The following is a 224,287-nucleotide window of genomic DNA, read 5'->3' as shown; positions in this document are numbered from 1 at the left end:
CAGCGCCGAGCCCGAATAACCGCCCGTCACCTTCTTGGCCGGACACCCCATGTTGATGTCGATGATATCGGCGCCGTTGTCGGCAGCGATTTTCGCGGCTTGCGCCATCGGCTGCGCCTCGCGGCCGGCGAGCTGCACCATGTGCGGCGAAATCCCGGCGCCCTTCAGCCGCGCCCATGATTCGCCGCGGTTGAGAATGAGTTCACCGCTGGCGACCATTTCCGTCACGACGAGCCCGGCGCCATAGCGCCAGGCAAGCCGCCGGAACGGCAGATCGGTGACGCCGGACATCGGCGCCAGGACGACGCGATTGCGAATGGCGACAGGCCCGATCTGAAAAGGCTTGGCAAGATCTTGAAAACTCAAATGATGATCTTTCGGGCAGGTGAGATTGTTGCACTATTTTTATTCAGGTCTCGGGCGTTTGCCAAGAGCAATTCCGGAACTGCGTTATTTTTGAGCGGCATGCTGGAATTCAGGCTTTTGGTCCTATAGTTCTGCGCCTGTCAATCCAAAACGAATTACGGGTCGGGGACGACAAAGCCATGACAATCGATCCCAAGACAATCGGTATCGTTATCGTCGCCGCGGGCCGCGGGGAACGGGCCGGTTCCCCTGAGGACGGCCCCAAACAGTACCGGCGGATCGGAAGCAAGCCGGTCATCGCCCATACGCTGGAGCGGTTTCTGACCTGGCCCCGCAGCGGCCCGATCGTCGTCGTCATCCATCCGGACGACGAGGCGTTGTTCGCGGCGGCAACCGTTGGCGTCAAGGGAGCGGCCGGGCTGATCACCACGTTCGGCGGGGAAACACGGCAGCGCTCGGTCTATGAAGGCCTGCGCGCCCTGTCCGGCACCGAGGCGACCCACGTAATGATCCACGATGCGGCGCGGCCCTTTATCGACCACGGCCTGCTCGAGCGGGTGGCGCAGGCGCTCGACGAGGGGCAGGACGGCGTGCTGCCGGCCGTTCCGGTCAGTGACACGCTGAAACGCGGCGGTCCAGACGGCCTGGTGCACGAAACCGTACCGCGCGCCGGGCTTTATGCCGCGCAGACGCCGCAGAGCTTTGTTCTCTCCGAAATCCGCACCGCCCATGAAAAGGCGGCGGCACTGCGCCGCGAGGATTTCACCGACGACGCCTCGATCGCCGAATGGGCCGGCCTGCCGGTGACGCTGGTGGAAGGATCGATCGACAATATCAAACTCACCGTGAAGCGGGATATCGCCATGGCCGACGAAAAGCTCTCGCAGACCGGGTCTTCGACCACCCTCCCCGATGTTCGCACCGGCAACGGTTACGACGTGCACCAGCTGGAACCCGGCGACGGGGTGACCCTCTGCGGCGTGTTCATTCCGCACGACCAGAAGCTCTGCGGCCACTCGGATGCCGACGTCGCGCTGCATGCCCTGACCGATGCGCTGCTCGCGACCTGCGGCGCCGGCGATATCGGCGACCATTTTCCGCCGTCCGACATACAGTGGCGCGGTGCGCCGTCAAAGATCTTCCTCGACCATGCGGCAAAGATCGTCCGCGAACGTGGCGGCACGATCATGAACGCCGATATTTCGCTGATCGCCGAAGCGCCGAAGATCGCCCCGCACCGCCAGGAGATGCGCGAAACCCTCTCCGAGATTCTCGGCATTTCGATCGACCGCTGCTCGGTCAAGGCGACCACCAACGAGAAGATCGGTTTCATCGGCCGCCGCGAGGGCATCGCCGCGATCGCCACGGCGACCGTCGTTTACCGCGGAGACGCCGCGTGATCCTGTTTCCCGCCGATATCGAGGACCAGGCCCGACAGATCGTTGCCGATTTCGCGGCGCGCGGAAAAATGGTCGCGACCGCCGAATCCTGCACAGGCGGGCTGATCGCCGGGGCGCTGACGGAGATTTCCGGATCGTCCGCCGTCGTCGATCGCGGTTTCGTCACCTACACGAACGAGGCGAAGGTGGACATGCTCGGGGTGGCGGAGACCGCGCTCGCGACGCATGGCGCGGTGTCGAAGGAAACGGCGCTGCAGATGGTGCATGGTGCGCTCTATCGCTCGCAGGCGAGCGTCGCGGTTGCGGTGACCGGCATTGCCGGTCCCGGCGGCGGATCGGCGGAAAAGCCGGTCGGCCTGGTGCATCTGGCTGCGAAAAGCCGCTTGGGCAAAATCCTGCACCGGGAAATGCGGTACGGCGATATCGGCCGCACGGAGATCAGGCTTGCGACGGTGCGCACCGCGCTCGCGATGCTGATCGAAGTGACCGCTCAGGCGTAGATCTTGTCGGCCCGGGTCTCGAAGGCTTCGGCGAACATGCGGAAGGCGCGGTCGAACATCGAGCCCATCAGGGCGCCCAGGATCATGCTCTTGAACTCATAATCGATGTAGAAATGGACGATGCACCCGTCTGGGCCGGCATTCGGAGAACCGCCCGCTACCGGCTCGAAGCTCCAGCGGTTGTCGAGGTATTTAAACGGCCCCTCGATATATTTCACGTCGATGATCCGCTCGGCCGGGTTGAGCAGCACCTGGGTGGTGAAGGTTTCCCGGATCGCCTTGTAGCCGACCGTCATGTCGGCCACGAGAAGCGTCTTGCCGTCACGCTCCTTGGAGGAACGTACGGTCAGCGCTTCGCAGAGCGGCAGGAATTGCGGATATTTTTCGATATCGGCAACGAGCGCGTACATCTTTTCAGCGCTGTGCTTGACGGGACGGCGGATTTCGAACTTTGGCATGATCCCGAGTTAAGCGTCCGCTCCGATAAGATCAAGAAGCTCGCGCATCCCGGACCTCGATTTCAACATCAGAACCGGCTTTCCGGCCGCATGCGCTGCCAAACCCGCAAGCACGCGCGGACCATAAAGCGATCGGCCTCGGGGATCTTGTCTGCCGCTTCGGCAATTCCCACGTAACGGATCGCATTCACGCCGGATTCCATATCCATCATGCTCTCCCGTGAATCAGGCTTTCAGTATCGTGACTGGCGGTAACTTCCGATGACGACAGGAGGATTTCAATGTCAAACAGACGGCGCTATAGAGATCGCCGAATGCGATTGTGACAGAGCTTTGACACGGACGTCTGAGGGACCGATTCAACCACCGGTCATTTGTTGATGTCAGATGGCATTCAGATTAATAAGATTTAATGTAGCATCCATCCGGTTGTAGTGATCCAGAGTCGCAAGCGTGCGTACATTTGGTATAATCAACCGACAGCAGACCGGGCGCAGCCGAAAGAGGCATCCATGGACGATTTCTCGCAGATGATAAAGCTGCTCGAATCCGCAAAGCAGCTTGCAGACATGAACCAGCTCCCCATGCTCGTCTATCTCATTGAAATGGCTAAGGCCGAAGCGCGCGGCCACAGGTTCACGCTGCGCGAACGAAGACGCGGCCAGGACAAGAGCGAAAAGATCCAGGCAGCCGAATAAGAGCCTGGAACCGGCTGCCGCCCTACTCGGCGGCGGCCAGGACCTTCCTCTCGCGCGCAGCCTTGAGGCGAGCGAAATCGTCGCCGGCGTGATGCGAAGACCGGGTCAGCGGGCTGGACGACACCATCAGGAAACCCTTGGAATAGGCCACAGTCTCGTAGGACTTGAACTCCTCCGGCGTGACGAAGCTTTCTACCTTGTGGTGCTTTCGGGTCGGCTGCAGATACTGGCCGATCGTCAGGAAATCGACGTCGGCAGTGCGCAGATCGTCCATCAGCTGCAGCACTTCGTTGCGCTCCTCGCCGAGCCCCACCATGATGCCCGACTTGGTGAACATGGTCGGATCCAGCTCCTTCACCCGCTGCAGCAGCCGGACGGAGTGGAAATAGCGGGCGCCGGGGCGCACCGTCAGATAGTTGCCCGGTACGGTTTCCATATTGTGGTTGAACACATCCGGCTTGGCGGCGACGACGCGCTCCAGCGCGCCGGGTTTCTTGAGGAAGTCGGGCGTCAGGATCTCGATCGTCGTTGCCGGCGACGCGGCACGGATCGCCCAGATCACCTTCTCGAAATGCTCGGCGCCGCCGTCTGCGAGGTCATCGCGGTCGACGGAGGTGATGACCACATGGGAGAGACCCATCTGCTTGACGGCCTTGGCGACGTTTTCGGGCTCTTCCATATCGAGCGCGTTCGGCTTGCCGGTCGCCACGTTGCAGAAGGCGCAGGCGCGGGTGCAGATCTCGCCCATGATCATGAAGGTGGCGTGCTTCTTGTCCCAGCACTCGCCGATATTGGGGCAGCCCGCTTCCTCGCAGACCGTCACCAGCTTGTTTTCCTTCACGATCGCGCGGGTTTCCTGGTAACCCTTGGAAACCGGGGCACGAACGCGGATCCATTCCGGCTTGCGCATGATCTCGGTATCGGGACGATGCGCCTTTTCCGGATGACGGACGCGCTTTTCATCGCCGGATGCGATCGTGTCGAGAATGGTGACCATAGATACCTGCTTTCAACCGCTTGGAGCGCGGCTACCGTCAGCGCCTGACGAGTTTGGCGATAAATAGCAAAATGCAGGAGCCGATGAAACCCGCAACCAGGTAACCCAGCCATCCGTCTGCAACATGGATGTTGAACCTGTTGAAGATGCCGTTGGCGAGCACCGCACCGACAATGCCGATGACGATGTTCATGAAAATGCCGAAGCGGACATCCATCAGCTTGCCGGCGAGCCAACCCGCCAGGCCGCCGATGATGATCGCCGCAATCCAACCTACCTGCATGTTACGCTCCCGTTCCAGACACACTCATATGGGCGATGCCCTGCCGTGGAACAATCCCCGGCGGAGCGATCTCGTCAGGCATTCAGCGCCCGGCCATACGCATCCAGCACGCTTTCCTTCATCGTTTCGGAAATGGTCGGATGCGGGAAGATCGTGTGCATCAGCTCCTCTTCCGTCGTCTCCAGGTTCATGGCGACGACGAAGCCCTGGATCAGTTCGGTGACTTCGGCACCGACCATGTGGGCGCCGATCAGCTCGCCGGTTTGTCTGTCGAAGATGGTCTTGACGAGGCCCTGGTCCTCGCCGAGAGCGATCGCCTTGCCGTTGGCGACGAACGGGAAGCGGCCGACGCGGATGTCGCGGCCCTGCTCCTTCGCCTTGGCTTCAGTGAGGCCGACAGAAGCGACCTGCGGATGGCAATAGGTGCAGCCCGGGATTTTCAGCTTGTCCATCGGGTGAACGTTGGGCAGGCCGGCGATCTTCTCGACGCAGATGACCGCTTCGTGTTCGGCCTTGTGGGCGAGCAGCGGCGGGCCGGCGACGTCGCCGATCGCATAGAGGCCGGGCACGTTGGTCTTGCCATAACCGTCGATGACGATGAAACCGCGGTCGGTCTTCACGCCGACCGCCTCAAGGCCGATGCCTTCGATATTGGCCTGGACACCGACGGCCGAGATCATCCGGTCGGCGGTAATTTCCTGCGTCTTGCCGTCCTTGAGCTCGATCGTCGCGGTCACCGAGCTGGCACCCTTCACGACCTTGGCGACCTTGGCTTCGAGCAGGATCTTCATGCCCTGGCGCTCGAACTGCTTCTTGGCAAGCGCCGAGATGTCCGCGTCCTCGACCGGCATGACCTGGCTCATGATCTCGACGACGGTGACCTCGACGCCCATGGTGCGGTAGAAGCTGGCGAACTCGATGCCGATGGCGCCCGAGCCCATGACCAGCAGCGACTTCGGCATCTCTTCCGGCTTCATCGCCTCGAAATAGGTCCAGATCAGCTTGCCATCCGGCTCGATGCCCGGCAGCGCGCGCGGGCGGGCGCCTGTCGCAATGATGATGTGCTTGGCGGTATAGGCGCCCTCGCCCAGCGTATTCTTCGGGATGGGGCCCTGCGGCTGGACAACCGGTTTGGTCGACTTACCGACAACGATTTCACCGGGCTTGGTGATCCTCGCCTCGCCCCAGATGATATCGACCTTGTTCTTCTTGAACAGGAAACCGACGCCGTTGTTCATGCGGTGCGCGATGCCGCGCGAACGGTCGACGATCGCCTTGACGTCCGGCTTGATCGTGCCTTCCAGCGTCAGGCCGTAGTCCTTCGCATGGCTCGCGGTGTGCATGACGTCGGCCGAGCGCAGCAGCGCCTTGGTCGGAATGCAGCCCCAGTTGGAGCAGATGCCGGCGAGGTGCTCGCGCTCGACGACGGCGACCTTCAACCCGAGCTGGGATGCCCGGATGGCGGCGATGTAGCCGCCCGGACCGGAACCGATAACGATGACGTCGTAAGCATTGGCCATAGGCGCTTCACTCCTTGGTTTGAGCGGGCACGGGATAGACCGCAGGCCCTGCTTTTGTTTCTTCGGGAGCGAAGCGCCGGCCTTTCCGGTGTCAGGCGCCGGTCTCTTCGACGACCGGTTCCACCCGCGTCAGCATCCCGTGTATCTCGTCCTTCAGGGCCAGCCGCCGCTTGCGCAGCTCGACCATGCGGATATCGTCGCATGGTTCCATTCCTGTCTCGGCCTTGTGGACCTCGTGGTTCACATCCTCGTATTCACTGCAAATCCGGTGAAAATGCCCGTCCGTTTCGCGCAGGTGGCGCATCTGGACGAGATATTCCGGAAACTCTTCCGCAAGATGGTGTGGTGTGCTCGACATTTCTATCACTCCATGCTGATGACATGGAGAGGTAGAACCCACCCCTTCCCGCTACTCCTTGACCCTCGTCAACCGCCTCACACTCATCATAGCCCCAGCATCATTCGCGCGATGGGTTCGAGGCCGCGTCCGATGGCACGGGTATTGTCGGCATCGAGGTGCACGCCATCGACCGGCGTTGCCTTGGCGACGGATCCTGCATCAAAGAAGCCGCAACCCATCTCATCGGCGAGATCGCGATAAAGCGAAGCGAGCATTTCCGACTGCTCGATGCCGCCCCTGAACAGCGCGCCGGTCAGCGGATTTGCGGTTTCGCAGAGCGGCGGCGGCGCGACGATGAGAATTTCCGGCGTCTCGCATTCGCGTCCCCAATCATGGAAGCGAACGAGGCTGACCAGCTTTTTCACGCCTGCCCGGGCGCCGATCGCCGTGCCATGGATAATCGGCTTCAGGTCGTTGGTGCCGAGCATGATAATCACCAGCTCGAGCGGACCATGGCTATGAAGCGCGGTCGGCAGCAGCCGCGCGCCGTTGCGGTCGCAATCGGCAAGCCCGTCGTCATAGGCCGTGGTGCGGCCGCCGAGACCTTCGGCAACCACGTTGACCGACGACCCGAGCGCCGCCTGAAGCACGCTCGGCCAGCGGTCTTCGAAGGCATGGCGGCCACCGGTCGCGGCATCGGTGCCCCAGGTCAGTGAATCGCCATAGCAGAGAACGGTTTTCATGGACAAATTACCTCGACTAGAATTTATCCAAGTTCAAGTGACTAAGAGCCTTCTTCAGCCCATCTAAATCATCCCTGATGCGTGCCGAAAGAGCATTCCTTCGATCTAGGAATGGTTGCATTCTCTCAAGGCTAGAGCGCACTTCAGCAATGTGCTTGTTTGACACTTTAGAGGACTTATTGTCCAATATGTCACCGACCTCCTTCAAGGCAGAACTGACATTGTCAAGGCGATTACCATCAGATACCACAACATCAGAGACGCGCTCCAATATCTCACCAATGAGCTGTTCATCTCGAAACACCACATCGTCGGGATCTAATTCAGCCTTGCGCCGGAGTTCCGATAGCTCATCACTTGCTTTCTCTAAGGCCTCAATTTTCCCCAGTTCCGAATTAGCTATAGCGTAACGACGAAAAACACGGCTTGCGCGCAAGAATGTGACCGAGCTAATCAGGCCAACAACTATACTTATTAATTCCGGAATTATACCTACTGGGAAACTCATATGTATTTCTCCAGCATTCTTTTAGTTTTCAGGTGAAGCGAGGCCGCCAATACGATCATCACTACGTTTAGCGCTATCTCCCAAAAATCCGTCCGATAAGCAGCATTCGACGTCTTATTTATGTTGAGCACGAACGTCGTAAAATACATCAACAACATAAGCGTCATAAAAATGATATGAAGGACTATTGCAGATCTATCTCGCTCAGTAAAATTTGAGTTCTTAAGCTCAAGAGAAATATCGAAACACTCAATCAATGAGGTCAAACAAAGAGACGCCGCAATAAAAGTGATTGAGGGCAAAACAGGCGTATACTGAGCGAAATCTAATAGATCTCGCCCAGCAACGACCAAGCCTATTGGCAAGCCCAAAAAACTTGCCAATACGCCAAAAGCCCATATTTGCTCTTTAGCAGTCAGCTTCACCGTCTACACCAGCATCGCCATCGGGTTTTCGATGTAGCGCTTGAAGGCGGACGCGAGTTCCGCACCGAGCGCGCCGTCGATGACGCGGTGGTCGAAGGCGAAGGTTGCCGTCATCACCGTGCCTACCTTGATCTCGCCGTTCTTCACGATCGGCTTCTCGACGCCTGCTCCGATCGAGACGATCGAAGCCTGCGGCAGGTTGACGATAGAGGTGAAGTTGGAGACGCCGAACATGCCGAGGTTGGACACGGATGTCGTGCCGCCCTGGTATTCTTCCGGCTTCAGCTTCTTGTCGCGGGCACGCCTGGCGAGATCCTTCACCTCGTTGGAGATGGCGGACAGCGTCTTCGTTTCAGCCTTGCGGACGATCGGGGTGATCAGCCCATCGGGGATGGATACGGCCACGCCGACGTCTGCATGCTTGTGCAGCACGCGGGCCGTCGAGGTCCAGGAAGCATTCGCCATCGGGACATCGCGCAGCGCGAGCGCCATTGCCTTGATGATGAAGTCGTTGACCGACAGCTTGAAGGCCGGAACCTCGCCCTTGTCGGTCTTCTTCATCGGCGAAGACTTGTTGATCTCGGCGCGCAGCTTCATCAGCGCGTCGAGTTCGCAATCCATCGAGACGAAATAAGACGGAACCGTCTGGCTCGACTCGGTGAGGCGCGAGGCGATCGTCTTGCGCATGCCGTCATGCGGCAGAAGTTCGTACGAACCCTCGGGGAAAAGCTTCAGGACGGTATCGTCGGCCGGACCCTTGGCGATCGCCGGTGCGGCAGCAGCCTGTGGAGCGGCGGCCGGCGCAGGCTTGGCACCACCGGAAGCGACAGCCTTTTCGATATCGGCCTTGACGACACGGCCGTGCGGGCCGGAACCCGACACGGCGGAAAGGTCGAGGCCGGCTTCCTTGGCGAGGCGACGGGCGAGCGGCGAAGAAAAGGGCCTTGCACCACCCGAAGACGCCGGAGCCGAAGCTGCGGCTGCAGGCGCCGGTTCGGACGCCTTTTGAGCCGGAGCGGCTTCCGCCTTCGGTGCGGGTGCAGCCTCGGCCTTCGGAGCCGGAGAAGCGCCACCGCCCGAAGAGGCGGCAGCCGAGACATCCTCGCCGTCGGCGGCAAGAATGGCGATCAGAGCGTTGACCTTGACGCCTTCGGTACCGGCCGCAACGACGAGCTTGGCAACGGTGCCCTCATCGACGGATTCGACTTCCATGGTCGCCTTGTCGGTCTCGATCTCGGCGAGCACGTCGCCCGACTTGACCTTGTCGCCTTCCTTGACCAGCCACTTGGAAAGATTGCCCTCTTCCATGGTCGGCGAAAGGGCAGGCATGGTGATGTTGATCGGCATCGAAACATCCTCCCCTTATCTGTAGCAGACGGTTTTCACCGCCTGGACGACTTCGCCGACATTCGGCAGCGCCAGCTTTTCGAGATTGGCCGCATAAGGCATCGGAACGTCCTTGCCGGCGATCGTCAGGATCGGCGCATCGAGATAATCGAAGGCCTGCTGCATGACGCGGGTGGCGATTTCCGTACCGATCGAGTTCTGCGGATAACCTTCCTCGACGGTGACGAGGCGGCCGGTCTTCTTGACCGACTCGATAACGGTCGGCAGGTCCATCGGGCGCAGCGTGCGCAGATCGATCAACTCGACGTCGATGCCTTCCTTTTCCAGTTCGGCGACCGCCTTCATGGCATAGGTCATGCCGATGCCGAAGGAAACGATGGTGACGTCGTTACCCTTGCGGTGGATGCGCGCCTTGCCGATCGGCAGGACGAAATCATCGAGCTTCGGCACTTCGAACTGGTGACCGTAGAGGATTTCGTTTTCCAGGAAGACGACCGGGTTCGGATCGCGGATGGCGGCCTTCAGCAGGCCCTTGGCGTCGGCAGCCGTGTAGGGCATGACGACCTTGAGGCCCGGGATCTGGCTGTACCACGTGGCATAGTCCTGGCTGTGCTGCGCGCCGACGCGGGCGGCGGCACCGTTCGGGCCACGAAACACGATCGGCGCACCCATCTGGCCGCCGGACATGTAAAGCGTCTTGGCCGCCGAATTGATGATCTGGTCGATCGCCTGCATGGCGAAGTTGAAGGTCATGAATTCGACGATCGGCTTCAGGCCCGCCATGGCGGCACCGACGCCGACGCCGGCAAAGCCGTGTTCGGTGATCGGGGTATCGACCACGCGGCGGGGTCCGAATTCCTGCAGCAGGCCTTGGGTGATCTTGTAGGCACCTTGGTATTCGGCGACTTCCTCACCCATGACGAAAACGTTCTCGTCGCGGCGCATTTCTTCGGCCATCGCGTCGCGAAGCGCTTCGCGAACGGTGGTCATGACCATTTCGGTGCCAGCCGGGATATCCGGATCGGCGGCAGCCTCGGCCCTGGGCTGGGCCGGGACCTTGGCCGCGGCAGGCGTCTCTTCACTTGCTTCGCGAGCCTTGCCGCCTGCGGCGTCGGACGTTGCAGCCGGCGTATCCGCGTCAGCCTTGGCAGGTGCCGCCGGCTTTTCCGCGCTCATCGCATCGGCGCTTTCGCCATCTTGCAGGAGCACGGCAATCTTGGTGTTGACCTTGACGTTTTCGGTGCCGGCGGCGATCAGCAGCTTGCCGATCACGCCTTCATCGACGGCTTCCACTTCCATGGTCGCCTTGTCGGTCTCGATTTCAGCGATGACATCGCCGGACGTGACCTTGTCGCCTTCTTGCTTCAGCCATTTGGAAAGCGTGCCTTCCTCCATGGTCGGAGAAAGCGCGGGCATCAGGATATCGATTGGCATTGGGTTCCCTCCCCGCGATCAGAGCAGAATGTCGGTGTAGAGCTCGGACGGATCCGGCTCCGGATCGGCCTGGGCGAAATCGGCGCTATCCGAAACGACGTCGCGGATATCCTTGTCGATCGCCTTCAGCTCGTCCTCGGTGGCCCAGCCCTTTTCGATGAGGCGCAGGCGCACCTGCTCGATCGGGTCGTGCTCGGAGCGCATCTTCTGGACTTCGTCCTTGGAGCGATATTTCGCCGGGTCGGACATGGAGTGGCCGCGATAACGGTAGGTGAGCATTTCGAGAATGATCGGGCCCTTGCCGGAGCGGCAGTGCTCGAGCGCCTCGTCGCCGGCGGCCTTCACGGCGCGAACGTCCATGCCGTCGACCTGGATGCCGGGGATGCCGAAGCCGGAACCACGCAGCGAGTAGTTCGACTGCGCCGTCGCACGGGCCGTCGAGGTGCCCATCGCATAACGGTTGTTCTCGACGATATAGACGATCGGCAGCTTCCAGAGGGCCGCCATGTTGAAGCTCTCGTAGACCTGGCCCTGGTTGGCCGCGCCATCGCCGAAATAGGCGACCGAGACGCTGTCATTACCACGATACCTGTTGGCGAAGGCGAGACCGGTTCCGAGCGAAACCTGGGCGCCGACAATGCCGTGGCCGCCGTAGAAATGCTTCTCCTTGGAGAACATGTGCATCGAGCCGCCCTTCCCTCGGGAATAGCCGCCCTTGCGCCCGGTGAGCTCGGCCATGACGCCACGCGCGCTCATGCCGGTTGCCAGCATATGCCCATGGTCGCGATAGGCGGTGATAACCTGGTCACCCTCCTGCTGCGCCATCTGCATGCCGACGACGACAGCTTCCTGGCCGATATAGAGGTGACAGAAACCACCGATGAAGCCCATGCCGTAGAGCTGGCCGGCCTTTTCCTCGAAACGGCGGATCATCAGCATTTCACGATAGGCGTGAAGATCCTGATCCTTGCCGAAATCCGGGGTGTTCTTGCCCGTAAACTCCTTGGCGGAGGCATTCGAGGCTGATTTGATTGCAGACTTTGCCGCTGGTTTGCGGCCGGATACAGACGCGGTCTTGGTCGGCGCCATTCATCCCTCCCTTTGAGTTCTGCGTTGAGAGCGAGATTACGCCCTGACGTGTATCGCCAGATTCCCACTCTGGTGTCGGGGCGTACCATAGGCAAGAAAAGCTGCCCCAGCAATGCCATAAATGCATGGCTCACATTCCGCACAACCTCTTGAAAAGGTTATAGAAATGTAAAATTAACCGAAATCTGGTTAATTTAGAAGTAGTTGTTGAAGATGACGATTTCGTCGCCGCGGGAAATATTCAGCTGATAGCGGGCGATCTCGTCCAGCATGTCCTTGTCGAGCGAACCGTCGCTCATCAGCTGAACCTGCCGCTCCAGCGTTTCGCGCCGGGCGGTCAGCTTGGCGAGTTCGCCTGCACGCGCCTCCCGCTGACGTTCGAATTCCTCCGTGGCGATCAGACCGAGATCGCCATGGATGGAATGATAACCGAAGTAGGACAGAAACGCGACTGTGATGGCGGGAAGGACAAAACGGCCGAATTTTCTTTTCTTATGATGCTTTGTCCACATGCCGCTCTAACGCCTTGCCACGCCTACGGGATCTCAAATCAGATCCGAAACAGAGCTTCAAATTCGCAGAACTTGCTTAAGCAATCGTTGACCAGAATCATGACGCGAAAAAGCCCGCGCTTTTGGCGCGGGCTTTCACGGCAAATTTCGGATCGAAAAGCCTTAGGCTTTCAGGATGCCGCGGCCGGCATAAACGGCCTGCGGGCCCAGCATTTCCTCGATGCGGATGAGCTGGTTGTATTTGGCCAGCCGGTCGGAACGCGACAGCGAGCCGGTCTTGATCTGTCCGCAATTGGTGGCGACGGCCAGATCGGCGATGGTCGAATCTTCCGTTTCGCCCGAGCGGTGCGACATGACGGCGGTATAGCTCGCCTTGTGTGCCGTCTCGACGGCATCGAGCGTTTCCGACAGCGAGCCGATCTGGTTGACCTTGACGAGGATGGAGTTGGCGACGCCCATCTTGATGCCGTCGCGCAGGCGCGCCGAGTTGGTGACGAACAGGTCGTCGCCGACGAGCTGGCACTTGGCGCCGATCTTGTCGGTCAGGTACTTCCAGCCGGCCCAATCGTCTTCAGCCATGCCGTCTTCGATCGAAATGATCGGGTACTTGGCTGCAAGCTCGGCCAGGTAATCGGCCATGGCTTCCGGCTCGAGCGTGCGGCCCTCGCCTTCCATTTCGTACTTGCCGTTCTTGAAGAATTCGGTCGAGGCGCAATCGAGCGCCAGGCAGACATCGTCGCAGGGTGTGTAACCGGCCTTCTCGACCGATTTCATGATGAAGTCGAGGGCTTCCGACGCGCTCTTCAGGCCCGGCGCGAAACCGCCTTCGTCGCCGACATTGGTATTGTGACCCTGGGCCGCAAGTTCCTTCTTGAGGACATGGAAGATCTCCGAGCCCATGCGCACGGCGTCCTTCAGCGTATCGGCGCCGACCGGCATGACCATGAATTCCTGGAAGTCGATCGGGTTGTCGGCATGGGCGCCGCCGTTGATGATGTTCATCATCGGCACCGGCAGGACATGGGCGTTGGGGCCGCCGACATAACGGTAGAGCGGCAGGCCGGACGTTTCGGCGGCAGCCTTGGCAACGGCGAGCGAGACGCCAAGAATGGCATTGGCGCCGAGGCGCGACTTGTTCGGCGTGCCGTCGAGCGCGATCATCGTCTTGTCGATATGGATCTGGCTTTCGGCATCGAAACCGCCGATCGCATCGAAGATCTCGGTGTTGACGGCTTCGACCGCCTTTTCGACGCCCTTGCCGTGATAGCGCTTGCCGCCGTCACGCAGTTCAACGGCTTCATGGGCGCCGGTGGAGGCGCCCGACGGAACGGCCGCGCGGCCCATCGAACCGTCTTCCAGATAGACATCGACCTCGACGGTCGGATTGCCGCGGCTGTCGAGAATTTCGCGGGCGATGATATCGGTGATGGCGGTCAAGGGTCTCTCCCTGGGTTTGGACTTGACGTCACGAGGTCACTGAAAATGTCTCATAATCAATGACACGAAAATTACAATCGAAGCAGTTTGCGCGCTTTTTGTGGGCGGGCTCAAGCCGCCTTGGCGACGGCATCGAGCGCGAGCAGCTTTTCGAGCAGCCGCGGCATGTCCTTCAGATGCACCATGTTGGGGCCGTCCGAGGGCGCGTTGTCCGGATCCTCGTGGGTTTCCAGAAAGACGCCGGCAACACCGACCGCGACGGCTGCGCGCGCCAGCACCGGCACCATGGTGCGGTCGCCGCCGGTCGAAGCGCCCTGCCCGCCCGGCTGCTGCACCGAATGCGTCGCATCAAAGATGACCGGAGCGCCGAGCGACGCCATGATCGGCAGCGAGCGCATGTCGGAGACGAGCGTGTTGTAGCCGAAGGAAGCGCCGCGCTCACAGAGCAGCACGTTCGGATTGCCGCTCTGGGTGAACTTGGCAAGCACGTTCTTCATGTCCCAGGGCGCCAGGAACTGGCCCTTCTTGACGTTGATGACGCGGCCGGTCTTGGCGGCTGCGACAAGCAGGTCCGTCTGGCGGGAGAGGAAAGCCGGTATCTGCAGGATGTCGACCGTCTCGGCAACGACGGCGCATTGCTCTTCCGTGTGAATGTCGGTCAGGACCGGAAAGCCGAACTCCTTTTTGAGGTCGGCAAAGATTTCCATGGCGGTTTCGAGCCCGATGCCGCGCTTGCCGGAAATCGACGTGCGGTTGGCCTTGTCGTAGGAAGACTTGTAGACGAGGCCGATACCGAGCTTGGCACAGAGTTCCTTGAGCGCGCCTGCCATCATGAAGGCGTGGTCGCGGCTTTCCATCTGGCATGGGCCGGCGATCAGCGACAGTTTTGCGTCCTGCGCGAAAACCACCTTGCCGTCTCCCTCGCCGACGGAGACGCTGGAATTTGCGGTAACTTCCATGAACCTATTCCTCGAAGCCGAACAAAACACCCTGGCCGGGCGCCGCCGAGACGAGAACACGGCCCTCCCGGCGGACGAATGCGACGTCATTAGCAGCAAGGGTGATCTCTGTCACGGCAAGATCGGCCGTCTTGAAGATGATCACCCGGCCGCGCAGCCCCTCGGCACCCGGCGTCGACGGCAGGGCGAATTCCGCCTCGAGTTCGTGATCCTGCAGGATGCGAATGCGGGCATTGGCCGCGGCAAGCTCGAGCGAAACAGCCTCCGGCTTGGCCTTCGTCATCAGCACCTGCTCGGCCAGGGGTGCGAAATCGGAGGGCGCCGATGCCGACAGAATGATCTTGCTCAGCCCCATGACCGCATTGGAATGGTGCTCCAGTTCGCCGCGATCGGCCGGCAGGGGATTGATCCGCTGGCAGGAAAACATCAGGAAGTCGGGCGCCCGGTCATCACCCGCAAAAGCCAGCCGGAAGCTCGCCTGGGTTTCGGAACCGTCGGCCAAGGTCATCCCGCGGGAGAATTCCAGCACGTCGCCTGCCGAAACGCCACGCATCTTGAAACGCGCGTGATCGGCCATCGCGTCACGGGTCGCCACAACGAGAGCGGAAAAACCCTGCCTGTCGCGTGCCTTGCGGAAGGCCAGATCGCGTGCGGTAAAAACGTTGCCGCGTTTGGCGGCCGCGCTTGCATGACGGCGATTGGCAAGAGCCAGCGGCTCCAGGTAGCTGCCATCCGAGAAGAACACACAAGCATTGGCTGTGCCGAAAGGATGAAAAGCATCGGGCGCAACTGTAAAACCAAGCTTCGTGAGCCGGGAACGCGCAGCGGTAAGTCCCGCCACCGGCAGCACGAGATGATCGATTGGTCTTGCGTTCACGCGAGGGCCCCCGGAATTGGAATCGCAAAGCTACTTTGGCAGCGGGCTCGCGCCGCGCAAGTGGTGTGGCTCGAGATATCTGGCACGCATCTATGAAGAAAAAATCATCATACTTCACAGAAATTTAGGGACTTGCAGAACACATATGGAACATATAGTGTCCGTTCTGGATTTGTTTCCGACTCTGAGGGTGCCAAAAGATGCTCACGCGCAAACAACAGGAATTGCTTCTGTTCATTCACGAACGCATGAAGGAATCCGGCATCCCGCCGTCATTCGATGAAATGAAGGATGCTCTCGACCTCGCGTCCAAGTCAGGCATCCACCGCCTGATCACCGCGCTCGAGGAGCGCGGCTTCATCCGCCGCCTGCCGAACCGGGCCCGGGCGCTCGAAGTCATCAAGCTGCCGGAAGCCTACTCACCGAGCATGCAGCCACGGCGCGGTTTTTCGCCGAGCGTCATCGAGGGCAGCCTCGGCAAACCGCAGCCGGTCGCGGCGCCTCAGAAACCCGCCGCCAACGACGATTCGCCGAACGCCACGACAGTTCCGGTCATGGGCCGCATCGCTGCCGGCGTGCCGATCTCGGCGATCCAGAACAACACGCATGACATCGCCGTGCCGGCCGAGATGCTCGGTTCCGGCGAACATTATGCGCTCGAGGTCAAGGGCGATTCGATGATCGAGGCCGGCATTCTCGACGGCGATACCGTGATCATCCGCAACAGCAATACGGCCAATCCGGGCGATATCGTCGTGGCGCTGGTGGACGACGAGGAAGCGACGCTGAAACGCTTCCGCCGCCGCGGTGCCTCCATCGCCCTCGAAGCCGCCAACCCAGCCTACGAGACCCGCATCTTTGGGCCGGACCGGGTGAAGATCCAGGGCAAGCTCGTCGGCCTCATCCGCCGGTATCACTGATCATCTGCCGGAGCGGTTCCGGCAATGACCCATCGAAACCCTGGCTTCGCCAATCATAGTGGCGGTGCCTGCTCCAGGGACGGTCTGCGCCCGCCATGGCGGCACGGATCTGCCAGCGCCGAATGTCGGTCGCGCCGTTGAGGGAAATCTCCAGCGCACCCGCCTTGCGAAGCATGGCACCATTGATCATCAGGGCGCCGGACCGGCATTGGTCGAAGCGGGCGCGCGGCGCAATGACAAGACTGGCGGCGTCGCAGGCGGCACCCGCATAACGGCCGTCCTCGACAGCGATAACGATGCCCTTGCCGGTGCTTGCCGCACACCAGGCCGTCGGCTCGCAGGTGAAGCGGCCGGCAGGCGCCTGTTTTATCCTCGACTTTGCCGTTTCCAGTTGCTGCGGGGTCAATTCGCGGCGCTCGTTGGTTTTCGCGCCGGGTGGCCTGTCGTCGGGCGGCTTGTCCCTGGATGGCGACATTTCAGGCTTGGTGGGATCACCGAGCAGAAGCGCCCTCTTCCATTGGCCGTAGACGAAGTCGGGCGGGCGGGCGCGATTGGTGGCGACCCCTTTCCCGTCTACAAATGCGACCATCGTCCCGTCTTCCGAGATCAGGATATCCGGCAGGGGCATCGACCGCTCATGCCAGGAAAGCAGCAGAGCGGTCACCATCAGCGGCAGGCCTATCAGTCTCAGTCTCGTCCTCATGAGCGTCAACAGCAGGAAACCTGCCGTCGAGACGGCGAGGAACCAGGGATGTTGTCGCCCTATGCCGACATCGCCGCCCCAGGCGGCGACGTGTTTGGCAATTGCAATCACCCACCCCAGGCCGAGGCCCATGAGCTTCATGAAGGGCGCATCGAGGCCGAACGGCATCAGCAGCATGCCGGCCAGCCCTGCCGGCATGACCACGAAGGAGATGATCGGCATGGCGGCGAGGTTGGCGACAAGGCCGTAGGTGGCGATACGGTGGAAATGCTCGACCGAGAACATGGCGGTCGAGATGCCGCCGATCAGCGAGGTCACGAAGATGCCGGCCGCGAAATTCCAGGATGCCAGCACCGGAGTCACCATAGGGCGACGGAATGGCAGAGGTTCGGGATCGCGGCGCTTCGCCCTGTGTTTCCAGAGTGCGTAGCCGGCGACCAGGGCGGCGGTGGCGGCAAACGACATCTGGAAGCTCGGCCCCAGTATTTCCGAGGGCGACATGGCGATGATGACCAGGGCGGACAGCGCGACATTGCGCAGGCTGATCGATGGCCGATCGAAAAGCACCGCGACCAGCATGATCGCCATCATGATATAGGCCCGCTCGGCGGAAACGCCGAAACCGGAGATCAGGTAATAGGCCGTCGCCATCATCAGCGCGCCGAGTGCGGCGATCTTCTTGACCGGATAGGCCTGGGCGAAGCCCGTGAAGACGGAAAGCACGGTGCGCGCGCCGACAAAGAAGATGCCGGCTGCGAGCGCCATGTTGAGCCCGGAAATGGCGACGATATGGGCGAGGCCCGACAGGCGCAGCGCCTCGGTGGTGTCTTCGGAAATCGCCCGGCGCTCGTCGGTGACGATCGCCGCGGCAAAGGCGCCGGGATCTCCGGGCACGGTCTCCCGGATACGGGTTGCGATCGCGCTGCGCAGATCGAAAAGCTGGGTTTCGACGTTCGCAATCCAGCTCCGGGTTGAAGGGGGAGCAGCCTGCTTTTTCGGCGCTCCATAGAAAAATCCAACCGCGCCGATGCCGTCGAAATAGGAAGAAAAGGCAAAGTCGTTGAGGCCCGGCAGGGCGGGTCCCGACGGGGGTGAAATGCGGGCTCGACCGCTGATCGTCTCGCCAGTTTGGGCGGGCTCATGGCGAGACCTTGCCAGCAGGGATACACGCTGCGGTGGGCGCCTGACTTGCGGATTGGAGGTCCGCTCGATGCGGACGATATAACGCCATCGCCCTTGAGCGTCGCTCTCCCTGCGCTCGACCACACCGATGAGCTCGGTCGTCACCGGCGTATCGAGAATGACGGTGGCTTGCCTCCAGGCCTCCAACTGCGCCAGCATCATGCCTGCGAGAAAGAGTGCGAGAGCGAGCGGCAACAGGTGCGTGGCACCGGACCGGTAGCGCGAGACGATCACAAATATCGCGCAGACGCAAAAGAGGAAGAAATACGGCCAGAAAGCCGGGGTCTGCGGCAGCGCAAACCAGTAGGCGGCCCCTGCCCCGACGACAACAGGCAGAAAAAGGAAGCCATGGCCATAGACCGCCTCCTCCTCCAGCATGACCGGGAGACGGCGGCGCAGCCGGTCAAGGCGTCGGATCGTCGAGCGGCGAAAGGACCCGCCTGACGTGTGAACCGGCGGGCTGCGTTCGATCGCGGGAAAAAGCTCGGCCAGATCCCGGACCTTGACCGAGTCGGATGCGCCTCCGTTTATGCGGAGATCCGGCGGCCGGGATATCAGCTTCCCTGCCTCGGCACGCGTCGGAAATGCATTTTCCTCCGGCATGAAACGCTCTGTTCGCCCCACCGCCAGACATGCGGCAATGCAACCTGCGCGTTTCCTCCCCGGCCGTCAACCGACGGTTAAATATCGGGAATTCCGAAGCGTGAAATAGGCCTGCAACAAGAAGTTGGACATCCAAGCAAACGCCGCTGCCCAATAATTTTTCGCGCTGCACAAAATGCCGTCACGACAGCTTGGCATCAGCTTTCGGATCATATAGCTAAACTGTGGACGCTTAATTCTTGTGGCGCTTTTTGGGCGCCATGCCGCCAAAAGGTTGGAGGATCAGCATGACGGATACAAGCGCAAATCTGGTAATCGGTGACAGAAAAGTCGATCTGCCGGTCAAGTCGGGCACCATCGGTCCGGACGTGGTCGATATCGGCGCTCTTTACAAACACACCGGCACCTTCACCTACGACCCGGGCTTCACCTCGACGGCGTCTTGCGAATCCAAGATCACCTATATCGACGGCGACGCGGGCATCCTGCTGCATCGCGGTTATCCGATCGAACAGCTGGCCGAGCATGGCGACTTCCTGGAAACCTGCTATCTGCTGCTTTACGGGGAACTGCCGACCGCTGCGCAGAAGAAGGACTTCGACTATCGCGTGACCCATCACACGATGGTGCATGAGCAGATGAGCCGCTTCTTCACCGGCTTCCGCCGCGACGCCCATCCGATGGCGGTCATGTGCGGCTGCGTCGGGGCACTGTCCGCCTTCTATCACGACTCGACCGACATCACCGATCCGCACCAGCGCATGGTCGCTTCGCTGCGCATGATCGCCAAGATGCCGACGCTTGCCGCGATGGCCTATAAGTACCACATCGGCCAGCCCTTCGTTTATCCGCAGAACAACCTGGACTATGCGTCGAACTTCCTGCGCATGTGCTTTGCCGTTCCGTGCGAAGAGTATGTGGTCAACCCGGTGCTGTCGCGCGCCATGGACCGCATCTTCATCCTGCATGCCGACCACGAACAGAACGCTTCGACCTCGACGGTCCGCCTCGCCGGTTCCTCGGGCGCCAACCCGTTCGCCTGCATCGCGGCCGGCATTGCCTGCCTCTGGGGCCCGGCCCACGGCGGCGCCAACGAAGCAGCGCTCAACATGCTGACGGAAATCGGCTCGGTCGACAAAATCCCGGAATACATCGCCCGCGCCAAGGACAAGAACGATCCGTTCCGCCTGATGGGCTTCGGTCATCGCGTCTACAAGAACTACGATCCGCGCGCCAAGATCATGCAGAAGACCACGCATGAAGTGCTCGGCGAACTCGGCCACAAGGACGATCCGCTCCTGCAGGTGGCGATGGAACTCGAGCGCATCGCGCTCACCGACGAGTATTTCATCGAGAAGAAGCTCTACCCGAATATCGACTTCTATTCGGGCATCACGCTGAAGGCGATGGGCTTCCCCACCACCATGTTCACCGTGCTCTTCGCTCTTGCCCGTACCGTCGGCTGGATCGCCCAGTGGGCCGAAATGATCGAAGATCCGCAGCAGCGCATCGGCCGCCCGCGTCAGCTCTATACCGGCGAAGCGCAGCGGGACTACATCCCGGTTTCCAAGCGTTAATCCGCAAGCGACACCCAACAAAAAACCCGGTCAGAGACGACCGGTTTTTTTTGTGTCCAGAACCTGGAGAACGATGCCGGCGGCCGCTTCGCCCGGCGGCACGGGCACCTGCAGGCGCTCCCAGGTGAGATCGAAGCCCTCCAGCATGGCGCGCCTTTGCATCGTATCGGACGAAAGCCGCTCGGCCCAGCGGCAGAGGCTTGCCGGCCGCACCACCTCGTTGACGTATTCCGGCACAACGACATAGTCGGCGATCAGGTTCGGCAGCGCGCCGGACCAGGTCTTGATGCGTTTTGCGAGCATGGTGATCAGCCAGTCGGCCTTGTAGGCCGAGACCACCGGGATTCCGGCCAGGCCGAGTTCGAGGATCACCGTTCCGGAGGCTGCAAGTGACGCATCGGCTTCAGCAAAGGCCGCCCATTTGCCGTCCGCATCGGCGGTGATCTCCGGCTTGATCTCGAAACCGGCGGCAATCTCGCGCACCAGCTTTTCCTGGCGGGGAACCGTCGGCAGCACGAATCGGGTCGGCCCGTTGCGCGCAACGAACTCGCGGGCCGCCTCGCCGAAGATCGGCAGCAGCGCCTTGATCTCCGCCGAACGGGAGCCCGGCAGAAGCATGATCGTCTTTTCTTCCCCAGGCTCCTTCACCGGGCGCCCAGCCCGGATGCCGCGGACCTTGAGGAGGGACGGATCGGCTGTCAGGCGATGGCCGACGAAGGTGGTTTCCGGCCCGCCGAGACGCTTCATGGCATCGGGCTCGAACGGCAGCACAGCCAGGACATGATCGACATAGCCGAGCATCGCCTTGGCGCGATATTCCTTCCAGGCCCAGACGCTCGGGCAGACATAATCGATGATCGGCAGGTCCGGCAAAACGGCGCGCACTTTCCTGGCGACGCGATGGGTGAAGTCGGGGCTGTCGATGATGACCAGCACATCCGGCTTGGCCCCAACGATGGCGGCCGCCGTCTGGTTGATCCGCTTGATCAGGTTCGGCAGGCGGGCGATCACCTGGGTCAGCCCCATGATCGACAGTTCGGAAAAGTCGAAGAGCGAGGTAAGGCCTTGTGCCTCCAACGCTTCGCCACCGACGCCGACGAGTTCGACCGGACCGTCATGGGCTGCCTTCAGGGCCACGATCAGATCGCCACCGAGAAGATCGCCGGATACTTCGCCGGCTATGACGCCTACCTTCAAGGTCTTGACCATCACAATCCTCCTTGCGGCAGGCCGGGATCGATGCCGCAGACGAAAATACCGGCAGCATCCGCCGCGGCAATCATCTTCGCTTCTTCCAGCACCAAAGCGCGTCCCGCCTCCACGGCGATGCCGGCGAGACCGGCCTTGATGGCGTTTTCAATGGTCGACGGGCCGATCGTCGGCAGATCGGCGCGCATATCCTGCTGCGGTTTGCAGAGCTTGACGAGCACGCCCTTGCGGCGGGCGGAGATGCGGCCCTCGGCGCGCAATGCCGTCACCCGCTCCAGCATCCGGTCCGTGCCCTCGACGCCTTCCAAAGCTACGACACGTCCGCCGACGCTGACGGCGCCCTGGCCGATATCGAGTTCACCGAGACGCTTGGCGGCTTCGGACGCCCGATCGATATCGCGGCGATCGTCCTCGGACGGCGCGTGGGCGCCGAGTGGTCCGATCCTCGCAAGCAGGCCGGGCACGATGTCGTGGGCGCCCAGCACCTCGCAGCCCATCGCCTCGATGAGCTTGATGACCATCTGGAGCACCGAATCGTCGCCGCCGGAAAGAAGCGTGCGGACAACCGAGGGGACTTTCAGGATCGTGCGGAAGGTCGGATGGATGTCGCGCCAGTCGGGCCTGCGCGCCACGCCGCCCGACAGGATGACACGGGTGATGCCCTTGTCGCGAAACAGGCGTTCGATCGCCGAAAGATCGCCGACGCCGACGGAGACCGCTTCGAAACCATCAAAGCCCTGATCGGATTCATTTGCGAGCGCTACGATCAGAGGCGCTTCACCGGCCGCCTGTGCGGCTTTTGCCACATAGAGAGGCAAGAAGCCCTTCCCGGCGATGATTGCCAGCCGGCCCTTCGGCGCAAGGCTCGGGAGGCCGGCCATATGGGATCAGCCCTTGCCGCGGAAGGTCGAGGAAATGGCGCGATCGCTCTCGACCGCGATGAAATCGAGGATTTCCATCGCTTCCTTGCAATCGGCGTAGTCGTTGCGGATCGCCGCTGCGTTGGCGCGGATGTTGCTCTCGCCCTCGAAGATCTGCTTGAAGGCGCGGCGGACGGTATGGATCGTTGCGCGCTCGACGCCGGCCCGGGTCATGCCGACCACGTTCAGGCCGCCGAGGACGCCCGGATTGCCGTTCAGCATGCCATAGGGGATGACGTCGTAATTGACGGCCGAAAGACCACCGATAAAAGCCTGGCGGCCGATGCGGGTAAACTGATGCACAGCGCAGCCGCCGCCCAAGATCGCCCGGTCCGCCACGTGGACGTGGCCGGCCAGCATGACGTTGTTCGACATGATGATATCGTTGCCGAGCTGACAGTCATGCGCAACGTGCGAATTGGCGAGGAACAGGCAGTTGTTGCCGACCACCGTCTTGCCGCCGCCGCCGACCGTGCCGCAGTTCATCGTCACGCCTTCGCGCATGACGCAATTGTCGCCGACCGTCAGCGTCGAATCCTCGCCTGCCTCATGAAGGCTCTGGGAAACGCCGCCGATGATTGCCATCGGAAAGATACGGCAGTTGCGGCCGATCTCGGTGCGACCGCTCACCACGGCATGAGACAGCAGCTCGACGCCATCCTTCAGCACCACGCGCGGGCCGACATGCGAAAACGGGCCGACGACAACGTTCTCGCCGATGACGGCGCCGTCCTCGACCAATGCTAACGGATGGATACGCGCGCTGGCTGCAATGCTGCTCATTCTTCTTCCTTGCGCCGGATCATTGCGCCGATATCGGCTTCGGCAACAAGTACGCCGTCCACCTTCGCGTCACAATGGAATTTCCAGATATTTCCGCGCTGTTTCTGCTTGGTAACGTGGAATTCGACCCGGTCGCCCGGCACGACCGGCTTGCGGAAGCGGGCATTGTCGATGGTCATGAAGTAGACGAGATTGCCGCCCTCGCCTTCTTTCCTGGCGCAGATGGCGCCGGCAGTCTGCGCCATGCCCTCGACCAGAAGCACGCCCGGCATGATCGGCTTCTCCGGGAAATGCCCGGTGAAATGCGGTTCATTGGCGGTGACGTTCTTGATGCCGATCGCGGAATTGTCGCCGTCGATCTCGACGATCTTATCGACCAGGAGAAAAGGATAGCGGTGCGGCAGCAGCTTCATGATTTCCTGAATATCGGCCGCGCCGAGCACCGGCTTGGTCTCATCAGTCATTCTTCTTCTCTCCTCTGCGTTTCGCCCGCTCATCCGAACGCATCAAGACTTCCGCGGTATCGCGGAGGAAATCCGGCATCGGGCGGGCGGGAATACCGCCATAACGCGCCCCGGCGGGAATATCTCCCACCACGCCGCTCATCGCGGCAATCTGCACGCCGTCTCCAATCGAGATGTGTCCATTAATACCGGATGCGCCGCCGATCAATACACCGTCGCCGATCCGCGTCGAACCGGCTATGCCGGCGCCGCTGGCGATGCCGCAATGGCGGCCGATGCGCACGTTGTGTGCAACCTGAACCTGATTGTCGATCTTGGTGCCTTCGCCGATGACCGTATCGTCCATGGCGCCGCGGTCGACCGTCGTGTTGGCGCCGATCTCGACATTGTCCTGGATGATGACGCGGCCGATCTGGACGATCTTCAGCATGCCGCGCGGACCCGGCGCAAACCCGAAGCCGTCCTGGCCGATGCGGACGCCATTGTGAATGATCACTCCGTTGCCGATGAGAGCCGCGACCACGCTCGCGCCGGCGGCGATCGTGCAATCGCGGCCGATCTTGACGTCGGCACCGATGATGGTTCCGGCGCCGATGCGGGTGCCGGTGCCGATTTCCGCCCGCGCGCCGATCACGGCCATGGGCTCGATCTCGACGCCGGGTTCTAGCCTGGCGGTCGGATCCACGAACGCGGCCGGCGAGATACCCGGGGGGAACGAAGTGACCGGAGACGGCCGCATCGCCACCGGATGCAGGATAGCACCGGCCTGGGCAAACGCAGTGTGCGGCGTCTTGGTCAGCAGAACCGGGATATGGGCCGGAATGATCGAACGGATCGCGGTATCACAGATAATCGCGGAAGCCTTGCAGCTTTCCAGTTCGTGACGGCTTTTCCGGGACAGGATATAACAGATCTCGCCCTCGCCGGCCCGCGCAACGGGTGCAACGGAACGGATCAACCGATCGCCGGCGCTGCCATCAAGCAGTTCAGCCCCAAGAAGGGCGGCCAACTCGCGCAGGCTCACGCCATCATGGGGCGGAAAGAATTCATTGTGGTCCATAAAGCTAAAGCTCCAGAACAGATTTCCGCCCGCAACCGCGAGCGGAAATGATCAGAACTGGTTCGCCATGCTGAACCGGAATTCCTGGGTTTCGTCGAAGTCTTCCTTCATGACCGGATGCGCGTAGTCAAAGCGGATGTTGCCGAACGGCGACGCCCACATGATACCCGCACCGACGGAAGCGCGCCAGTTCATGCTGGTGCCCTGCGCGGTGCTGGTGCCGAGCGGGACATCATTGCCGTAAAGGGTACCGGCATCGGCGAAGACGGCAGCACGCAGGCCGAAGTCTTCCGGAATAGCCGGCATCGGCATCGACATTTCGGCAGAGGCCGTAAAGTAGGTCGTGCCGCCGAGCGCATCGCCGTGATCGGCGGTACGCGGACCGATACCGTCGTTCTCGAAGCCACGGATCTGGCGACCGCCGATCGTGAACTGGTCGAAGACATGCAGATTGTCGCCGGTGGAAACCACATGGCCGGCACCCACTGCGATGGAGCCGATCAGGTCAGCTTCGGTCGACAGAAGCTGGAAATAACGGGCACGACCGGAAATCTTGTAGAAGTCGGAGTCGCCGCCGAGACCGGCATATTCATGCGTGATCGTCGCGTAGAGACCTTCGCGCGGCAGCGTCTGGCTGTCGAGCGTGTTGTAGGTCAGCGTCTGCGAAATCGACGACTGAACGAACTTGCCCTGGTCGATCATCGAGATGTAGGGCGACGAAAGGTTATCGTCTGCGGTGCCAGGGACGCCATCGGTACCAAAGGCACCGTCGTTGTCGTACTGGATTTCCTTGTAGGTGTAACGGAACGTGGTCGCCAGATCTTCGGTGATCGGCGCCGTTACGCGCAGGGTGACGCCCTGCTCATCGTAGTCGTAATACTCGTTCGAAGAGGTCTTGCTCTTGAACAGGTCGAAACCGGCCGCCAGACGATAACCGAGGAAGTAGGGCTCGGTGAACGAAAGGTTGTAGCTGCGGGCCTCATCGAGACCACCGCCGACTGCGACGCGGATGAACTGGCCGCGGCCGAGGAAGTTCTTTTCTTCGATCGAAGCTTCGAGCAGGAAGCCGTCGCCGCCCGCCGAGTAACCGGCGCCGATACCGAAGGAACCGGTGGGCTGGTCTTCGACATCGACAACGATGACGACGCGGTCAGGCGAAGTGCCCTGCGAGGTCGAGATATTGACGGTCGTGAAATAACCGAGCGCCTCAAGGCGACGCTTGGCGCGCGAGATCATTTCCTGGTTGAAGGCATCGCCTTCGCTGAAATCGAATTCGCGGCGGATGACATAGTCACGCGTGCGGGTGTTGCCGCGGATCTCGATGCGCTCGACATAGGCGCGCTCGCCCTGGTCGACGAGATAGGAAACACCGATCGTGTGGTTTTCCATGTTGCGGTCGCCGCGCGGCGTGACGCGGGCGAACGGATAACCGGCCGCAGCGACGCGCTTGGAGATCGCTTCCATCGACTTCTGGATTTCGCGGGCGTTATAGACGCTACCGGCGCGGGTCTGAACCAGACCTTCGAGGTCCTGGCCGCTGATGCCCTCGACCGTGGATTCTACCGAGACGTTGCCATACTCGTAACGCTGGCCTTCCTCGACCGTGAAGCTGATATTGTACTTGTTGCTCGATTCATCGAGCACTGCTTCCGACGAGATGACGCGGAAGTCAGGATAACCGTGGTTATAATAGAACTGGCGCAGCGCTTCCTCGTCAGCGCGCAGCTTGTCCTCGCTGTAAACGTCCTTGCGGGTCAGGAAGGACAGCGGACCGGATTCCTTGGTGATCAGCACCGACTTCAAGCGGCCATCGCCATAAGCCTGATTGCCGGCGAAACTGATGTCGGCAATCTTGGTGCGGTCACCTTCGTTGATGACGAAAGCAAGGTTGACGCGTCCCTGGCCAACATCAGCGGTCTGGGTGGTGATCTGAACGTCGCTGCGGCCGATGGCGCGATAGGCTTCGCGCAGACGCTGGATATCTGCGTCGATCAGGGCCTGATTGTACGGGCCGAGCGGCTGGGTCTGAACGACTGCCTGAAGCTTGTCGTCCGTGATCTTGCGGTTGCCGTTGAACACGACCTGGTTGATGAGCTGGTTCTCGCTCACCGACACGACGAGCGTGCTGCCGGAAACACTGATTTTGACATCCGAGAAATAGCCGGTCGAATAGAGCTTGCGGACCGATTCATCGATGTCGTTGTTGGAGAAGTTGACACCCGGGCGGATGGTCAGGTTGGAACGGACAGCCTCCTCGCCGGCGCGCTGTGCGCCGCGGACCTGAACGCTCCGGATAACCGCCGCTTCGGCAGAAAGTGCGGAAGCAAGTACCAGTACACCTGCGCCCGATGCAACAACACTAGCAGACAGCGCAAACGCCGACACTGCGTTCAAAAACTTTGAACCAGCCTTCATTTCAATTCTTACCTTTTCCCGTTGTCCCTCGGCGGGTGGTGCCCGACTCCGGCCACGTGTGTCGTTTTACCTTCTTTTGACCTACAAGCAAGGTATCGCGTTAATTTCTGTTTACTTACTTCCCTTGCGTGACCCAATGGCCACGCAACTGTTGGAAACATGGTGAATAAACAGTTTCTTTTACGATTTGAAGGACATCAACCGATCAGATTGCTGATGTCGTTGAAGGTCGCGAAGACCATGAGGCTCAAAACCATCGCAAGCCCGATGCGGAAGGCGATCTCCTGCGCACCTGAGCCGAGCGGTCGGCCACGGATGGCCTCGATCGCGTAGAAGACGAGATGACCGCCGTCCAAAATTGGCACAGGCATGAGGTTCAAGAGCCCGATGGAGACCGAAAGAACCGCCGCCAGCTGGACCACCGCCGCAAAGCCGAGCGTCGCCATCTGGCCCGACGCCTGGGCGACCCTGACAGGCCCGCCGAGCTGGTCAGCCTTCATCCGCCCGGTCACGAGGTTTCCGATATAGCGGAAGGTGCCGGTGACGATATGGCCGGTCTCGGTGACGCCTTCGGCAACCGCCTGCAGCGGCGTGAACGTCTCGATGCGGAAATTGCCGCGCTGTTCGTTGGTGACGATGCCGATCAGGCCGAGCTCGACCTTGTTGCCGAACTGGTCGGTGACCTCGGAGCGCTTCGGCACCATCGGCAGATCGAGGTCCTTGCCGTCCCGCTCGACCGTCACGACGATCGGGGTGTCCGGCCTGATGCTGACATAACGCCGTACATCGTCGAAAGTCCGGATGCGCGAGCCGTCGAGCGCCACCAGCCGATCGCCGGGCTCAACGCCGGCCGCGAGCGCGGCGCTTCCCGGCTGGACTTCGGCGACCACCGGATCGGCGACGACCTTGCCGTAGACGCTGAAGAGGACGGCGAAGATGGCAATCGCTAGGATGAAATTGGCGATCGGGCCGGCCGCGACGGTGGCGGCCCTCTTCCACAGCTTGGCGCCGGCCAGCGTCTGAGCCTTTTCTTCCTCGCTCATGCCCGCAAGGCCGCTCGCATCCGGCAGGCTCGCGGCGTCCTCGTCGCCGAAGAACTTGACGTAGCCGCCAAGCGGGATCGCCGAGAGCTTCCAACGGGTGCCATGACTGTCGGTGAAGCCGACAAGCTCCGGTCCGAAGCCGACAGAGAAGGCAGTGACCCGGATGCCGCACCAGCGTCCAATAAGATAGTGGCCCATCTCATGCACGAAGACGAGCAGGGACAGGACCAGCACGAAGGGGATGATATAGCCGGTAAGGAAGCTGAGGATGGCCATCAAAATTTCCGTTTCAACATTGTACCGGCCGCCCAGGCCTCAAAACCCGAAGAGGAAGCCTGCGACCGATACATCAAGATGGCCCGTCATGGCCGTATAAACAAGCGTCAGCAGAAACGCCGCGAAACAGGCGAAAACGAGGCCATCGACGCGATCCATGACGCCGCCGTGCCCCGGAATGAGGTGGCTGGAATCCTTCACGCCGAACCGGCGCTTGATGAAGGATTCGAACAGGTCGCCGATCTGGCTCGCGACGGAAAGCAGAAATGCGATCGCCACCGTCCAGATCGACAGCCGGGAAAAGACGCCGAGCGTAAGGACGGAGCTTGCGACCACGCCCGACACCGTGCCGCCGATCGCACCGGACCAGGTCTTGCCGGGCGAAATGCGCGGCGCAAGTTTTGGCCCCTTGAGCGCCCGGCCGACGAAATAGGCGAGGATATCGGTCGCCCAGACGACCGCGAAGATAAAGAGTGTCGCAACGAACCCCGCCTGGTCTTCGGCCCGGATCGCCGCCAGCGAGATCCCGCTCAAGCCTGCGTAGAAGATGCCGCCCGGCAGCCACCAGCTGCCCTTGCGCAGCAGCACGAGAAGAAGGGCGGTGACTACAGCGCCGCCGAGAATCGGCACCGAGAGCGCACCTTCGTCGACCACCAGGTCGATGGCGATCAGAAAAATCGCGGCCCAGCCGAAGGCGTTCGCACGAAAATCGCGCTCGGCGGCCCGCGTGATCGTTGACCATTCGTAATAGATCAGGACCGCCATGGCTGCAGCCAAGATGCGGAAGGCCAGGCCGCCATACCAGGTGGCGGCCAGGACCACGGCCGCCAGAACCACCGCGGATGCGATGCGGCGCTTCAGTTCAGTGCTCATCAACCACCCACTGCTATCGTCTTGTTCGACAGGCCGCCGAAGCGCCGGTCGCGGGAGGCATAGATCTTCAGGGCGTCGAGGAAGAGTTTCCGATCGAAGTCGGGCCAGTAGTCCGGCAGGAAGACAAGTTCGGAATAGGCCGCCTGCCAGAGCAGAAAATTCGAAAGCCGCTCCTCGCCGCTGGTGCGGATGATGAGGTCCGGATCGGGAATACCGGCGGTATCCAGCTTTGCGCTGATCTTGTCCGCGTCGATCTCGGAAGCCTTGAGGACACCGGCCTCGACGTCCCGGGCGAGCATGGCGACCGCACGGGCGATCTCGTCGCGCGCACCGTAGTTGAAGGCGATGACCAGCGTCAGTGCCGTGTTGAACCTTGTCGTTTCCTCGGCTTCGAGAAGAAGCGGAAGGATGTCGCTGCGCAGCTTCTCGCGTTCGCCGATCACCCGTATGCGGACATTCTCGCGGTGCAATTCGGCCAGATCCTGGCGGATGAAGCGCCGGAGGAGACCGAGGAGATCCCTCACCTCGGTTTCGGGCCTGCTCCAGTTCTCCGAAGAAAACGCAAAGAGCGTCAGATATTTGACGCCGGCATCGCCGGCAGCCCGCACCGTTTCGCGAACCGCTTCGACGCCCTTGCTGTGTCCGACCGTACGAGGAAGCCCGCGCTTGTTGGCCCAGCGTCCATTGCCATCCATGATAATGGCAACGTGTTGAGGGATGATTGCAAGCTCGGGGTTCACCATATTCTATGCGGCTCCTTTGGCCGCCGGAATATGGCGGCAAACCAGGCCTAAGTTAGACCTGCATGATTTCCTTTTCCTTATCCGCAAGCAAGCGGTCGACTTCGGAAATCGTATCATCCGTCATCTTCTGCACTTTTTCCGACTGCGAGCGGCTCTCGTCCTGGCCGATGTCGCCGTCCTTTTCGGCCTTTTTCAGGCCGTCCATGCCATCGCGGCGGACGTGACGGACAGCAACCTTCGCCTTTTCCGCATAATCATGCGCAACCTTGACCAACGACTTGCGGCGCTCCTCGTTGAGCTCGGGAAGCGGAATGCGCAGGTTCTGGCCATCGACGATCGGATTGAGGCCGAGATGTGATTCGCGGATCGCCCTGTCGACGGCGTTGACCATCGACTTGTCCCAGATGGATACGCCCAGCATGCGCGCTTCCGGCACGGTGATGTTGGCCACCTGGTTGAGCGGCACGCGCGAACCATAGGCTTCGACCATCACCGGATCGAGGATATTGGCCGAGGCGCGGCCGGTGCGCAGCGACGCGATATCGCTTTTGAACGCGTTGATCGCGCCTTCCATGCGGCGCTTGATGTCGTTGAGGTCGATTCCACTCATCCGTCTACTCCCGTATGTTGTCTGGGCGGCCCGCGATGCCGCGCCTCAATTGTCCGCTACGATGGTCTTGCGGCCGCCGCCGGTCAAGATTTGGGCGAAGCCGCCCTTTTCATGGATCGAAAAAACAATGATCGGGATGGAGTTTTCGCGGGCGAGCGCCACGGCCGCCACGTCCATCACCGCCAGACCCTTTTCGAGCACTTCGCCATGCGTCAGCGTCTCGAACCGGGTCGCCGTCGGGTCCTTCTTGGGGTCGGCCGAATAGATGCCGTCCACCTGGGTGCCCTTGAAGATCGCTTCCGCACCGATTTCAGCCGCGCGTAGCGCTGCCGCCGAATCGGTCGTGAAGAACGGATTGCCGGTGCCGCCGGCGAAGATCACCACCCTGCCCTGCGCCATGTGATGCAGCGCCTGGCGCTGCGAGAAGCTCTCGCAGATCTCCGGCATCGAGATCGCCGACAGAACCACCGTGTCGACGTTCAGCTTGCGCAGCGAAGTGGCAAGCGCCAGGGCGTTGATCACGGTGCCGAGCATCCCCATGTGGTCGCCGGTCACCCGGTCGCCGCCCTTGGAAGCCACGGCGACGCCGCGAAAGATGTTGCCGCCGCCGACAACCACGCCGACATCGACGCCCATGGCGCGCGCTTCGGCAATATCGGAGGCGACCCGATCGGCAACCGCAACATCGATGCCGAAACCCTGGCTGCCCATCAGAGCTTCACCGGAGGCCTTGAGCAAGACACGCTTGTAGAGGGGCTGAGGCGACATGGAGGCTCCTTGAAATCGAATTGCATGCGGAGGGTCAAACGGGTTGCGGATACACGAAGGGCACCGGCTTGTCACCGGTGCCCTTGCGCTTTCGACAGCTTTAGCTAACGAATATCAGCCTTTGGCGACCGCTGCCACTTCAGCGGCGAAATCCGATTCTTCCTTTTCGACGCCTTCGCCGAGCAGAAGACGGGCCATGCCGGTGACTTCGATCGAAGCGCCAGCGAGCTTTTCAGCATCCTTGACGGCCTGGCCGACGGTCACGTCCGGGTTGATGACGAAGGCCTGGGACAGAAGGGCAACTTCCTCGAAGAACTTGCGCATGCGGCCGTCGACCATCTTTTCGATGATCGCTTCCGGCTTGCCGGAAGCGCGCGACTGCTCGATGAAGACGTTGCGCTCGCGCTCGGCGACAGTCGCGTCGACTTCTTCGGCGCGGATGGCAAGCGGGTTGGTGGCAGCGATGTGCATGGCAACCTGACGGCCGAGCGAGGTCAGGACTTCCTTGTCGCCGACCGACTTCAGGGCGACCAGGACGCCGAGCTTGCCGATGCCGTCGCCGGCAGCGTTATGGACGTAGGTCGCGACGACGCCGTGCTCGACCTGCAGCAGGGCGGAGCGACGCAGCGTCATGTTCTCGCCGATCGTGGCGATCGCGTCCTTGATCGTGTCGGCAACCGGCTTGCCGGAAGCGGGATAGGTGGCAGCCGAGATCGCCTCGACGGAGCCGTCGGTCGTCAGCGCGACGCTTGCAATGCCGCGGACGAGGTCCTGGAAGGCATCGTTGCGGGCAACGAAGTCGGTTTCCGAGTTGAGTTCGATGACGACGGCCCTGTGGCCGGCGCTGGCGATGCCGATCAGGCCTTCGGCTGCGGTGCGGCCGGACTTCTTGTCGGCCTTGGAGATACCCTTGGCGCGCAGCCAGTCGATCGCCGCTTCGATGTCGCCGTTCGTTTCGGTCAGCGCCTTCTTGCAGTCCATCATGCCTGCGCCGGACTTTTCGCGCAGTTCCTTTACCAGTGCAGCGGTGATTTCAGCCATTGTTTTGCCTCTTGTCGGTTCAAGTGCTTCTCGCCGGAAAAACGTCGGCGGACTCAAAAGTTTTGGGACGAATGTACCCGGAAGTGTGACAGCGTGATGAAGACATCACGAAAGCGATCGCCTCGACGACCAAGCGGTGGCGGCTCGCCTTGAAACGACCAAGGCCAGGGATCGGTATCTCTGGCCTCGATCGAATTTCAGAAAGGAGGAGCGGGCCAAGCCGCTCCATCCGGCCTTAAGCTTCTGCTTCTGCTTCGCCTTCGAGAGCCGGCTCGATCGGAGCTTCGGCAGAGGCGCCGACATCACGACCCGAAGCGCCCTGCTGGCGCGCGATGCCGTCGATGGCAGCGCGGGCGATCAGGTCGGTGTAGAGAGCGATGGCGCGCGAGGCGTCGTCATTGCCCGGGATCGGGTAGTCGATGAGGTCAGGATCGCAGTTCGAATCGATGATGGCGACGACCGGGATGCCCAGGCGCTTGGCTTCGTCGATAGCGATCTTTTCCTTGTTGGTGTCGATGATGAACATCAGGTCCGGAGTGCCGCCCATGTCGCGGATACCGCCGAGAGCCTTGTCCAGCTTTTCGCGTTCGCGCTCGAGGTTCAGGCGTTCCTTCTTGGAGTAGCCGGAAGCTTCCGAGTTCAGGATTTCGTCGAGCTTGCGCAGGCGCTGGATCGAGTTCGAAATGGTCTTCCAGTTGGTCATCATGCCGCCGAGCCAGCGGGAGTTGACGTAGTACTGGGCCGAACGCTTGGCCGAGTCGGCGATCAGTTCGGACGCCTGGCGCTTGGTGCCGACGAACAGAACGCGGCCGCCACGGGCGACGGTGTCGGACACGACCTGAAGGGCGCGCGACAGCATCGGAACGGTCTGGGCCAGATCGATGATGTGGATGTTGTTACGGTCGCCGAAGATATACGGCTTCATCTTCGGGTTCCAGCGGTGAGTCTGGTGGCCGAAGTGGACGCCTGCTTCGAGAAGCTGGCGCATAGAGAAATCGGGCAATGCCATGCCTTGTTATCCTTTTCCGGTTGAACCTCCGCAAGGCGAACAGCACCCTCTTCGAGAATGCCACCGGGCGGAACGGTCCGGATTTCTCCCGGACAATCCCATGCCTTACGTGTGGAATGCGGCTGGCCATACATTCGATTTGCCGCAAAAGCAAGAGCTTTTCCGAAATTCCCCCAGCGTGCCGGCGAGTGACCGGCAGTCAGCGAGGGACGGCTATTTCGCCGGCGCCGGGCACGGGTCCTGCTGCGGCTTCAGGAGCTCCAGCTTGGCAAGGCTGCCGGACAGCACGAAGTCGCCGTAATCCATGGTGAGATCGCGGGTGATGCCGTTTTCGTAGAGCTTGAACGACATGTTGTAGACCGGGGTCGGGTCGCCGACCGCATTCTCGTTGAAATAGGCGATCGTCACCGGCCAGAAGGAAGACTTTGCAAATTCGCCGGCCTTGTCGGCATCGATATCGTCCGTCTGCGCCGTCTGCGACTTGCCGATCACCGTCGTGGTCAGCAGCGCCTGGTCGCCGTTTTCAGAGCCGTCGAAGACCCGCGCCTCGAAGAAACTCTTGCCCTGCTTGGCATTCGCGATGACGTCGAGCATATGGCTGGTCGGAAAATCGCTCGACGGCAATTGGATCTCACGGCCGTCGGGCTGGGTGATTTCCACCTTGATGCCCTTGTCGACGATCGACGCATCGCCGCTCAGCTGCTTGTCGAGCTGCTCGTCGGTGAAGGACTTGGTCTCGAAATGGAACTGGTTTGCGGCCATGTCCTCGAAGGTGGTGGTCTGCTGATCGCTGAGGCGGGTCTCCTCGCCCGTATTGATCTTGGTGACCAGCCGGAAATTGGTGGAAAAACCGGTGCATGCCGAGCCGGTGAACTCATAGACCATGCGGCCGAACATGCCTTCGATGCCGGAACGTTCGGAGGCATTCTTGAGCTTCAGGTCGTAAATGGCGCGATGCGGAACGAGCAGCCGGGCAGCAGCGTCGGTATTCGCGTCCGCGGAGGTGGCAGCCACAAGGCTCAGACCGCCGGCAAGGATCACCCCGAGGCTCATTCGCAACATTCACATTCTCCTGTTGGACTCAGTTGGTGATGTTATAAGAACGCCATCTGACCAAGCTAAGGCCTTGATGCAGGATTTTTGAGGAATTTACAACAAAACGGGAGTCGAAAATGACCGGAGCCATCGAAGGCCGCCTGCAGGAACTGGGGATCGTGCTCCCCGTCGCGGCAGCACCCGCCGCCAATTACGTGCCATATACGATCAGCGGCAATACCCTTTATCTTTCCGGCCAATTGCCGATCGAAGGGGGCAAGGTCGCGGTAACCGGCCTCGTCGGCCGCGATGTGGATTTGCCGGCCGCGCAACGGGCAGCGGAACTCTGCGCCATCAACATCCTCGCCCAGGCGAAGGCGGCACTCGGGGGCGATCTCGGCAGGATCCGCCGCGTTTTGAAGCTCAACGGCTTCGTCGCGTCGACACCTGACTTCGTCGAGCAGCACCTCGTCATCAACGGCGCCTCTAACCTGATCGCCAACGTGCTGGGCGATGCCGGCAAACATGCCCGCGCCGCCGTCGGCATGGCCTGCCTGCCCCTCAACGCCTCCGTCGAAATCGACGCCATCATCGAGATCGAAGCATGACCTCCGCATCCTGGATCAAGGACCTCCCGGTCGCCCATCGCGGCTATCACGACATGAACCATCAGGTCTGGGAAAACACCCTGTCTGCGTTTTCCCGCGCGGTGGAAGCCGGCTTTGCGATCGAATGCGACGTGCAGCTTGCCGCCGACAGCGTTCCGGTGATCTTTCACGATCACGACCTCGAGCGGCTCTGCGGCATCAAGGGCGACATCCGCGAAAAGACCTCCGCCGAACTCGGCATGCTCGCGGTCGGCGGCACTAAGGATAAGGTCCCGACCCTGAAGCAGATGCTCGCGCTCGTCGCCGGCAAGGTGCCCCTGGTCATCGAGATCAAGGGGCGCGAAGGCGACGGCGAGGACGACGGGTTCGCCGAGGCGGTAGTCGAAGTTCTCGAAGGTTATCAGGGCAAGGTGGCGCTGATGAGCTTCGACTATCACATCCTGCGCGACCTGAAGACCGCGGGCTCACTCTACCCGCTCGGCCTGACGGCGATGGGCGACAAGCCGGAGGAGTTCTTCGAGCATGACGAGGCCATGCAATTGGGCCTCGACTTCATTTCCTACCACTACCCCCACCTGCCGAACACGTTCGTCACAGCCCAGAGAGCGACTGGAATTCCGGTCATTACCTGGACCGTGAGGGATGCAAACGGCCGCGAACATACCTATAAATATGCGGACCAGATGACCTTCGAAGGTTTTGATCCGCGGGAGGCAACCTCCCCCTCCCTGTAAAGCAGAGTATGACCGGCAATCTTACCATCCGCATCGAAAACTCCTTCTGCGCGATCAGCCCGGCAAGCTGGTCGCGTCTTTCGGGCACTTCCAAGTCGTCCTCTTCGGACGTGCCCTACAATCCGTTCCTGTCGCACGCCTTTCTCTCGGCGCTGGAGGAATCGGGCTCGGCCACCGCCAAGACCGGCTGGCTCGGCCACCATCTGCTTCTCGAAGACGACAAGGGCACGCTGATCGGCGCGGTCCCCGGTTATCTGAAAAGCCACAGCCAGGGCGAATATGTCTTCGACCACGGCTGGGCCGACGCTTTCGAACGCGCCGGCGGGCGTTATTACCCGAAACTGCAATGCACCGTGCCGTTCACGCCGGCGAGCGGACCGCGCCTGCTCGTCCGCGACGGTTACGACAGGGGATCGGCGGAGCTGACGCTCGCCGCAGGTCTCCAAGAGGTGACCCGCCAGCTTGGCATCTCGTCCGCGCATGTCACCTTCGTCGCGGAAGACCAGGTCGCAGCCTTCGAGGAGGCCGACTACCTGCACCGCACCGACAAGCAGTTCCATTTCATCAACGAGGGTTATGCGAACCACGACGCGTTCCTCGAGACGCTCGCGTCCCGCAAGCGCAAGGCGCTGAAGAAGGAACGACGCTCAGCCCTGGAAAACGGCATTACGATCGACTGGCTGACCGGCAAGGACCTCACAGAGGACATCTGGGACCAGTTCTTTACCTTCTACATGGATACCGGCGGGCGCAAATGGGGCCGTCCCTATCTCACCCGGGCGTTCTATTCGCTGATCGGCGAGCGCATGCCCGAGGACATCCTGCTGGTGATGGCCAAGCGCGAGGGCAAATACGTCGCCGGCGCGATCAATTTCATCGGCGGGGACGCGCTTTACGGCCGGCACTGGGGTTGTATCGAGGACCACCCCTTCCTGCATTTCGAGGTCTGCTACCACCAGGCGATCGACTTCGCGCTTGCGAAGGGCCTGAAGCGGGTCGAAGCAGGCGCGCAAGGGGAACACAAGCTGGCGCGCGGTTACCTGCCTGTCACCACCCACTCGATGCACTATATCGCCCATGCGGGACTGAGGCGCGCGATCGCCGACTATCTGGAGCACGAGCGCGAAGACGTGGAGCAGATGACGGAATATCTCGCCGAGCACAGCCCTTTCCGCAAGGGCGAGCGCCAGCAGGAACAGGACTAGAGCTCGGAAAGACCGGGCCGACAAAACTAAGGAGAGGACATCACGATGAGCGGACAGGCTTACGACAGCAACAACATCTTCGGAAAAATCCTGCGCGGCGAGATCCCGTGCCACCGGGTTTACGAGGATGACGACACCCTTGCCTTCATGGATGTCATGCCGCAATCGCCCGGTCACCTTCTGGTGGTCCCGAAAGCCCCGTCGCGCAACATCCTCGATGCCGATCCTGCCGTGCTTTCGAAGATGATCCCGGTGGTGCAGAAGCTCGCCAGGGCCGCTAAAGAGGCTTTCGAAGCGGACGGCATCACGGTCATCCAGTTCAACGAACCCGCCGCCGGACAGACGGTCTACCATCTGCATTTCCACGTCGTCCCGCGTTACGAGGGACAGCCGTTGAAACCCCATTCGGGCCAGATGGAGAATAATGACGTGCTGGCGGCAAATGCCGAGAAGATCATCGGCGAATTGGGCAACTGACCCCTAGAACCCGATCCACCAGAGACCGGCGACCAAAAGCGCCATGGGCACCGCTACACCGATGCCGACCTTGCGGCCGGTCGCCAGGAACACGGCAAACCCGATGCCGGCGGCCCCGACCCTCAGCCAGAGCGGTGTGCCGGCGAGCGTGCCGTTCGGGAAGACGATCAGCTTCGCGGTGACGGCCATGACGAGCGAGGTCGCCACCGCCCTCACCCAATACAGCGCCTCGGAATCCTCGTTCAACCGGTTGCCGGTGAAAACCCCGAGCCAGCGCCAGATATCGGTCGCCAGGAAACCGGCGACCGCGATGACGATGAAGGTCCAGTATTCGGCAATCATCGCCTGCCCTCCTGCCCGACGCGCTTTCTCTTCCGACGCGCCCTGTCGATCAGATAGGCCGCCGTTCCGCCACCGACGCCGGCGCAAAGCACGTCGAATTGCGGGGTCACCAGCGCCAGCGTCGGGCCGAGGATCATCCCCATCACGAAGGCGATCTTGACCACCGGCTGGTGCGCGCTCACCCAGATGGAAGCGTTGAAATAGACCGGCGTCAGGAAGAAGAGTATGCCCGCGACAACCGGCGGAAAGCCCGAAACGATGTCGTAGAAGACCCCGACGACAAGGGTGCCCGTCAAGGTCAAAGTCACGCCGAAGCCGGCGAAATAGATCGCCCGGTATTCGCGCGGCACGTTGCGCAGCGTGGTGATCGCGAACACCCAGGACGTGATGGCGATGAAATGCGAGAGGATCAGCAACAGCCAGATCGGCGTGCGCCGCGTGCGCATTTCCGGGACGACCGACGCGACCATCGGCATCATGCGGATCGAGGAGAGCGTGACTGCGAGGAAACAGGCTGCGATGTTGGCGCCGCCCGCCATGCTGCCGACCAGAATGACCTGCGCCGGAAGCGCCCAGATCGCCAGCGACATGAAGACCGCCTCGGCGCGCGTCAGCCCCGATTCCAGCGCAAAGGCGCTGAAACCGACGATCGAGGTCAGGAGAATGAGGGCCGGAAGCGAAAGCAGGCCCCGCATGCCGGTAAAAAACCAGGATAGGGCGTTGCGGTCGTCACTGTCTGGAGACATCGGCATTCCGGCGGATATGGGAAAAGGCTCGTCATCAAAACGACGATGCCGGGACAAGCCCGGCATCGCAGGAGTTCCGTGCGAAACTGTTATTTGCTCTTCGGCACGCGCGGCACCGTAGTGCTCTTGCGCGGCGGCGTCTTCGGCGCATCTTCCGAAGCGATCACGTCCGCGTCGACCATGGCGCGAGCCCGGGCCGAGCCGCCGTCCTTGTCCTTCGACGCCGACTTCTTCGGCGCCTTGGGCTTGGTGACCTTGGCCTCGGCTTCCTCGGCGGCCTCCTTCACCTCGGCCTCCGGCTTCGGCTTCACGGGCGTCGCTTCGGAAATCGAGTCGAGGATGAGCTTGTCCTTGCCATCCTCGCCCTTGCCGACGGTAACGCGAACCACGCCACCCTTACGCAGCTTGCCGAACAGGATCTCGTTGGCGAGCGGCTTCTTGATGTATTCCTGGATGACGCGCGAGAGCGGGCGGGCACCCATCTTCTCGTCGTAACCCTTTTCCGCCAGCCAGGCGATCGCATCCTGATGCAGGTCGAAGGTGACGTTGCGTTCCGAAAGCTGAGTCTCGAGCTGCATGACGAACTTCTGCACGACCTGATGGATGACCTCGGTCGGCAGCGGTGCGAACGGGATGATCGCATCGAGACGGTTGCGGAATTCCGGCGTGAACAGGCGGTTGATCGCCTCTTCGTCCTCGCCGGTGCGCTTGGACGAACCGAAACCGATGGCGGCCTTGGCCATTTCCGACGCGCCCGCATTGGTCGTCATGATCAGGATCACGTTGCGGAAGTCGATCTTCTTGCCGTTGTGGTCGGTCAGCGAACCGTGGTCCATGACCTGCAGCAGGATATTGTAGATATCCGGATGCGCCTTCTCGATTTCGTCGAGCAGGACCACCGAGTGCGGATGCTGATCGACGCCATCTGTCAGGAGACCGCCCTGGTCGAAGCCGACATAACCGGGAGGTGCGCCGAGCAGCCGCGAGACCGTGTGGCGTTCCATATATTCCGACATGTCGAAGCGCAGTATCTCGACGCCGAGCGAGGCGGCCAGCTGCTTGGCGACTTCCGTCTTGCCGACGCCTGTCGGGCCGGAGAAGACGTAGGAACCGATCGGCTTGTTCGGCTCGCGCAGGCCGGCACGGGCGAGCTTGATCGCCGTCGACAGGGCTTCGATCGCCGCATCCTGGCCGTAGACGACCGAACGCAGTTCCTTTTCCAGGTTGGCGAGAACCATCTCGTCATCCTTGGAGACGGTCTTTGCCGGAATCCGCGCCATGGTGGCGATCGTCGCTTCGATCTCCTTCTCGGTGATCAGCTTGCGGCGCTTGGATGCCGGCAGCAGCATCTGGGCCGCACCGGTCTCGTCGATCACGTCGATCGCCTTGTCCGGAAGCTTGCGGTCGGAGATGTAGCGGGCCGACAGTTCGACGGCCGACTTGATCGCCTCGTTGGTGTAACGCAGCTTGTGATAGTCCTCGAAATAAGGCTTCAGGCCCTTCATGATCTCGATCGCATCCTCGATCGACGGCTCATTGACGTCGATCTTCTGGAAGCGGCGAACCAGAGCCCGGTCCTTTTCGAAGAACTGGCGGTATTCCTTGTAGGTGGTCGAACCGATGCAGCGGATCGAGCCCGAGGACAGAGCCGGCTTCAACAGGTTCGAGGCATCCATCGCGCCGCCGGAGGTGGCCCCGGCGCCGATGACGGTGTGGATCTCGTCGATGAACAGAACCGCACCCGGATACTCTTCGAGTTCCTTGACGACCTGCTTCAGGCGTTCCTCGAAATCGCCGCGATAACGGGTGCCAGCCAAGAGCGTGCCCATGTCGAGCGAGAAGATGGTGGCGTCGGCGAGCGCCTCCGGCACCTTGCCTTCGATGATCCGCTTGGCGAGGCCTTCGGCGATCGCCGTCTTGCCGACGCCCGGATCACCCACGTAGAGCGGGTTGTTCTTGGAACGGCGGCACAGGATCTGGATCGTGCGGTTGACTTCGGCATGGCGGCCGATCAGCGGGTCGATCCGGCCATCGCGGGCCTTTTCGTTCAGGTTGACGCAATAGGCCTTGAGGGCATCCTGCGGCTTCTTGGCGGAACCTTCCTCCTGGTCGCGGGCGGAGGGTTTGGCTTCCGGCTCGCTGTCTTCGGCGCCGCGCGGCGTGCGGGTCTGGGAGGTGCCCGCGCGCTTGCCGATGCCGTGAGAAATGTAGTTGACCGCGTCGTAGCGGGTCATTTCCTGCTCCTGCAGGAAAAAGGCCGCATGGCTTTCCCGTTCCGCGAAGATCGCGACGAGAACGTTGGCGCCGGTCACTTCCTCGCGGCCCGAGGACTGGACGTGGATGACGGCGCGCTGGATAACGCGCTGGAAGCCGGAGGTCGGCTTCGAATCCTCATCATAACCGGTGATCAGGTTGGCAAGTTCATTATCGACATAGTCGGTGACGGTCTTGCGCAGCGTTTCCAAATTGACGTTACAAGCGCCCATGACCGCGGCTGCGTCGGCATCGTCGATCAACGCCAAAAGCAGGTGCTCGAGCGTGGCATATTCGTGATGCCGCTCGTTGGCAAAGGTCAGTGCCTGATGCAGCGCCTTTTCTAGACTAGGCGAAAATGTTGGCACGTCGGGTTCCTCACTTCTTTTCCATGACACATTGCAGCGGATGCTGGTGTTGCCGGGCGAAGTCCATGACCTGGGACACTTTGGTTTCCGCTACTTCATATGTAAATATTCCGCATTCCCCCACGCCGTGATTGTGGACGTGGAGCATGATACGCGTCGCTGCCTCCCTGTCCTTCTGAAAGAAACGTTCCAGAATGTGGATGACGAACTCCATCGGCGTATAATCGTCATTCAACAGCAGTACGCGGTAGAGGTTGGGCTTCTTTGTTTTCGGCTTCGTGCGCGTGATGACCGAGGTACCGCGATTTGCGTTGTCTCCGTCGCCACCCTTTTCAGCTTGCATCAAGATCGGCAGTGCGATCATCTTCATTCATTCCCCAGTCATCCGGCGGGTTCGTCCGAATGGCCGAACGGCCGGACTTTTGTCTTCCTAACTTAGTTCATTGAACGCGGATTTTAAGCCCCCTTTGCGGCCACGCAATCACTATTACGCTAAAGAGATGATGGAACATGCCGAAAGTCGGGTATTTCCGCATTGGCATGAATCAAAAAGGCCGGCAGCGCTGAACGCCGCCGGCCTTCTATCGTGAAGGCGTCGCTTGGAGGGGTCGCTATGCGCGCTAAGCGGCGTTTGCGGTCACCACGGCGGTCGACTTGGCGACCGGCGCTTCGTAGGGCTTGTAGGCCGTCTTGGCGAGATCGGCATACATGTCGGTAATCTTGGTCGACTCGGCAATGAAGCTTTCATAAGCCGATTTCGCGTATTTGGTCTGGAGTTCGAACGCCGCTTCGACGCTGCGGGTGGAAGCGAGCGCTTCCATGAAACCCGTCATGTCCTGGAAAGACTTCTTGGAATAGTCGGTCGCTTCGGTGGCGATCGCCTGATAACCCTTGGCGATCTCGGAATAGCTCTTCAGCATTCCGTCCATCGCTTCCTTGCTCTTCTTGCTGGCCTCATCGAAATTGAACATCGCCGGTCCCTTTGTTCTATTCGGATGCGCTGATAGAAAGCGGCGTGCCGATAAAAGTCAAGGCTGATTTGTGCGCCGCAAAATTACTTTTGGTTGCAACAGGATTCATGCAAATGCATAGATGGATTCAGGCTTCTGATTTTGCGAAGATATATCAGCGGATCGCAGCCAACCGTGCAAAAACGTCGCAGCCATTTTCTTTCCCGGCAGTCGCTCCGCACGAATCAAAAAGCGGGCCTGTCAGCCCGCCTTGAAGTCGCGTGACTGGAACGATCAGAGATCGACCTCCAGGATCGCCATGGAAAAATTGTAGGAGCGGTCGCCATCCTCGTCATCGATATAGACGACGCCAAGAAACTCGTCGCCGAGGTAGACTTCGGCCGAGTCGTCCTTGCGCGGACGCGCCTTGACGATCGCCTGCGGATTGATCACGCGCTTGAAATAGGCGTCGAGCTTTTTGATTTCGTCCGGTTTCACGTTTCTCTCCGTCAGCGGTTCTCGGTTGCGGCGCTTTTGGCATGGGACAAAGGCGAAAGTAAAGCCGCCAGAAGTAGCCTTTGCCGCTCTTTTGCGATGTTCCGTGGGGCTGATGTTCAGCGAACCCCAAACATCGGCAAGCGGCGGGCAAACGCAGACGAATCAGTCGTCGGCACCGAGAAGCTGGTCCATCAGGCGCGACGGTTCCGAACACCCAGCACTCCCGACCACCTTTGCCGGCACGCCGGCGACGGTCGACTTCGGCGGTACGGCCTTCAGGACCACCGAGCCCGCGGCGACGCGCGAGCATGACCCTACCTCGATATTGCCGAGGATCTTGGCGCCGGCACCGATGAGGACGCCGTTGGCGATCTTCGGATGGCGGTCGGCGCCTTCCTTGCCGGTGCCGCCGAGCGTCACCCCATGCAGGATCGAAACATTGTCGCCGATGACAGCCGTCTCGCCGACCACGAGGCCGGTGGCGTGGTCGAGGAAGATGCCCTTGCCGATCCGGGCTGCCGGGTTGATGTCCGTCTGGAAGACGGACGAGGAGCGGCTCTGCAGATAGAGCGCAAAATCGCGGCGGCCGCGGTTGAACAACCAATGCGCCAGGCGGTGCGCCTGGATCGCGTGGAACCCCTTGAAATAAAGGACCGGCTCCATGAAACGCAGGCAGGCCGGATCGCGGTCGTAGACGGCCTGGATGTCGACGCGCATGATCGCGCCCCATTCCGGCCAGTCGGCCAGCATTTCCATGAAGGTCTGGCGCAGAAGGACGTCCGGTATATCCGCATGAGCGAGGCGCTCGCAGATGCGGTGCACGACGCATTCCTCGAGCGAGCGATGGTTGAGCACGGCAGAATACAGAAATGCGGCGAGCAGCGGGTCCTGCTCGGTTGCCGCGCGCGCCTCCTGGCGCAACGTATCCCAGATGGGATCCATCGTTGCGACCTGCTCCTGGCGGATTTCAGTTCTTGCGGCCATCGCCGTCTCCTCGTTTGCCGTATGGCAGAGCTTTCCAAGGCCAGTATATAGAATAAGTTTACGCCGAGACCAATGGGCGCAAAATCGCATTCCGTTGATCGTTAGAATGAAGAAACCTACGGCCTTGCCGAGAGTTCCGCGTAGAAGTCGAGAACCGCCTTCTTGAACACCCGGTCGCCAACCGCGAGCATGTGGTCGCGGCCCGGAATATCGAGGGCAATCGCGTGTGGCATCAAGGCGGCCAACTCCTGCGCGGAACCGGCGATGTCGTCCGTGGTTCCGACCCCGATCAGGGTCGGCGCGTCGATCCGCCCCATGTCCGCGCGGGTCACCAGATCCCGCGAGCCACGGATACAGGCGGCCAGGGCCTGCCTGTCGCTCTTCGTCTGGTCGGCAAAGGCGCGGAACATCCGGCCGCGGGCATGGCTGACGCCCTCGAGCGACGGGGCAAGCAAGGCGTCTGCGATCGGGTCCCAATCCCCTACCCCGTCGGTCATGCCGATGCCGAGACCTCCCAAAACCAGGGAACGTACCCGATGCGGATGGGCGAGTGCGGAAAAGACCGAGATGCGTGCGCCCATCGAATAACCGAAGACATGCGCTTCCGGGATTCTCAGGTGATCGAGGAGCGCCATCGAATCCTCGGCCATCACCCATGGCCGATAGGCTTCCGGGTCGAGCGGCTTGTCGCTTGCCCCATGCCCGCGATTGTCCATAGCGATTACCCTGTAACCCGCGTCGCCGAGCGTCTTCAGCCAACCCGGATGCACCCAGTTGACTAGCGCGCTCGAGGCAAACCCGTGGATGAGCAGCACCGGATCGCCCGACGGATCGCCTTCGTCGAAATAGGCAAGATCGAAACCCTCGCGGGAAAACTTGGAGAAGGCAGGCGCGTTGAGATTCATCGGGGCAGTCCTCATTGACGCCGGGAACATAAGGGATGAACCGCGGCGTTTGAACCCGTGCCCGACACGAAATCGACGCGCCTGCGGCGGTTTTCCCACTACACAATCGCCAAGCGGGCGGCTAATGTCCGGCGCAAATCAGACACGCCGCATTCAAGTATCGGAGACCATCATGGCCGGGCACAGCATTCCCCACTTCCAGAACGACGGCGGGCATCGCTTGATCCAGATCGGCGTCAAGGAATTCATGTGCACCGGCGCTTCGGTTCCCTTCGATCATCCGCACATTTTCATCGACATGGGCGACGACAACGAAAAGGTCTGCTCCTACTGCTCGACCCTCTACCGCTACAATCCGTCGCTGAAGGCCGAACAGACCGACCCGCCGGGCTGCGTCTTCCACGTCAAGGCCGCCTGATCGGCATCTGATATGTCCATCGAAAGAGTAGCGATCATCGGTGCCGGCATGGCCGGGCTGACGGCTGCGCTCGCCTTCGCCCGCCACGGCATAGCCTGCGACGTTTTCGAGGAAGCGGCCGCCCTGATCGAGGTCGGCGCCGGCCTGCAGATATCGCCGAACGCTTCGCACGTGCTCTCCGAACTCGGCGTCCTGCCCGCGCTCGAAGCCGTCTGGACCGAGCCGGAGCGGATTGCGCTCGTTTCGGGGACATCGCTCAGACCGCTTGCGCATGTGCCGACCGGGCATTTTGCCCGCGAGCGCTGGGGTGCGCCCTATGGGGTCCTGCATCGTGCGACGCTTCAAAACGCGCTGCTTGAGGCTGTCGAACAAAGCCCGCTCTGCAGCATCCATCTGGATACGCCTGTCCGCGAGGATCCGCGCGGGACGCTGGCCGGAATCACTGGCAGAACCTATCCCCTGATCGTTGGCGCCGACGGCGTCTGGTCCAATCTGCGCGCCGACATACCGGACAGCCCGGAGCCGGATTTTTCGCGCAATGTCGCCTGGCGCTTCACAATTCCCGGCAGCGCCAGACCCGACTGGCTGGACGCGGGCCAAGTCACCGCCTTTCTCGGGCCCTCGACCCATGCGGTTGCCTACCCGCTCAAGGAGATCGACGGGTTCAACATCGTCGCAATCGCCTCCGGCATCAGCCCCGGCAAGACCTGGGATGCGCAAGCCGGCGATGCGCAGCGGCGCATGCTGCTCGGCCAGTTCCATCGCTGGGACCGGCGCATCGTTCAACTGATCGAAAGAGCCGAACAGCCGACCTTCTGGCCGCTTTACGAGGTGAGTGCCGGGCGCTGGCACAACGGTCACGACATGGTGCTGATCGGCGATGCGGCGCATGCGATGATGCCGTTTGCGGCCCAGGGCGCATCGATGGCGATCGAGGACGCGTTCGTGCTCGCAAACCGGATCGCCGGCCCCCTGCCCCTTGCGCAGGCGCTCGCCGATTTCGAAAGCGAACGTACGGGGCGGATCGCCAAGGTTCGCGCCCGCGGCCTGTTCAACCGCTTCGCCTATCACGCCCGCGGCCCGATCCGGCTCGGCCGAGACATCGTCCTGTCGCTGCGTCCGCCGCATTCGCTTGCGGCGGATTTCGACTGGCTTTACGGCTTCAAGGCGCGGTGATCAGATCTCGGCCGCTGCCGCGAAGCCGATTTCCAGGTCCTTCTTGAGGTCCGCCACGTCTTCGAGGCCGATCTGCAGGCGAATGACCGGGCCTTCCGGCGGCGCCTTGCGGATGGTGCGGTCCGACAGGTTGACCGGCACCGCGAGGCTCTCGTAACCGCCCCAGGAGTAACCGAGGCCGAAGAAGGACAGCGCATCCAGGAAAGCATGCGCCTTGGCTTTCGCCCTGTCGCCCTGCGCCTTCAGCACGAAGGAGAAGACGCCGCTAGCGCCCTTGAAATCGCGCTTCCAGATCGCGTGGCCGGGGAAGCTCGGCAGTGCCGGGTGCAGGACGCGTGCGACATCGTCGCGGCCCTCCAGCCATGTGGCGATATCGAGCGCGCTCTTCTGATGATGTTCGAGACGCACGCCCATGGTGCGCAGGCCGCGCAGGATTTGGTAGGAATCATCCGGTGAGCCGCAGATGCCGAGCGCAAGGCGGGCTTCCTCGAGCTTGGGCCAATGCTTGGCGTTGGCCGATACCGAACCCATGATGATGTCCGAGTGGCCGGACGGATATTTCGTCGTCGCATGGATCGACACGTCGACCCCGAAATCGAGCGGCCGGAAATAAAGCGGCGTCGCCCAGGTATTGTCCATCGTGACGACGCAATCGTGCCGGTGGGCCACCTCTGCGATCGCCCTGATATCCTGCATCTCCATGGTGTTGGAGCCCGGCGCTTCCGTATGGATAAGCTTGGTGTTCGGCTTGATCAGAGCTTCGATACCGGCGCCGATTTCCGGATCGTAATACTCGACCGCGACGCCGAGGCGCGTCAGCATCGTGTTGCAGAAATGACGGCATGGCGTGTAGACGGAATCGACGATCAGAGCATGGTCGCCAGCCGAGAGATAGGCAAGAAACGGCACCGAAATCGCTGCCAGTCCCGAGGGAACGAGGATGGTCCCGGCCGAGCCCTCCAATTCGTCGAGTGCCGCGCAAAGCGCATCGGTGGTCGGCGTGCTGCGGGTCCCGTAGGTGTATTTCTGGGCCCGCTTCTCCATCGTCGCCGCGTCGGGAAACAACACGGTCGAAGCGTGAACGACGGGCGGATTGACGAAGCCGTGGTAATCGGACGGGTCGTTGCCCATATGGGCGAGACGCGTGTTGGGGCCAGCGCCGGTGAACAGGGACTCGTTCGTCTTTTTCATGTCGGGGAGAGCTTTCGTTGGCAATTGAGGCGCAAAGTTTTGCCGCCGGAGCAAGGCCCGGTCAACCCCGCGAAAGGAGCCTGAAGCAGAGACATCAGGTCGCCTGCCACATCACGGAAAACGCACCTCTTTTGATCACGCGCTGCCCAAACTTTAAGTAAATGAGCGTTTTCTGAGCCGGGTTAACGAATTTACCTCATTTCAGACGCAATTCGAAAAGGCGACACTTGACCCTGCGTTGTTTTGCGAATGAGATAGCGGCGCCTGCACCGGGAGGGTTCGCGGGCGGCCGGCCGTATTCGATAAGACAGGGGAGCGGCCCGGTTCCATCAAGTCACAGAAAACCACAGATAAAGGTTGGGAAAATGAAAAAGACGCTTCTGTCAGCCGCGATTGGCGCAGCGGTCCTTGGCTTCGCATCGGCGGCATCGGCCGCCACGCTTGATACCGTCAAGTCCAAGGGTTTCGTTCAGTGCGTCGTCAACACCGGTCTCGCCGGCTTTGCCGCACCGGACGCATCGGGCAATTGGTCCGGCTTCGACGTTGACTACTGCAAAGCCCTTGCTGCTGCCCTTTTTAATGACGCAACGAAGACCAAATACACCCCGACCACCTCGCAGACCCGCTTCACGGCACTGCAGTCGGGCGAAGGCGATGTCCTCTTCCGCAACACGACCTGGACGATCAACCGCGATACCGCGCTCGGCTTCAACTTCCGTACCGTCAACTATTACGACGGTCAGGGCTTCATGGTACCGAAGAGCCTCAACGTGAAGTCGGCTCTGGAGCTTTCCGGCGCTGCCGTCTGCGTTCAGTCCGGCACCACCACCGAGCTCAACCTCGCCGACTACTTCAAGGCCAACAAGCTTGAGTACAAGCCGGTCGTCTACGAAAAGCTGCCGGAAGTGAACCAGGCCTACCAGGAAGGCCGTTGCGACGTTTACACGACCGACCAGTCCGGCCTCTATTCGCTGCGCCTGTCGCTTTCGAACCCGGATGAGCACATCATTCTGCCGGAAATCATCTCCAAGGAGCCGCTCGGCCCGGCCGTTCGCCAGGGCGACGACCAGTGGTTCGACATCGTTTCGTGGACGCATTACGCGCTGGTGCAGGCTGAAGAATTCGGCATCACCAAGGCAAATGTCGACGACATCCGCAAGTCCTCCACCAACCCGGACGTCCGCCGCTTCCTCGGCATCGAGAAGGATACCAAGATCGGTACCGACCTCGGCCTGACCAACGACTGGGCCTACAACATCATCAAGGCCGTCGGTAACTACGGCGAAGTGTTCGAGCGCAACATCGGCCAGAACACCCCCCTCAAGATCCAGCGTGGCCTGAACGCGCTCTGGACCAAGGGCGGCCTGCAATACGCTCCGCCGGTTCGGTAATCGGCCAGACCACGACGGGATAAGGCGGCCGCTGCCGCCTTATCCCCCGGCATAAAAGAAAAACGCATAAAAAGAAAAAGACCTCAAAAATGAGGTCACAGGGGAAAAGGCCAGCATGACAGATCACGCTGCAATTGCGCCTTCCGAAGCGCGAACTCTCAGATCCTACGTTTACGACCCCAAGATCCGGGGTATTTTTTTCCAGGTCCTAACGCTCGTCATCGTCGTCGGCATCGGCTGGTCGATTTTCGACAACACCGTCGCCAACCTTGCGCGTTCAGGCACCGCTTCCGGATATCAGTTCCTGAAAGGCCGCGCCGGTTTCGACATCGGCGCCTCCCTGATCGACTATTCAAGCGATTCGACCTACGGGCGCGCCATCCTCGTCGGCTTCCTCAATACGATCCTGGTGGCGTTTTTCGGCATCATCACCGCCACGACCATCGGCTTCATCATAGGCATCGGCCGTCTCTCGAAGAACTGGCTGATCGCGAAACTCTGCACCGTCTATGTGGAAGTCTTCCGCAACATTCCGGTGCTGCTGATCATCTTCTTCTGGTACAAGGGCGTGCTTTCGTCGCTGCCGCAGGTTCGAGACTCGCTCAAACTGCCGCTTGGCATGGTGCTCAACAACCGCGGCCTCGCCTTCCCGAGACCCGTCTGGGGTGATACCGCATGGGTCATCCCCCTTGCGTTGCTGATCGCCATCGTTGCGACGTTCATCGTGGCGCGCTGGGCAAAGCAACGGCAGATGCGCACCGGCCAGCAGTTCCACACGATCTGGACGGCCATCGGATTGATCGTCGGCCTGCCGGTCCTCACCTTCCTTGCCGTTGGCGCTCCGCTGACGTTCGATTTCCCGATCGCCGGCCGCTTCAACCTGTCGGGCGGATCAGTGATCGCGCCGGAATTCGTGGCTCTCTACCTGGCCCTGTCCTTCTATACGGCCTCGTTCATCGCCGAGACGATCCGCGCCGGCATCCGGGCCGTCGCCAAGGGGCAAAGCGAAGCGGCGGCAGCACTCGGATTGCAGCCCGCCACCACGACCCGCCTCGTCGTCGTGCCGCAGGCGATGCGCGTCATCATCCCGCCGCTCACCAGCCAATATCTCAACCTCACGAAAAACTCGTCGCTTGGCATTGCGGTAGGCTTTCCGGAACTGGTCGCCACCGGCGGCACGACGATGAACCAGACCGGACAGGCGATCGAAGTGGTGTCGATCTGGCTCGTCGTTTATCTCAGCATCAGTATCACGACCTCGCTGTTCATGAACTGGTTCAACTCCAAAATGGCCCTGGTGGAGAGGTAAGATCATGAACACGAAAAACCTTGCCTATGTCCGCCCGGAAATGCTCGCCCCCGCACCCGCTCCGCTCAGCACCAGGAGCGCCTCGGGCTGGATCCGCATCAACCTTCTGGCCACACCGAAAGACGCCGCGCTGACGATCCTCGCGGTTGCCCTCCTGGTCTGGATCCTGCCGGGCATGATCAACTGGCTGTTCGTCCAGGCGGCGTGGTTCGGGACCGACCGTTCGTTCTGCACCACCGCGGTGCAGGGTGGCATCAAGCCGAACGGCTGGAGCGGCGCCTGCTGGGCGTTTGTCGGCGACCGTTTCCAGCAATTCATGTTCGGGCGTTATCCGATCGACGAGCGCTGGCGGCCGATGCTGGTGGCGATCCTGTTCATCGCCCTTCTCGTGCCGGTCCTGATGCCGAAGCTGCCTCGCAAGGGCCTGAACGCGCTGCTGCTCTTCGTCGGCCTGCCGATCGTCTCATTCTTCCTGCTGCATGGCGGCGTGTTCGGGCTCCAGAAGGTCGAGACACCGCTCTGGGGCGGCCTGATGGTGACGCTGATCCTGTCCTTCGTCGGCATCGCCGTCTCGCTTCCCGTCGGCATCCTGCTGGCGCTCGGGCGACGCTCGACGATGCCGGTGATCCGGGTCATCTGCGTCACCTTCATCGAGGTCATCCGCGGCGTGCCGCTGATCACCGTGCTGTTCATGGCGAACGTGATGCTGCCGCTCTTCCTGCCGACCGGCTGGACGATCGACAACTTCCTACGCGCGCTGGTGGGCGTGGCGATATTCGCCTCCGCTTATATGGCCGAGGTGGTTCGCGGCGGCCTGCAGGCCATCCCGAAGGGGCAGTTCGAAGGCGCCGATTCGCTCGGTCTCAGCTATTGGCAGAAGATCCGGCTGATCATCATGCCGCAGGCGCTGAAACTGGTCATCCCGGGCATCGTCAACACCTTCATCGGTCTTTTCAAGGACACGTCGCTGGTGTCGATCATCGGCATGTTCGACCTTCTCGGGATCGTACAGCTGAACTTCACTGACACGACCTGGATCAGCCCCGTCACGCCGATCACGGGCCTCATCTTCGCAGGCTTCATCTTCTGGTTGTTCTGCTTCGGCATGTCGCGCTACTCCGCCTTCATGGAGCGGCACCTCGACACCAACCTGAAGCGATAGCCGACCTGAAGCTGTGCCTAGCCACAAACGATAACTAAGGGGATATAAATGGCAGACGCCCAACCCAAAAAAATGACCGTCTCGGCTACCGACGTTGCCGTCGAAATCATCGGCATGAACAAGTGGTACGGCGATTTCCACGTGCTGCGCGACATCAATCTGAAGGTGATGAAGGGCGAACGCATCGTCATCGCCGGCCCGTCCGGCTCCGGCAAGTCGACGATGATCCGCTGCATCAATCGTCTTGAGGAACACCAGGCCGGCAACATTATCGTCGACGGCATCGAGCTTACCAACGACCTGAAGAAGATCGACGAAGTGCGCCGAGAAGTCGGCATGGTATTCCAGCACTTCAACCTCTTCCCGCACCTGACGATCCTGGAAAACTGCACGCTCGCGCCGATCTGGGTCCGCAAGATGCCGAAGAAGCAGGCGGAAGAGATCGCCATGCATTATCTCGCCCGCGTCAAGATCCCGGAACAGGCCCACAAATATCCGGGCCAGCTCTCCGGCGGCCAGCAGCAGCGCGTGGCGATCGCCCGCTCGCTCTGCATGAAACCGAAGATCATGCTGTTCGACGAGCCGACCTCGGCGCTCGACCCGGAAATGGTCAAGGAAGTGCTGGATACGATGGTGAGCCTTGCGGAAGAAGGCATGACCATGCTGTGCGTCACCCACGAAATGGGCTTTGCCCGCCAGGTCGCACATCGGGTGATCTTCATGGACCAGGGCCAGATCGTCGAACAGAACTCGCCGGCGGAATTCTTCGACAACCCGCAGCACGAGCGCACGAGGCTCTTCCTGAGCCAGATCCTGCACTGACAGCTTTACGGGCACGCAATCATGGGGCGCTTCGGCGCCCCATTTTTCGTTTCACCGGCGGTTCGTTTCACCAGCGGAAGGAATAACGAGCATTGACGCTGGTGACCGGTTCGGGCGCATCCGAGGTGCGGTCGAGCGCGCCGCTGACCGTCATGTACCGGCCGAGCATCTTCTCGACGGCGACGCCTGCTCCGAGCGTACGAAACCCGTCGCTGCCGCTTGCCCGCCCGACCAGCGCCGTGCTGCTCGGGCTATGCGACAGTCGAATCGACTGGCTCGCATCAAGGCCGAGCCATTCTCCCGAGGCGCCGTCATACCGCAAGCCGTAGCTGCTGCGCCTCTCGATATCGATCGTCGGCGTGGCGATTTCCTTTTCGTAATAATTCATGGTGATCCCGGCGCTGCCGGTATTGCCGTCGAGATCGACACCGACGTCGCGGTTCAGCTGATAGGCGGGCGTCTGGATTTTTTCCGCCGTGAAATTGCTCCAGAACTTGATGGGCGTATCCAGCGGAGTTCCGCTCATCGACGTATCGACGCCCATCGACACGCCGGCCTCGGTTTCCAGCCGGGTCGGCAGCTTGAGGCCGAGCTTGACGGAGTAGCTGGTGTCGGAACTGCGGATCGGGTTCCAGATCAGTGGGGTGTCTTCCGCAAACCCCGGACCGGCCGTCAAAAAACACGCAAGCGCCAAAACCGCGCCAGCGGACGATATCCTTTTCATATGAATCCCACTCGAAGCTCAAAACAAGCAAAGGGTCCGGGCAGTTCGAGCTGCCCGAATGAAAACCATTTCAATGTGTTGGAGGCGTTTTCCGAGGGCCATGGCCGCTCAATCGCCGATCTGTCTTCCGCTCGCGTGACGCTACGGAACCGACAACGCCCATCATACGAAACAATGCGGCAATTCCGAATCCTCAATGCGGCAAGAATGGGGTTTCGTGGCCCCAGCCACTTCGGGCGGTAGCGGTGGGCTGCCTTCAGGTGTTATCCAAACGCTCGTCTATGCGCGCATTCCATCTTCCCCTTCCCACGGTACCCTCGACCGGCCACGGATCGGAGATACGACGGCTCGGAGTATAGGCACACACACACAGCTCAGGAACAAATCGCCTGGCATCGCGTTCAAGGCGGCATCCTATCAAGCGGAGAGCGAACAGATGAACCTCAAGCTCGCATTGGGCGTGGCACTTGGCCTGGCCTGCATACCGATGGCGGCCGAAGCCCGGTCGGATTTGCGGCTGTACGGAGCAGTGCCTGTGGAAAGCAGCCCTCAGCTCATGCAGGCCTACAACAGGGCGCTGGAGCGATGCCTCCCCGAAGCTGGTCTGGCAGAGGCCGGAGCGATCGCTGAGGCCAGCCTGCCTGCGGTGCGGCTGCGGGGTTGTTTGTATCGCAAAGGGTTCTTCTACCGGGGCGTCTATGCATACCCGGTGGCCATGTCCGTCTACCGCATCCGGTAGTCGCGGGGCTCAGTTTCCGGCTGCGGAACATGGCAGCCAGCTTGGGTTGAGCTCAGAGTGCCGAATGAAATTTTGGGTCATGTTTGTAAGAGGTGATCACGTAGGAGCGGCGGCGAACTTTCCCCGGTACCCCTTGGGATCGAAACCCATTGCCGGCGAGAAGGTCTGGTACCTATGGTTTGGCCCAGTGTTTCCAAAATGCTTTCGCGGCGGCTTCAGACCCTTCCATGCTGGCTCCCAAATTCGTCGGTATCGCGTTTAAACCTGAAGCCAAATCCTTCCAGATCTCGATGGTCACTTCCGCAAATTCGAATAGTTCCTGGTAGGTTGGGCTGTCAGGGCCATATTCATATACTGCGATATGAGCAACCTTCTTGTCCCGCATCTTTTTAAGTCTAGGGAGCCGGCTGTCCTTACGAGCAAAGCCGAAGCGTCGTATAGCCCCCTCCACAAGACTTCGGTTGGAATTACTCGCCACGTTATCAAGTCTGGAGTCCGCCTGCAAAAACATGATGACGGCATGGAGGTTTCGGTCGTCTTCACGGCGAACGTCTCCGTACGCTCGAACGACAAGTAGCTGAAGGCGATAACTGAGGGCCAGGCATAAACAATTGAAAGCCGGTGCTGCTGGTGACGAATTTAACGCCAAAAACACATCCTGCCCTGACTGATAGATATCGATGAGCGAGCGGCACTCGACGGCATCTCGATAGCCGTCAGCGGCCGCCTCGCGAAGAGTAGTCCAGTCCTTTATCGGCGCTATCAGCTTACTATTCTTGGCCGTCGTGACGTTCACTAGATATCTCGCCTTAGGTTATTTAAGTATCTAGCATCTGCATCTATCGCAAGAAGATCAACATCTCGACCGTGTTGGCCGGACAGAGGCTCGGAATCAAGGAAGTCGACGACGGCATTTGGCTCGTCAGCTTCATGCATTATGATCTGGGATATATCGACCTGGAGCAGAGGACTTTGCAAACCATCGACAACCCGTTCGGCACGAGGTTGTCACCCATGTCTTAGGGACAAGCTGTTACCTATGTCTCCGGGTCGGACAAGAAAAAGCTTGGCGACCCCTGCAGGACTCGAACCTGCGACCTGCTGCTTAGAAGGCAGCTGCTCTATCCAGTTGAGCTAAGGGGCCGATCTCGGCAGCGGCGCCCGGGAAAGCCCGAGCGGCTCAAAAATCAATGCGTCCAGGGCTGGGTGCGGCTGAAGCGGAAATTGTCGGTGTAGGAAACGATCTGGCGATTCGGATCCTTCGGCTGGATTACCCGGTATTCGATGCCTTCGCGCTTGGCATAGGCTTCCGCCTGTTCCTGGCTTTCGAAGGTCAGCCGAACCTGCTGCTTCATGTCGCCGGAGGATGTGTAGCCAAGGATCGGATCGATGCGGCGTGGCTGCTCCTGGTCGAATTCCAGCACCCAGAGATGGGTCTTGGCCTTGCCGGACTGCATGGCGGTCTTTGCGGGACGATAGATCTTGGCGGCCATTCCTGTAACGCTCCATGGAACGGAACGGAAGGAGCCTCACCTAAAAGCGTGGTCGGAGTGGAGAGATTCGAACTCCCGACCCTCTGGTCCCAAACCAGATGCGCTACCAGGCTGCGCTACACTCCGTTCCTACGGTGGTTGCGAGATACACGGTTCCCCACCGTGCCGCAACAGCAAAATGGAACCGCGGTTACGCTAAAGCAAACAAGCCGAGGATAACCCCTCAGGATCGCCACTGGGGATCACCACTGATTGCCGATGCGTTTGCTGATCACCTTGTCGCCCACCTTGAGCCCAAGCGACTTCGAGCGGCCGGCATTGAGCTCCAGCACAAATTTCACAGGTCCGCGCGAATCGATGACGTCGCGTGAATAGGGCACGGCGTTCTCGCGGATGTGTGAGATCGTGCCGTCGCCCTGGATGAACAGCATGTCGAGGGAAAGGATAGTGTTCTCCATCCACATCGAGACCGGCCTCGGCGTGCCGAAATCGAAGAGCATGCCGGCATCCGGCGCCATCACCTTGCGGTACATCAGCCCCCGCTCGCGCTGGGCATCGGTAAAAGCGAGCTCGACGGAAAACTTGTAGGTCTGGCCGGTCGCAGTCCTGATCGAAAGCTCCTCGCGCGGAAAGGTCACGTCCTGCGCAACCGCGCTGCCCGCCAAGATGAGAAAAAGCGCCGCAAGGGCGCTTTTCAGAAACGATGGAAACGAGAAACGCATCAGTGCGACCGGCTCACGGGATTGGGATTGTCGGGGTGGATTTCCGCCGCCATCAGGCCCTTGTCGCCCGGTCCAAAGCGCACCAGCACGACCTGGCCCGGACGCAGCTCGGTGAGACCGAAGCGGCGCAGCGTTTCCATGTGCACGAAGATATCTTCCGTCCCCTCGCCGCGCGTCAGGAAGCCGAAACCCTTGGTGCGGTTGAACCATTTCACCAGAGCCCGTTCCAGGCCGCTGGTCGCGGTCACCTGTACGTGGGTGCGTACCGGCGGAAGATCCGAGGGGTGGACGGCGGTGGACTGATCCATGGACAGGATGCGGAACGCCTGGTAGCCGCGATCCCGCTTCTGGATCATCGCGACGATGCGCGTGCCTTCCAGAATGGTCTGGTATCCGTCTCGACGAAGGCAGGTCACGTGCAGAAGCACATCCTGCATGCCGTTGTCGGGAACGATGAAGCCGAACCCCTTGGCCACATCGAACCATTTGACGACGCCGGTGATTTCGATCAGCTCGACCGGCTCGCCCGGAAGCTCTTCGAAACTGCCAACGTCTTTCGATGACATTCTGTCTGCCATATCCTGTCGGCCCCTCGATTACGCGTTACGACGTGACGATCAACTGATTCTTAGAGGATAGATTAACATCCTGCTAACCATCTAGCGCAAGTCCCTGCCTTGGCTTTATCCACCTTCATCTCTATCTAGAGTGGCTTGCTCCAGGCTGGCGTCTGCGCCATATCCAGCACGGACCCGCACGGGGTTTGTTGGCGACTGGATTTATCGGAGGGAGACACCATAATGCGTTATCTTCATACCATGGTCCGGGTGAAAGACCTGGACGCCTCACTTCATTTCTACACCACCGTTTTCGGCCTGAAAGAGATCCGCCGCATCGACAACGAGAAGGGCCGCTTCACGCTGGTCTTCCTCGCGGCCCCCGACGATCTGAGCGACGCCAAGGACGTTCTCGCCCCCTGCGTCGAGCTGACCTACAATTGGGACACGGAAGATTATACCGGCGGACGCAATTTTGGTCACCTCGCCTATGAGGTCGATAACATCTACGATTTCTGCCAGCACCTTTCGGACAACGGCATCACTATCAACCGTCCGCCGCGCGAAGGCCGGATGGCCTTTGTCCGTTCGCCGGACGGCATTTCGATCGAACTCCTCCAGAAAGGCGACAACCTGCCCGTCGCCGAACCCTGGGCTTCAGCTCCGAATATCGGCAGCTGGTAAGATTTTTCAACGCGGCGGCTTCCTTTTTACTCAACCGCCGCGTTCTTTCCCCCACCTTGGCCCAACCTTGCCCCAGGCTGACCTCGCCTGCCCCGACCGGCTTGTCCATGGCGGTCTTCCGCGAGATGCTCGGGCACGATGATTCGCGGCATGACGCCCGCGATACGAGCCGACGGGGCATGCCTTGCCAAAAACGCCTTTCCTTTGTTCGAACGTCCGCATGACGCTGGCAATCGTCTGCCTTTCCACGCTGACGCTCAGTGGTTGCACCACCACAAAAAAGACGGCTGACGCCACGACGCCGGCGCCGCGCACCACGGTGGCGGCAAGCGCCAAGGGCATCCTTGCCAAGGGCGGCATCACAGCTTCGAACCGCCGTGCCGATCCGGCCATCCCCAAGGCAGAGGCGCAGTCAGCCCAAGCACCGGCGGCAACCGCGCCGGCCGCCGTTCCTACCGCGGAAAACACGTTCCCGCCGGCACCGGCACAGCCGCAGCAGGCTTCGATCGCGGGCCTTGCGACGCAATCGACCGGCGTGCGTGCCGACAGCGGCACGATCTTTTCGGCGAACCCGCCGATGGCTGCGGCTGCCCCATCCGGCAACGGCCCGGTTCCGGCCAATCTGCCGCGGCGGAATTTCAACGCCACCACCGCCAGTGTCTACAGCACGCCGCAGGCGGTGCCCGCTGCAGCCTGCGGGACCGATGCTCAGGGCACTCCTTTAAGCTGCTGATTTGACGCCATTTTCATTCAAACCGCCGGCGCTGGAAAAGCCGTCATTTTTTTGTAAAAAAGATGGCTTTGGCGCTTGCAGGAAAGAAATCCCCTCTCTATAAGAGCGCCACGAAGCGCAGGCGCCCTTCGTCTATCGGTTAGGACACCAGATTTTCATTCTGGGAAGAGGGGTTCGACTCCCCTAGGGCGTGCCACTTCTCTCTTCCCCCAGGTAATACAATCACTTGCGGAGCATTTTGGCTCGCTGGTTACCGGCGTCAGCCAATTTCCGTCTTACATCCCTTCCCAAGCGACAACACAGACTTTGGTAGTTGCCGGATCGGCAAGCTACACCTTATTTGCCCTACGCTCTATAACACCCTGCACCAGACTAATTATTTCGGCTGATTACCAAGGGGCTTCGTCACACTTGGCTCTACTGAAGTGCGTACAGGCGTATACTTTTCCCGATTACGCAGAAATGTATAAATAGCGGGACTTGAGCGTAAACTTCTTCTGCAAACTCAAAGAGTTCAGCGCATCACCGCGTGCGCCTGCAAAACCGAACCAAGCTTGAAGCCTTGATCTACCGCGCCTTCATCGATTCACGATAAACCCCACCGGCCCTGGGACAAATCGGGCGCGGGAGTTTTGCAATGCCGCAGGGACAGATCATTTCGCACACCTCGATCCGAGGCATCGCCGCCTTGCTGGTGGTGGTCTATCATCTCCAGTTTGGCGCACCGTTCCGCTTCTCCTGGGAGACTGCGACACCCTTCTTCATCAAGGGCTATTTGTGGGTCGATCTGTTCTTCATCCTGTCCGGCTTCATCATCAGTTACTCGACCAGGGCCAGCGAACCGGCCCGGAATGAATATTTTAAGATCAACTATTTCTACATCAACCGCATCGCCCGCATCGTGCCCCTTCATGTGGTGACGCTGTTCCTGCTGCTGGTCGTTCTCGGCGCGGAAAATACTCTGGGGCGTTTCACCGGCATCGGCGGATACAATCCCGATTTCGCCTCGACGCTGAATATCGCCGCCTTTTTCGAGCAATTATTTCTCCTCAATGCCTGGGGTCTCACCGGCGCCATTGCGTGGAACATTCCGAGCTGGTCGATCAGTGCCGAGATGTTCGCCTATCTGGTCTTCCCAATCCTCGCGGTCGCAATCGCACGCTGGCGCCGGCCAAGTCTCGCGCTGATCACGCTCGGCGTACTGCTCTTTTATTTCTGGGTCGCCTCCACTACCGGCATCCTCGATATCGTCAGTCGCATGGCGCTGCTGCGCTGCCTCTCGGGCTTCGGCCTCGGCATGATACTCTACGCCGTGCGGGAACGGATCGCGGCGCAGGATACCCTCACTCTCGGCCTGATGCAGGCGGTTGGTGCCACCATTGCGCTCGGCGCGATGATCGGCGGTTTCAACGACGTCTTCGCCATTCCCGGCTTCTTCCTGCTGGTTGCCGGCACCTGGCCGGACCGGGGCTGGCTCGCGGCAATCCTGAAGATGAAGCCCCTGCCCTGGCTTGGCGACATTTCCTATTCGATCTATCTCAATCATTTCTGGGTGCTGGCGGGCTGGCACTTCGTCATACCCCGCGTGCTCAAGGTGCTTGGTGCCGACCCAATGGTAACCCGCGCCGTCGTAATGGTCGGTGGGATCGCCCTCATCCTCGTCATTTCGCACTTCACCTTCCACCTGATCGAAAAACCTGCCCGCAGGGCGCTTCTCTCCCTTTACGCCGCCCGTCAGGCCCGGCCGCTGTCAACGGCCGGCTAAAATCAGGCCGGTGCGCAGGGTAAAAGATGGAGCGGTTTGAAGTCATTGAAGATCATCCGAGGGCGCAACCCCGGGCGCGCCATTTCGCTTTTCCTTCAAGACATTGTTTTCGCTTTGATATCGACCTTCGGCCAGGCGGTTTGCCGCGCCCGACTTTTTTCCGTTCGCATCTGCAGAAAAACTGAATTTTGCGCTTGCGGGATAGAAACACCCTGACTATAAGGGCGCCACCACGAAGCGCACGCGCCCTTCGTCTATCGGTTAGGACACCAGATTTTCATTCTGGGAAGAGGGGTTCGACTCCCCTAGGGCGTGCCACTTCCTCTCTCCGCAAAAGCGGATTCCATCCCGAAAATTGACCCGCTTCCTTACGGCGCCCTCACCGCGTCGAGCAGGCGGAGCTGCATCCGGCGGGTGCCCTGCCATTGGTCGGCGCTGAGGCAGCCGGCGGCGTGGATCTGGGCGCCCCGGGAATTGAGCAGCATGTTGCCGAGCGGCGTTTCGGCAGCGCGGAAGGCGATCCCCTCGAGCCGCGAGCCGTCGGCCGCCTCCAGCGTCACCTTGATATGTGCCGTACCAACGAGGCGGGCATCCTTCAGCCGGTGGGCAGGGATCGCAAACACCGGCTGCGAATGACCGGACCCATAGGGGCCGGCCTGTTCGAGCTGGTCGAAAAGTTCGAGCGTCGCCCCGGAAGCGGAAAGCGCGCCGTCGATCTTCAGCACGTGATTGGCGACCAGCGCCGGCACGCCCTCGCCCGCCATCTCCTCGAAGAAGGCGCGCAGGCGGCCGAGATTGCTGCGCTCGACCGTCAACCCCGCCGCCATGGCGTGGCCGCCGCCCTTGACGAGCAGGCCGGTATCCACCGCCGCTCGCACCATGCGGCCCATGTCGAAACCGTTGATCGAGCGGCCGGAGCCGGTACCTTTGCCGGACGGATCGAAGGCGATCGCGAAAGCCGGCCGTTTGAATTTCTCCTTCAGCCGCGCCGCGATCAGCCCGACAATGCCGGGATGCCACTTGTCGCGCGCCGTGACGATGACGTTGGCCCCCTCGCCGTTGCCGTATTCGGCCAGCACTTCGGCTTCCGCCTCGGCAAGCATGGCGGCTTCCATGGCCTGCCGCTCGCGGTTGAGTTCGTCCAGCCGAGCGGCGATCACCTCGGCTTCGATCGGATCCTCGAGCGTGAGCAGACGGCTGCCGAGTGCCGCATCGCCGATCCGCCCGCCGGCATTGATGCGCGGACCGACCAGGAAGCCGAAATGATAGGGCGTCACCGGGCCGCCAAGGCCTGCCTTGCGGAACAGCGCCGAAAGCCCGGCATTGCCCATATGACGGGCAGCAAGCAGGCCCTTGACCACATAGGCGCGGTTGAGCCCCTTCAGCGGCACCACGTCGCAGACCGTCGCCAGCGCGACGATATCGAGCCAGGCGAGCAGGTCGAGCGATCCGGCGCGCGGATCGCCGATCTGCCGCATGTGGCGCGCGGCGGCGACCAGAACCAGGAAGACGACGCCGGCGGCGCAGAGATGGCCCTGGCCCGAAAGATCGTCCTCGCGATTCGGATTGACGAGCGCCAGACACGGCGGCAGTTCGTGGCCGAGCTGGTGGTGGTCGATGACCACGACGTCGCAGCCCTCGTCGCGCGCAGCAGCAAGCGCATCATGGCTGGTGGAGCCGCAGTCGACGGTGACGATGAGGCTGGCGCCGTTGGCGATCAATTGGCGGATCGCCGTCGGATTGGGGCCGTAACCCTCGAAGATGCGGTCGGGAATATAGATTTCCGCCTCGACGCCGAAGTGGCGGAGGAACCGGTAGAGCAACGCCGAGGAGGATGCGCCGTCGACGTCGTAATCGCCGAAGATCGCCACCTTCTCCTGCCTGGCGATCGCGTCGGCGAGCCGCAGCACCGCCTTTTCGCAATCGGTGAGCGTATAGGGATCCGGCATCAGCGACCGGATGGTCGGATCGAGGAAGGCGGGGGCATCATCGAGCGTAACGCCGCGACCGGCAAGAACGCGGGCGACGAGATCGGGAATCCCGTGGATCTGGGCAATCGCCAGCGCCCGGTTCTGGGCTGCCTGATCGAGACGCGACACCCACCGCTGATCGCCTGCGGAGCGTTCGACGCCGAGGAATGCGCGCGGGACGGGATCAACCGTTTCCACTGTCGACGAAAGCGCGGAGAAAATTCTGGTCATGCAGCGCTTTTAGCGTATCGCGAGAGCAAGAGGAATCGCTTTGACGGGATTGCCGGTCGGATCTCGCAATCTTTCGATAGCCGGCCGGTCACAGCATCGACCAGACGAATGCCGAGCCGCTGATGCCGGCCGCGACTGCGAAGAACACAAGCAGGAAAACAAAACCCCGCCGCCCTTCAAGACCATCACCACGCGGCTGATCATTGGCATGGGCGAAACGCATGGTCGGAGAGCCATGTGGCTCGGGGCGGACGCCGCTGAGTTGCAGCCGGTATCCCTTGTTCCGCGTGCTCATTTTCCGCGTATTCACGGCCCGCATCTTCATGGCGATCGCGCAAGCCTCCTCGACAGTGATTGCCAGCGACAATCTACGTCCGGAGGCCCCGGAGCGGCCAGCCAGTGAGCCTTTGCGGCCTTGCTTTTCACAGACGTTCTGGAAAGGTTCCGGCGTTACCCACAGGAAACGGCAGCGCCGGCTTCTCGAAGCGACGTGTTTTTTTAAAAAGCCTTGGGCCGTTCGATGCGAATCACCTGGGGCTCGCCGACGAGATAGCTTTCCGCCTTGATCGCGTCGACCGCCTTGCGGATCGAATCCTCCATCGTCGCATGGGTGACGAGAATGATCGTCTTCGGCGTGTCCGTCGCGGCGTCCGGCTTGGCCCGCTGCATGATCGATTCCAGCGAGATGCCGTTCTCGGCCATACGGGCAGCGATACTGGCAAAGACGCCGGTGCGGTCGGCGACCGTCAGGCGGATAAAATAACCACCCTCATGGCTCTGCATGCGGGCGCGCTTGTAGGGCGCCAGCGACGCCGCCGGTGTGCCGAGGACCGGAACACGCTGAGCGCCCGGGCTGCTCTTGGCAATGTCGGCGATATCGCCGAGAACGGCGGAAGCGGTCGCGTTGCCGCCGGCGCCGGGACCGACCATCAGCAGTTCACCGAGGATATCGGATTCGATCGCCACCGCATTGGTGACGCCGTCGACCTGGGCGATCACCGAGTCGTGCGGCACCATGGTCGGATGGACCCGCTGCTCGATGCCGCTGTCAGTCAACTGGGCGACGCCCAGAAGCTTGATGCGGTAGCCGAGATCGGCGGCCGCGTGGATGTCCTCGATCGAGATGTTGCTGATGCCCTCGAGATAGATCTCGTCGGCGGCGATCTGCGTGCCGAAGGCGAGCGTCGTCAGGATGGCAAGCTTGTGGGCCGTGTCGTTACCCTCGATATCGAAGGCCGGATCGGCCTCCGCATAACCAAGCCGCTGGGCTTCCTTGAGGCAATCGGCAAACGACAGGCCTTCCTTCTCCATCCGGGTCAGGATGTAGTTGCAGGTGCCGTTCATGATGCCGTAGACGCGCGAGACCGTGTTGCCGGTCAGGGATTCACGAAGCGCCTTGATGACAGGGATGCCGCCGGCGACGGCCGCTTCGAAATTGAGAAGGACGCTCTTTTCTTCGGCGATCTTTGCAAGCTCGACACCGGAGGCGGCAAGCAGCGCCTTGTTGGCCGTCACCACATGGAGACCACGGGTCAGTGCCGCCCGCACGGAATCGGCGGCAGCCCCCGAGGCGCCGCCCATCAGTTCCACGAAGACGTCGATATCGGCCTCGTTGGCCATTTTTTCCGGCGTGTCGAACCAGGTGATGCCTGAAATATCGATGCCGCGGTCGCGCGACCTGTCGCGTGCCGTGACCGCCGTGATCTCGATCGCACGGCCGCACGTCGTTGCCAATTCATTCGCGCGGGTCTGGATGATCCGGACGAGCGAGGCACCCACAGTGCCGAGACCCGCAATGCCGACTTTGAGGGCGTCTGCCATGCTATTCTTCCTGATTGCCTGGAGGTGGCGGCCCGTCGGGGCCGCCGGAAATGCTGTTTCGATCAGCGGCGCGTGTTGAGCGAGATGACGTTGTGCATCGTCTCGTCGGCCGTCGACAGGAACTTCTTGATATTGCGGGCCGCCTGACGGATGCGGTGTTCGTTCTCGACCAGTGCCAGACGAACATAGTCGTCGCCCATCTCGCCGAAACCGATGCCCGGCGCAACCGCGACGTCCGCCTTCTCGACGAGGAGCTTCGAGAATTCGAGGCTGCCGAGGTGGCGGAACTTTTCCGGGATCTTCGCCCAGGCGAACATGGTGGCTGCCGGCGGCGGCACTTCGAAACCGGCCTTGCCGAAGCTGTCGACCATCACGTCGCGGCGGCGCTTGTAGACGTTGCGGACTTCCGCGATGTCGGAACCGTCGCCGTTGAGGGCATGGGTAGCGGCGACCTGGATCGGCGTGAAGGCGCCGTAGTCGAGATACGACTTGACGCGGGTCAGCGCCGAAATCAGCCGCTCGTTGCCGACCGCAAAGCCGATGCGCCAGCCGGGCATGGAGAAGGTCTTCGACATCGAGGTGAACTCGACGGCGATATCCATCGCGCCGGGTACCTGCAGCACGGACGGTGGCGGCTCGCCGTCGAAGTAGATTTCCGAATAGGCAAGGTCCGACAGCACGATGATGTCGTGCTTCTTGGCGAAGCTCACGACTTCCTTATAGAAGTCCAGCGAGGCGACATGCGCCGTCGGGTTGGACGGATAGTTGAGGATCAGCGCCAAGGGTTTTGGGATCGAATGCTTCACCGCGCGTTCAAGCGGCGGAAAGAAGCTGTCGTCCGGTTCGACCGACATGGAGCGGATCACGCCGCCGGCCATCAGGAAGCCGAAGGCATGGATCGGATAGGTCGGGTTCGGGCAGAGGATAACGTCGCCGGGCGCGGTGATCGCCTGCGCCATGTTGGCGAAGCCTTCCTTGGAGCCGAGCGTCGCGACGACCTGGGTATCCGGGTTGAGCTTCACGCCGAAACGGCGGGCATAATAGGCAGCCTGGGCGCGGCGCAGGCCCGGAATGCCCTTGGACGACGAATAACGATGGGTGCGCGGGTCCTGGACCACTTCGCACAGCTTGTCGACGATCGCCTTCGGGGTCGGAAGGTCGGGATTGCCCATGCCGAGATCGATAATGTCCGCGCCACCCGCTCGCGCGCTGGCCTTCAAACGGTTGACCTGTTCGAAGACGTATGGTGGCAGGCGTCGGACTTTATGAAACTCTTCCATCTTTCTCCCCGTGGAAGGCGCGCAGCGTCAGACGCGACGCGCCGGTGTCGCATGATTGGCGATTTTTTGCTTTGCGACCAAAAGCGCCGAAAGGCAAGTGCTATTTGCCGATATCGAGTTGCCCGGATGACTTGGTTTGCCGGGACTACCTGGAGATATTGGCCAATGCGTCCTTGCCATGCTCGGCGGCGAGCTTGCGGTATTCGGCGACCCGGCGCTGATATTCGGCTTCCGAGATCGAGCCCGACCTGCGCAGGCGGGCGAGCGACGCAAGGCGCGGCTCGGTCTTGTTGTAATCCTCGTCCTCGATCTGCTCGGCCGCAGCGCGCAGCGTCGGATCGAAGCTCGGATAGACACCGGTGTTCTGCCTGGTGACAGGGCCTGGCGGCGGCGCGGTCTTGGTCTGGACGACCACGGCCGGCGGTGCGGTGTTCGGAATACCGTCATCCAGAGCAAAGGTGTTGCCGTTGCAGCCGGCCAGCAGAGAGAGCGCGCCAAGACCGATGAAAAGCGGTAAGCTGCCGATCCGATGCCTCAGTTTTTCCATTTCCGTAACCCAGTTTCCGTCATCGGCCAATGCACCTGAAGGCGCCGATCGCTGGCACTTGTATTCGCTTTCAGGCACAATGTACAAACGAAAACAACTAACAAACTGTGGGGAGGCCGCACGTGGCGGAAAAGACCGACGATAAAGGGCAGACCGGACAGGAATTTCCGGGATTCGACCCGAAATCGGTCGAGGCCTATGTGGTCAAGGACCCGCAGGCGCTCGCCATGAACTTCGCGCGGGCGCTCGAAAATCTCGGCAAAGCGGCATCGGAATGGCTCGGCCCGCGCGAACGCGGCGAGATCGGCGATTCGGCCGCCGACCCGATGACCGACCTCGTGAAGACCCTCTCCAAGGTCACCGAATACTGGATTTCGGATCCGAAGCGGACGCTCGAAGCCCAGACCCTGCTGTTTTCCAGCTATATTGGCATCTGGACGCGCACGCTCGGGCAATTCACGGGCCAGCCGGCCGAGCTCGCGGCGGACATCTTGCCAAAGGACAAGCGGTTCGCCGACGACGACTGGGCAAAGAACCCGTTCTTCGCCCTCCTCCGGCAGCTCTACCTCGTCACCGCCTCCTGGGCCGACAAACTGGTCAACGAAGCCGAAGGGCTCGACGAGCACACCCGGCACAAGGCCGCCTTCTACGTGAAGCAGGTGACGGCCGCCCTTTCGCCGGCCAATTTCGCTCTCACCAATCCGGAAGTGTATCGCGAGACGGTCGCCAGCAATGGCGCCAACCTGGTGGCGGGCATGAAGATGTTCGCCGAGGACATCGCCGCCGGAGGTGGTGACCTCAGGCTGCGCCATACCGACGCGACCAAGTTTGCAATCGGCCGCAACATGGCGCTGACGCCGGGCAAGGTGATCGCCCAGAGCGAGGTGTGCGAAGTCATCCAGTACGAGCCGTCGACCGAAACGGTGCTCAAGCGCCCTCTCCTCATCTGCCCGCCGTGGATCAACAAGTTCTACATTCTCGACCTCAATCCGCAGAAGAGCTTCATCAAGTGGTGCGTCGACCAGGGCCATACGGTCTTCGTGATCTCCTGGGTCAATCCGGATGAACGCCACGCGAAGAAGGACTGGGAATCCTACATGCGCGAGGGGATCGACTTCGCGCTGACTACGGTCGAGAAGGCTACCGGCGAAAAGCAGGTCAACGCGATCGGTTATTGCGTCGGCGGAACGCTGCTTGCCGCGACGCTTGCCTATCACGCGCAGAAAAAGAACAGCCGCATCGCATCGGTGACCTTCCTCACCACCCAGGTGGATTTCACCCATGCGGGCGATCTCAAGGTCTTCGTCGACGAAGAACAGATCGCCGCGATCGAAAAGCATATGCACACGATCGGCTATCTCGACGGCTCGAAGATGGCGACCGCCTTCAACATGCTGCGCGCCTCCGAGCTTATCTGGCCCTATGTCGTCAGTAATTACCTGAAGGGCCAGGAGCCGATGCCATTCGACCTGCTCTACTGGAATTCCGACAGTACGCGCATGGCGGCCGCCAACCACGCCTATTACCTGCGCAACTGCTATCTCGACAACAATCTGAGCAAGGGCGAAATGAAGCTCGCGGGAAAGACGATCTCGCTGAAGGACATCAAGATCCCGGTCTACAATCTCGCCACCCGGGAGGACCATATCGCGCCGCCGAAATCGGTCTTTCTCGGCTCCTCGCTGTTCGGCGGCCCTGTGGATTTCGTGCTGACCGGTTCGGGCCACATCGCCGGCGTCGTCAACCCGCCCGACAAGCAGAAGTACCAGTACTGGACAGGCGGCAAGGCCGAAGGCCAGTATGAAGACTGGCTGACGGATGCCGAGGAAAACAAGGGATCCTGGTGGCCGCACTGGCATGCCTGGGCCGAGGCAAAGGACGACGAGCGCGTGCCGGCCCGCAAGCCCGGCGGCAAGGCGCTCAATGCGATTGCCGATGCGCCCGGCACCTACGTGCTCGAGCGCGTCTGATCCTTATCCCGATGCGTTTTGATCCGCCGCTGGTGCCCGCGACCCTCCTGCAACGCTACAAACGTTTCCTGTTCGACGCCGTGCTGGAGGACGGCACGCCGTTTACCGGCTCCTGCCCCAATACCGGCTCGATGCGAGGGCTGACGACGCCGGGCTCGAAGATCTGGGTATCGCTGCACGACAGCCCCACCCGCAAATACCGGCACATGTTCGAGATGGTCGAGGTGGACGGCGAGCGCGTCGGCATCAATACCGGCCTGCCGAACCGGCTGACGGAAGAGGCGATCCGTGCCGGGCTGATTCCGAGCCTTGCCGGCTATCGGACGATCCTGCGCGAACAGCGCTACGGTCGCAATTCGCGCATCGACTTCCTGCTTCTGGATGGCGACCTGCCGAATGCTTACGTGGAGGTCAAGAACGTCCATTTCTGCCGTGAGCCGGGGCTGGCGGAATTTCCCGATACCGTCACCAAACGCGGCGCCAAACATCTGGAAGAGCTGGGCGACATGGCGGAGGCCGGTCACCGGGCGGTGATGATCTACCTCATCCAGCGGCACGACTGCTCGCGTTTCCGTATCTGCGGAGATCTCGACCCATTCTATGCGCTCGCCTTCGAGCGCGCCAAGTCCCGCGGCGTCGAGGCCTATGCATTGCATTGCCGCGTTTCGCCGGAGGAAATAACGCCTGCGGGGCTGATCCCGGTCGAAGATCTCGGCTAGCGCTTTTCGGCTGCCTTATAAACCGCGTCTCGATCCCGCCGACCGACGGCGACTACCAGTACGACCAGTTGCGCATCTCGAACCTCATAGACGAGGCGATAGCCGATGGACCGCAGCTTAATCTTGTAACGGTTCTTGGATTCATGAAGCTGGGCGGCAGCGACGCGCGGATTTTCGACACGCTCGGTCAACTTCTTCTTGAACTGCTCACGGATGTTCGAGTCGAGCTTGCGCCATTCCTTCAGCGCAACATCGAGAAACGCGAGCTCATAGCTCATCCAGCGTTACCTTGATGACAGTCTCGCCTGCGCGGCTGTCGGCCAGTGCGTTGAGCTCAAAGTCTTCCAACCGGTCCATCATCGCTTCGTAAGCCTTTGCAGGCACGCAATAGAAGGCGGGCTCGTTGCGATTGAGGATGGCGACAGGGGCTCCGTCTCCTGCTGCGACGGTACCCATGGGGTTGCGCTTCAGCTCGGAAACGCTGGCGGTGACTTCGGCGAGGACGACGCTGACCATGGTGACTCCAGGTGCTCCAATTCGCACCTTATATAGACCTATAAGAAGTACTTTAAAAGGCTCTCTTCAAATCATCCCGTTCGGATTGTCGGGAAGAAAAGCGCTGAAATCTCCGATCGCCATGGACGAACCGGGCCTGGCTGCTTTATGAACGGAGAGATTGCGAGAGAAGAACCATGGTCAACTATATCGAGGCGGTTTCCGCCCCCCTGAAGAATACGGGTGCGATCCGCCTCTATGGTGCGGAGGACTTTGCCGGCATGCGCAAGGCCTGCCTGCTGACCGCGCGCTGCCTCGACGAGCTTGCCTCGATCGTGCAGCCCGGGGTCACCACCAACGCGATAGACCGCTTCGTCTTCGAGTTCGGCATGGACCACGGGGCGCTGCCGGCGACGCTGAACTATCGCGGCTACACGAAATCCTCCTGCACCTCGATCAATCACGTCGTCTGCCACGGCATTCCGGACGACAAGCCTTTGCGGGAAGGCGATATCGTCAATATCGACGTCACCTATATCCTCGACGGCTGGCACGGGGATTCGAGCCGCATGTATCCGGTGGGCGGGATCAAGCGCGCCTCCGAGCGCCTGCTCGAAGTCACCTACGAATGCCTGATGCGCGGCATCGAGGCGGTGCGTCCGGGCGCCCGCACCGGCGCGATCGGCGAGGCGATCCAGACCTATGCGGAAGCGGAACGCTGCTCGGTGGTGCGGGATTTCTGCGGCCATGGGGTCGGCCGGCTTTTCCACGACTCGCCGAACATCCTCCATTACGGCCGCGCCGACGAGGGTCCGGAGATGAAGGAAGGCATGATCTTCACCATCGAGCCGATGATCAATCTCGGCAAGCCGCATGTGAAGGTGCTTTCCGACGGCTGGACGGCTGTCACCCGCGACCGGTCGCTGTCGGCGCAATACGAACATGCGATCGGCGTCACCGCCACCGGCTGCGAGATCTTCACCTTGTCGCCTGGAGGTTTCGACCGACCCGGCCTGCCACCGCTTTCGAGGTAGGGGATGGCCAGCCGCTCCGCTCCTCCACCGGACGAACAGACGTCCTTCATCGAGGACGAGCGCGGCTTTTTCGCCGAACAGCTGACCAAGCCGAAAGCCATCAAGAAACCGGCCTCGATGGACGACGAAGAGCCGGGTGCGCATTACCACGGGCACCGCGAGCGCCTCAAAACCAAGTATCGCGAACATGGCGATACCGGACTTGCCGACTATGAAATCCTTGAACTCCTGCTGTTCCGGTCGATCCCGCGCCGCGATACGAAACCGCTTGCCAAGGCGCTGATCGCCCGGTTCGGAACCCTTGCCGGAGTCATGGGGGCGCCGCTCGGACTGCTGCAGGAGGTCAAGGGCGTCGGCGAGGCGGTGGCGCTCGACCTGAAGCTCGTCGCGACCGTCGGTCACCGGATGCTGAAAAGCGAGCTGCGCGGCAAGCAGGTCCTGTCCTCCTGGTCTTCCGTCATCGATTATTGCCATGCGATCATGGCCTACGAGCCACGCGAACAGTTCCGCATCCTGTTCCTCGACAAGCGGAATGCGCTGATCGCCGACGAGGTGCAAGGCCACGGTACCGTCGACCATACGCCTGTCTATCCGCGCGAAGTCGTGCGCCGGGCGCTCGAACTGTCGGCGACCGCGATCATCCTCGTGCACAACCATCCGAGCGGCGATCCAACCCCGTCGCGCGCCGATATCGACATGACCAAGACGATCGTCGACACCGCAAAACCTCTCGGCATCACGGTGCACGACCACATCATCATCGGCAAGGATGGGCATGTCAGCCTGAAGGGGTTGAGGCTGATCTGAGTTTTCGCTGCCTCAGGCAGCGAAATAGGCTTCCCGGTCCAGATCCGCGATCAATCCCGGTCGAGTAGGTTGCCAGTCCAGCTGTTCCCGGGTCCAGGCGCTCGAAGCCCGGTTGTCGATTCCCACGAAATGCGCGAACCACCCGAAATGTTCGGCCGCCTCGTCGTGCGATTTTGCGACCACCGGCAGGTTCAGCCGCTTTCCGATCACGCCGGCAATATCGCGGAACGGAATACCCTCATCGGCGACCGCATGATACCGCGCGCCCGCAACGCCCTTCTCCAGCACGAGCCTGTACAGCCTGGCAGCGTCGAACCGGTGCACTGCGGGCCATTGGTTGGCGCCATCGCCGACGTAGGCCGAGACGCCTTTCCGGCGGGCCGTGTCGATGAGGATCGGGACGAAGCCGTGGTCGCCGTCGCCATGCACCGAAGGCGGAAGTCGGACGACCGACACGCGCGGGCCCGAGGTCACCGAGAATGCAGTCTGTTCCGAGACGCGCGGAACCGGTGAGCCGTAGGCGGGCGGCGTTTCTTCGGTCGCCAGTTGGCCCGGCGAAAGCAGGCCGGTGCCGGAGGTGACGATCAGGGGCCGGTCGGTGCCGGCGAGTGCATCGCCAAGCGCTTCGATGGCGCGCCGATCGATCTCGCAACTCTCCCTGAATTTCGAGAAGTCGTGGATGAAGCCGGTGTGGATGACGGCGTTCGAAACGGCAGCTCCGCGCTTCAGGCTCTCCAGATCCTCCAGGGCGCCGCGATGCACCTCGGCGCCGGCGATCGCAAGCGCCTCGGCGGAAGCATCCGAGCGTGCAAGGCCCAGGACCTGATGGCCTGCCTCGATCAGCTCCTTGACGACGGCGGAGCCGACGAACCCGGTCGCGCCGGTTACAAAAACACGCATGATAGTCCTCTTCAGTTGTCTGACGAGGCTGTGATAGGGTTTTACGGATGGCGAAAAAGCCGTGACGACTTACCGGTATAGGTACTAACAGGCTGAGCATGTCGACGATTGAGGACGAAAACCTTCTCGGAAACTATCTGAAGGACCGCCGGGCCAAATTGAACCCGGCCGCCTTCGGAATACCCTCGACACGCCGGCGCACGCCCGGCCTTCGGCGCGAAGAAGTGGCACAGCGCGCCAATGTCAGCGCCACCTGGTACACCTGGCTCGAACAGGGCCGCGGCGGCGCGCCTTCTGCGGATGTGCTCGACCGGCTCGCCATGGCCCTGTCGCTGAACGATGCCGAGCGCGAGCATCTTTTCCTGCTGGCGCAGCACCGGCCGCCCGAAATGCATTTCCGATCTTTCGAGCCTGTCACTCCGCAGCTTCAGCGCGTGCTCGATTCGCTGGTCTACAGCCCAGCCGTCGTGCGCACGCCGCTCTGGGACGTCGTCGCCTGGAACGACGCGGCAGCGGTGGTGATGACCGACTATGCCACCCTGCCGCCGGAAGAACGCAACATTCTGAAGCTGATCTTCCTCAACGACCGCGTCCGGGGGCATATGGTCAACTGGGAGCGTGACGCGCGTTCTGCCGTCGCCGCCTTCCGTGCCGAAGCGGCCCGCATCGGCGCGTCGGAGGCGGTTCAGGCACTGGTCGGCGAACTCGGCAACGCAAGCGCCGAGTTCCAAGCCATCTGGCGGGACTACGATATCCAGAGCTACGGCGCAGGCCTCAAGCACTTCCGTCACGAGACGGCTGGCGATCTCATGCTCGAATATTCATCCTTCACAGTCGACGGCCGGCCGGACCTCGGCCTCGTCATCTTCAATCCGGTCACGGCGGACGATGCCAAAAGGATCAGGGCGCTCGTCGAGAGCCGCAGGGCAGCCGCCTGAGCGCCTGCCCTTAGGCCACCTGCACCAGATGGCCTTCGGAAACCTCGCGATACTGGCGTGCCGGCGGCTGGAAACCCATCGGACGAACCGGGCTCTTCAGCTCGTCGTTGGAAATGCCCCGGCGGATGCCGCGGCGGACCGGATCCGGCACCGGAACGGCTGCCATCAGCTTCCTCGTATAAGGATGCTGCGGATTGTCGAAGACCGCGGCGCGCGGGCCGATCTCGACGATCTCGCCGAGATACATGACCGCCACCCGATGGCTGACCCGTTCGACGACCGCCATATCGTGGCTGATGAACAGGAATGCGAGGTTGAGGCTCTGCTGCAGGTCGAGGAGCAGGTTGCAGACCTGTGCCTTGATCGACACGTCGAGCGCCGAGACGCTTTCGTCGGCGACGATCACCTTCGGATCGAGCGACAGAGCGCGGGCAATGGCGATGCGCTGGCGCTGGCCGCCGGAAAATTCATGCGGATAACGGCCTGCCATGTCGGGCGACAGGCCGACCTTGCGGAGCAGGTCGGCGGTCTTTTCCTTGGCGTCCTTCGCATTGCCGAGCTTGTGCTTGACGAAGGGCTCGGAGATTGCGGCGCCGACCGTCATGCGCGGGTTGAGCGACGAGAACGGATCCTGGAAGATCATCTGGATGGTCTTGCGCATGTCGCGCAGGCCCGTCTGGTCGAGGCGCAGGACGTCGTAGCCATCGAGCGCCACGTCGCCGCTGGTGGGCTCGATCAGCCGCATGATCGAGCGGCCGGTCGTCGACTTGCCACAGCCGGATTCGCCGACCAGTGACAAGGTCTCTCCCTGGAAGAGATCGAAGGAAATGTTCTCGACAGCGTGGACGGAGCCCGTCTGCGTCGCGAACAGGCCGGAGCGGACGGCGAAGCGGGTGACGAGGTTCTTGACGGCCAGTACCGGGGTTTTTCGGGTATCGACCGTACCGGCGACTTCTTTGGGCTCGGCGGTCTCGCCGGTAGCGATGTCGACGACCGGGAAACGGGTCGGCCATTTGCGGTCCTGCATCGAGCCGAGCCGCGGCACGGCGGAGAGAAGCGCCCGCGTATACGGGTGCTTGCCGCGATGAAAGATCTCCTCGGTCGGGCCGCTTTCGACCGCCTCGCCGCGATACATGACGATGGTGCGGTCGGCGATCTCGGCGACGACGCCCATGTCATGGGTGATGAAGAGCACCGACATGCCCTCCTCTTCCTGCAATACCTTGATCAGGTCGAGGATCTGTCCCTGGATGGTGACATCGAGCGCGGTCGTCGGTTCGTCGGCGATCAGCAGCCTCGGCTTCGAGGCCAAGGCCATGGCGATCATCACGCGCTGGCGCATGCCTCCGGAGAACTGGTGCGGATAGTCATCGAACCGGGCGCCTGCGTTCGGGATGCGGACCTTTTCGAGCAGCCGCACGGTTTCGGCGCGCGCCTGGGCCTTCGACAGTCCCTTGTGGCGCGTCAGCACTTCCGAGATTTGCCGCCCGATCGTGAAGATCGGGTTGAGCGAAGTCATCGGCTCCTGGAAGATCATCGAGGCGTCGTTGCCGCGCACACCCCGCATCTCCTTTTCGGAGATCGACAGGAGATCCCGGCCGGAGAGCAGGATGCTGCCCTCGATCTTGCTCGTGTTGGCCGCAAGCAGCCGCATGATCGACAGCGAGGTGACGCTCTTGCCGGAGCCGCTTTCGCCGACGATCGCGACCGTCTCGCCCGGATGCACATCGAAGGAGACGTCGCGGACGACGCTTTTCCATTCGCCGTCGACGAGGAAGGATGTCGTCAGGTTCCTGACGGAAAGAACAGGTGTCTCGGTCATTGGGGCTTCCGTCTTGGGGGCTTCCGTCATTGGGGCTTCCAGGGAGTGGCAAAGGAGGCCGAGGCGCGGCCTTCCGCTTCGCGGGCGGCTTCCAGCTCGGCGATCTTCTGGTCGATGACCCGGCGGTCGATCATGCCGTGCGGGTTTTCGCGGGTCGGCATAGTTTCGGCGACATGCAGGAACCGTTCCTGCGCTACCGCATAGAGCCGGCGCAGTTCGCTGAGCGGATCGGCGTGGTCGTCGGCATTGATGCGCAGCCAGGGGTAATCCTGGTCGCGATAGAGAACCATGGCGGCAGACTGCTTGCCGCGCTTGTCGCCGCCGGCGGCCTCGCCTGCATCCATAGCCGCAAGCAGGCGCTCGGCGAGCGGCGCGCCTTCGTCCGCCTTTTGCTTATAGACCCGCAGCGTCTCGGCGATCACCTGCGGCCCGGCCAGCATGTTGCCGGCAACGGAGACGTTGTCGTCGACAAGATGGCCGGCCCAGTCGACGCAGATTTCGCCGGTATAGGCGGCGTTGCGGCCGTTGGCGTCAATCAGGTGGAACTGGCGCTGGCGGCGACCGTCATCGCGCGCCGTCAGCGTCTCAATGATCTCCTGCGGGCTCTTGCCCTCTTCCAGCAGCTTCAGTCCATCCGTGCCGTAGAGCGGGCTGACGAAGGCCTGGGTGGCGACAGCGCCTACCCTGCCCTTGATATGCGGGACTGCGGCGCCGACCGCGAAGAAGCGGCTGGCGACCGAGATTCCGAAGTGACCCGTCTCCGGATCGCGTGCGACGATCGACCAGGTCATGGCTATCTCCCAACCGCGTAGGCCTGCATCAGGCGCGGCGTTGCCGCGGCCCGCAGCAATCCATCCGCATCGCGGCGTGCCGCGGTCAGGCGGCCGACGCTCCAGGGATCGGCAACCGTGATCTGGTGGCCGCGGCTGCGCAGTTCGGCGAGCACGTCGGCACCGATATTGCTTTCCACCATGATGTTTCCCGGCTGGCTGGTGCGCGGATAGAAGGAGCCGGGGAAATGCGTGGTGTGGAACAGCGGCATGTCGATCGCCGCCTGCAGGTTCGGCTTGTGGTGGACGTATCGCAGGAAGAACGGCAGCTGCCATTGATCCTGCTGGTCCCCGCCGGGTGTGCCGAACACCAGCGTCGGGCGACCCTGATGCAGAGCCAGCGACGGGGTGAGCGTCGTGCGCGGACGTTTGCCCGGTTCCAGCGAAGTCGGCAGGCCGGGCTTCAGCCAGAACATCTGGGCGCGGGAGTTCAGGGCGAAACCGAGGCCGGGTACGATCGGCGAGGATTGCAGCCAGCCGCCCGACGGCGTGGTCGAGACCATATTGCCCCAGCGGTCGATAACGTCGATATGGACCGTATCGCCGCGCTTTTCGGTCAGGTGCGACATGGTCGGCTCATAGACCGCGCCCTTGCCGCTGACTTCGGCGAGCATTCCCATGGTGAGATCGAACTGGTGGTCGTAGCCGGGCACGCGGCCTGGCCGCAGTTCCAGCGAGGCTTGGCTGCCGATCAGCTTGCGGCGCTCGGCATTGTAACCTTCCGACAGCAGGTATTCGGTCGGGATCTGCGCGAAATCGGGATCGCCGTAATAAACTTCGCGGTCGGCGAAGGCGAGCTTCATGGCCTCGACGACGACGTGCACGAAATCCGGACCGGCCGGATCCATTGCCGAGAGGTCAAAGCCCTTCAACAGCGCCAGGGATTGCAGGAGCACCGGCCCCTGCCCCCAGGCAGGCGTCTTGGCAACGGTCCAGTCGTGATAGTCGTAGGTCTGCGGCGCCTCGACGGTCGCCTGCCAATTGGCCATGTCGTGCGCGGTCAGCACACCCTTGTGGCGGGCGCCGCTCGCATCCATGACTTCGGCCGTCGAGACGTAGCGGTCGATCGCCTCGGCCACGAAGCCGCGGTAGAAGGCGTCCCGGGCCGCCTCGATCTGGTTTTCGCGGCCGGTCTTGGCTTCAGCCTCGGCGATGAGGCGCTTCCAGGTTTCGGCGAGAACTGGGTTCTTGAAATTGCTCTGCGCTTCGGGAGCCACGCCGCCCGGAAGCCAGGTCGCGTAGGACGTCGGCCACTCGGTCTCGAAGAAGTTCGCCAGTCCCTTGATGGTGGCGGAAACGCGGGCAAGCATCGGGTGGCCGTGCTCGGCGTAATAGATCGCCGGCTCGAGCACGTCGCGCACGCTCATCGTGCCGTAGTCGCGCAGCATCAGCATCCAGCCGTCGAAGGCGCCGGGGATGACGGTCGCCAGCAGCCCGTCGCCGGGGATCAGCTTCAGGCCTTCCGACGTGTAATGCTCGATCGTCGCGCCGGCCGGTGCGGGCCCCTGGGCGCAGATGACTTCGACCTTGTCCTTCTTCTTCGAATAGAAGATGGCCGGCATGTCGCCGCCCGGGCCGCAGAGATGCGGCTCGACGATCTGCAGCACGAAGCCGGTCGCGACCGCCGCATCGAAGGCATTGCCGCCCTTTTCGAGGATCGCCATGCCGACGGCCGAAGCGATCCAGTGGGTCGAGGTGACGACCCCGAACGTGCCGAGGATTTCCGGCCGTGTGGTGAACTCAGTCATTGTGTTGGTCCTTTCAAATCTTGCTTGGCGCGGCCGTCATGCCTCGCGGGGATCCAGCGCATCGCGCAAGCCATCGCCGAGGAGATTAAAGCCGATGACGACGAGGAAGATCGCCGCGCCAGGCCACATCGCCATCCAGGGCGCCTGGCTCAGGAAATTTTTGGCGACGTTCAGCATCGAGCCCCAGGAAGGGGCTGGCGGCTGCTGGCCGAGGCCGAGGAAGGAAAGGCTCGCCTCGGCGATGATCGCGGTTGCGATCGTCAGCGTCGCCTGGACGATGATGGGGGCGAAAACGTTGGGCAGGATGTAGCGGGTCATGATTTCGAAGTGGTTCAGGCCAACAGCGCGGGCGCCTTCGACATAGTCCTCCGTCTTGACCGCCAGGACCTGACCGCGAGTCAGGCGCACGAAGATCGGCATGGCGGACAGGCCGATGGCAATCATCGCATTCATCAGGCTCGGGCCCAAAAATGCCGCCAGCGCGATCGCCATGATCAGGAAAGGCATGGCGAGCAAAGCCTCGGTGATACGCGAGATCACCATATCCACCCAGCCGCCGAAATAACCCGAGATCAGGCCGAAGGGCACGCCGATGCCGACCGCAATGGCGACCGAGAACACCCCGGCCATCAGCGATGCCTGGGCGCCCCAGATCATCCGCGAAAGGATGTCGCGGCCGAGATCGTCGGTGCCGAGCCAGTACATGGTCGAAGGTGCCTTTCGGATCGCCGTCCAGCTCGTCGCGACGGGATCGATGATCGGCAGGATCGGGGCGCTGGCCGCAAGGATTGCGAAGAACAGGACGATAACGGCGCCGACCAGCGCGCTCCTGTTCTTCTTCATCTTGCGCCAGGCGCGGCTCCTGTCGCGCTTGGCTGCCGCAACCGGCGGCGCTTGGTCGATCGTGGTCATAGGGTGGCCCTCAGACGCGGATTGAGGAGGACGTAAAGCACGTCGGCGATGAGGTTCATGAGGATGAAGCCAACTGCCGTGCACAGCACGACGCCCTGCACCACCGCATAGTCGCGGTTGAAGACAGCATCGACGATGAGCTTGCCGAAGCCCGGGATGGTGAAGATCTGCTCGGTCAGCACCGCACCGGCGAGCAGCTCCCCGAACAGCAGCGCCGACAGCGTCACGACCGGCAGGAGCGCATTGCGGAAACTGTGGCTGAGCACCACTTCGCGCGGCGACAGACCCTTGGCGCGGGCGGTGCGGATATAGTCGGCGCTGAGCACGCCGATCATCGCCGAGCGGGTATGGCGCATCAGCGTCGCCGCCAGCGCATTGCCGAGCACGAAGGCCGGCATGACCATGGTCTGCAGGGACCGGACGGGATCGACGAAGATCGACTCAAAGCCCGAGGCCGGAAGCCAGCCGAGCTGCACGGAGATCAACAGGATGAGCATGATGCCGAGCCAGAAATTCGGGATCGACAGGCCGGTCAGCGCCAGCACATTGGCGATGTAATCGATGAACGTGTTCTTCTTGACCGCGGCCAGGATGCCGATCGGTATGCCAATCAGCATGGCGAAGAACATCGCCATCACCGCGAGCTGGATCGTCACCGGCAGCTTCTGGAGGATCAGTTCCAGGACAGGCTGGTTGGTGCGCAGCGAGATGCCGAAGTCGCCGGTCAGCACGCCGCCCAGCCAATAGAAATATTGCACCACGACCGGATCGTTCAGCCGGTATTTGTCGCGCAGGAATTCGATGACCGCCGGGTCACGCTCCTCGCCGGCCATCGCCAGAATGGGATCGCCGGGCAGCAGTTTCTGCAGTGAAAACACAAAGATGGAGATGATCAGCAAGGTCGGGATGGCGACCAGCAGACGCTTTCCGATGTAGACAGGCATGACGCCGTCCCCCGTTGAGCAACATTGTTACGAAGCGATGCGGAAAAGTGCCGCATGGGTTCACTCCCATGCGGCATGGGAGGTTTAGCCCTTCTTGACGCCCTGCAGGCGGATCATGCCGTCGGGACTGGCCACGAAACCGGTAATGTTCTTCTTGTAGGCCCAGATCCAAGACTGATGGCCGAGATAGATGACCGGCATGTCTTCGTTGAGGATCACGGAAGCTGCGTCGTACTTCTGCTTGCGGACCGCATCGTCGGTCGAGGCGCGTGCTTCGTTGAGCAGCTTGTCGACGTCCGGGTTGCAGTATTTCACGTCGTTGATGCCGCCCTTGCAGCTGATGAACTGATGGATATTGCCATCAGGATCGACACGGCCGGACCAGTCGGAGCGGCTGAGCTGGAAGTTGCCGCGGGTCTGCTCTTCGAGCAGGGTGGCGAACTCGGTCGACTTCAGGCTGACGTCGAAACCGGCTTCGGCAACCATCGACTGCAGGATCTGCATCATCTGCTGGGCGACCGGATTGTTCGGGATCTGCAGCTCGACCGGGACACGATCGAAACCGGCGGCCTTGATCAGGGCCTTGGCCTTGGCGACGTCGCGGGCCGGAACCGGGATCGCCTTGTTGAACCACGGGCTGTTCGGCGGGAACGGCTGATTGCCGCCCACAGCGGTGCCTTCGTAGACGATCTGGTTCATGGCGTCGCGGTCGATCGCCAGCGAGAAGGCCTGGCGCAGGCGCTTGTCCTTGCCGAACGGATTGTCGGCGCGCGCACCGTTGGCGATATTGGCGTAAAGAGCCATGTAACCGATGTTGACGGTCGCGTCGAACTTCAGGCCCGAATTGCCCTTGACGGCAGCAACGTCGGTCGGAGCCAGGCGTTCGATGAAGTCTAGGTCGCCCGACTGCAAGTTGGCGAGGCGGACGGTCGTATCCGGGATCGGCAGGTAGGTGACCTTGTCGACGAAGATCTTGTCCTTGGCCCAGTAATCCTTGAACTTTTCGAGCACGATGCGGTCCTGCTGGACGCGCTCGACAAACTTGAACGGACCGGCGCAGACCGGCTTCGAGCCGAAATTGGCGCCGAGCGCCTTGGCGGCGGTCGGCGAGACGATCATGCCGGCGCGGTCGGAGAGCTGGGCGAGCAGCGTCACGTCCGGGGACTTCAGGGTGAACTTGACTTCCAGCGGCCCGGTCGCTTCGACCTTGGCGACGGAGGTCAGCTCGCTCTTGCGGCGCGATTCCGGCAGGGTCATGTTGCGTTCGATCGTGGCAACCACGGCGGCGGCATCGAGCGGGGTGTCGTCATGGAACTTGACGCCATCCCGGATCTTCATCGTCAGTTCCTTGCCATCGGCGGACCATTTCCACTCGGTGGCGAGCTGCGGGACGATCTTCAGGTCGGGCGAAACGTCGACCAGCTTGTCGCACATGGCGGTATAGACGATACGTCCGACGAAGGTGCGGGACTGGGCGGGATCGAGAACGTCGGCATCGTCCTGCAGGCCGATGCGCAAATCGACCGCAAGCGCCGGAAAGGCGAAAAGCGCGCCGGCCAGCAGCGCGGTCGTAAGCTTGGTAAGTCGCATCATGATGAACATTCCTCTCTTGTTTTTAGGTTCCTGTTTTTAGTCTTGGCCGGTTTCCGGCTTCTGGTGGTGGGCCGCGTGGCGGCCATTCAGCTTGCTTCGCTGAGCGATCCCTGTTCCACGGAGCCAAGGGACGTCGCGCGGATGAGCCGCTCCTGAAGCATCAGCAGGTGTTCGCGCATCGCCTCCCCCGCCTGCACCGGATCACGGGCGGCGATCGCCTCTATGATGGTCTTGTGCTGGGCAAACGAGATGTTGACCGCATTGCCGCTGGAGCGGGCGCGCTCGCGGATCGCCCGCCATGCCTCATCCTGGCGGACGCGATTGATGACGTCGAAGATCGACAAGAAAAGCTGGTTGCCGGCGCTCTGGGCGATCAGCCGGTGCAGCGTTCCATCCCACAGTTCGCGGGCGTCGGCATCGCTGCTCTCGATGATCTTCGAGGCGATCTCGTACATCTTGGCGATATCCGCCGGCTTGGCACGCATGGCCGCCAGCTGGGCGAGCTGCGGTTCGATCCTCAGACGGACTTCCATGATCTCCATGAAGTCCGTGCCGGCGACGATCGCGCCCACATGGTTGCTCCACTCGCTCGGCCTTTCGCCGATAAAGGTGCCTGAGCCCTGGCGGCGCCAGATGAGACCTTCGGATTCGAGCACCTCGAGTGCACGTCGCACCGCGCGCCGGCTGATACCGAGCATGTCGGTCAAAGCCCGTTCGGTCGGCAAGCGGCCCTCGGAACCGAATTCTCCCGCCCTTAAAAGCTCCCTCAGGCGATCCAGCGCATAGCTCGAATTGTCATGAGCCTCGCCGGCTTTATCCTGTACCATTCATCGTACCAATTTCTGATTGGTCCGAATGGACGGCATTTCCGGACCTCCGTCAAGTTAATTTTTCGGCAATTCTTGCAGTGCACAAAATTGATGCATGCAGATTGAAATCAAGGCTTGGACGAGCCGCAATCAAAACTTTAGAATAGGTGACTACAAAGGGATTCGTAAGCGCTGCCGCATTGCGGCAGCCGTCAGATTCGGAGCGGAGCATCCCATGAACCAATACGACCTCATCGTCGTCGGCAGCGGACCGGCCGGTCGCCGCGCGGCCATCCAGGCAGCCAAGCTCGACAAGAAGGTTCTGGTCGTCGAACAGGGCAAGCGGGTCGGTGGCGTCTCGGTCCATACCGGCACGATCCCGTCGAAGACGTTGCGCGAAACGGCGCTCAACCTGTCCGGCTGGCGCGAGCGCGGCTTCTACGGCAAAGCCTACCGGGTCAAGCAGGAAATCAGTGCGGAGGATCTGCGTCGCCGCCTGCTGATCACGCTCGACCATGAGGTCGAAGTGCTGGAACACCAGTTCGCCCGCAATCGCGTCCAGAGCATCCGTGGCAAGGCGACTTTCGTCACGCCCGACACGATGGCAATCGCCAAGGACGACGGCGACGTCATGCACGTCATGGGCAAGTCGATCCTGCTCGCGGTCGGCACCAAGCCTTTCCGCCCCGACTACATGCCATTCGACAGCAAGACGGTTCTCGACAGCGACGAGCTGCTCGAAATCGACCAGCTCCCCCGTTCGATGGTGGTCATCGGCGCCGGCGTTATCGGCATCGAATATGCGACGATCTTCAGTGCACTGGATGCTGCCGTGACCGTCATCGATCCGAAGCCGACCATGCTCGACTTCATCGACAAGGAAATCGTCGAAGACTTCACCTACCAGCTGCGCGACCGCAACATGAAACTGCTGCTCGGCCAGAAGGCGGACAAGGTGGAGCGCCTGCCGGACGGCAAGGTTCTGGTGCATGTCGACAGCGGCCGCCAGATCATTACCGACATGGTGCTGTTCGCCGCCGGCCGCATGGGCGCCACCGATACGCTGAACCTCGCCGCAGCCGGCCTCGAAGCCGACAGCCGCGGCCGCCTCAAGGTCAATCCGGAAACCTTCGAGACCTCCGTTCCCAACATCTACGCTGCCGGCGACGTTGTCGGCTTTCCGAGCCTTGCTTCGACCTCGATGGAACAGGGCCGCGTCGCGGCGCGAGTCGCCGTCGGCGCGATCGCCAAGGAACCGCAGAAATATTTCCCCTACGGCATCTATGCCGTGCCGGAAATCTCCACCTGCGGCCTCACCGAAGAGGAAATGAAGGAGCGCGGCATTCCCTACGAATGCGGCATCGCCCGCTTCCGCGAGACCTCGCGCGGCCACATCATGGGCCTCGATACCGGCCTCCTGAAGCTGATCTTCTCGCTGAAGACCCGCCGCCTGCTCGGCGTCCATATTGTCGGCGAAGGTGCGACCGAACTTGTCCACATCGGCCAGGCGGTCCTGAACCTGAAAGGCACGGTCGAATATTTCGTCGAGAACACGTTCAACTACCCGACGCTCGCCGAAGCCTACAAGATCGCCGGCCTCGACGCCTGGAATCGCATGGGCGAAGGCCCGAAGGAAGCGCCTGTCGCGACCTCCCAGTCCACGGACACGACCGCGACCACCACGGAACTTGCCAGCGAGAAGAAAAAAGCCGCCTCGAAGTGAAGGCGGCAACTCTGGCCAACCTGTCCGATCAAACGAAAAAAGCCGCCCCGAAAGGCGGCTTTTCTTTTGTGTCGCAGAACCGCCCCGAAGGGCAATTCATCAACGCGAGTAGAATTCGACGACCAGCTGCGGTTCCATGATGACGGCGTAAGGAACGTCGCTCAGGCCAGGAATGCGGGCGAAGGTGGCAACCATCTTGTTGTGGTCGGCTTCAATATAGTCCGGAACGTCGCGTTCAGCGAGCGAAACGGCTTCGAGAACCGTGACGAGCTGCTTCGACTTCTGGCGGACTTCGATGACGTCGCCGGCCTTGCAACGGTAGGAACCGATGTTGACGCGAACGCCGTTGACGGTGACGTGGCCATGGTTGACGAACTGGCGGGCAGCAAAGACCGTCGGAACGAACTTGGCGCGGTAGACGATCGCGTCGAGGCGCGATTCGAGCAGACCGATCAGGTTTTCCGAAGTGTCGCCCTTGCGGCGGTTGGCTTCGTCATAGATGGAGCGGAACTGCTTTTCGCGCAGATCACCGTAGTAGCCCTTGAGCTTCTGCTTAGCGCGCAGCTGCACGCCGAAGTCGGAAAGCTTGCCCTTGCGGCGCTGGCCGTGCTGGCCCGGGCCGTATTCGCGGCGGTTCACCGGGGACTTCGGACGACCCCAGATGTTTTCGCCCATACGGCGGTCGATCTTGTATTTGGACGATTCGCGCTTGCTCATCGTATTTCCTTATCAAACGGTTACACCGACTTGTTGCCAAGCCGGATCAAGGAAACACGCCCTCCTCTGAGCCCTGATTTAAGAGCTCTGACAGGTCTCTCACGAAAGCGTCCGGAGAAAACCACGGGACATGTCAGTGAAACACCGGGTCTTTCGGCCCGGCGTTGGCGCGGTGTTTAGGCGGATGTCACAGGAATGTCAACTGCACCCTCTCTTAACCTTTCGGCAAGGCTGTCTGCAGGCTTTTTTGACGGAGCAAGGGCTTCGTACCATCTTAAGGGAAGGAGGTGTCGTGTCATGAAATCGAAACTCTGGAGCAGCCCGATCAGGATCGAAAATCCCGAAACCGGCATGGTCCGCACCGTCAAGACGGTACGCGAGGCGAAAACAGTCCTCGACCGCTTCTGGCCGGCCTATCACGGCAGTCAGCATCATCTGGCGGAACAGGTTTGCGACGAAGCGTTGAAGGGGAAGTCGAGGCCTTCGGAAGCCCGGCGCGCCTTTATCGCCGCGGCGGTGGAAGCGCATTTTCACATCCACTGACCGCCTATTCGGCAGCGGCCCTCGCCTCGCCCTCATCCGGCGCGTCGGCGCTGCCGGGCGCTGTTTCGGCTTGGAGATCCGGGAAGGCAACGATGCGTTTGCCCGAAAAGTCTGAATGTACGATGATCAGACCCTGTTCCTCGAAATAGCCGAGCAGACGACGGGCGCGACGTGCCGAATGGGTGCCGTAGGCGCGGGCGATCCGGGCATCCGACGGGCATGGCTCGCCTAATATTGCCGCCTTCGCCATCAGCAGGAAAACGCCCTGCAGGTCATCCGAAACGCCGGATGACAGCGACAGCGCCGTCCCCCAGGCCTCGCCGGAAGCGGTTTCCTCGTCGACACCCGAGCGGGCGATCGCCGTGCGCCGGCGGAATTCACCGAGCGAGAGCGGCGGACCCGGCAGGCGCCGCATCCGGGCGCGCACCAGAAAATCCTGATATAGGACGGAATCCGTCCGGTAGGCGGATTGCGGATCGTCGAGAATTTCAGACAGGACGGCCGACAGCCGTTCTTCGCGCTCTTCGGCGGACAATTCCGGCTGGGCGACGCGCGGCTCCTGCGGCACAGCCACGGCGGCGGGTGTCGAGCGGGACAGTTCGGCCAGGATATCCGTCGTCGGCCGCGGCGCCGGCGGGGCACGGCGGACCATCGGCCGGGTGAATTCTTCCGGATCCGGCGTGAAGATCAGGTCTTCGACATCCTGCGGTGCATCCGGCAGCGGCATCAGCTTCGGGCTCGAAGAGCGCGCCGACGTCTCGACCGTACCGATGACGATCGGCAACGGGCGGCGCGACAGTGCCGGGCCGAGGGCGACGAAGTTGCCGCGCTTCAAGTCACGGAACATTTCCGCCTGGCGGCGGTCCATGCCGAGCAGATCGGCGGCACGCGCCATGTCGATATCGAGGAAGGTGCGGCCCATCAGGAAATTCGAGGCTTCCGCGGCGACGTTCTTGGCGAGCTTTGCGAGGCGCTGGGTGGCGATGACGCCGGCAAGGCCGCGCTTTCGACCACGGCACATCAGGTTGGTCATCGCACCCAGCGAAAGCTTTCTGGCGTCTTCCGACACATCGCCGCCGACCGATGGCGCAAACATCTGCGCCTCGTCGACCACGACCAGGACCGGATACCAGTATTCGCGGTCGGCATCGAACATGCCGTTCAGGAAAGCGGCGGCAGCGCGCATCTGCTCTTCGAGATCGAGGCCCTCGAGCGTCAGGACGCAGGAGACGCGATTCTTGCGGATACGGTTGGCGATGCCGGCAAGCTCGGCCTCGCTGCGCTCGCCATCGACCACCACATGGCCGAATTTTTCAGACAAAGTGACGAAATCGCCTTCCGGATCGATCACCACCTGCTGCACCCAGGGCGCGGACTGTTCCAGCAGGCGGCGCAGGAGATGCGACTTGCCGGAGCCGGAATTTCCCTGCACGAGCAGACGGGTCGCCAGAAGCTCCTCGATATCGAGCTTGGCCGGATCGCCCCCGGACACAATTCCCATATCGATGCCGACCTGCAATGCACTTACCTCGTATGCTGTCTCTTCGCGGTGACCGTTAGAAGCCGCGACTCCAGAACTCTAACAGAGATCGGGATTCGTTTCGCCGGGCAAGATCGAAAATGCACAGGCCTTTGCGAAACCGCTCAGGATGCCGCGCGACGATAGAATGCCAGCGAGCCGGCAAGCGCCAGAAGCGCCCCGCCGCAGAGCCTGTCGAGCCAGAGCGCGCCCTTCTTCTTCAGAAGATGCACAGCCCGCGAGCCGAGCAGCGCATAACCGAACATGACGGCCATGTCGATCAGCGCGAAGACGAGCGCCAGGATCGCATATTGCTGAAACTGTGGCGCATCCGGGACGATAAATTGCGGCAGGAAAGCCGAGAAAAACAGGTATCCCTTGGGATTGGTCACAGCGACGAGGAAGCTCTTCAGAAAGATTGACGTCGCGGAACCCGAACCGGCGGCAGCAGCGCCTGCCGTTACGTCAAGCGAGCCTTTCGAGCGCAGAAGCATCAGGCCTAGAAACGCGAGATAGCCGGCACCCATCCACTTGACGACCGAGAACCAGAATTCGGAGGCCGCCAGCAAAGCGCCGAGGCCGAGCGCAACTGCACCGATCAATACGAAATCGGAGATCATCGCGCCTGCCATGCCCGGCAGAGCACGGCGAAGGCCGTAACGCGAGCCATTGGTGAGCGCCAGCAGCACGGTCGGTCCGGGTGTGGCGATACCGATGAACGCGACGATCGCGAAAGCAAGCAGGGTAACGTCACTCATCGCTCTTCTCCTACCAGAGATGCCGGCCGTCGATGACCGTGTGAGGCCATTCCTCGGCGTCGAAATCGTCGAACAGCCGTGCATTCACGGCGATACGCCGGGTCTTGCCGTCCCAGGTGCCGTCCATCTGGAAATCCGGGCTGTCGCTATAGGTGGTGCAGCCGCATGTGCCGCAGAAATGATGCGCCACCATTTTGGAATTCCAGCGATAGACCTTGTCGCTCGCAGCATTGGCCGTGACCTTCACCTGCGCCGGCTCGTAATAGGCATGGAGCGCGCCGCGCCTTGAGCAGTAAGTGCAGGTGCAGCGGGTGAGTGCCTGCGGCAGTTCACCCTTGATCTCGAAAACGGTCTCGCCGCAATGGCAACGCCCGGTGATCATCAGCTGTTCCTCCTTGACGAAGCTCAGGCGGCTGCGCGCTTGAAGCCGACCGACAGCAGGCCGGCACCGATCATCAACGAACCGCCGGTGCGGTTGACGATCCGCTGGACTTTCGGCTTGCGGATCGTGTTGCGCGCCATCGAGGCCAGCAGGCCGTAGAGCGTGGCGTTCAGGGTCGCGAGCACCAGGAAGGTCACTTCGAAGACGACCATCTGGAAAAACAGCGGCTGGCTGAGGTCCAGGAACTGCGGCAGGAAGGCCACGAAGAAGACGATGCTCTTCGGGTTCAGTGCGGTGACCACATAGGTATGCAGGAAAATCTTGAACGGCTTTACGGATGTCACCTCAGCTTCGCCGAGATCGGCGGCCCGTTCGGAAACCGGCGCGCGCCAGAGCTTGATACCGAGATAGATGAGGTAAGCGGCGCCCACCCATTTCAGCACCGTGAAGAGTGCCGCAGAGGTCGCAAGCAGAGCGCCCAACCCGAGCATGGACGCGGTCATCGCCGTGAAATCGCCCAAGGCCGTGCCGGCGACGGTGGCGGACGCCACCTTGCGGCCATGGCTCAGCGCATAGGAAATGACGAGCAGAATCGTCGGCCCGGGAATGGCCAGGAGAACCGACGAAGCGGCGACGAAAGCGAGCCAGTGTTCAAGCGACATGCGGATTCTCCTCCATGGAATAGAGGGAGCAAGCCACCGAATTTTTCAGTTTGCAAGCGGTGTTTATTCAGTCGTCATGCGCCAGCGATAGAGGACATCCGGCTCTTTCTCCTCATTGCCTGAGCCATCAGTCTCCTCGGTTGCGACGAAACCATGCGTCTCATAGAAACGGCGGGCTGCGGTATTGCGCTGGAAGGTCCAGAGAAAAAGCTGCGGATGGGCTCCTTTGGCGATGTCCAGGAGCCGGGAACCGATCCCCTGCCCCTGCACGCTCGGCAGGATATAGAGCTGGTCGACCCAATCCTTGCGAAAGGCGATGACGCCGAGCAAGGTGCCGTCCCTTTCGGCGCCCCAGATGTCGCAGGTCGCGAAGAGATGCCCTCTCCAGTATCCACGATCCTCCTCCGGCGTGTGAAGCTGAGCGAGCCACGGCAGCCGTTCTTTGGAGGACGTACAGTGAACGCTCGCAGCCTCCGCCATATCGTCACGGCAAAGTTTGCGGAAAACGGCCGTCATTGTTTCAACTCCAGACATAGGACCTTCATGTGAGGCCCCGGCGGCAAGCCCGCCGGGGACCCATCCCAGTCTTTTCACAGCCGGAGGTCCCAAAGGATGAACCGGACATTTCCGCGGTCGTCCTCGAGTTCGGGGAAACCGACATCACGGCGCATCCGATTGGAAAGATCAGAGATTTGGTTCTCTTCTTGACGACGTCTCCAGGCTGCCAGGAGCAGTGCACCGGCCGTCTTCCAGACGCCATGTTCGCGGCAGAGTTCATGAACCGCAGCCGAAAGGGTGTCAGCAACCATAAATTGTGATTCACGCATGATTTTTCGTCCCGGCGCATGTCGCGACCAGGTCCTCTAAGATGAAGAAAGACGTGCGGATGCGGACGAGGAAACGCAGTAAATCGCGTCGTCAGCCGGTCACGTCAGATCAATGGGAAAAGTGCCAAAATGGCGGAAATCCAGCCTTATGCAGCCTGGAAGCACATGCCGGCCGGCATCGATGTGCGAGACACCGAGGCCACAATAGCCGTTCCGCCAGAAAGGCGCATATACATGGTAATGGACTTCATTTCACGCCTCCTATGTTCGATTTGCGGAATGGATAAATAATACACGAGATCGCCCGATGAGCAAGCGCACAATCGCGAATTGCAGTCATCGCGAAAAAAGCGTGGCAAATAAGCCACATTGCTCGGTCGCGCTCAGGCCCTGAGACCGAAACCCTGCATCAGGCGGCGGGTGGCGAAGTCGGGATTGCCGGAGGTGAATACGGCGAAATCGTAATTGTCGGGGTGTTCGGCGCCCTCGACCAGCGGCACCTTTCGACGTGCCTGCCTGGCGATCGCCTCGGCGGGGTCGAGCCAATCCACCGGCCAGGGGGCGAGCCTGCGGAACACATTGGCCATGAAGGGGTAATGGGTGCAGGCGAGCACGACGATATCGGTTTTCCGGTCGTCCTTCTCGACGAAACAGGGCGCGATCTCGGCCAGCACCGCCTCGTCGGAAATCGTCTCGCCCCGAATATACGCTTCCGCCATGCGGGCGAGGTTCTGCGAGCCGACGAGACGCACATGACACTGGGTGGCAAAGGACTGGATGAGGTCGCGGGTATAGGCGCGCTTGACCGTGCCGGGGGTCGCGAGAACGGAGACCAGACCGGAGCGGGTGCGTTCGGCAGCCGGCTTGATCGCCGGGACAGTGCCGACAAAGGTCATTTTTGGAAAAGTCTCGCGCAGATCCGCGCCGACCAGGGTGAAAGCGGTATTGCAGGAAATGACGCAGACTTCGGGATCGTATTCATCGAGGAGTTTTGCAAAGAGCGCGATCACCCTCTCGCGCAGGGCCGGCTCCTCCCAGTCGCCGTAGGGAAAGCCGGCGTCATCGGCGACATAGATGAAGCCGCGTTCCGGGATCAGCACGCGCGCCTCGCGCAGCACCGTCAGCCCGCCGATGCCCGAATCGAACATCAGCACGGGTTTCGATTCATTCGTCTGCGTCATTCCCCGTCTTCTCCCCAGATACCCCTTTGGGCAGATCGGCCTTTTCAGGCTTCGGCCCGTCCTTTTTCGACCATCCGCGGGGGAAACGGTCGAGCGAGTTGATGACGCCTCGGAACACGCTGATCTCCTGCTCCGTAAAACCCCGCCGCGAGATGACTGCGCGGAGGTTGTCGATCATTCTTGGCTTTTTCGCGGGCGGATGGAAATAATTGCGGGCGTCCAACGCCTCTTCCAGGTGCTCGAACAGGCCAATGACCTGTTCCTTGGTGGAAGGACGCTGCTCGATCGGCAGAAAGACCGTCTCGGTTAGATCGTCCATGCCCGACTTCATCCATTCATAGGACATCAGAAGCACGGCCTGGGCGATGTTCAGCGAAGCAAAGGCGGGGTTGACGGGAAATGTAACGATCTCGTCGGCGAGCGCCACTTCCTCGTTGGTGAGGCCCCAGCGTTCACGGCCGAAGAGAATGCCGGTCTTCTCGCCCGCCTTGAACCTGGTGCGCAGGGTCTCAGCAGCGGTCACCGGCGAGCGCACCGGCTTGAAGCCGTAACGTTCGCGCGCGGTCGTCGCATAAACGAAATTGAGGTCGGCGATCGCCTCCTCGAGCGTTTCGAACACCTTGGTGCCGTCGATCACGTGGTCGGCCTTGGAGGCGGCGGAGCGGGCCTTTTCGCTAGGCCAGCCATCGCGCGGTTTGACCAGGCGCAGTTCCGCGAGGCCGAAATTGGCCATGGCGCGCGCCACCATGCCGATATTCTCGCCGAGCTGCGGCTCGACCAGGATGACCGCCGGTCCTTCGGCTATGAGTTCGCGCTCGCTGTTCGTGCCAGACATTTCTGTTTCCGTATCCAAATCCGACGGCCGGAATACCGGTGCCCGAGGAAATCGGCAAGCCTCATGCCGTTGCGGGATAAAGCCTGCCCAGCATCGTGCCGATCATTTCGACGCCAACGCGACTGCCGTGCTTGAAGATCGGCAGATGACGGCTGGCACCTCGGCTCAGTTTGCGCTTTACCACGAAACATTCCGAACCGCGGGCCGAAAGCGCTCCGATGGTGTTCAATACGTCCTCCAGCGCCGCTAGCACGTCACCTTCCGGCTTACCCCCCGCCCGGACCGCATTGCGGGCGAAGATCCGCGCCCAATAGGTAGCGCCGAGGAAGATGCCGAGCGTCTGGCGAACCTGGCCCGGACGGCTGACGACCGACCAGGTGGTGCCAAGCGGGCGCGCGGCGAGCGTGACCTCGCGATAGGCGGCATCGAGCTTATGAGAGAGTGCGATGATCTCAAAACCGCTCCGGCCCTCCCTGACCGCGGAAAGAAGCTCGCGCAGGCCATCGAACCAGCGCCCCAGCGCGAGATCGAGGGTCGAGCGTGTCGATGCCGGGAAAACGAGGAAGGCGACGATGGTTCCCGCAAGCGCGCCGATCAGCGTTTCCTCGATCCTGAGCTGGAGGAGGTCGAGGGTCAGCACCCCGGTCAGGCCGTAGACCAAGCAGAGCACGATCGAGATGAAGAAGGTCATCGCCGCATAGGAGATCTGCAGGCAGTAGAAGCCGAGGAAGATGCAGAGCGCCGCGATCGGCACGGAAATCAGCGGATAACCGCCGATCAGCGTTGCCAGCACCAGCCCGGATGCAATGCCGAGCAGCGTGCCGATCGAGCGCTGAAGGGCCCTGATCGCCGCATCGCCGCGCGACTTGGTGTTCGTGAAGATCAGGAAGGCAGTCAGCACAGCCCAGAACCAGCGGTCGCGCGACAACATCAGGCCGAAAACCATCGCCAGGCTCGATGCGATCGTGATCTGCACCGCGGATCGCATCACCGGGTTCCTGAGCGAGAAATCGATTTTTGCCGACCCCGGCGCGGCAGCTGCATCCTCGATGGCCCGGAAACGGTCGCGCCGCCCGACCTCGATGGCTTCCGTCAAGGCCATCCTGACCTTCTGCAGCCAGATCAGGGCGGCTGCGCTTTCCGCCACCCGGTCGTCGCCCGCGACCGCCGGGCTGGCGACGATCTTTTCGGCCATGTCCTGGTCGCCCTCGATCAGCGCATGGACGAGCATGAAGGGCGGCAGCGCCTCGAAGGAGAGGACGATCACGCTTTCCGCAGCGAGGTGCACGTCGAAGATCTTCATCATGAGAGACGTGAGCGGTTCGTCTTCCGGATCGATCGTGCCGTCTGCCGTGCGGGGAAGGAAGCCCTCGGCCATCAGCACGACGTCCTTCAACCGCTCCTCGAGCTGTCGCAATTCGCGCCGATCGCTATCCGAGACGATCCCGCCGCTCGACAGAACCGCGAGCTTCATCAGGATATCGCCCACCCTGCCCTGGATCGCCACCAGCGACTGCAGAAAATCCCGCCGCCAGTCGTCCGGCAGGAGATAGGTGCGGACCAGATGGCCGGTAACGACCGCAATCACCGGACCGATGGCCCCCAGCGGAAGGTCGGAAAGGCTCGGCTTGAGGTAGGCGCCCATGAAATAGGACGTGAATGCGAACATGCCGACTGCAAATCCGCGCGGTCCGTAGACGCGCCCGACGGTAGCGCCAGCAATGACGACCAGGAACATCGGATCGGAAATGTAGCGATAATCTTCGAGCACCGCAGCCAGCCCGACGCAGACGAGGCTGACCACGCCGCCGATCAGCCGCGTCTTCAGCTGGTCGGACGGCAGCCGGTCGCGCACCGCAACGCCGCTTTCGATCGACAGGATGATCGCAAGTCCGTAGGCGATCGTCGGCAACGCCAGGCCGGCGATGTGGATGAGCGCAAGGCAGGCCACCGCGGCGATGACGGTCAGGGTCACGCGTCCGGCCATGCGCAGGCGCGACAGCGCCGGGTCGTTGGCGAGCAGCCAGTCTCGGATCTTCGCGGCAAACCTCATCCACTACCTCAGGCGGGTGCCGATACCCGCTCCTGGCCGCCGACTATATCGCCTGGGCAAGGTTTGGCGAGACCGTGCATGGGTCTCAAGGCCACGATCGAGAAGGCGACATGCCGCCCGGTCATCGCCGGGTTACTCGCCCTTGGCGATCGACTGCATCTCTTCGATCACCGAATCCCGCTCGCCGTCGGCGACGCGGTGGATGTCGTCGATGACCGGCTTGCCGGCTTCCTGGATGATGTCGAAATGCAGTTCGTTGACGCTGTCCTTCACCGCCGCCTCATCGACGCAGGTCCACATCTTGAAGGTCACGGTAACATCGGTCATGCCGTTGGCGCCGGGTGCCGAGGTCGTCTTGATGTCCTTCAGCGGACAGCCGTCCTGCGACGAGGTGATCACGTCGTAACCGAAGGGATCGCCCGGCTGGTTGTTTTCCGTGTCGTAGGCCGGGTGCTTGGCGGCTTCCGCATAGGCGCCCTGGAATTTCTTGCTGAACAGGCGAGACAACGGATCGGCATCGAAGATGTATTTCCACTCGCTGTCGACGGTATTCCAGTTGTCCTCGGTGATCTTCATCACCTCTTTCACGGGATCGGTCACATCAGCCGCCGCAGTGAGGGTCGAGATCAATGAAAAGGCAAGGGCAAGCGGCAAGGTCCGCATAAGATCAAATCCGGCTGTTGGAGAGCGATTTGGCCGGACATTAATCAGGCATTATGGTTTGGCAAGGGCAATCGTCCGCAGGTCCGGACGCGCCGCGATTTCTCGCACGAAAAGCCGCATATGATGGCCTCAATGCCTTTGCGTTCCAGCCCGGCGATGTTATAGCGCACCCACTGGTGTCCACCCGTCGGGACCTTGAGGTCCCTTCTATGTCCAAGAGGAATTCCATGCAAAAGATCAAGGTAGCCAACCCGGTCGTCGATCTCGACGGCGACGAGATGACCCGCATCATCTGGCAGCTCATCAAGGACAAGCTGGTCCTTCCCTATCTCGATCTCGACATCGAATATTACGACCTCTCGGTCGAGAACCGCGACGCCACCAACGACCAGGTGACCATCGACGCCGCCAACGCCATCAAGAAGCACGGCGTCGGCATCAAGTGCGCGACGATCACGCCGGATGAAGCCCGCGTCAAGGAATTCAACCTCAAGGAAATGTGGAAGAGCCCGAACGGCACGATCCGCAACATTCTCGGCGGCGTCATCTTCCGCGAGCCGATCATCTGCAAGAACGTGCCGCGCCTGGTTCCGGGCTGGACCAAGCCGATCGTCGTCGGCCGTCACGCCTTCGGCGACCAGTACAAGGCAACCGACTTCAAGTTCCCGGGCAAGGGCACGCTGTCGATCAAGTTCGTCGGCGAAGACGGCCAGGTGATCGAGAAGGAAGTGTTCAAGGCTCCGGACGCCGGCGTGGCCATGGCCATGTACAACCTCGACGAATCGATCCGCGATTTCGCCCGCGCTTCGCTGAACTACGGCCTGATGCGCAAGTGGCCGGTCTACCTGTCGACCAAGAACACCATCCTCAAGGCCTATGACGGCCGCTTCAAGGATATCTTCGAGGAAATCTTCAACGCCGAATTCAAGGAACAGTTCGACGCGCTGAAGATCACCTACGAACACCGCCTGATCGACGACATGGTCGCAGCAGCCTTGAAATGGTCCGGCGGTTACGTCTGGGCCTGCAAGAACTATGACGGCGACGTCCAGTCCGACATCGTTGCCCAGGGCTTCGGCTCGCTCGGTCTGATGACCTCGGTTCTGCTTTCGCCCGATGGCCGCACTGTTGAAGCGGAAGCCGCCCACGGCACCGTTACCCGTCATTACCGCCAGCATCAGAAGGGCCAGGAGACCTCGACGAACTCGATCGCCTCGATCTTCGCCTGGACCCGTGGCCTCGCACATCGCGCCAAGCTCGACGACAATGCCGACCTCGCCAAGTTCGCTTCGACGCTCGAAAAGGTCTGCGTCGACACCGTCGAAGCCGGCTACATGACCAAGGACCTGGCGCTGCTCATCGGTCCGGATCAGCCGTGGCTCTCGACCACCGCCTTCCTCGACAAGGTGGACGAAAATCTCAAGGTGGCCATGGCTGCCTAAGTCCGAAAAATCGGCTAATCATTCGACGGCGGGGAGCAATCTCCGCCGTTTTCTTTTGTGAGGAAGTTTGCCATGACCGCCACGACGACACCTGCGATCATCCGTCCGCTCGAGCCAGCCGACCGCACCGCCTGGGAACCGCTCTGGGAAGCCTATCTGCGCTTCTACGAGACCGTGTTGCCGAAGGAGATGTACGATCTCACCTGGAGCCGGCTTCACGATCCCGCCGAGCCGATGCATGCCCTCGGCGCATTCGACGAGACCGGCAAGATGATCGCCATCGCGCATGTCATCTTCCATCGATCCTGCTGGCTGCCCGAATCGACCTGCTATCTGCAGGACCTCTATGTCAAGAATACCCTGCGCGGCCGCGGAACCGGCGCAGCCCTGATCGAAGCGGTGGCAGATCTCGCGCGCGCAAACGGCGCCGGACGGCTCTATTGGCTGACGCAGGAGAGCAATGCCGCCGCACGGCGGCTCTACGACCGCATCGCCCAGAACTCCGGCTTCATCCAGTACCGGAAGGCGCTCTAATTCGCCCTGGCGCCTTGATTGAAAAGCAAGCTGCTCCAAAACATAGACATCACTGCCGGGAGGACCACATGTCAGATGAACTTGTGCTTTACACGAACCCGATGTCACGCGGCCGGATTGCCCGCTGGATGCTGGAGGAGGTCGGCGTCCCCTATCGTACCGAAATCCTGCATTTCGGCACAACGATGAAGGGCGACACCTACAAAAGCGTCAACCCGATGGGCAAGGTGCCGAGCATCATGCACGGCAAGACCATCGTCACCGAATGCGCGGCGATCTGCGCCTATCTGGCGGATGTCTTTCCGCAAGCGGGTCTTGCCCCCGCCCCCGCCAAGCGCGCCGATTATTACCGCTGGATGTTCTTTGCGGCCGGTCCGCTGGAAGCAGCCGTCAGCAACCGCGTGCTCGGCTTCGAAGTGCCGAAGGAACGCGAGCGGATGGTCGGTTACGGCACCTATCAGGACGTCATGGATACGCTGGAAGCGGCTGTCCGGGCGAACGCCTATATCGCCAGCGACACGTTCAGCGCTGCGGATGTCTATGTCGGCTCGCAGCTCGGTTACGGCCTGCAATTCGGCACCATCGAAAAACGCGCCGCATTTGAACAGTATTTCGGACGGCTCGCGCTACGCGAGGCCTACCAGCGGGCCAACGACAAAGACAATGCCGCGGCTGCCGAGCTGCAGAAGGCAGGATAGGCTTCAGGGATCAGCGGTCGACACCGGCCGGCGATCGTTTTGGCGACGGTGTCGGTATCGGCTTCGCGTTGCCGGTGTCGAAACGCAGCATCCACTCATTGCTCATGGAGCTGGCAAGGATCACCGGCGCGACAGAAGGCTTTACAGGCTGAGTTCCAGCCGGCTGGATGCTGGCGGAACGGATCGCCAGGGGATCCGGCCGCTCGATCGGAACCGGGACGTTCGTCGCCACCATCGGATCCGTGCCGGTCGCCGGGATCGACGCAACGTCGAATTCCTTGGCCTGGATCAGGCTGAACGGGTCGGGATTGCTCTGCACAAGGGCGAGCACGTATTCATCGACGGGCTTCGGCGGTGGCGTCTGCAGATCCCCGTCCCTGCCGCGCTTCTCGTAGAACGCATTGCCGCCGGCAACCGTGACATAATGCATGTTCTGGTAGGGGAACCGTAGGCCGGCCGTGTGAAAGAACATGGCATCCTTGACTTCCGGGTTCCGCTCGCCGCGAATGATCGCATCGACGGCGGCATCGAGTTCCGGAACCGTCGCCTCATTCATCGCCCGGGTCATCACGCCCGGTGCGAATTGCCGCTCCTGGGCGACGATGCCGCAAATGGTGGACGGATAGGCGTCGGAGGTCAGCCGGTTCATGATCACGGTGCCGACTGCCATCAGCCCTTCGCGGCTCGATCGCTGGGACTCGAAATACATTGCCCGCTTCATGCAATCGCGATCGGCCGGCGTGTAGTGGTAGACCTGTTTCTTGGAGACCGGCGCCGGCTTCACCGTCGTGGTGGTGGGAGAGATCGACGCCGTCGTCTGCGCCGACGTGCATGCCGACAGGAACATCATTCCAACCAGACCGATTGCCGGTCGGAGAAAGGCCTTATCGCTCGCCGTCATGAATATCCCCCCTGCGGTATAATTCCAGAAATCGCTACGGCGTGAAAAGGGATACCTCAAAAATTGATTCAGATCAAACGGCATATGAGACAATCAAAACTGTGCAGAAAATCGTTCCGGCTGCAGGTCGGCCCGACGGTAAGCCCCTTCGAACCGAGGTCTTTCCGCGCGTGCCGGAACGACGTCTTACGACGGTCTTCCTAATGGAAAGTTGACTTCCCGCCCTGCAGTTCACGGATATCCGGCGGACAGCTTACGAAGAAGCCACAGCGTCCGCCGGCCGGAAACGATGGAGGCCGACGCCGCTTCGCCCCTGCCTCCTGTCTTGATCCTTAGCTTCGCAGCCCCGGCGCCTCATAGCCGGTGCGTTCCACATATTCCGTATAACCGCCGTCATAACGGTGGATGCCATCGGGTGTCAGTTCGAGCACGCGATTCGACAGTTCGGCGAGGAAATGCCGGTCGTGGCTGACGAACAGCATGGTGCCTTCGTATTCCGACAGCGCCTTGATCAGCATTTCCTTGGTGTCGAGGTCCAGGTGGTTGGTCGGCTCGTCGAGGACGAGGAAATTCGGCGGGTCGAACAGCATGGCCGCCATCACCAGGCGCGCCTTCTCGCCGCCGGACAGCACCCGGCATTTCTTCTCGACATCGTCTCCTGAAAAGCCGAAGCAGCCGGAAAGTGCCCGCAGCGACCCCTGCCCTGCGCGTGGAAACTGTTCTTCCAGCCATTCGAAGACGGTCAGGTCGCCGTCGAGGAGATCCATGGCGTGCTGGGCGAAATAACCCATCTTGACGCTGGCGCCGACCGAGACGCTGCCTTCATCCGGCTCGGTCGAGCCCGTTACCAGCTTCAGCAGCGTCGACTTGCCGGCGCCGTTGATGCCCATGATGCACCAGCGCTCGCGCCGCTTCACCATGAAGTCGAGACCTTCGTAGATCGAGCGGCTGCCGTATCGCTTGGCGACATTCCTGATGTTGACCACGTCTTCGCCGGAACGCGGCGCGGGCTGGAATTCAAAGGCGACCGCCTGGCGGCGCTTCGGCGGCTCGACGCGCTCGATCTTGTCGAGCTTCTTCACCCGGCTCTGCACCTGGGCGGCGTGGCTGGCGCGCGCCTTGAAGCGCTCGATGAACTTGATCTCCTTGGCAAGCATCGCCTGCTGCCGCTCGAATTGCGCCTGCTGCTGCTTTTCGTTCTGGGCCCGCTGCTGCTCGTAGAAACCGTAGTCGCCGGAATAGGTGGTGAGCGACCCGCCGTCGATCTCGATGATCTTGGTGACGATCCGGTTCATGAACTCGCGGTCGTGCGAGGTCATCAGCAGTGCGCCGTCATACCCTTTGAGAAACTGTTCCAGCCAGATCAGGCTTTCGAGGTCCAGATGGTTGCTCGGTTCGTCGAGCAGCATGACGTCCGGACGCATCAGCAGGATGCGGGCGAGCGCCACGCGCATCTTCCAGCCGCCGGACAGCTTGCCGACATCGCCGTCCATCATCTCCTGGGTGAAGCTCAAGCCCGCGAGAACCTCGCGGGCGCGACCTTCGAGGCCGTAGCCGTCGAGCTCCTCGTAACGCGCCTGTACCTCGCCGTAGCGTTCAATAATCTGGTCCATCTCGTCGAGGCGATCGGGATCGACCATCGCCGATTCGAGTTCGTGCAGTTCGGCGGCGACGGTGCTCACCGGACCGGCGCCATCCATCACCTCAGTGACGGCGCTGCGGCCGGCCATCTCGCCGACATCCTGGTTGAAATAACCGATCGTAACGTTCTTTTCGACGGAAACCTGCCCCTCGTCCGGCGTTTCCGAGCCCGTGATCATCCGGAAGAGCGTCGTCTTGCCGGCGCCGTTCGGGCCGACGAGGCCGATCTTCTCGCCACGGTTCAGCGCCGCGGATGCCTCGATGAAGAGGATGCGATGGCTGTTCGATTTGCTGATGTTTTCAATACGGATCATGGGCGGCGGACTCGGGAGGTTTCATCACAACAAAAAGCCGGGTCGTCGCCGACCCGGCTTTTCTATCCAATCAATGCGAAGGTTATTCGGCGCTGTCTTCAGCGGCCTTCTTCTTCGGAGCAGCCTTCTTCTTCGGAGCGGCGTCTTCGCCTTCGGCGGCTTCATCAGCAGCCTCAGCCTTCGCAGCTTTCTTCGGAGCGGCCTTCTTCTTGGCCGGCTTTTCAGTGCCTTCCGAGCCTTCCTCGTCTTCAGCCATCAGCTCTTCCTTGGTCACGACCTTGTCGGTGACCTTGATCTCGGAGAGCAGCTTGTCGACGACCTTCTCTTCGAAGATCGGCGCGCGCAGCGAGGCGGAAGCGCCGGGGGTGTTGCGGAAGAAATCGAGGATTTCCTTCTGCTGGCCCGGGAACTGCTGGAGCTGCGCATAAAGGGCGCGCTGCATTTCTTCCTCGGTTACTTCGACACCGGCCTGTTCGCCGATTTCGGAGAGAACCAGGCCGAGACGAACGCGGCGCTCAGCCAGCTTGCGGTATTCGACGCGTGCGTCTTCCTCGGTCGTCTCTTCGTCTTCGAAGGTCTTGCCGGACTGCTGCAGGTCGGTGTTGATCTGGCGCCAGATGTTGTCGAACTCGGCGTCGACGAGGCCCTGCGGGGTGTCGAACTGGTACATGCCGTCGAGCTGGTCGAGGATCTGACGCTTGACCTTCTGGCGGGTGACGTTGCCGTACTGGCTTTCGATCTGGCCGCGGACGATCTCCTTCAGGCGATCGACGGATTCGATGCCGAGCTTGGAGGCGAGTTCGTCGTTGATCTCGAGTGCGGCCGGAGCTGCGACTTCCTTGACGGTGACGTCGAAGGTGGCTTCCTTGCCGGCAAGGTTCGCGGCCGGATATTCGGCCGGGAAGGTCACGGTGATGGTCTTGTCTTCACCGGCCTTGACGCCGACGAGCTGGTCTTCGAAGCCCGGGATGAAGCGGCCGGAGCCGAGAACCAGTTCGGCATCTTCGGCCGTGCCGCCGTCGAAGGCAACGCCGTCGACCTTGCCGAGATAGTTCATGGTGACGCGGTCGCCATCGGCAGCCTTGCCCTTCTTGGTCTCGAAGGTGCGGGCGCTCTCGGCGATCTTCTCGATCTGCTCGTTGACTTCGTCTTCGGTGACTTCGACGACTTCACGAATGACGGAAAGGCCGTCGGTCGGCTGCAGTTCGATCTCCGGGATGACTTCGTAGGAGAGCGTGAATTCGAAATCGACCTCGGCGTTGAGGATCTTTTCGGCTTCGTTCTCGTCCTCGGTCATGGCGACCGACGGCTGGGTCGCCGACTTCTCGCCGCGGTCGGTGAGGATTTCGGTCGGACGTTCGCGGACGATCTCGTTGACGAGATCCGCCATGATCGACTTGCCGTACATCTTCTTCAGATGGGCGATCGGCACCTTGCCCGGACGGAAACCGTTGATGCGGACCTTGTCCTTGGCGTCGGCGAGGCGCACGTTCAGCTGCGCTTCCATATCCCGCTTGGGGATAACGACCTTGATTTCGCGCTTCAGCCCTTCAGCGAGCGTTTCGGTAACCTGCATTTTCATACCTTCATATCGTGGCGGCGGTGCTCAGACAGCCGTTGGTTTCAATGAGCACATCGCCGGAACTTTGAGAGACCGGCCGCGGCTTCAAGGAGCGCCGATCCTTTAGCCAGAACCGGCTCGGACCGCACTCCTGGCGGTTTTGATGCGGGGCGGTTCTGGTGCGGGTAGAGAGACTTGAACTCCCACGCCTTGCGGCACCAGAACCTAAATCTGGCGTGTCTACCAATTTCACCATACCCGCGCCCCAGCCGCGTCGAAAATCCTCGTCGCACAAGGCCTTCCGGAGCGCGCGTCTCTATATCACCCGTTTCGGCGCACGCAAAGGGAAAATGACGCTTTTTTGGCAGCTCCGAGAAACCGCGGTGGATAGGCGAATTTGCGCCTGCCGCACCCGGCCGAACCGGAGATTATCCGGGTATTTAACTTTTTATTAAATTCTAATGTGTACATTGGAATCAACGGCGACGTGAGCCATGCAATAACCGCATGCCATCCATACAGATATTGCACTGCACAATTTCGCTGCAATCTCATAATATGCAAATACGGAGATTGATTGAAGGTTTCGGTCTCTCTGGTTTGGACGGCTTGGCGCCCGCCCTGAACGATGCAGATGCCCTCGGGAAGTCTCCCGTGACAGGAATTCGAGCCGCGCACTCCTCCTCCCAGCGCGGGCTTGATGGGACTGGCGATCCTCCTCCTCCCAAATCGCCAGTCGTTACAAATGACGCCCACCGGACCTCCTCCCCCGGTGGGCGTTATTTTTTGTCCTGCAGCACGCGATCTGCCCAAAACCAGCGCAAAATTTCAGCACTCCTGCATGGTAAAAGAACTCGTAATGCGCCAGATGCATAGGTGGCATTCCGAATAGGCGCTGTTACTTTTTTGCAGCGCAGCATATATTACCGGTCATGAGATTGAAGTCAGCGCCGAACGGGCCGCTGGCAAGGGCCTAGAAAGGGACAAGATCATGAACATCGCACAGAAGCTCACCACCTGGCGCAAGTACCGCGAAACCGTCAACGAGCTCGGCCGCATGAGCGACCGCGAACTCAACGACCTCGGCATCGGCCGCGCGGATATCCGCCGCGTTGCCCGGTCTGCCGTCGGCTTCTAAGCCTCGCACAGACATTGCTGCACCATCCAAAAGCGCTTCCTTCGGGAGGCGCTTTTTCTTTTTGTTCATGGAATTCAAGGCCTAAAATTCCTGCCTGATTTTCGACCTGCGCCACAAATTTCAGCGATCTCTTGCACATTTGCATGGCAGTCGCACATTTTTTGCACTGCACATTCTTATTATGCGGATGTATAAGACCCTCATCGCTGATGACGACAGAGCATCAGGAAAAGATCTTGAGGAAACAACCATGAACCCGATCCGTATCGCCAAGAACTGGATCAGCTACCGCCGCACGATGAACGAGCTTGGAAATCTTTCGAGCCAGGCCCTCAGCGACATCGGTCTGACCCGCTACGACATCCGCCACATCGCGGCTCGCTCTTTCCGCTAATCCGCTGCTCGCAGGCGGACCCGCACGGCACGAGGCCGTTGCGGCGAGGATAAAGCGGTCCGAGAGGACATCCAAGGACGTATCAAAGGCACCTTCTCGGGTGCCTTTTTGATTCCGGTCCGGCAAATGGCGTGATAATGAGCCGGCCATGAGCAATATTTCCACTTCCCCCACCTCTCCTGCTGCCATCCATGTCGTCGGCGGCGGCCTCGCAGGTTCCGAAGCCGCCTGGCAGATCGCTTCGGCCGGCGTGCCGGTGATTCTCCATGAAATGCGCGGCGTGCGCGGCACCGATGCCCACAAGACAGACGGACTTGCCGAACTCGTCTGCTCGAACTCCTTCCGCTCCGACGATGCGACGGCGAATGCCGTCGGCGTCATCCATGCGGAGATGCGGCTTGCCGGTTCGCTGATCATGACATGTGCCGACAGGCACCAGGTACCGGCCGGCGGAGCGCTTGCCGTCGACCGCGACGGATTTTCGGACGCGGTCACCGAAGCGATCGGAAGCCACCCGCTCATCACCGTCGTGCGCGAGGAGGTCCAGGGCCTGCCGCCGAAGGAATGGGATCTGGCGATCATCGCCACCGGTCCCCTCACCTCGCCGGCGCTTGCAGCCGCGATCCAGGCGGAAACGGGAGAGGATCAACTCGCCTTCTTCGACGCCATCGCGCCGATCGTGCACCGTGATTCGATCGACATGAATATCTGCTGGTACCAGTCGCGCTACGACAAGGTCGGCCCCGGCGGCACGGGCAAGGACTATATCAACTGCCCGATGGACGAGGCGCAATACAACGCCTTCGTCGATGCGCTGATCGCCGGCGACTCGGTCGGTTTCAAGGAATGGGAAGGCACGCCCTATTTCGACGGCTGCCTGCCGATCGAAGTGATGGCCGAACGCGGCCGCGAAACGCTGCGTCATGGGCCGATGAAGCCGATGGGTCTCACCAATTCCCATAACCCGACCGTCAAGGCCTATGCGGTCGCGCAGCTCCGGCAGGACAACGCGCTCGGCACGCTCTACAACATGGTCGGCTTCCAGACGAAGCTGAAATACGGTGCCCAGGCGGACATTTTCCGGATGATTCCCGGCTTGCAGAATGCCGAGTTCGCAAGGCTCGGCGGCCTGCACCGTAACACCTACATCCACTCGCCCGTGCTGCTCGACAAGAGCCTGACGCTGAAAAGCCGGCCAGGCCTGCGATTCGCCGGCCAGATCACCGGTTGCGAAGGTTATGTGGAAAGTGCGGCCATCGGGCTTCTCGCCGGCCGTTTCGCGGCTGCCGAACGCAAGGGCGAAACGCTCCCGGCACCGCCGGCGACGACCGCTCTAGGCTCGCTGCTCGGCCATATCACGGGCGGACATCTGGTTTCGGAGGACGAGCCGGGCAAGCGTTCGTTCCAGCCGATGAACGTCAACTTCGGGCTGTTTCCTGAGCTGGAGCCGGGATCGATCGTCAAGCCGGAGGGCGTCAAGCGTTTCCGCGGCAAGGACAAGACGGTGATGAAGCGGCAGCTGCTCTCCGCCCGCGCGCTTCAGGATTGCGCTAGTTGGCTCGGTCGGGGCTGACATCCCCGGAAGGCGTCCCCGGCTTTTCCTCCAGATCGCGATCGGCAACGCTGACATAGTTGTCGAGCAGCCAGAGGGCCACTTCGGCTGCCTCCTTTTCCGTCGAGAAGAGATAGGTGCCGTTCTGCGTCGATGCGTCCAGAAATTCGACGGTGAACCCCTTGGCGTTCGGCAATGGGGTCACGCGTACCCGGCCAGGCTCGATCAGAAAGCAGGCGTAGTGATTGCGGTGGCTGCGCATGAAGCCGGCCTTGTTGTCGTGCAGGCGCACGAAGATGGCGTCGCCCTTGGCCGTCACATGCAGGCTGCGGATGGCCTCATTGGGAAAGGCACGGCCGAACTCGAGGATAGCCATCCCCGTGTCATGCAGGTTGCCGTCCTTGTCCCTGTCCTTGCCGGACATTCGCGTGACGTAATAGGCAAGCGCCATGAGGAGTACGAAGATGATCGACCAGACGACAACGGGGCTCACACCGCTTCTCCTTATGATGGCGCCGGATTTGTGCTTCGTTCCTTAGCCGGCGAGCCTTGCGCGAATTTGGCGTCCCTCAAAAGCGTCTGGTGACGGAAGCCTTCATGAGCCGCAATTGGCGCCGCCACTGCGGCAGTTGCAGAGCCGAGTCGAGCACCGAGGCACCCGCGCGCACTGCCCGGCGCAGCACTGGTTCGGCGAGCGCCACGGGCAGATAGGCCGGAAAGACCGTTGCGGGGATAGTTCCCGATTTTCTCGCCTTGGCCAGATGCTCCAATCCAAGCCCGGCAAAGGCCTCGATCGCGGCGGAAATGCGCGGTCTGTCCTCGCCGCGCAGAAATGTATCACGGTCGAGCCCGGTCGCCGAGAGAATATCGAGCGGCAGGTAGAGCTGATGACGACGGCGATGGATCGGCATCAGCAGCAGGAAACCGGCGATCGCCTGCGCGACGCCCGCGTGGCCTGCCGCCTCCGCAGATCTTGCCGCATCGGCGGGAGAGAGAATCAGGCTCGCGAGCTGGATCAGTGCGGAAGCGGTCTCGCCGGCATAACCTTCGAGCGCGTTGCGATCGGTCAGCGGATCGTCGTAGAGGTCGAAAATACGCGCCTCGATCATGTCGACGAGCGTCTGGCGCGGCAGGCGATAGGTCTCGACTGCGTCAAGCAGCCCGGCGACGATCGGGTTGCCGGTGCTGTCGCCCGCAGCATTGCCTTCGAGGAGGTCGCGCCACCATTGCAGGCGGATTTCGCCCGGAAGCGGCTCACGCACCACGTCGCGGACACGGGCGATCTCGGCATTGAAGGCATAAAGGGCAGCAAGTGCGCCGCGCTTGTCCTCCGGCGACAGAAGACAGGCGAGATAGCGGTCGCGGTCCGTATCCCTAAGCGTTGCGAGGCAGATGTCGCCGTTCTGTCTGGCTGGATCGGCCATCTGTCAGACGGCAATCAAAGCCGCCGCGACGGCGCGCGATTCGGCCAGCATGATGTTGAAGGTGCGCACGGCGGCACCGGTACTCATCGGGTCGGAGGCGATGCCCTTGGCCTTCAGCGCCGCCTTCACCTCAGCCGGAATGGGCTTGAGATTGGCGCCCGTGCCGACGAGCAACACTTCGATCTCACTGGATTCGCCGAGTACCTTCATCAGGGAAGCGACCGTCAGCGGTTCACCTTCCTGCAGTTCCCAGCCGTGGATACCGGAGGGAAGGCAGAGCAGCGAGCCGCGATGCGACATGTCTGCAAAACGGAAACCGCCATTGCCATAAGCGTCGATCGGAGCACGACCGGGAAAATGGGCGTCGCGGATTTCGATGCCTTTCGCCATGGGTCACATGCCTTCTCGAAGAGGTTGCGAGCCGGAGACCATCCGGCTCTTTGAGTTCAAGGCCCTGCAGCAGACAGGGCCCAGTATCGGCGAAGCTTTAGGAAACGGTTCCGGTCTTTGCAGGTTCGGTCTTGACCGGCTCGCCCTTGACGCGGACTTCGGCGATATAGGCGCGCATGGCGCGGATCTTTACGCCTTCGGCGATTTCAACTTCCACTTCGGTGTCGTCGACAACCTTGGTCACCTTGCCGGTTATGCCGCCACCAAGAACGACCTGATCGCCGCGACGAATGTTGGACAGCGTCTCCTGGCGCTTCTTGGCGTTGGCGCGCTGCGGACGGATCAGGAAGAAATACCAGACCACCATCAGCGGCGCGAACAGGAAGAGCATCTCAAGGCCGGAGCCGAACGCGGAGGCTCCCGGTGCTGCGGCTGGGGCCTGGGCGAATGCTTCGGTAATGAACATCGAAAACTCCTAAGATTACCGGAGACGCCGGGCCCCCGTTTCAAGCCGCCGGAATATAGTTGCGATAGGCCGGAATGCAACAGAAACACGCCAGCCGGCGTACCGAATCCACGGCTCTCAGGCTTTTGATGCACTAACGAGCATGTTACCGCAGCCAAAAGGCTCAAAAACTCGCCGACGCGACCGGAGAAATACCATGAGCAACGACATCAATACCCTGATCCTGACCGAGATCCGCAGGCTTGCGGATGCGCTGGAGCGGCTCGCCGGTCCTCCACCCGCCATCAACGACTGGAACGCTGCCGACTGCTTCGTCTGGGTACCGGCCAACCAGCGCCTTCAACCGGTGCCGCGTCCGAACCGCGTCGCCCTGACGCTGATCCGGGGCGTCGACCATGTCCGCGATATCCTGCACGAAAACACTCTGCGGTTTGCTGAAGGCTTTGCAGCCAACAACGTGCTGCTCTGGGGCGCCCGCGGCATGGGCAAGTCCTCGCTGGTCAAGGCCGTGCACGAGGACGTGCGCGCCGCGACTGCGATCTTGCTGAAACTCGTCGAAGTGCACCGCGAGGATATCGCCTCGCTCCCTGCCCTGCTCGATATCCTCAAGGCTTCCGGCCAGCGCGTCATCGTCTTCTGCGACGATCTCTCGTTCGATCATGACGATACCGCCTACAAATCACTAAAGGCGGCACTCGACGGCGGCATCGAAGGCCGGCCCGACAACGTTCTGTTCTACGCGACATCCAACCGCCGCCATCTCCTGCCGCGCCATATGATGGAGAACGAGCAGTCGACGGCGATCAACCCGTCCGAGGCTGTCGAGGAAAAGGTGTCGCTGTCGGATCGGTTCGGCCTGTGGCTCGGCTTCCACAAATGCAGCCAGGACGACTACCTGACGATGATCGACGGATATGCCGAGTATTTCGAGCTTGGCCTCGACCAGCAGACGCTGCACCACGAGGCGCTCGAATGGGCGACCACCCGCGGCGGGCGTTCAGGCCGCGTCGCCTGGCAATATATCCAGGATCTTGGCGGGCGGCTGAGGAAGCCACTCTCCCGAGATTGAAACCTGGAAAAGCACTGAGAACGCAAAAAGCCCGGCACTGCCGGGCTTTTCTCCGTCCCCTGAAACGCACTACTTATTCAAGGAAGGTAATCGGGTTGACCGGGGTCGCGTCCTTGCGGACTTCGAAATGGACCTGCGGGCGTTTCGCGTCGCCGCTCATGCCGGAGGCGGCGACCGTCTGGCCGCGGGTGATCTTCTGCCCGCGCGTGACGTTGATGCTGCCGGCATGGCCGTAGACGGTGACCTTGCCGTCGTCGTGACGGACGAGAACCGTGTTGCCGAGCTGCTTCAGGCCGTTGCCCGCATAGATGACAACGCCGTTTTCAGCCGCCTTGATCGGCGTGCCTTCCGGAACCGAGATGTCGATGCCGTCATTGCGGTTGCCGTCGACGTTCTGGCCGTAGCCGGCGATGACCGCGCCGTTGACCGGCCAGCGATACTTGCCGATGCCGGTAGACTGGGGCGCCACGGAAGCGGTGTCCGACTTCTTTTCGACGTCGGCGACCGATGCGTTATCGACGGCAGCCTTGGCTGCGGCCGGTGCCACAGACACCTGGGCAACCTGGGCAGGTGCAGCTGCGGCAGCCGGCTTCGGGGCCGCGGCTGCGGCCTTTTCGACCGGCTTCTGCGGAATGGATGCCGTCTTGACCGGATCGGCTGCCGGAGCGGCCGCGCCGTTTGCCACCTTCAGCGTCTGGCCGATGCGGACGCCGCCCGATGTCAGGTTGTTGGCGGCCTTCAGCTGATCGACCGGCGTGCCGGTTTCACGGGCGATCTTGGTGATCGTGTCGCCCGGCTTGACCACGTAGGTGCCGCCGACCGGCTTGCCGCCCGGAGGCGTCAGCTTGGCTGGTTCGGCCATCGCCTTGTCACGCGCCGGGGTCGGCAGGACGGCGAGTTTCTGATCGGGCTCCCGGGCAGGCGCCGGACCCTTGTTCTGGAGGTCGATCGTGCCGGCGGCGTTTTTCGCCGAATTCTGCGCCGTACCGAAGGTCGGGATAAGGACGGACTGGCCGGCAGCAACGGCGCCGCCGTTTGCCTTCAGGATTTCCTTTTCCGGAACGCCGTAACGCTTGGAAAGCGTCGAAACCGTTTCACCGGGCTTCAGCGTCACCTTGGGAGCGTTGACCGTGGACCAGCCGGACATCGGCTTCGGGGTCGTGCCGGTGACGACATTGTCGGCCTTCAGCGTCGAAGCGGACGGAGCGACAAGCGTGTTGGCAGCCGGCTGGCGGCCCGGGAATGGCTGGGCGAGCGCCTCCTGGCGAGCCGTATCGCGGCCGATCGGGGCGGCGCTACGCTGCGCCGTGGCGCCAGTCGGAGCTGCGAGTTCGGTTCGCTGCACAGCAACGGGAGCGGATGCGGTGCGCGCCGGAGAGGTGTAGCCGCCGGAATTGCCCGGATAGGGCTGAGCCATGGCTGCGTTGCGCGAGCCGTAGTCGTTCTGCGGGATCGGCGGCAGCGCCTGAGCCTGGCCGGAGCCGAGATCTGCCTGCGGGGTCGGTGCACGGCCATAAGCCCCGCCACCCTGTCGCTGCGGAATGGACGCCGTCGTTATGTTGTCGGATTTCGAAAAGAGCCCCGAGAAACGGGTCGCGTCCGAACTGCACCCTGTCGCAGCGCTGGCAAGCAGTGCCGCGACAGCAAATTTGATTACGGATTTTCCGAATTTCGGAGAACTCTTCATACGCATGACTCGCTTACAGATACGCCACCATCGTGAGAGTCATTAAAGCGCGTTAGTCTTACTGCACCGTTAAAGGGCAGGCATTGTCCTAAAATTTTAGGGAAATTGATAACCATGACGGCCGAAACGCCGTCGCGGCATGGAACAAACGGCCTAGAGCGCCGCCGCGATATGCGGAACGATCGGCAAAAAAGGCACCGGGAACAGATCCTCCCGCTCGAATCGGCTGCCGGTCTTGGTGAGGCGCACCATCATGCAGGACTCGCCGTCGGTGAGCGGCGCGACCATCGAACCGCCATGCGTGAGTTGCTCGGCATAGAATCGCGGCAGCGAAGAAAAGGCGGCCGTGACGAAAATGCGGTCGAAAGTGCCCTCGCCCGGCATGCCGTTGCCGCCGTCCGCCTGGCGCACGACGACATTGCGCAGCCCCAGCACATCCATGCGGCCGTGGGCAGCGGTGACCAGGGTGCGATACCGCTCGACGGTCAGCACCCGCTCGGCAATGCGGGCTATGACGGCAGCAGTGAAACCGCTGCCCGTGCCGATTTCGAGCACCCTATGGCCGGGCTTGACCTGAAGGCGATGCAGCAAGCGCACGGCGAGATCCGCGCCTTCCATGAAGGAGCCGCAGTCGATCGGCACGGTACGGCTGGAATAGGCGTCCTCGGCAAGCGATAGCGGCACGAACTGCGAGCGCGGCGTCTGTTCAACAGCGGTCAGCAGATCGAGGTCGGAAATGCCTTCCGACCTGAGGCGCAGCACCAGCGCCGCAAAACCCTCTTTTTCGACCATGCCCGATTTCAATCGGCAGCTCCAAATCCCAGTGCCTTCGCCACACGATCCTGAACCGAATGATCGGTCAGGTCCAGTTTCAGCGGCGTTACGGAGATCTTGTTTTCCTTGAGCGCCTGAATATCGGTGCCCTCGCGGAAATGCCCTTTCCGTTCGCCGAATCGCAGCCAGTAATAAGGCAGACCTCGGCCGTCATTGCGGGCGTCGATCGTCAGGCCGAAATCGAGCTTTCCCTGCGACGTCACTTCGACGCCCTGCACGTCGGCAGGTTCGCAGTTCGGGAAGTTCAGATTGAGGAAAGTGCCGTCCGGCAGGTCCACGTCGATCAGCTTGCGGATGAGGTCCGGGGCATAGGATTCGGCAACTTCCCACGGCGCATAACGACCGTTCTCGCGGCGTACGGCCTGGCTCAATGAAAACGAGCGCACGCCCTGCAGCGTGCCTTCGATGGCGCCGGCGATGGTGCCGGAATAGGTGACGTCATCGGCCATGTTGGCGCCGTCGTTGACGCCGGAAAGTACCAGGTCCGGCCTTTCAGGCAGGATTTCGCGGATACCCATGATAACGCAATCGGTCGGCGTTCCGCGCAACGCAAAGTGCTTGTCGCCAACCTTGCGCAGACGGAGCGGCTCGGAGAGCGTCAGCGAGTGGGCAAGGCCGCTCTGGTCGGTTTCCGGCGCGACGATCCAGACGTCGTCCGAAAGTTTCCGGGCTATGCGCTCGAGAACGGCGAGGCCCTCGGCGTGAATGCCGTCGTCATTGGTCAGGAGTATCCGCATCAGGCCGCCCGCTCGATCTTGGTCAGGCCACCCATATACGGCAGAAGCGCGTCCGGAATTGTGACCGAACCGTCCTCGTTCAGGTAATTTTCCATGACTGCGATCAGGCAGCGGCCGACCGCGACGCCCGAGCCGTTCAGCGTGTGAACGAACTTCAGCGCCTTGTCGTCCTTGGCTCGATAGCGCGCATTCATGCGACGCCCCTGGAAATCGCCGCAGACGGAGCAGGACGAGATTTCACGATAGGTATCCTGACCCGGCAGCCAGACTTCGATGTCATAAGTCTTGCGTGCGCCAAAACCCATATCGCCGGTGCAGAGCGTCATGGTGCGGAAATGCAGGCCGAGGCGCTTCAGCATGTTCTCGGCGCATTCGGTCATCCGTTCGTGCTCGGCGACCGAGCTTTCCTGATCGGTGATCGACACGAGTTCGCACTTCCAGAACTGGTGCTGGCGCAGCATGCCGCGGGTATCGCGACCGGCGGAACCGGCTTCCGAACGGAAGGACGGCGTCAGCGCCGTGAAGCGCAGCGGCAGCTTTTCCTGTTCCAGCATTTCCCCGGCAACGAGGTTGGTGAGCGTCACTTCCGCCGTCGGGATCAGGTAACGGCCATCCGTCGTCTTGAAGAGGTCTTCCTCGAACTTCGGCAACTGGCCGGTGCCGTACATGGCGTCCCCCTTCACCATCAGCGGCGAAGAGACTTCCGTATATCCGTGCTCCGTCGTGTGCATGTCGATCATGAACTGGCCGAGGGCCCGCTCAAGCCTGGCGAGCTGGCCGGTCAGGACCGTGAAACGCGAGCCGGAGAGTTTCGTGGCGCGTTCGAAATCCATCATTCCGAGCGCTTCGCCGATCTCGTAGTGCTCCTTGGCAGCATGGTTCCAGCGCGGCTTTTCGCCGACGACGTGCTTGACCACGTTGTCGTGTTCGTCCTTGCCGACCGGTACGTCGTCGAAGGGCACGTTCGGGATGCGCGACAGGGCGTCTTCGAGGGCCGCAACGGCCTCGCGCTCTTCCTGCTCGGCAAGCGGCATCGTGTCCTTGATCGACCCGACTTCGGCCTTCAGCCTTTCGGCGAGCTCGGAATTCTTCTGTCCGAGTGCAATGCCGATCTCCTTGGAGGCGGCGTTACGGCGGGACTGCATGTCCTGAAGCTTCTGGATGACGGAACGGCGCTTGTCGTCCAGCGCCAGGAGGGTTGCCGCCATGGGCTCTGCGCCGCGCTTGCTGAGCGCCGCATCCAAAGCCCCTTCGTTTTCACGGATCCACTTGATATCGAGCATCTTGCCTTGCCTTTAGAGCGGAACGTCGCGGACTCGCAAGGCAGGCCGGAAGGCTTCAGGCCTTGTCCGTCTCCGCAACATCCGAAGGTTCCTGCTCAGAAAGCTTGTCCTCGGCACGTTTGCGCTCGACGAGTCGCGCGGCGTAGATGGAAATCTCGTAGAGAAGGATGGTCGGCAGTGCAAGACCGATCTGGGACATCGGATCGGGCGGGGTCAGCACGGCTGCGACCACGAAGGCCAGCACGATCGCGTATTTGCGCTTCTCCCGCAGCCAGTCGCTGGAGAGGATGCCGACGCGGGCGAGCAGCGTGGTGACGACCGGAAGCTGGAATACCAGCCCGAAAGACAGGACCAGCGTCATGATCAGGCTCAGATATTCCGAGACCCGCGGCAGAAGCGAGATGCCGACTTCACCTTCGGTCGGCGCCTGCTGCATGGCGAGGAAGAACCACATGACCATGGGAGTGAAGAAGAAATAGACCAGCGCGCCGCCCATCAGGAAGAGGACCGGCGAAGCGACCAGGAACGGCAGGAAGGCAGCCCGCTCGTTCTTGTAAAGCCCAGGCGCCACGAACTTGTAGATCTGCGACGCGATCACCGGGAAGGCGATCACCAGCGCCCCGAACATCGCCACCTTCACCTGGGTGAAGAAGAATTCCTGCGGCGCGGTGTAAATCAGCTCGGACTTGGCAAGATCGAGGCCGGCCCAGAGGACAGCCCATTTGTAAGGAACGACAAGCAGGTTGAAGAGCTGCTTGGCGAAGAAGAAGCAGACGACAAACGCGACGAAAAAGGCGCCGATCGACCACATCAGCCGGGTGCGCAGTTCCATCAGATGCTCGATGAGCGGCTGCGGCTTGTCTTCGATATCACCGCTCATGCGTCGTCCTTCGGGGTATCGGCCTTTTTCGGCGTGCGCTTGCGGGCCGGAGCCTTGGCGATCGCCTCATCCACAGCCTGGGCAACAGGCGCCGGTTTTGCCGCCGCGCGAGGGCGTTTCGGTTTTTCGACAATAGCGGCCGGGGCAACCGGAGCCGCGGCGGTCTCGACGACGGGTTTTGCCCTGGCGGCGGTCTTGCGGACCGGCTTCGGCTTTTCCACGACGGTTGCCGCAGCCGCTGCCTCAGGTGAGGCAGGCGCGGACTGGGCCGGAGCCGGGACTGGCGCAGGTGTCGAAGATGGAGGCGCTGCCGACGGGAAGTTTGCGGGAACCTCCGGAGCGGCGTCGATGCTCGACGTGCCCTCGACAGCCTGCTGGGCCTCGATATCGGTCTCGGCTACGGCCGGCGTCGGCATCTGCGTCGCCTTCTGCAGGTCGGCGCGGATTTCCTGACCCATCTGCCGGAGCGGGTTGATCGCATCCCTCAGCGCGTTCGTCGGGTTCAGCCGCTGCGCATCCGAAATCGTCTTGCGCACGTCGTCGAGTTCCGACTCCTTCAGCGCCTCGTCGAATTGCGAGCGGAAATCCCCGGCCATCTTGCGCAGATTGGTCGTCATCTTGCCAAAGGCCCTGAGCATGGGCGGCAAATCCTTCGGACCAACCACGACGATCAACACGATCGCAATGACGAGAAGCTCGGTCCAGCCGATATCTAACATTCAACGAGGCTCCTGGAACCCGCCACTCGGCCATTACGACCGGGTGGTTTCCTTGGCCTCTTCAGCCTTGAGATCAACGGTCTTCGTCGTGGTCGTCGCGCCGTTCGCCTCCGGGGCGTCCTCGTCGCTCATGCCCTTCTTGAAGCTCTTGATGCCCTTGGCGAAATCGCCCATCAGTTCCGGAATCTTGCCGCGTCCAAAGAGAACGAGCACGATGACCAGAACGATCAGCCAATGCCACACACTGAAAGAACCCATAAGTCCAACTCCATTAGTACCGTTTCATCGATGTAAGCTCTTTATGATGCTTTTTCAAACACCAAAATGTCGTCAGTGGACACCTTATCGAGACGTCCTTAACCCTGCACGACAACTCGTCGGCGCGGATCCGTCACTGCCCGGCTGACTGGCCCCGCGAACCGCGAACTTCTGGGATTCCAGGCCGCCGAGGGGAACCTCCCCACAGGATTCCCGCCGCAAGCTGCGCGCCTTCGGGCACGCTACCACACTGTCCAGCCGGACCGCGGCCGAAGCCACCGGCGGTCACGATTGTGGGCGGCATAACAAGCGCGGCGTCTTTCACCACATCGCCGAACCAGCTGATTTCCATGAGGAAACGAGCGACGACAAATGAGAAGGTGAACGATAGCACCCGTCCGATCTATCGACCTGCACCTGAAGGACATCCTTCAAAAAGTGCGATTGGTCTGCCACCCGCATCGCTTCTTCGGCATCGTGGCTGACTGTGATCGCCGTCGCGACACTCTCACCAGGGTCGCCGGCGGTTCGGCTCGGATAATCTCCTCTAGCCGAGAAACGAGGCCGGAAAAGGGCTCTTCCGTCAAAAAATGACCTGCATCAGGAGCCCGCGTGAGCCACGTGACGCCATGTCTGCCGCAGGGAGCGTGAGGTGCGACAGACCGACGCGTCCCGAGGGCGCGACCGCTCCGGCGAAATCACTCTTCCGCTTCGCCGCCCGGCGTCAGGAGGCCAAGTTCCTCGAGGTCGAGTTGCGTGATCGGGTCCTCGTCCTCGGAAAGATCGTCGACATTGAGCGGGACGGGTATCGCAAAGCCCGGCGGGATGCGGCCGGAAAGCAGACCGGCGCCCTTCAATTCTTCGAGACCGGGAAGATCGCGCAGTTCCTCCAGGCCGAAATGGTCGAGGAAATCAGGCGTCGTGGCGAGCGTCACCGGCCGTCCCGGCGTGCGGCGGCGGCCGCGGAAGCGGACCCAGCCCGCTTCCATCAGCACGTCCAGCGTGCCCCTGGACGTCTGCACACCGCGAATCTCCTCGATCTCGGCGCGGGTGACGGGCTGGTGATAGGCAATGATGGCCAGCACTTCGAGTGCGGCACGCGACAGCTTCTTCGTCTCGTTGTCTTCGTTACGGATGACGAAGGAGAGATCGGCGGCGGTGCGGAAGGCCCAGCGGTCGCCGGTCCGGATCAGATTGACGCCGCGCGGCGCATAGACCTCCGCCAGTCCCTGCATGACCGCATTTACGTTGGTGCCGCGCGGCAGGCGCTCGGCCAGAAACGCCTCAGAGACCGGCTCGGCCGAGGCGAAGACCAGCGCTTCCGCGATCCGCTCGACTTCCGCCGACGAGAAGGATGGGAGCTCCGCCTCTTCTTCCGCAGCGATCGGCAGATCGTCGTCCTCTTGCGGCGTCAATCAACGCCTCCCTTGGCGGGCTGTGGTGGGGCGGGCTGTGACGGAGCGGGCAGCTGCGGTCCGGTTCCCTTGCGCATAAAGATCGGCTGGAAGGCGCCGTCCTGACGGATTTCGAGCTTGCCTTCGCGCACCAGTTCGAGCGACGCCGCAAAGGCACTGGCGGTTGCCGTGACGCGATCCTCCGGCGGCAGATAGGGCAAGAGATAGTGCTGTAGCGCCGTCCAGTCGACGATCTCGCCGAGCATGCGGGTCAGCAGTTCGCGGGCATCGACCAGCGACCAGACCTTGCGCCTCTCGATCGTCACCTGGGTGACGGCGGTGCGCTGGCGCAGGTTCGCATAGGCGGAGAGAAGATCGTAAAGCGTCGCGTCATAGGCGGATTCGACGCGATGCGGGATATGTTCCGGCGCGCCGCGGGCAAAGACGTCGCGGCCGAGGCGATTGCGGTTGACCAGCCGGGTCGCCGACTCGCGCATCGCCTCGAGGCGCTTCAGGCGGAAAGCGAGCGTCGCTGCCAGTTCTTCGCCGCTCGGGCCGTCGTCGCCCTTGGCCTGCTGCGGAATAAGCAACTTCGACTTGAGATAGGCGAGCCAGGCGGCCATGACGAGATAATCGGCGGCAAGCTCGATACGGACCCGCCGGGCGCTATCAATGAACAACAGATATTGCTCGACCAGTGCCAGAACGGAGATGCGGGCGAGATCGACCTTCTGGGTGCGGGCCAGATGAAGCAGCAGGTCGAGCGGACCTTCGAAACCGCTGACATCGATGACAAGTGCCGGATCGTCCGTCGCACGTTCGGCGCCGGCATCCTGCCACAACTTGTCCATCGGAATGGCGTTCTGCGATGTCGTCGTTGCCATTCCCCAACCTCTTGCTGTCGACAGCCGTCAGGAGACGGCGAGAAGACCCTGGAACTCCGCGCGGACCGCCTCCTCGCTCAAGCCATCGCCCCGGCCGAAGGCCGCTTCCACCGCCTTCGCACGCCGCAGCGCTTTCCCGCCAAGCGGCATCGCTTCCTTCACGACGGACTTCATTTCGTCCATCACGCCGTTGCAATGCAAGACAATATCGCAACCGCCCCCAACGATTCTTGCCGCACGCTCGCCGATCGTGCCCTTCAGGGCATTCATCGACGTGTCGTCCGACATCAGCAGCCCGTCGAAGCCGATATGGCCACGGATGATTTCGTCGATCACCTTGCGCGAAATGGTCGCCGGCTCATCCGGGTCGATGGCGGTGAAGACGATATGGGCGCTCATCGCCATCAGCTCATTCTTCATGGCGACGAAGGGCAGGAGGTCGTGCGCTTCCAGATCTGCGCGTGAGACGGTGACCACCGGCAGTTCGTGATGGCTGTCGGCCATGCCGCGGCCGTGACCCGGAATATGCTTCATGACCGGCAGCATGCCGCCCGCCTTGAGGCCGTCGGCAGCCGCCTGGCCCATTTCGGCAACCGTCTTCGGATCGAACCCATAGGCGCGATCGCCGATGACGTTGCTCGCCCCTTCGATCGGCACGTCGAGCACCGGCAAGCAATCGACATTGATGCCGAATTTCATCAGGTCGAAGGCATGCAGGCGCGACATCAGCCACGCCGCCCGCAGGCCCTTTTCGCGATCGCGGCGGTAAAGCTCGCCGAGCACGGCGGCCGAAGGATAACGCTCGATCATCGGCGGGCGGATGCGCTGGACGCGGCCGCCCTCCTGGTCGATCAGCACCGGCGCATCCGACCGGCCGATGGCATCGCGCATGGACGCGACGAGATCGGTGATCTGCGCCGGCTCGACGCAATTGCGGGCAAACAGGATGAAGCCCCAGGGCCGTTCATCCCGGTAAAGCGCCACTTCGTCGGCGGTGAGGGTCGGGCCGCTGGAGCCCAGGATCATTGCTTTTGATTCGCTCATGGTCCGATCTTAGATCATTGGAGGGCCAACGAAAAACGGGGCGCCCAGGCGCCCCGTCCGATTTCTTCGTTTTTTCGGCGCTTACCGGCCGACCAGGCAGGTGCCTCCGGCGGCGCGATAGCGTTCGCAGAGCGCCACGGCATCGTTCTTGCTGCCGGCCGGAATGCGGACGCGGTAGAACGTGCCTTTGCCGGCGATCTCGGCAGACTTGATATCGACGCCGCGGCCGCCGATGACGTTGCCGAACTTGGCCGACAGGCTCTGGTAGGATTTTTGTGCTTCCGCCTGGGACGGCAGCGAGGCGATCTGGATCACATAGTCACCGGACCCCAGCGAAGCGACCTGGTTCGAGGCGGAACCCGGAGCGGCTACCGCCGCCGGCTGTGCCGGTGCACGGACGTTGCCCTGATCGGTAACCGCAGCGACCACGTTGACCGGCTGCTCGGCCGGACGTGCGATCGGAACCGGAGCCCTCGCCGCCGGTGCAGAGGCCTGAACCGGAGCGACGGGCGCCGGAGCCTGTGCGGCAGCAGGAGCAGGACCAGGCGCCGCGGCAGCCGGGGTCGGCTGGGCGGGAGCGGCTGCGACGGCCGGCGTGACCGGGTTCGTTCTCACCACGTTGACGTGTTCGGCCGGCGCGGCCGGATTGGCAGGTGTCGAGACCGGAAGGATACCGCCAGCGCCGGCATTCGAGTTAGCCGGTTGGGGTTGCGTACGGACCGGTGTCGCCGGCACGGAAGCCGGAACCTTCTCGGGGAAAGCAGCGGCCGTTTCAACCGGCTTTGCGCCGGCGGCGGGCAGCTTGGCAGTTTCCGGCGCGGCAAGCGCCGGGGCTGCGATTTCCTGCTCGACCAGCTTGCCGTCGGGGCGGACGATCATCGTCTTGACCTTGCGCGGCATGACGGTCACCGGCTGCTGCTCAGCAGCGGTATTGTTTTGCGCGGTCCGATCCTGCGGCAGGAGGCGTGGATCCTCCGTCTCGCCGACATCGGTCGGCTCGATATCGTTCTCGCCTTCGAGCGGCAGCGTATCAGGCATCAGGGTCTTCTGCACGACGTCGATGGGCTCCTCGTTGGAGGAGATCAGGGTGCGCTGCTTCGGATCTTTCGGCGAAACGCCGGCGACACGGTCGTAGACCGCCTTGTCCTGGTTGGGGACAGTCTTGCCGCCCGGATTTTCCGGCGCAATCTTGATCGGTTCGTTATCGGCGGCAATGATGACCGGTTCGCCGCCCGATACGACACCCGAAACGCTGCTGCCGAAGAACGCGTAGGCGCCGGCACCTCCGAGGATCACAACCCCGGCAAGGACCAGCGGCACAGCCCAGCTGCGGACGGAACGGCGGGCGTTCTCGACGGTCGCGACGTAGTCAGCGTCGGAATAATGCAGTTCCTCGTGCTCGGCAGCCGGCAGCGGGGTCGTCAGGCTGCGGCGGAAATCCTCTTCCAGAGCCCGCTCGAAGTCGTCGAGATCCGTATAGTTCGGCGAACGGGCGGCTTCGGCGGCAGCCTGCCGGCCCCTCGGCGCGATATCGATTTCCGGCTTGCGTGCCTGAGCCGAGGCCGGCTTGGCGGGCGCGGCCAAAAGCGTCGCAAGCTCGGCATCGATGTCGAGTTCGTAATCGGGACGATAGGCCGGCGGCTGTTCCGGCTCTTCTGCCGGTAACGACGGTACGTCGAGTTCGGCGATCGCCTCCACCTGATCTTCCGAATCGGCAATCTGGGCCGGATCGAACGGCAGGTCGGCAATCGATTCCGGCTCTTCTGCAACCTGCGTCTCCACGACCGGTGTCGCCGCAGCGGTGACGGGTGCAACGCGCGCGACCGGCGCCGTGGAAGGAGCAGCAGCAGGTGCAGGCTCGGCTTTCACAGGGGCTGGCGCCGGAAACGGTGCCTGAACCGGATGTGCCTGCGCCTCTTCGACGACGATCTCGGCAAGGTCGAGTTCGAGACCATCGAGCGCCAACTCGAACTCCTCGTCGGAGAACGGATCCGTCTCATCCAGAGGACTCGGTTCGGCAACCGGGGATTTGGCAACCGGCGCATCGACAACAGAGGGCGCCGACGGCGCGACAGATGCGACGGTCTGCGTCACGGCCGGCTCGGGCTTCGCGAGCGGCTGCCCGTGGGATGTCGGCAGCGTATAGCGCTGGACGTCGTAGATCAGTTCGTCGAGCGCGGAGAACCTATCCTTTTGCGGCGCAGCGGCGACGGGCGCCGGCTGCGGTTCCTGGGCCGGCGGCTCGGCGGCCGGTGCCGGCTCGATCTTCGGGCTCGGGATATCGTTCAGGACCGGAGGCTCGAACGCATATTCGTTCGATGCAGATGCGGTCGCTTGAGAAGCGGCTACAGCCGCCTGTGCGGAGGCCGCTGCGACGTCTCGTGCCACGCTGAAATTGCTGAGCGGCATCCGGAAGCCGGGAATGTAGGCGCCTTTGCCCCTCTCCGTCTTCGGCTCAAACTTCGCTTCGGGTTCCAAATTTGCTTCAGGCTCAAACGCCGCCTCAGGCTCGGGGGCTGCCTCAGGTTCGAATGTCGCCTGATGTACGAACCGGACTTCCGGCTCGAATCTCGCTTCGGGCTCCAACGTACCTTCCGGGTCGAACGCCGCCTCGGACTCGGCCGCGATCGAGTTTTCCAGCTCCGCAGCGAGATCGAATTCCTCCGCGGGGTCTTCTGCCGACGCGGCGGGCGACATCGAGCCTGCAGCGGGGAAATCGGGCAGATCGAAAATGGGCTCCATGCGCGCGGATTCGACAGCCGGCTCGAATACCGGTTCCGCAGCAACACTCGCGTCAACGGCATCAACCGCCAACGGAGGCTCCTCGTCGCCGAAAATGTCAGCGCGCTCACTGATGGCGCTATCGGCCTGCGGCACTTCTACCGCGGCAGCTTCGGCGGGAACGAACTCCAACTCCTCAGGCTCTACCGGCGGGGCGGCGAAATGCTGAGGGACATCGTCAAGCGCGATATCGTGAATGGGGTCGAGATGCGGCGTGTCATACCGTTCGAATTCCTGAAGAAGCTCGTCTTCAAGATTGAACGCCGGCTCCTGCCGCGCAGTCGATGAAGTATCGGCGGAAGATGATCCAGGCCTGGCAGCGACGGGGAGATCGTCGTAGCCTACGATGCGGGCGAGTTCAGCCAGCGGGTCATCATCGGCAAAGAAGTCCGGCAAATCATTCCGGCTACGCGCAAGGTTGTTATCGGCCATTACCTCGTCCACTCACCTACATTACAACGCATATGCCAGTGCAATGTGGGGAAATGGTGGCGATATCTACCGCATTTCTTCCGGTGCCGCAGTGCCCGTGATCCCAAGTCCTGACTTCAAAACAGAGGCGACAGCATGCACCAGCCCAAGCCTGGCAATACTCAATTCTCGGTTTTTATCGTTAACAAAGCGTAATTCCGGTTGTTCTTTACCCTTATTCCAATGCGCATGGAAGAAACTTGCCAGATCATAGAGGTAAAAAGCAAGCCGATGAGGCTCCTGCGCCTGCGCCGCAGCCTCAACAATCCTGGGGTATTCCGCAAGTTTGGCAACCAGCTGCATCTCGTTCGGATCGTTGATCAGGCTGGTCGAACCTTTGAGGTCGAGCGAGTCGAAATCGAGACCCGGAAACGCTTCCTTTGCCTGCCGGAACACCGACGAGCAGCGCGCATGGGCGTACTGCACGTAGAAGACCGGATTGTCCTTCGACTGTTCGGTCACCTTGGCGAAGTCGAAATCGAGCGGCTCGGAACTCTTCCTGTAGAGCATCATGAAACGCACCGCGTCGCGGCCGACCTCGTCGACCACTTCGCGAAGCGTCACGAAGTTGCCGGAACGCTTCGACATCTTCACCGGCTCGCCGTTACGGTACAGCTTGACGAGCTGGCAAAGGAGCACGGTGAGCTTCGCCTTGCCGCCGGAGACGGCGCGCGCAACCGCTTCCAGGCGTTTGACGTAGCCGCCATGGTCGGCGCCGAGCACATAGATCATCTCGTCGTAACCACGATCGAACTTGTCCTTGAAGTAGGCAACGTCCGCCGCAAAGTAAGTATAGCTGCCGTCCGACTTGATCAGCGGCCGATCCATATCGTCGCCCACCTCGGTGGAGCGGAACAGCGTCTGCTCGCGATCCTCCCAGTCTTCCGGCAACTGGCCCTTCGGCGGCGGCAGCGTGCCCTTGTAGACGTGCCCCTTGAAGGTGAGGTCGTTGATCGCCTGGCGGATGCTTTGCGCGCCATTGGCGTGCAATGCCCGCTCCGAATAGAAGACGTCGTGATGGACGTTGAGTGCTTCGAGATCGTCGCGGATCAGCGCCATCATCGCATCGATCGCCGTGTCCTTGACGATCGGCATCCAGGCGTCTTCCGGCATGTTGTGCAGGCGGGGACCGTATTCCGCCGCCAGGGCCTGCCCGACTGGCACGAGATAGTCGCCCGGATAAAGACCCGAGGGGATTTCGCCGATCGTCTCTCCGAGAGCCTCGCGGTAACGCAGGAAGACCGAGCGGGCCAGAACGTCGATCTGGCTGCCGGCATCGTTGATGTAGTATTCCTTGGTCACATCGTAGCCGGCAAACTCCATCAGGTTCGCCAGCGCATCCCCCACCACCGCACCGCGGCAATGGCCGACATGCATCGGGCCGGTGGGGTTGGCCGAGACGTATTCGACATTCGCCTTCTTCTCCGCACCGACCTTGGAGCGGCCGTAATCCGTGCCCTCGGCAATGATCGATGCGAGCAGGCGCTGCCAGTAAGGCGCACCAAGCCGGATGTTGATGAACCCGGGGCCGGCCACCGAAACCTCGCTGACATCGGCATCGGAACGCAGCGCTTCGGCGATGATATCGGCAAGCGCACGCGGATTGGTGCCAAGCGGCTTTGCCAGAACCATGGCGGCATTGGTCGCCACATCGCCGTGGCTCTGGTCCCGCGGCGGTTCGACTGCGATACGGCCAAAATCAATCTCGCTTCGCTTTTCCTTGATGATATCAAGGCCTTCCAAAGCGTTCTTAATTCTTGTTTCGAAGTCGGCAAAAAGATTCATGTTCAATCATCCCCGAGACTTGCCCGAGGACCCTTGCTGGCCAGTGTCATTGGTGGCGGTGCCTAGCGTAAATCCGGAGTGTGGTCAAACAGCTCGCCATGCGCCTTGATTGCGAACGTATCGGTCATCCCGGCGAGATAATCGCCCACGTGACGCGCCCTCGCCGTCTCGCCGAGCCCGGCAATGTGATTGACCCAATAGTGGCTGCGCATCAGCGACGGGTCATTCATATAGGCGCCGAACAGGTCGGAGACGATCTGGGAGGCGCCGGCGCGGATGCGCATGATGTCCGGATGCCGGTAGATGCGCGAGAACAGGAGCTTCTTGATGCAGCGGTCGGTCTCGGCCATCTCCTGCGAGAACGTGGCGATGACATGTCCGGCGGCACGGACGTCTTCGGCGCTCTGAGGGTCCAGCTTACCGAGATTGCGCTGCGCGACGTCGATCACGTCCTCGACCATGTGGGTGATCTGCCGGCGCATGATCTCGTGGGCGAAACGGCTCGGTTCGAGGTGCGGATAGCGTGCCCTCACCTCCGTCATCAGCTTGGCGAGGAACGGGACCTCATCCAGCATCTCGAAGGTCAGCAGACCGGAACGCAGCCCATCGTCGATATCGTGGGTGTTATAGGCGATGTCGTCGGCGATCGCGGCGACCTGGGCTTCCAGGCTGGCATAGCTGGCAAGTTCCAGGTCGTGCAGTTCGCTATAGTCGCGGATCGGCTGCGGCACCGGACCGCGCGTCCCCTCGCCGGCGGCGCTCAGGAGCGGACCATTGTGCTTGACGAGGCCTTCAAGGCTTTCCCAGGTCAGATTGAGCCCGTCGAAATCCGCATATCGGCGTTCGAGCTTGGTGACGATGCGCAGCGACTGGGCGTTGTGATCGAAACCGCCATAGGGCTTCAGCATCTCGTCAAGCGCGTCTTCTCCCGTATGGCCGAACGGCGTGTGGCCGAAGTCGTGGACCAGCGCCACGCCCTCGGCGAGGTCCTCGTCGAGCTTCAGGGCGCGGGCAAGCGCGCGGGCGATCTGCGCCACCTCGATCGTGTGGGTCAGCCGGGTGCGGTAGTGGTCGCCGTCGGGGCTGATGAACACCTGCGTCTTGTGCTTCAGCCGCCGGAATGCCGTGGTGTGGACGATGCGATCGCGGTCGCGCTGGAATTCCGAGCGCGTCAGGCTGCCATCCTCGGGAAACAGACGTCCGCGCGACGCCCAGGGGTTGGCGGCGTAGACCGCCCGTTCGCCACTGCCGAAACCCAGCGCCCTGGTATCGATCGTCATGCCGTCACCTGTTTGTTCATCCGCCGCCTGCCGCCCATTGACGTGCCGTTCACGTCTTCATACCTATAGTGAAGCTGTGCGCAATGCCGGTGACAGGAATCTCTCCGGGCCTTGAACCCGGCAGGAGGCGGATAATATGGAAACCAATGTAACTCTTTCGAATGCGGCGGCCAAGCGCATCGCCGAAATCGTCGGCAACGAGACAGGCAAGCAGGCGCTGCGCGTCTCGGTCGAAGGTGGCGGCTGTTCGGGCTTCTCCTACAAGTTCGATCTTGCCGAAGCGCCCGCGGACGACGACGTGGTGATCGCCAATGGCAATGCCAAGGTGCTGATCGACAGCCTCTCGCTCGTCTACATGGCGGGTTCGGAGATCGACTTCGTCGACAACCTGCTCGGCCAGTCCTTCCAGATCAAGAACCCCAACGCGGTCGCCAGCTGCGGCTGCGGCACCAGCTTCTCGATCTGATAACCCTTCCTTCCGCGCAGTTCGCCCTTCCCAACGCTTCCTCTTTCGCTAAAAGAGGAAGCGAACATGGAGGCAAGGGCCGATGAAGATCGCCACCTGGAACATCAACGGCGTCAAGGCGCGTATCGACAGCCTGCGCCAGTGGCTGACTGATTCCTCTCCGGACATCGTCTGCCTACAGGAAATCAAATCCGTCGACGAGACCTTCCCGCGGCTGGAGATCGAGGCGCTCGGCTATCATGTCGAGACCCACGGCCAAAAAGGGTTCAACGGCGTTGCGCTGCTGTCGAAGACCAGGCCCGACGAAGTGATGCGCGGCCTGCCCGGCGGCGAAGGCCCGGACGGACAGACGGACGAGCAGTCGCGTTATATCGAGGGTGTCTTTTCGGTGCCGGGAGGCGCTATCCGCGTTGCTTCGATCTACCTGCCGAACGGCAATCCAGCCGACGATCCGGTCAAGTACCCCTACAAGCTGGCCTGGATGGAGCGGCTGCGCCAGCATGCGCAGAACTGCCTTCTCCTTGAAGAGCCGCTGATCCTTGCCGGCGACTACAACGTCATTCCCGAGCCGCATGATTGTTTCGATCCGGCGGTTTGGGCGACGGACGCACTGTTCCTGCCGCAGACCCGCGCCGCCTTCCGGCGCCTGGAAAACCTAGGCCTTATCGACGCTGTACGCGCCACGACCGACGCGATCAAGCTCTATTCCTTCTGGGATTATCAGGCCGGCGCCTGGCAGAAGAACAACGGCATCCGCATCGACCATCTCCTGCTCTCGGCGGAAGCCGCCGACAGGCTGAAATCCACGGCGATCGAGAAACATGTCCGGGCCTGGGAAAAGCCGTCGGACCATGTGCCCGTCATCGGCATGTTCGATTTCGGCTGATCGCCCGAAAGATTGGCGAGGCGTCGGTTATTCGACGCCTCTGGCAAACTCCTGAGACAGGGCGACCGCACCGCGGCGATCCTCTTCGCCGACGACGGAAAATGCCTGTTCCTGCAATTGCTGCATCCAGATACATTCCTTGGCGGTGCACTTGTCGAGCGCTGCTGTCATGAAGGCGAGCCCCCGCACCGTCTGGCCTTCCTGGAAAAGGACGTTGCCGAAAACCGACATGGCGCCCGGATGGCCGCTCTTGCGGGCCTGGTTCAGCCATTTCTTCGCCTGCTGGATGTTGGCGGTACCGCCCTCGCCGGCCAGGATCATCCGGGCCAGCTGAAACTGGGCTTCTGCCACGCCGAACGTGGATGCTGCCTGGAAATAGAGCTGGCGGGCCTGCGAAAGATCGGGTCTGACCGGGCTGCCGGGAATGCCGCGGCGATAATAGTTGGCCAGCGACAGAAGCGCGTTGATGAAGAAGCCGGTGTCCTCCGAGCCGGGTTCGACGCCCTGTGCCGCGATCTCGTTATAGATCTTGAAGGCCTCGAAATCGTCCTTCGCGACGCCGTCGCCATAGGCGTACATATTGGCAAGCGCCCAGCGCGAACCGGTATGGCCTTTTTCGGCGGCATAACGATAGGCTTCGACCGCATCTTCCTTCTGGCCGTTCTTATAGGCCTTGAAGCCGAACTTGAAGAGATCGAACGGCCCAGACTCCTTCGTCACGCCCGACTTGATATCGAAGGCCGCAGCCGATCCCGCCAAAATCGAGGCGAGCGACGCTCCAAGAAGCAATACTCTCATGGATCCAAAATCAGACTTCGACATAGTTCAGTTTCTTTCACTCCGCGCGCGACTACCCGCCGCAGCCCGAGCGTCGCTCGCTGCCGGAACAAGATTTGTCCGGGAATATCCCGTGCCTGCTCCTCCCGAGAGACGAATGAAACTGTAGCCGCCGTTTTCGGCAAGACTAGGACCCATAACCGCAGCGATTGCGGCAGGACAGGACGGCATCAGAATCCGCCTGCCTGAGCGCAAAAAGCCCGGCTTTTCATAAAGAAACCCGCCCATGATACTCCAATTACGCGCCGCGCCCCCGCGTTCCGCGCCTGTTCTTCCTCTATCGCTGCTCCCCGTTTGTGGCGGGAAGTGGACAGAAACGCCCCTCTCAAGGCCCCCGACAATAGTCTCGAAAAAGTGTTGCTAAATCGTCACAAGAGAAACGACGAAACTGTTCTCATCTGAATTAAAATTCGCCACAAAAAAGCCCGGTCGCAACCGGGCTTTCAAGCTTCAATCAAGTGAAGTCAGAATTTGACCTTCAGAGACGTCGAGAGGGCAGCGACCAGATCGTCACCAAACCGGTATGTTGCTTCGTCACCAGCGGCAATGCCGTTGATGGTCACGGCACTTGAGCTGCCGCCGGTCAGGACGCCAAGCACGCCGGCCAGACGAATCTCGACGTTCTTGTTCGGCGAGTAGGCGACACCTGCGCCGACGGTCCAGGTATCCGTGAGGGTGCCAAAGCCCTGCGAAGTCCCGCGATCCCAGGTGAGGCTGACCGCGCCGCTCCATTGTTCGTTGAACTTGTGGCCTACGCCGCCGGTAACCGTCCAACCGTCCCGGTATCCGAGTTCAAGCGCGGTAACTTCCACGCCGCCGGCATTGTAGAACGGGATCCGCTGCAAAACGCTCCAATTGGTCCATTTGACCGATCCGAACGCGAGCCAATCGGGAGCGATGCCAGACTGCAGCTTGAGCTCGATAGCCTCCGGCATAGCGGTAGAGCCTTCGACCGGAATGACCGTGCCCGCGCCGGGGATCGCGACCCCAAGGGCTGGCGAAAGCGCAGTCAGATCGACCTCGCCGGTGACATCCTTCAGCTTGACTTGGCTATAGTACATCAGGCTTGCGCGGAAAGCGTATTCCGGGATTTCATAGGCAAGCCCCGCACGCCAGCCCCAGCCGTCGCCTTCAAGATCAAGCCGTCCAACACCAGTTCCGGCCAGTCCTCCAGGAGCCAGCACTAGCCGCTCCTTGAAGCCGTCCATTTGCAAATAGCTGCCGCCGCCGATAACGCGCAAGTCGCCCTTGCCGGCATCAAATTTGTAGGAGCAGGTCAGCGCGTAGTTGTCGCTGTTGATCTTTGTCTCGATGTTCTGGTTTGCCCCGGCCCAACGGGCGCCTGGATTGGTATGTGCGCCATAGGGCTGCGAGTAATCGACCAAGCAATCGAACCCCTCGAAGCCCGCCTTGGCACCGATACGCGGAGACCAGTAGTCCTCCGTCTCCTCCACGGAGCTGGAATAACCCAACGTGTTGAGCGCGCCATCCCCCGCGATTGTGTCCGTGACGTTCTTGAGTTTCCTCTGGGGCATCACGTAGGTAGCCGTGGACTCGATCGCGACCGAAGACGGATCAAAAAGCAGATCGATATTGTATCCGCCCCGCTCGATGCCACCCGCGAGCGCAGGCGACTGAAGGGTGCATCCAGCTACGAGAGCAAAGACGCCCCTTGAGATTAGTTTGCTTACCATAAATTCTCCCACTCCCTGGTAAGTGACCGAAATCACTCTAGATGGTTCGCTCCAATTGACAACTTTCGGCTGTCCGGCGCTTCGCGGCGCAAACGCTCTATAGATTTACGTAAGCAAACCAGGAACCGGGGCTTTGATGCCGATTTCGGCACAAAATTGCTCTTTCTCCCTTAACTGGATCGTTAAAATTAGAATTTTATTATTTTAAGCCGGCTATCTGTGTCAATGTGGCAACAATGCGGCTTTCTGCAAGTGAGCAGTTGCACACATGCGACCCAGGGCCAACAAATGGTTGCGAAAAGGAAATGCCGCGCCCGTTTCCGGCGCGGCACCCCTTATTTCCACTGATTCACGATGAAGACGGTCAGCCGGCTTCGCTGATGCGCAGAAGAGCAGTCTTCAGGTTCGCCATCTGGACTTCCAGTTCGGCAAAGCGTTCGCGCTCTGCAGCAACCACTTCGGGATCGGCATTGGCGACGAACTTTTCGTTGGCCAGCTTCTTGCCGATGCGGTCCATCTCGGCCTCGGTCTTGCCGATCGCCTTCTCGATGCGTGCCTTTTCGGCCACGAGATCGATCAGGTTGCCGAGCGGCAGGCAGGCGGTCGCCTCGCCGACGACGATCTGGGCGGAACCCTTCGGGGCTGCGTCGGCAAGTTCGATGGTTTCCACGCGCGCAAGCCGGCGGACGGCCGCCTCGTGACGGCGCAGACGCGCCTGGGTCAGCTCGTTGGCGCCGACGACGATCAGCGGCGCAACGGCCGATGGCGGCACGTTCATCTCGGCGCGGGCCGAGCGCAGACCCGTGACGAGGTCGACCAGCCAGTTGATCTCTTCCGCAGCCGCCTGGTCGGCGAATTCCGGCGCCGGCCAATCGGCGTGGCAAAGCAGCCCGTCGCGCGTTTCGGTGTGGGCCCAGAGTTCTTCCGTCATGAACGGCATGAACGGATGCAGGAGCTTGTAGGTCTCTTCCAGCACGTAGGCCGCACAGGCCTGGGCCTCCGCCTTGGCACCCTCGTCCTCGCTTGCGAAGATCGGCTTCAGGAGTTCCAGATACCAGTCGCAGACCTGGTTCCAGACGAAGCGGTAGAGAGAAGCCGAAGCCTCGTTGAAGCGCTGGGTCTCGATCGCCTCGGTTACGTCGCGGATGGTTTCGGAAAGTTCGGTCAATATCCAGCGGTTGACGGTCAGCGCCGTTGCCTCCGGCAGGAAGGCCGGGTCGCGCTTGACGCCGTTCATTTCGGCAAAGCGGGTGGCGTTCCAGAGCTTGGTGCCGAAATTGCGGTAACCGGCGATGCGGGCCGGATCGAGCTTCACATCACGCCCCTGCGCCGCCATGATCGCCAGCGTGAAGCGCAAGGCGTCGGCGCCGTATTCGTCGATCAGGTCGAGCGGATCGATGACGTTGCCCTTCGACTTCGACATCTTCTGACCGTTCTTGTCGCGAACGAGCGCATGGACATAGACGGTGTGGAAGGGCTCGACCGGATTGCCATCCTCGTCCTTCATGAAATGAAGGCCCATCATCATCATGCGGGCAACCCAGAAGAAGATGATGTCGAAACCGGTGACCAATGCGCTGGTCGGATAATACTTCTCAAGCTCCCTGGTCTGGTCCGGCCAGCCAAGCGTCGAGAACGGCCAGAGCGCCGAAGAGAACCAGGTGTCGAGCACGTCCTCGTCGCGGGTCAGGATCTCGCCCGGTTTGAAATTCTCCAAGAGATCCTCGACAAGAGCCTTCATCGGCCCTTCGTGCGAAAGATAGTGCTGAATGGCGGCCTGCAGCGCCTCTTCCTCGGTTTTTTCGACAAAGACCTGGCCGTCCGGGCCATACCAGGCCGGGATCTGATGTCCCCACCAGAGCTGACGCGATATGCACCAGGGCTGGATGTTCTCCATCCATTCGAAATAGGTCTTGTCCCAGTTCTTGGGCACGAACTTGGTGCGGCCTTCCTTGACGGAAGCGATCGCCGGCTGCGCCAGGGTGTGGGCGTCGACATACCATTGTTCGGTCAGCCTCGGCTCGATCGGCACGCCGCCACGATCGCCATGCGGCACCATGTGCTTGTGCGGCTCGACCTTGTCGAGCAGGCCTGCTTCCTCGAAAATCTCGACGACGATCTTGCGGGCGGTGAAGCGATCCTGGCCTTCGAGACGATCCCAGGCGCCGTGAAGTGCTGCCGGATGATCGAGGCCTTCGAGGAAATCCTCGTTGTCCTTGATGGTGATCGTACCGTCGACGTTCATCACGTTGATGGCACGCAGCCGTGCTCGCTTGCCGACCTCGAAGTCGTTGAAGTCGTGCGCGGGGGTGATCTTGACCGCACCGGTGCCAGCCGTCGGATCGGCATAGTCGTCCGCGACGATCGGGATCCTGCGACCGACGATCGGCAGGATGACGTGCTTGCCGACGATGGCCTTGTAGCGCTCGTCCTCGGGGTTCACCGCAATGCCGGTATCGCCGAGCATGGTTTCCGGACGCGTCGTCGCGACGACGATATAATCACGCGTCTCGAATTCGGTCGCATTGCCGTCTTCGTCGAATGTGACCGGATACTGGTAGGTGACGCCTTCCTCAAGCGGATAGCGGAAGTGCCAGAGATTGCCGTTGACCTCGTGTTGCTCGACTTCGAGGTCGGAGATCGCGGTCAGCAGCTTCGGGTCCCAGTTGACGAGGCGTTTGTCCTTGTAGATCAGGCCCTGCTTGTAGAGCGTGACGAAGACTTCGAGGACCGCGGCCGACAGGCCCTCGTCCATGGTGAAACGTTCGCGCGACCAGTCACAGGAAGCACCGAGGCGCTTCAGCTGGTTGAAGATCAGCCCGCCCGATTCTTCCTTCCACTCCCAGATCTTGTCGACGAAGGCCTCGCGGCCCATTTCGCGGCGTCCCGGAAGCTGGCGCTCCATCAACTGGCGCTCGACGACCATCTGGGTGGCGATGCCCGCATGGTCCATGCCCGGCTGCCACAGCACGTCCTTGCCGCGCATCCGCTCGAAGCGGATCATGATGTCCTGCAGCGTGTTGTTGAGCGCATGGCCCATATGCAGCGAACCGGTCACGTTCGGCGGCGGGATCACGATCGTGAAGGTTTCCGCGCCCGGCTTGGCGTTGACGCCGGCGCGGAAAGCGTCGGCCTCGTCCCAGGCCTTGGCGATCCTCGGTTCTACTTCTGCGGAATCGTAGGTCTTTTCGAGCATTTCCTGACCCGTTTTTGTTCTTTGAGAGCTATCGGGGTGTAAATAGGATGGGGTGTTCCAAGTCAATAAAAAAGCCGCCCCGTCACCGGAGCGGCCGTATCGATCAGCCTTGCGGGCGGATGGGTTAAGCCAACCGCTGGCTTAGCGGCGCGTGCCGCGGGACACGCGTTCGATTTCCTCGCGCACCAGGCGCTCGACCAGCGTCGGCAGGTTGTCGTCCAGCCATTCCTGCAGCATCGGCCGCAGCATGTCGCCGGCCATGTCCTCGAGCGAGCGGCGTTCCATGCCGTTGAATACCGAGGCGAGCTCGCTGAAGGATTTCGCGACCTGAGCGCCGGCTTCGGCGGACAGAAGGTTCGCGGTCTCCTCGATCTTCGCCGGCAGGCTGCGCGGCGCGGGTTCTGCGACGAGTTTCGGTTCTGTTTTCGGCTCGATTCTCGGTTCGGGCCGCACCGGTGCCTCGGCTCTGTGCGTAGCCGACAGCGGCGGGTCGAAGACCGGCATCATGACACGCTGGACCGGCTCCGGCTGCGGCGCCACCGGGGCAGCCTGCGTGACGGGGGCTGGTTGGGTGGCCGGTTCGCGGAATTCGGGCATGCGCGGCATCGGGCGAAGCTGAGCCGGCTCCTCCTGGCGCGCCGCCGATGCGGGCGAGGACGGCGTTTGCGCGGAAGAGGCACCCGCCGACGGGGCCGGCGCAGTCGAAGCGGCCGAGAGGCGTACGGGGCCGGTCTCCTGCTGGCGGGTGGAAGCGGCCCGGACCCTTGCGGCGACATCTGCGAGCGACAGGGTACGATCCTGCTGTGCCGTCTGGCCCGACGATCCCGACGGGTAGTTCATCGGCTCGTTGCGCGACGGCGCGCCGCGATCATTGGCGGCCATGTCGGGAACAAAGCCCGTCTCTTCGCCGTCTTCGATCTCATCATCGCCATAAACCGGGGGAAGCTGGCCGCTGAGCGCGTTCTCGGCGTTCGGTTCATTGCTTTCAATGATCCGGCGAATGGACGCCAAGATTTCTTCCATGGAGGGTTCACGCGCTACATTTGGCTGAGCCATTTTCATCCCCGCTGTTACCGGCACTCGAGTCGGCCCCGTGGAGGGTGAACCGAATCGACGTTACTCTAAGGTGTTGGGGGGGCTGGAAACAATGACAAGTGCCCCAGGCCTCCTACCGATACACAGTTTTGTTGGGGTTGTGAATCCCGTAAGTCACACTTGCAGGAAACAAGTGACACTGGCGTGAAACAGACAGGTGGCGCCGCCGGAAACGACAAAGGGGCCGCAAGGCCCCTTCCCGTTCATGGCGTTCGAACCGCGCCGATCGATCAGAACACGAATTCCTTGGCCTTTCGGAAGCCCGGCAGTGGCTTCACCGACGCGTTGAAAGAGGCGCTTTCGGAGATGGAACCCTGCTCCTTCACCAGCACCTTCGCCTGGGCGGCGTTGCCATAGCCGACGACGGCGACCAGCCGTCCGCCATCGCGCAGCTGTTCCAGAAGCGCGGCAGGCACTTCCTCGACGGCACCGTTGACGAAGACCAGGTCATAGGGCGCCTCGGCGGCATAACCATTCTCGAGCTCGCCGGTCACGACCGCGACGTTGTCGTAGCCGAGCGAGGAGAGCGTCGCGGTTGCCTGCGAGGCCAGCGTCTCATCCGCCTCCAGCGAGACGACGGAGCCGGCGATCAGCGACAGGACGGCGGTCGCATAACCGCTGCCGGTGCCGATTTCGAGCACCACGTCGTCCTTGGTGATGGCGGCAAGCTGCAGAAGCTTGGCAAGCGGCGAAGCCTCCATCAGGTAGCGGCCGGGGGCAACCTCGATGTCCGCATCGATATAGGCGAGCGATTTTGCCTTGGCCGGCACGAAAGCCTCGCGCGGAACATTGTAGAAGGCCCGCAGAACCGAATGCGACGTGACATCGGTGGTGCGGATCTGATTTTCGACCATCTTCGTCCGTGCTGCTTCGAAATCCATCATCTCAGTCGTCCCAAATCACCCGGCGATGCGCCGGTCTACGCATGACCGTCTTACTGACGGCAGGACATGCTTTCAAGACACTGGCCGCTTTCGAAGCAAAAAAGCGGAGGAGACCGCCTCGCTCTCCTCCGGTTCAACCGTGGGGCCGAGGCTCAAGCGTAGGCCGGCGGCGCTTCTTCCAGCTTGCGGATGGTCACGTAGTCCCGGCTATAGGAAGAGCGCAGGCTGTGATCCTTGTCGAAGGCGGACTGCTCGGCGGAGGTCAGCGGGAACATGCCGTCGGCGAATGTGCCGGTGCCTTCGACCTCGTTGGCTGCCTGACGGTGTACGTTGATTATCCTGGTGATCATGGCGCCTTCCCTCCGTTCCACCCCGTAAATGCTGAGCGGGCCTTTCTGTTCCGAGCCTAGGAGGAGAAGGTTAAAAAATTAACCATGTTGCAGCGCACACAAATATGTGTGGTAAATGCTTGGTATCAAAGCACGTTTGGATTTGAGGAACAGGTCCGGGCAGAAGGGGAAATTGGAGGCCTCGCCGAGAATCGAACTCGGGTGCAAGGATTTGCAGTCCTCTGCGTCACCACTCCGCCACGAGGCCGTCCGAACGCATAAAGAGCGAGTGGTGTCGGGCGTTTAGAACGAATCGAATAACGGCGCAAGCGGGTTTGGGCCGTTTGTCCCTTTTTTCCTGCACGAGGCCACGGCCGGCAGGTCGATAACTGCATTCCAACCCCCGCGCTTGCATTCGCAGCCCCTCGGGATGAGCGCCGGGATGGCATCCAAGCCGGTTTCATAAAAAATTCACCAAACCTCGGGAACCAAATCCATTCGGATGAGTTTTCTACGCCGCAATGCAAGGTGTAGACATGACGAGTAGCCTAACTGAAGCAGACGATGCCGTGTGGAGTTCCCCGGTCAGAGTACGCGTTGGATACGGTTTCCCAGAAATGGTCCACGGGCCGAAAGAAGCCCTGGAGTACCTCAACTGGCGCTGGCCGGTGCGCGAAGGTACCTATTACATCAAGGCCCTGAAGGAATGCGCAGCCTGCCTGCAGCGGAAGCTCCCCCTGGAAAAGGTGCGGGAAACCTTCATCCTCGCCAGTATCGAAGCGAAGATGCTGAACTGACCTCGATCTAACCCCTGCCGATCACACGGCGTGAGCTTACGCTGGCCAGTAGAAGTCGGAACGATAATCAGCCGGAATGTCGGCCAATCTGGCGATGGCTTCGGCCACGAATCCGATCTGCATGGCCAGATAACGGATTTCGCGCGGCACCGGTATGCCGGTCATTGTTTCGCGATTACGCCAGGTCTCGTATCCGGTCGACCTGATCCTCCGTTCGGCCTCGCGAAGCACGTCGTCGCGGCTCGGCATCTCGCCCTCGGCCAGATCGACAGGCTTCGCCACGCAGGCCGCAAGCCCGCCCTCGATCACTCTCAGACCCATGTTCACCCTCGTCTTCAATCCCGGCAGCAATCCTAGTGATTCGGGGAGAGATGCGCCAGAGTCTCTGCGGTAACACTAGAGTCTCTGCGGTAACACTAAAGTAGCGACGGCCCGGCGACTGTGCTAAAATGATGTCGTTGCCGGGTGGGGGAGCACCGGGCGGCGAAGATGCGGTAGGAGGAGACCGTAATGCAGTATCTGGAATTCATCACCACGCTCAATCCGGTGGTCCTGGCAATCCTCGCGGTCGTGCTGGCCTGCGGGGCGTACGATTATTGGGCACAGTCCCGATAACGGCCTGATAGCGCCTGCCGGACTGCGCGGCCTTTGATTTTCCATGAGACGCCAGGCGTTCACGTTTCCGGCAGGTTGTAGCTCGCGCCTTTGCGAGGACACGGTTTGTTGATATCCATGCCGCTCAATTGAAGCGGAATGGAGAAACGAAGAGTGAGCGCAAGCATCGAGTTCGACGATACCTCAACCTCGCTGAGCGGCACGCTGCGGCAGCTTATCGACGGCATCACGGGTCAGTCGGTGACGTTGCGCCAACTGATGGACGCGGTCGGCGAACAGGGCCTGCTGCTCATCTGCGCCGTCGCCTCCCTGCCCTTCCTCCTCCCCGTGTCGATCCCCGGCGTCAGCACCGTGTTCGGGGCGGCGATCATCCTGATCAGCCTGGCGATCACCGCCAACCGGCTGCCGTGGCTGCCGAAGAAAATCCTCGACCGCGAGCTCGATACGAAGAAACTGCTGCCGGCGCTGGAAAAAGGCGTCAGCATCGTCTCGCGCCTCGACCGGTTCCTGAAGCCGCGCATCTCCGGATTGACCACCGGGCGGCTCGTCAACCGGGTGAACGGCCTGGCGATCGCGGCCGGCGGCGTGCTCCTGATGTTTCCGCTGGGCCTGGTGCCGTTCTCCAATACGCTGCCGGCGATCGCGATCCTGCTTCTGTCGACCGGCATGATCCAGCGCGACGGGCTGATCGTGCTCGGCGGTTACCTCTTCAACGTCGTGACGGTGATCTATTTCGCCGTGCTTGCCTACCTGGCGTTCAGCGCCGGCCAGGGTATCGCGTCAATGTTCGCCTGATCGGGCAGCCCCTTATCGCTGCTCGGCCTTGCGGCCCCGCCGCCTTGCCCACCAGAGCGCGATACGGCGCCGTTGACGCCGCACGAAGGGCAGATCGTGCGAAAGCACCAGGAAGCCCAGCGGCAGCATCCAGAAGCCAAGGATCGGCAGGAAGCCGAGCATGCCGCAGAAAATCAGGACGAGACCGACGATGACCCGGCCGATCCGCGAGCGCGGCATGGGAATCTGTACGCTTCCGAGCGCCAGCTTGCCGCTTTGCGGGTCCATTCCAAATCGCGTCGGCTTCCGTTCGCCTGCCACTCTCGATTATCCTCACCGGTTAGAGGCCAAACTTTGCCCGGGAAATGGGGCTTTACCGGGGATAAAACAACCAAGTTCGTTTTTTTTGCAAAAACCGCTTGGCAAAACGACAAAGCATTTGTATTACCCGCCGCACACGCCGCGACCCTTCGCGGATGATCCCTGGTAGCTCAGCGGTAGAGCATTCGACTGTTAATCGACAGGTCGCCGGTTCGAATCCGGCCCGGGGAGCCATTTTCAGAATTAAGTGCCCATTATCGCTATATTTCTCGATAATGGGCACTTTCTTCCCCACTTCCCCTCCCCACTTTTGAAGTCCGCAAACCTGGTTCGACTCCTGTGGATAAGCGGAAGTTGCTACCGAGGTCTTATACGCGGGTATACCTGGCTTGCGAAACTCGACGCGTTGAAGCCCGAAAGCAGATGAAAGCGACCGACTAGGCACAGGCGCTAGGCCGGATCACGCAGCCTTACGCTAGGACCATTGCCGTTCGAATCGATGAAGATAATTCCGGCAGCCTCTAGGGGGACCGGCGCGACGCCCTCTCCCTTGCCCGGGAGAGGGCTTTTTAATGAGATAGGCGAACCGGCCCGAAGTGAGTTTTGACAAAGAGGAACGATCAAGCTCCGATTTGGTTTAACTCACATTCTTTGCGGTATGGAGGCCACCATGTGGGCAATCCTGATCGGTGCCGCCCTAATAATCGGCGGACTTCTTCTTCTCTTTTCGTCTGCACTTGGTCGAAGACCGAGTGATCCGCATCGAATGCCGCAAGGCGGCGGCACGCTTGAGCCACGGCGCCAGGGCCTCAGGTACCTGGGAATATCGAAAAACTGGCCAGGCCTAGCCATAATCGCGGCAGGCGCACTTCTGTTGGCTCTGGGTGGTTATTCGTGACGCTCGACACGCTTGGCCGCGCCAAAACGCTGAATAGCTTTCCAATAACGCCTCACCAGCGCCACCACCACCACAGAGGAGACATCGGCAACCTTGCCGACGGCATATCTGTGTTTTCGTTGGAAAAAGGTGTTGCACGGCAGAAGACCAAACTCCCGGCCTACTCGACGGGCTGATGTCGCCCCAGCAGATTTCCGAACGTATCAAGGCATCGGCCGGCGTCACGCTTGCCCCGCGCACAATATGGAGAAGGCTCGCCGCATAGGCGTTGCGAAGAAGATCGGCAGATCCATGTCAACGATATCCCGAAGCTGCTGGAGCCGGAGACCAAACCCGATTAGTGGCCGCGGCCCGGGGAGGCCATTTTCAACAAAAGCGCGCTTTTTGGCGCGCTTTTGTCGTTTCAGGCGCCATTGAACCAGATTTTCACCCTGTTGACGCCGCGAGCCTTGTTGACCCCACGCACGACGCGGCAAGTTGCCGGGCGCTGTTCGGAATCGGGTTCTCTGCCGAGCTTATTTCAGGCCGAACAATCCCACCGCGTTGTCGCGGAAGATCGCGGAGCGCTCGGCCGGCGTCAGCGGCACCTTGAAGGCAAAACGCGGATCGTCGAAATCCCAGTGCGGATAGTCGGTCGAGAACATCAGCCGGTCCGTGCCGATCCAGCGGAGAATATCGAGGAGATGCCGGTTGTTCTCCGGCTCCTCGATCGGCTGGGTGGTGTACCAGAAATTCTCGCGCACATATTCGGACGGCTTGCGCTTCACATGCGGAACCTCGTCGCGCATGCGCTTCCATTCCCGGTCGAGCCGCCAGACGAGCGACGGCAGCCAGGAGAACCCGCCTTCGACGAGCACGATCTTCAGCTTCGGGAATTGTTCGAACACGCCTTCGAGGATCATGCTGGAGAGCACGGTCTGGAGGCTGTTGGAGGCGGCGTAGTGCTCCTCCAGGTAAAACGAGCTCCAGCCGGACGGCGTATTCGGCCGGTAGCCGAAGGCGCTGGTATGCAGCCCGATCGGCAGGCCGTAATGCTCGGCCGCCTCGTAGATCGGCCAGTAGCGGCGGCGGCCGCAGGGCTCTAGCGTGCGCGGCGGCATGGCGATCTGCACGAAACGACGGTCGGTGACACGCCGGTCGATCTCGGCAACCGATTCCCTCGCGTCCTCCTGGGGCACGCAGATGGATGCCTTCAGGCGCGGTTCCGGCCCGGCGAACTTGTCGATCTGCCAGTCGTTGAGGGCGGCGCAGAGTGCGGCGCCAAGCTCCTGGTTGAAGGCGACGCTGCCGGCTGCGAGCGGCTGCAGGATGCCGTAGTCGATGTTGCATTCATCGAGCAGCTGTTGCCGCAGGAATGCCAGATCGGAGGCCGGCGGGCCGCCGTTCGGAGGCCAGGAATCGCGGCGCATGCCGTTGCCCGGCGTCATGCGCGGATAGGGCAGCGTGCCGAGCAAGGGGTTTGCCGTGCGCACTGCGAAATCCCGCACATGCGTTTTCCAGCGTTCGGGCAGGTAGTCGAGCAACTGGTCCGGCCGGGAGAAAGCCGGATGCACGTCGCAATCCACCACGCCCTGCATCTGGGATTTTTCGGAGCTACGTTCGAGTACCGGGGTTTCCATGGGGATCAGCCTCCAAATCTCGGATAGGTGACGAGAACGTTGTCGCGAAGGATCTTGTTCACCTTGGCTTCCGGCAGGCCCTCGGGCAGCACGTCCAGCCCCTCGAAATGCCAATGGGGATAGTCCGAGGAGAACAACAGCATATCATCGCTGAGCACATGGTCGAGCGTCCTGGCGACGTCCTCGACATCGTCCGGTCCGTCGAAGGGCTGCGACGTCATGCGGATATGCCTGCGGATGATGTCGGCCGGTGCGTCCTTGACCCACGGCACCTCGATGCGGGTGCCGCGCCAGTCCTTGCTCATGCGCCACATCAGTGCCGGCATCCAGGTCACGCCGGACTCGATCATCACGGCCTTCAGCTTCGGATATTTGACGAAGACGCCCTCGGAAATCAGGCTCGCGACCTGGGTTGCGAAGCCTTGCGGCTGCACCACATGGTCCTCGATCAGGAACGAATGGAAGCCGCTATGGCTCGGCGCGTGGCGGAAATTCGATCCCGCATGAATGCCGATCGGCAGGCCGTGTTTCTCGGCCGCCTCGTAGATCGGCCAGTAAGTGCGGCGGCCGAGCGGCAGCTCGGTCATGGCGAGCGTCAGGACCTGCACGAAACGCTTGTCGTCGGCCCGACGCTCGATCTCCTCGACCGCAGCCTCGACATTCTGGAACGGCACCAGCATCGATGCCCTGAGACGGCTGTCGCGGCTTAGCCACTTGTCGGCCAGCCAGTCGTTGGTGGCGCGGCATATCGCGGCTGCGAGGTAGGGATCGAACAGGGCGTGGGCGCCTGAAACCACATTGAGGATGGCGCCTCCGAGACCCAGCGGGTCGAGCAGGTTCTTCTGCATCTGCGCGAGCGGATCACCGCTCCACGTCCAGTCCGGCCGCATATAAGGACGCGTGCGCTCGGGATACCCCATCAGTTCCAGCACGTCGACTTCGCGTGACGTCACCATCTCCTGCCAGTAGTCGTCGAGATAGGGAAGCAGGTCGGCGCGACGCGGTGTCGGCGGGTGGACGTCGCAATCGATCGCCCCGGCAGTGTCGAATCTAGCCATCTTCTTATGCGTCTCGCTCATCGTTGACATCTGTGCTGCTCTCGTATGTGCGGCCTCACGCCGCCTGCGTCCCCATCTTTTCCTCGAGCCCGAGCCTTTCCTCGCGGATGAAATCCGCAGCCTTTTCCGCGATCATCACGGTCGGGGCCTGGGTATTGCCGGAGACGATGGTCGGCATGATCGAGGCGTCGACCACGCGCAACCCGGCGAGGCCGTGGACCCGTAGCCGATCGTCGACCACCGCCATGCGGTCGCGGCCCATCTTGCAGGTGCCTACCGGGTGAAAGGTGGTGTTGAGGGTTTGGCGCGCGTAGTCGAGCATTTCGTCTTGCGACTGCACGGCTGCGGTCGGCGCGATTTCCTCCGGCTCGAAAGGCGCCATGGCGGGGCTCGTAGCGATCCTCCGGACCGCTTCGATCGACCGGATCAGGATTTCGCGGTCGGCCTCCTCCTTCAGGAAATTGTGCAGGATGCGCGGCTGAGCCGAAGGGTCCCTGCCCCCAACATGGCAATAGCCGCGGCTTGCCGGCCGCAGGATGCAGGCAGACGAGGTGATGCCGGGGAACGGATGCATGGCGCCGCCGAAACTCGGCGAGGTGGCGCCGGAGACGTGGATCTGGATTTCCGGCGCCGGCGCATCCGGCGTGGTCTTGAGGAAGGCGCCCAACAGCGTCGGCGAGCCGCCAAGCGGCCCGCGTTTGGTCGCAAGATACTGCATGCCGAGCAGCATCCGGCCGAACCGCGTTCCGGCGCGGGTATTCAGCGTGTGGGTATTGCGAAGACGGTGCTGTACCCTGATGTGCCAGTGATCCTGCAGGTTCTCGCCGACGCCCGGCAACGCGTGCAGCACCTCTATTCGGGCAGATGCAAGCACGTCCGGAGCGCCAATGCCGGAGCGTTCGAGGATGGCCGGCGAGCTATAGGCACCGGCCGACAGAATGACTTCCCGCCCCGCTTTCGCCTCGTGGTTCCGGCCATCCAGGCTGAACACGACTCCGCTCGCTTGGCTGCCCTCCAGGGTGATCCTGTCGACGAGAGCGCCGGTCACGACGGTCAGGTTGCGGCGGTTGCGGACAGGTTCCAGAAATGCGCGGGCGGTGGAATGGCGCACGCCGTTCTTGATGGTGGCGACGAAGAAGGCCACGCCTTCGTTGTCGCCGGAATTGTAGTCGTCGGCAGCGGGAAGACCCTGCTCGATCGCCGCCTGGCGATAGGCTTCCAGGGCCTCCCAGCGCACATTGGGATCGGAAACCGCCCATTCACCCTCGGTGCCATGCGCCTCGGAACCGGCCCGATGGAACGTTTCGGAGCGCTTGAAATAGGGCAGCACGCTTTCCCAGGACCAGCCACGATTGCCGAGCTGCGCCCATTGATCGTAGTCATAGGCATGGCCGCGCACATAGATGAGGCCATTGATCGCGGAACTGCCCCCGAGCATTTTTCCGCGCGGCAGGGCGAGCTGACGGCCGTTGAGGTAGGGTTCGGGCTCGCCCTTGTAGAGCCAGTCATATTGGGGCCTGCCGATGAGATGGGCGAGACCGAGCGGCATGTCGACGTAGAAGCCGCGCCCCTCGCCGCCGCCCTCGATCGTCAGCACCTCGACCGTCGGGTCCGCAGACAGCCGGTTGGCCAGAACGCAGCCTGCCGTGCCACCGCCCACGATGACGTAATCGTAGGTACGGGAATGCTCGAACGCACCCATGGTGTCTCCTCCACTTTCCGCAACAGGCAGCCGCGCGCCTCGCGATCACGGCGCCAAAACGGGCACCGGAAGAGCAAAGGACACAACGGCCGCACAATCACAGCCTCCCGTACAATCATGGCATACGAGCCGGTTGGAAGGAAGTCGTGTTGCGGCAAAACCGAATACAAAAGTATACATCGACATCCTCCTGTTGTAGGTTTCCCCTACGGCAGGTTGCTGCAGTTCGGGAGGAGGAAGCCGAATCGCGGGTGTGATGTATGCATCACCAGTCTTGTCGGCATGAGTTTGTTTCATCAGTTTGTTTCATTGGGGAGGAGCCCAGAGATGAGCAAGACGAAGGACGGCGTGCCGTCAATCATCCATGACAGCAGGATCAACCGGAGAACGCTTCTGGCGTCCGGCGCAGCGCTCGGAGGCGCGATGCTGCTGCCCGGGCAGATGTTCGCCCAGACGCCGCAGGCCAAACCGGGCGGCACCTTGCGCATTGCCATGCCGTTCAACCCGGCCGCACTCGACCCGATGACCGGGCGCAACGTGCCGGACTTCAACGCGCTTTATGCGCTGTTCGACGCGCTGATCGCCTTCGATCCGGCAACGCTCGAGCTCAAGCCGATGCTGGCCAAGGACTGGACCTTCTCCGATCCGACGACGCTGGTGCTCAACCTCGTCGATGGCGTGAAATTCCATGACGGCACCCCGTTCAACGCCGAGGCCGTGAAATTCAACCTCGACCGCTTCATCAACGATCCGCGCTCCAACGTAAAATCGGACCTGGTTTCGGTTGCGTCGGTGGCGGTCACCGGCCCGAGCCAAGTGACGCTCAAGCTGAAGCAGCCGAACTATTCGCTGCCGACCATCCTGACCGGCCGCGTCGGCTGCATCGTCTCGCCCGCCTCCATCAAGGCGGCCGCCGACGGCAATGTCGATCGCAATCCCGTCGGCACCGGACCGTTCAAGTTCGCCGAGTGGCGCGACAACGACCTGATCCGTGTCGAGAAGAACCCGAACTACTGGCAGCCGGGCCTGCCCTATCTCGACGGCATCAACTTCCGCATCATCAACGAGCTGAACACCGCCGCGCGCACGGTGACGGCCGGTGAAACCGATCTCGCGCTCAACATGGCCGCGCAGCAGATCGCCACCGCCCGCCGGGTGCAGGACCTGACGGCCGAAGCCAACCCTTCGATGATCTTCTTCACCCTGATGATGAATTTCGCCAAGCCGCCGCTCAACGACCTCCGGGTCCGGCAGGCGATGAACTACGCCATCAATCGCGACGAACTGAACCAAGTCCTGATGCTCGGCCTCGGCGAGCCGACCTCGACCATGTTTCCCAAGGATTTCTGGGCGGTGGATGGCGACACGGCGCATTTCTACAAGCACGATCCGAACAAGGCGCGCAGCCTGCTGGCGGAGGCCGGGTATCCGAAGGGTCTGGAAGTCGAAACCTGGAGCTGGCCGGACCAGACGTCGATGCAGCGCATGGAACTGGTCGGCAACCAGCTCGAACAGGTCGGCATCCGCCTCAAGGTCACCCCCTCGCCCCCCCAGGTGGTCAACCAGCGCTTCTACATCGAGGGCCAGGGCGCGATGATCCTCAACCCGCAGGGCGGCTGGCTCGACCCGAGCCAGACCTACGAGCGGCTGTTCGGAGCGACCGGCCAGTTCAACGCAGGCAAGGTGGAAGATCCCCAGTTCCGCAAGCTGCTCACCGCGACAGGCACCTCGGCCGATGCCGGCGAACGCAAGAAGGCATTTGCCGCGCTCCAGCGCTTCGTCGTGGAGCAGGCCCTGCACCTGCCGCTGGTGACCTCGGCCGCCATGTCGATCCGCAACAAGAAGGTCAAGGACTTCCGGTACGACCGGCTGCACTCGCCGCGCTTCCACCGCGTGTGGCTCGACCAGACCGCGTGATCCGCAGCCAAGATGCGATAGACGCGACGAAACAGCCCGACCGCGAGGCCAGGCTGTTTCGCATCTAGATTGCTCCGTTGTCACTCACCTTTCCCAAGCTTTACAGATTTGTAAGCTACTTGAGCTGTGGGAGTTCGGCACAGGCGAGACGGCGATACATCGACGCCATTTGCTCTGGCGCTATTCGTGCTCCGGAATCTAGCCACCAGATAAGCAGGGCCATAAAGCTTCCGGTGTAGAACGCGACGATCATCGGCTGAGGAATAAAGCTCTCCTCTGCAGAGACATCCGAGGTATGAACCTGCTCTCGAATGAGGTCTCCAAATATTTGATCTATTCGGGCCAGAGCAATTGTTCTTCCTCGTCCGCGCCGGAGGGCTTTGTAGGAGCCGTAGTGATTGCGGGCATGCTGGAAAATCGGTTCGACAAAGTCGAAGGGGATGTTTGAGCCACTTGGACGTTGCCTTTCGATTTCGTTGAGCAGGTGCTCGAACACGCTTCGTTTGAGATCATCTTTGCCGGTGAAATGCAGGTAGAAGGTCGAGCGCGCGACGTTCGCCTCCGTGCAGATGTCATTGACTGTCACATTCTCGTAGCCCCTGGAGTGAATGAGGCTTTTCAGCGCATGTTGAAGGGTGGTGCGGGTACGGTTGATCCGCCGGTCCCGAATTGGAGCCTGCATGCGTCCTCCACTGGTCATTCGCAGCCAAGTGTCCAAAAAACTTCATTCTGCGCATTCTGTTCGTTGATCCCATCCTGGACAACGTGTCACCGAATATTACGCCCGCTCCCGATAGCCAGCAAGCAGGAGAGGTCTCGCTCACGCTCACTCAAAGGCTTCAGATGCTCTTCAGTCCGAATGTTCGAAAGGCAGCCCTGGTTCTTCACGTCGTTACCTCGGTAGGTTCAATAGGCTCCGTCGCCGCCTTTTTGGCTTTGGCGGGAACAGGGCTGGTGACGTCAGAAACGGAATTGTTCTTGGGTGTTTATCCATCGATGGACTTGATCACCTTGGTCGTTATCGTCCCCCTTCTTGGCTCGGCGCTGCTGCTTGGCATCATTCAAGCACTCTTCACCCCGTGGCGACTACTCGATCATTGGTGGGTGCTCACCAAGCTGGTAATTTCCATAGCTATTCTAGCGGTTCTCCTTGCACAGCTGCCAGGGATTGCCAGCCTGGCCGATGCCAGTGTTGCGAGACTCCCTTTTCCCCCAGAACTGAGGCGAATTCAGCTTTCGGTCGTAGTCCATTCTGCGGCAGGGTTGATCGTGCTTCTCATTCCTCTCCTGCTTTCCATTTACAAGCCGTGGGGACTGACGGCTTTTGGAAGGCGCAAAGCCGAACGAAGACTTCGTCGATGACGTCGACAAGACAAGATCGCAAGGACCTGCCGGATATGACCCGGATTGAACAGGATCTGCTCTAAAATCGGGAACTACCGGCGCTTGATGGTCGGATCGAGGAGCACGCGGATCGATTCGCCGAGCGTGTTGAAGGCGAGCGCCGTGAACAGGATGGCGAAACCCGGCGCATACATCTGCTCGGGCGCCACCTCGACATAGTGATAGGCGCGCGCCAGCATGCCACCCCAGCTCGACTCAGGGGGCTGGACACCGAGCGACAGGAAGCTCAATCCGGCCTCCGCCAGAAGCGCCACGGCCAGCATCAGGGTCACCTCGACGATGACAGGTTGTATCGCATTGGGCAGGATATGGCGCAGGATCAGGTGCAGGCGCGACGCGCCGAAACCGGTCGCCGCCTCGACATAAAGCGCGTTCTTCACCACCAGCGTCTGCGCCCGCATCGTCCGGGCAAGCACCGGCGCAAACGCGAAGCCGACGGCGATCATCGCATTGGTGAGACCGATGCCGAGCGCGCCTGTCACGGCGACGGCCAGCACGAGCGGCGGAAAGGCCAGGACGCCGTCGATGATGCGGCTGCCGACCTGATCGACCCAGCCGCCGACAAAACCGATGAACACGCCAAGCGGCACGCCGATCGCCACGCCGATGCCGACGGCGAGGCTCGCGGCATAAAGCGCGTTGTAGGAACCGTATATCAGCCGGCTCAGCGTATCGCGGCCAAGGTCGTCGGTGCCGAGCCAGTGCGCGCCGCTCGGCGGCGCCAGAAGGTCCATCAGGTTCTGCTTGTTCGGCGCATAGGGCGCGATCACCGGCGCGAAGATCGCCGCCAGAACCAGGACGGAGAGATAGGCAAGGCTGATCAGCGCACGCTTGTCGCCCCACAGCCAGGCCCAGAAGCGGAAGCGGACGGGGGGCGGAAGGGTCGCCCTGGCTGCCGGCGCAGCAGCGTTTGGGGTGATCGCGGTCATGTTCGTATCGGTCATGTGGAGGCTGCCACTCTGGGATCGAAAGTCGCGTTGAGCACGTCGACCAGGAGATTGGTGAGGATCACCACCAGCACCAGCACGAGCGCCACGCCCTGCACCACCGGGAAATCCTTGTTGAGCGCCGAATAGCTGATGAGGTTGCCGACGCCGGGGATGGCGAAGACCGCCTCGATGATGACGGCGCTGGAAAACAGCCGGTTCACCTGCAGGCCGGCAATTGTCAGCATCGTCGCCGCCACGTTACGCAGCCCGTGCTTCCACAGGATGGCGCCGGAACCGAGCCCCTTGGCCCGCAGCGTGCGGATATATTGCGAGCCCAGCACTTCGAGCAGCGCGCTGCGCACCTGCCTCGCCAGAACCGCGACCACGCCGGTGGAGAGTGCTACCGCCGGAAGGGTTGCGTAATAGAGCGACTCCAGCGGTTTTTCGAAGACGGACACCGCGCCGGTCGCCGGGAACCAGCGATAACCGAGCGAAAAGAGCGTCACCAGAATGATGCCGAGCCAGAAATTGGGCACCGCGACACCGAGCGAGGCGACGCTGGTGATAATCTTGTCGAGCGTGGTGCCCTGGCGCGTCGCGGCAAGAATGCCGAGGGGAATGCCCAGCGCGGCGCCGAGAACCAGCGCATAGAGCACCAGCAGGACCGTGTGCGGCAGGCGCGAAAGGATCAGCCGCAGAACCGATTCGTTCGAGAACAGCGAATGACCGAGATCGCCCTGCAGGGCATTTCCCAGCCAGAAGAAATATTGCACCAGCATCGGACGGTCGAATCCGTAGATCTGGCGGATTTCCGCGATCCGTTCCGCCGTCGCATAGTCGCCCGCGATCATCATGGCCGGGTCGCCAGGCATCATGTAGACGAGGGAAAACACCACGAAGGTGGCCACAATCATCACGGGCACCAGCTGCATGAGCCTTTGCGCAACCATCCCGGGGACGCCGTACATCATCGATACTCCGTCAATCCGCAATTGACGCCGGCCAATTCAGGGGGCCGGCGCGGGAACACCGGACGCGCAGAAACACTGCCTTCCGATGCGGGGGGCGGCACGGGCAAAACCGCAGCGCTCCGGTTCCGGGCGATCCCCGGTGCGACGGTCGCATCGGGGATCGCATCGCTTGAGGCTCAGGCCTCCATCCACACCTTGTGGAAGCGCGGGCGCTGCAGCAGGCTGAAATTGAAGCCGTGCACCTTGGGCGTACGAATGATGATGCCGGCAGACGAGAACTGCGGCAGGTGCAGCGCGTTTTCCAGCACGAAACGCTGCATCTTGTGGAGCACGCCCTTGCGCTTGGCATTGTCGAACGTGTTCATCGACGCATCCATCAGCTCACGATAGCCCGGCAGCTCGATCTTCGCCGCGTTGCGGTAGGCAGTCGCGGAGAATTGGCGATCGTAGGCCGTTGCCGGATCCGGAAGACCGCCGGTCGGGGTCATCAGCATCTGCCCCTTCTTCTCGGTGAGGAAGTATTGCATCGTCTGCGCCGGCTGCGCCGGAGTGACCTTCAGCCGGATGCCCGCCTCGGCAAGCTGGGCACCCAGGACTTCCTGACGCTGCACCGCCGCCTGGTCGGCCCAGGTGAAGGTGGCGATCTCGATGCCGTTTGCGAAACCTGCCGCCTTCAGCAGCGACTTGGCGCGGTCGAGATCCAGCTTGTAGTAGTTTTCGGTCGCGGGATCGTTGGCCCAGAAGCCTGCCGGGAACATGCTGCAATGCCCTCCGCCGAGACCGCCCCACAGGACCTGATTGAGCACCGGCCGGTCGAGCGCCCAGTTCATCGCCTGCCGAACGCGAACGTCCTTCAGCGGCCCCTCACCGTAGTTCAGGAAAGCCGTGTAGTAGATCATCGACGGCGTCGCTTCGGCGACCAGCTTCGGGTCGCGCTTTGCCACAGCCATCTGCTGCGCGCTCATGTTGAGGACGATATCGGATTCGCCGGCAGTCACCGTGCGGACAGCCGTGTTGAACTCGTTGACGATGCGCATGTCGACGCCGTCGAGATAGGGCTTGTCACCCCAGTAGTTGGCGTTTTTCACCACCTTGATCAGGGTGTTGTCTTGCCATTCGACGAACTTGAACGGCCCGGTACCGACGGGCGCGCGGTCGACATTGCCGCCCGCGGCAGCCTTAACCGAAGCGGGCGACACGATGAGGCCGGCACGGTCGGTCAGGATCGCAGGCAGGGTGGCGTCCGGATATTTCAGCTTCAGCGAAACCTGATAGGGGCCGGTCGCCTCGACCTTGTCGACGACCGCAAGGTCCGATTTGACGTTGGAGCGATCGTAGGTGCTGCAGCGCTGCAGGTGGAAAACCACCGCCTCGGCATTGAACGGCGTTCCATCATGGAACTCGACGCCCTGGCGCAGTTCGAGAACCAGCGTCGTCGGGTCCGTGAACTTCCAGGAGGTGGCCAGCATCGGCTGCAGTTCGAGCGTCTGCGGATCAAAGCCGATCAGCGCGTCGAACATCAGGAGAAGGGCGTTGAAATCGGGATTGTTGCGGCCCGTCAGCGGGTCGAGCGCGGCGGGGTTGAACGGCATCACGGCCCTCAGAGTGCCGCCGGATCTCGGTTGAGGGGACTGAGCCCGCACGGTTGCCGGCAGCAGGGCCAGGCCGCCGGCGGCGACCGTTCCAGCCAACAGCGAACGACGGCTAATATCGGGTATCTTTCCAAATAAATTTGTGGTCACGTCTTCTCCTCCATCATCCATGACCGGCCGTGTTCGGCCGCAATATCAGCGTCACATCATCTCAGCGCCTTGGTGGGCAGCGTTCCTTTCCTCAAGACCAAGACTTCTCCTCTCCTTTTCGCCCAGCATCTCTTCGGCGAAATGGCACGCGACATGCCGCCCGGGTAGCATTTCGCGCTGCCGGGGTTCCTGCGCGCGACAGATGTCGCGCACCCGCGGACAGCGCGTGTGGAAACGGCAGCCGCCCGGCGGCGCGATCGCACTTGGTATCTCGCCCTGAAGGATGATTCTCTGCCGGGCATCGGCCGCCGTCGGGTCTATCTCCGGTTCGGCCGAGCGCAGCGCCTCCGTATAGGGATGCAGCGGCGTTTCGATCACGGCGTGGGCGGGGCCGACCTCGACGATCTTGCCGAAATACATGACGGCCACGCGGTCGCTGATATGGCTGACCACCCGCAGATCATGGCTGATGAAGACGTAGGTGAGGCCGAACTGCTCCTGCAGCCGGGCAAAAAGATTGAGCATGTCGGCCTGGATCGACACGTCGAGCGCCGCCACCACCTCATCGCAGACGATCACGTTCGGATCCAGCATCAGCGCCCGGGCGATATTGGCCCGCTGCTTCTGGCCGCCGGAAATCTCGTGCGGATAACGGTTGGCCATTTCGGCCGACAGCGACACCCGGTCGAGCATCGCAAACGCCTTTTCGCGCCGCTCGGCCTTCGTCCCCTCGCCGGCTATGTTCAAGGGTTCGCAGATGCTCTGAAGGATGGTCATGCGCGGATCGAAGGCCGCATTCGGATCCTGCGAGACGATCTGATATTTGCGCCGGTGGCGGTTGAGTTCGCGGCGGGAAAACTTGAACGGATCGATGCCGTCATGCAGAACGCCGCCGCCGCTTGGACTGAGCAGGCCGACGAGACAACGTCCGAGCGTCGATTTGCCGGAGCCGGATTCGCCGATCACGCCGAAGATCTCGCCCCTGCGGACGCTGAAGCTGACCCCGTCGACTGCGCGGATCAGCGAGCTGCGCCGCGGATTGCCGAAGGTGACATGCAGATCATCGACATCAAGCGCCGACTGCTCGGAAGGAGCGCTCAAACTCATGCTCCGACCCCTCTCAATGCGAGTTCTTCCCACCGATTGCAGCGCACTTCCCTGCGATCGTTATCCTCCATGCCCTCGTTCTCAATGCTTTGGGGCAGTTCGCAGGGCTGCATGGAATAGGAGCAGCGCGGCCCGAAACGACAGCCCTTCGGCATGTGACGCAGCGACGGAACGCGGCCGGCGATCGAGGGCAGCGTGCCGCGCGCGCGGTTGCTATCGGGTATCGAGTGCAGGAGACCGGCCGTGTAAGGGTGGCGGGGGCCGGCGATAACGTCCCTCACCGGACCGCCCTCGACGACCTGCCCTGCATACATGGTGACCATCCGATGGCAGCTCTGGGCGACCAGTCCGAGATTGTGGGTGATGAACATGATGGCCGTGCCGGTGCGATCGGCCAGGCCTAGAAGCAGGTCCATGATCTGCGCCTGGATGGTCACGTCGAGAGCCGTGGTCGGCTCGTCGGCAATCAGCAGGCGCGGTTCGCAGACCAACGCCATGGCGATCATCACCCGCTGGCGCATGCCGCCCGAAAGGTTCATCGGATAGAGCGTGGCGACGTGGCCCGGCGATGCGATGCCGACCGAATCCAGCGCCGCGATGGCGCGCTCCGCAGCCTCCCGACGGCTGAGCTTGAAATGTCGCTGAAGGGTCTCCTCGATCTGGTAACCCACGGTGAACACGGGGTCTAGGGCGCTCATCGGCTCCTGGAAAATCATGCTGATGTGCCGGCCGCGAATGCGATTCATCTGCGATTCGGAACAGGCGGCGAGGTTCTGGCCGCCGAACAGGATCTTGCCGCCAAGGCGAGAATCGCGCGGCGGCAGGAGCCGGAGAATGGAGAGCGCGGTCATCGACTTGCCGCAGCCACTTTCGCCGACGACACCGAGAATTTCCTTCGGCTTCACCGAAAGCGAAACATTGTTGAGGACTTCGACCCAACCCGATTGGTCACGCAGTGACAACGTCAGGTTCTGGATATCCAGAAGCGTGTCCTGGCCGGCCATCGTGGTCTCGGCAAGCTGCTGCATCCGGCCCTGATCCTCCTATCAGTCCGCTGCCCGCTTGATCAATATGTGACATGCGGGCGGCTGCTACGCATTCTCCTCACCGCGCCGAAGCCCCGTCAGGGATCCTGATACGCGATATAGACTCCTCCCGAGAGCCTGATCGTGTATACATTACACGTCACGATGACGAAAGCCAGAATGAAAATTGCCGCTCCGCGAGGTCGCGATCACGCCTCCGAATGCGCGGAGTGAGCTGTTGCCTAGTTTTTGCGGGTGATTGACGCACGCTCGATTTTTCGGCCCCAGAGTTGCGCGCGGCTTCTCCGGCGGACGGTTGCGGCGACGTTCTACTGATACGCGGTTGCCGCCTATCTCTCGTGCGTCCGGATCACCGCCAGGAAGGCGTCGCCGTAGCGCTCGAGCTTCGATTGCCCTACCCCGGAAATGCCGAGCAGCGCATCGCGACTTGTCGGGCGGGCGGTCGCAAACGCGACCAGCGTCGTATCCGGAAAAACGACATAGGGCGGCACCGAAAGCTCCTTGGCGATCCCCAGGCGCGCGACGCGCAGTGCCTCGAAGAGTTCAGCATCGGACCCTTCCAGCGTGGATCTTGCGTTTGCCGCGTTCGGCGACGCGCTTCGCGATGCCTTGCCCGTTGTCGGGCGGTCCTTGCGGAAGCGGACCTCGCGTTCACGCTTGAAGACGGCCCGCGCGCCCTCTTCCAGCTTCAGCGCGCCAAACGCCTCATGATCGACACTGACGAAACCGGCGGCGAGGAGCTGGCGATAGACCGATTGCCAGGTCTTCGACGGAATATCCTTGCCGACGCCGAAGACAGGCATGTCCGCATGGCCGAAGCGCGTGGTCTTCTCGTTTCGGTTCCCGAGCAACACGTCGATCAGGTGGCCTGTGCCGAAACGCTCGCCGGTCCGGTAGATCGCCGCCAGCGCCTTGATGGCGGCGTCGGTTCCATCCCAGGTTTCGACTGGTTTGAGGCAGGTGTCGCAGTTGCCGCACTCACCGCCATGCGCCTCGCCGAAATGAGCCAAGATCGCCTGCCTCCGGCAGCCGGGGGTTTCGCAGATGCCGAGTAGCGCATTGAGCTTGGCGCGCTCGACGCGCTTGATATCGTCGCCCGACGTGCCGCCGTCGATCATCCGGCCGCGCTGGATGACATCGGCCATGCCATAGGCCATCCAGACGTCGGACGGCAGCCCGTCGCGCCCGGCGCGGCCGGTCTCCTGATAATAGGCCTCGACCGAGCCGGGCAGATCGAGATGGGCGACATAACGCACGTTCGGCTTGTCGATGCCCATGCCGAAGGCGACGGTGGCGACCAGGCAGAGGTCCTCCTCCTTCAGGAAAGCGTCCTGATTGGCGTCGCGCATGCCGCGATCCATGCCCGCATGATAGGCAAGCGCGCGAATTCCCTGCCCGTTCAGCCACTCTGCCGTATCCTCGACCTTGGCGCGCGACAGGCAATAGACGATGCCGCTCGAACCCTTGTGGCGGGAGAGGAAACGCAGGAGCTGCTGGCGCGGCTGGTCCCGCTCGACGATCTCATAGGCGATGTTCGGTCGGTCGAAGGAGGTGGTGAACACCTCGGCCGAGCGGAGCGCAAGCTTGTCGATGATATCTTCGCGGGTGTGTGGATCGGCGGTCGCCGTCAGCGCCATGCGCGGCACGCCCGGATAATATTCCGCGAGATGGCCGAGCTCGCGATATTCCGGGCGGAAATCGTGGCCCCATTGCGAGACGCAGTGTGCCTCGTCGATCGCGAACAACGCGATCCTCGCATTGCCGATCATCTCCTTGAAGGCCGGAGTGACGATGCGCTCGGGGGTCACATAGAGAAGATCGAGATCGCCGTTGGCGATCGCCCGGCGGACATCGATAAATTCTTCGCGGGTCAGCGAGGAATTGAGGGCAGCGGCGCGCACGCCGAGCTGCTTCAGCGCCTCCACCTGGTCGCGCATCAGCGCGATCAGCGGCGAAACGACGATGCCGACGCCATCGCGGCAGAGGGCGGGGATCTGGAAGCAGAGCGATTTGCCCGCACCGGTCGGAAACAGCACCACGGCATCGCCACCCGATACGACCTGCTCGACGACAGCCGCTTGTTTCCCCCGGAACGACGAATAGCCGTACACACGCTTCAGCACGTCGAGCGGATTTCTCGTGCCTTGTCTGTCAAACAGGGGATCGATGCGGTCTGGGGTCGGTGGCATGGAATCGCTTTCGTCGGAAGGACCGCACTATGGCACAGGTCCGGCGGCCAGAGCGAGCACCTGGGGCACTCGACCATGGGTGTCCCTATATGAATTGAGGCCCGGCAATTCTCCCGGCGCCCCTGCGGCCCGTTTTGCTTGAAGCGCCTTTCGCGGCCGTATAAGCCTCGTCTACCCGCCCTCGCCCCGCCACTGGCATGGATATCTCGCATGGCTGCAGACCCCGAACCGGATCACCTCGCTGACGACGGACCCAAGCACGCCCGGGTGGCAGTCAAGGTCGATATCGTCGTGATCGGAGCGGGTCAGGCGGGCTTGTCCTCGGCCTATCACCTGCGCAAGCTCGGCCTTGCGCCGGACAAGGATTTCGTGGTCTTCGACCAGTCTCCGGAGCCTGGCGGTGCCTGGCAGTTTCGCTGGCCTTCTTTGACCCTGGCCACCGCCAATCGTGTCCACGACCTCCCCGGAATGCGGTTCGAGGAGGTGGTCGATACTTCAGCCAATCTGGTTAAGGCGTCGGTCGCCGTGCCCCAATATTTCGCGGCCTACGAAGCCGCATTCGATCTACGCGTCCATCGTCCCGTCAAGGTAACGGTCGTCTGCCCGAGGGGCGATCGGTTGAGGGTCGAAACCGACCGCGGTGCATTTTCGGCGCGGGGCTTGATCAATGCCACCGGCACATGGGAATCGCCCTACATCCCCGACTATCCCGGCGCCGACCGTTTCCATGGGCGGCAGCTCCATACGCGGGATTATCGCACCGCCGAGGAATTTGCCGGACAGCATGTCGTCGTGGTCGGCGGCGGGATTTCGGCGATCCAGTTGCTCGACGAGATCTCCCGCGTCACCTCGACCACCTGGGTGACGCGACGGGAGCCGCAATTCCGCGACGAGCCCTTCACCCCGGAGGTCGGGCATGCCGCCGTAGCGCTCGTGGAAGATCGTGTCCGCCAGGGCCTTCCGCCGGGTTCAGTGGTTTCGGTGACCGGCCTGCCCGTCACGCCGGCGGTCCAGGCGGCGCGCGAACGGGGTGCGCTGAAAAGGTTGCCGATGTTTTCCGAGATCACCGAACACGGGATACGCTGGGCGGACGGGTCGGAGCAACGGGCCGATGTGATCCTCTGGTGCACGGGTTTTCGCAGTTCGCTCGATCATCTCGCCCCGCTGCAACTGCGCGAGGCGAGCGGCGGCATCCTGATGACCGGCCGGCTGGCGACGCAGGTCGCCAAGGACCCGCGCATCCACCTGGTCGGCTACGGCCCATCCGCTTCGACGATCGGGGCGAACCGTGCGGGTGGCGCAGCCGCGCGGGAGCTGAAAACTTTCCTCGATGCTCCAGTCAATCTCGGCAAATGATGCGACCTAGCTGGCGCGTCTCACCAGCTTTCCTTCTTCCGCCTTGTAGAAATACTGGCTCGCCACCAGCCAACCCTTGAGCGGCCGAAGCGGCGGAATGCAGGTCAGAAGCATGAAGGGCAACGTCACCAGCAGGTGAACCCACCAAGCCGGCTGGTACTGCACTTCCAGCCAGACGCCGAGAAGCACGCTCGGCACGCAGGCAAAGCACATCACGAAGAAGGCCGGGCCGTCGGCGGGATCGGCGAAGGAATAGTCCAGCCCGCAGGCTTCGCACTTCCGGCTGAGCGTCAGGAAGCCGTTGAACAGATGCCCCTGGCCACAACGCGGGCAGCGCCCGCGGATACCGGTCTGCATGGGAGGGAGAGGAGGCCATTCGTGATCCATGATCATCGTCCTTGGGAGCAAAGCGATCAAATGTCTATTGATTGCAGTCATTATATAGATTGATGCATTCAATGAGTCGATTAGCCAGAATGCCGCAGGCATACCGGCCACGGGTCGCAGAGAGGAGAGATCAGAAGAAGGAGCCGGCCATTTCGGGCGAGCTTTGCAGCGCATGCCCCATGAATTCCAGGGCGGCCTCGAGCGCAGTCCGCTGGATGGGACCGCCGAGGCACACGCGCACCGCTTCCGGTGCCGGGCCGTCGACGCAGAAGGCGTCGCTCGCCACAACACCGATGCCGGCGGAACGCATGTGGCTGCCGAACGTCGAGCGGGTCCAGCCCTGTGCCAACGGCAGCCAGATGTTGAAGCTGAGCGGGTCGCCGCGGTAGCTGCCCTCCGGCAGTATGTTTGCGACCAGCGCCTGGCGGGCCATCGCTTCGGTCCTGACGAAGTGCAGGATGTTGTCGGCCGTGCCATCCTCGATCCAACGGGTGGCGAGCGCTGCCGAGAGCGGCGACGCCATGACGTTGTTGGCGCGCATGGCGCTGACGAAGGGCCACGCGGCCCTGGTATCCGGGGCGACGACATAGGCGAGCCTGAGGCCGGCGCCGAGAGATTTGGAAAGCCCGCCGACATGCCAGGTCAGCTCCGGAGCTATCGCCGCCAGCGGTGCCGGGGCGCGCAGAGGAATGAAGCCGTAGGCATCGTCCTCAACGATCGGCACGCCATATTTTCGCGCCACGGCGCAAATCTCCTCGCGACGCCGTTCCGGAACGGTCAGCGTCATCGGGTTCTGCAGGATCGGATTGAGATAGAGCGCCTTCGGCTTCTTCTTCTCGCAGGCCTCGGCAAAGGCTGCTGGGAGAATGCCCTCGTCGTCCATCGGCAGGCCGACAAGGGTCAACCGCAGTTGCGCCGCGATCGAGCGCATGCCGGGATAGGTGATGCTCTCAGACAGCACCGTCTCGCCCGGCTTTGCCAGCATGCCGAAGATCGCCAGCAGCGCCGGATGCGCGCCGGGGGTGAGGAAGATACGCTCCTGCGACGGAACCAGGCCGCGCCGACCGAGCCAAACCGCCGCCGCCTCCTTGTCGACGCCGGCACCGCCGAAGCTCTGGTAACGCAGCAAAGGCACCAAGTTGGTGGCGACGGTTGTCAGCCCGCCTTGCATCCGGGCAATCAGTTCCGGATCGTCCGGCTCCGGCGGCATGTTCATGGAAAAATCAACGATCGAGGCCCGGCGCGGATCCGGCGCGGCATCGGAGACGAAACCCCGGCGCTCCTTGTCGGCACCGCCGGTCACGAACGTGCCGCGCCCGACATGCGAACTGACCAGACCACGCTTCTGGGCTTCCAGATAGCCGCGCGCCACGGTGGTGAAGTCGACGTTGAGCACCTTGGCCAGCTCGCGCTGCGGCGGCAACCGATCACCGATCACGAGGTTGCCGCTCCGCAAATCCATTTCGATGACATCGGCAATGGCCATGTAGCGCGGGGAGCGGCTGCGGGTGAGGTCAGGCTTCCAAGTCTTCATCCGTGACGTCCGATAGTTAGTCCTGGATTGACTGTATATTGTTGCTCAGTGAGTCTGTCATCAGGAAAAAAGCGGACATCGCACTGCTGCCCGCAGACCGGAGATGTCGATGATTGCCGCCCACCTTCGCCGGCCAGTTGAAGCGCCCTACCCCCTCCGGGGATCGCTCTCGCCCAGAATCTCCCCGGCGGCCTGGCTCCTGTTCGGCTTGTCCGGAACATTGCCGTTGCCTTCCGCACGGTCGCGGTGGAGAGCGGCGCGGGCGAGCAGCATGAAGGTGATCGGCGTCGTCACCGTGACGAAGATGCCGATCAGGAGTTCGTGGAAGACCGGACGCCCCGAAGAAACCGTGAAGAAGATCATCGAGGCCAGCATGACGCCGCCGATCCCCCAGCTGGTGCCGAGCGTCGGTGCGTGGATGCGCTCGTAGAAGGTCGGCAGGCGCAGGAAGCCGATCGCACCGATCAGCGCCAGGCCGGAGCCGATCAGCAGGAAAAACGCGACTGCAATCGCTGCCCAGACGGGCATGTCGGCGGCAGACTGCATCATTCGATCACCTCCCCGCGCATCAGGAATTTGGCGAGCGCCACAGTCGCCACGAAGCCCAGCATGCCCATGACCAACGCCGCCTCGAAATAGATCACTCTGCCGGTACCGATGCCGAAGGTCACCAGGAGCAGCATGGCGTTGATGTAGAGCGTATCGAGGCCGATGATGCGGTCCTGCGCCCTTGGGCCCCGGAACATGCGCAGCGAGGCGATCGCCATCGCCGCGGCGAGCATCAGCTGCGCGATCGAAACCGCACTGAACAGAATGATGGCGCTCATGCGAATATCTCCATCAGCAGCTTCTCATATCTGTTCTTGATCGTGTTGCGCCATTCCGCCTCGTTGTCCAGATCGAGGATATGCAGCAACACCGTCTTGTCGTTTGAATCATACTCTAGCCAGGCCGATCCCGGCGTGCTGGTCAGTACGACGGCCAGAACAGCGATTGCCGTATGGTTCTCGATATCCAGCTCGACGGTCAAGAAACCGGGATTGTGGCTGCGGCGACCAGCTCTGAGGATAATCCGCGCGACGGCGACATTCGATTTGACGATATCGTAGAGCACGATCCCGAACAGCTTCGGCAGCAGGTACCATTTGGCGAGCCTCGGCTTGTCCGGGCGCAGCGACGCCATCGCCCAGGAGGCGAAGACGGCGACCAGGACGCCAAGCACGAGATGGCCGGGCGTGAAGCCGTTGAGCAGCAGCCACATCAGGATCAGCGACAAGGCGAGCAGCGGATAGGGCAGCATCACTTGCTCCCTGCGTTGGCCGAGGAGACGCCGTCATAATCGGCAACGGGCGCTGCGTTGCGCACTGCGTCGATATAGATCCTCGGATTGCTAAGGCTGCGGATCGTGGTGTCCATGTACTGCATCGCGGGTCCGGCCTGGACAGTCAGAGCCAGCGTCAGGAAAAGCAGGAACATCACCGGCACGATCTCGATGACGAGGACGCGCGGCACGGTTCCTTCGAGCGAACTCCAGAAGGTGCGGATGCCGGCGCGGGTCATCGAGATCAGCGCTGCGATGCCGGAGAGGATGACGAGAAAGACCAGAACCCAGACGGCCGCCGTCGGCGGTACGCCGATCGCACCGGTGCCCATCATCGCCGACAGCATCGCGAACTTGGCGATGAAACCGGAAAGCGGCGGCAGGCCGGAGAGCAGGATGCCGCAAGCGGCAAAGCAGATGCCGAGGATTGCCATCGTGCCCGGCATGGTGACGCCGTCGCCCTCCTCCGGCTCGTCGTCGTCCGCGTCGCCATAGGCCTCCATGGTGACGGCAAGCACGATCGCACCGGCATCCTGCCCGCGCTCCACCAGTTCGATCAGCATGAAGAAGGCGCTGATCGTCAGCGTCGAGCTGACGAGGTAGAGCAGCGCGCCGGACGAGATCGCCCCGTCATTGATACCGAGCACCATCAGCAGCGTGCCCGAAGAGACCAGAACCGAGAAACCGGCAAGCCTTCCCAGCGCCTGCGACGCCAGCACGCCGACCGTGCCGAAGATCAGGGTCGCGATGCCGCCGTAGAGAAGCACGTCGGCGCCGAAACCGGCGGAAGGTCCTTCGCCGAAGAGCAGCATGGTCAGCCGCAGGATGATGTAGATGCCGAGCTTGCTCATGATCGCGAATATGCCGGCGACCGGGGCGGAGGCGGCGCTATAGGCGGTCGGCAGCCAGAAGCAGAGCGGCCACATGCCGGCCTTGATGAGGAAGGCAATGCCGAGCACGCCCGCTCCCGCTTCCATCAGCATCCGCCGGTCCGGCTCGATATCGGGGATGCGGGCTGCAAGATCGGCCATGTTGAGCGTGCCGGCGGTGCCGTAGATCAGGCTCACGCCGATCAGGAACAGGAGTGCGGCGGCGAGGTTGACGGCGATATAGTGCATGCCCGCCTTGACGCGCAGCGAACCGGAGCCGTGCAGCAGCAATCCATAGGATGCCGCCAGCATCACTTCGAAGAAGACGAAGAGATTGAACAGGTCGCCGGTCAGGAATGCGCCGTTCAGACCCACCAGCAGAAGCTGGAACATGGTGTGGAAATGCGCGCCGACCGCATGCCAGCGGGCCAGCGAAAAGACCAGCGCAGCGACGGAGAGCAGCGCCGTCAGCAGCAGCATCAGCGCCGACAGCGCGTCGAGAACCAGCACGATGCCGAACGGCGCCGCCCAGTTTCCAAGAAGGTAGACGCCGTCGAAATCGTTCGGGCCGCTTTCGATCCGCAGAAGCGAGAGCGAGACGGCGACCAGGATCAGCGTCGATGTAAAGCTGATCATCGCCTTTACGACGCGCCGGCGCTCGTCGAAGAACAGCAGGAGTGCGGCGGCGACCAGCGGCACAAGGATCGGCGCGATGATCAGGTGATGGGTCCAGCCGCTCATCTCGGATCGTTCCTCCCGTCGACATGGTCGGTGCCGGTCAAGCCCCGGGACGCCAGCAGCACGACGAGGAACAGCGCGGTCGTCGCGAACCCGATGACGATCGCCGTCAGCACCAGCGCCTGCGGCACCGGATCTGCAAGCGTCGAATTGGGAACGCCATCGACGAGGATCGGCGGGACATTGGTCTTCACGCCTCCGACGCCGAAGATGAAGAGATTGACGGCATAGGAAAGAAGCGAAAGGCCGACGATGACCTGATAGGTGCGCGGGCGCAGGATCAGCCAGACGCCGCAGCCCGTCATCACGCCGATTGCAGTGGCAAGAACAAGTTCCATCAGCCCTCCTCCGTCCGCGCCGCATCGATCGCCCGCAGGCGGTTGATGCGGATCGACTGGTGCGCCAGCGCCACGAGAATGAGGACCGTGGAGCCGACCACCAGCGAGAACACGCCGAGATCGAAGAGCAGCGCCGTGGCGGCCGGCATCTTGCCGATCAGCGGCAGCTCGACATACTGGAAATGCGAGGTCAGGAACGGGTAACCTAAGAACCAGGCGCCGATGCCCGTCGCCGAGGCGGTGAGTATGCCCGCCCCCATCCAGCGCAGCGGCAGAATGCGCAGACGATCTTCCGCCCAGCGCGTGCCGCCGGCCAGATATTGCAGCAGGAAGGCGATCGACAGCGTCAGCCCGGCCGAGAAACCACCGCCCGGCATGTCGTGGCCGCGCATGAAAATATAGACGGCGAAGGTGATGATCACCGGGAAAAGCCAGGTCATGATGACCGAGGGCACGAGCAGGTAGTCGCGCACCGTATCGCCGGCCGAACGCTCCGGACGATCCTCATCGAAACTGTTCTGGATCCGCTGCTGCTCCGGCAGATCCATGCTGTCATCAGCGGGACGGAAACGGCGAAGCAGCGCGAACACCGTCAGCGCCACGACGCCGAGCACGGCGATCTCGCCGAGCGTATCGAAGCCGCGGAAATCCACCAGGATGACGTTGACGACATTGCGCCCGCCGCCCTGCGAATAGGCGTTCTCGAGGAAATAGTTGGCGATCGTATCCGGCACCGGCATGGTCATGACGGCATAGGCGATGAAGGTCATGCCGATGCCGCAGACGACGGCGAGCGCCAGGTCCCGGAAGCGGCGGAAACGAGCGCGCAGGGTGATGGACTCGGCCAGTCCCTCCGTCCGCTTCGGCAGCCAGCGCAGGCCGAGAAGGATGAGGACGGTAGTGACGATCTCGACGAGGAGCTGGGTGATGGCGAGATCCGGCGCCGACAGCCAGACGAAGGTGATGCAGACGATCAGCCCGACGCCGCCGAGCATGACGAGGGCCGCAAGCCGATGGTATTTGGCGAGATATGCGGTGCCGAAGGCGAGGCAGATGCCGAGCAGCCAAATCGCGGCGAAGGCTGGATCGATGCCGGAAAAGGTGATGTCGCGGGTTTCGAAACCGGAGAGATAGAGCGGCAGGAGCCCGGCGAGGAAACCGGTCGCCACCACCCAGCGGAGCTGCGGCTGGAGATTGCGGGTGCCGAAGCGGCGTTCGAGCGAGCGGGCCCAGCGCCAGGACACTTCCACGAGAACCCGCTCGAAGATGCGCTGGCCCTTCAGGTTGCGCAGGATCGGCGGGCCGTCCTCGCAGGTCGCGAGATATTTCCGGAGCGAGAGATAGAGCAGCGTGCCGCCGACGAGTGCGATCGCGCTCATGATCAGCGGCAGGTTGACGCCGTGCCAGATGGAAAGGCTGTATTCCGGGGTCTCCGGACCCAGAACGCTGACGACGGCCGTATGCAGGAAAGGCCCGATCGAAATCGCCGGAATGATCCCGACGATCAGGCAGGCGACGACGAGAAGGTCGATGGGAAAACGCATCCAGCGCGGTGGCTCATGAGGCTTCGGTTTCGGCAGATCCGTCGGCGGTGGGCCGAAGAACACCGTGTGGATGAATCGCAGCGAATAGGCGACGCTGAAGGCGCTGGCGAGCGTCGCCACATAGGGCAGGATCCGGTCGAGAATGGAGTCCGCGTGCGTTTCGACCGCTTCCGCAAAGAACATTTCCTTCGACAGGAAGCCGTTCAGTAGAGGAACGCCCGCCATCGCGGCACTCGCCACCATGGCAAGCGTGCCGGTGATCGGCAGATAGCGGAAAAGCCCGCTCAATCGTCGCATGTCGCGCGTGCCGGTCTCGTGATCGATGATGCCGGCGGCCATGAACAGCGACGCCTTGAAGGTCGCATGGTTGACCATGTGGAAGATCGCCGCGACGGTCGCGAGCGGACTGCCGAGGCTTAAGAGCGTGGTGATGAGGCCGAGATGGCTGATCGTCGAATAGGCGAGCAGGCCCTTCAGGTCCTGCTGGAACATCGCGAAATAGGCGCCGAGCACCAGCGTGATGATGCCCGCCAGCCCCACAAGGTAGAACCATTCATAGGTACCGGAGAGCACCGGCCAGAACCGCACCAGCAGGAAGACGCCGGCTTTCACCATGGTCGCCGAATGCAGGAAGGCTGAGACCGGGGTCGGCGCCGACATGGCATTGGGAAGCCAGAAATGGAAGGGGAACTGGGCGCTCTTGGTCAATGCGCCAAGCAGGATGAAGACCAGGGCCGGCACATAGAGGGAATGGCCGCGGATAACGTCGCCGGCCACCAATATCTTGTCGAGGTCGTAGCTGCCGACGATGTTGCCGATGAGCAGCAGCCCGATCAGCAGGCAGAAACCGCCGATCCCGGTGATCGTCAGCGCCATGCGGGCGCCGTCACGGGCGGCGGCATTGTTGTGCCAGTAGCTGATCAGCAGGAAGGAGAAGATGCTGGTCAGTTCCCAGAACACCGACAGCAGAATGACATTGCCTGAGATGACGATGCCGAGCATCGCGCCCATGAAGGCGAGAAGGAAGGAGAAGAAGCGCGGAACCGGATCGTCTTCCGACATGTAGTAGCGGGCGTAGACGACCACGAGAAAGCCGATGCCGGCAATCAGCATGGAGAAGAGCCAGGCGAAACCGTCCATCCGAAGAGTGAAGTTGAGGCCGAGCTGCGGCAGCCAAGTGCCCTCGAAGCGCAGCACGCCGCCATTGGTGACGCTTGGATAGAAGGACGCGACGATCAACAGGGAGAGGAGCGCGGTGGCGCCGGCCACCCAGGACGGCAGCACGCGCGAACGGGTTCGCAGCAGAGATACGGAGACCAGGCTTCCGAGAAAAGGCAGGACCAGCAGGAAAAGAAGAAGATATGGTCCTGACGTTATCCCAATGCTCCGGCCTTTCCATGTGCGTTTCGCCCAGCGCCTGATGCGAAGATGCCTGCGAATGCCCCATCTAGCAATCGAATCCAAATTGCCATATATGGGAGATATTGACCAATATGGGCAGTTTGGTGAGATGGGTCAAGCCGCAAAGAACGCAATTTTGACGCCGGCCTTGTGTCGCGCCGCCCGTGGGTTTCTGGATTGGACGCAGACCGATCTCGCCGAGCGGTCGGGCGTGTCGCGCAGCACCATCCGTGATTACGAGGGCAGCCGGCACGACCTGCACCGCGCCACGGAAGCGCAGCTGCGCCTCGCCTTCGAAGAGGGCGGCGTCGCCTTCGTCCACATGGAGGGCGGACATTTCGGCGTCTGCCCGAGAGCCGTCCAGACACGGCAATAGGTCGAGCGGAGCGCGGCCCTGACCGGGCATCACCAGTTGGTGACCGAACCGTCCCGGCGCCGTTTAAACCCTCGGCATGCCTTCAGGGCGAAGCGCCCTCTTCAGCGCCGCGATCCGGAAGATGGCATTTGGGGCGCCGTAGCCGCGATAACCGCGCCGTTCGACGATCTCGAAGAAGAAACCCTCGCCATAGGTCATGCTGTAGAGCTGGAAATATTCGCCGTGCTCGTCGCGGTCATAGAGGATGTTCTCTTCCTTCAGCCGTTCCGAAAGCTCGGCATCGAGGCCGAAGCGGGCTTCGACGTCGCCATAGTAGTTGGGCGAGATGGCAAGCGGCTTGAAACCGTTCTTGCGCAGCGCCGCTGCCGTCGCAAAGATGTCGTCGGTCTGGAAGGCGAGATGCTGGACGCCGGACCCGAACTTTTCGGCGATGAAATGACCCGCCAGCGTGCGACGGTTCTCGGCGCCGTTCAAGGTGATCCGCAGGGTGCCGGAGGCATTTTCGACCACCTGGCTGCGTATCACGCCGGCCGGATCGATGATGTCGACCATCGGCGTCTTCTGCGTCTCGAAGATCGAGGTGTAGAAGAGCAGCCAGGTCAGCATCTCCTCGTAGGCGACCGTCTGGGCGATATGATCGACATGCTCAAGATGCGCCGGCGCCACCTCGGCTTCTTCGTTGACAGGCTGGAAATCGATCTCGGAAAAACGGCCGAGATTGCTCTTGTCGTCGATCAGGTAGACAAGCCCGCCGCCGACGCCGCGGATCGCCGGTATATCCACTTCACCCTCTGCCACCTGCTGCCGGAACGGTTCCGCCCCCAGCGCCACCGCCCTTTCGAACGCCTGCCCGGCATCCTCGACGACGAGAGCCATCGCATAGGCCGAGGTGCCGTGGACGGCAAACGAGGCGTTGGCAAACCCCTTTTCGTCGGTATTGACAAGGAGCCGGATATCGCCCTGGCTGTAGAGGCTGACCTTCTTCGACTTGTGCACGGCGGTCTTGCGGAAACCGAGCGTTCGCAGGATCGCGGCAAGATCGGCCGCATCCTTCTCGTCGGAGGAGAATTCCACGAAACCGACTCCCTTGACCGAAGCGCGGTCCGGCATGTCGCGGACCGTCAGGCCCGATGCGTTCGGGCTGCGCCGCACCTGATCGCCGAGATAGATGAGCGAGCGGTAGCCGTCATCGGCAATCGCCCGGCTGGATCCGCCACGGAACTGGTCGTTGAAGATTTCCAGCGAGAAATACCCGTCGTAGCCGGTCTCGGCGATTGCGGTGGTAAAGGCGGTCACCGGCAGATCGCCCTCGCCCGGCATGTTGCGGAAATGCCGCGACCAGTAGAGCAGGTCCATGTCGATTAGCGGCGCATCGGCAAGCTGGACGATGAAAATCTTGTCCTTCGGGATGGAGCGGATCGAATTGATGTCGATCTTCCGCGACAGGGTGTGAAAGCTGTCGAGGATCAGCCCGATATTCGGGTGGTCAGCGCGCCGCACGATCTCCCAGGCATCGCGGTGGTCGTTGATATGTCGGCCCCAGGCGAGCGCCTCATAACCCACCCTCAACCCGCGCTTGGCGGCCCGTTCGCCGAGTTCGTGGAAATCGGCCGCCGCCCGGTCGATGCCGCCGAGCGAGACCGGCGAGACGTTGGAGCAGACGAGGACGAGGTCGGTGCCGAGTTCCTGCATCACGTCGAACTTGCGTTCGGCGCGATCGAAGGTGCGGCTTCGATGCGAGGGCGGCATGCCCTCAAAATCGCGGAACGGCTGGAACAACGTGATCTCCAGGCCGTGATCGCGGACCATTTTCCCGACATCCGAAGGGCTGCCGTCGAAGGCGAGGAAATCGTTCTCGAAGATCTCCACTCCATCGAAACCGGCCTTGGCAATCGCTTCGAGCTTCTCGGGCAGCTCTCCGCTGATCGAAACCGTGGCTATCGACGTTTTCATGCGCTCCCTCCCATTTCCTCGGAATGTGACCGAAGAGGCTCCTCAGATGCACCGGCGAGCGACCTCCCGCTTCGAGCCGGCCTCAGCGACACTATTTTGTACTAAATAGTTCGTAACATCAAATGGGAAGTTTATGGCCTACCGATGGCCAGCCTCGGCAACAGCATTCGAACGCTTCCGGAGACCGCGAATGTCGGAGGCTTAGGCCGCGTTCAGGGCCTCAACCGTGCAGTCCAGGCCAGCACGGTCTCCGCCATCGTCGCGAGATGGTCGGCGGCTGAAAATCCGGAGATCGTCTTGCGCGGCTTCAGGTCGTGGTCGCCATCCTCCAGCCAGAGGATTTCGATGGCTTTGGAAAGTTCGTAGCCGGGTACTTCTTCGCGGGTGCCGAATTCATCGCGGGTTCCCTGGCAGATCAGCGTCGGGGTTCTGAGCCCCTTGAGATGTTGAGTGCGGAGCTGCTCCGGTTTTCCCGGAGGATGGAACGGATAACCAAGGCACAACAGGCCGGCGATCCTGCCTTCCGTGTAGAGTTCGTCGGCGATCATGCTCGCCACCCGGCCGCCCATCGACTTGCCGCCGATGATCAGGGGTCCCTTCGCGTCGAGTTCGGCGATCGCCGCCTTGTATTCGGGATTGAGCGTCTCGGCCCGCGGCGGCGGTTTGCGATCGCCGGAGATCCGCCGCGCCGCCATGTAGCCGAACTCGAAACGCGCCACGCGAAAACCCATGGCCGACAGGGCTTTCGCCGCAGCCGTCATCGATGCCGAATCCATCGGCGCGCCGGCGCCGTGCGCAAGCAGGATCGTGAGACGTGCGTCTTCCGGTCCCTCGATCAGAAATCGCCCTGACATCTTGCGCCCCCAATTCCGGTTCATTTTTCCCACGCGCCTGTCGGAATAGACCGCCGACGCACGTCCTTTATGTGGGCGTGCCTGTGTTCGCCCACAATTTGGCGACTATATCAGCGGGGGCAAGGCCAAGTCTCCTGCCCGGCCATTACAGATGGAGGAATGTCATGGATATGCAGAGCCTCACACCAGCAATCGAACTTGCCAGAAAGAACGGCGTGCACTTTCCCAACGAAAGCGCCGCATACAGGGAGGCGCGCGATGCGCTTCTCGCCGAGGAAATCGAGCTCCGCCGCCATATCGAGCGCGTGGCCGAGCAGCGACGCCATCTGCCGCCCGGCGGGCATGTGCCGAAGAACTACACGTTCGAGGGCGCGAACGGCACGATCTCGTTCGAGGAACTGTTCGGAGACAAGGAAACGCTGGTCATCTACAGCTATATGTTCGGTCCGGAGCGGGAGCGGCCCTGCCCGATGTGCACCTCGCTGCTCTCTTCCTGGGACGGCGAGGTTCCGGACATCCAGCAGCGTGTCGCGTTCGCGGTCGTCGCACGCTCGCCGCTGCAGCGCCTCACCGATTTCAAACGCGAGCGCGGCTGGCATCATCTGCCGCTCTATTCGGATACAAGCGGCGAGTTCAGCCGGGATTACCACGCGATCGGCAAGGACGGCAGCGACGACGCGGCCTTCAACGTGTTCACCCGCCGGGATGGAACCATGCGGCATTTCTGGGGCGGCGAGATGGGCGGCGTCACCGCCGACCCCGGCCAGGACCCACGCGGCGCACCCGATCTGATGCCGATCTGGACGATCCTCGACTCTACCCCGGAAGGCCGCGCACCGCACTGGTATCCCAAGCTGACCTATTAGGACTGAAGTCCTACGCGCCCATCGCGGCGGAACGAAAGATGATGCCGCCACGTTCTCCGGCCACTTCAACCGAAAGGAAGTGACCATGAAAAAGCTCATCATTCTCTCCGCCGCGATCGGTCTCCTCGCGACCGGCGCCATGGCCCAGCAGAGCACGGTCAACGGTGCCGTGGGCGGTGCGGTTACCGGTGCAATCGTCGGTGGACCGGTCGGTGCTGCCGTGGGTGGCGTGGTCGGCGCGGTCGCCGGCACGGCGATCGATCCGCCGCCGGAACGGGTCGTCACCTATGTACGCCAGCAACCTGTCCAGCAGTCCGTGGTGGTGCAGGAGCGCGTCGTCGTCGGCCAGCCTATCCCGCAGCAGGTCATGCTGACGCCTATCCCGGAATCGCCGACCTACGCTTATGCGGTCGTCAATCAGCAGCGCGTCATCGTCGATCCGCGCACCCACACGGTCGTTCAGGTCGTCGAATAATCGCCTCCTTATTGCTGACGGAAAGCCGTCGTGTCGAGAGGTACGGCGGCTTGTCTTTTGGGCCATCGCCTGCCCGATCAAATATTTTTTGGAATCCGACGGAACCAATTGCTCGCTTCGTCGTTTTCCAAGGTTGATATTCAGGGAGGAAACGAAAGATGCCGCAGGCAAGTTGGCAAAAACCGGTGCGCGTCGCCTTCGGGCAACTCGGTACTGAGGTCATCAACGGACCGTTCGAGGCGCTTGCGCTCCTGACGGATCGGTGGCCGGATATGCGCGGACCACACTTTGTCAAGGCGCGCAGCGTCTGCCGGGCAGCGCTCGATGGGCGCAGATCGCCGGAGGAAGCGCGCCAGCAATTCGAAGAAGCGGTCAGCGAAGCGCAACTGCATCTGAACTGAACGAATGGGCCGGCGGTCGCCGGCCTTGATGGTTCAGAGACCGATCAGATCGCCGAAAAGCCGGAGGGTGGAGCCGGAAAGGGCGATCGGCGCGAACAGCACGGAAAAACAGAGACACGGCTCGCGCTTGCCCGCGATCGGCCGATGGTCCAGTGTTTCGTCCGCGATCGAGATATCACCTTTGCCGAAATTGCCGCGATGGTCGCGAAATTCGCCGTCGAGCACCAAGGTCAGTTCAAGCCCCTGATGGCCGTGCTGGGGCAGCGCCCTTCCCGGTCGTACCCATAAAAGGCTCGTCTCGACATCCTTCGACCTTTCGATGACGTGATGGCGCAATCCCGGGAGCTTCGTTTTCCATCTGATATCGGCAAGGTCCGTACCCGCATAGGCGCGCAGCGGCGCGGGAAATCCCGATTTTGCGAAGATCCTGGCAGGAGGCTCCGCCGGCGCGGCGGAGGCGAAGATCTCAGCCAACCGTCGCTCGCGGGCCGACAATGCCACGGGCGGGGTCATTTGCAGGATCTCACCGGCAAGGCCCTCCATGAGACCGGCCAGTTTCGCGGCGGAGGCCTGCATTTCCAGATGCGAACCGACGAGAACGTGAGCCGGCTCCGGAAGTGAGCCGGACACGTAATGCGCGATCAGAAGATCCAGCCGTTCAAGGTTCCGCAGCATGTCCAAAATGCCAGTTTTATGCAAAAATCCGGTCAAAGCGAGGTCAATGCGTCGCCTAAAGCGGTTTCGTCTCTGCTTTAACTGTACGTCTATACGCATGGAGAGAAATTTGGATTACTACTTCCAATATAATAGGGCCGATTTTTTTAAGGGCTTGTCGATACATTAGAGGACGGCACTTCGAACCCTCTTTCACCCACCCCTCGCAACCGCGGATCCGGCCTCGGATAGATGGATTTTACGGGGGCAAACCCTTTCCGGAAACAGAATTTCTTGCCTCCGGGTCCTTGTCCGCCGAAAAGACCCTGTTTACATGTGCGATGAACAAGAAGGCACCCCCGATGACCTCCCATTCCTCCGTCCTCGACGTGATCGGCAACACGCCCCTCATCCGGCTGAACGGCGCTTCCGAAGCGACCGGCTGCGAAATCCTCGGCAAGGCGGAGTTCCTGAACCCCGGCCAATCGGTCAAGGATCGGGCAGCGCTCTACATCATCCGCGACGCTGAAAAGAAGGGGCTGCTGCGCCCCGGCGGCGTCATCGTCGAAGGCACGGCCGGCAATACCGGCATCGGCCTGACCGTGGTCGCGAAGGCGCTCGGCTATCGCACCGTCATCGTCATCCCGGAAACCCAGAGCCAGGAAAAGAAGGACGCGCTGAAGCTGCTGGGTGCCGAACTGGTCGAGGTTCCCGCCGTCCCTTACAAGAACCCGAACAACTACGTGAAAATCTCGGGCCGCCTTGCCGAGGAGCTTGCAAAGACCGAACCCGCCGGCGCGATCTGGGCCAACCAGTTCGACAACGTCGCCAACCGCGAAGCCCATGTCCAGACCACGGCGCCCGAGATCTTCGAGCAGACCGGCGGCAAGGTCGACGGCTTCATCTGCGCAGTCGGCTCAGGCGGTACGCTTGCCGGTGTCGCCCTCGGCCTCAAGGCCCGCAACCCGGACATCAAGATCGGCATCGCTGATCCGGAAGGTGCCGCCCTTTATGAATTCTACGCCCATGGCGAGTTCAAGTCGGAAGGCAATTCGATCACCGAGGGCATCGGCCAGGGCCGCATCACCGCCAATCTCGAAGGTTTCAAACCGGACTTCGCTTACCAGATCCCGGATGCGGAAGCGCTGCCCTACATCTTCGATCTCGTCGAGCACGAAGGCCTCTGCCTCGGCGGCTCGACCGGCATCAACATTGCCGGCGCCGTTCGCCTCGCCAGGGATCTCGGCCCCGGCCACACGATCGTGACGGTGCTTTGCGACTACGGCAACCGCTATCAGTCCAAGCTTTTCAACCCGGATTTCCTGAAGTCGAAGGGCCTGCCGGTGCCGGCCTGGCTGGTGCAGAAACGGCAGATCGACATTCCCTTCCAGACGGTCTGATACCCTTCAAAGAACAGAGTGATCCATGCCCGTTGAAGCTCTCTACCGCGACGACTTCTATCTATCGACAGCAGAAGCGGTGGTGACGGCCATCCACGAGGACGGCGGCATCGAGCTCGATCGCACCTGTTTTTACGCCGCGTCCGGCGGTCAGCCGGGCGATACAGGCTTTCTCGAACGCGCCGACGGCACGAAAATCCAGCTTGGGCAGACCAGACACGGCGCCACCAAGGATATCGTCCTCCACGTGCCCCTGGAAGGCGAAGCCCAGCCGCTGGTCGGCGAAAACCTGGTCATGCATATCGATTGGCAGCGCCGCTACAAGCTGATGCGCATGCACACCGCCTGCCATCTTCTCTCCGTCGTCTGCCAGTATCCGATCACCGGGGCCGCCGTCGGCGAAGAGGAGTCGCGCGTCGATTTCGACATGACCGACACGATCGACCGTCAGGAGGTAACCGCCAAGCTGATGGAACTGGTCGGCCAGAACCACCCCGTCTACGTGCAGTGGATCACCGACGAAGAGCTTGCCGCCAATCCGGGCATCGTCAAGTCGAAGAACGTACGCCCGCCGATGGGTCTCGGGCGGGTCAGCCTCGTCTGCATAGGCGAAAATTCCAGCGTTGACAGCCAGCCCTGCGGTGGAACACATGTCTCCGAAACGCAGGAGGTCGGGGCGATTCATATCGCCAAGATCGAGAAGAAGGGCAAGGAAAACCGCCGGTTCCGCATCCGGTTCGGCGAGCCCGGCGCAGAGGCCTGATATATCGGCCCAAAGGAGATATGACATGAGTGAAACCAGCCGTTTCGTCGTTTCGTCCGAGTGGCTTCACAACGAGCTCGGCAGCCCCGACCTCAAGATCCTCGACGCCTCCTTCTATCTTCCCGCGCAGAACCGCGACGCGGATGCCGAATACGCAGCCGGGCATATTCCGGGCGCCATCCGCTTCGATCACGACAGGGTCGCCGATCACTTGACCGGCCTGCCGCATATGGTGCCGGCGCCGGACGTGTTTGCCGAGACCGTCGGCCGCATGGGCATCCGCGAAAACGACCGGATCGTCATCTATGACGGTCCCGGCATTTTCTCCTCGCCGCGCGGCTGGTGGCTGTTCCGGATCATGGGCGCAGGCCAGGTCTTCGTGCTCGACGGAGGCATCGACGGCTGGAAGGCCGAGGGCCGGCCCCTCGAAACGACCGTCCCCTCGCCCGAACCCGTCACCTTCACCCCGAATTTCCGGGTCGACAAGGTGATCGACTTCCAGACCATGCTGTCGATCGTCAGCGAAGGCACGCGCCAGATCGCCGATGCACGGCCGGCCGGCCGTTTCGCCGGTACCGACCCGGAGCCACGCGCCGGCATGCGTTCCGGCCATATGCCGGGCGCGCTCAGCCTTCCGTCCGGCACGTTCTCGGTCAACGGCAAGCTGCGTTCGCTGCCCGAGCTGCAAAAGGCGATCGAGGATGCCGGCATCGACTTCGGCCGGCCGGTGGTGACGAGTTGCGGCTCCGGCATCACCGCCGCGATCATCACGCTGGCCCTCGAATCCCTCGGCCACGAGGACAACGCGCTCTATGACGGTTCATGGACCGAATGGGGCAGCCGCCAAGATACGCCTGTGGTTACCGGCCCGCCCTCGCCGAAAGCGGCGTGAGCGTCATGGCCAGGAAGCCCGCTCCGCTGAAAGCCCATGTCACCAGCCTGGAAATGACCGCACCGCCGAAAACAAGCCTGGCCGTGCCGGTCAATATCCAGACGGCGATCATCCGCGCCCCCGAAATCCCGCTTCACTACTATCGCTATCTCTATCGGCAGGTGGGCAAACGCTGGCACTGGTACAAGCGCCTGCGCATGGGTGACGACGAACTGGCGGCCGCCGTCCACAATCCGCGAACCTCCGTCACGGTGCTCTACGTCAACGGCGCGCCCGCCGGCTTTTTCGAGCTGTTCAAGGAAAGCGACGACGTCATCGAGCTCTCCTACTTCGGCCTGTTCGAGCGGGCGATCGGGCTCGGCATCGGCAAGTGGTTCCTGCTCCAGGCGCTCTATGCCGCCTGGCAGGACAATCCGCAGAAGGTGACCGTCACCACCAATACGCTGGACCACCCGCGCGCCCTGCAGCTCTACCAGATGATGGGTTTTTCGCCGGTTTCGACCTATGAAGCGCTGGTTCCGCCGATGACGGATGCCGAGCTCCTGAAAGCGCTCGACGGCTGATGTCGCGATTCTCACCCAAGGCGATGCTGATCGCTTTGGTGGTGATGATGCTGACGCATTCATATTCTTGACCGGAGGCAAGTATCGGGTGGCGAGAGGCATTCGACAGGCGCATCTCTTGTGCAACACGCACAGGAGAACCCCATGACCATTTCCTTCAAAGCCATGCCCGCCGCCGATGCAGAGCATCTCTGGAAGGGCGGCGCCGACGCCTACGGACGCCAGCCCGAAACGATGACATCCGACGGACCCGGTTATCCCTGCCGCCATTGCCTCAAGAATATCGATGCCGGCGAGGAATTGCTGGTTCTCGCCTACCGGCCCTTCCCCGAACTGCAGCCCTATGCGGAAACCGGCCCGATCTTCCTGCACAAGCAGCCCTGCCGGCGTTACGCGGCGGAAGAGGTCCTGCCGCCGATGCTGGCGAGCACGGATTATATCGTGCGCGGCTACGGCCCGGACGACCGGATCGTCTATGGCAGCGGCGCAGTGACGCCGACCGAGACGATCGCCTCGCGCGCCGAGGAACTGCTCGCCCGTGACGACATCGCCTATGTGCATGTCCGCTCGGCCCGCAACAATTGTTACCAGTGCCGGATCGACAAGGTCGAAGTGCCGGCGTTCGCGGACACGGCTCTCGCAATCTGAAACGCGAAAGCGCGCCGTTCTATCGAAGCGGCGCGCCATCATGTTCGTCCTGAAGCCCGCTTAGGCTTCAATTCTGGGTATTGTCACCCTGCTCGTTGTCGCGCTCGAGGCTTTCGGCGAAATCGAGCAGCAACCTGACGATCTCGCTGCCCTTCTTTTCGTCGCCCTCGAGCTTGCGGGCGATCACCTCGCGAAGGTTGAGCATGGCGGAATCGACGCTGCGCGGCAGTGACGGGCCGGTTTCGCGGCCGCGTTCGTGGCGCTCCTGCCGCTGCTTGATGCGCTCGGCGAGCTGCGACAACCGATCGAGGATCGTCGCGGCAAAGCCGCGGTTCTCGTCGAGATACTTGCGGCCTTCGTCGGTGATCGCATAGCGCTTCTTGTTGCCGTCCGCCTCGGCGACCACATAGCCGGCCTCTTCAAGATAGGTCAGCGTCGGGTAGATGACGCCGGGGCTCGGTGCATAGAAGCCGTAAGTGAGATCCTCGATATGCTTGATGATCTCGTAGCCGTGGCGCGGCTCCTTCTCGATCAGCGCCAATACGACGAGGCGCAGGTCGCCCTGCATCAGGAAGCGGCCAATCCGGCCATCGCCGTCGTCGCCAAAACCGCGGCCGCCGCCGGGACCACCCCGGCCGCCGCGTCCAAATCCTCCACCAAACGGGCCGCCGCGGGCGGCGAACACTTCCTCGAACCCTTTGCTGCCACCGCGTTCGCCGCAGCCATTACGTCCATCGAACCTGTGCTTGAACATTTTCATCTCCTTAGACTGTCTTTCGATATATCTAAAGATAAGCACACCAGATGCTCCGTCAATGACTTAGATATATCTAAATCATATCGCATTGATTTTGAACACAGAAAAACGCCGGACGCGAAGCGCCCGGCGTCTCTCCAGCCCCTAAAGTGTCTCAGCCGGTCCGCGGCACTTCCGGTTACGCGACGCTGAGCAGGCTTTCCGGAGCGAAGGCCTCGTAGCCGAGCGCTTCCGCGACCGGCTTGTTGGTGACCCGGCCCCGATGAACGTTGAGGCCGTTGCGCAGGTGCCTGTCTTCGGCGATCGCCCGCAGGCCGCGGTCGGCCAGCGCCAGCCCGTGCTGCAGCGTCGCATTGTTCAGCGCATGCGCAGAGGTCACCGGCACGGCACCCGGCATGTTGGCGACGCAATAATGGACGATGCCGTCAACCTCGTAGGTCGGCTCGGAATGGGTCGTCGCATGCGAGGTTTCGAAGCAGCCGCCCTGGTCGATCGCGACGTCGACCATGACCGCACCCTGCTTCATGCCCGAGAGCATTTCGCGGCTGACCAGTTTCGGTGCGGCGGCACCGGGGATCAGCACGGCGCCGATGATCAGGTCGGCGGAGAAGACTTCCTCTTCCACCGCGTCGATCGTCGAATACCGGGTGTGGACGCGGCCGTTGAAGATGTCGTCGAGCTGGCGCAGGCGCGGCAGCGACCGGTCGATGATCGAGACGTCGGCGCCAAGACCGGCGGCCATCCGGGCCGCATGCAGGCCGACGACGCCGCCGCCGATGACGGCGACCTTGGCCGGCAGCACGCCGGGCACGCCGCCGAGCAGGATGCCGCGGCCGCCATGGGCCTTCTGCAGCGCGGTCGCACCCGCCTGGATCGCCAGGCGGCCGGCGACTTCCGACATCGGAGCCAGCAACGGCAGCCCGCCGCGATCGTCGGTGACGGTCTCGTAGGCGATGGCGGTGACGCCGGACGCGAGCAGACCCTTGGTCTGTTCCGGATCGGGCGCGAGATGAAGGTAGGTATAGAGAAGCTGGCCGTCGCGGAGCTGTACCCATTCGGAGGGCTGCGGTTCCTTGACCTTGACGACCATGTCGGATTTTTCGAAGATTTCCTTGGCCGAACCGACGATCCTGGCCCCGGCTGCCACATAGGCGCCGTCATCCGCGCCGATGCCGGCACCTGCCTTGGTCTCGATCAGAACCTCGTGGCCGTGGGCCACATATTCACGTACCGCGCCGGGCGTCAGCCCCACGCGGTATTCATGGTTTTTGATTTCCTTCGGGCATCCGACACGCATTCAGCGTTCCTCTCAGTTGTGGCTTTCGCCGTTGATGTTCCCGTGAGAAAGAAAACCAGAAAATCGCGTGAATGTCCTTGCGAAGACGAATTGCGAAATGTCGCATTTTCGCAGATAATTGCTTGAACGGCCGATTTTTCGAAGGATCCACGAATGAGTGCATTCGATGCCATTGATGTTGCGATCATGCGAACCTTGCAGCAGGAAGGCCGCATCTCCAATGCGGAGCTTGCCGAGCGTGTCGGGCTGTCGGCGTCCGCCTGTTCGCGGCGGCTCGACATCCTTGAAAAGAGCGGCACGATCAGCGGTTATCACGCCCGGCTTTCCAACAAGGCGCTCGACTACAAGATGATGGTGATCGTCCACATCTCGTTGTCCGGCCAGTTCGCCAGGACGCTCACGGAATTCGAAGCGGCGGTCAAACTCTGTCCCAACGTGCTGGTCTGTTACCTGATGTCGGGCGAATACGACTACATCCTGCGGGTCGCCGCCAAGGACCTCGAGGATTACGAGCGGATCCATCGCGACTGGCTGTCGGCGCTGCCGCATGTGGTGAAGATCAATTCGAGCTTCGCGCTGCGCGAAATCATCGACAAGCCGAATGTGGGACTATGATCGGGATCGCTCGACTTTTACGGATCGTCCTAAAAGGATTTCAAGGCGCGGCATGTATCTTCCGCGTCAGAGAAACAACGAGGGCCGCACCGCATGATCACCACCAGCAACGGACGAATGAAGACCCGTAGTGCCGAGCGCAAGAAAACCCGCATCCTCGGTACGGTCAAATACTTCAACCAAGCCGTCGAAGGCCGCGTTACCGACCTTTCGCCAACCGGCATGGCGCTCGACCTCGGCGGACGCACGTTGCATGCCGCCGACGGCAGTCCGGTCCGGATCGAAAGCGAGGAACTCGGCATCCTGGAAGGCACCGTCAAATGGCGCCGCAGTGGCCGCCTCGGTGTGCAGTTCAGCATCAACAGCAATGCGGTGGCGCAGGTATCGTCCTATTTCCGCTTCTTCCACAGGGAAGTTCCAGCCTCGCGCTGAGGCCGGATGGCTCAATTTCGCTTCCACTCGACTTCAATTTATTCGTGCGTCACGAATCATCGCCATGCATAATTGAAACCAATGTAAAGGCGGCGCCCAACAGAAATATCAAGCGCTGAGTGGCATTTACTAATTATTTACTACTTGCCGTTGAATCCATAAGTGATAAAACCCTAATCTAAACCGGAGCCGGCGAAACTAAAACCGCCCTCGTCAAGAGTAGCGACTGTTCAAGTGTCCACGTTTTTCCCGCCTGTATTGAGCCGACAGTCACGGCGCACAGGCAAAACAAAGGGTGCTTAGATGGTTGCTGTTCCCTTTAGCCTGCCCTCTCCGACATCGCGGGCGCCGCGCCTGCTGGTTACCCTTGTCACATGCTTTGCAGTCGCCCTCCTGGCACTGGGCGCACTTCTGGCGCAGTCCGACGAGCCAAGCCGTCCGGCCGTCACTGCGGCCGAGGCGGTTGTCCTCCTGGCGCTTGCGACCGCCTTGTTCGCAGCATCCATCTGGGCAAAACGAAGGATACAGCGCGACATCGACGCCAAGTTCTGCCGGCTCGAACGGTTCATGCAGGCGTTTGGGCAGACGCAGGGCATGTTGCGCAGCCTCGACGGCAGGATCGTATTCTGGGGGATCGGCGCGGAGCGCCTTTACGGTTATTCCGAGAAAGAAGCCCTTGGAAAGGATGATGTCGAGTTCCTGCACACCCGCTGCCCAAGCTCTCTCGAGGAAATCAATTCGGCCCTCGTTCGTGATGGCGAGTGGCAGGGTGAGCTCACGCGTCGCCATAAGGACGGCAGGGAGATCCACATCGTCAGCAAATGGTCGCTGAGCCGCGGCGAGGCCGGGGAGCCGGAAGTCGCGATCGAAGTCAGCCATGACATCACCTCCATCAAGCAGGCCGAACGCCAGCTCCATCAGACCAACATCCTGCTGCGCACCATCCTGGAAACCGCGCCGGGGCTGATCTACGCCAAGGACATGGAGGGCCGCATCATCCTGGCGAATGTCACGGCGCTCGACCTGATCGGCAGGCCATGGTCCGAAGTCGAGGGACGCACGGACATGGAATTCCTGGGCAGCAAAAGCCAGGCCGGGGCGGTTATGGCCAACGATCGCCGGATCATGGACCAGGCGAAAACCGAGGAATTCGAAGAAGCCATCAGCCACGCGGGCCACCATCCGCGGATATGGTCGTCGACTAAAGCCCCCTTGCGCGACGCCGATGGTAAAGTCATCGGCCTGGTCGGCGTCTCGGTCGAGATCACCGAGAGGAAACGGATCGAAGAGCGGCTACAGCTCATGGTCAACGAGTTGAACCACCGCGTCAAAAACACGCTTGCGACAATCCAGGCCATCGCCTCCCAGACCCTGCGGGGCGGCGATCCGATCGTGCGCCAGAACCTGGAGCGGCGGCTCATGGCGCTGGCGGCCGCCCATGACGTGCTCACCCGCGAAAGCTGGGAGGGGGCCAATATCGACGACGTGGTGACCGGCGCGCTGGCACCTTTCGGCGAGGGCGGCGACTATCGCTTCGCGGTCTCCGGGCCCTCCCTCCGGCTGTTGCCGCGGGCGGCGCTCGCGCTTGCCATGGGTCTGCACGAATTGACGACCAATGCCCTGAAATACGGCGCGCTCTCGACGGTCAACGGTCAGGTCGCGATCAACTGGCAGATTGTCGGGGGTGCCAAGCCTCTGCTGCGATTGACATGGACGGAAAGCGGCGGCCCGCCGGTCGTGGCGCCCTCGAGACGAGGGTTCGGCGTCAGGCTGATCGAGCGCAGCCTTGCCCAGGATCTCGGCGGCAAGGCATCGGTGATATTCGACCAGCCTGCCGGGATCATCGGCACGATGGAAGCGCCGCTCGCCGATGTCGCCGTCTCGGCGGAGGTGACGCCATTCGTGCAAATGGGGGCAAGGTGAACGACACCCAAATCTTCGCCGGAATTCGCGTCCTCATCATCGAAGACGAGGCGCTTGTCTCGATGATGCTCGAAGAGTTCCTGGAGCAGATCGGCTGCAGGACGATGGCGACGGCCTCGCGGCTCGATGATGCGATCAGCAAGGCCCGGTCGCTTCCCCTGGACATGGCCCTGCTGGACGTGAACCTCGCCGGCGAAGCCAGCTTTCCGGTCGCCGAGATCCTTACCGCGCGGGACATTCCCTTCATTTTCGTGACCGGATACGGGCCGCTCGGCCTGCCTGCCGACATGCGCCATATCCCCGTCCTTCCCAAACCCTTCCAGATGGCCCAACTCGTCGACGCCATGCGAATGGCGGCCTATTGATACGTCCGGTTGACACCTCCTTCCGACCGCTTTTGGGATAGGCCCAGCGATCCTCACGACTATCTCCTCCACCGCTCAGAATCCGCTTGGCGATACAATCCACGCAGGTCAATATGGCGCCGAATTGTCGCTTATCGGTCCGCTCCAAGGAGGCTGCCATGCCATCGCTCAACGATCTTCATCCGATCACCCGCCGCTCGCTGCTCGGAGGTCTTGCCGCCTCGTCGGCGCTTGTCATGCTGCACCCGTTTGCTGCCCGTGCGGCTGGCAACCAGGCGCATCTGCGCATCATGGAAACGACCGATATCCACGTCCACGTCTTCCCCTACGACTATTACGCCGATAAGCCGAACGACACGCTCGGCCTTGCCCGCACCGCCTCGGTCATCGACGCGATCCGCGCCGAAGCCGGCAATTCCATGCTGATCGACAATGGCGACTTCCTGCAGGGCAATCCCATGGGCGACTACATGGCCTATGAGCGCGGCATGAAGGACGGCGACAAGCACCCGGTCATCAAGGCGATGAACGTGCTCGGCTACGATGCCGGCACGCTCGGCAACCACGAATTCAACTACGGCCTCGACTTCCTGTTCAAGGTTCTGGCCGGTTCCGGCTTCCCTTATGTCTGCGCCAACCTCACCAAGGGCCAGCTCGCCTCCGACGCCAAGAAGGACGAGCTTTTCCTGAAGCCCTACGTGATCGTCGAAAAGCAGATCCGTGACGGGTCAGGCGCGACGAGCCCGGTCAAGGTCGGCTTTATCGGCTTCGTGCCGCCGCAGATCATGACATGGGACGCAAAGAACCTCGAAGGCAAGGCGCAGACCCGAGACATCGTCGATGCGGCCAAAGCCTGGGTGCCGGTCATGAAGGAGGAAGGCGCCGACATCGTCATCGCCCTCTCCCATTCCGGCATCGACGGAGGCGGACAGAGCGACCGGATGGAAAACGCCTCGCTCTATCTCGCCGGCATCCAAGGCATCGATGCGATCTTCACCGGCCACCAGCATCTGGTCTTCCCGGGCACCAAGGATTTCGACGGCATTGTCGGCGCTGACACCAAGAAGGGCAAGCTGATGGGCAAGCCGGCGGTCATGGGCGGCTTCTGGGGCTCGCATATGGGGCTGATCGACCTGCTGCTCGAAAAGGACGGCAAGAGCTGGAAGATCGTCGATTCGACGTCCGAAGCCCGGCCGATCTATCATCGCGACGAGGCCCGCAAGATCGTCGCAGACGTCAAGGACAAGCCGGAAGTCATCGCCGCCGCCAAGGAAGAGCATGAGGCGACGCTCGCCTATATCCGCCGCGCGGTCGGCAAGAGCTCGGCGCCGCTCTATTCCTATTTCGCGCTGGTCGCCGACGACCCGTCGGTGCAGATCGTCGCCAATGCGCAGACCTGGTACATCAAGGACATGCTGAAAGAGGGCCAGTACAAGGACATTCCCGTGCTCTCTGCGGCGGCGCCCTTCAAGGCGGGCGGCCGCGGCGGCGCCGAGTATTTCACGGATGTCCCGGCGGGCGACATCGCCATCAAGAACGTCGCCGACCTCTATCTCTATCCGAATACCGTGCAGGCGGTGCTGATCACGGGAGCTCAGGTCAAGAACTGGCTCGAAATGTCGGCCGGCATGTTCAATCAGGTGCAGGCGGGCGCGAAAGACGCACCTCTCCTCAACAATGACTTCCCGTCCTACAATTACGACGTCATCGACGGCGTCACCTACCAGATCGACCTGTCGCAGCCGACCCGGTTCGACAAGGACGGCAAGCTGATCAATGCCAACTCCAACCGCATCGTCGATCTCAAGTACAACGGCAAGCCGATCGACCCGGCCCAGAAATTCGTGGTGGCCACCAACAATTACCGCGCCGGCGGCGGCGGCAAGTTCCCGGAAATCGCCGGCGACAAGGTGATCTTCGTGGCACCCGACACCAACCGCGACGTGATCGTGCGCTATATCGTCGAACAGGGCACGATTAACCCGTCGGCCGACGCCAACTGGTCGTTCAAGCCCCTGCCCGGCACAAGCGCCATCTTCGAAACCGGCCCCAAGGCCCGCCAGTTCGCGACCGCGGTCAAGGGTGCCAAGATCGAGGACGCCGGCGACGGCGAGAACGGCTTCGCCAAGTTCCGGCTCGTGCTGTAACGGCCAACACCACCCTTCGGCGATATCTGGACGGCAGCCTTGGCTGCCGTCTTTCTTTTCAATTGCATGAGGCAAGCCAATGCCAAAATTCTCCTTCCAGCAGGTAGACGTCTTCTCCAGCCAGCCGATGCGCGGTAATCCGCTTGCCGTGGTGATCGGCGCCGATGGACTGAGCGACGCGCAGATGCAGTCCTTCGCCAACTGGACCAATCTCAGCGAAACGACATTCCTGCTCGAGCCGACCGATCCGAAGGCCAGCTACCGGGTCAGGATTTTCACACCGTCGCAGGAGCTGCCTTTCGCCGGCCATCCGACGCTCGGCACTGCGCATGTCTGGCTCTCGCAGCAACAGACGTCACCGACCGGCGACATCATGCAGGAATGCGGCGCGGGCCTCGTCCGCATCCGCCGTGACGGTAATCGGCTTGCGTTTGCGGCGCCGCCGCTTACGCGCAGCGGCCCTGTGGAACCGGCGCTGGTGGAGCGGATCGCCAAGGCGCTCAGCCTGCCCACCAACCTGATCGAGGATTCCAACTGGTGCGAGAACGGCCCGGACTGGATCGGCGTGCGCCTGCCCTCGCGCGCCGATGTGCTGGCGGTCAAGCCGGACTATTCCGCTCTCGCCGGCACCCGCGTCGGGCTCGTCGGACGCTTCAATCCCGATCTTGACGGGAAGGAGGCGCAATTCGAGGTGCGCGCCTTTACCCGCAACGGCTATGAGGATCCGGTCACCGGCAGTCTCAACGCCGGCCTTGCCCAATGGCTGATCGGATCCGGTGTCGCGCCGGAAAGCTACGTTGCGGCCCAGGGCACCGTGCTTGGTCGCGCCGGCCGGGTGTATGTCGACAAAGTCGGCGACGATATCTGGATCGGTGGAGACGTGGTCACGTGTATCCAGGGGACGCTGGAACTCTGAACCCATCGGAGGTGCCATCGGGAGGGAAATTCCCGACCGATGGCTCACGATCGCGATCTGGACCGATCCGGAATGGGCTGACCGGCGGTTATGCCGCCGTCGCCCTGGCGAGACCGATTCGCGACAACAGCAGTTTCAATTCGGCCGGCGGCTTCTGCTCGATGCGCCGGTATTCACGGCCGTCGCGGGTGCGCTGGACGAGACCGAAATCGAAGAGGTCGCGGCGCAACATCGCGGCATCGCCGAACAGATGCAGCGTGTTCAAGAGTTCGCTGATCTGACGTTCGGTGAACTCCCGGTCCGCCGGTATCTTCGACCACAGGAACCACAGGCAGAGTTCCTGCAGTCCGCGCTTGCCGGGCCAGCGCACCAGCCTGCCCTCTTCGTCGAAATGGCGCGCTGTCTTGAGCACCCGCGCCTCATCGGGCGCCGGCATGTCGTCCAGCACCGGGCGCCATTCAGCGACGACGTCGGCCGTTTTGGAAGCAGCCCGAAAATGCTGGTAATTGCGAAAACCCGCTGCGCGCGTCAGCAGATTGAGCATCTCCAGATGGCTCGGCTTGTGATCGAACCTGAGGATTTCGCTGCGAAGGGATTTGGCGAAAGCCGACAGGTCGGCGATCTCCATGGGAAAGATGGATCTCGGCATGTCTTATCCTTAAACGCGCCATTCCCTCAAAATCAGGGTGTCGCTGGTCGCCGGCTTGTCGACTCTAGCACGGGATAAGTGCTGATCATCTTTGTCTGTGCAGGTTTAGCTTCCCTTTCGGGACGGCGACGCCTCGGTGAACTGCAGACCGTGGCGCCGTTATATCAGAGGTCGAAACGTCGTCAACTCGCGGCCGGCGCGCGCCGGTCGTTCCGCCGTTGTTGAGGGAATGCTTACCCTTCGCGGGCATGGTATTTGCTGGTAGAATCGATCCGAAATCGGCGGGGAGGACGCGCACGGATGCTCGAAAAGGCGAAGACCGCGGTAAGCTACGGAGACGAACCCGGCCTGCGCTTCGCCCTTGTCCTCGACGGGCACGGCGGCTGCAGGACGATGAACATGGCCGAGGCCTGCAGCTGGAAGCCGGGAGACGGTCTCGTCTGGCTGCATTTCGAGCGCGATCATCCGGCAACGGCGGAATGGATAAACACCAATGGCGGCTTCGATCCGCTGGTGGCGGAGGCTCTTCTTGCAGAGGATTCCCGCCCGCGCGTCGAGCCCCTGGACGACGGGCTGCTGATCATCCTGCGCGGTGTCTGCGCCGCTCCGCCGGAAGAAGCAGAAAAGAACTCCGACGAGATCGACCTCGTCCCCCTGCATATCTGGGTGGACGAACACCGGCTGGTGACATTGCGCGACAGCGGCCACTATATCACGGCACTACGCGACATCCGGCGGGCGCTCGACAACGGCAAGGGTCCCCGGCAGGCGGGAGAACTGCTAGCGCTCGTCAGCGACAAGCTCGTCCGCGATCTGGAGCCGGTGCTCGACGACATGGACGAAGAGGTCGACGAACTCGACGAGCTGATTTTCAAGGGAGAAGCGAGCGAGGTCCGCCAGAGGCTCAAGCTGCTGCGTCGCCGCGCCGTGCAGCTACGCCGCTATCTCGCGCCGCAACGCGACGCGCTCAGCAGGATCGAGCACGACGACGCGCCATGGCTCAGAGAGCGGGACAAGCTCCGCTTCCGCGAGGTCATCGACAAACTGATGCGGTTCATCGAATATCTCGACGCGATCCGCGACCGCACCGGCATCCTTCATGACGACCTTTCCACGGTCATCGGCGAGCGGATCGCGCGCAATTCCAACCGGCTTGCCGCGCTGGCGGCCCTTCTCCTGCCTCCGAGCGTCGTCGCCGGCCTCTTCGGCATGAATGTCGGCGGCATTCCCGGCGTCGGCGAGACCTGGGCTTTCCTGCTCATCGTTGCGCTGGTCATCGTTATTTCCGCCAGCACGCTGTGGATCCTCAAGCGCATCGAGTGGCTCTGAACCCCACGCCCCGCCGGAACCGCTTCGGCTATTCGGCGGCTTGAGGTATCCCTTCCCGAGGTTCGATACCGAGCATCTGCTTGAAGTCGTCATGGCTCGGGCAGCTCGAAAGGCGGCGCTCCATGGCCTCGACCAGCCACCGGCCCGCAGGTCCCAGCGGGTTTGCTGCTTTTCGCATGGCATAGAGCGGGTATTGGCTCTGCTCGTAGGCTTCGAGATCGAGCGCCACGAGAGTTCCGTCCATGATGTCCCTTCCGGCGACCGAAGCCGGCAGGCCGCCCCAGCCAAGACCACCCTTGATCAACTGGTGCTTGGTGGCGATGTCGCTGACGCGCCATGTCTTGTAGGACAGGACATTGAAATCGCGGCCCTTGGTCAGGCCGGACGTATCCGTGACGACCATCTGGACTTCCTCGCGCACGTCCGCGAGCGTCAGGGGCCGACCGAGTTTTGCAAGCGGATGTTCGGCAGCGGCGACCGGGATCATGAAGGAATAGCCGATCTTCTCCATCACCACCGAATCCTCCTGCCGAAGGATCGATCCGCCGATACCGATATCGGCCTTCCCGGAAATGACCATCTCCATGACCATGCCGAGCTCGCCGATATTGAGATTGAGCGCCACGCTCGGGAACCTCTCCCGGAACTCGCGCAGCTCCGTCACGACGGCATCGGACGGAACCATCACGCTCAGCGCCACCGACAGTTCCGCCTCCAGCCCCTGCTTGATGCTCTTTGCCCGGGCGCGCATCACCTGGAGGTCGGCGACAATGCGCCGGGCGTCCGTCAGCAGCGCCTTGCCCGCTTCGGTCAGCTTCGGCTGACGGGCGCCGCTGCGCTCGAAAAGCGTCACTTCGAGCTGGGTCTCAAGATTGCCGATCGTATAGCTCACCACCGATTGCGCCCGGTTCAGCATCCGCGAAGCTGCGGAAAAACTGCCCGTTTCGGCAACCGCCAGAAACACCTGCAACTGATCGAGTGTGGGATTGGCATCCATGGTCGTCATCCATATTTTCGATAGATAGCTTCGATATTATCTCAGTTTTATCGATGGGCGTCCACGCCTATCTATTCTCTCGAACACAGCGGATCCACCCGCTCCTCAATCCTTCTGCAGGCCCAAGACCGCAGATAAGATCTCCAGATAAGGAAAAGAAGCATGTCCTCGATCCTCCTCGTCACTTCCAGCCCACGCGGCGACGACTCGCTCTCCAGCAAGGTCGCCCATGACCTCGCCAACGAACTGAGCGCCCGCGACAATGGTACGTCGGTCGTCCATCGCGATCTCGGCGCCAACCCGATCCCGCATCTCGACAGCGTCACCACGTCCGCCATCCGCAAGCCTGCGGCCGACCGCACTCCGGCAGAAGCCGCCGCCGCCGACTATTCCGACAAGCTGGTCGCCGAACTGATGGCTGCCGATACCGTGGTCATCGCCACCGGCCTCATCAACTTCAACATCTATTCGACGCTGAAGAGCTGGATCGACAACATTGCCCGCGCCGGCCAGACGTTCCGCTACACGGCTGAAGGCCCGGAAGGCCTCGCCAAGGGCAAGAAGATCTATATCGTGCTCGCCTCCGGCGGCGTCTATTCCGAAGGTCCGGCCACCGGCATGAACCATGCCGTCCCGTACCTGACGACCATCCTCGGCTTCCTGGGCATGACCGATGTGGAAGTCATCTATGTCGAAGGCCTCGCCTTCGGCCCCGAGGCTGCTGAAAAGGCGATCGCCAGCGCCCAGCAGCGCAACCGGCAGCTCGCTCTCGCCGCTTAAGCCGTCCCTGCGCCTGACGGGACGAGCCTGCCAAGACGGCCGTGGACATTGTCCCGGCCGTCATTTTTTGCGCGGTAGAGCCGCTCGTCGGCGCGCCCGAGCAGTGTATCGAGTGCGTGTCCGTCTTCCGGAGCCGTGGCCACGCCGATCGAGACAGTCACGCATTGGCCGTCAGGACGTATGACCGATCGGCAGATCGCAATGCGCAGGCGTTCAGCGATCGTCAGGGCGCCGTCGTGGTCGGTATCGGGCAGGATCAGCACGAACTCCTCGCCGCCGAAGCGGGAAAGATGGTCGCTCGGGCGCGAGCCCGCCTGCAGACATAGCGCAATTTCCTTCAGCACCTCGTCACCCTTCAGATGGCCGAAGAGGTCGTTGACCTGCTTGAAATGATCCGCGTCGACGATGATCAGGCTGAGCCCGTTTCCGCGATCGAGACAGCGGTGAATGAGCTTCGGAACTTCTGCCTCGAGGCGCCCGCGGTCGAAAAGGCCGGTCAGCCCGTCGACACCACTCTTGGCAAGCAGAGCCTGGTAACGCTCGCGAAACGTCAGGTCGTTGAAGATATCGGTGATCTCGCGCGTCGATCTGGCGAGCCGCGGGATCTGCTCGATCTTGAGATAGACGGCAAACAGCAGCGAATAGAGCACCACGGACAGCAGCTTGGCATACCACCCGCCGAAGAAGACCGAAGGCGGCGCGCCGAAGAGGATGTTCAGCGCCGAATAAAAGCCGATCTGGTCGAAGGTCAGGATGGCTGCGCCGCTGATCGCGAAACGCAGCACCACATTGCCGCGCAGCACCCGCCCCAGCCGTTCATAGAGCAGGATGATGCCGATTGCGTCGACATAGAGCAGCGCCGTGCCCCACACCATCAGCCAGCCCATCTCGCTCAGGAACACCATGTCTGCGGCGCGGCCGCCCGGCAGTGCCACGACCTCATGCGCCTGGAGAATCTGGGCGATGCCGACCGTCAGGAGATTGCCGAGAAAAAGCCCGTAGATCGGCTGGCGGACGACTGCCGCATCCTCTTTCAGGTAAAGGAGCAGGATCATCATCAGCTTCCCGGCAAAAAACACTGACGAGCCTGGTGAAACGGTGCCGAACGGAAGTTCGATGTAAAAGACCGCCGCAAGATAGGTCTCCATGAAATGCATGACGCCGAGTGCCGCAAGAAATATGCCAAGGCCGAGATGGCGGCGGAAATGCAGGAAGGCGGTCATCACGGCGAAATAGAACACCGCTTCGAGAAGAAAGAGGGCGAGATTGAACACCTGCATTTCGATCCGCTTTCACCCCCGCAGGCGCTATACCGCTGTAACGGCTATCGTTTTACGTGCTTCAACCCGTGCGGAGTATGGCCATTATGCATGACTATGCAACAACGGCTGATGGGTTTCCCCTTCGAACGTGGGGTAATCCTGGATCTCCGGCAGCTTCTTTGGCACGTTACGGAGCTGAGTGGCGATGGCCGGATCGATTTCGCGCGCGATCTCGCTGACTTTCCGGGGCTTGCCGAGAAGATAACCCTGCAGCTCGTCGCAGCCTGCATGCGCGAGGAACAGCGCCTGCTCGGTCGTCTCGACGCCTTCGGCGACGATCTTCATGCCAAGGCCGGTGCCGAGGTCGATGATCGTGCGGACGATGATCTGCGCATTGTCGACCAGGTTGAGGTTGTTGACGAAGCTGCGGTCGATCTTGATCGTGTCGAACGGATAGCGGCTCAGATAGCTCAGGGACGAATATCCCGTGCCGAAATCGTCGAGCGCGATGTGGAAGCCCATGCGTTTCAGATCGTTGAGGATCTGCACGGCGCGCTTGTCGTCCTCGATCAGCACGCTTTCGGTGATCTCGAGCTCGATCCGGTGCGGATCGGCGCCGGTGCGCTTCAGCAGGTCGGCAAGATCGGCCACGAAATCCGCATGACGAAACTGCAGTGGGCTGACGTTGACGCTGATATGGCCGTCGAGGTCGTCGAGTATTCTGCAGGCCTCGGCGAGCACCCAGGCGCCGAGCCGGATGATCTTGCCGGAGGCTTCGGCGACCGGAATGAAATCGCCCGGGCTGATCATGCCGCGCTTCGGATGGAACCAGCGCAGCAGCGCCTCGTGGCCGATAATGAGGCCGCTTTCGGCCTCGACGCGCGGCTGCAGGTAGAGTTCGAACTCGCCCCGCTGCAGGGCGATTTCCAGATCGACTTCCAGCGCCCGGCGCTTTTCGATCAGTTCGTTCATGCCGGGCCTGAACATTCGGCAGGCGTTCCGGCCGGCATTCTTGGCATGATAGAGCGCAACGTCGGCGCAGCCGATCAGCGGGTCCATGTCGCCCGCATGTTCGGGGCAGAGCGCAACGCCGATGCTGACGCTGATATTGACCTGCTCGCCGTGGCCGATATCGATCGGGTAGGCCATCGCGGCAAGCAGCCGATCGCCGAACGTCTCCAGTTCGTCGGTATCGGACGTATGGGCGATGATGACGGCGAACTCGTCTCCACCGAGCCGGGCGACGATGTTGTCCGGGCCTGCCTCGGCCGCAAGCCGGACGGCGGTTTCGCGGATCACCGCGTCGCCCGCCTGATGGCCATGGATATCGTTGATGTCCTTGAAACGGTCGAGATCGACCATCAGCACGCCGCATCCCTTGCCGTTTCCAGCCGCGTCCACCAGTTCGGTCAGCCGCTCGGAAAACAGTACACGGTTCGGCAGCCCGGTCAGCGGATCGTGGAGGGCGAGGTAGCGCATGCGGCTCTCCGCGAGCTTCCGCTCCGTAAGGTCGACGAGGCAGCCGATACGAGCTTTTTCGCCACGATAAAGGATGTCGCGGCCACGCGCCTCGACCGGGATTTCCTCGCCGTTTGCCAGCCTCACGACGATCTCGTGGCTGTTGTCGTCGTTGAGTTGCATCAGGTCGGCCACGCGGATCGTCTCGCCGTCGTGGAGGATATCGAAAACGGACCGGCCGATGATCTCGATAAGCGGCAGGCCGACCATCTTGCCGAGTTGTTCGTTGCCGTCGACGATGATGCCACCCCGGTGGATCAGGATCGCTTCGAACGTGGCGTTCGCAAGCGCTGCGACGCGCTCGGAATCCTCGTTGTTGTGGCGGAGTTCCATCAGCTCTCCGCGGCTGCGTTCCTCTTCCTCGATGTTGTCCATCAGCCGGTTGAAGAGCCCGGTCAGCTTTTCGGCCTCGTCGCCCTTCACCACGGGGAGGCGTTGGCGCAGGTCGGCATTGCCGCCAAGAAGATCGGCCAGAGCGTCCTCCACATGTCCGACGCCGAGGCGCGTCGCATGTTCGGCAAGGTTCAGCCCGTCCTCTTCCTCCCTGGCCGAAACGCGGATCCGCATCAGCCGGTCCGTCGCCCAGAAAAAGGCGTAGCCGAGACCGAAGGACCAGTAGAAATTGACGCCGACGCCGACCAGCTGCACATGCAGCTGCGCCAGCCTGCCACCAGCCGGAAGGTGATCGACCGGCGCGAGAAGCGCCAGAAGCAGGGTTCCGGTGACGCCGGCAAAGGCATGCACGCCGATCGCGCCGACGGCGTCGTCGATCTTGAGCGTTCTCTCGATGAAGGCATTGCCGAAGATCGCCACCGCGCCGCCGATCGCCCCGACCATCAGGGCGCTTGCCGGATCGAGGATGTGGCAGCCGGCGGTGACCGCAACCAGCCCGCCGAGCATGCCGGAATTCGATTTTTCCGGAAGGATGACGCCGTCCTGGTAGAAGCCGATGACATAACCGACGCAGGTGCCCATGCCGCCGGCCAGTACCGTATTCATGATGATCGGCGCCACCTGGTCGGTAACGCCGAGCGTCGAACCGCCATTGAAGCCGATCCAGCCGATGAAGAGCAGCAGCGCGCCGGTGGTCGAGAGCACAGGGCTATGGCCGGCGATCCTGACCGGCGTGCCGTCGGCATCGAACTTGCCGATGCGCGGGCCGATGACCATACAGGCGGCAAGCGCCACCCAGCCGCCGGTCGAATGAACGACCGTGGAGCCGGCGAAATCGACGAAACCTATCTGGGACAGGAAGGCCGATGCATTCGGGAACAGTGCCGAGCCCCAGGCCCAGTGCACGAAGACAGGATAGATCAGCCCCGACATGAACAGCGAGCCGAACACATAGGCCGCCAGCTTCATGCGCTCGGCGACCGCGCCCGAAACGATCGTCGCGGCGGTGCCGCAGAACATCACCTGGAAGACGAAAAAGGCCGATTGCCAACTGTCGAGATCGCGCAGGAAATAGAACTCGCTCTGTGCTCCAAACAGGAAGCCGTTCGAACGGCTGAAGGCGATCATGAAGCCGACCGCAGCGAACGCGACGACGCCGAAGACGAAATCGAGAAGGTTTTTCTGCGCCACGTTGATCGAATTCTTCGAGCGCACCATGCCGGCTTCGAGCAGAAGGAATCCGACCTGCATCATCATCACCAGTCCGGCGGCGACGAGCACCCATGTCATGTCCAGTCGGGAGGTGCCCGAAGCAAGATCATCCGCGAAGGCAAAACCGGGAATAAGGCCGCCGGAAAGCCCGGAGCCGATAAAAAGCATAAAATATGACCAGCGAGATCGCATTAAAAGTCGACCGCAGAAAAGACATCGGAACAGATGCTTCAAGCTATCGCTAATGCTTTAATTTTGAGTGTGAGTCACAATTTTTGCGATCACAATGCGGAACGCATGTCACGCGGAGCGCGACTTCTCCCCATCCGAAAACAGCGAGGGACCGTTCTGGTCGATGATCTGCTGGGCCTTGCGGACGGTATATTCGACCGCGTCGTCCATGGAGGTGAAGACGTCGGCGCGGACGAAACTGCGCACCAGGGTCTCGCCGTCTACGTCCTTCTCGATACGTCCGGCCAGCCGGAACTGCGAGCCTTCGCGGATCGGCGCCGGATGGATGATGCAGCCGCCATGCTCGACCGGCTTGGCGGAAGCAGCAGGTGCCTCGGCCGATTTGCCGCCGCCGGAGAACATCGAGAAAATATTGGACAGAAACGAAGCCATATCGGCTGCCTAGCATATTCCTGCGCGAGCCGGAAGCAGGATCCCCAAGGAAAAGTCACAATCCAACGTCTCATATCACCCGCACGATTCAGGAGCCTGACCGCATGAAATGGAAGATCACCGCAGCATTCCTCCTCGTCGTCATCGCCGCGCTTTGGATCGGCAATACCTCCCTGTTCTCCCGTTTCCCGGAAGCTCCGCTCAGGATCGTTGCCCATCGCGGGCAGCATCAGCTTTTCGATGCCACCGATATCAAGAGCGACAGCTGCACGGCGAGCCTGATGCTGCCGCCGACGCATGCCTATCTGGAAAACACCGTGGCAGGCATGAAGGCCGCCTTCGATGCCGGCGCCGACGTGGTCGAACTCGACGTGCATCTGACGCCGGACAAGCAGTTCGCCGTTTTCCACGACTGGACGCTCGATTGCCGCACCGAGGCCAAGGGCGTCACGGAAGAGACGCCGATGCCGGTTTTGAAGACACTCGATATCGGCTACGGCTACACCGCCGATGGCGGCCGGACCTTTCCGTTCCGAGGCCAGGGCAAAGGCCTGATGCCGACCTTGCCGGAGGTTTTTGCCGCCCTGCCGGACGGCCGTTTCCTGATCAACTTCAAGAGCCGCCGCACGGAGGAAGGCGAAGCCCTGGCCACACTTCTCAAGACCGACCCTGGCGCGCGGGCAGCGGCGTTCGGCGTTTATGGAGGAAACGAGCCGACCGAAAAAGCGGTGGCGCTTATCCGTGGCCTTCCCGGCTATTCCAACCGCACGGCCAAATCCTGCCTCCTCAACTACCTGGCGCTCGGCTGGAGCGGCCATGTGCCGCAAACCTGCCGAAATACCCTGGTGCCGGTCCCCGCCAATCTTGCCTTCCTGCTCTGGGGCTGGCCGGAGCGTTTCTACAACCGGATGCAGGCGGTCGGGTCGGATGTCGTGCTGATCGGCCCGTTCGAGGCCGGCGACGCCGGGTCCTCCGGCATAGACGACCGGGATGCGTGGGACCTGGTGCCTTCAGGCTTTCCGGGCCTCGTCTGGACCAACGTGATCGAGAAGACACGGGCCGAGGTGGAGCGCCGCGGCTTCTGTGCCCTGCCCTCCCGACCGCAGATCTGCGGTTAGGCCGCCAATCTGCGGCAGACAGACTTCCCGCCGTCACCAAGCCCGCCTATCATCTCCCCTGGTTCGGAGGGAGTGCCGGATGCGGAGGAGATTGTTGTCATGGCGGACTGCCATTTATGTCTGCGCGATCCTGATCGCCGCCTTCGGAGTGATGCTGATGTTCGGCTCGCGCATGCCCGCTGACGGTTTTCCGGCTTTCGACAAAACCCGCCTCGGCGCCGATCTCGACGCGTATCTCAGCGCGAGCGAAAGCCACTTCGCCGATATTCGCCCGGGTGCCGCCAAACGGGTGGTCTGGGCTGATCCAGCGACGAAGGAGAAGACGGCTTTCGCGATCGTCTACCTGCACGGTTTCTCGGCCTCGGCCGAGGAGATACGCCCCCTGCCCGACCGCGTCGCGGCAGCGTTCGGTGCCAATCTCTATTTCACCCGCCTCGCCGGCCACGGCCGCAGCGGCGACGCCATGGGGGAAGCAAGCCTTGAAGACTGGCTGGCGGATTTTTCCGTAAGTCTCGCGATCGGCGAAGCGCTCGGCAATCGCGTCGTCGTCATCGGCACCTCGACCGGCGCCTCGCTCGCGACGCTCGCACTTGCCGACCCGAAGATCGCATCGCGCATCTCGGCGGCCGTGTTCGTGTCGCCGAACTACGGCATCAACAGCTTTGCGGCATTTCTGCTCACAACACCGGTCGCACCGCAGCTCTCACGGCTGTTGCTTGGGGAAAACCGCGGCTTCACGCCCTATAACGACCGCCATGCCGCCCACTGGACGACCCGCTATCCGACAAAAGCCCTGCTCCCCATGGCAGCGCTCGTGAAACTCTCGGTCGAGAGCCCGGTGGAGCGGATCACGACGCCGGCCCTTTTCCTCTATTCCTCGCTCGATCAGGTCATCCGGCCCGACAAGGTGCGCGAGGTCGCCAACCGCTGGGGCGGGCCTCATGCGCTTGTCGATGTCGGCCAGACCGGCGATCCCGGCAATCACGTGATTGCCGGCGACATCGTTTCCCCGGCGACCACCGGACCGCTTGCTGACCGCGTCATCGCCTGGCTGGAAGCGACGCTCAGATGACGAGGTTCGCCAGGATCTCGTTTTCGGTAATGTCCTGATAGCCCATGCCGGCCGCATCGAACCGTTCGAGCAGGCTGGCGAAATTTTCCGGCCTTGCGGTTTCGATACCGATCAGGATCGAGCCGAAATTGCGGGCCGATTTCTTGAGATACTCGAACCGGGCGATATCGTCTTCCGGTCCCAGAAGGTTGAGGAAATCGCGCAGCGCGCCGGGGCGCTGGGCGAGCCGGAGCACGAAATATTTCTTGAGACCGGAGTAACGCATGGCGCGTTCCTTGACGTCTGGCAGGCGCTCGAAATCGAAATTGCCGCCCGAGACGACGCAGACCACCGTCTTGCCCGCGAGCTTTTCGCGCCCCAGCATCTCGAGCGCGGTGATCGACAGGGCGCCGGCCGGCTCCAGCACGACACCCTCGACGTTGAGCATTTCGGTGATCGTCACGCAGATGGCGTTTTCCGGCACCAGCAGAACCTGATCCGGCGAAAAACCCTTCAGGGCTTCGAAATTCAGGTCGCCGATCCGTGCCACCGCGGCACCGTCGACGAAATTGTCGAGCTTGACGAGCGTGATCGGTTCGCCGGCTTCGAGGCTCTTTTTGAGGCTCGGGGCGCCTTCCGGCTCGGTGAACAGAAAATCGTCCGGCGCCACGATATCTTTCAAGTAACCGGTCGTGCCTGAGGAAAGCCCACCACCGCCGACCGGCAGGATGACCAGGTCGGGCTTCACGCCATCCGGCAGCTGTTCGAGCAGTTCGGCCGCGACGGTTGCCTGGCCTTCGATGATGTCGGCGTCGTCGAAGGGCGGCACCATGACGCCGCCGATCTCTTCCACATGGGCGCGGGCCGCCGCATAGCACTGGTCGAAGATGTCGCCGATCAACCGGATGGTGATGAAGGGGCCGCCGAACATGCGGGTCTTGTCGATCTTCTGCTGCGGCGTCGTCACCGGCATGAAGACCACGCCCGGCACTTCGAAATGGCGGCAGACGAAGGCGAAACCCTGCGCGTGATTGCCGGCTGAGGCGCAGACGAATGTCTTGCCCTTCGCGCCTGAGGCAATCGCCTTGCGCAGGAAATTGAAGGCGCCGCGGATCTTGTAGGAGCGGACCGGAGACAGGTCTTCGCGCTTCAGCCAGATTTCGGCCCCATAACGGCGGCTGAGGTGCTCGTTCATCTGCAGCGGCGTTTCGGGGAAGATCTCCCGCATCGCCACTCTGGCTTCGTCCACGCCCGCTTTCGTCACGCCTGCCCTAGTCAAGCCCGCCTTGGTCACATCGGCCATCCATTGAATTTCAAGAATGGTCCCGCTATGCCATAGGCTTACGGCTGAGACAAAGCTTCTTTCAGTTGCCGCGAACTTCGGGACAACCATTTTTGAACGCCAATCTTCTTCGGTCGGTCATCTACATAACGGCGCTCTGCGCGCTCTACCTGTCGCTCGCCATGTTCCTGCCGGCGATGGTGGACCTTTATTACGGGCATCGCGACTGGCAGGTTTTCGCGATGTCCGGCTTCATGGTCGGCGGGCTTGCCGCAGCAGCAGCGCTCGCGACCCATGGGCCCCCGCCGGTCTTCAACAAGCGTCTCGGCTTCCTGCTGGTCAACGTGTTGTGGGCGATGTTTTCGGTGGTCGGCGCGATCCCGCTTTTTCTTGCCGAACACGAGCTCTCGTTTGCACAAGCGCTGTTCGAATCGATCTCCGGCATCACCACGACGGGCTCGACCGTCATCGTAGGGCTGGACAACATGCCGCCCGGCATCCTGCTCTGGCGCTCGCTGCTCTGCTGGCTCGGCGGCATCGGAATCGTCGGCCTCGGCCTGTTCGTCCTGCCGTTCCTGAAAGTCGGCGGTGCCTCGATCTTCAAGCTGGAATCGTCGGAGACCAACGACAAGCCGTTCGCCCGGCTTGCGAGTTTCACCCGGGCCTTCCTGATCGTCTACGTGCTGCTGACGCTTGCCTGCACCGTCGCATATGATCTTGCCGGCATGGACCATTTCGATGCGCTGAACCATGCGATGACAACGATCGCGACCGCCGGTTTCTCGACCCACGACATGTCCTTCGCCTTCTTCGACAGCAACGCAATCCTGGTGATCGGCACGGTGTTCCTGGCGATCTGCAGCCTGCCGTTTTCGGTGCTGATCCTGCTGGCCGTGCGCAGCCGGCTGGATACGCTGCGCGACCCGCAAATCCTTGTTTTCCTCGGTTATCTCTGCGTCATCTCGATCGTCGTTGCGGTCTACCATCACCTGAGGAATGGCGTCGAACTCCACGACGCGCTGATCCATTCGTTCTTCAACATGACCTCGATCCTGTCGACAGGCGGCTTTGCGAGCGACGATTACACGCTCTGGGGACCGTTCGCGGTGCTGGTCGCCTTCTTCGCCACCTTCATGGGCGGCTGCTCCGGCTCGACGGCCGGCGGCATCAAGGCCTATCGTTTCGTGGTGATGGTCAACGTCATCCGCGCCGGGCTGAACAAGCTCATCTATCCGAACGCGATCTATCCCGTACGTTACGGCAGTCTGACGGTGGACGCCGAAACGCAGCGTGCGGTCTTCCTGTTCGTCAGCCTCTACATTTTCCTCTGGGTGGTCGGCAGCGTCGGCATGGCGCTGTTCGGCTACGACGTCCTGACCGCCACGTCCTCGGTCATCACCGCGCTGTCGAATGTCGGTCCCGGCATCGGCCCGATCGTCGGCCCCGTCGGCAACTTTTCCACGATCAGCGATCCGGCGCTCTATCTACTGTCGCTGATGATGCTGCTCGGGCGTCTCGAAATCCTGACCGTGCTAGTCCTGCTGACGCCGGTCTTCTGGCGGCACTAGCCCGGCACGCGCAGGAATTCGACCGGCCCGCCCGGTTCGTCGTCGTCGAAAACCGCGCAGGTCAGCTCGCCGCCGAACACGCAGCCGCTGTCGATATTGGTGCGGTTGCCGACCGTCTGCGGATTGCCGGGAAGCGGCGTGTGGCCGTGGCAGAGATGCCGGCCCCAGAATTCGCCGTCGTCGTCGCTCGCAAACCGCTTCCAGATCAGGTCTCGCTCCCGCTGCCCCTCGAGCGGTAACGTCTCGTCGACGCCGGCATGCACGAAGATCCGGTGCTGGTCGACAAGGATCAAGGGTCGGTGCGCGCACCATGACAGCACCTGCGGCGGCACGTAGCCGTCGAAGGAAACCATCGTCTCGCGGCCGCCATTGTCGATCCAGAGGATTTCGTCGTGCCCGCTGTTCTGGTGGGCGCGGACCATCATGTCCTCATGATTGCCCTTGAGCGCCGTCCACCGCCACCCTTCCTTGCGCGGCCCCGCCATGACGAGGTCGAGCACGCCCCTGCTCTTCGGCCCGCGATCGATATAGTCGCCGATGAAAACCACATGCCCGCATGGCGCATGGCCCTCCACCTGCTCGAGCAGTTCCTTCAACTGCGCAAGACAACCGTGGATATCGCCGATCGCAAAGGTAAAGCCCAAAGCACGCCTCCATCGAAGTGGATATCAAACGGTCTTCATCGCAAACGGTTGCAGGCAAGGTCAGGCTTGGTGCGGACGGCGGGGATCGAACCCGCATGACCAAAGGCCGAGAGATTTTAAGTCTCTTGCGTCTACCAGTTTCGCCACGTCCGCATGGGCGTCCTGTTTCTTGAACTTGCGCGACGCCGTCAAGCACCGAAATTGCGGAAGCGGTTCGCCGGTTGCGAAAAAAGCGAGGCGGTCGGATGGGCGGAATGCAAAAAGGGCGCGGAGATCCCTCGCCGCGCCCTTCAGAAATTATCGCAATTCAATCAACCAGCGAGCTTGGCAGCCAGCTTGGCGACGTGGGCGCCCTGGAATTTGGCGCCTTCGAGTTCGATTTCCGAAGGCTGGCGCGAGCCGTCGCCGTTGGTGATCGTGCTGGCGCCGTAGGGCGAGCCGCCCTTGACTTCTTCGGTGCCCATCTGGCCGGCAAAGGCATAAGGCAGGCCGGCGACGGCCATTCCCTGGTGCAGGAAGGTGGGGATGAAGCCGAGGATGGTGGATTCCTGGCCACCGTGCTGGGTGGCCGACGAGGTGAACATCGAGCCGAGCTTGCCGACCAGCTTGCCCTGTGCCCAGAGGCCGCCGGTCTGATCCCAGAAATTGCGCATCTGCGAGGCGACCGTGCCGAAGCGGGTGCCGGCGCCGACGATGATCGCGTCGTATTCGGTCAGTTCCTCGACGGTCGCGACCGGAGCCTGCTGATCCATCTTGTAATAGGAGGCCTTGGCGACCTCGTCCGGAACCAGTTCCGGAACGCGCTTGACCGTCACGTCGGCGCCTGCCGACTTTGCGCCTTCCGCAACCGCATAGGCCATCTTTTCGATGTGGCCGTAAGCGGAATAATAAAGCACGAGAACCTTCGCCATGATCTTCTCCATTCAATGTCTGGTGTGTGAACAAGGCCGTCTGCGGCCAGAACCAGGCCCACATGTAACGGCTTCACGGATCGGCGACAGCCCTTGCGAGGTCTACGCACTGTTCAACATCTGGAGACGATATTTCGCTTGCGGATCATAAATTCGCAACAGACGCGGTTTCTGCGTTCCTCACGACAAAATCGCTTCTGCGTTGAAAAAATTGGGCTTAGGAGTGTGGCACTTACGGAGGGATATCCATGTCTGACGCGCCGCAACCATCCTCGATCGTCACCGCCGCCATGCTCGCGATCGGCGATGAACTTCTGTCCGGCCGGACCAAGGACAAGAATATCGGCCATCTCGCCGATCTGCTGACGCTTTCAGGCATCGACCTCAAGGAAGTGAGGATCGTCGCCGACGAGGAGGATGCGATCGTCGAGGCGCTGAATGCGCTGCGCGGCCGTTACGACTACGTGTTTACCTCCGGCGGCATCGGCCCGACCCATGACGACATCACGGCCGACGCGATCTCGAAGGCCTTCGGCGTGCCCTGCATCCACGATCCGGAGGCGATGAAGCTGCTTGCCGACATGTACAAGCGCCGCGAGATGGAATTCACCGAAGCCCGCCAGCGCATGGCCCGCATGCCCGAGGGCTCCAGGCATATCGCAAACCCGGTCTCGACCGCCCCGGGCTTCATCATCGGCAATGTCTATGTGATGGCCGGCGTGCCGCAGGTTTTCCAGGCGATGGTCGACAACGTGCTGCCGATGCTGCGCTCGGGCGCCAAAATGCTGTCGCGGGCGCTGCCCTGCCCCTATGGCGAAGGTGATATCGGCACGCTTCTGTCGGCCGTCCAGAAAGCGCATCCGGAGACCAGCATCGGCTCCTATCCGAAATATGACGGGCAGCGGTTCTCGACCGAAATCGTCGTGCGCGCCCGCGACCCGCAGGTTCTGGATGCAGCCGCGCAAGCCGTGGCGGAGATGATCGCCGGCATCGACCGGGCCAAGATCGCCACCAATCCGACTGCCGACGCCTGACCCGCGGCACTCTGCCTCTCCTGCTGTCGGCGGACGCTCCTTGACCGGGATCAAAGTGCGACACACGTATTTATGAGATGCTGGTTCCCAATCCCGCAGAACCAGTTGATGAGGAGATGCAGTCATGGCCTACAAGACCATTCTAGCGGTTCTCGACACACCTCAAAACGCAAGGCCGATCACCGATTACGGGATCGCGCTCGCCGAACGCTTTTCCGCCCACCTGATCGGCGTCCACGCAGAAACACTGGCCGCCGTGCCGCTGATCGCGCCGATGGAAATTCCGGATCCCTCCGCCGTGCAGATCCTGCAGGACGCGGCGCAGAAGGAAACCGCCGAGGTCGAGCGGATCTTCAAGCAACAGTCGTCCCGCGAAGGACTTTCCACCGAGTGGCGCAGTTGCATGTCGTCGGCGGGCTATGGCTCCCATTCGGTCATGGACACCGCCCGCTCGGTCGATCTGATCGTTGCGAGCCAGAGCGATCCGGCGCATGCCGATCACCGCGCTGATCTAGAGACTTTCCTCTTCGACAGCGGCAGGCCGATGCTGCTTGTCCCCTACACGATGAAGGTGCCGCAGCCGATCAAGCGGGTGATGATCGCCTGGAATGGATCGCGGGAGGCTGCGCGTGCGACCTTCGATTCGATGCCGTTCCTCAAAGCTGCCGATAGCGTCGAAGTGTTCTGCGTCGATCCGAGCGACCGCGGCGGTCAGACGCCGGAAATGGCCGGCGCCGAGATCGCGACCACCCTTGCCCGGCATGGGATCAACGTGACGCTGTCGACGCAGGGAAAGAGCGGCGTTTCTGCGGCAGCGGCGATCGAGAACCATCTGTCGGAAGGCAGCGTCGACCTTCTGGTGATGGGCGGCTACGGCCATTCGCGCTGGTGGGAAATGCTGTTCGGCGGCGTGACGCGCAGCCTGCTCGATTCGATGACGGCGCTGACTTTGCTTTCCCGCTGACAAATCCTTGCGTCTACGGGCGAATTGCCGCTATTAGCGAGAGCCAGCAACATGCTTTCGCTAATGGTGGCCAGCCTCATGTCTCTTCCCGAAAAAGCCTTCCCCGTTTCCTGGGATCAATTCCATCGTGACGCCCGGGCGCTTGCCTGGCGTCTCGCAGGCCTCAAGCGGGATTTCCGCGCGATCGTCTGTATCACTCGCGGCGGCCTGGTGCCGGCGGCGATCATTTCGCGCGAACTCAATATCCGCCTCATCGAGACGGTCTGCATCGCCTCCTACCACGACTACGTCAACCAGGGCGAAATGAACCTGCTCAAAGGAATAACGCCCGAACTGACGGTCGACGAAGGCGCCGGCGTTCTGGTCATCGATGACCTGACAGACACCGGCAAGACGGCATCGGAGGTGCGCGCCATGCTGCCGAAGGCGCATTTCGCCTGCGTCTATGCCAAACCCTCCGGCGTGCCGACCATCGACACTTTCGTCACGGAAGTCAGTCAGGACACCTGGATCTATTTCCCCTGGGACATGGGCTTCACCTATCAGGAGCCGATCGCCAAGGCTGACCGCAGCTAAGATCTATAACAGCAAGGTCTCGGGCGGGGCGCGACGACGTGGAGTCATCTCCGGCGAGCGCTTCGTGTGGCCAGCCGCAAAATCCGGGCTCACCCCGAAGGCCTGTGGTGAAAACCGTTCAATTTGGCGTCGTGAAGTCTCGAGGAGAACTCCTCGCGGCTTGAATTTGGCATTCATCAAGGAACTCGCGTCGAGATCTCGCCCCAGGCGGGTATATTTCTCCGCTTTCCCCATGAGGGCGTCCTAATTTTATTTTTTCTTCATATAAAGGAGGAACACTGTCGTCCGTAGGCTTTGCCTGACAATGGCGACACGGGCATGATGCCTGCCGTGTAAAACTCTCAGCGTACGATGTCCGAGTTCAATCCGCCAGACTGGGGTCCCCCCGGTTGCGTCTGCATGACATCGAGGCCCGCATGCGTGATTTTTTGAATAGGATGCCGCTGACCACGAAACTGGCGGCGCTTATTGTCGCGGTCAACATTTGTGGCGTTTCCGCCCTGGCGACCTATACCTGGATATCGGAAACGCGCTTGCTGATCAGCACGGCGACGGCACATTGGTCGCGCGGCGCCGAACAGTTCGCGTCGGTTGCGGCCGGCGGCGTGAAATGGGGCAAGGTCAACGCGGTGCGGGAGGCCTATGCCCTGCAGCGCGACAACCCTAACCTCGACCTCGTCCAGTTCGCCGCGTTCAATGCCGAGCTTGCGCCGGTCGACATCTGGGCACGCGACGGCGTGGCGGGCGTCCTGTCTTCCGCCGAACTGGCTCAGGCGATCGGTCAGAAACCCGACAGCACGGTTGTCGATACGACGCTGGCTTCCAGAGGCCTGGTCGGGATCGTCGTTCCCCTGCCCCCGGACAAATCCGGCAAGGTCACGGGCTATCTCTTCACTGCCTGGTCGGTGGCGAAAATCCTCGCCAAGGCGCAGCAGGAAGTGCTGAATACCCTGCTTATCCAATTGCTCGTCATCACCGTCGCGGTCACAGCCTTCCTCTTCGCAATGCGCCGGCTTGTCGGACGCCCCGTCAGGAACCTCAGTGCACGCATCATCGCCTTGCAAACCGGCGACCTCACCTCCCCGGTCGAATACCAGCGCAATGGCGACGAGATCGGCGTTCTCTCGCGCGCACTGGAAGTGTTCCGCGGCGAGGCTATCGCGAAGGTCGAAGAAGAGCGTATCGCCGCGGAGCAGCGCCAGTCGCTTGACGAGGAACGCGCCCGTAATACGCGGATCACCGAGGAAACCAGCAACACCCAACGGGCCGTCATGGCAGAGCTCGGACACGCGCTGGAAAAGCTTGCCGGAGGCGATTTTTCGATTCATCTCAATGGCCTCGGGCCGGATTTTGAAAAACTGCAGCAGGACTTCAACAACATGGTCGAGGCGGTTGCCGCCGCGCTGACGGAGATCAAGGAAGCGTCCCACCAGGTGGAGGATCGCTCCAGCGAGCTTGCCGGCGCCGCCGACCAGCTGGCTCAGCGCACGGAACGACAGGCCGCCGCTCTCCAGGAGACCGCCGCCTCCCTTGGCCAGGTCACGACAACGGTCAGAACCTCTTCGCAGAAGGCCGAGAGCGCCGGGCACCTCGTCGAGGAGACGAAGAAGGGCGCCCATTCCTCGGCAACCGTCGTCCGCAACGCGATCGGGGCGATGGACCGGATCCAGGCCTCGTCCAGCCAGATCGGCCACATCATCGGCGTTATCGACGAGATCGCCTTCCAGACCAATCTCCTGGCGCTGAATGCCGGCGTCGAGGCAGCCCGCGCGGGCGAGGCCGGCAAGGGTTTTGCAGTCGTTGCTCAGGAAGTGCGCGAGCTGGCCCAGAGATCGGCCAATGCGGCCAAGGAAATCAAGGTTCTGATCACCAGTTCCAATCAGGAGGTCGCTGCCGGCGTCGGGCTTGTCAACGACACGGGCGACGCCCTTCTCCAGATCGGCGACCAGATCAACCGCATCAGCGACAGCATCGTTTCGATCGTCCTGTCCTATCGGGAACAGGCCACGGGCCTGCAGGAGATCAACGCCGCGATCAATCAGATGGATCATGCCACGCAGCAGAATGCCGCGATGGTGGAGGAAACCAATGCAGCCTGCCAGGAACTGCTCTCGCAAGGCCGTCTGCTGCTGAGTTCGGCCAGCAGCTTCACTGTCGGAAACACAGCCGGAAATGGTGCCCAGGCCCATTCCGAATCGGGGAGGCATCAATCTCTCTCCGACAAAAAAACCGGCTTTGCCGCTCCGTTCAGACAAGCGTCCTGAAGACGCCTCTGAAGCGGCATGACCTCATAAACGTCAGCAACCTATGGAAGGGAAACACCTATGCATAAGATCATCGTCATGCTCCTTCTCGGCAGCACCGTATCCGCCTTGCCGCTTGGCACGGCTCTGGCCGAGGAGGCTCACGTCGCGCCGGTGACCGAATATGTCACCGGTAAAGTAAAGCCCTGGCTCACCGACGCAGTGATCATTTCGGCGATCAAGGCCCAGAATGCCACCAATGCCAAGCTGAGCGACGCCGATATCCTGGCGCTCGACAAAAAATGGCGCGCCGAGGTCGACAGTTCCAATCGTGCTACGATCGACAGCGTGCTGAACAACGCCTTGTCGAAACTTCTCGTGGAAAAGAAGGAAAAGTCCGAGGGGGCGATTACGGAAATCTTCGTCATGGACGCCAAGGGCCTCAATGTCGGCCAGAGCGACATCACCTCCGATTACTGGCAGGGCGACGAGGCAAAGTTCAAGAAATCCTTCGGTGCCGGCAAGAACGCGCTGTTCGTCGATGAGGTTGAAAAGGACGAATCGTCCCAGACGCTGCAGTCGCAGGCAAGCGTGACGATTACCGATGAGAGCGGAGCGCCGATCGGCGCCGTGACGATCGGAATAAACGTCGATTCTCTCTGAACCGGGCGAGATCCCCTGGCGCTGCGGCATCGTTGACGCCGCAGCGCCAGGAAAAAATAAACGAAGACCCCGGGCTCGCCGATGGCGAACCTGTTCGGCACACATCCGCGCCCTTTCGGGTAGCCTGCACGGCTATCGTCCCGACTCGCTTGAAGTCAGCCGGGACACCTGGGCCTCTTTTCCGCGGGATAGGCTTCATCGGGAGCCGAGCACCAACGGCTGATTCTTTCCGGCCCTTTTCAAAAATCTTGGTCCTTGTCACTGGCCCGCCGGTCAAAAAAACGCGCGGGCTTATCTATTAGTGGTGGCCACAGATTCTTGAACTGCCTCGATATGGTACGGCCGAACCCTCAAAACCCCGCTAGATCGGGCTTTCGGCACCTGCCCCCGCTCACGAAATATTTCCGCGCCTCGTAACGCAAGTTTCAGGCTGTCCCCGCAACTGCCTGAGAATCCTCGTCTATTTCTTCGTCCCCGTTATCCACAGCCACGAACCACAATATCTTGTGGTTATAAAAGCGTTGCAATCTACGCCTTGACGAATCTCTCGGCTCGTTCGACAGTGTTCCTTACGTTGCGGCGGCGACTGGACCGGAATTAACGAGGCCGGTTCTTCTTCGAGTTTGACGGGAAAGATCATGCAGTCCGGCTATGAGGGACGGGCTGCTATCACGGTCTCCGTGCGTGCTCGATTTTCCGCTCCGGAACAACGGCTGGGACTGGCGGAAAGATTCTGTTAATACTATATGTAGTAGTGTTGCAGCCGTTATCACCACAACATACAGGTTGGCATCTGCGGATGATCACCTGGGATCGGGAACATTCAACTGGCTGCGCGCGTCGAACGTGTGGGCTGGAGCGGCACATCTGCGCCTTATCATCAGGCGCCAACGGACGAGGATTAAGGCAATGCGCATCGAACGTCGTTTCACCAAGCCGGATACAGGCGCTTATGGGGAAATCGAATTCCGCAAGGGGATCAGCGAGATCCGCAATCCGGACGGCTCGATCGTCTTCCGGCTTGCCGATATCGACGTGCCGGCGCAATTCTCCCAGGTTGCGACGGACGTTCTGGCGCAGAAGTATTTCCGCAAGGCCGGCGTTCCGAAGTTCCTGAAAAAGGTCGAGGAAAACGACGTCCCCTCCTTCCTGTGGCGCTCTGTAGCTGACACGGAAGCGATGAAGGCACTGCCGAAGGAAGAGCAGTACGGTTCCGAAACCGATGCGCGCCAGGTTTTCTCCCGCCTTGCCGGCACCTGGACCTATTGGGGCTGGAAGGGCGGCTATTTCACGTCCGAAGAAGATGCCTCCGCCTTCATGGATGAGCTTGCCTACATGCTCGCCACCCAGCGCGTCGCCCCGAATTCCCCGCAGTGGTTCAACACCGGCCTGCACTGGGCCTATGGCATCGACGGCCCCGGCCAGGGCCATTTCTATGTCGACCCCTTCACGGCTAAGCTCACCAAGTCGAAGTCGGCCTATGAGCATCCGCAGCCGCATGCATGCTTCATCCAGTCGGTCGAGGACGATCTCGTCAACGAAGGCGGCATCATGGACCTGTGGGTCCGCGAAGCCCGCCTGTTCAAATACGGCTCCGGCACCGGCTCCAACTTCTCGATGCTGCGCGGCGCGGGCGAAAAGCTCTCCGGCGGCGGCCGTTCGTCGGGCCTGATGAGCTTCCTGAAAATCGGCGACCGCGCTGCCGGCGCTATCAAGTCGGGCGGCACCACCCGCCGCGCCGCCAAGATGGTCGTCGTCGACATCGACCATCCGGATATCGAGGAATACATCAACTGGAAGGTCAAGGAAGAGCAGAAGGTGGCGGCCCTCGTCACCGGCTCGAAGATCGTCTCCAAGCACCTGAAGGCCATCATGAAGGCCTGCCTGAACTGCGAAGGCGGCAGCGGCGACGATTGCTACGATCCGCTCAAGAACCCGGCCCTGAAGCGCGAGATCAAGGCGGCCAAGAAGGACCAGGTTCCGGAAAACTATATCGGCCGCGTCATCCAGTTCGCCCGCCAGGGCTACAAGGACCTGGAATTCAAGACCTATGACACGGACTGGGATTCGGAAGCCTATCTCACCGTCTCCGGCCAGAACTCCAACAACTCCGTCTCGCTGAAGGACGACTTTTTGCGCGCCGTCGAGCAGGATGGGGACTGGAACCTCACCGCCCGCAAGGACGGAAGGGTGATGAAGACGCTGAAGGCCAAGGACCTCTGGGAACAGATTTCCTACGCCGCCTGGGCGTCCGCCGATCCGGGCATCCATTTCAACACGACGATGAACGACTGGCACACCTCGCCGGCCGGCGGCCCGATCCGCGGCTCGAACCCGTGCTCGGAATACATGTTCCTCGACGACACGGCCTGCAACCTCGCCTCCATGAACCTGCTGCAGTTCAAGGACAAGACGACCGCCCGCATCAATATCGCCGATTACGAACATGCGACGCGGCTGTGGACCGTCGTGCTGGAAATCTCGGTGATGATGGCGCAGTTCCCGTCGCGCCAGATCGCCGAGCTCTCCTACCAGTACCGCACGCTCGGCCTCGGCTACGCCAATATCGGCGGCCTGCTGATGTCGACCGGCATCGCCTACGACTCTCCGGAAGGCCGCGCCATCGCCGGCTCGCTGACCGCGATCATGACCGGCATTTCCTATGCCACCTCGGCTGAAATCGCCTCCGAGCTCGGTCCCTTCCCGAACTACGCGCCGAACCGCGACAGCATGCTGCGGGTCATTCGCAACCATCGCCGCGCCGCCCATGGCGAGACCTCCGGCTACGAACAGCTGTCGGTCAACCCGGTAGCGCTGATCCATTCGGAAAACCCGGACCAGGATCTGGTCGCCCATGCCAAGGCTGCCTGGGACAAGGCGCTCGCGCTCGGCGAACAGCACGGCTACCGCAACGCGCAGGTCTCGGTTATCGCTCCGACCGGCACGATCGGCCTCGTGATGGATTGCGACACGACCGGCATCGAGCCCGATTTCGCGCTCGTCAAGTTCAAGAAGCTCGCCGGCGGCGGCTACTGGAAGATCATCAACCGCGCCGTCCCGGAAGCCCTGCGCACGCTCGGTTATTCGGAAAGCCAGATCGCCGAGATCGAGGCATATGCCGTCGGCCACGGCAACCTCAACCAGGCGCCCGGCATCAACGCCGGCTCGCTTCGGGCCAAGGGCTTCACCGACGACAAGATCGAAGCCATCAACGGCGCCACCAAGGCCGCCTTCGACATCAAGTTCGTCTTCAACCAGTGGACGCTTGGCGCAGACTTCCTGAAGGGCACGCTTGGGGTCACCGACGAGCAGCTCGCCGACGTGAGCTTCAACCTGCTCGAACATATCGGCTTCTCCAAGAAGGACATCGAAGCCGCCAACATCCATGTCTGCGGCGCGATGACGCTCGAAGGCGCTCCCTTCCTGAAGGCCGAACATTTGGCCGTCTTCGATTGCGCCAATCCCTGCGGCAAGATCGGCAAGCGTTACCTCTCGGTCGAAAGCCATATCCGCATGATGGCGGCCGCCCAGCCGTTCATCTCGGGTGCGATCTCCAAGACGATCAACATGCCGAACGACGCGACCGTCGAGGATTGCGGCTCCGCCTACATGCTGTCCTGGAAGCTCGGCGTCAAAGCCAACGCGCTTTATCGCGACGGCTCGAAGCTCTCCCAGCCGCTCAACTCGTCGCTGATTGCCGATGACGATGCGGAAGACGCGGTCGAGGAACTGCTGGCCCAGCCGGCAGCAGCCCAGGCCGTGACGATTACCGAAAAGATCGTCGAGCGGATCATCGAAAAGGTCGTCCGCAGCCAGGAAAAGCTGCCCGGCCGCCGCAAGGGTTATACCCAGAAGGCGAAGATCGGCGGACACACGATCTTCCTGCGCACCGGCGAATACGACGACGGCCGCCTCGGCGAAATCTTCCTCGACATGAACAAGGAAGGCTCGGCCCTGCGCGCCTTCATCAACAACTTCGCGATCTCCGTCTCGCTCGGCCTGCAGTATGGCGTGCCGCTTGAGGAATATGTCGACGCCTTCACGTTCACCAAGTTCGAACCGGCCGGCATCGTCACGGGCAATGACGCGATCAAGAACGCCACGTCGATCCTCGACTACGTGTTCCGCGAACTGGCGATCTCCTATCTCGGCCGCCACGACCTCGCGCATGTCGATACGTCGGACTTCTCCAACACCGCGCTTGGCCGCGGCGTTTCGGAAGGCAAGGCGGATGTGGTCTCCAAGGGCCTGACCCGCGGTTACAAGCCGACGCTCGTCTCCGGCACCGGCGGCGATCGCCCGGCCGACATCAAGGGTGCGGCCACCGCTGCCCCTGCCCGCGCCTCGGCCGGCACCAACGTCACCGCCTTTGCCGGTGCCGCCGCCCGCAAGCTGGAACCGACCGTCGCCATCTCGACTTCCGAAATCGTCTCCTTCAAGCGGGATTACGAGGAGCGCGCCAAGGAACTCGCCGAAGAGATCGTCGAGGAACTGACCGAAGAACAGGCAGCCACCACGGCCCTCTTCTCCGACAAGGCCGCCGACGAGGCTGCGACCGCCAAGACGGAAGCCAAAAAGGTCGAAAACGAACGCCGCATGCGCTCGATTGCTCAAGGGTATACGGGCAACATGTGCGGCGAGTGCCAGAACTTCACGATGGTCCGGAATGGGACTTGCGAGAAGTGCGACACTTGTGGGGCTACGAGCGGCTGCAGCTGATTAATGCAGGAATAAGTGGTTGGATGGACCCCACTGAAAAGTCATAAAACCGGGGTTTGGAGTCATAAAAGTCCCATCTGCTGAGTCATAAAACAACAGCGGGACATCTGAAATCGCTCTATCATCCCGAAAGAACGAATATTTCCAGGCACTTAGGTGCCTGGAAGATGCCTCTAGGAACAAATCATGAAACAATCGCGCCGGTAGGCATCCCCGATCCGACACCACCTTCAAGCATTCAGCATTCATCCGCCCACAGGCGAACAAAAAGGAAGTTGTAATGAGTTGGTCCCGTCATAAGAGCCTTCAGCGTATCCGGTCATTCCGCGCCACCGCGCCAGCCGCCTCGATCAACCTGAGAAATTTCGACCTGAGCTACATGACCGCCCGAGCGGCGACGATACGGACGAGGATGAACCTTGGCGGGAAATCCGAGCCGCTGATCTTCGATGTTCCGCCTGACACCGCGATCCGGGTTGAAGGCGTTCACGTCTACATCCAGATGCTGGACTTCGCGGCGGCGATGACCGAGCGGGAGCGGGAGACTGAAGCCAGTCATCGCCGCGTCCTCTCGATGCTCCATCTCAACTACGCGGCATGCGATCAAGTCGCCGACGAATTCGAAGCGCAACGCGTCGATTTCCATGGCGCGCGCATGCATGCCGTCATTGTCTCTCCTCCCGGCCCCGGCAACGAGAAGGAACGAGCCGAGAGAGCTCTTGCATTCGCTGACGCTGCCAAGCGTGCTATTGAGGAAGTCGGTCGCACTACGGAGAACGGCCGCTACTCGACCCGCATTCGTGTCGGAGTGGACAGCGGGTCTGCGGTTGCCGTGAACAGCGGGACCAAGGACGAGCGCGAGCCGCTCTTCCTTGGAGCACCCGCGAACTACGCGGCCAAACTCGCCGAGGGCGACGAGGAAGGCGTCTTCATGTCGAACAGGGTCCGAAAGGACCTTGGACTTCCGCAGCTCTTCAGCATCGACACGTTCGCGGCCGAGCGAGCGAACCCAACGTCGTCCGTCGGAAATATCGGCCTCTCGACAAACAGCAGCTTCCAATCGAAGCGCCTTTCAGACGCTGACATTGTGACGGCAGCATCCCGCGCAAGAAGCCGTTTCGTGCTCGACGTGGGCACCGACGCCAGCTTCTCGTTCCACAGGCACACGCCGCCGCTGAAAGCGATCGACTTCACGCTCCTAAAGCCCTCGAACTCGATCCGGATGGGATTGATGTCAATCTTCGGCGACATTGACGGCTTCACGAAGTATGTCGATGACTGCATCGCCCAGCAGCGGATCGGCGAGATGGTTTCGAATCTGCACGTCATCCGAAGCGAACTGGCGGCAACCCTGTCCGAGGATTATTCGGGCCGCAAGGTGAGGTTTATCGGCGACTGCATCCATGGTCTCCTTGCAGAGGGCACTTCGCAGGACACGGATGCCTCTGCTTCCGTGGTGGCGGCGGTCAAGGCGGCTGGCGGAATGCGCTCAAGCTTCGAGCTCTGCCAGGAGGAAATCGGTGGCATCGACAAGCTGGGGATCGCCATCGGCCTTGAGTTCGGTGAGACGCCCATCACGCGGATCGGGATACGTGGGGAGCGGAGTGTCCGGTGCTCTGTCAGCAGGGCGGTCTCGCGGTCGGAGGAACTTCAGGGCGACTGCACGGGCGACCAGACCGCTCTTGGCCCGACTGCGCTCAATCATGCTCCAGCGAGCATTCGAAGATTGTTCGAAGGTGGTGTCGCCTGGGGGCTCGATTCAGAATCGGTGGGAGAACATCTCGGCTCACCTCCAGTCGTGAGCAGCGGAACGGTCAGCGCCGTAGCGGCCCCTTACAACGCCGGAGAGCGATGATTGCCATTGGATCATATCTTCCAGGCGATCCCTGATTGGTTCAGCGGCGCCACTCGCACGGGACCCGAGATACTTGGGGTCGCCGTTATCCAGCTCGATAGTGCCGTTGGCGAGATCAAGGTTGATCTCAGGGTGCGTGATCAGGACGGCGAGATTGAGGTTCAGGAGCAGGTGCCTGGAACCAACTATCCCAGGACATGTCATGAACGGCATCTGCAATCGAATGAGCATTTTTGCATCGGGTTCAATGCAGGTAAAGGAATCGTCTCGAATGATCACGCGGTGGTCTGGTGGGCTCTGCTCCGGCATTTTCTAAAGCTTCAAAGGGTGGCTGATAGAACTGGCCGCTGGCCTCCACAACAGGAGCTGGCCCATGGTTGCGCAGGGCCGCACCAGCTCGCGGCTGTCGCCGCAGCAAAGATGCTGGGTATCGAGAACGAGTACATGGAGATGCTCGCAGGTGAGCCTGCATGGTTTTCCTACAGCGGCCTTAAATTCAATGCGCGGGATCGCTTGAAAAACAGTTGGCTCCCTTGCCCTGTGGGCTGCCGAAGGAATGGCAAACCGATATCCCGGGCGTCTTGCTGCCGACCCGAAGCCGTTACCACGCTGATCAGGCAGGAGCGTCTCAGGAGAGAGAAGACAGCGGACTTCTATTGGTCAGCGCGCGCTCGCGGCGAGCGATGCTGCGGGACGATGTTGAGATGCGGTCTGCGCGATCTCCCGCCTGACGATGCCATGTATTCGGGGAACTCAGGAGACGGATCCCAAGGTCCCGTTGAAACTGCGAAATCTGGAGAGGCTTGAACTGGGATGACCAATGAGAGCTTTCTCAAGGATCGCGTCGAATCTCTCTTCCGCACCGAATTCGACCAGCGGGATGGACGGGTCGTGCCGACGACGGAAGACGTGGTCTTGAAAAACGGTGCGGTCAAAATCGACGCCGCCTTCCTGTATGCCGACCTTGCGGGTTCGGCAAAATTGTCAAAGGCATGCCCTTGGTCTACGACCGCGAAGATAATCCGGGCATTCCTGGATTGCTCCACTCGTCTCATCATCAAGCATGGTGGGCACGTCCGCAGCTTCGACGGAGATCGCGTGATGGGCGTATTCGTCGGCGATTCAAAGAATAGCAATGCCTCTATCTGCGGGCGAGAAATCCATTGGAGCGTCCGCAAGATCATTCAGCCTGCGGCGGAAAAGCAGTTCAAGTCGGTATCCGACAATGGCATTGAGATCCGAAACTGCTCAGGTATCGATGCCGGAGAAGTCCGGGCTGTACGCTCCGGGGTTCGGGACAGCAACGATCTCATCTGGATCGGGAAAGCCGCCAGCCTTTCCGCAAAACTATCGGATGTCAGAGACGGAGGCTACTGCACCTATATCTCCAGCCGGATATACAACAAGCTCAGCAAGGAAGCCAAATTCGACACCGATGGGAAGAACATGTGGGAGGCGCGGTCCTTCGTCTTCGCCGATGAGACGGAGACCGTATATCGGTCCGGCAACTGGAAGAAGCCGTGAGGCGGGTCACCTCCCTCATCATTTCCCGTAAGAAACATCTGATTTTTCACAAGGAGCCGTCATGAAGGAACGTTTCGAGGGCGAAAACCGAGTAGCATTGATCGGCAATCTGAAGCGTCAGTTCGATAGTGGAGACACCGAGGTTGCTGAAGCGATCGCGTCCAGTGGAGAGCTTGTTGAGTTTAATTCGGGCGACATCCTGATAGCCGAAGGCGGCGAGGACAACGATGTCTTCTTCCTGGTTTCTGGAGTGGTCTCCATCGTTGTCAAAGGACAGGAGGTCCGGCAGCTCAAGATGGGCGATCATGTCGGAGAGATGGCCGCGATCGAGCCTTCGCAGCGCCGCGCCGCGTCCGTCATCGCGGTGGAGACCGTGGTCGCGGTGAAAATGGCCGGCAGCGAATTCACGAAGCTAGCCGACAGGTTTCCACCACTTATCTGGCGGTCGGTCGCACAAGAACTCTCGAGGAGACTTTATGACCGGAACAGGCATATGACTGCTCCGAACGCGAAGCCCCGCATGTTCATAATGTCCTCTGTCGAAGGACTGGAGGTTGCCAACGAGATTCAGGCTGGCCTCCAGCACGATGCCCTTCCAACCGTGTGGCCCAATGGTGTCTTCTGGGCGGGCGGCTATCCCTTGGAATCCTTGGAAACGGCCGTGGCCGAGAGTGATTTCGGAGTTGCTGTGGCCCTCTTCGAGGACATCGTCGAGACGAGTCGTGGCGACCGCAAGCCTACGATCCGTGACAACGTTCTTTTCGAACTCGGCATGTTCATGGGGCGGCTTGGCCGCAGAAGAAGCATCCTGGTGTATCCGAAGCTTCCAGGACTTGTTCTGCCATCAGACCTCCATGGATTGACGCCGGCTGCGTACAATCCTGGAGAGCCCAGGGATTTGCCGACGCTGCTCGGTCCGGTGTGTACGCAGATAAGGAAGATCGTTCGCCAGCTCGGTGTGAAGACGGCGGGGAATTGAGCTTCGCTCGAGCGCCCGAAACTTCATTGACTAATACTCCTGGCCACAGACTTTCCGAAACAACCTGCGCCTTGACTTCAGCCGGCCATTGCCGGTGATTCTCACGCCGGACGGGCGCGGGCGGAAGTCCCTCACCTCGAAACTCGATCCGACATTCGAAATCGTCAATACCGACACAACGGTCGATGACGTCTTCGATCGAATAAACGTAACCGCTGTTCCGCTCCCACGTTGTCCTCGCCGCGCTGATCTGTGACCGCCTTCCATGGACGAGCAACGGGAGTTTCTCCATGGAGACTACATTGGAGGTTCTCACGGCCAGGAAATCTGGAAGTGAGGTGCACCGGCATTGCCCGGATCAGATCAAGGCGCAAATCGTTTCTGAGAGCCTTCGGCCCGGAGCGTTGGTGAATGGTAACCCCTGTGCTGTTCCCACATTGTCTCCGTGCCTGCGACCTCGTCAGGCTGAGAGTTGAGGGCCTGTGGTCCGGCAGTTCGGTTCGGGACCGGGCGATCATCATCCAGAAGAAAACGAATCGACCCGTACAGTTTGAGGTCACCGAGCAGACAAAGACTGCGCTCGTGGCGTGGCTCCCCTTCGCTCGGAGGAATGGCGGCAGCTATCTGTTTCCAAGCCGGAAGATGTCGCATCATTTGTCCACGAGGCAATATGCCCGGATTGTCCACCGCTGGTCGCGTCCATCGGGCTTGACGCTAATGCCTATCGCAACCACTCCATGAGGCGAACCAAGGCAGCGCAGATTTACAAGAAGACAGGTAACCTGCGAGCCGTCCAGATTCTACTCGGTCACACGAAGCTCGAAAGCACGGTTCGCTACCTTGGAGTCGAGGTGGATCGCGGAGCAGATTGACCTGTAGGCTTCTGACCATCGGCGTTAGCCGATGGTCCCCCTCGCGCCAATAGCGGCCATGCAGCCCGAGCGGCCTGCTACACCTAAGGTAAAGGCTGAAAGAAAAGGGAACGGCGCGCCCGCTGATGCCTCGCCCCGTCTCAGAACGGGATATCATCGTTTAGATCGTTTTCCGCAAGCGGTGGCATGGCGGCGTCGTTTGCCGCGAGAGGCACTGGCATTGGGGGTACGGGATAGATGGCTCTAAATGCACCAACAAATGCTTCACGTTCATTGAGCCTTACCAAGACAGGGTTCTCGCAGGACGATGCCTTACCGAAGACCACCGCATGGCGGGCTTCTAGGCTGGGAAGTATCTTCGCGTAGTCGCTGCCGATGTAGTTGGACAGGAATTCTTTGCCCGTATCGTCGAAAGTGCGCATCGCAAATATCGTGTTGCACTGATTGAGGATGGTCTTCGTCACGTTCGCCGTTCGTTGTGTTATCAGCAAGCAGCCTAGCCCGTACTTTCTGCCCTGGAGAATAGCGCGGGCACTTCTGGCGGTTGCCGCCTTATCACCTTCCGCTATAACCGAATTCCATTCCGGAACCAGTGAGTGGGCTTCCTCATAGACAAGGCAAACGCGCGCCTGGCCCGTCATGCCCATTTCCTGGCACACCATCAGTGCCGCATCGGAGATGATGGCCGTGATCTCTGTCGGTGTCAGTGTCGCCATGTTGGCATTGTTGTTGAACATGCCGCTTGCCTGCCGGGTGACCTCGAACTGCGCAGGGTTGATCACTCGCAGACGGCGCTGATCGGCAGGATCGACAAAGGCACGCAATTGCTCAATCACCCGTGCCCGGAAAGCCAGATGACTACCGCCCTGTTCCTGGTTCTGGTGGGCAGCACCTCCTTGGCCGGCATGTACCAGAGCAAGGCGTTGCGCTTCTTCACCGGCAGGATCGAGAAATTCGGCCAGCAACTGGCCATACTGGTTTGTAAGATCAAGGCAGATGACCTTGATGCCGTCGGCAATCATTCGCTCAACCAGCTCAATCGCCAGATAGCTCTTTCCGATTCCGAGAATGCCCAGAACTGCGGTGTTGTGCGTAACGGCGGAGGAGATATCGAGACTTACCCCAAAGCCGGTATCCGGGAAATGGCCGATTGCATCAGCGGCCGGGGCCGCTTCGTCTGAGGGGAGCATGAAGACAGGGGAGTTAATCTTCGGGAGCCATTTTACCGGGACGAACTTGCCAGCGTCGGTATCCCAGCGGCCTATTTTACGGGCTTTAGCGCGAGCATAGCCGTAGGTGTTTTTCTGCTGGACGATGTTCTCACGGGTCAGACCTTCAATGATCTGAAAGATAACATGAAAGTCGCCGATCCGTACTTCCACCAGCCGTCCTTCGGACAGGTCGCGCTCCTCCGTCACCTCAAAAAGGACGTATTCCAGACTCGTATCGCTGACCACGATACCACAGAGTCGGTTGATCCACTGGATAGCGGGGACGTCGGCCAACTCTTCGGGTGTGGCTCTCAATGCAAGCGCCATCGCCGCGCCTCTGGGGTCGGGCAGCTTACCGATGCGATCCTTCAATCCATCAGGGAGCCGGGCCGTCAGTACGCGCAGCAAGTTACCCTCGTCCCGGCCAACATAGTTCAGGGCCACGCCTAGCATCCACGGTCCGTTATTATCGGCAACAACAAGAGGTGTGCCGCGCGGCACAGTTTTATCACCTAGCTGACGGACAAGGACAATTCCCGGCGACTGGTGTGCCGCGATTTGTCCAATGACCTCTTCAGTTTGTATGGTCTGAAATTGTCCGTCTATCCAACCTAGGAATGACAGAATTGCTTCAACCGGACGTAGTGCGACAATCACTGCCCAAGCCGTCAAAATGGCAATTGCCTCGTCGGTGCGAGTGCGATGGAATAGCCACACGCATGCCAGAATAAGGATCGTGAAGATAACCGAAGGACTGCCAAGGCTGCGCACGGCGCGGTCGGCGGCGCCAACCCATAGTCGGGTTTCGATACCTACCGGCACACGCATGAGAAGTACGATCACTGAAAGCAGGCATATAACGGTACAAAAGACGGCGATCGCCCAGATCAGGACAAGGTCCCAGGACTCAGCGGGAACGACTAGTGAACCGGCGGCGATAGCGGCCAGAGCAACGAAGCTATTGGTCGCGGCATCTGCAGGTGGCGTGAAATGCGGATTGAGAAGGCGACTACCGAACAGCAGACTCGCGAAACCGCTATAGACCCAGATCGCGTTTTCATTCGGGGTCAGGCCAGTAGATATCACTTTCCACTGAATAAGAGCCAATAGAAGTGCGTATAAAACCAAGCTGATGACGCGGTTTCTTGCCTGTATATAAGGACTTTCGCTCATAACGTCACCTACCACCATTGATATTTATTGAACGTGCTGCTCAGCAAGTTACACGCTCGCGTAGTTTCGGCGCAATCGTTGCCGACAGGCGTCGTTCGACCTTCGGCATTGAGTGACCGAAACCGCATATTCATGACGCGTTGCAAATGCTCGGCGTAACGCGCACGTCTTGGAGCGATATGCGGCCTCACAAACGAGCCTCAGTGGCACACGGTCGAGTTGGTGCGAACGATCACTGGAAGCCGCTAACCCTATGACACTAGTACGCGTTCAGACCTCGGCTGGTACGACTACACCGGTTTCCTTTAGCAGGGCCGTCTCACGCATCTCAGAAATGCGTAACGCTACGTGTTAGGCCCGTAGGCAGTGCGATCAAGGCCTCAGTCGATGTTCGATACCAACCGCGAAAATACCCACCCGCGCGTCACCTCATTGCTTAGTGGGTCGGCGATTTCAATCAGCACCCAGCCCGCCGAAGTTGAATCTAAGACGGCGATGTCGCCCGGCTTGAGTTTGCCCAAGATTTTCGAGTTCGTCGTGGGCGCTCGCCTGATGTTGGCGGCGCGAAGGCCGACCACCTTGGAAATCTTGGCGGCCTTCTCGCTGAGGTGAGTCACGATGCTATCGAGTTTGGAGTCCTGCTTCTCAAGTATCCGCACGATGTCCGGATGATAGTCGTGTTTCGCGGCATCCTCAGTGCGATCGCGCTCCGTTTGGTAGATCGGTACCGCGGCTAGGAGTAAAGCCAATAGTGTCGTCACCACCACCCAGTGCGATAGTATCCTCGACGGCGAGGCATTCTTGGCTAAGTCCGCCGATAACCTTGTGGTAATGGCGTCCACGATAGCATCGACATCAAGGGGTTTTTCGGTGCTAGAGCGTTCTGCCTCGTGGAGAATGGAGATGCCGTCGACGAGGAATGACTCTTTGCGGGCAGTGGCCCACGCGGCGCGGTTAGGTCCGGCATCAAGCGCCACCGCTGTAAGCGCCGCCAAGTCCATCGTCGATCTTCCCACCTGCGGCAATGGGGTCGTCGCCACGAGAAGGGACGCAGCCAAAGCGCTGGTGATCGTGGCGTGAGCCTTGGACCAAGACTCGGAGTGCTTCCTGAAGTCGTCGAGTATCTGCGTCATCGGACCCGCGATAGCGTGAAACTGCGCATAGGTCGCGGCTATTCTTTGTGTAATCTTGGCGACGTCCGAGGCGAAAGACTTCGAGGCGCTGGCAGCTTCGAACGTTTGGCCCGCCGCCGACATTTGCTTCATGATTTCGGAGATGCCTAAGCCAATGGTGCGCTGATCCGCCCGGATCGATTCCTTGAGCCTGCCGAACCTCGCGATGTCGCTCTTCATCAGTGCGTCTGAAATTCCCTTCAAGGCGGAGGAGTGTCCTGAGATGAGTTGCCGATAGGGCTCCGAAATCTTCCGAGCCGCTTCTAGGTCGCGCCGAATGAGGGAGTCCGGCAGGGATGCCAAGCGAGCTTGCTCCGAGACCTGTTTGAAGTCGACGCCCAAGCTATTCAGACGCCTCCGATTTTCTTCGAACGTCTTCAGCAATTCGGCGGCCTGCTTGATATCCGGAATTGAAGCTTTCAGATTGGCGGCGTCTCGCAGACGTCGCTTTTCGTTCTCCAATGCGGGGTCTCCGTCATCAGGTGAGCCCTTTTTCTTGTCGTCACTCATGATCCGCTCTCAAATCTGCGCTACCACTTAATGTCCCGACGTATGGGTGGGCAACCCCAGTTGGCGAGCGACGACGACATCACGTTCGCGATCGACGCAACCACCGACGGCGAGGCGATCGCTAGCATTCGATCTATCGATCCCACAGAGATTGATCATGAATCTCTTGTCAGCCACAAAGCCGAGCCTGGTCGATGGATGCAGGACGAACTCGGTCCCGCCATCGGCACGGACGATGTCCTAGGCCGCAGCGAATTTGAGATCGCGAACACATTTGGATGGGAGGCTTGCTGCCACCTCACGGATAGCCCAACGAAATATCGCGAGCTTCCGCCAGTTGGGGACGGCTTTGGGCCGACAGCGGACTTCAGCCGTGTGTACGCTCAGGGTAATTCCACGGCATTTGCTCGTCGATCCGGCTCTGCTTATGGCCGTTGACAAGGCGGGTAAGCGTGGCGGACAGGTAATCGCGGCACGATGGTCCGGATGCTGTCGGCAACTACAGCGATTATTCTCGATATACTTAAAGTCGGTGAGTGCGTGTTCTAGGCGCGACCGGTGTCATCCTCTGTCGACACGGATCAGGACAATGACCGCTCCGGCCACGGATCCGGTTCCGGACGCGGGTCGCTCCGCTCTTCACGGCGAATGAGCTAACATTTGCAATGCTGAAACTAAATCACGGCCTGCGGGAATGCTTTTCCGGAAGTCGCAAGAATGCTGGGAATCACTTTGAATAATATATTATCATCTCAAGAGATCGCAGCCGGACTAATGCAGCCAAGACTTTCAGGCCTACGTCGCCTCGTTGCTAGCGCCGGCGTGGCCAATAGAAGTGCGCCTGAATGTCAACTTATGATAGCATCAAGACATACGATTCTCACCCACTGCAGAAACTGTCGTGACGAAATATTCGATTAAACCAAAGAGACTTCTGAAGCATGTCCTGAAGATCGATATTCCGTTCAGTAACAATGGTTACTGCGCAGGTTTTGAACTTTCCGCGTGGCGATGTGAAGCCTTGGCGAAACACCTGATCGAGTGGGTCATGGACTACGCTCTCAAGGAGGACGAGCTCAACGTCAATCACTCGAACTCCTACGTCAAGATGCAACAGGCCGCCGTCCGCGTCTATACGAGCGACAATTACAAGCGCCGAGGAGAGGTGGGGGAGATCCTGCTTCATGCAATCTGCCGCGACTTCTTCGAGACAATTCCTATAGCCCCGCGCGTATTCTACCTGACGTCCTCTAACGAAGTGGTGAAGTCGTTCGACATGGCTCACGTTCGATATCTCGGCCATGGGAAGTTCGAACTATGGCTGGGGGAAGCCAAATTCTACGAGACTGGATCGGAAGCAGTGACTGCCGCGATCGATTCCGTTGAGAGACACATCCAGCAGGGGTTCCTCGAGAACGAGAAGCTCATCATGGGGCCGCAGATTTCAAAGGACATTGAGCATCATGCAGAGATCCGGGAACTCTTCGCCAGCGAAACGTCCCTAGACGATCTGATGTCGGCTGCCGTCTTTCCTATCTGCATCGCATGCGACAGCAAGGCCGCTTCCAGGCACGGAAAGATCGATGACGCCTACCTCCGCGAGCTGGAGCCGGAACTGAAGGAGTTGGCGGAAAAGTTGGAGAAATCCGGGTTGCGGCAGAAGATCCGGATCCTGCTCATCTATATTCCGCTTGGTTCCAAGGCCGCTCTTGCAGAGGCTTTCGACAGGAAGCTGAAGGGATTATCCGCATGACTTTCGAAGCGGTCGACTGGGGTGCAATCGGGCGTAACTCCGGAGACGAACTCAAGGGGTCCGTGTTCCGCCTCCTGAGATCCGCTTCCGCTGCCATACACGGCCCGAATCCGGAAGATCCTAAACTTCTCGAGGTCGTCCCCAGACTGGCAGATCTCATCGCGACGCGACCCGAGCTTGGCAGCTTCCGCGAAGCGTACAGTGCACTCGCCAGAGCGACGGGGCTATGGAACTACATAGACAAGAGCCATGCCGATACGGCGGATGCAATCGTTGCGGAAGCCGTCACCGCAGACGAGCTGGGAGTGACCTTTCACCGGGAGCAGATCGCCGTCCTCAACGATCTCCTCGCTGGCCGCAACGTGATCCTGAGCGCACCCACCAGCTTCGGGAAGAGCCTACTGATCGATGCCCTGCTGGCAACTGGACGATACAAGAGGATTGCTATCGTCCTGCCGACGATCGCCCTCCTCGACGAGTTCCGCCGAAGGCTTCGCAGGCGCTTCCGCGAACGATTCCACGTGATCATGCATCCCGGCGATGTGGTGGGCGAAGGACCTACCATTTTCCTGGGAACTCAGGAGCGCATCCTGAACCGGAACGACCTGGGTTCGCTCGACATCACGGTTGTGGACGAGTTCTACAAGCTCGACGCGGACCGAAAGGATGAGCGGAGCGCATCTCTCAATGCAGCCGTCTACAGACTTCTGGCCCGATCACGGCAGTTCTTTTTCCTGGGCCCGAACATCGACACTGTCCGCGTGTCGGGCGGGGGCAGATGGCAGTTCAACTTCATCCGGACGCGGTTTGCCACGGTAGCTGTGGACACCTTCGATCTGCGCGGAACCGAGAACAAGCGCGAGCGACTTCTGGAAGAGATCGGGAACGACGAGAACTGGCCTGCACTAGTGTTCGTCTCCAGTCCGGATAAAGCGAACTCACTGGCATCGGAGGCGGCCGAGGGGATGGCCGTGAGCGAAGGACGAGGCGAGTTCGCCGACTGGCTTGCGGAGAACGTCGGCAGCCGCTGGTCCGTGGTTAGAAGCGTCCGGTATGGATTCGGCGTCCATCATGGCAGGATCCCCAGAGCCATCGCCTCGCACATGGTCCGTCTCTTCAACATCGGGTATCTGCCAGTTCTGTTCTGCACATCGACGCTTATCGAGGGTGTAAACACGGCGGCAAAGACAGTGCTCATTTACGACAAGTCGATAAACCGCGCCGATTACGACTTCTTCACATTCTCGAACATCAAGGGAAGAGCGGGCAGACTGGGAGAACACCACGTCGGGCGCGTCTTTCTCTTCAACGAGCCGCCGGCACAGGTGGAGATGGAGGTGACACCCACAGTCTTCTCCGACGACGATGATGCCCCTGATGACTACGTGGTCTTCCTTGAGGATGAGGACAAGTCCGATGCCGTCGACGACCGCATCACTGAACTGAAGGAGACCCTCGACCTGGATCCCGCCGGACTACGTCTAGCGGCTTCGGTCGGTTTGGATGTCGTTGCCGAGATTAAGCATATCGTTCAGAACAGGATCCGTTTCAGCCGTGGACTCGTTTTCACCGGATACCCCGATTGGGACACCCTCAAGATTCTCGTGAACATCATCGTCCAGGTCAAGCGTGTCAGTGACTACGGCGCGAAATCCGAGGGGCAGCTCGCGCTGCGCATCAACCGTCTTCGTCGGGCGAAGACGATTAAGCAGTTTCTCCGGGACCACGACGAAACCCTCCAGGAGCGGGAGCAGGATTTCGACCTGATCTTCAAATTCCTTCGAGCGTGCGAATACGGCTTGCCCCAGATCATCTCCGTCATTGAGATCTATGTGAAGAAGAGATACCCCGAGGCGGACTACCACTTCTTCCTGAGAGAGCTGGCGCGCTGGTTCCGTGCTGAAGAACTCAAGAACCTCGATGAGGAAGGTGTTCCGATCCAGATCACGGAACGTTTTCATAGGAGCAACGACACCTACGCTTCGCTGATAGGTCGCCTGTCGGCGGCTGTTGCAGACACGAACGCGGATCTGACGGAATTCGAGCGATCATGGGTGGCCACCGCACTCGACTTGCCAGTTCGCTGAGCGTGTAACGCGCGTACGACTCGAAGAGGGGGTACTCCGGTTCCGTACAAATTGCGCGCCTGTACCATGATGGTGTAATCGAAGGCCGTAAAGTCAGGCGCACTGGTCAATGAGCGCTTCGGCAAAATCGACCATGCTCACATTCTCGACCGCCCTCCCTACCTTCACCTTAGCCTGAACTGGCGTGGTCAGGTTTTCGGCGTGAACGGTGCATTCGACGATGCCGCGTCCTGCGCCATCGTTCGGAAACACGACCTCGAAGCCGAAGAACTCTTCGGCGCGATGGTGTCGCCAAAGCCCGCACGTTAGGGCGCCCTTCTTCACGCCTCGGTCAGTAGGCCAGTCGTCGTAGTAGAAATCCTCTGCATCCCGGGTTGCCGGTGGCCTGACGATGAAGTTAGAGGGATCAATGAACGGCCGCACGATCGGCTCTACCGAGGATATCCCGGACAGAAGTTGCCGATCCACCCCAAGAGGCGCATCGAATTGTCTGCCCAGTGCAGCACTTCCTAGCGGATCAAAGCTTTTCATGAGTCCGCGGAGCCCGGTCGGATCCGACATCCTGGCTAGCTCGCGAGCGAGATTGCTCGTACCTCCGAGATTAGCCATCACAGCAAGTTTGTCAGCATTGCGGAGGAAGTCCCGGCTCCCGACGCCAGCAGCCATCGATGCAAGATCGAATCCTTCGCGCCTTGCCGGGGCAACTTCAGGCATGCCCCTGTGCACCCGTTGCTCGACAGCGGGCGGCATTGGCGGCCTGGGAAGCTCTGTCCGAGCGAGGCTAGCCTGCGCCTCCCCCTCCTCCTCTTCGTCGTCCTGCAGGCGACGCAATTCTAAGGGACCCTTGCCTTCGAACTCGATACGAACCTGAGACGCTGGACGGCTGCCCTTGTTCACAATCCCCCAGGAAAGAAACAGTCGTTGCTCAAATTCATCACGTCCCGCATGCAGTTCCTGAAACGCAAGGCGACAGCGGTCGATCCAGGCCGGGTAAGCCTTCTCCCGGTAATTCGCGACATCCTCATCCGAGGGCCGAACGTATTCGATAGTTGTGACCACTCCGTACTGGTCCGTGGAGCTAACCGCCTTTGGAGGTGTGAAATCCTCTACGATCGGATGCTTAGCGCGGAGTTTTTCGATGAAGAAGTCCACCTCTGCAGGGGTCAGCGGCGAGGCGAACTTCCGGACGACCGTCACGGGCTCCTTGCCATGAGGATCGGAAAGCCGAATGACGATGTTCGGCTCCTGCGCGCGATAGTTCGCAAGTTCGTTCTCGAGTTCCCGAACCGCTTTTCCATCTTCTGTATCCATTGGTGGCCGCCGCCATTCCTCAGGGATCATCAGGAATGGGACTTTGAAGTCGTCCGCAATCGATGCCGGGCCCGTATCGTCCGTGAAAAGCCTTACCTCGGAACCGTCAGTCGTCTTTGCGAGCGCTGATGCGATGCCCACAAGCTTCTCATCTGTCTTGCCATAGTCCAGGTCATCCTGCAGTTCAGGATCCGGCTTGGCAGCCGTAAACCTACGCAGGACGACCCGAGGTGCCGGTCCGCTGATCTCCCACTCGGTGGTGCCCTTGGCGATCATGTCACGGACACGGCCGAATATCTCCAGCGCCCGTGCCCGCGTCCGGCCATTGGCCTTTTTATGCTTGTCGATCTCGTCGAGGACGGGCTTCGTGAGCAGGATGACGACCTTATCCTTGCCAAGCTCCTTCCACGGCAACTGAGGCAGTGCTCTGCACTCGAAGAAAAGATTTGTATCGGCGACCAGATGGATTTCGGTTTCCATGTGTGCTCCTCGGTTCGCCCGGTAATGTCAGCGTCAGTCATCACCGTTTCAAGCTCCTGGATAGCAATTGTTGTGGACAGCGATCGACATAAGATCACTCCGTGGGAAAGCCGGCCTGGCCGACGATGCACGAGGGATGGACCGTGGACAGACACACACACTGGCAAGCCCGGACCGGACCTCCGAATTTTGAGGCCGTGCAGAAGGTGACACGCCCGAACCCGGCTACGTGCTGAAGCTCAGCCGACGGATCTGCATAACAGGCGACGAATTCACAGATCCCTCCCATATGTTCGACGAGGTCCAACTCGCTCCCGGCGCTACGACCGTGAGGGAGATGGCGCGTCTGCGCGATGCCGATGTCTACGTCGATGTGGTCGACCCCATGCCTGCACTGACAGGTCATCATCACAGGCCGCTGCTGGTGTGGGTCAAGGCTATCTCCCCTGCCCGCGACATCACCAGGAGCTACGGGACGGCCGCAACCACGATCGAGGCCTTCTATGCCGCCCTGCAGGCAGGCGACGGCAATCTCGCGGCGGATTTCGTGATACCGGAGAAGACGAATGCGCAACCTTTAGAGCCACGCCTAGCCCCTCCCATCTGCCGTCTTGCGAATCCGATGCCGCCAACTATCGTGACCAAAACGGAATCACGCGACCATGCGAATTATCTGGATCATTTGCTGCCTTGTCTTCGGCATCGCATGTTTCGCGGCGGGGCATCATGTCGGAAGCCGGGATGCACTGTCGCTGTGCATGCCTAATGAATCTTGCATCAGGGAATGGATTTCGGCGACAAGTGGTTGGGCGGCCGTCATCGCGGCGGTCCCGACGATTTGGTATCTCTCGAGACAGGTTCGTGACGCTGACGTCCATCAGAAGACGAACTTCGCGATCCAACTCCGGAGGCAACGGATCCTTGCCACTAGAACCTCTCAGATCGCCTATGTCGCACTCGCCGGCATGGCGAAGGAGGAAGCGCGAAATGACGGGCCAGACATTCGGTCATGGGACAGCGAGACCGTGCAAGGCATCATCCATCATCTCCGGGATGCAACCATCGTTACTTTCGAGAGTGAGATAGCCTATCCTGTGGGCATCGGCGCGTGGGGAACGGCGCTGGTTGTCGAGCGGGCGTTTGCGGGGATCGAACCAGCATTGCACGTCGCCCCGGACATCGCGCGGCGATACTTCGAGAACCTTGCGAAACAGGCCGAAGAGTATCTTTCAGACGTTGAGCAGATTACGTCTCGGCCATGACTTCCTTCGATTCATCGCCGTGTCAGACCAACTTCCGAAATTCCCTTCCCGTTACGCGATGTCGAAGAGCAGCATGAACATCCGCGCCGCCTTCCTGCACAACGTTGGCCGATGCGCTGGGGTCGGTGGGCGTGATCGTCGCGGGCACGCTCATCCTTGTCTACGAGTGGACGTGGATCGATCCTGCCATCACGCTGCTGATCGCAGGCTACATCCTGTGGCTGGCCTTCACTGAGATCGGAAGCTCCATCCGGGTCCTCATGATGGGAACGCCGGAGGATTTGGATGTCGCGAAGGTCGTCCAGGATCTCCGCGCCTCTGCCACGTTTGCTGCTGCCGAGGCAGACCGGTCCCTCAAGCTGTTCTTCACGCACACGGGAGAGAGGGCGACGATCACCTTCAAACGCGACGGCAGGTTCGACCCCAAGGGTCTGGCGCAGATCAACCGCTTGCTCCGCGACTGGCGGAAGAAAGAGCCTGCCCGGATGGATCCGCGCCTGCTCGATCTCGTCTGGGAGGTCTACGACCGCGCGGAGGATGATGACGATGCCGCTCCGGCACCAGTGCGCAGCAGTCTGCTGACGGCCATGCTTCCGACACCGAAGAGCCGGGCGGAGGAAGCTCTGGAGCTTCAGACGAACCCCAAGGCGGCAGCTCAATCGCGTGCGACAGAAGGTTTGCCGATCTCGCTTCTCTGGCGGTACCGGTCCCCTCTACTCGTCCGGCGGATGCAGTTCCCTCGTTTGCGGTTGAGTCCGCGTCGCTCGGCCCTGTTTCAGTCCTCTCAACTGGGAGCGTGCCAAGGCAGGAAGCGATCCTGGAACTACGTGAACCGTCCCCCTCGATCGCCTTGCTGGGGATCCCCGTTTCCGAAATGGAGCCTGAGGACGAGAGTGACGCTGAGGACGCTCTCGTAAGCTGGGCTCTTTCGGCACCCGGAACCTCCCCGGGCATGACTGCGCCAGTATTCGTGGTCCGTGTTATGACCGGAGGCACTGCTGCCGCAACTTCGGAGGTCGTGACGACTGTGCCGACACCGGCAGCGGAAGAGTTCGACAGAGGGCGCTTCTGGTCTGACGGCTAGCGCCTGGTGGATATTCGCTGGCCTGGTTTATTGGATTGCTCCGCCTGCCGGCTCTTGCGTCCGCTGCCTGCACTGGGTTCAAATTCATAACAGTGTGATGAGCCAGGGGGTGATTTGTGGAGACATTGCCTTGGGCGAATTTAGCAGAACTCTCCGACCACCTGCATGAAACGTTCTTCCGGATAATGCCCTCTGGAGAGACGGCTCGCTCTCTTCTAAAATCAATCCCCATAATCGTGCACATGGCGGCCGACGGTTCGAGAGGTGACGAACTGCGGGTTGAAGTCAGCCGTTCCGCATCAGCACGCTCGAAACTTCTCCTGCTGATTTCGATGACCAGGCAGAAATTGATCAGAGACGCGCTGGAAGCCCTTGAAGATGCATCGCTGCCGAACGACGCCGTCCCTCCGTCTGCAGTCGAGAACGCCCGGGTCTCCCTCGTGGATCGGCTGGATGGAGTGATTACAGAGATCCTGAAATGGAAACGTCCCGTTAGCATGTCCTTCAGGGATTGGGAGTTAGACCCGCGCACCCACAGGAGTGCTCGAAATCATGGATGCAGCGGAGTTTCTCGACAGCTACGATGGTAATGACGATCAACCAGCAAGATCTTACTATCTAGGACTAGTCGCGCGCGTTGATGCGGATCTCTCGATCGTCGATGAACTGGATCATCACGACCGCTCCATGCTGCTCCGGGAGATCGCTGAGACCCTAATACTCGCGGAGCGCATTGCCTATCGGTTCCAGAGCGTTCACCGGAAGGAAATCTTTGCCGGGGCGATCTTAATCGAAGACGAGGGACACCTAGAGCAAACGTTGACCTTAGATGGCAAGGTTTCGAGTCGAGAAGACTGGAAGGATCACGAGCTTCCAATGGTGCTTGCCTGGCTGTCGGAGAAATACCCAATGCTCGATGAGTATATCTGAATATCGCCGAATCTGATCCGCATATCGAGGTGCTTCCTATGAAACCCAAAAGCCTTGGACAGGGGTTGACCGCGTGAGCGTCGATGCGTGTCGCAAGCTGCAGAAATGACGAAGGCGCTCGACCTGCTGCCAGGGAGCGCCTTCGTAACCCGGACAACTGCAAACGCGCGGCCGAGAGCGGCGCTGCAGGCAGTCATCTATGACGGGTGGTGAACCCTATATGTGCACTGGCCGAAATGGTTTCAAGGGCAGCGATCTCGTCAAAGAGGTCCGCGTGCATCTCATGGGCTCGAGTGAGAGCTGCCTTCTTCGACTGGCGCTAACTGCACGAGCCAACGTCGACGAGGAAGTTTGATGTGAGCGCTTTCAAGGCGACGCTGGAAATGGTTCTCCGGGAATTCCAGAAGAGATACCGCATCGAGCCGGTGACGACGCTCGGGTGGTGACTGGGGTTGCCATTACCGATCGTCCCCTAACAACTCTGCCCTCTCGCCTCAACGCGGTTTCACCGTAGATGCCTAGTGGGGCCAAAGGATATCCAGAACTGGCGGTGCCTGGGAACCAACTGAAAGGATCTCCGTTTGAAAGGTTGTCGGGGGGTGTATGTCGCCTGATGTGTGATACCCGGCTGGTTATCAGGCCGGAAATTCTGGGGGATTAGGCGTCACCAATGTCAAATATAGAGGAATTCCCTGCTGCCGCGCGGAGACTCACGGAGTATGAAGCACTCCTGGCGGCAGCGCCTAGCGTTCTTGATGCCATCCCAGGCGCCGTCTATCTCTGCGACCATGAAGGCTGGCTGGTACGCAACAATTCGGAAGCAGCCGAGCTGTGGGGGCAGAGGCCGGCCATGGGCGACAACCGCTACCGTTTCTGCGGCTCCCATGCGCTATTTCTGCCGGATGGCACCCCGCTCAGCCATGATGCCTGCCCAATGGCAACGGCGGTCTTCACAGGTTCGGCGACTCGCAATGGTGAAGTTGTGATCGAACGACCTGATGGCTCCCGGTTCACTGCGCTCGTCAATATTCGCGTTTTAAAGGGCCATGACGGCAGGATTCAGGGAGCGATCAACTGCTTTCAGGACATCTCGGCACATAAGGAGATGGAGGAGGATGCCCGAAAGAAGAGTGCTGATCTCGAAGATTTCTTTGAAAATAGCGCAATCGGTCTTCACATCGTTGGCGGCGACGGCATCATCCAGCGGGCGAACAAGGCTGAGCTTGCCCTCCTCGGCTATACTTCGGGAGAGTATGTCGGCCGCCATATAGCGGAATTCCACGTGGATGCACCGGTCATTGGAGACATCCTGCACAAACTTTCCTGTGGCGAAAAACTCGATCGCTATCCCGCACGACTTCGCGCCAGGGACGGTTCTATCAAGCACGTGCTGGTCACTTCCAACAGCC

The 224,287-nt window shown here is 61.5% G+C and carries 214 protein-coding genes, 8 tRNA genes and 4 pseudogenes (2 of these 226 only partly in view); 87 read left to right on the top strand and 139 right to left on the bottom strand.

What is annotated here, in order from left to right:
* Positions 1-366: the 5' portion of a tRNA dihydrouridine synthase DusB gene (gene dusB, locus ACSQ3G_RS07455; RefSeq protein ID WP_436109553.1), read on the bottom strand. Its footprint begins 633 nt before the window's first position; the window shows 366 of its 999 coding nt (coding positions 1-366); its start codon is at positions 364-366; the stop codon falls past the left edge of the window.
* Between the two features lie 179 nt (positions 367-545).
* On the opposite strand from dusB, the gene ACSQ3G_RS07450 reads away from it, so the two are divergent.
* Together ACSQ3G_RS07450 and ACSQ3G_RS07445 are read left to right on the top strand one after the other, a co-directional pair.
* On the top strand, positions 546-1,766 hold the full coding sequence (locus ACSQ3G_RS07450) for a bifunctional 2-C-methyl-D-erythritol 4-phosphate cytidylyltransferase/2-C-methyl-D-erythritol 2,4-cyclodiphosphate synthase (RefSeq protein ID WP_436109552.1): 1,221 nt from the start codon (positions 546-548) through the stop codon (positions 1,764-1,766).
* Positions 1,763-2,266 carry a CinA family protein gene (locus tag ACSQ3G_RS07445; RefSeq protein ID WP_436109551.1) on the top strand — a complete coding sequence of 168 codons (504 nt, stop codon included), beginning with the start codon at positions 1,763-1,765 and terminating at the stop codon, positions 2,264-2,266. The genes ACSQ3G_RS07450 and ACSQ3G_RS07445 overlap by 4 nt, the downstream gene beginning before the upstream one ends.
* Here ACSQ3G_RS07445 and ACSQ3G_RS07440 read toward each other — a convergent pair.
* Together ACSQ3G_RS07440 and ACSQ3G_RS07435 are read right to left on the bottom strand one after the other, a co-directional pair.
* Entirely contained in the window at positions 2,257-2,724 is a 468-nt protein-coding gene (locus tag ACSQ3G_RS07440; RefSeq protein WP_436109550.1) for a type II toxin-antitoxin system RatA family toxin, read from the bottom strand. The genes ACSQ3G_RS07445 and ACSQ3G_RS07440 overlap by 10 nt on opposite strands.
* A gap of 68 nt (positions 2,725-2,792) precedes the next feature.
* The gene (locus ACSQ3G_RS07435; RefSeq protein WP_436109549.1) at positions 2,793-2,933 is read right to left on the bottom strand and encodes a hypothetical protein; all 141 of its coding nucleotides are present in this window, start codon (positions 2,931-2,933) and stop codon (positions 2,793-2,795) included.
* A gap of 303 nt (positions 2,934-3,236) precedes the next feature.
* Here ACSQ3G_RS07435 and ACSQ3G_RS07430 point away from each other — a divergent pair, with 303 nt between their 5' ends.
* A complete protein-coding gene (locus tag ACSQ3G_RS07430) occupies positions 3,237-3,422 on the top strand; it encodes a hypothetical protein (RefSeq protein ID WP_037087239.1) in 186 nt (61 codons plus the stop codon).
* A 22-nt stretch (positions 3,423-3,444) separates the two neighbouring features.
* On the opposite strand, the gene lipA is transcribed toward ACSQ3G_RS07430, so the two are convergent.
* The 14 genes from lipA to ACSQ3G_RS07360 form a co-directional block, all read right to left on the bottom strand.
* On the bottom strand, positions 3,445-4,419 hold the full coding sequence (gene lipA / locus ACSQ3G_RS07425; protein WP_037087242.1) for a lipoyl synthase: 975 nt from the start codon (positions 4,417-4,419) through the stop codon (positions 3,445-3,447).
* A 37-nt stretch (positions 4,420-4,456) separates the two neighbouring features.
* Complete coding sequence (locus tag ACSQ3G_RS07420) at positions 4,457-4,702, bottom strand: GlsB/YeaQ/YmgE family stress response membrane protein (RefSeq protein ID WP_037087244.1); 246 nt, start codon at positions 4,700-4,702, stop codon at positions 4,457-4,459.
* 74 nt (positions 4,703-4,776) lie between these two features.
* Complete coding sequence (gene lpdA / locus ACSQ3G_RS07415) at positions 4,777-6,222, bottom strand: dihydrolipoyl dehydrogenase (protein WP_436109548.1); 1,446 nt, start codon at positions 6,220-6,222, stop codon at positions 4,777-4,779.
* 91 nt (positions 6,223-6,313) lie between these two features.
* On the bottom strand, positions 6,314-6,580 hold the full coding sequence (locus ACSQ3G_RS07410; protein ID WP_436109547.1) for an HP1242/YdcH family protein: 267 nt from the start codon (positions 6,578-6,580) through the stop codon (positions 6,314-6,316).
* A gap of 86 nt (positions 6,581-6,666) precedes the next feature.
* Positions 6,667-7,305, bottom strand: coding sequence for an SGNH/GDSL hydrolase family protein (locus tag ACSQ3G_RS07405; RefSeq protein WP_436109546.1), 639 nt, complete (start codon positions 7,303-7,305; stop codon positions 6,667-6,669).
* A 16-nt stretch (positions 7,306-7,321) separates the two neighbouring features.
* Positions 7,322-7,813 carry a hypothetical protein gene (locus ACSQ3G_RS07400; protein ID WP_436109545.1) on the bottom strand — a complete coding sequence of 164 codons (492 nt, stop codon included), beginning with the start codon at positions 7,811-7,813 and terminating at the stop codon, positions 7,322-7,324.
* On the bottom strand, positions 7,810-8,238 hold the full coding sequence (locus ACSQ3G_RS07395; RefSeq protein ID WP_436109544.1) for a hypothetical protein: 429 nt from the start codon (positions 8,236-8,238) through the stop codon (positions 7,810-7,812). Before ACSQ3G_RS07395 ends, ACSQ3G_RS07400 begins: the two co-directional genes overlap by 4 nt.
* 3 nt (positions 8,239-8,241) lie before the next feature.
* On the bottom strand, positions 8,242-9,585 hold the full coding sequence (locus ACSQ3G_RS07390; protein WP_436109543.1) for a pyruvate dehydrogenase complex dihydrolipoamide acetyltransferase: 1,344 nt from the start codon (positions 9,583-9,585) through the stop codon (positions 8,242-8,244).
* A 15-nt stretch (positions 9,586-9,600) separates the two neighbouring features.
* Complete coding sequence (locus ACSQ3G_RS07385) at positions 9,601-11,019, bottom strand: pyruvate dehydrogenase complex E1 component subunit beta (RefSeq protein ID WP_436109542.1); 1,419 nt, start codon at positions 11,017-11,019, stop codon at positions 9,601-9,603.
* Positions 11,020-11,037: 18 nt separating this feature from the next.
* Complete coding sequence (pdhA, locus tag ACSQ3G_RS07380) at positions 11,038-12,108, bottom strand: pyruvate dehydrogenase (acetyl-transferring) E1 component subunit alpha (protein WP_436109541.1); 1,071 nt, start codon at positions 12,106-12,108, stop codon at positions 11,038-11,040.
* Positions 12,109-12,302: 194 nt separating this feature from the next.
* Positions 12,303-12,620, bottom strand: coding sequence for an FtsB family cell division protein (locus ACSQ3G_RS07375; protein ID WP_436109540.1), 318 nt, complete (start codon positions 12,618-12,620; stop codon positions 12,303-12,305).
* A 162-nt stretch (positions 12,621-12,782) separates the two neighbouring features.
* Complete coding sequence (gene eno / locus ACSQ3G_RS07370) at positions 12,783-14,057, bottom strand: phosphopyruvate hydratase (protein WP_436109539.1); 1,275 nt, start codon at positions 14,055-14,057, stop codon at positions 12,783-12,785.
* A gap of 110 nt (positions 14,058-14,167) precedes the next feature.
* Positions 14,168-15,016, bottom strand: coding sequence for a 3-deoxy-8-phosphooctulonate synthase (gene kdsA / locus ACSQ3G_RS07365; protein WP_436109538.1), 849 nt, complete (start codon positions 15,014-15,016; stop codon positions 14,168-14,170).
* 4 nt (positions 15,017-15,020) lie between these two features.
* Positions 15,021-15,893, bottom strand: a complete 873-nt coding sequence (locus ACSQ3G_RS07360; RefSeq protein ID WP_436109537.1) for a VOC family protein — start codon at positions 15,891-15,893, stop codon at positions 15,021-15,023.
* Between the two features lie 200 nt (positions 15,894-16,093).
* Here ACSQ3G_RS07360 and lexA point away from each other — a divergent pair, with 200 nt between their 5' ends.
* Positions 16,094-16,813 carry a transcriptional repressor LexA gene (lexA, locus tag ACSQ3G_RS07355; protein ID WP_105401256.1) on the top strand — a complete coding sequence of 240 codons (720 nt, stop codon included), beginning with the start codon at positions 16,094-16,096 and terminating at the stop codon, positions 16,811-16,813.
* Here lexA and ACSQ3G_RS07350 read toward each other — a convergent pair.
* On the bottom strand, positions 16,794-19,301 hold the full coding sequence (locus ACSQ3G_RS07350; protein WP_436109536.1) for a ComEC/Rec2 family competence protein: 2,508 nt from the start codon (positions 19,299-19,301) through the stop codon (positions 16,794-16,796). The two genes, lexA and ACSQ3G_RS07350, sit on opposite strands and share 20 nt — an antisense overlap.
* Positions 19,302-19,588: 287 nt before the next feature.
* On the opposite strand from ACSQ3G_RS07350, the gene gltA reads away from it, so the two are divergent.
* On the top strand, positions 19,589-20,878 hold the full coding sequence (gene gltA / locus ACSQ3G_RS07345; RefSeq protein ID WP_046637704.1) for a citrate synthase: 1,290 nt from the start codon (positions 19,589-19,591) through the stop codon (positions 20,876-20,878).
* Between the two features lie 30 nt (positions 20,879-20,908).
* Here the strand turns inward: gltA and lpxB are convergent, their stop codons facing one another.
* The 14 genes from lpxB to ACSQ3G_RS07275 all read right to left on the bottom strand — a co-directional run bounded on the left by lpxB (position 20,909) and on the right by ACSQ3G_RS07275 (position 35,154).
* Positions 20,909-22,087, bottom strand: coding sequence for a lipid-A-disaccharide synthase (gene lpxB / locus ACSQ3G_RS07340; protein WP_436109535.1), 1,179 nt, complete (start codon positions 22,085-22,087; stop codon positions 20,909-20,911).
* Positions 22,087-22,968 carry an LpxI family protein gene (locus ACSQ3G_RS07335; protein WP_436109534.1) on the bottom strand — a complete coding sequence of 294 codons (882 nt, stop codon included), beginning with the start codon at positions 22,966-22,968 and terminating at the stop codon, positions 22,087-22,089. The genes lpxB and ACSQ3G_RS07335 overlap by 1 nt, the downstream gene beginning before the upstream one ends.
* A gap of 6 nt (positions 22,969-22,974) precedes the next feature.
* Positions 22,975-23,790, bottom strand: coding sequence for an acyl-ACP--UDP-N-acetylglucosamine O-acyltransferase (lpxA, locus tag ACSQ3G_RS07330; RefSeq protein ID WP_105425080.1), 816 nt, complete (start codon positions 23,788-23,790; stop codon positions 22,975-22,977).
* Positions 23,787-24,254: a 3-hydroxyacyl-ACP dehydratase FabZ gene (fabZ, locus tag ACSQ3G_RS07325; RefSeq protein WP_046637708.1), complete on the bottom strand. Its 468-nt coding sequence runs from the start codon at positions 24,252-24,254 to the stop codon at positions 23,787-23,789. Before fabZ ends, lpxA begins: the two co-directional genes overlap by 4 nt.
* The gene (gene lpxD, locus ACSQ3G_RS07320; protein WP_436109533.1) at positions 24,247-25,314 is read right to left on the bottom strand and encodes a UDP-3-O-(3-hydroxymyristoyl)glucosamine N-acyltransferase; all 1,068 of its coding nucleotides are present in this window, start codon (positions 25,312-25,314) and stop codon (positions 24,247-24,249) included. The genes fabZ and lpxD overlap by 8 nt, the downstream gene beginning before the upstream one ends.
* Before the next feature lie 51 nt (positions 25,315-25,365).
* Positions 25,366-27,729, bottom strand: coding sequence for an outer membrane protein assembly factor BamA (bamA, locus tag ACSQ3G_RS07315; RefSeq protein WP_105401250.1), 2,364 nt, complete (start codon positions 27,727-27,729; stop codon positions 25,366-25,368).
* A 197-nt stretch (positions 27,730-27,926) separates the two neighbouring features.
* Positions 27,927-29,048: an RIP metalloprotease RseP gene (gene rseP / locus ACSQ3G_RS07310; protein WP_436109532.1), complete on the bottom strand. Its 1,122-nt coding sequence runs from the start codon at positions 29,046-29,048 to the stop codon at positions 27,927-27,929.
* Positions 29,049-29,087: 39 nt separating this feature from the next.
* Positions 29,088-29,921 carry a phosphatidate cytidylyltransferase gene (locus ACSQ3G_RS07305; protein ID WP_105401248.1) on the bottom strand — a complete coding sequence of 278 codons (834 nt, stop codon included), beginning with the start codon at positions 29,919-29,921 and terminating at the stop codon, positions 29,088-29,090.
* On the bottom strand, positions 29,921-30,664 hold the full coding sequence (locus ACSQ3G_RS07300) for an isoprenyl transferase (protein ID WP_105401247.1): 744 nt from the start codon (positions 30,662-30,664) through the stop codon (positions 29,921-29,923). The genes ACSQ3G_RS07305 and ACSQ3G_RS07300 overlap by 1 nt, the downstream gene beginning before the upstream one ends.
* Positions 30,665-30,716: 52 nt before the next feature.
* Positions 30,717-31,274 carry a ribosome recycling factor gene (gene frr, locus ACSQ3G_RS07295; protein ID WP_046606279.1) on the bottom strand — a complete coding sequence of 186 codons (558 nt, stop codon included), beginning with the start codon at positions 31,272-31,274 and terminating at the stop codon, positions 30,717-30,719.
* A gap of 45 nt (positions 31,275-31,319) precedes the next feature.
* Complete coding sequence (gene pyrH / locus ACSQ3G_RS07290) at positions 31,320-32,042, bottom strand: UMP kinase (protein WP_038542600.1); 723 nt, start codon at positions 32,040-32,042, stop codon at positions 31,320-31,322.
* A gap of 114 nt (positions 32,043-32,156) precedes the next feature.
* Complete coding sequence (gene tsf / locus ACSQ3G_RS07285) at positions 32,157-33,083, bottom strand: translation elongation factor Ts (RefSeq protein WP_046606277.1); 927 nt, start codon at positions 33,081-33,083, stop codon at positions 32,157-32,159.
* Between the two features lie 235 nt (positions 33,084-33,318).
* Positions 33,319-34,092 carry a 30S ribosomal protein S2 gene (gene rpsB, locus ACSQ3G_RS07280; protein WP_046637716.1) on the bottom strand — a complete coding sequence of 258 codons (774 nt, stop codon included), beginning with the start codon at positions 34,090-34,092 and terminating at the stop codon, positions 33,319-33,321.
* A gap of 213 nt (positions 34,093-34,305) precedes the next feature.
* Positions 34,306-35,154 carry a cell envelope integrity EipB family protein gene (locus tag ACSQ3G_RS07275; RefSeq protein WP_436109531.1) on the bottom strand — a complete coding sequence of 283 codons (849 nt, stop codon included), beginning with the start codon at positions 35,152-35,154 and terminating at the stop codon, positions 34,306-34,308.
* Positions 35,155-35,264: 110 nt separating this feature from the next.
* Between ACSQ3G_RS07275 and ACSQ3G_RS07270 the strand changes: the two genes are divergently transcribed.
* The 4 genes from ACSQ3G_RS07270 to ACSQ3G_RS07255 are packed head-to-tail and all read left to right on the top strand — an operon-like array spanning position 35,265 to position 38,151.
* Positions 35,265-35,735 (top strand): RidA family protein, encoded by a 471-nt coding sequence (locus ACSQ3G_RS07270; protein WP_436109530.1) that lies wholly within the window; start codon positions 35,265-35,267, stop codon positions 35,733-35,735.
* The gene (locus ACSQ3G_RS07265; protein ID WP_436109529.1) at positions 35,732-36,469 is read left to right on the top strand and encodes a glycerophosphodiester phosphodiesterase; all 738 of its coding nucleotides are present in this window, start codon (positions 35,732-35,734) and stop codon (positions 36,467-36,469) included. Before ACSQ3G_RS07270 ends, ACSQ3G_RS07265 begins: the two co-directional genes overlap by 4 nt.
* An 8-nt stretch (positions 36,470-36,477) precedes the next feature.
* Positions 36,478-37,674, top strand: a complete 1,197-nt coding sequence (locus ACSQ3G_RS07260) for a GNAT family N-acetyltransferase (RefSeq protein WP_436109528.1) — start codon at positions 36,478-36,480, stop codon at positions 37,672-37,674.
* A gap of 45 nt (positions 37,675-37,719) precedes the next feature.
* Complete coding sequence (locus ACSQ3G_RS07255) at positions 37,720-38,151, top strand: HIT family protein (RefSeq protein ID WP_436109527.1); 432 nt, start codon at positions 37,720-37,722, stop codon at positions 38,149-38,151.
* A 3-nt stretch (positions 38,152-38,154) separates the two neighbouring features.
* Here ACSQ3G_RS07255 and ACSQ3G_RS07250 read toward each other — a convergent pair whose 3' ends face one another.
* The 5 genes from ACSQ3G_RS07250 to ACSQ3G_RS07230 form a co-directional block, all read right to left on the bottom strand.
* Positions 38,155-38,493, bottom strand: a complete 339-nt coding sequence (locus tag ACSQ3G_RS07250; protein WP_046637722.1) for an AzlD domain-containing protein — start codon at positions 38,491-38,493, stop codon at positions 38,155-38,157.
* Entirely contained in the window at positions 38,490-39,239 is a 750-nt protein-coding gene (locus tag ACSQ3G_RS07245; protein ID WP_436109526.1) for an AzlC family ABC transporter permease, read from the bottom strand. The genes ACSQ3G_RS07250 and ACSQ3G_RS07245 overlap by 4 nt, the downstream gene beginning before the upstream one ends.
* An 89-nt stretch (positions 39,240-39,328) precedes the next feature.
* Positions 39,329-41,860, bottom strand: coding sequence for an ATP-dependent Clp protease ATP-binding subunit ClpA (gene clpA, locus ACSQ3G_RS07240; RefSeq protein ID WP_046669275.1), 2,532 nt, complete (start codon positions 41,858-41,860; stop codon positions 39,329-39,331).
* Positions 41,861-41,870: 10 nt separating this feature from the next.
* Positions 41,871-42,224, bottom strand: a complete 354-nt coding sequence (gene clpS, locus ACSQ3G_RS07235; protein ID WP_007758328.1) for an ATP-dependent Clp protease adapter ClpS — start codon at positions 42,222-42,224, stop codon at positions 41,871-41,873.
* 256 nt (positions 42,225-42,480) lie between these two features.
* Complete coding sequence (locus ACSQ3G_RS07230; protein ID WP_436109525.1) at positions 42,481-42,831, bottom strand: phasin family protein; 351 nt, start codon at positions 42,829-42,831, stop codon at positions 42,481-42,483.
* Between the two features lie 11 nt (positions 42,832-42,842).
* Here ACSQ3G_RS07230 and ACSQ3G_RS07225 point away from each other — a divergent pair, with 11 nt between their 5' ends.
* Positions 42,843-43,085, top strand: coding sequence for a hypothetical protein (locus ACSQ3G_RS07225; protein WP_436109524.1), 243 nt, complete (start codon positions 42,843-42,845; stop codon positions 43,083-43,085).
* A 19-nt stretch (positions 43,086-43,104) separates the two neighbouring features.
* On the opposite strand, the gene ACSQ3G_RS07220 is transcribed toward ACSQ3G_RS07225, so the two are convergent.
* From ACSQ3G_RS07220 to ACSQ3G_RS07210, 3 genes are all read right to left on the bottom strand, one after another.
* Entirely contained in the window at positions 43,105-43,308 is a 204-nt protein-coding gene (locus tag ACSQ3G_RS07220; protein ID WP_037088580.1) for a DUF3126 family protein, read from the bottom strand.
* Positions 43,309-43,470: 162 nt separating this feature from the next.
* Positions 43,471-44,292 (bottom strand): serine O-acetyltransferase, encoded by an 822-nt coding sequence (cysE, locus tag ACSQ3G_RS07215; RefSeq protein ID WP_046637726.1) that lies wholly within the window; start codon positions 44,290-44,292, stop codon positions 43,471-43,473.
* A gap of 116 nt (positions 44,293-44,408) precedes the next feature.
* Positions 44,409-45,197: an alpha/beta fold hydrolase gene (locus ACSQ3G_RS07210; protein WP_436109523.1), complete on the bottom strand. Its 789-nt coding sequence runs from the start codon at positions 45,195-45,197 to the stop codon at positions 44,409-44,411.
* Positions 45,198-45,369: 172 nt separating this feature from the next.
* Between ACSQ3G_RS07210 and ACSQ3G_RS07205 the strand changes: the two genes are divergently transcribed.
* Positions 45,370-45,615 (top strand): zinc-finger domain-containing protein, encoded by a 246-nt coding sequence (locus tag ACSQ3G_RS07205; protein WP_007758304.1) that lies wholly within the window; start codon positions 45,370-45,372, stop codon positions 45,613-45,615.
* A 12-nt stretch (positions 45,616-45,627) separates the two neighbouring features.
* Positions 45,628-46,791 carry an FAD-dependent monooxygenase gene (locus ACSQ3G_RS07200; RefSeq protein WP_436109522.1) on the top strand — a complete coding sequence of 388 codons (1,164 nt, stop codon included), beginning with the start codon at positions 45,628-45,630 and terminating at the stop codon, positions 46,789-46,791.
* Here ACSQ3G_RS07200 and ACSQ3G_RS07195 read toward each other — a convergent pair whose 3' ends face one another.
* Positions 46,792-47,982 (bottom strand): cystathionine beta-lyase, encoded by a 1,191-nt coding sequence (locus ACSQ3G_RS07195; RefSeq protein ID WP_436109521.1) that lies wholly within the window; start codon positions 47,980-47,982, stop codon positions 46,792-46,794. It lies immediately after the preceding gene.
* A gap of 365 nt (positions 47,983-48,347) precedes the next feature.
* On the opposite strand from ACSQ3G_RS07195, the gene ACSQ3G_RS07190 reads away from it, so the two are divergent.
* The 4 genes from ACSQ3G_RS07190 (at position 48,348) to ACSQ3G_RS07175 (ending at position 52,666) form a co-directional block, all read left to right on the top strand.
* A complete protein-coding gene (locus ACSQ3G_RS07190) occupies positions 48,348-49,373 on the top strand; it encodes an amino acid ABC transporter substrate-binding protein (protein ID WP_105401235.1) in 1,026 nt (341 codons plus the stop codon).
* A 115-nt stretch (positions 49,374-49,488) separates the two neighbouring features.
* Positions 49,489-50,682 (top strand): amino acid ABC transporter permease, encoded by a 1,194-nt coding sequence (locus ACSQ3G_RS07185; protein ID WP_436109520.1) that lies wholly within the window; start codon positions 49,489-49,491, stop codon positions 50,680-50,682.
* Between the two features lie 4 nt (positions 50,683-50,686).
* Positions 50,687-51,844, top strand: a complete 1,158-nt coding sequence (locus ACSQ3G_RS07180; protein ID WP_105429849.1) for an amino acid ABC transporter permease — start codon at positions 50,687-50,689, stop codon at positions 51,842-51,844.
* Between the two features lie 48 nt (positions 51,845-51,892).
* Complete coding sequence (locus ACSQ3G_RS07175; protein ID WP_046637733.1) at positions 51,893-52,666, top strand: amino acid ABC transporter ATP-binding protein; 774 nt, start codon at positions 51,893-51,895, stop codon at positions 52,664-52,666.
* 67 nt (positions 52,667-52,733) lie between these two features.
* Here ACSQ3G_RS07175 and ACSQ3G_RS07170 read toward each other — a convergent pair whose 3' ends face one another.
* Entirely contained in the window at positions 52,734-53,390 is a 657-nt protein-coding gene (locus tag ACSQ3G_RS07170) for a hypothetical protein (protein WP_436109519.1), read from the bottom strand.
* Between the two features lie 436 nt (positions 53,391-53,826).
* On the opposite strand from ACSQ3G_RS07170, the gene ACSQ3G_RS07165 reads away from it, so the two are divergent.
* Positions 53,827-54,129: a hypothetical protein gene (locus ACSQ3G_RS07165; RefSeq protein WP_436109518.1), complete on the top strand. Its 303-nt coding sequence runs from the start codon at positions 53,827-53,829 to the stop codon at positions 54,127-54,129.
* 172 nt (positions 54,130-54,301) lie between these two features.
* Here the strand turns inward: ACSQ3G_RS07165 and ACSQ3G_RS07160 are convergent, their stop codons facing one another.
* Positions 54,302-54,925 carry a hypothetical protein gene (locus ACSQ3G_RS07160; protein WP_436109517.1) on the bottom strand — a complete coding sequence of 208 codons (624 nt, stop codon included), beginning with the start codon at positions 54,923-54,925 and terminating at the stop codon, positions 54,302-54,304.
* A 35-nt stretch (positions 54,926-54,960) separates the two neighbouring features.
* Between ACSQ3G_RS07160 and ACSQ3G_RS07155 the strand changes: the two are divergent.
* Positions 54,961-55,152 (top strand): annotated as a pseudogene (locus ACSQ3G_RS07155) (IS481 family transposase); the annotation flags it as partial.
* A 44-nt stretch (positions 55,153-55,196) separates the two neighbouring features.
* Here ACSQ3G_RS07155 and ACSQ3G_RS07150 read toward each other — a convergent pair.
* The 5 genes from ACSQ3G_RS07150 to ACSQ3G_RS07130 all read right to left on the bottom strand — a co-directional run bounded on the left by ACSQ3G_RS07150 (position 55,197) and on the right by ACSQ3G_RS07130 (position 56,922).
* Positions 55,197-55,273: transfer RNA gene (locus ACSQ3G_RS07150), tRNA-Arg, on the bottom strand.
* Between the two features lie 43 nt (positions 55,274-55,316).
* Positions 55,317-55,622 carry an ETC complex I subunit gene (locus tag ACSQ3G_RS07145; RefSeq protein ID WP_037084467.1) on the bottom strand — a complete coding sequence of 102 codons (306 nt, stop codon included), beginning with the start codon at positions 55,620-55,622 and terminating at the stop codon, positions 55,317-55,319.
* A gap of 49 nt (positions 55,623-55,671) precedes the next feature.
* Positions 55,672-55,748, bottom strand: a tRNA-Pro gene (locus ACSQ3G_RS07140).
* A 116-nt stretch (positions 55,749-55,864) separates the two neighbouring features.
* Positions 55,865-56,344, bottom strand: coding sequence for a DUF192 domain-containing protein (locus ACSQ3G_RS07135; RefSeq protein ID WP_436109516.1), 480 nt, complete (start codon positions 56,342-56,344; stop codon positions 55,865-55,867).
* On the bottom strand, positions 56,344-56,922 hold the full coding sequence (locus ACSQ3G_RS07130) for a cold-shock protein (RefSeq protein WP_037084473.1): 579 nt from the start codon (positions 56,920-56,922) through the stop codon (positions 56,344-56,346). The genes ACSQ3G_RS07135 and ACSQ3G_RS07130 overlap by 1 nt, the downstream gene beginning before the upstream one ends.
* A gap of 222 nt (positions 56,923-57,144) precedes the next feature.
* On the opposite strand from ACSQ3G_RS07130, the gene gloA reads away from it, so the two are divergent.
* The 5 genes from gloA (at position 57,145) to ACSQ3G_RS07105 (ending at position 60,401) form a co-directional block, all read left to right on the top strand.
* Positions 57,145-57,585 carry a lactoylglutathione lyase gene (gene gloA, locus ACSQ3G_RS07125; protein ID WP_046636837.1) on the top strand — a complete coding sequence of 147 codons (441 nt, stop codon included), beginning with the start codon at positions 57,145-57,147 and terminating at the stop codon, positions 57,583-57,585.
* A 220-nt stretch (positions 57,586-57,805) separates the two neighbouring features.
* Positions 57,806-58,318 carry a hypothetical protein gene (locus tag ACSQ3G_RS07120; protein WP_436109515.1) on the top strand — a complete coding sequence of 171 codons (513 nt, stop codon included), beginning with the start codon at positions 57,806-57,808 and terminating at the stop codon, positions 58,316-58,318.
* A 121-nt stretch (positions 58,319-58,439) separates the two neighbouring features.
* Positions 58,440-58,514, top strand: a tRNA-Glu gene (locus ACSQ3G_RS07115).
* Between the two features lie 441 nt (positions 58,515-58,955).
* A complete protein-coding gene (locus ACSQ3G_RS07110; protein ID WP_436109514.1) occupies positions 58,956-60,083 on the top strand; it encodes an acyltransferase family protein in 1,128 nt (375 codons plus the stop codon).
* A 243-nt stretch (positions 60,084-60,326) separates the two neighbouring features.
* Positions 60,327-60,401, top strand: a tRNA-Glu gene (locus ACSQ3G_RS07105).
* A gap of 50 nt (positions 60,402-60,451) precedes the next feature.
* Here the strand turns inward: ACSQ3G_RS07105 and recJ are convergent.
* From recJ to ACSQ3G_RS07080, 5 genes are all read right to left on the bottom strand, one after another.
* Positions 60,452-62,284 (bottom strand): single-stranded-DNA-specific exonuclease RecJ, encoded by a 1,833-nt coding sequence (recJ, locus tag ACSQ3G_RS07100; RefSeq protein ID WP_436109513.1) that lies wholly within the window; start codon positions 62,282-62,284, stop codon positions 60,452-60,454.
* Between the two features lie 88 nt (positions 62,285-62,372).
* Positions 62,373-62,609, bottom strand: a complete 237-nt coding sequence (locus ACSQ3G_RS07095) for a hypothetical protein (RefSeq protein ID WP_436109512.1) — start codon at positions 62,607-62,609, stop codon at positions 62,373-62,375.
* A gap of 173 nt (positions 62,610-62,782) precedes the next feature.
* Entirely contained in the window at positions 62,783-64,105 is a 1,323-nt protein-coding gene (locus ACSQ3G_RS07090; RefSeq protein WP_436109511.1) for a homoserine dehydrogenase, read from the bottom strand.
* 62 nt (positions 64,106-64,167) lie between these two features.
* Entirely contained in the window at positions 64,168-65,385 is a 1,218-nt protein-coding gene (locus ACSQ3G_RS07085) for an LL-diaminopimelate aminotransferase (protein ID WP_038542482.1), read from the bottom strand.
* Positions 65,386-65,530: 145 nt separating this feature from the next.
* Positions 65,531-65,932 (bottom strand): hypothetical protein, encoded by a 402-nt coding sequence (locus ACSQ3G_RS07080; protein WP_436109510.1) that lies wholly within the window; start codon positions 65,930-65,932, stop codon positions 65,531-65,533.
* Between the two features lie 122 nt (positions 65,933-66,054).
* Between ACSQ3G_RS07080 and ACSQ3G_RS07075 the strand changes: the two genes are divergently transcribed.
* On the top strand, positions 66,055-67,902 hold the full coding sequence (locus ACSQ3G_RS07075) for a PHA/PHB synthase family protein (RefSeq protein WP_436109509.1): 1,848 nt from the start codon (positions 66,055-66,057) through the stop codon (positions 67,900-67,902).
* 11 nt (positions 67,903-67,913) lie between these two features.
* Complete coding sequence (gene sfsA, locus ACSQ3G_RS07070; RefSeq protein WP_436109508.1) at positions 67,914-68,621, top strand: DNA/RNA nuclease SfsA; 708 nt, start codon at positions 67,914-67,916, stop codon at positions 68,619-68,621.
* On the opposite strand, the gene ACSQ3G_RS07065 is transcribed toward sfsA, so the two are convergent.
* Both ACSQ3G_RS07065 and ACSQ3G_RS07060 read right to left on the bottom strand, forming a co-directional pair.
* A complete protein-coding gene (locus ACSQ3G_RS07065; protein WP_436109507.1) occupies positions 68,618-68,899 on the bottom strand; it encodes a type II toxin-antitoxin system RelE family toxin in 282 nt (93 codons plus the stop codon). The two genes, sfsA and ACSQ3G_RS07065, sit on opposite strands and share 4 nt — an antisense overlap.
* Positions 68,889-69,137 (bottom strand): type II toxin-antitoxin system Phd/YefM family antitoxin, encoded by a 249-nt coding sequence (locus ACSQ3G_RS07060; protein ID WP_436109506.1) that lies wholly within the window; start codon positions 69,135-69,137, stop codon positions 68,889-68,891. The genes ACSQ3G_RS07065 and ACSQ3G_RS07060 overlap by 11 nt, the downstream gene beginning before the upstream one ends.
* 176 nt (positions 69,138-69,313) lie before the next feature.
* Here ACSQ3G_RS07060 and map point away from each other — a divergent pair, with 176 nt between their 5' ends.
* Together map and radC are read left to right on the top strand one after the other, a co-directional pair.
* Entirely contained in the window at positions 69,314-70,150 is an 837-nt protein-coding gene (gene map / locus ACSQ3G_RS07055) for a type I methionyl aminopeptidase (RefSeq protein ID WP_046667929.1), read from the top strand.
* 3 nt (positions 70,151-70,153) lie between these two features.
* Positions 70,154-70,957, top strand: coding sequence for a RadC family protein (gene radC / locus ACSQ3G_RS07050; protein WP_105419232.1), 804 nt, complete (start codon positions 70,154-70,156; stop codon positions 70,955-70,957).
* A gap of 12 nt (positions 70,958-70,969) precedes the next feature.
* Here radC and ACSQ3G_RS07045 read toward each other — a convergent pair whose 3' ends face one another.
* Positions 70,970-71,857, bottom strand: a complete 888-nt coding sequence (locus tag ACSQ3G_RS07045) for an SDR family oxidoreductase (RefSeq protein WP_436109505.1) — start codon at positions 71,855-71,857, stop codon at positions 70,970-70,972.
* A 98-nt stretch (positions 71,858-71,955) separates the two neighbouring features.
* On the opposite strand from ACSQ3G_RS07045, the gene ACSQ3G_RS07040 reads away from it, so the two are divergent.
* On the top strand, positions 71,956-72,795 hold the full coding sequence (locus ACSQ3G_RS07040) for a helix-turn-helix transcriptional regulator (protein ID WP_436109504.1): 840 nt from the start codon (positions 71,956-71,958) through the stop codon (positions 72,793-72,795).
* A 10-nt stretch (positions 72,796-72,805) separates the two neighbouring features.
* On the opposite strand, the gene ACSQ3G_RS07035 is transcribed toward ACSQ3G_RS07040, so the two are convergent.
* The 7 genes from ACSQ3G_RS07035 to ACSQ3G_RS07005 all read right to left on the bottom strand — a co-directional run bounded on the left by ACSQ3G_RS07035 (position 72,806) and on the right by ACSQ3G_RS07005 (position 81,471).
* On the bottom strand, positions 72,806-74,617 hold the full coding sequence (locus ACSQ3G_RS07035) for an ABC transporter ATP-binding protein (protein WP_436109503.1): 1,812 nt from the start codon (positions 74,615-74,617) through the stop codon (positions 72,806-72,808).
* Between the two features lie 26 nt (positions 74,618-74,643).
* The gene (locus ACSQ3G_RS07030) at positions 74,644-75,408 is read right to left on the bottom strand and encodes a DUF1028 domain-containing protein (protein ID WP_436109502.1); all 765 of its coding nucleotides are present in this window, start codon (positions 75,406-75,408) and stop codon (positions 74,644-74,646) included.
* A gap of 2 nt (positions 75,409-75,410) precedes the next feature.
* Positions 75,411-77,195 (bottom strand): gamma-glutamyltransferase family protein, encoded by a 1,785-nt coding sequence (locus ACSQ3G_RS07025; RefSeq protein ID WP_436109501.1) that lies wholly within the window; start codon positions 77,193-77,195, stop codon positions 75,411-75,413.
* A 36-nt stretch (positions 77,196-77,231) separates the two neighbouring features.
* Complete coding sequence (locus tag ACSQ3G_RS07020) at positions 77,232-78,107, bottom strand: ABC transporter permease (RefSeq protein ID WP_436109500.1); 876 nt, start codon at positions 78,105-78,107, stop codon at positions 77,232-77,234.
* Positions 78,104-79,051 carry an ABC transporter permease gene (locus ACSQ3G_RS07015; RefSeq protein WP_046636853.1) on the bottom strand — a complete coding sequence of 316 codons (948 nt, stop codon included), beginning with the start codon at positions 79,049-79,051 and terminating at the stop codon, positions 78,104-78,106. The genes ACSQ3G_RS07020 and ACSQ3G_RS07015 overlap by 4 nt, the downstream gene beginning before the upstream one ends.
* Before the next feature lie 84 nt (positions 79,052-79,135).
* Entirely contained in the window at positions 79,136-80,641 is a 1,506-nt protein-coding gene (locus tag ACSQ3G_RS07010) for an ABC transporter substrate-binding protein (protein WP_436111680.1), read from the bottom strand.
* An 89-nt stretch (positions 80,642-80,730) separates the two neighbouring features.
* The gene (locus ACSQ3G_RS07005; RefSeq protein WP_046606239.1) at positions 80,731-81,471 is read right to left on the bottom strand and encodes a FadR/GntR family transcriptional regulator; all 741 of its coding nucleotides are present in this window, start codon (positions 81,469-81,471) and stop codon (positions 80,731-80,733) included.
* A 217-nt stretch (positions 81,472-81,688) separates the two neighbouring features.
* On the opposite strand from ACSQ3G_RS07005, the gene sthA reads away from it, so the two are divergent.
* Complete coding sequence (sthA, locus tag ACSQ3G_RS07000) at positions 81,689-83,176, top strand: Si-specific NAD(P)(+) transhydrogenase (RefSeq protein WP_436109499.1); 1,488 nt, start codon at positions 81,689-81,691, stop codon at positions 83,174-83,176.
* 99 nt (positions 83,177-83,275) lie between these two features.
* Here the strand turns inward: sthA and rpsD are convergent, their stop codons facing one another.
* Positions 83,276-83,893: a 30S ribosomal protein S4 gene (gene rpsD / locus ACSQ3G_RS06995; protein ID WP_105424983.1), complete on the bottom strand. Its 618-nt coding sequence runs from the start codon at positions 83,891-83,893 to the stop codon at positions 83,276-83,278.
* A 297-nt stretch (positions 83,894-84,190) separates the two neighbouring features.
* Between rpsD and ACSQ3G_RS06990 the strand changes: the two genes are divergently transcribed.
* On the top strand, positions 84,191-84,436 hold the full coding sequence (locus tag ACSQ3G_RS06990) for a DUF982 domain-containing protein (RefSeq protein ID WP_046667938.1): 246 nt from the start codon (positions 84,191-84,193) through the stop codon (positions 84,434-84,436).
* A gap of 4 nt (positions 84,437-84,440) precedes the next feature.
* Here the strand turns inward: ACSQ3G_RS06990 and ACSQ3G_RS06985 are convergent, their stop codons facing one another.
* The 10 genes from ACSQ3G_RS06985 to ACSQ3G_RS06940 all read right to left on the bottom strand — a co-directional run bounded on the left by ACSQ3G_RS06985 (position 84,441) and on the right by ACSQ3G_RS06940 (position 93,316).
* Positions 84,441-85,955 (bottom strand): helicase HerA domain-containing protein, encoded by a 1,515-nt coding sequence (locus tag ACSQ3G_RS06985; protein WP_436109498.1) that lies wholly within the window; start codon positions 85,953-85,955, stop codon positions 84,441-84,443.
* Between the two features lie 125 nt (positions 85,956-86,080).
* Positions 86,081-86,713: a LysE family translocator gene (locus tag ACSQ3G_RS06980; RefSeq protein WP_436109497.1), complete on the bottom strand. Its 633-nt coding sequence runs from the start codon at positions 86,711-86,713 to the stop codon at positions 86,081-86,083.
* 10 nt (positions 86,714-86,723) lie between these two features.
* Complete coding sequence (locus ACSQ3G_RS06975) at positions 86,724-87,095, bottom strand: GFA family protein (RefSeq protein WP_105437557.1); 372 nt, start codon at positions 87,093-87,095, stop codon at positions 86,724-86,726.
* Between the two features lie 23 nt (positions 87,096-87,118).
* Positions 87,119-87,757 carry a LysE family translocator gene (locus ACSQ3G_RS06970; protein ID WP_105401198.1) on the bottom strand — a complete coding sequence of 213 codons (639 nt, stop codon included), beginning with the start codon at positions 87,755-87,757 and terminating at the stop codon, positions 87,119-87,121.
* A gap of 63 nt (positions 87,758-87,820) precedes the next feature.
* Positions 87,821-88,273, bottom strand: a complete 453-nt coding sequence (locus ACSQ3G_RS06965; protein ID WP_436109496.1) for a GNAT family N-acetyltransferase — start codon at positions 88,271-88,273, stop codon at positions 87,821-87,823.
* Positions 88,274-88,347: 74 nt separating this feature from the next.
* Entirely contained in the window at positions 88,348-88,584 is a 237-nt protein-coding gene (locus tag ACSQ3G_RS06960; protein WP_105424979.1) for a DUF1127 domain-containing protein, read from the bottom strand.
* A gap of 383 nt (positions 88,585-88,967) precedes the next feature.
* A complete protein-coding gene (gene murI / locus ACSQ3G_RS06955) occupies positions 88,968-89,765 on the bottom strand; it encodes a glutamate racemase (RefSeq protein WP_105419254.1) in 798 nt (265 codons plus the stop codon).
* Complete coding sequence (locus ACSQ3G_RS06950) at positions 89,749-90,600, bottom strand: RNA methyltransferase (protein ID WP_105437553.1); 852 nt, start codon at positions 90,598-90,600, stop codon at positions 89,749-89,751. Before ACSQ3G_RS06950 ends, murI begins: the two co-directional genes overlap by 17 nt.
* A 61-nt stretch (positions 90,601-90,661) precedes the next feature.
* Positions 90,662-92,653, bottom strand: a complete 1,992-nt coding sequence (locus ACSQ3G_RS06945) for an FUSC family protein (RefSeq protein ID WP_436109495.1) — start codon at positions 92,651-92,653, stop codon at positions 90,662-90,664.
* 132 nt (positions 92,654-92,785) lie between these two features.
* Positions 92,786-93,316: a hypothetical protein gene (locus ACSQ3G_RS06940; RefSeq protein WP_105419258.1), complete on the bottom strand. Its 531-nt coding sequence runs from the start codon at positions 93,314-93,316 to the stop codon at positions 92,786-92,788.
* 227 nt (positions 93,317-93,543) lie between these two features.
* On the opposite strand from ACSQ3G_RS06940, the gene ACSQ3G_RS06935 reads away from it, so the two are divergent.
* The 3 genes from ACSQ3G_RS06935 to ACSQ3G_RS06925 all read left to right on the top strand — a co-directional run bounded on the left by ACSQ3G_RS06935 (position 93,544) and on the right by ACSQ3G_RS06925 (position 95,990).
* Positions 93,544-94,758 carry an NADP-dependent isocitrate dehydrogenase gene (locus tag ACSQ3G_RS06935; RefSeq protein WP_105419633.1) on the top strand — a complete coding sequence of 405 codons (1,215 nt, stop codon included), beginning with the start codon at positions 93,544-93,546 and terminating at the stop codon, positions 94,756-94,758.
* A gap of 72 nt (positions 94,759-94,830) precedes the next feature.
* Entirely contained in the window at positions 94,831-95,292 is a 462-nt protein-coding gene (locus ACSQ3G_RS06930) for a GNAT family N-acetyltransferase (RefSeq protein ID WP_038542420.1), read from the top strand.
* A gap of 68 nt (positions 95,293-95,360) precedes the next feature.
* Positions 95,361-95,990 (top strand): glutathione S-transferase family protein, encoded by a 630-nt coding sequence (locus tag ACSQ3G_RS06925; protein WP_436109494.1) that lies wholly within the window; start codon positions 95,361-95,363, stop codon positions 95,988-95,990.
* Positions 95,991-96,000: 10 nt separating this feature from the next.
* On the opposite strand, the gene ACSQ3G_RS06920 is transcribed toward ACSQ3G_RS06925, so the two are convergent.
* The 4 genes from ACSQ3G_RS06920 to ACSQ3G_RS06905 all read right to left on the bottom strand — a co-directional run bounded on the left by ACSQ3G_RS06920 (position 96,001) and on the right by ACSQ3G_RS06905 (position 100,669).
* A complete protein-coding gene (locus tag ACSQ3G_RS06920; protein ID WP_245446661.1) occupies positions 96,001-96,891 on the bottom strand; it encodes a cell wall hydrolase in 891 nt (296 codons plus the stop codon).
* A gap of 332 nt (positions 96,892-97,223) precedes the next feature.
* Positions 97,224-98,846, bottom strand: coding sequence for an ABC-F family ATP-binding cassette domain-containing protein (locus tag ACSQ3G_RS06915; protein WP_046636872.1), 1,623 nt, complete (start codon positions 98,844-98,846; stop codon positions 97,224-97,226).
* Positions 98,847-98,928: 82 nt separating this feature from the next.
* A complete protein-coding gene (gene tig, locus ACSQ3G_RS06910) occupies positions 98,929-100,422 on the bottom strand; it encodes a trigger factor (RefSeq protein WP_436111679.1) in 1,494 nt (497 codons plus the stop codon).
* Positions 100,423-100,584: 162 nt separating this feature from the next.
* A tRNA-Leu gene (locus ACSQ3G_RS06905) sits at positions 100,585-100,669 on the bottom strand.
* A 729-nt stretch (positions 100,670-101,398) separates the two neighbouring features.
* Here ACSQ3G_RS06905 and ACSQ3G_RS06900 point away from each other — a divergent pair.
* The 3 genes from ACSQ3G_RS06900 (at position 101,399) to trmFO (ending at position 103,512) form a co-directional block, all read left to right on the top strand.
* On the top strand, positions 101,399-101,545 hold the full coding sequence (locus ACSQ3G_RS06900; RefSeq protein ID WP_080951229.1) for a DUF1127 domain-containing protein: 147 nt from the start codon (positions 101,399-101,401) through the stop codon (positions 101,543-101,545).
* A 250-nt stretch (positions 101,546-101,795) separates the two neighbouring features.
* A complete protein-coding gene (locus ACSQ3G_RS06895) occupies positions 101,796-101,939 on the top strand; it encodes a DUF1127 domain-containing protein (protein WP_007762204.1) in 144 nt (47 codons plus the stop codon).
* 148 nt (positions 101,940-102,087) lie between these two features.
* Positions 102,088-103,512, top strand: a complete 1,425-nt coding sequence (gene trmFO, locus ACSQ3G_RS06890; RefSeq protein WP_436109493.1) for a methylenetetrahydrofolate--tRNA-(uracil(54)-C(5))-methyltransferase (FADH(2)-oxidizing) TrmFO — start codon at positions 102,088-102,090, stop codon at positions 103,510-103,512.
* Here trmFO and ACSQ3G_RS06885 read toward each other — a convergent pair.
* The 4 genes from ACSQ3G_RS06885 to yajC all read right to left on the bottom strand — a co-directional run bounded on the left by ACSQ3G_RS06885 (position 103,490) and on the right by yajC (position 105,771).
* Entirely contained in the window at positions 103,490-103,942 is a 453-nt protein-coding gene (locus ACSQ3G_RS06885; RefSeq protein WP_046668053.1) for a BRCT domain-containing protein, read from the bottom strand. The two genes, trmFO and ACSQ3G_RS06885, sit on opposite strands and share 23 nt — an antisense overlap.
* Positions 103,943-104,060: 118 nt before the next feature.
* Positions 104,061-104,915 carry a phytoene/squalene synthase family protein gene (locus ACSQ3G_RS06880; protein WP_436109492.1) on the bottom strand — a complete coding sequence of 285 codons (855 nt, stop codon included), beginning with the start codon at positions 104,913-104,915 and terminating at the stop codon, positions 104,061-104,063.
* A gap of 3 nt (positions 104,916-104,918) precedes the next feature.
* Positions 104,919-105,305, bottom strand: a complete 387-nt coding sequence (locus ACSQ3G_RS06875; RefSeq protein WP_436109491.1) for an Mth938-like domain-containing protein — start codon at positions 105,303-105,305, stop codon at positions 104,919-104,921.
* A 97-nt stretch (positions 105,306-105,402) separates the two neighbouring features.
* Positions 105,403-105,771, bottom strand: coding sequence for a preprotein translocase subunit YajC (yajC, locus tag ACSQ3G_RS06870; RefSeq protein WP_436109490.1), 369 nt, complete (start codon positions 105,769-105,771; stop codon positions 105,403-105,405).
* A gap of 196 nt (positions 105,772-105,967) precedes the next feature.
* Here yajC and ACSQ3G_RS06865 point away from each other — a divergent pair, with 196 nt between their 5' ends.
* Complete coding sequence (locus ACSQ3G_RS06865; RefSeq protein ID WP_436109489.1) at positions 105,968-106,840, top strand: ATP-binding protein; 873 nt, start codon at positions 105,968-105,970, stop codon at positions 106,838-106,840.
* Positions 106,841-106,913: 73 nt separating this feature from the next.
* Here ACSQ3G_RS06865 and ACSQ3G_RS06860 read toward each other — a convergent pair whose 3' ends face one another.
* The 13 genes from ACSQ3G_RS06860 to ACSQ3G_RS06800 all read right to left on the bottom strand — a co-directional run bounded on the left by ACSQ3G_RS06860 (position 106,914) and on the right by ACSQ3G_RS06800 (position 122,877).
* Entirely contained in the window at positions 106,914-108,533 is a 1,620-nt protein-coding gene (locus ACSQ3G_RS06860) for a peptidoglycan DD-metalloendopeptidase family protein (protein WP_436109488.1), read from the bottom strand.
* Positions 108,534-108,680: 147 nt separating this feature from the next.
* Positions 108,681-109,319: a protein-L-isoaspartate(D-aspartate) O-methyltransferase gene (locus ACSQ3G_RS06855; protein ID WP_436109487.1), complete on the bottom strand. Its 639-nt coding sequence runs from the start codon at positions 109,317-109,319 to the stop codon at positions 108,681-108,683.
* A gap of 8 nt (positions 109,320-109,327) precedes the next feature.
* Positions 109,328-110,098, bottom strand: a complete 771-nt coding sequence (gene surE / locus ACSQ3G_RS06850) for a 5'/3'-nucleotidase SurE (protein ID WP_436109486.1) — start codon at positions 110,096-110,098, stop codon at positions 109,328-109,330.
* Positions 110,098-111,381, bottom strand: coding sequence for a serine--tRNA ligase (gene serS, locus ACSQ3G_RS06845; RefSeq protein WP_105401182.1), 1,284 nt, complete (start codon positions 111,379-111,381; stop codon positions 110,098-110,100). The genes surE and serS overlap by 1 nt, the downstream gene beginning before the upstream one ends.
* A gap of 55 nt (positions 111,382-111,436) precedes the next feature.
* A complete protein-coding gene (tatC, locus tag ACSQ3G_RS06840; RefSeq protein WP_046608994.1) occupies positions 111,437-112,261 on the bottom strand; it encodes a twin-arginine translocase subunit TatC in 825 nt (274 codons plus the stop codon).
* Positions 112,258-112,980 carry a Sec-independent protein translocase protein TatB gene (tatB, locus tag ACSQ3G_RS06835; RefSeq protein WP_436109485.1) on the bottom strand — a complete coding sequence of 241 codons (723 nt, stop codon included), beginning with the start codon at positions 112,978-112,980 and terminating at the stop codon, positions 112,258-112,260. The genes tatC and tatB overlap by 4 nt, the downstream gene beginning before the upstream one ends.
* Positions 112,981-113,013: 33 nt before the next feature.
* Positions 113,014-113,238 (bottom strand): twin-arginine translocase TatA/TatE family subunit, encoded by a 225-nt coding sequence (locus tag ACSQ3G_RS06830; protein WP_037084545.1) that lies wholly within the window; start codon positions 113,236-113,238, stop codon positions 113,014-113,016.
* A 698-nt stretch (positions 113,239-113,936) separates the two neighbouring features.
* Complete coding sequence (scpB, locus tag ACSQ3G_RS06825) at positions 113,937-114,629, bottom strand: SMC-Scp complex subunit ScpB (protein WP_436111678.1); 693 nt, start codon at positions 114,627-114,629, stop codon at positions 113,937-113,939.
* A 20-nt stretch (positions 114,630-114,649) separates the two neighbouring features.
* Positions 114,650-115,483, bottom strand: coding sequence for a segregation and condensation protein A (locus tag ACSQ3G_RS06820; protein ID WP_436111677.1), 834 nt, complete (start codon positions 115,481-115,483; stop codon positions 114,650-114,652).
* Between the two features lie 60 nt (positions 115,484-115,543).
* On the bottom strand, positions 115,544-116,560 hold the full coding sequence (nagZ, locus tag ACSQ3G_RS06815) for a beta-N-acetylhexosaminidase (protein WP_436109484.1): 1,017 nt from the start codon (positions 116,558-116,560) through the stop codon (positions 115,544-115,546).
* Positions 116,561-116,641: 81 nt separating this feature from the next.
* Positions 116,642-119,773: an SPOR domain-containing protein gene (locus ACSQ3G_RS06810; protein WP_436109483.1), complete on the bottom strand. Its 3,132-nt coding sequence runs from the start codon at positions 119,771-119,773 to the stop codon at positions 116,642-116,644.
* Positions 119,774-119,839: 66 nt separating this feature from the next.
* Positions 119,840-121,597: an arginine--tRNA ligase gene (argS, locus tag ACSQ3G_RS06805; protein WP_105401176.1), complete on the bottom strand. Its 1,758-nt coding sequence runs from the start codon at positions 121,595-121,597 to the stop codon at positions 119,840-119,842.
* Between the two features lie 62 nt (positions 121,598-121,659).
* On the bottom strand, positions 121,660-122,877 hold the full coding sequence (locus tag ACSQ3G_RS06800) for a deoxyguanosinetriphosphate triphosphohydrolase (protein ID WP_436109482.1): 1,218 nt from the start codon (positions 122,875-122,877) through the stop codon (positions 121,660-121,662).
* Between the two features lie 136 nt (positions 122,878-123,013).
* On the opposite strand from ACSQ3G_RS06800, the gene erpA reads away from it, so the two are divergent.
* Both erpA and xth read left to right on the top strand, forming a co-directional pair.
* Entirely contained in the window at positions 123,014-123,343 is a 330-nt protein-coding gene (erpA, locus tag ACSQ3G_RS06795; protein WP_436109481.1) for an iron-sulfur cluster insertion protein ErpA, read from the top strand.
* An 82-nt stretch (positions 123,344-123,425) separates the two neighbouring features.
* The gene (gene xth, locus ACSQ3G_RS06790) at positions 123,426-124,229 is read left to right on the top strand and encodes an exodeoxyribonuclease III (protein ID WP_436109480.1); all 804 of its coding nucleotides are present in this window, start codon (positions 123,426-123,428) and stop codon (positions 124,227-124,229) included.
* A gap of 27 nt (positions 124,230-124,256) precedes the next feature.
* Here the strand turns inward: xth and exoR are convergent, their stop codons facing one another.
* The 7 genes from exoR to ACSQ3G_RS06755 form a co-directional block, all read right to left on the bottom strand.
* A complete protein-coding gene (gene exoR, locus ACSQ3G_RS06785) occupies positions 124,257-125,051 on the bottom strand; it encodes an exopolysaccharide production regulator ExoR (RefSeq protein ID WP_046636889.1) in 795 nt (264 codons plus the stop codon).
* Positions 125,052-125,530: 479 nt separating this feature from the next.
* Positions 125,531-126,760 (bottom strand): OmpP1/FadL family transporter, encoded by a 1,230-nt coding sequence (locus ACSQ3G_RS06780; protein WP_436109479.1) that lies wholly within the window; start codon positions 126,758-126,760, stop codon positions 125,531-125,533.
* A gap of 364 nt (positions 126,761-127,124) precedes the next feature.
* Positions 127,125-129,956, bottom strand: a complete 2,832-nt coding sequence (locus tag ACSQ3G_RS06775; RefSeq protein WP_436109478.1) for a valine--tRNA ligase — start codon at positions 129,954-129,956, stop codon at positions 127,125-127,127.
* Between the two features lie 141 nt (positions 129,957-130,097).
* On the bottom strand, positions 130,098-131,012 hold the full coding sequence (locus ACSQ3G_RS06770; protein ID WP_436109477.1) for a PopZ family protein: 915 nt from the start codon (positions 131,010-131,012) through the stop codon (positions 130,098-130,100).
* Between the two features lie 269 nt (positions 131,013-131,281).
* On the bottom strand, positions 131,282-131,935 hold the full coding sequence (locus ACSQ3G_RS06765) for a protein-L-isoaspartate O-methyltransferase family protein (protein ID WP_436109476.1): 654 nt from the start codon (positions 131,933-131,935) through the stop codon (positions 131,282-131,284).
* Between the two features lie 152 nt (positions 131,936-132,087).
* Positions 132,088-132,285 (bottom strand): hypothetical protein, encoded by a 198-nt coding sequence (locus tag ACSQ3G_RS06760; protein WP_046624114.1) that lies wholly within the window; start codon positions 132,283-132,285, stop codon positions 132,088-132,090.
* Between the two features lie 173 nt (positions 132,286-132,458).
* A tRNA-Cys gene (locus tag ACSQ3G_RS06755) sits at positions 132,459-132,532 on the bottom strand.
* Between the two features lie 253 nt (positions 132,533-132,785).
* Between ACSQ3G_RS06755 and ACSQ3G_RS06750 the strand changes: the two genes are divergently transcribed.
* Positions 132,786-133,061 (top strand): DUF982 domain-containing protein, encoded by a 276-nt coding sequence (locus tag ACSQ3G_RS06750; RefSeq protein WP_436109475.1) that lies wholly within the window; start codon positions 132,786-132,788, stop codon positions 133,059-133,061.
* A gap of 36 nt (positions 133,062-133,097) precedes the next feature.
* On the opposite strand, the gene ACSQ3G_RS06745 is transcribed toward ACSQ3G_RS06750, so the two are convergent.
* Positions 133,098-133,382, bottom strand: a complete 285-nt coding sequence (locus ACSQ3G_RS06745) for a hypothetical protein (protein WP_436109474.1) — start codon at positions 133,380-133,382, stop codon at positions 133,098-133,100.
* Positions 133,383-133,829: 447 nt separating this feature from the next.
* Here ACSQ3G_RS06745 and ACSQ3G_RS06740 point away from each other — a divergent pair, with 447 nt between their 5' ends.
* Positions 133,830-134,471 (top strand): exopolysaccharide biosynthesis protein, encoded by a 642-nt coding sequence (locus tag ACSQ3G_RS06740; protein ID WP_245447980.1) that lies wholly within the window; start codon positions 133,830-133,832, stop codon positions 134,469-134,471.
* 12 nt (positions 134,472-134,483) lie between these two features.
* On the opposite strand, the gene ACSQ3G_RS06735 is transcribed toward ACSQ3G_RS06740, so the two are convergent.
* The gene (locus ACSQ3G_RS06735) at positions 134,484-134,738 is read right to left on the bottom strand and encodes a hypothetical protein (RefSeq protein ID WP_245282820.1); all 255 of its coding nucleotides are present in this window, start codon (positions 134,736-134,738) and stop codon (positions 134,484-134,486) included.
* Positions 134,739-134,930: 192 nt separating this feature from the next.
* On the opposite strand from ACSQ3G_RS06735, the gene ACSQ3G_RS06730 reads away from it, so the two are divergent.
* From ACSQ3G_RS06730 to ACSQ3G_RS06720, 3 genes are all read left to right on the top strand, one after another.
* Positions 134,931-135,005 (top strand) — tRNA-Asn (locus tag ACSQ3G_RS06730).
* Between the two features lie 436 nt (positions 135,006-135,441).
* Positions 135,442-135,669, top strand: coding sequence for a hypothetical protein (locus ACSQ3G_RS06725; RefSeq protein WP_105401167.1), 228 nt, complete (start codon positions 135,442-135,444; stop codon positions 135,667-135,669).
* Entirely contained in the window at positions 135,666-135,845 is a 180-nt protein-coding gene (locus ACSQ3G_RS06720) for a hypothetical protein (RefSeq protein ID WP_436109473.1), read from the top strand. The genes ACSQ3G_RS06725 and ACSQ3G_RS06720 overlap by 4 nt, the downstream gene beginning before the upstream one ends.
* Before the next feature lie 339 nt (positions 135,846-136,184).
* Here the strand turns inward: ACSQ3G_RS06720 and ACSQ3G_RS06715 are convergent, their stop codons facing one another.
* Genes ACSQ3G_RS06715 through ACSQ3G_RS06705 form a run of 3 tightly spaced genes read right to left on the bottom strand, consistent with a single transcriptional unit; the run spans position 136,185 to position 140,048 of the window.
* Positions 136,185-137,288, bottom strand: a complete 1,104-nt coding sequence (locus ACSQ3G_RS06715; RefSeq protein ID WP_436109472.1) for an amidohydrolase family protein — start codon at positions 137,286-137,288, stop codon at positions 136,185-136,187.
* Positions 137,289-137,293: 5 nt separating this feature from the next.
* Positions 137,294-138,367, bottom strand: coding sequence for an amidohydrolase family protein (locus tag ACSQ3G_RS06710; RefSeq protein ID WP_436109471.1), 1,074 nt, complete (start codon positions 138,365-138,367; stop codon positions 137,294-137,296).
* Between the two features lie 34 nt (positions 138,368-138,401).
* A complete protein-coding gene (locus tag ACSQ3G_RS06705) occupies positions 138,402-140,048 on the bottom strand; it encodes a GMC family oxidoreductase (protein WP_436109470.1) in 1,647 nt (548 codons plus the stop codon).
* Positions 140,049-140,375: 327 nt separating this feature from the next.
* On the opposite strand from ACSQ3G_RS06705, the gene ACSQ3G_RS06700 reads away from it, so the two are divergent.
* Positions 140,376-141,965, top strand: a complete 1,590-nt coding sequence (locus ACSQ3G_RS06700) for an ABC transporter substrate-binding protein (RefSeq protein WP_436109469.1) — start codon at positions 140,376-140,378, stop codon at positions 141,963-141,965.
* Positions 141,966-142,080: 115 nt separating this feature from the next.
* Here the strand turns inward: ACSQ3G_RS06700 and ACSQ3G_RS06695 are convergent, their stop codons facing one another.
* Positions 142,081-142,647: a TetR/AcrR family transcriptional regulator gene (locus tag ACSQ3G_RS06695; protein ID WP_436109468.1), complete on the bottom strand. Its 567-nt coding sequence runs from the start codon at positions 142,645-142,647 to the stop codon at positions 142,081-142,083.
* A 161-nt stretch (positions 142,648-142,808) separates the two neighbouring features.
* Here ACSQ3G_RS06695 and ACSQ3G_RS06690 point away from each other — a divergent pair, with 161 nt between their 5' ends.
* Positions 142,809-143,327, top strand: a complete 519-nt coding sequence (locus ACSQ3G_RS06690) for a hypothetical protein (RefSeq protein WP_436109467.1) — start codon at positions 142,809-142,811, stop codon at positions 143,325-143,327.
* Positions 143,328-143,401: 74 nt separating this feature from the next.
* On the opposite strand, the gene ACSQ3G_RS06685 is transcribed toward ACSQ3G_RS06690, so the two are convergent.
* The 6 genes from ACSQ3G_RS06685 to recQ all read right to left on the bottom strand — a co-directional run bounded on the left by ACSQ3G_RS06685 (position 143,402) and on the right by recQ (position 151,353).
* Positions 143,402-144,313: an ABC transporter permease gene (locus ACSQ3G_RS06685; RefSeq protein ID WP_436109466.1), complete on the bottom strand. Its 912-nt coding sequence runs from the start codon at positions 144,311-144,313 to the stop codon at positions 143,402-143,404.
* Complete coding sequence (locus ACSQ3G_RS06680) at positions 144,310-145,230, bottom strand: ABC transporter permease (protein WP_436111676.1); 921 nt, start codon at positions 145,228-145,230, stop codon at positions 144,310-144,312. The genes ACSQ3G_RS06685 and ACSQ3G_RS06680 overlap by 4 nt, the downstream gene beginning before the upstream one ends.
* Positions 145,231-145,445: 215 nt before the next feature.
* Positions 145,446-147,011, bottom strand: coding sequence for an ABC transporter substrate-binding protein (locus ACSQ3G_RS06675; protein WP_436109465.1), 1,566 nt, complete (start codon positions 147,009-147,011; stop codon positions 145,446-145,448).
* Between the two features lie 51 nt (positions 147,012-147,062).
* Positions 147,063-148,118, bottom strand: coding sequence for an ABC transporter ATP-binding protein (locus ACSQ3G_RS06670; protein ID WP_436109464.1), 1,056 nt, complete (start codon positions 148,116-148,118; stop codon positions 147,063-147,065).
* Entirely contained in the window at positions 148,115-149,146 is a 1,032-nt protein-coding gene (locus ACSQ3G_RS06665; protein WP_436109463.1) for an ABC transporter ATP-binding protein, read from the bottom strand. The genes ACSQ3G_RS06670 and ACSQ3G_RS06665 overlap by 4 nt, the downstream gene beginning before the upstream one ends.
* A 347-nt stretch (positions 149,147-149,493) precedes the next feature.
* Positions 149,494-151,353, bottom strand: coding sequence for a DNA helicase RecQ (recQ, locus tag ACSQ3G_RS06660; RefSeq protein WP_436109462.1), 1,860 nt, complete (start codon positions 151,351-151,353; stop codon positions 149,494-149,496).
* A gap of 210 nt (positions 151,354-151,563) precedes the next feature.
* Between recQ and ACSQ3G_RS06655 the strand changes: the two genes are divergently transcribed.
* A complete protein-coding gene (locus ACSQ3G_RS06655; RefSeq protein ID WP_436109461.1) occupies positions 151,564-152,709 on the top strand; it encodes an NAD(P)-binding domain-containing protein in 1,146 nt (381 codons plus the stop codon).
* A 6-nt stretch (positions 152,710-152,715) separates the two neighbouring features.
* Here ACSQ3G_RS06655 and ACSQ3G_RS06650 read toward each other — a convergent pair whose 3' ends face one another.
* The 8 genes from ACSQ3G_RS06650 to ACSQ3G_RS06615 all read right to left on the bottom strand — a co-directional run bounded on the left by ACSQ3G_RS06650 (position 152,716) and on the right by ACSQ3G_RS06615 (position 160,817).
* The gene (locus ACSQ3G_RS06650) at positions 152,716-153,099 is read right to left on the bottom strand and encodes a DUF983 domain-containing protein (protein WP_105429938.1); all 384 of its coding nucleotides are present in this window, start codon (positions 153,097-153,099) and stop codon (positions 152,716-152,718) included.
* A 127-nt stretch (positions 153,100-153,226) separates the two neighbouring features.
* Positions 153,227-154,630, bottom strand: a complete 1,404-nt coding sequence (locus tag ACSQ3G_RS06645; protein WP_436109460.1) for an aminotransferase-like domain-containing protein — start codon at positions 154,628-154,630, stop codon at positions 153,227-153,229.
* A 147-nt stretch (positions 154,631-154,777) separates the two neighbouring features.
* A complete protein-coding gene (gene mnhG / locus ACSQ3G_RS06640) occupies positions 154,778-155,179 on the bottom strand; it encodes a monovalent cation/H(+) antiporter subunit G (protein WP_436109459.1) in 402 nt (133 codons plus the stop codon).
* Positions 155,176-155,457 carry a K+/H+ antiporter subunit F gene (locus ACSQ3G_RS06635; RefSeq protein WP_046636911.1) on the bottom strand — a complete coding sequence of 94 codons (282 nt, stop codon included), beginning with the start codon at positions 155,455-155,457 and terminating at the stop codon, positions 155,176-155,178. Before ACSQ3G_RS06635 ends, mnhG begins: the two co-directional genes overlap by 4 nt.
* Entirely contained in the window at positions 155,454-155,930 is a 477-nt protein-coding gene (locus tag ACSQ3G_RS06630; protein ID WP_436109458.1) for a Na+/H+ antiporter subunit E, read from the bottom strand. Before ACSQ3G_RS06630 ends, ACSQ3G_RS06635 begins: the two co-directional genes overlap by 4 nt.
* A complete protein-coding gene (locus tag ACSQ3G_RS06625; protein WP_436109457.1) occupies positions 155,930-157,561 on the bottom strand; it encodes a monovalent cation/H+ antiporter subunit D in 1,632 nt (543 codons plus the stop codon). The genes ACSQ3G_RS06630 and ACSQ3G_RS06625 overlap by 1 nt, the downstream gene beginning before the upstream one ends.
* Positions 157,558-157,896 (bottom strand): Na+/H+ antiporter subunit C, encoded by a 339-nt coding sequence (locus ACSQ3G_RS06620; protein ID WP_046667993.1) that lies wholly within the window; start codon positions 157,894-157,896, stop codon positions 157,558-157,560. Before ACSQ3G_RS06620 ends, ACSQ3G_RS06625 begins: the two co-directional genes overlap by 4 nt.
* Positions 157,896-160,817, bottom strand: a complete 2,922-nt coding sequence (locus tag ACSQ3G_RS06615) for a monovalent cation/H+ antiporter subunit A (RefSeq protein WP_436111675.1) — start codon at positions 160,815-160,817, stop codon at positions 157,896-157,898. The genes ACSQ3G_RS06620 and ACSQ3G_RS06615 overlap by 1 nt, the downstream gene beginning before the upstream one ends.
* A gap of 88 nt (positions 160,818-160,905) precedes the next feature.
* Here ACSQ3G_RS06615 and ACSQ3G_RS06610 point away from each other — a divergent pair, with 88 nt between their 5' ends.
* Positions 160,906-161,217: a helix-turn-helix domain-containing protein gene (locus ACSQ3G_RS06610; RefSeq protein WP_436109456.1), complete on the top strand. Its 312-nt coding sequence runs from the start codon at positions 160,906-160,908 to the stop codon at positions 161,215-161,217.
* A 63-nt stretch (positions 161,218-161,280) separates the two neighbouring features.
* Here the strand turns inward: ACSQ3G_RS06610 and ACSQ3G_RS06605 are convergent, their stop codons facing one another.
* Positions 161,281-163,170: a bifunctional sugar phosphate isomerase/epimerase/4-hydroxyphenylpyruvate dioxygenase family protein gene (locus tag ACSQ3G_RS06605; RefSeq protein ID WP_436109455.1), complete on the bottom strand. Its 1,890-nt coding sequence runs from the start codon at positions 163,168-163,170 to the stop codon at positions 161,281-161,283.
* 212 nt (positions 163,171-163,382) lie between these two features.
* A complete protein-coding gene (locus ACSQ3G_RS06600) occupies positions 163,383-164,024 on the bottom strand; it encodes an alpha/beta hydrolase family protein (RefSeq protein ID WP_105424940.1) in 642 nt (213 codons plus the stop codon).
* A 164-nt stretch (positions 164,025-164,188) separates the two neighbouring features.
* On the opposite strand from ACSQ3G_RS06600, the gene ACSQ3G_RS06595 reads away from it, so the two are divergent.
* The 3 genes from ACSQ3G_RS06595 (at position 164,189) to ACSQ3G_RS06585 (ending at position 165,766) form a co-directional block, all read left to right on the top strand.
* Positions 164,189-164,890 carry a DUF899 family protein gene (locus tag ACSQ3G_RS06595; protein ID WP_436109454.1) on the top strand — a complete coding sequence of 234 codons (702 nt, stop codon included), beginning with the start codon at positions 164,189-164,191 and terminating at the stop codon, positions 164,888-164,890.
* Positions 164,891-164,975: 85 nt separating this feature from the next.
* A complete protein-coding gene (locus tag ACSQ3G_RS06590; RefSeq protein ID WP_436109453.1) occupies positions 164,976-165,365 on the top strand; it encodes a DUF1236 domain-containing protein in 390 nt (129 codons plus the stop codon).
* Positions 165,366-165,523: 158 nt separating this feature from the next.
* Positions 165,524-165,766, top strand: a complete 243-nt coding sequence (locus ACSQ3G_RS06585; RefSeq protein WP_007772754.1) for a DUF982 domain-containing protein — start codon at positions 165,524-165,526, stop codon at positions 165,764-165,766.
* Positions 165,767-165,799: 33 nt separating this feature from the next.
* Here ACSQ3G_RS06585 and ACSQ3G_RS06580 read toward each other — a convergent pair whose 3' ends face one another.
* A complete protein-coding gene (locus tag ACSQ3G_RS06580; protein WP_436109452.1) occupies positions 165,800-166,441 on the bottom strand; it encodes a ChrR family anti-sigma-E factor in 642 nt (213 codons plus the stop codon).
* Positions 166,442-166,782: 341 nt separating this feature from the next.
* Here ACSQ3G_RS06580 and ACSQ3G_RS06575 point away from each other — a divergent pair, with 341 nt between their 5' ends.
* From ACSQ3G_RS06575 to ACSQ3G_RS06555, 5 genes are all read left to right on the top strand, one after another.
* Entirely contained in the window at positions 166,783-167,820 is a 1,038-nt protein-coding gene (locus ACSQ3G_RS06575) for a cysteine synthase A (protein WP_436109451.1), read from the top strand.
* Between the two features lie 25 nt (positions 167,821-167,845).
* Positions 167,846-168,583, top strand: a complete 738-nt coding sequence (locus ACSQ3G_RS06570; protein ID WP_105429771.1) for an alanyl-tRNA editing protein — start codon at positions 167,846-167,848, stop codon at positions 168,581-168,583.
* Between the two features lie 25 nt (positions 168,584-168,608).
* The gene (gene sseA, locus ACSQ3G_RS06565; protein WP_436109450.1) at positions 168,609-169,475 is read left to right on the top strand and encodes a 3-mercaptopyruvate sulfurtransferase; all 867 of its coding nucleotides are present in this window, start codon (positions 168,609-168,611) and stop codon (positions 169,473-169,475) included.
* A gap of 5 nt (positions 169,476-169,480) precedes the next feature.
* Positions 169,481-170,038 carry a GNAT family N-acetyltransferase gene (locus ACSQ3G_RS06560; protein WP_046668066.1) on the top strand — a complete coding sequence of 186 codons (558 nt, stop codon included), beginning with the start codon at positions 169,481-169,483 and terminating at the stop codon, positions 170,036-170,038.
* Between the two features lie 144 nt (positions 170,039-170,182).
* Entirely contained in the window at positions 170,183-170,686 is a 504-nt protein-coding gene (locus ACSQ3G_RS06555) for a DUF1203 domain-containing protein (protein WP_436109449.1), read from the top strand.
* Positions 170,687-170,753: 67 nt separating this feature from the next.
* Here the strand turns inward: ACSQ3G_RS06555 and ACSQ3G_RS06550 are convergent, their stop codons facing one another.
* Both ACSQ3G_RS06550 and ald read right to left on the bottom strand, forming a co-directional pair.
* Positions 170,754-171,440 carry a PadR family transcriptional regulator gene (locus ACSQ3G_RS06550; RefSeq protein ID WP_436109448.1) on the bottom strand — a complete coding sequence of 229 codons (687 nt, stop codon included), beginning with the start codon at positions 171,438-171,440 and terminating at the stop codon, positions 170,754-170,756.
* A gap of 181 nt (positions 171,441-171,621) precedes the next feature.
* Positions 171,622-172,740 (bottom strand): alanine dehydrogenase, encoded by a 1,119-nt coding sequence (gene ald / locus ACSQ3G_RS06545; protein WP_046624153.1) that lies wholly within the window; start codon positions 172,738-172,740, stop codon positions 171,622-171,624.
* 153 nt (positions 172,741-172,893) lie between these two features.
* Between ald and ACSQ3G_RS06540 the strand changes: the two genes are divergently transcribed.
* The 6 genes from ACSQ3G_RS06540 (at position 172,894) to ACSQ3G_RS06515 (ending at position 179,138) form a co-directional block, all read left to right on the top strand.
* Positions 172,894-173,355 (top strand): Lrp/AsnC family transcriptional regulator, encoded by a 462-nt coding sequence (locus ACSQ3G_RS06540; RefSeq protein ID WP_105424932.1) that lies wholly within the window; start codon positions 172,894-172,896, stop codon positions 173,353-173,355.
* Between the two features lie 93 nt (positions 173,356-173,448).
* The gene (locus tag ACSQ3G_RS06535) at positions 173,449-173,787 is read left to right on the top strand and encodes a PilZ domain-containing protein (protein ID WP_105419365.1); all 339 of its coding nucleotides are present in this window, start codon (positions 173,449-173,451) and stop codon (positions 173,785-173,787) included.
* 303 nt (positions 173,788-174,090) lie between these two features.
* Entirely contained in the window at positions 174,091-175,710 is a 1,620-nt protein-coding gene (locus ACSQ3G_RS06530; protein ID WP_436109447.1) for a sensor histidine kinase, read from the top strand.
* Positions 175,707-176,075: a response regulator gene (locus ACSQ3G_RS06525; RefSeq protein ID WP_436109446.1), complete on the top strand. Its 369-nt coding sequence runs from the start codon at positions 175,707-175,709 to the stop codon at positions 176,073-176,075. The genes ACSQ3G_RS06530 and ACSQ3G_RS06525 overlap by 4 nt, the downstream gene beginning before the upstream one ends.
* Positions 176,076-176,233: 158 nt before the next feature.
* Complete coding sequence (locus ACSQ3G_RS06520) at positions 176,234-178,222, top strand: bifunctional 2',3'-cyclic-nucleotide 2'-phosphodiesterase/3'-nucleotidase (RefSeq protein WP_436109445.1); 1,989 nt, start codon at positions 176,234-176,236, stop codon at positions 178,220-178,222.
* A 79-nt stretch (positions 178,223-178,301) separates the two neighbouring features.
* Entirely contained in the window at positions 178,302-179,138 is an 837-nt protein-coding gene (locus ACSQ3G_RS06515; RefSeq protein ID WP_436109444.1) for a PhzF family phenazine biosynthesis protein, read from the top strand.
* Positions 179,139-179,226: 88 nt separating this feature from the next.
* Here the strand turns inward: ACSQ3G_RS06515 and ACSQ3G_RS06510 are convergent, their stop codons facing one another.
* Complete coding sequence (locus ACSQ3G_RS06510; protein WP_436109443.1) at positions 179,227-179,787, bottom strand: DUF2087 domain-containing protein; 561 nt, start codon at positions 179,785-179,787, stop codon at positions 179,227-179,229.
* Positions 179,788-180,087: 300 nt separating this feature from the next.
* Here ACSQ3G_RS06510 and ACSQ3G_RS06505 point away from each other — a divergent pair, with 300 nt between their 5' ends.
* Positions 180,088-181,116 (top strand): CorA family divalent cation transporter, encoded by a 1,029-nt coding sequence (locus ACSQ3G_RS06505; protein WP_105419373.1) that lies wholly within the window; start codon positions 180,088-180,090, stop codon positions 181,114-181,116.
* 28 nt (positions 181,117-181,144) lie between these two features.
* On the opposite strand, the gene ACSQ3G_RS06500 is transcribed toward ACSQ3G_RS06505, so the two are convergent.
* Entirely contained in the window at positions 181,145-182,113 is a 969-nt protein-coding gene (locus tag ACSQ3G_RS06500; RefSeq protein ID WP_436111674.1) for a LysR family transcriptional regulator, read from the bottom strand.
* Positions 182,114-182,275: 162 nt separating this feature from the next.
* Here ACSQ3G_RS06500 and ACSQ3G_RS06495 point away from each other — a divergent pair, with 162 nt between their 5' ends.
* Positions 182,276-182,893, top strand: a complete 618-nt coding sequence (locus ACSQ3G_RS06495; protein WP_105401124.1) for an FMN-dependent NADH-azoreductase — start codon at positions 182,276-182,278, stop codon at positions 182,891-182,893.
* On the opposite strand, the gene ACSQ3G_RS06490 is transcribed toward ACSQ3G_RS06495, so the two are convergent.
* The 3 genes from ACSQ3G_RS06490 to ACSQ3G_RS06480 all read right to left on the bottom strand — a co-directional run bounded on the left by ACSQ3G_RS06490 (position 182,890) and on the right by ACSQ3G_RS06480 (position 187,902).
* Positions 182,890-184,173 carry a GGDEF domain-containing protein gene (locus ACSQ3G_RS06490; protein WP_436109442.1) on the bottom strand — a complete coding sequence of 428 codons (1,284 nt, stop codon included), beginning with the start codon at positions 184,171-184,173 and terminating at the stop codon, positions 182,890-182,892. The two genes, ACSQ3G_RS06495 and ACSQ3G_RS06490, sit on opposite strands and share 4 nt — an antisense overlap.
* 84 nt (positions 184,174-184,257) lie before the next feature.
* A complete protein-coding gene (gene amt / locus ACSQ3G_RS06485) occupies positions 184,258-187,446 on the bottom strand; it encodes an ammonium transporter (protein ID WP_436109441.1) in 3,189 nt (1,062 codons plus the stop codon).
* 132 nt (positions 187,447-187,578) lie between these two features.
* Positions 187,579-187,902, bottom strand: coding sequence for an HlyU family transcriptional regulator (locus ACSQ3G_RS06480; protein ID WP_105401121.1), 324 nt, complete (start codon positions 187,900-187,902; stop codon positions 187,579-187,581).
* Between the two features lie 104 nt (positions 187,903-188,006).
* Between ACSQ3G_RS06480 and ACSQ3G_RS06475 the strand changes: the two genes are divergently transcribed.
* Positions 188,007-189,020: a glycerophosphodiester phosphodiesterase family protein gene (locus tag ACSQ3G_RS06475; protein WP_436109440.1), complete on the top strand. Its 1,014-nt coding sequence runs from the start codon at positions 188,007-188,009 to the stop codon at positions 189,018-189,020.
* 94 nt (positions 189,021-189,114) lie between these two features.
* Complete coding sequence (locus ACSQ3G_RS06470) at positions 189,115-190,092, top strand: alpha/beta hydrolase (RefSeq protein WP_436109439.1); 978 nt, start codon at positions 189,115-189,117, stop codon at positions 190,090-190,092.
* Here the strand turns inward: ACSQ3G_RS06470 and ilvA are convergent.
* Complete coding sequence (gene ilvA / locus ACSQ3G_RS06465) at positions 190,085-191,299, bottom strand: threonine ammonia-lyase (RefSeq protein ID WP_436111673.1); 1,215 nt, start codon at positions 191,297-191,299, stop codon at positions 190,085-190,087. The two genes, ACSQ3G_RS06470 and ilvA, sit on opposite strands and share 8 nt — an antisense overlap.
* A gap of 167 nt (positions 191,300-191,466) precedes the next feature.
* On the opposite strand from ilvA, the gene ACSQ3G_RS06460 reads away from it, so the two are divergent.
* Positions 191,467-192,921: a TrkH family potassium uptake protein gene (locus tag ACSQ3G_RS06460; protein ID WP_436109438.1), complete on the top strand. Its 1,455-nt coding sequence runs from the start codon at positions 191,467-191,469 to the stop codon at positions 192,919-192,921.
* Here ACSQ3G_RS06460 and ACSQ3G_RS06455 read toward each other — a convergent pair.
* The 3 genes from ACSQ3G_RS06455 to wrbA form a co-directional block, all read right to left on the bottom strand.
* The gene (locus ACSQ3G_RS06455) at positions 192,918-193,565 is read right to left on the bottom strand and encodes a metallophosphoesterase family protein (RefSeq protein WP_436109437.1); all 648 of its coding nucleotides are present in this window, start codon (positions 193,563-193,565) and stop codon (positions 192,918-192,920) included. The genes ACSQ3G_RS06460 and ACSQ3G_RS06455 overlap by 4 nt on opposite strands.
* 67 nt (positions 193,566-193,632) lie before the next feature.
* Positions 193,633-193,718 (bottom strand) — tRNA-Leu (locus tag ACSQ3G_RS06450).
* A 158-nt stretch (positions 193,719-193,876) separates the two neighbouring features.
* Positions 193,877-194,476 (bottom strand): NAD(P)H:quinone oxidoreductase type IV, encoded by a 600-nt coding sequence (gene wrbA, locus ACSQ3G_RS06445; protein WP_046624463.1) that lies wholly within the window; start codon positions 194,474-194,476, stop codon positions 193,877-193,879.
* A gap of 248 nt (positions 194,477-194,724) precedes the next feature.
* On the opposite strand from wrbA, the gene ACSQ3G_RS06440 reads away from it, so the two are divergent.
* From ACSQ3G_RS06440 to ACSQ3G_RS06390, 11 genes and pseudogenes are all read left to right on the top strand, one after another.
* Positions 194,725-195,510, top strand: coding sequence for a competence/damage-inducible protein A (locus ACSQ3G_RS06440; protein WP_436109436.1), 786 nt, complete (start codon positions 194,725-194,727; stop codon positions 195,508-195,510).
* 124 nt (positions 195,511-195,634) lie between these two features.
* Positions 195,635-196,474 carry a universal stress protein gene (locus tag ACSQ3G_RS06435; protein WP_436109435.1) on the top strand — a complete coding sequence of 280 codons (840 nt, stop codon included), beginning with the start codon at positions 195,635-195,637 and terminating at the stop codon, positions 196,472-196,474.
* Positions 196,475-196,552: 78 nt separating this feature from the next.
* Positions 196,553-197,050 carry a xanthine phosphoribosyltransferase gene (gene gpt, locus ACSQ3G_RS06430; RefSeq protein ID WP_105401425.1) on the top strand — a complete coding sequence of 166 codons (498 nt, stop codon included), beginning with the start codon at positions 196,553-196,555 and terminating at the stop codon, positions 197,048-197,050.
* Positions 197,051-197,466: 416 nt separating this feature from the next.
* Positions 197,467-199,314 carry a methyl-accepting chemotaxis protein gene (locus ACSQ3G_RS06425; protein ID WP_436109434.1) on the top strand — a complete coding sequence of 616 codons (1,848 nt, stop codon included), beginning with the start codon at positions 197,467-197,469 and terminating at the stop codon, positions 199,312-199,314.
* Positions 199,315-199,374: 60 nt separating this feature from the next.
* A complete protein-coding gene (locus tag ACSQ3G_RS06420) occupies positions 199,375-199,956 on the top strand; it encodes a hypothetical protein (protein WP_046636942.1) in 582 nt (193 codons plus the stop codon).
* Between the two features lie 909 nt (positions 199,957-200,865).
* A complete protein-coding gene (locus ACSQ3G_RS06415) occupies positions 200,866-204,675 on the top strand; it encodes a vitamin B12-dependent ribonucleotide reductase (protein ID WP_436109433.1) in 3,810 nt (1,269 codons plus the stop codon).
* Positions 204,676-205,087: 412 nt separating this feature from the next.
* A complete protein-coding gene (locus tag ACSQ3G_RS06410) occupies positions 205,088-206,530 on the top strand; it encodes a nucleotidyl cyclase domain-containing protein (RefSeq protein WP_436109432.1) in 1,443 nt (480 codons plus the stop codon).
* Positions 206,531-207,337: an E2 domain-containing protein gene (locus ACSQ3G_RS06405; RefSeq protein ID WP_436109431.1), complete on the top strand. Its 807-nt coding sequence runs from the start codon at positions 206,531-206,533 to the stop codon at positions 207,335-207,337. It abuts the gene before it with no gap.
* Between the two features lie 6 nt (positions 207,338-207,343).
* Entirely contained in the window at positions 207,344-208,054 is a 711-nt protein-coding gene (locus tag ACSQ3G_RS06400) for an adenylate/guanylate cyclase domain-containing protein (RefSeq protein WP_436109430.1), read from the top strand.
* Between the two features lie 61 nt (positions 208,055-208,115).
* A complete protein-coding gene (locus ACSQ3G_RS06395) occupies positions 208,116-209,033 on the top strand; it encodes a TIR domain-containing protein (RefSeq protein ID WP_436109429.1) in 918 nt (305 codons plus the stop codon).
* 411 nt (positions 209,034-209,444) lie between these two features.
* Positions 209,445-209,905: pseudogene (locus ACSQ3G_RS06390) on the top strand (tyrosine-type recombinase/integrase).
* Between the two features lie 140 nt (positions 209,906-210,045).
* Here the strand turns inward: ACSQ3G_RS06390 and ACSQ3G_RS06385 are convergent.
* The gene (locus tag ACSQ3G_RS06385; RefSeq protein WP_436109428.1) at positions 210,046-212,289 is read right to left on the bottom strand and encodes an ATP-binding protein; all 2,244 of its coding nucleotides are present in this window, start codon (positions 212,287-212,289) and stop codon (positions 210,046-210,048) included.
* Between the two features lie 380 nt (positions 212,290-212,669).
* Positions 212,670-213,971, bottom strand: coding sequence for an SH3 domain-containing protein (locus ACSQ3G_RS06380; RefSeq protein ID WP_436109427.1), 1,302 nt, complete (start codon positions 213,969-213,971; stop codon positions 212,670-212,672).
* Between the two features lie 60 nt (positions 213,972-214,031).
* Here ACSQ3G_RS06380 and ACSQ3G_RS06375 point away from each other — a divergent pair, with 60 nt between their 5' ends.
* The 3 genes from ACSQ3G_RS06375 to ACSQ3G_RS06365 all read left to right on the top strand — a co-directional run bounded on the left by ACSQ3G_RS06375 (position 214,032) and on the right by ACSQ3G_RS06365 (position 217,811).
* Complete coding sequence (locus ACSQ3G_RS06375) at positions 214,032-214,409, top strand: hypothetical protein (RefSeq protein ID WP_436109426.1); 378 nt, start codon at positions 214,032-214,034, stop codon at positions 214,407-214,409.
* Positions 214,410-214,872: 463 nt separating this feature from the next.
* Positions 214,873-215,724 (top strand): HamA C-terminal domain-containing protein, encoded by an 852-nt coding sequence (locus tag ACSQ3G_RS06370; protein ID WP_436109425.1) that lies wholly within the window; start codon positions 214,873-214,875, stop codon positions 215,722-215,724.
* Positions 215,721-217,811, top strand: a complete 2,091-nt coding sequence (locus tag ACSQ3G_RS06365; protein ID WP_436109424.1) for a DEAD/DEAH box helicase — start codon at positions 215,721-215,723, stop codon at positions 217,809-217,811. Before ACSQ3G_RS06370 ends, ACSQ3G_RS06365 begins: the two co-directional genes overlap by 4 nt.
* Before the next feature lie 93 nt (positions 217,812-217,904).
* Here ACSQ3G_RS06365 and ACSQ3G_RS06360 read toward each other — a convergent pair whose 3' ends face one another.
* On the bottom strand, positions 217,905-219,602 hold the full coding sequence (locus ACSQ3G_RS06360) for a PIN domain-containing protein (protein WP_436109423.1): 1,698 nt from the start codon (positions 219,600-219,602) through the stop codon (positions 217,905-217,907).
* A 289-nt stretch (positions 219,603-219,891) separates the two neighbouring features.
* Between ACSQ3G_RS06360 and ACSQ3G_RS06355 the strand changes: the two genes are divergently transcribed.
* The 6 genes and pseudogenes from ACSQ3G_RS06355 to ACSQ3G_RS06330 all read left to right on the top strand — a co-directional run.
* Positions 219,892-220,368, top strand: a complete 477-nt coding sequence (locus tag ACSQ3G_RS06355; protein ID WP_436109422.1) for a hypothetical protein — start codon at positions 219,892-219,894, stop codon at positions 220,366-220,368.
* On the top strand, positions 220,361-220,864 hold the full coding sequence (locus tag ACSQ3G_RS06350) for a hypothetical protein (protein WP_436109421.1): 504 nt from the start codon (positions 220,361-220,363) through the stop codon (positions 220,862-220,864). The genes ACSQ3G_RS06355 and ACSQ3G_RS06350 overlap by 8 nt, the downstream gene beginning before the upstream one ends.
* A 104-nt stretch (positions 220,865-220,968) precedes the next feature.
* Positions 220,969-221,115: pseudogene (locus ACSQ3G_RS06345) on the top strand (cation efflux transmembrane domain-containing protein); the annotation flags it as partial.
* A gap of 9 nt (positions 221,116-221,124) precedes the next feature.
* Positions 221,125-221,409: pseudogene (locus ACSQ3G_RS06340) on the top strand (peptidoglycan L,D-endopeptidase MepK); the annotation flags it as partial.
* 1,091 nt (positions 221,410-222,500) lie between these two features.
* Positions 222,501-222,878 (top strand): hypothetical protein, encoded by a 378-nt coding sequence (locus ACSQ3G_RS06335; RefSeq protein ID WP_436109420.1) that lies wholly within the window; start codon positions 222,501-222,503, stop codon positions 222,876-222,878.
* A 670-nt stretch (positions 222,879-223,548) separates the two neighbouring features.
* Positions 223,549-224,287 carry the 5' portion of a PAS domain-containing sensor histidine kinase gene (locus tag ACSQ3G_RS06330; RefSeq protein ID WP_436109419.1) on the top strand. The gene runs 1,448 nt beyond the window's last position, so only the first 739 of its 2,187 coding nucleotides appear in the window; its start codon is at positions 223,549-223,551; its stop codon lies beyond the right edge, outside the window.

Origin of the sequence: Neorhizobium tomejilense (genome assembly GCF_964254135.1) — a bacterium.
Classification (GTDB): Bacteria; Pseudomonadota; Alphaproteobacteria; order Rhizobiales; family Rhizobiaceae; genus Neorhizobium; species Neorhizobium tomejilense.
Note: the sequence above shows the minus strand (reverse complement) of the source record. Positions and strands in the feature narration are given on the sequence as shown.

What these genes read in the sequence shown, in the direction of transcription:
- ACSQ3G_RS07450 (WP_436109552.1), top strand. Translation starts at nt 546, where the DNA reads ATGACAATCGATCCCAAGACAATCGGTATCGTTATCGTCGCCGCGGGC.
- ACSQ3G_RS07440 (WP_436109550.1), bottom strand. Translation starts at nt 2,724, where the DNA reads ATGCCAAAGTTCGAAATCCGCCGTCCCGTCAAGCACAGCGCTGAAAAG.
- ACSQ3G_RS07435 (WP_436109549.1), bottom strand. Translation starts at nt 2,933, where the DNA reads ATGGATATGGAATCCGGCGTGAATGCGATCCGTTACGTGGGAATTGCC.
- ACSQ3G_RS07430 (WP_037087239.1), top strand. Translation starts at nt 3,237, where the DNA reads ATGGACGATTTCTCGCAGATGATAAAGCTGCTCGAATCCGCAAAGCAG.
- lipA (WP_037087242.1), bottom strand. Translation starts at nt 4,419, where the DNA reads ATGGTCACCATTCTCGACACGATCGCATCCGGCGATGAAAAGCGCGTC.
- ACSQ3G_RS07420 (WP_037087244.1), bottom strand. Translation starts at nt 4,702, where the DNA reads ATGCAGGTAGGTTGGATTGCGGCGATCATCATCGGCGGCCTGGCGGGT.
- lpdA (WP_436109548.1), bottom strand. Translation starts at nt 6,222, where the DNA reads ATGGCCAATGCTTACGACGTCATCGTTATCGGTTCCGGTCCGGGCGGC.
- ACSQ3G_RS07410 (WP_436109547.1), bottom strand. Translation starts at nt 6,580, where the DNA reads ATGTCGAGCACACCACACCATCTTGCGGAAGAGTTTCCGGAATATCTC.
- ACSQ3G_RS07405 (WP_436109546.1), bottom strand. Translation starts at nt 7,305, where the DNA reads ATGAAAACCGTTCTCTGCTATGGCGATTCACTGACCTGGGGCACCGAT.
- ACSQ3G_RS07400 (WP_436109545.1), bottom strand. Translation starts at nt 7,813, where the DNA reads ATGAGTTTCCCAGTAGGTATAATTCCGGAATTAATAAGTATAGTTGTT.
- ACSQ3G_RS07390 (WP_436109543.1), bottom strand. Translation starts at nt 9,585, where the DNA reads ATGCCGATCAACATCACCATGCCTGCCCTTTCGCCGACCATGGAAGAG.
- ACSQ3G_RS07385 (WP_436109542.1), bottom strand. Translation starts at nt 11,019, where the DNA reads ATGCCAATCGATATCCTGATGCCCGCGCTTTCTCCGACCATGGAGGAA.
- pdhA (WP_436109541.1), bottom strand. Translation starts at nt 12,108, where the DNA reads ATGGCGCCGACCAAGACCGCGTCTGTATCCGGCCGCAAACCAGCGGCA.
- ACSQ3G_RS07375 (WP_436109540.1), bottom strand. Translation starts at nt 12,620, where the DNA reads ATGTGGACAAAGCATCATAAGAAAAGAAAATTCGGCCGTTTTGTCCTT.
- kdsA (WP_436109538.1), bottom strand. Translation starts at nt 15,016, where the DNA reads ATGGAAGTTACCGCAAATTCCAGCGTCTCCGTCGGCGAGGGAGACGGC.
- lexA (WP_105401256.1), top strand. Translation starts at nt 16,094, where the DNA reads ATGCTCACGCGCAAACAACAGGAATTGCTTCTGTTCATTCACGAACGC.
- ACSQ3G_RS07350 (WP_436109536.1), bottom strand. Translation starts at nt 19,301, where the DNA reads ATGCCGGAGGAAAATGCATTTCCGACGCGTGCCGAGGCAGGGAAGCTG.
- gltA (WP_046637704.1), top strand. Translation starts at nt 19,589, where the DNA reads ATGACGGATACAAGCGCAAATCTGGTAATCGGTGACAGAAAAGTCGAT.
- lpxB (WP_436109535.1), bottom strand. Translation starts at nt 22,087, where the DNA reads ATGGTCAAGACCTTGAAGGTAGGCGTCATAGCCGGCGAAGTATCCGGC.
- ACSQ3G_RS07335 (WP_436109534.1), bottom strand. Translation starts at nt 22,968, where the DNA reads ATGGCCGGCCTCCCGAGCCTTGCGCCGAAGGGCCGGCTGGCAATCATC.
- lpxA (WP_105425080.1), bottom strand. Translation starts at nt 23,790, where the DNA reads ATGAGCAGCATTGCAGCCAGCGCGCGTATCCATCCGTTAGCATTGGTC.
- fabZ (WP_046637708.1), bottom strand. Translation starts at nt 24,254, where the DNA reads ATGACTGATGAGACCAAGCCGGTGCTCGGCGCGGCCGATATTCAGGAA.
- lpxD (WP_436109533.1), bottom strand. Translation starts at nt 25,314, where the DNA reads ATGGACCACAATGAATTCTTTCCGCCCCATGATGGCGTGAGCCTGCGC.
- bamA (WP_105401250.1), bottom strand. Translation starts at nt 27,729, where the DNA reads ATGAAGGCTGGTTCAAAGTTTTTGAACGCAGTGTCGGCGTTTGCGCTG.
- rseP (WP_436109532.1), bottom strand. Translation starts at nt 29,048, where the DNA reads ATGGCCATCCTCAGCTTCCTTACCGGCTATATCATCCCCTTCGTGCTG.
- ACSQ3G_RS07305 (WP_105401248.1), bottom strand. Translation starts at nt 29,921, where the DNA reads ATGAGCACTGAACTGAAGCGCCGCATCGCATCCGCGGTGGTTCTGGCG.
- ACSQ3G_RS07300 (WP_105401247.1), bottom strand. Translation starts at nt 30,664, where the DNA reads ATGGTGAACCCCGAGCTTGCAATCATCCCTCAACACGTTGCCATTATC.
- frr (WP_046606279.1), bottom strand. Translation starts at nt 31,274, where the DNA reads ATGAGTGGAATCGACCTCAACGACATCAAGCGCCGCATGGAAGGCGCG.
- pyrH (WP_038542600.1), bottom strand. Translation starts at nt 32,042, where the DNA reads ATGTCGCCTCAGCCCCTCTACAAGCGTGTCTTGCTCAAGGCCTCCGGT.
- tsf (WP_046606277.1), bottom strand. Translation starts at nt 33,083, where the DNA reads ATGGCTGAAATCACCGCTGCACTGGTAAAGGAACTGCGCGAAAAGTCC.
- rpsB (WP_046637716.1), bottom strand. Translation starts at nt 34,092, where the DNA reads ATGGCATTGCCCGATTTCTCTATGCGCCAGCTTCTCGAAGCAGGCGTC.
- ACSQ3G_RS07275 (WP_436109531.1), bottom strand. Translation starts at nt 35,154, where the DNA reads ATGTTGCGAATGAGCCTCGGGGTGATCCTTGCCGGCGGTCTGAGCCTT.
- ACSQ3G_RS07270 (WP_436109530.1), top strand. Translation starts at nt 35,265, where the DNA reads ATGACCGGAGCCATCGAAGGCCGCCTGCAGGAACTGGGGATCGTGCTC.
- ACSQ3G_RS07265 (WP_436109529.1), top strand. Translation starts at nt 35,732, where the DNA reads ATGACCTCCGCATCCTGGATCAAGGACCTCCCGGTCGCCCATCGCGGC.
- ACSQ3G_RS07260 (WP_436109528.1), top strand. Translation starts at nt 36,478, where the DNA reads ATGACCGGCAATCTTACCATCCGCATCGAAAACTCCTTCTGCGCGATC.
- ACSQ3G_RS07255 (WP_436109527.1), top strand. Translation starts at nt 37,720, where the DNA reads ATGAGCGGACAGGCTTACGACAGCAACAACATCTTCGGAAAAATCCTG.
- ACSQ3G_RS07250 (WP_046637722.1), bottom strand. Translation starts at nt 38,493, where the DNA reads ATGATTGCCGAATACTGGACCTTCATCGTCATCGCGGTCGCCGGTTTC.
- ACSQ3G_RS07245 (WP_436109526.1), bottom strand. Translation starts at nt 39,239, where the DNA reads ATGTCTCCAGACAGTGACGACCGCAACGCCCTATCCTGGTTTTTTACC.
- clpS (WP_007758328.1), bottom strand. Translation starts at nt 42,224, where the DNA reads ATGATCGCACTGCCGATCTTGATGCAAGCTGAAAAGGGTGGCGACGGA.
- ACSQ3G_RS07230 (WP_436109525.1), bottom strand. Translation starts at nt 42,831, where the DNA reads ATGTTCAATTTCGATGAGGCCAGCAAGAAGAGCAAGGAAGCGATGGAC.
- cysE (WP_046637726.1), bottom strand. Translation starts at nt 44,292, where the DNA reads ATGGCCGCAAGAACTGAAATCCGCCAGGAGCAGGTCGCAACGATGGAT.
- ACSQ3G_RS07210 (WP_436109523.1), bottom strand. Translation starts at nt 45,197, where the DNA reads ATGAATCTCAACGCGCCTGCCTTCTCCAAGTTTTCCCGCGAGGGTTTC.
- ACSQ3G_RS07205 (WP_007758304.1), top strand. Translation starts at nt 45,370, where the DNA reads ATGGCCGGGCACAGCATTCCCCACTTCCAGAACGACGGCGGGCATCGC.
- ACSQ3G_RS07200 (WP_436109522.1), top strand. Translation starts at nt 45,628, where the DNA reads ATGTCCATCGAAAGAGTAGCGATCATCGGTGCCGGCATGGCCGGGCTG.
- ACSQ3G_RS07195 (WP_436109521.1), bottom strand. Translation starts at nt 47,982, where the DNA reads ATGAAAAAGACGAACGAGTCCCTGTTCACCGGCGCTGGCCCCAACACG.
- ACSQ3G_RS07190 (WP_105401235.1), top strand. Translation starts at nt 48,348, where the DNA reads ATGAAAAAGACGCTTCTGTCAGCCGCGATTGGCGCAGCGGTCCTTGGC.
- ACSQ3G_RS07185 (WP_436109520.1), top strand. Translation starts at nt 49,489, where the DNA reads ATGACAGATCACGCTGCAATTGCGCCTTCCGAAGCGCGAACTCTCAGA.
- ACSQ3G_RS07180 (WP_105429849.1), top strand. Translation starts at nt 50,687, where the DNA reads ATGAACACGAAAAACCTTGCCTATGTCCGCCCGGAAATGCTCGCCCCC.
- ACSQ3G_RS07175 (WP_046637733.1), top strand. Translation starts at nt 51,893, where the DNA reads ATGGCAGACGCCCAACCCAAAAAAATGACCGTCTCGGCTACCGACGTT.
- ACSQ3G_RS07170 (WP_436109519.1), bottom strand. Translation starts at nt 53,390, where the DNA reads ATGAAAAGGATATCGTCCGCTGGCGCGGTTTTGGCGCTTGCGTGTTTT.
- ACSQ3G_RS07165 (WP_436109518.1), top strand. Translation starts at nt 53,827, where the DNA reads ATGAACCTCAAGCTCGCATTGGGCGTGGCACTTGGCCTGGCCTGCATA.
- ACSQ3G_RS07145 (WP_037084467.1), bottom strand. Translation starts at nt 55,622, where the DNA reads ATGGCCGCCAAGATCTATCGTCCCGCAAAGACCGCCATGCAGTCCGGC.
- ACSQ3G_RS07135 (WP_436109516.1), bottom strand. Translation starts at nt 56,344, where the DNA reads ATGCGTTTCTCGTTTCCATCGTTTCTGAAAAGCGCCCTTGCGGCGCTT.
- ACSQ3G_RS07130 (WP_037084473.1), bottom strand. Translation starts at nt 56,922, where the DNA reads ATGGCAGACAGAATGTCATCGAAAGACGTTGGCAGTTTCGAAGAGCTT.
- gloA (WP_046636837.1), top strand. Translation starts at nt 57,145, where the DNA reads ATGCGTTATCTTCATACCATGGTCCGGGTGAAAGACCTGGACGCCTCA.
- ACSQ3G_RS07120 (WP_436109515.1), top strand. Translation starts at nt 57,806, where the DNA reads ATGACGCTGGCAATCGTCTGCCTTTCCACGCTGACGCTCAGTGGTTGC.
- ACSQ3G_RS07110 (WP_436109514.1), top strand. Translation starts at nt 58,956, where the DNA reads ATGCCGCAGGGACAGATCATTTCGCACACCTCGATCCGAGGCATCGCC.
- recJ (WP_436109513.1), bottom strand. Translation starts at nt 62,284, where the DNA reads ATGACCAGAATTTTCTCCGCGCTTTCGTCGACAGTGGAAACGGTTGAT.
- ACSQ3G_RS07095 (WP_436109512.1), bottom strand. Translation starts at nt 62,609, where the DNA reads ATGAAGATGCGGGCCGTGAATACGCGGAAAATGAGCACGCGGAACAAG.
- ACSQ3G_RS07090 (WP_436109511.1), bottom strand. Translation starts at nt 64,105, where the DNA reads ATGGCAGACGCCCTCAAAGTCGGCATTGCGGGTCTCGGCACTGTGGGT.
- ACSQ3G_RS07085 (WP_038542482.1), bottom strand. Translation starts at nt 65,385, where the DNA reads ATGGAAGAGTTTCATAAAGTCCGACGCCTGCCACCATACGTCTTCGAA.
- ACSQ3G_RS07080 (WP_436109510.1), bottom strand. Translation starts at nt 65,932, where the DNA reads ATGGAAAAACTGAGGCATCGGATCGGCAGCTTACCGCTTTTCATCGGT.
- sfsA (WP_436109508.1), top strand. Translation starts at nt 67,914, where the DNA reads ATGCGTTTTGATCCGCCGCTGGTGCCCGCGACCCTCCTGCAACGCTAC.
- ACSQ3G_RS07065 (WP_436109507.1), bottom strand. Translation starts at nt 68,899, where the DNA reads ATGAGCTATGAGCTCGCGTTTCTCGATGTTGCGCTGAAGGAATGGCGC.
- ACSQ3G_RS07060 (WP_436109506.1), bottom strand. Translation starts at nt 69,137, where the DNA reads ATGGTCAGCGTCGTCCTCGCCGAAGTCACCGCCAGCGTTTCCGAGCTG.
- map (WP_046667929.1), top strand. Translation starts at nt 69,314, where the DNA reads ATGGTCAACTATATCGAGGCGGTTTCCGCCCCCCTGAAGAATACGGGT.
- radC (WP_105419232.1), top strand. Translation starts at nt 70,154, where the DNA reads ATGGCCAGCCGCTCCGCTCCTCCACCGGACGAACAGACGTCCTTCATC.
- ACSQ3G_RS07045 (WP_436109505.1), bottom strand. Translation starts at nt 71,857, where the DNA reads ATGCGTGTTTTTGTAACCGGCGCGACCGGGTTCGTCGGCTCCGCCGTC.
- ACSQ3G_RS07040 (WP_436109504.1), top strand. Translation starts at nt 71,956, where the DNA reads ATGTCGACGATTGAGGACGAAAACCTTCTCGGAAACTATCTGAAGGAC.
- ACSQ3G_RS07035 (WP_436109503.1), bottom strand. Translation starts at nt 74,617, where the DNA reads ATGACCGAGACACCTGTTCTTTCCGTCAGGAACCTGACGACATCCTTC.
- ACSQ3G_RS07030 (WP_436109502.1), bottom strand. Translation starts at nt 75,408, where the DNA reads ATGACCTGGTCGATCGTCGCACGCGATCCGGAGACGGGTCACTTCGGA.
- ACSQ3G_RS07025 (WP_436109501.1), bottom strand. Translation starts at nt 77,195, where the DNA reads ATGACTGAGTTCACCACACGGCCGGAAATCCTCGGCACGTTCGGGGTC.
- ACSQ3G_RS07020 (WP_436109500.1), bottom strand. Translation starts at nt 78,107, where the DNA reads ATGACCACGATCGACCAAGCGCCGCCGGTTGCGGCAGCCAAGCGCGAC.
- ACSQ3G_RS07015 (WP_046636853.1), bottom strand. Translation starts at nt 79,051, where the DNA reads ATGCCTGTCTACATCGGAAAGCGTCTGCTGGTCGCCATCCCGACCTTG.
- ACSQ3G_RS07010 (WP_436111680.1), bottom strand. Translation starts at nt 80,641, where the DNA reads ATGCGACTTACCAAGCTTACGACCGCGCTGCTGGCCGGCGCGCTTTTC.
- ACSQ3G_RS07005 (WP_046606239.1), bottom strand. Translation starts at nt 81,471, where the DNA reads ATGGTACAGGATAAAGCCGGCGAGGCTCATGACAATTCGAGCTATGCG.
- sthA (WP_436109499.1), top strand. Translation starts at nt 81,689, where the DNA reads ATGAACCAATACGACCTCATCGTCGTCGGCAGCGGACCGGCCGGTCGC.
- rpsD (WP_105424983.1), bottom strand. Translation starts at nt 83,893, where the DNA reads ATGAGCAAGCGCGAATCGTCCAAATACAAGATCGACCGCCGTATGGGC.
- ACSQ3G_RS06990 (WP_046667938.1), top strand. Translation starts at nt 84,191, where the DNA reads ATGAAATCGAAACTCTGGAGCAGCCCGATCAGGATCGAAAATCCCGAA.
- ACSQ3G_RS06980 (WP_436109497.1), bottom strand. Translation starts at nt 86,713, where the DNA reads ATGAGTGACGTTACCCTGCTTGCTTTCGCGATCGTCGCGTTCATCGGT.
- ACSQ3G_RS06975 (WP_105437557.1), bottom strand. Translation starts at nt 87,095, where the DNA reads ATGATCACCGGGCGTTGCCATTGCGGCGAGACCGTTTTCGAGATCAAG.
- ACSQ3G_RS06970 (WP_105401198.1), bottom strand. Translation starts at nt 87,757, where the DNA reads ATGTCGCTTGAACACTGGCTCGCTTTCGTCGCCGCTTCGTCGGTTCTC.
- ACSQ3G_RS06965 (WP_436109496.1), bottom strand. Translation starts at nt 88,273, where the DNA reads ATGACGGCCGTTTTCCGCAAACTTTGCCGTGACGATATGGCGGAGGCT.
- ACSQ3G_RS06960 (WP_105424979.1), bottom strand. Translation starts at nt 88,584, where the DNA reads ATGCGTGAATCACAATTTATGGTTGCTGACACCCTTTCGGCTGCGGTT.
- murI (WP_105419254.1), bottom strand. Translation starts at nt 89,765, where the DNA reads ATGACGCAGACGAATGAATCGAAACCCGTGCTGATGTTCGATTCGGGC.
- ACSQ3G_RS06950 (WP_105437553.1), bottom strand. Translation starts at nt 90,600, where the DNA reads ATGTCTGGCACGAACAGCGAGCGCGAACTCATAGCCGAAGGACCGGCG.
- ACSQ3G_RS06945 (WP_436109495.1), bottom strand. Translation starts at nt 92,653, where the DNA reads ATGAGGTTTGCCGCGAAGATCCGAGACTGGCTGCTCGCCAACGACCCG.
- ACSQ3G_RS06940 (WP_105419258.1), bottom strand. Translation starts at nt 93,316, where the DNA reads ATGCGGACCTTGCCGCTTGCCCTTGCCTTTTCATTGATCTCGACCCTC.
- ACSQ3G_RS06935 (WP_105419633.1), top strand. Translation starts at nt 93,544, where the DNA reads ATGCAAAAGATCAAGGTAGCCAACCCGGTCGTCGATCTCGACGGCGAC.
- ACSQ3G_RS06930 (WP_038542420.1), top strand. Translation starts at nt 94,831, where the DNA reads ATGACCGCCACGACGACACCTGCGATCATCCGTCCGCTCGAGCCAGCC.
- ACSQ3G_RS06925 (WP_436109494.1), top strand. Translation starts at nt 95,361, where the DNA reads ATGTCAGATGAACTTGTGCTTTACACGAACCCGATGTCACGCGGCCGG.
- ACSQ3G_RS06920 (WP_245446661.1), bottom strand. Translation starts at nt 96,891, where the DNA reads ATGACGGCGAGCGATAAGGCCTTTCTCCGACCGGCAATCGGTCTGGTT.
- ACSQ3G_RS06915 (WP_046636872.1), bottom strand. Translation starts at nt 98,846, where the DNA reads ATGATCCGTATTGAAAACATCAGCAAATCGAACAGCCATCGCATCCTC.
- tig (WP_436111679.1), bottom strand. Translation starts at nt 100,422, where the DNA reads ATGCAGGTTACCGAAACGCTCGCTGAAGGGCTGAAGCGCGAAATCAAG.
- ACSQ3G_RS06900 (WP_080951229.1), top strand. Translation starts at nt 101,399, where the DNA reads ATGAACATCGCACAGAAGCTCACCACCTGGCGCAAGTACCGCGAAACC.
- ACSQ3G_RS06895 (WP_007762204.1), top strand. Translation starts at nt 101,796, where the DNA reads ATGAACCCGATCCGTATCGCCAAGAACTGGATCAGCTACCGCCGCACG.
- trmFO (WP_436109493.1), top strand. Translation starts at nt 102,088, where the DNA reads ATGAGCAATATTTCCACTTCCCCCACCTCTCCTGCTGCCATCCATGTC.
- ACSQ3G_RS06885 (WP_046668053.1), bottom strand. Translation starts at nt 103,942, where the DNA reads ATGGCGCTTGCCTATTACGTCACGCGAATGTCCGGCAAGGACAGGGAC.
- ACSQ3G_RS06880 (WP_436109492.1), bottom strand. Translation starts at nt 104,915, where the DNA reads ATGGCCGATCCAGCCAGACAGAACGGCGACATCTGCCTCGCAACGCTT.
- ACSQ3G_RS06875 (WP_436109491.1), bottom strand. Translation starts at nt 105,305, where the DNA reads ATGGCGAAAGGCATCGAAATCCGCGACGCCCATTTTCCCGGTCGTGCT.
- yajC (WP_436109490.1), bottom strand. Translation starts at nt 105,771, where the DNA reads ATGTTCATTACCGAAGCATTCGCCCAGGCCCCAGCCGCAGCACCGGGA.
- ACSQ3G_RS06865 (WP_436109489.1), top strand. Translation starts at nt 105,968, where the DNA reads ATGAGCAACGACATCAATACCCTGATCCTGACCGAGATCCGCAGGCTT.
- ACSQ3G_RS06860 (WP_436109488.1), bottom strand. Translation starts at nt 108,533, where the DNA reads ATGCGTATGAAGAGTTCTCCGAAATTCGGAAAATCCGTAATCAAATTT.
- ACSQ3G_RS06855 (WP_436109487.1), bottom strand. Translation starts at nt 109,319, where the DNA reads ATGGTCGAAAAAGAGGGTTTTGCGGCGCTGGTGCTGCGCCTCAGGTCG.
- surE (WP_436109486.1), bottom strand. Translation starts at nt 110,098, where the DNA reads ATGCGGATACTCCTGACCAATGACGACGGCATTCACGCCGAGGGCCTC.
- serS (WP_105401182.1), bottom strand. Translation starts at nt 111,381, where the DNA reads ATGCTCGATATCAAGTGGATCCGTGAAAACGAAGGGGCTTTGGATGCG.
- tatC (WP_046608994.1), bottom strand. Translation starts at nt 112,261, where the DNA reads ATGAGCGGTGATATCGAAGACAAGCCGCAGCCGCTCATCGAGCATCTG.
- tatB (WP_436109485.1), bottom strand. Translation starts at nt 112,980, where the DNA reads ATGTTAGATATCGGCTGGACCGAGCTTCTCGTCATTGCGATCGTGTTG.
- ACSQ3G_RS06830 (WP_037084545.1), bottom strand. Translation starts at nt 113,238, where the DNA reads ATGGGTTCTTTCAGTGTGTGGCATTGGCTGATCGTTCTGGTCATCGTG.
- ACSQ3G_RS06820 (WP_436111677.1), bottom strand. Translation starts at nt 115,483, where the DNA reads ATGGACAAGTTGTGGCAGGATGCCGGCGCCGAACGTGCGACGGACGAT.
- nagZ (WP_436109484.1), bottom strand. Translation starts at nt 116,560, where the DNA reads ATGAGCGAATCAAAAGCAATGATCCTGGGCTCCAGCGGCCCGACCCTC.
- ACSQ3G_RS06810 (WP_436109483.1), bottom strand. Translation starts at nt 119,773, where the DNA reads ATGGCCGATAACAACCTTGCGCGTAGCCGGAATGATTTGCCGGACTTC.
- argS (WP_105401176.1), bottom strand. Translation starts at nt 121,597, where the DNA reads ATGAATCTTTTTGCCGACTTCGAAACAAGAATTAAGAACGCTTTGGAA.
- ACSQ3G_RS06800 (WP_436109482.1), bottom strand. Translation starts at nt 122,877, where the DNA reads ATGACGATCGATACCAGGGCGCTGGGTTTCGGCAGTGGCGAACGGGCG.
- erpA (WP_436109481.1), top strand. Translation starts at nt 123,014, where the DNA reads ATGGAAACCAATGTAACTCTTTCGAATGCGGCGGCCAAGCGCATCGCC.
- xth (WP_436109480.1), top strand. Translation starts at nt 123,426, where the DNA reads ATGAAGATCGCCACCTGGAACATCAACGGCGTCAAGGCGCGTATCGAC.
- exoR (WP_046636889.1), bottom strand. Translation starts at nt 125,051, where the DNA reads ATGTCGAAGTCTGATTTTGGATCCATGAGAGTATTGCTTCTTGGAGCG.
- ACSQ3G_RS06780 (WP_436109479.1), bottom strand. Translation starts at nt 126,760, where the DNA reads ATGGTAAGCAAACTAATCTCAAGGGGCGTCTTTGCTCTCGTAGCTGGA.
- ACSQ3G_RS06775 (WP_436109478.1), bottom strand. Translation starts at nt 129,956, where the DNA reads ATGCTCGAAAAGACCTACGATTCCGCAGAAGTAGAACCGAGGATCGCC.
- ACSQ3G_RS06770 (WP_436109477.1), bottom strand. Translation starts at nt 131,012, where the DNA reads ATGGCTCAGCCAAATGTAGCGCGTGAACCCTCCATGGAAGAAATCTTG.
- ACSQ3G_RS06765 (WP_436109476.1), bottom strand. Translation starts at nt 131,935, where the DNA reads ATGATGGATTTCGAAGCAGCACGGACGAAGATGGTCGAAAATCAGATC.
- ACSQ3G_RS06760 (WP_046624114.1), bottom strand. Translation starts at nt 132,285, where the DNA reads ATGATCACCAGGATAATCAACGTACACCGTCAGGCAGCCAACGAGGTC.
- ACSQ3G_RS06750 (WP_436109475.1), top strand. Translation starts at nt 132,786, where the DNA reads ATGCAAGGTGTAGACATGACGAGTAGCCTAACTGAAGCAGACGATGCC.
- ACSQ3G_RS06745 (WP_436109474.1), bottom strand. Translation starts at nt 133,382, where the DNA reads ATGGGTCTGAGAGTGATCGAGGGCGGGCTTGCGGCCTGCGTGGCGAAG.
- ACSQ3G_RS06735 (WP_245282820.1), bottom strand. Translation starts at nt 134,738, where the DNA reads ATGGACCCGCAAAGCGGCAAGCTGGCGCTCGGAAGCGTACAGATTCCC.
- ACSQ3G_RS06725 (WP_105401167.1), top strand. Translation starts at nt 135,442, where the DNA reads ATGTGGGCAATCCTGATCGGTGCCGCCCTAATAATCGGCGGACTTCTT.
- ACSQ3G_RS06715 (WP_436109472.1), bottom strand. Translation starts at nt 137,288, where the DNA reads ATGGAAACCCCGGTACTCGAACGTAGCTCCGAAAAATCCCAGATGCAG.
- ACSQ3G_RS06710 (WP_436109471.1), bottom strand. Translation starts at nt 138,367, where the DNA reads ATGAGCGAGACGCATAAGAAGATGGCTAGATTCGACACTGCCGGGGCG.
- ACSQ3G_RS06705 (WP_436109470.1), bottom strand. Translation starts at nt 140,048, where the DNA reads ATGGGTGCGTTCGAGCATTCCCGTACCTACGATTACGTCATCGTGGGC.
- ACSQ3G_RS06700 (WP_436109469.1), top strand. Translation starts at nt 140,376, where the DNA reads ATGAGCAAGACGAAGGACGGCGTGCCGTCAATCATCCATGACAGCAGG.
- ACSQ3G_RS06695 (WP_436109468.1), bottom strand. Translation starts at nt 142,647, where the DNA reads ATGCAGGCTCCAATTCGGGACCGGCGGATCAACCGTACCCGCACCACC.
- ACSQ3G_RS06690 (WP_436109467.1), top strand. Translation starts at nt 142,809, where the DNA reads ATGCTCTTCAGTCCGAATGTTCGAAAGGCAGCCCTGGTTCTTCACGTC.
- ACSQ3G_RS06685 (WP_436109466.1), bottom strand. Translation starts at nt 144,313, where the DNA reads ATGACCGATACGAACATGACCGCGATCACCCCAAACGCTGCTGCGCCG.
- ACSQ3G_RS06680 (WP_436111676.1), bottom strand. Translation starts at nt 145,230, where the DNA reads ATGCAGCTGGTGCCCGTGATGATTGTGGCCACCTTCGTGGTGTTTTCC.
- ACSQ3G_RS06670 (WP_436109464.1), bottom strand. Translation starts at nt 148,118, where the DNA reads ATGAGTTTGAGCGCTCCTTCCGAGCAGTCGGCGCTTGATGTCGATGAT.
- ACSQ3G_RS06665 (WP_436109463.1), bottom strand. Translation starts at nt 149,146, where the DNA reads ATGCAGCAGCTTGCCGAGACCACGATGGCCGGCCAGGACACGCTTCTG.
- recQ (WP_436109462.1), bottom strand. Translation starts at nt 151,353, where the DNA reads ATGCCACCGACCCCAGACCGCATCGATCCCCTGTTTGACAGACAAGGC.
- ACSQ3G_RS06655 (WP_436109461.1), top strand. Translation starts at nt 151,564, where the DNA reads ATGGCTGCAGACCCCGAACCGGATCACCTCGCTGACGACGGACCCAAG.
- ACSQ3G_RS06645 (WP_436109460.1), bottom strand. Translation starts at nt 154,630, where the DNA reads ATGAAGACTTGGAAGCCTGACCTCACCCGCAGCCGCTCCCCGCGCTAC.
- mnhG (WP_436109459.1), bottom strand. Translation starts at nt 155,179, where the DNA reads ATGATGCAGTCTGCCGCCGACATGCCCGTCTGGGCAGCGATTGCAGTC.
- ACSQ3G_RS06635 (WP_046636911.1), bottom strand. Translation starts at nt 155,457, where the DNA reads ATGAGCGCCATCATTCTGTTCAGTGCGGTTTCGATCGCGCAGCTGATG.
- ACSQ3G_RS06630 (WP_436109458.1), bottom strand. Translation starts at nt 155,930, where the DNA reads ATGCTGCCCTATCCGCTGCTCGCCTTGTCGCTGATCCTGATGTGGCTG.
- ACSQ3G_RS06625 (WP_436109457.1), bottom strand. Translation starts at nt 157,561, where the DNA reads ATGAGCGGCTGGACCCATCACCTGATCATCGCGCCGATCCTTGTGCCG.
- ACSQ3G_RS06620 (WP_046667993.1), bottom strand. Translation starts at nt 157,896, where the DNA reads ATGGAACTTGTTCTTGCCACTGCAATCGGCGTGATGACGGGCTGCGGC.
- ACSQ3G_RS06605 (WP_436109455.1), bottom strand. Translation starts at nt 163,170, where the DNA reads ATGAAAACGTCGATAGCCACGGTTTCGATCAGCGGAGAGCTGCCCGAG.
- ACSQ3G_RS06600 (WP_105424940.1), bottom strand. Translation starts at nt 164,024, where the DNA reads ATGTCAGGGCGATTTCTGATCGAGGGACCGGAAGACGCACGTCTCACG.
- ACSQ3G_RS06595 (WP_436109454.1), top strand. Translation starts at nt 164,189, where the DNA reads ATGGATATGCAGAGCCTCACACCAGCAATCGAACTTGCCAGAAAGAAC.
- ACSQ3G_RS06590 (WP_436109453.1), top strand. Translation starts at nt 164,976, where the DNA reads ATGAAAAAGCTCATCATTCTCTCCGCCGCGATCGGTCTCCTCGCGACC.
- ACSQ3G_RS06585 (WP_007772754.1), top strand. Translation starts at nt 165,524, where the DNA reads ATGCCGCAGGCAAGTTGGCAAAAACCGGTGCGCGTCGCCTTCGGGCAA.
- ACSQ3G_RS06580 (WP_436109452.1), bottom strand. Translation starts at nt 166,441, where the DNA reads ATGCTGCGGAACCTTGAACGGCTGGATCTTCTGATCGCGCATTACGTG.
- ACSQ3G_RS06575 (WP_436109451.1), top strand. Translation starts at nt 166,783, where the DNA reads ATGACCTCCCATTCCTCCGTCCTCGACGTGATCGGCAACACGCCCCTC.
- ACSQ3G_RS06570 (WP_105429771.1), top strand. Translation starts at nt 167,846, where the DNA reads ATGCCCGTTGAAGCTCTCTACCGCGACGACTTCTATCTATCGACAGCA.
- sseA (WP_436109450.1), top strand. Translation starts at nt 168,609, where the DNA reads ATGAGTGAAACCAGCCGTTTCGTCGTTTCGTCCGAGTGGCTTCACAAC.
- ACSQ3G_RS06560 (WP_046668066.1), top strand. Translation starts at nt 169,481, where the DNA reads ATGGCCAGGAAGCCCGCTCCGCTGAAAGCCCATGTCACCAGCCTGGAA.
- ACSQ3G_RS06555 (WP_436109449.1), top strand. Translation starts at nt 170,183, where the DNA reads ATGACCATTTCCTTCAAAGCCATGCCCGCCGCCGATGCAGAGCATCTC.
- ACSQ3G_RS06550 (WP_436109448.1), bottom strand. Translation starts at nt 171,440, where the DNA reads ATGTTCAAGCACAGGTTCGATGGACGTAATGGCTGCGGCGAACGCGGT.
- ald (WP_046624153.1), bottom strand. Translation starts at nt 172,740, where the DNA reads ATGCGTGTCGGATGCCCGAAGGAAATCAAAAACCATGAATACCGCGTG.
- ACSQ3G_RS06540 (WP_105424932.1), top strand. Translation starts at nt 172,894, where the DNA reads ATGAGTGCATTCGATGCCATTGATGTTGCGATCATGCGAACCTTGCAG.
- ACSQ3G_RS06535 (WP_105419365.1), top strand. Translation starts at nt 173,449, where the DNA reads ATGATCACCACCAGCAACGGACGAATGAAGACCCGTAGTGCCGAGCGC.
- ACSQ3G_RS06530 (WP_436109447.1), top strand. Translation starts at nt 174,091, where the DNA reads ATGGTTGCTGTTCCCTTTAGCCTGCCCTCTCCGACATCGCGGGCGCCG.
- ACSQ3G_RS06520 (WP_436109445.1), top strand. Translation starts at nt 176,234, where the DNA reads ATGCCATCGCTCAACGATCTTCATCCGATCACCCGCCGCTCGCTGCTC.
- ACSQ3G_RS06515 (WP_436109444.1), top strand. Translation starts at nt 178,302, where the DNA reads ATGCCAAAATTCTCCTTCCAGCAGGTAGACGTCTTCTCCAGCCAGCCG.
- ACSQ3G_RS06510 (WP_436109443.1), bottom strand. Translation starts at nt 179,787, where the DNA reads ATGCCGAGATCCATCTTTCCCATGGAGATCGCCGACCTGTCGGCTTTC.
- ACSQ3G_RS06505 (WP_105419373.1), top strand. Translation starts at nt 180,088, where the DNA reads ATGCTCGAAAAGGCGAAGACCGCGGTAAGCTACGGAGACGAACCCGGC.
- ACSQ3G_RS06500 (WP_436111674.1), bottom strand. Translation starts at nt 182,113, where the DNA reads ATGGATGCCAATCCCACACTCGATCAGTTGCAGGTGTTTCTGGCGGTT.
- ACSQ3G_RS06495 (WP_105401124.1), top strand. Translation starts at nt 182,276, where the DNA reads ATGTCCTCGATCCTCCTCGTCACTTCCAGCCCACGCGGCGACGACTCG.
- ACSQ3G_RS06490 (WP_436109442.1), bottom strand. Translation starts at nt 184,173, where the DNA reads ATGCAGGTGTTCAATCTCGCCCTCTTTCTTCTCGAAGCGGTGTTCTAT.
- amt (WP_436109441.1), bottom strand. Translation starts at nt 187,446, where the DNA reads ATGCTTTTTATCGGCTCCGGGCTTTCCGGCGGCCTTATTCCCGGTTTT.
- ACSQ3G_RS06480 (WP_105401121.1), bottom strand. Translation starts at nt 187,902, where the DNA reads ATGGCTTCGTTTCTGTCCAATATTTTCTCGATGTTCTCCGGCGGCGGC.
- ACSQ3G_RS06475 (WP_436109440.1), top strand. Translation starts at nt 188,007, where the DNA reads ATGAAATGGAAGATCACCGCAGCATTCCTCCTCGTCGTCATCGCCGCG.
- ilvA (WP_436111673.1), bottom strand. Translation starts at nt 191,299, where the DNA reads ATGCGGGAGATCTTCCCCGAAACGCCGCTGCAGATGAACGAGCACCTC.
- wrbA (WP_046624463.1), bottom strand. Translation starts at nt 194,476, where the DNA reads ATGGCGAAGGTTCTCGTGCTTTATTATTCCGCTTACGGCCACATCGAA.
- ACSQ3G_RS06440 (WP_436109436.1), top strand. Translation starts at nt 194,725, where the DNA reads ATGTCTGACGCGCCGCAACCATCCTCGATCGTCACCGCCGCCATGCTC.
- ACSQ3G_RS06435 (WP_436109435.1), top strand. Translation starts at nt 195,635, where the DNA reads ATGGCCTACAAGACCATTCTAGCGGTTCTCGACACACCTCAAAACGCA.
- gpt (WP_105401425.1), top strand. Translation starts at nt 196,553, where the DNA reads ATGTCTCTTCCCGAAAAAGCCTTCCCCGTTTCCTGGGATCAATTCCAT.
- ACSQ3G_RS06425 (WP_436109434.1), top strand. Translation starts at nt 197,467, where the DNA reads ATGCGTGATTTTTTGAATAGGATGCCGCTGACCACGAAACTGGCGGCG.
- ACSQ3G_RS06420 (WP_046636942.1), top strand. Translation starts at nt 199,375, where the DNA reads ATGCATAAGATCATCGTCATGCTCCTTCTCGGCAGCACCGTATCCGCC.
- ACSQ3G_RS06415 (WP_436109433.1), top strand. Translation starts at nt 200,866, where the DNA reads ATGCGCATCGAACGTCGTTTCACCAAGCCGGATACAGGCGCTTATGGG.
- ACSQ3G_RS06410 (WP_436109432.1), top strand. Translation starts at nt 205,088, where the DNA reads ATGAACCTTGGCGGGAAATCCGAGCCGCTGATCTTCGATGTTCCGCCT.
- ACSQ3G_RS06400 (WP_436109430.1), top strand. Translation starts at nt 207,344, where the DNA reads ATGACCAATGAGAGCTTTCTCAAGGATCGCGTCGAATCTCTCTTCCGC.
- ACSQ3G_RS06395 (WP_436109429.1), top strand. Translation starts at nt 208,116, where the DNA reads ATGAAGGAACGTTTCGAGGGCGAAAACCGAGTAGCATTGATCGGCAAT.
- ACSQ3G_RS06385 (WP_436109428.1), bottom strand. Translation starts at nt 212,289, where the DNA reads ATGAGCGAAAGTCCTTATATACAGGCAAGAAACCGCGTCATCAGCTTG.
- ACSQ3G_RS06380 (WP_436109427.1), bottom strand. Translation starts at nt 213,971, where the DNA reads ATGAGTGACGACAAGAAAAAGGGCTCACCTGATGACGGAGACCCCGCA.
- ACSQ3G_RS06365 (WP_436109424.1), top strand. Translation starts at nt 215,721, where the DNA reads ATGACTTTCGAAGCGGTCGACTGGGGTGCAATCGGGCGTAACTCCGGA.
- ACSQ3G_RS06360 (WP_436109423.1), bottom strand. Translation starts at nt 219,602, where the DNA reads ATGGAAACCGAAATCCATCTGGTCGCCGATACAAATCTTTTCTTCGAG.
- ACSQ3G_RS06355 (WP_436109422.1), top strand. Translation starts at nt 219,892, where the DNA reads ATGTTCGACGAGGTCCAACTCGCTCCCGGCGCTACGACCGTGAGGGAG.
- ACSQ3G_RS06350 (WP_436109421.1), top strand. Translation starts at nt 220,361, where the DNA reads ATGCCTAATGAATCTTGCATCAGGGAATGGATTTCGGCGACAAGTGGT.
- ACSQ3G_RS06335 (WP_436109420.1), top strand. Translation starts at nt 222,501, where the DNA reads ATGGATGCAGCGGAGTTTCTCGACAGCTACGATGGTAATGACGATCAA.